General features: G+C 72.6%; 202 protein-coding genes, 1 tRNA gene and 1 pseudogene (2 of these 204 only partly in view). 123 read left to right on the forward strand and 81 right to left on the reverse strand.

All coding sequences use genetic code 11. From position 1 onward, the window contains the following. A protein-coding gene (locus ACZ7LE_RS18975) for a TetR family transcriptional regulator (protein ID WP_470404802.1) crosses the window boundary here: on the reverse strand, positions 1–147 show its 5' portion. It extends 423 nt beyond the left edge of the window; only the first 147 of its 570 coding nucleotides appear in the window; it begins with the start codon at positions 145–147; its stop codon lies off the left edge, out of view. Positions 148–234: 87 nt separating this feature from the next. Here ACZ7LE_RS18975 and ACZ7LE_RS18980 point away from each other — a divergent pair, with 87 nt between their 5' ends. Continuing rightward, positions 235–1,755: an MFS transporter gene (locus ACZ7LE_RS18980; RefSeq protein WP_470404803.1), complete on the forward strand. Its 1,521-nt coding sequence runs from the start codon at positions 235–237 to the stop codon at positions 1,753–1,755. A gap of 63 nt (positions 1,756–1,818) precedes the next feature. On the opposite strand, the gene wecB is transcribed toward ACZ7LE_RS18980, so the two are convergent. Beyond that, complete coding sequence (wecB, locus tag ACZ7LE_RS18985; RefSeq protein WP_470404804.1) at positions 1,819–2,994, reverse strand: non-hydrolyzing UDP-N-acetylglucosamine 2-epimerase; 1,176 nt, start codon at positions 2,992–2,994, stop codon at positions 1,819–1,821. Positions 2,995–3,231: 237 nt separating this feature from the next. Here wecB and ACZ7LE_RS18990 point away from each other — a divergent pair, with 237 nt between their 5' ends. The 6 genes from ACZ7LE_RS18990 (at position 3,232) to ACZ7LE_RS19015 (ending at position 10,496) form a co-directional block, all read left to right on the forward strand. Further along, a complete protein-coding gene (locus ACZ7LE_RS18990) occupies positions 3,232–5,154 on the forward strand; it encodes an acyltransferase family protein (protein WP_470404805.1) in 1,923 nt (640 codons plus the stop codon). Between the two features lie 109 nt (positions 5,155–5,263). Beyond that, a complete protein-coding gene (locus tag ACZ7LE_RS18995) occupies positions 5,264–5,452 on the forward strand; it encodes a hypothetical protein (RefSeq protein WP_470404806.1) in 189 nt (62 codons plus the stop codon). Next, positions 5,449–6,033 carry an exosortase/archaeosortase family protein gene (locus tag ACZ7LE_RS19000; RefSeq protein WP_470404807.1) on the forward strand — a complete coding sequence of 195 codons (585 nt, stop codon included), beginning with the start codon at positions 5,449–5,451 and terminating at the stop codon, positions 6,031–6,033. The genes ACZ7LE_RS18995 and ACZ7LE_RS19000 overlap by 4 nt, the downstream gene beginning before the upstream one ends. A 75-nt stretch (positions 6,034–6,108) precedes the next feature. Further along, complete coding sequence (locus ACZ7LE_RS19005) at positions 6,109–7,482, forward strand: glycosyltransferase family 2 protein (protein WP_470404808.1); 1,374 nt, start codon at positions 6,109–6,111, stop codon at positions 7,480–7,482. Next, positions 7,479–9,023 (forward strand): glycan biosynthesis hexose transferase WsfD, encoded by a 1,545-nt coding sequence (wsfD, locus tag ACZ7LE_RS19010; RefSeq protein ID WP_470404809.1) that lies wholly within the window; start codon positions 7,479–7,481, stop codon positions 9,021–9,023. The genes ACZ7LE_RS19005 and wsfD overlap by 4 nt, the downstream gene beginning before the upstream one ends. Positions 9,024–9,296: 273 nt before the next feature. Beyond that, on the forward strand, positions 9,297–10,496 hold the full coding sequence (locus ACZ7LE_RS19015) for a beta-ketoacyl-[acyl-carrier-protein] synthase family protein (protein WP_470404810.1): 1,200 nt from the start codon (positions 9,297–9,299) through the stop codon (positions 10,494–10,496). Between the two features lie 77 nt (positions 10,497–10,573). Here the strand turns inward: ACZ7LE_RS19015 and ACZ7LE_RS19020 are convergent, their stop codons facing one another. From ACZ7LE_RS19020 to ACZ7LE_RS19035, 4 genes are all read right to left on the reverse strand, one after another. Beyond that, the gene (locus ACZ7LE_RS19020; protein ID WP_470404811.1) at positions 10,574–11,485 is read right to left on the reverse strand and encodes an Ig-like domain-containing protein; all 912 of its coding nucleotides are present in this window, start codon (positions 11,483–11,485) and stop codon (positions 10,574–10,576) included. A 197-nt stretch (positions 11,486–11,682) separates the two neighbouring features. Then, positions 11,683–13,314 (reverse strand): Ig-like domain-containing protein, encoded by a 1,632-nt coding sequence (locus ACZ7LE_RS19025; RefSeq protein WP_470404812.1) that lies wholly within the window; start codon positions 13,312–13,314, stop codon positions 11,683–11,685. A gap of 132 nt (positions 13,315–13,446) precedes the next feature. Next, the gene (locus ACZ7LE_RS19030) at positions 13,447–13,977 is read right to left on the reverse strand and encodes a hypothetical protein (protein ID WP_470404813.1); all 531 of its coding nucleotides are present in this window, start codon (positions 13,975–13,977) and stop codon (positions 13,447–13,449) included. A 143-nt stretch (positions 13,978–14,120) separates the two neighbouring features. After that, the gene (locus tag ACZ7LE_RS19035) at positions 14,121–15,785 is read right to left on the reverse strand and encodes an Ig-like domain-containing protein (protein WP_470404814.1); all 1,665 of its coding nucleotides are present in this window, start codon (positions 15,783–15,785) and stop codon (positions 14,121–14,123) included. A 252-nt stretch (positions 15,786–16,037) separates the two neighbouring features. On the opposite strand from ACZ7LE_RS19035, the gene ACZ7LE_RS19040 reads away from it, so the two are divergent. Next, complete coding sequence (locus ACZ7LE_RS19040) at positions 16,038–16,676, forward strand: RNA polymerase sigma factor (RefSeq protein WP_470404815.1); 639 nt, start codon at positions 16,038–16,040, stop codon at positions 16,674–16,676. Positions 16,677–16,690: 14 nt separating this feature from the next. On the opposite strand, the gene ACZ7LE_RS19045 is transcribed toward ACZ7LE_RS19040, so the two are convergent. Beyond that, complete coding sequence (locus ACZ7LE_RS19045) at positions 16,691–17,482, reverse strand: hypothetical protein (RefSeq protein ID WP_470404816.1); 792 nt, start codon at positions 17,480–17,482, stop codon at positions 16,691–16,693. A 215-nt stretch (positions 17,483–17,697) separates the two neighbouring features. On the opposite strand from ACZ7LE_RS19045, the gene ACZ7LE_RS19050 reads away from it, so the two are divergent. The 3 genes from ACZ7LE_RS19050 to ACZ7LE_RS19060 all read left to right on the forward strand — a co-directional run bounded on the left by ACZ7LE_RS19050 (position 17,698) and on the right by ACZ7LE_RS19060 (position 23,246). After that, the gene (locus ACZ7LE_RS19050) at positions 17,698–18,360 is read left to right on the forward strand and encodes an SDR family NAD(P)-dependent oxidoreductase (RefSeq protein WP_470404817.1); all 663 of its coding nucleotides are present in this window, start codon (positions 17,698–17,700) and stop codon (positions 18,358–18,360) included. Positions 18,361–18,473: 113 nt separating this feature from the next. Beyond that, a complete protein-coding gene (locus ACZ7LE_RS19055) occupies positions 18,474–20,408 on the forward strand; it encodes a potassium transporter Kup (RefSeq protein WP_470404818.1) in 1,935 nt (644 codons plus the stop codon). A 195-nt stretch (positions 20,409–20,603) separates the two neighbouring features. Next, complete coding sequence (locus ACZ7LE_RS19060; protein WP_470404819.1) at positions 20,604–23,246, forward strand: sigma-70 family RNA polymerase sigma factor; 2,643 nt, start codon at positions 20,604–20,606, stop codon at positions 23,244–23,246. Here ACZ7LE_RS19060 and ACZ7LE_RS19065 read toward each other — a convergent pair. After that, positions 23,224–25,944, reverse strand: coding sequence for a LuxR C-terminal-related transcriptional regulator (locus ACZ7LE_RS19065; protein WP_470404820.1), 2,721 nt, complete (start codon positions 25,942–25,944; stop codon positions 23,224–23,226). The two genes, ACZ7LE_RS19060 and ACZ7LE_RS19065, sit on opposite strands and share 23 nt — an antisense overlap. A 398-nt stretch (positions 25,945–26,342) precedes the next feature. Between ACZ7LE_RS19065 and ACZ7LE_RS19070 the strand changes: the two genes are divergently transcribed. The 4 genes from ACZ7LE_RS19070 (at position 26,343) to ACZ7LE_RS19085 (ending at position 33,962) form a co-directional block, all read left to right on the forward strand. Continuing rightward, on the forward strand, positions 26,343–28,487 hold the full coding sequence (locus tag ACZ7LE_RS19070; RefSeq protein ID WP_470404821.1) for a heavy metal translocating P-type ATPase: 2,145 nt from the start codon (positions 26,343–26,345) through the stop codon (positions 28,485–28,487). A gap of 111 nt (positions 28,488–28,598) precedes the next feature. Further along, entirely contained in the window at positions 28,599–31,313 is a 2,715-nt protein-coding gene (locus tag ACZ7LE_RS19075) for an NPCBM/NEW2 domain-containing protein (protein WP_470404822.1), read from the forward strand. A 74-nt stretch (positions 31,314–31,387) separates the two neighbouring features. Beyond that, positions 31,388–32,863 (forward strand): glycerophosphodiester phosphodiesterase family protein, encoded by a 1,476-nt coding sequence (locus tag ACZ7LE_RS19080; protein ID WP_470404823.1) that lies wholly within the window; start codon positions 31,388–31,390, stop codon positions 32,861–32,863. Between the two features lie 151 nt (positions 32,864–33,014). After that, positions 33,015–33,962, forward strand: coding sequence for a DUF808 domain-containing protein (locus ACZ7LE_RS19085; RefSeq protein ID WP_470404824.1), 948 nt, complete (start codon positions 33,015–33,017; stop codon positions 33,960–33,962). Between the two features lie 64 nt (positions 33,963–34,026). On the opposite strand, the gene ACZ7LE_RS19090 is transcribed toward ACZ7LE_RS19085, so the two are convergent. Together ACZ7LE_RS19090 and ACZ7LE_RS19095 are read right to left on the reverse strand one after the other, a co-directional pair. Continuing rightward, on the reverse strand, positions 34,027–34,785 hold the full coding sequence (locus ACZ7LE_RS19090) for a GNAT family N-acetyltransferase (protein ID WP_470404825.1): 759 nt from the start codon (positions 34,783–34,785) through the stop codon (positions 34,027–34,029). A gap of 165 nt (positions 34,786–34,950) precedes the next feature. Continuing rightward, the gene (locus ACZ7LE_RS19095) at positions 34,951–35,493 is read right to left on the reverse strand and encodes a DoxX family protein (RefSeq protein WP_470404826.1); all 543 of its coding nucleotides are present in this window, start codon (positions 35,491–35,493) and stop codon (positions 34,951–34,953) included. 115 nt (positions 35,494–35,608) lie between these two features. On the opposite strand from ACZ7LE_RS19095, the gene ACZ7LE_RS19100 reads away from it, so the two are divergent. The 3 genes from ACZ7LE_RS19100 (at position 35,609) to ACZ7LE_RS19110 (ending at position 38,988) form a co-directional block, all read left to right on the forward strand. Then, the gene (locus tag ACZ7LE_RS19100) at positions 35,609–37,003 is read left to right on the forward strand and encodes a sigma-70 family RNA polymerase sigma factor (RefSeq protein ID WP_470404827.1); all 1,395 of its coding nucleotides are present in this window, start codon (positions 35,609–35,611) and stop codon (positions 37,001–37,003) included. A 277-nt stretch (positions 37,004–37,280) separates the two neighbouring features. Beyond that, entirely contained in the window at positions 37,281–38,288 is a 1,008-nt protein-coding gene (locus tag ACZ7LE_RS19105; protein ID WP_470404828.1) for an SDR family NAD(P)-dependent oxidoreductase, read from the forward strand. 142 nt (positions 38,289–38,430) lie between these two features. Further along, a complete protein-coding gene (locus ACZ7LE_RS19110) occupies positions 38,431–38,988 on the forward strand; it encodes a MerR family transcriptional regulator (RefSeq protein WP_470404829.1) in 558 nt (185 codons plus the stop codon). 225 nt (positions 38,989–39,213) lie between these two features. On the opposite strand, the gene ACZ7LE_RS19115 is transcribed toward ACZ7LE_RS19110, so the two are convergent. Further along, positions 39,214–40,278: a LacI family DNA-binding transcriptional regulator gene (locus ACZ7LE_RS19115; RefSeq protein WP_470404830.1), complete on the reverse strand. Its 1,065-nt coding sequence runs from the start codon at positions 40,276–40,278 to the stop codon at positions 39,214–39,216. 131 nt (positions 40,279–40,409) lie between these two features. Between ACZ7LE_RS19115 and ACZ7LE_RS19120 the strand changes: the two genes are divergently transcribed. The 4 genes from ACZ7LE_RS19120 to ACZ7LE_RS19135 are packed head-to-tail and all read left to right on the forward strand — an operon-like array spanning position 40,410 to position 46,382. Further along, positions 40,410–41,714, forward strand: a complete 1,305-nt coding sequence (locus tag ACZ7LE_RS19120) for an ABC transporter substrate-binding protein (RefSeq protein ID WP_470404831.1) — start codon at positions 40,410–40,412, stop codon at positions 41,712–41,714. 7 nt (positions 41,715–41,721) lie between these two features. After that, positions 41,722–42,645, forward strand: coding sequence for a carbohydrate ABC transporter permease (locus tag ACZ7LE_RS19125; RefSeq protein WP_397394700.1), 924 nt, complete (start codon positions 41,722–41,724; stop codon positions 42,643–42,645). Beyond that, positions 42,642–43,469, forward strand: coding sequence for a carbohydrate ABC transporter permease (locus ACZ7LE_RS19130; protein WP_470404832.1), 828 nt, complete (start codon positions 42,642–42,644; stop codon positions 43,467–43,469). Before ACZ7LE_RS19125 ends, ACZ7LE_RS19130 begins: the two co-directional genes overlap by 4 nt. Positions 43,470–43,481: 12 nt before the next feature. Next, positions 43,482–46,382 carry an alpha-L-rhamnosidase gene (locus tag ACZ7LE_RS19135; RefSeq protein ID WP_470404833.1) on the forward strand — a complete coding sequence of 967 codons (2,901 nt, stop codon included), beginning with the start codon at positions 43,482–43,484 and terminating at the stop codon, positions 46,380–46,382. A gap of 159 nt (positions 46,383–46,541) precedes the next feature. On the opposite strand, the gene ACZ7LE_RS19140 is transcribed toward ACZ7LE_RS19135, so the two are convergent. The 3 genes from ACZ7LE_RS19140 to ACZ7LE_RS19150 all read right to left on the reverse strand — a co-directional run bounded on the left by ACZ7LE_RS19140 (position 46,542) and on the right by ACZ7LE_RS19150 (position 49,350). Beyond that, positions 46,542–46,979 (reverse strand): VOC family protein, encoded by a 438-nt coding sequence (locus ACZ7LE_RS19140; RefSeq protein ID WP_470404834.1) that lies wholly within the window; start codon positions 46,977–46,979, stop codon positions 46,542–46,544. A 46-nt stretch (positions 46,980–47,025) separates the two neighbouring features. Continuing rightward, positions 47,026–47,787 carry an SDR family NAD(P)-dependent oxidoreductase gene (locus ACZ7LE_RS19145; protein ID WP_470404835.1) on the reverse strand — a complete coding sequence of 254 codons (762 nt, stop codon included), beginning with the start codon at positions 47,785–47,787 and terminating at the stop codon, positions 47,026–47,028. An 87-nt stretch (positions 47,788–47,874) separates the two neighbouring features. Beyond that, positions 47,875–49,350: an aldehyde dehydrogenase family protein gene (locus ACZ7LE_RS19150; RefSeq protein ID WP_470404836.1), complete on the reverse strand. Its 1,476-nt coding sequence runs from the start codon at positions 49,348–49,350 to the stop codon at positions 47,875–47,877. A 207-nt stretch (positions 49,351–49,557) separates the two neighbouring features. On the opposite strand from ACZ7LE_RS19150, the gene ACZ7LE_RS19155 reads away from it, so the two are divergent. From ACZ7LE_RS19155 to ACZ7LE_RS19180, 6 genes are all read left to right on the forward strand, one after another. Beyond that, positions 49,558–50,943 carry a glycoside hydrolase family 125 protein gene (locus ACZ7LE_RS19155; protein ID WP_470404837.1) on the forward strand — a complete coding sequence of 462 codons (1,386 nt, stop codon included), beginning with the start codon at positions 49,558–49,560 and terminating at the stop codon, positions 50,941–50,943. After that, entirely contained in the window at positions 50,940–51,827 is an 888-nt protein-coding gene (locus ACZ7LE_RS19160; protein ID WP_470404838.1) for a carbohydrate ABC transporter permease, read from the forward strand. The genes ACZ7LE_RS19155 and ACZ7LE_RS19160 overlap by 4 nt, the downstream gene beginning before the upstream one ends. Then, positions 51,824–52,762 carry a carbohydrate ABC transporter permease gene (locus ACZ7LE_RS19165; protein WP_470404839.1) on the forward strand — a complete coding sequence of 313 codons (939 nt, stop codon included), beginning with the start codon at positions 51,824–51,826 and terminating at the stop codon, positions 52,760–52,762. The genes ACZ7LE_RS19160 and ACZ7LE_RS19165 overlap by 4 nt, the downstream gene beginning before the upstream one ends. Before the next feature lie 26 nt (positions 52,763–52,788). Continuing rightward, the gene (locus ACZ7LE_RS19170) at positions 52,789–54,042 is read left to right on the forward strand and encodes an ABC transporter substrate-binding protein (protein ID WP_470404840.1); all 1,254 of its coding nucleotides are present in this window, start codon (positions 52,789–52,791) and stop codon (positions 54,040–54,042) included. A gap of 83 nt (positions 54,043–54,125) precedes the next feature. Further along, the gene (locus ACZ7LE_RS19175) at positions 54,126–55,217 is read left to right on the forward strand and encodes a glycoside hydrolase family 76 protein (RefSeq protein ID WP_470404841.1); all 1,092 of its coding nucleotides are present in this window, start codon (positions 54,126–54,128) and stop codon (positions 55,215–55,217) included. Between the two features lie 36 nt (positions 55,218–55,253). Then, positions 55,254–56,348 carry a GntR family transcriptional regulator gene (locus ACZ7LE_RS19180; protein ID WP_470404842.1) on the forward strand — a complete coding sequence of 365 codons (1,095 nt, stop codon included), beginning with the start codon at positions 55,254–55,256 and terminating at the stop codon, positions 56,346–56,348. Between the two features lie 43 nt (positions 56,349–56,391). Here ACZ7LE_RS19180 and ACZ7LE_RS19185 read toward each other — a convergent pair whose 3' ends face one another. Together ACZ7LE_RS19185 and ACZ7LE_RS19190 are read right to left on the reverse strand one after the other, a co-directional pair. Continuing rightward, positions 56,392–57,318 (reverse strand): VOC family protein, encoded by a 927-nt coding sequence (locus ACZ7LE_RS19185; protein WP_470404843.1) that lies wholly within the window; start codon positions 57,316–57,318, stop codon positions 56,392–56,394. A 56-nt stretch (positions 57,319–57,374) separates the two neighbouring features. Beyond that, on the reverse strand, positions 57,375–57,953 hold the full coding sequence (locus ACZ7LE_RS19190) for an NADPH-dependent F420 reductase (RefSeq protein ID WP_470404844.1): 579 nt from the start codon (positions 57,951–57,953) through the stop codon (positions 57,375–57,377). A 122-nt stretch (positions 57,954–58,075) separates the two neighbouring features. Here ACZ7LE_RS19190 and ACZ7LE_RS19195 point away from each other — a divergent pair, with 122 nt between their 5' ends. From ACZ7LE_RS19195 to ACZ7LE_RS19205, 3 genes are all read left to right on the forward strand, one after another. Beyond that, positions 58,076–58,894, forward strand: a complete 819-nt coding sequence (locus ACZ7LE_RS19195) for a MarR family winged helix-turn-helix transcriptional regulator (protein ID WP_470404845.1) — start codon at positions 58,076–58,078, stop codon at positions 58,892–58,894. Between the two features lie 281 nt (positions 58,895–59,175). Continuing rightward, entirely contained in the window at positions 59,176–61,089 is a 1,914-nt protein-coding gene (locus ACZ7LE_RS19200) for a glycoside hydrolase family 76 protein (RefSeq protein WP_470404846.1), read from the forward strand. Positions 61,090–61,266: 177 nt separating this feature from the next. Then, positions 61,267–61,755 carry a heme-degrading domain-containing protein gene (locus tag ACZ7LE_RS19205; RefSeq protein WP_470404847.1) on the forward strand — a complete coding sequence of 163 codons (489 nt, stop codon included), beginning with the start codon at positions 61,267–61,269 and terminating at the stop codon, positions 61,753–61,755. 146 nt (positions 61,756–61,901) lie between these two features. On the opposite strand, the gene ACZ7LE_RS19210 is transcribed toward ACZ7LE_RS19205, so the two are convergent. Beyond that, positions 61,902–62,543, reverse strand: coding sequence for an RICIN domain-containing protein (locus ACZ7LE_RS19210; protein ID WP_470404848.1), 642 nt, complete (start codon positions 62,541–62,543; stop codon positions 61,902–61,904). Between the two features lie 136 nt (positions 62,544–62,679). Between ACZ7LE_RS19210 and ACZ7LE_RS19215 the strand changes: the two genes are divergently transcribed. Then, complete coding sequence (locus ACZ7LE_RS19215; RefSeq protein WP_470404849.1) at positions 62,680–63,477, forward strand: SDR family NAD(P)-dependent oxidoreductase; 798 nt, start codon at positions 62,680–62,682, stop codon at positions 63,475–63,477. Between the two features lie 57 nt (positions 63,478–63,534). Here the strand turns inward: ACZ7LE_RS19215 and ACZ7LE_RS19220 are convergent, their stop codons facing one another. The 9 genes from ACZ7LE_RS19220 to ACZ7LE_RS19260 form a co-directional block, all read right to left on the reverse strand. Continuing rightward, positions 63,535–67,128: a glycoside hydrolase family 97 N-terminal domain-containing protein gene (locus ACZ7LE_RS19220; RefSeq protein WP_470404850.1), complete on the reverse strand. Its 3,594-nt coding sequence runs from the start codon at positions 67,126–67,128 to the stop codon at positions 63,535–63,537. A gap of 241 nt (positions 67,129–67,369) precedes the next feature. Beyond that, positions 67,370–68,002, reverse strand: coding sequence for a hypothetical protein (locus ACZ7LE_RS19225; RefSeq protein ID WP_470404851.1), 633 nt, complete (start codon positions 68,000–68,002; stop codon positions 67,370–67,372). A gap of 47 nt (positions 68,003–68,049) precedes the next feature. Next, complete coding sequence (locus tag ACZ7LE_RS19230) at positions 68,050–68,352, reverse strand: hypothetical protein (protein ID WP_470404852.1); 303 nt, start codon at positions 68,350–68,352, stop codon at positions 68,050–68,052. Positions 68,353–68,526: 174 nt separating this feature from the next. Next, a complete protein-coding gene (locus tag ACZ7LE_RS19235) occupies positions 68,527–70,047 on the reverse strand; it encodes a hypothetical protein (protein WP_470404853.1) in 1,521 nt (506 codons plus the stop codon). 528 nt (positions 70,048–70,575) lie between these two features. Further along, the gene (locus tag ACZ7LE_RS19240) at positions 70,576–72,150 is read right to left on the reverse strand and encodes an aldehyde dehydrogenase family protein (RefSeq protein WP_470404854.1); all 1,575 of its coding nucleotides are present in this window, start codon (positions 72,148–72,150) and stop codon (positions 70,576–70,578) included. Then, the gene (locus tag ACZ7LE_RS19245; protein WP_470404855.1) at positions 72,141–73,298 is read right to left on the reverse strand and encodes a mandelate racemase/muconate lactonizing enzyme family protein; all 1,158 of its coding nucleotides are present in this window, start codon (positions 73,296–73,298) and stop codon (positions 72,141–72,143) included. The genes ACZ7LE_RS19240 and ACZ7LE_RS19245 overlap by 10 nt, the downstream gene beginning before the upstream one ends. Next, a complete protein-coding gene (locus tag ACZ7LE_RS19250) occupies positions 73,295–74,203 on the reverse strand; it encodes a dihydrodipicolinate synthase family protein (RefSeq protein WP_470404856.1) in 909 nt (302 codons plus the stop codon). The genes ACZ7LE_RS19245 and ACZ7LE_RS19250 overlap by 4 nt, the downstream gene beginning before the upstream one ends. After that, positions 74,200–75,564, reverse strand: a complete 1,365-nt coding sequence (locus tag ACZ7LE_RS19255; RefSeq protein ID WP_470404857.1) for an MFS transporter — start codon at positions 75,562–75,564, stop codon at positions 74,200–74,202. Before ACZ7LE_RS19255 ends, ACZ7LE_RS19250 begins: the two co-directional genes overlap by 4 nt. 165 nt (positions 75,565–75,729) lie before the next feature. Continuing rightward, on the reverse strand, positions 75,730–76,392 hold the full coding sequence (locus ACZ7LE_RS19260; protein WP_470404858.1) for a GntR family transcriptional regulator: 663 nt from the start codon (positions 76,390–76,392) through the stop codon (positions 75,730–75,732). Positions 76,393–76,461: 69 nt separating this feature from the next. Here ACZ7LE_RS19260 and ACZ7LE_RS19265 point away from each other — a divergent pair, with 69 nt between their 5' ends. The 3 genes from ACZ7LE_RS19265 to dinB all read left to right on the forward strand — a co-directional run bounded on the left by ACZ7LE_RS19265 (position 76,462) and on the right by dinB (position 81,212). After that, on the forward strand, positions 76,462–77,331 hold the full coding sequence (locus ACZ7LE_RS19265; protein ID WP_470404859.1) for a GNAT family N-acetyltransferase: 870 nt from the start codon (positions 76,462–76,464) through the stop codon (positions 77,329–77,331). 66 nt (positions 77,332–77,397) lie between these two features. After that, a complete protein-coding gene (locus tag ACZ7LE_RS19270) occupies positions 77,398–79,920 on the forward strand; it encodes a DUF1963 domain-containing protein (RefSeq protein ID WP_470404860.1) in 2,523 nt (840 codons plus the stop codon). 41 nt (positions 79,921–79,961) lie between these two features. Then, positions 79,962–81,212, forward strand: coding sequence for a DNA polymerase IV (gene dinB / locus ACZ7LE_RS19275; protein WP_470404861.1), 1,251 nt, complete (start codon positions 79,962–79,964; stop codon positions 81,210–81,212). A gap of 10 nt (positions 81,213–81,222) precedes the next feature. On the opposite strand, the gene ACZ7LE_RS19280 is transcribed toward dinB, so the two are convergent. The 5 genes from ACZ7LE_RS19280 to ACZ7LE_RS19300 all read right to left on the reverse strand — a co-directional run bounded on the left by ACZ7LE_RS19280 (position 81,223) and on the right by ACZ7LE_RS19300 (position 87,134). Further along, complete coding sequence (locus ACZ7LE_RS19280) at positions 81,223–82,776, reverse strand: flavin monoamine oxidase family protein (protein WP_470404862.1); 1,554 nt, start codon at positions 82,774–82,776, stop codon at positions 81,223–81,225. A 147-nt stretch (positions 82,777–82,923) separates the two neighbouring features. Next, complete coding sequence (recQ, locus tag ACZ7LE_RS19285) at positions 82,924–84,810, reverse strand: DNA helicase RecQ (protein WP_470404863.1); 1,887 nt, start codon at positions 84,808–84,810, stop codon at positions 82,924–82,926. A 45-nt stretch (positions 84,811–84,855) separates the two neighbouring features. Then, positions 84,856–86,022 carry an aminotransferase class I/II-fold pyridoxal phosphate-dependent enzyme gene (locus tag ACZ7LE_RS19290; RefSeq protein ID WP_470404864.1) on the reverse strand — a complete coding sequence of 389 codons (1,167 nt, stop codon included), beginning with the start codon at positions 86,020–86,022 and terminating at the stop codon, positions 84,856–84,858. 154 nt (positions 86,023–86,176) lie between these two features. Next, a complete protein-coding gene (locus ACZ7LE_RS19295; RefSeq protein WP_470404865.1) occupies positions 86,177–86,629 on the reverse strand; it encodes an SRPBCC family protein in 453 nt (150 codons plus the stop codon). 70 nt (positions 86,630–86,699) lie between these two features. Next, positions 86,700–87,134 carry a hypothetical protein gene (locus ACZ7LE_RS19300; protein ID WP_470404866.1) on the reverse strand — a complete coding sequence of 145 codons (435 nt, stop codon included), beginning with the start codon at positions 87,132–87,134 and terminating at the stop codon, positions 86,700–86,702. A 158-nt stretch (positions 87,135–87,292) separates the two neighbouring features. On the opposite strand from ACZ7LE_RS19300, the gene ACZ7LE_RS19305 reads away from it, so the two are divergent. Continuing rightward, the gene (locus ACZ7LE_RS19305) at positions 87,293–88,111 is read left to right on the forward strand and encodes a DUF427 domain-containing protein (protein ID WP_470404867.1); all 819 of its coding nucleotides are present in this window, start codon (positions 87,293–87,295) and stop codon (positions 88,109–88,111) included. A gap of 54 nt (positions 88,112–88,165) precedes the next feature. After that, positions 88,166–88,912 carry a phosphotransferase family protein gene (locus ACZ7LE_RS19310; protein ID WP_470404868.1) on the forward strand — a complete coding sequence of 249 codons (747 nt, stop codon included), beginning with the start codon at positions 88,166–88,168 and terminating at the stop codon, positions 88,910–88,912. Here ACZ7LE_RS19310 and ACZ7LE_RS19315 read toward each other — a convergent pair. Continuing rightward, positions 88,887–89,747 (reverse strand): helix-turn-helix transcriptional regulator, encoded by an 861-nt coding sequence (locus ACZ7LE_RS19315; protein WP_470404869.1) that lies wholly within the window; start codon positions 89,745–89,747, stop codon positions 88,887–88,889. The two genes, ACZ7LE_RS19310 and ACZ7LE_RS19315, sit on opposite strands and share 26 nt — an antisense overlap. A 101-nt stretch (positions 89,748–89,848) precedes the next feature. Between ACZ7LE_RS19315 and ACZ7LE_RS19320 the strand changes: the two genes are divergently transcribed. The 5 genes from ACZ7LE_RS19320 to ACZ7LE_RS19340 all read left to right on the forward strand — a co-directional run bounded on the left by ACZ7LE_RS19320 (position 89,849) and on the right by ACZ7LE_RS19340 (position 92,660). Then, complete coding sequence (locus tag ACZ7LE_RS19320; RefSeq protein ID WP_470404870.1) at positions 89,849–90,775, forward strand: SDR family NAD(P)-dependent oxidoreductase; 927 nt, start codon at positions 89,849–89,851, stop codon at positions 90,773–90,775. Between the two features lie 175 nt (positions 90,776–90,950). After that, a tRNA-Leu gene (locus ACZ7LE_RS19325) sits at positions 90,951–91,035 on the forward strand. A 166-nt stretch (positions 91,036–91,201) separates the two neighbouring features. Then, entirely contained in the window at positions 91,202–91,600 is a 399-nt protein-coding gene (locus tag ACZ7LE_RS19330; protein WP_470404871.1) for a nuclear transport factor 2-like protein, read from the forward strand. A gap of 38 nt (positions 91,601–91,638) precedes the next feature. Continuing rightward, the gene (locus tag ACZ7LE_RS19335) at positions 91,639–92,355 is read left to right on the forward strand and encodes a helix-turn-helix transcriptional regulator (protein WP_470404872.1); all 717 of its coding nucleotides are present in this window, start codon (positions 91,639–91,641) and stop codon (positions 92,353–92,355) included. Further along, positions 92,331–92,660, forward strand: coding sequence for a substrate-binding domain-containing protein (locus ACZ7LE_RS19340; protein WP_470404873.1), 330 nt, complete (start codon positions 92,331–92,333; stop codon positions 92,658–92,660). The genes ACZ7LE_RS19335 and ACZ7LE_RS19340 overlap by 25 nt, the downstream gene beginning before the upstream one ends. A gap of 161 nt (positions 92,661–92,821) precedes the next feature. Here ACZ7LE_RS19340 and ACZ7LE_RS19345 read toward each other — a convergent pair whose 3' ends face one another. From ACZ7LE_RS19345 to ACZ7LE_RS19360, 4 genes are read right to left on the reverse strand one after another with little or no spacing between them, the layout of a single operon-like run. Next, entirely contained in the window at positions 92,822–93,775 is a 954-nt protein-coding gene (locus ACZ7LE_RS19345; RefSeq protein ID WP_470404874.1) for a S1C family serine protease, read from the reverse strand. A gap of 38 nt (positions 93,776–93,813) precedes the next feature. Beyond that, complete coding sequence (locus ACZ7LE_RS19350; protein WP_470404875.1) at positions 93,814–94,812, reverse strand: VWA domain-containing protein; 999 nt, start codon at positions 94,810–94,812, stop codon at positions 93,814–93,816. After that, entirely contained in the window at positions 94,809–95,726 is a 918-nt protein-coding gene (locus ACZ7LE_RS19355; protein WP_470404876.1) for a DUF58 domain-containing protein, read from the reverse strand. Before ACZ7LE_RS19355 ends, ACZ7LE_RS19350 begins: the two co-directional genes overlap by 4 nt. Next, on the reverse strand, positions 95,723–96,769 hold the full coding sequence (locus ACZ7LE_RS19360; RefSeq protein WP_470404877.1) for an AAA family ATPase: 1,047 nt from the start codon (positions 96,767–96,769) through the stop codon (positions 95,723–95,725). The genes ACZ7LE_RS19355 and ACZ7LE_RS19360 overlap by 4 nt, the downstream gene beginning before the upstream one ends. A 116-nt stretch (positions 96,770–96,885) precedes the next feature. Here ACZ7LE_RS19360 and ACZ7LE_RS19365 point away from each other — a divergent pair, with 116 nt between their 5' ends. Together ACZ7LE_RS19365 and ACZ7LE_RS19370 are read left to right on the forward strand one after the other, a co-directional pair. Next, a complete protein-coding gene (locus ACZ7LE_RS19365; RefSeq protein WP_470404878.1) occupies positions 96,886–97,602 on the forward strand; it encodes a response regulator transcription factor in 717 nt (238 codons plus the stop codon). Positions 97,603–97,640: 38 nt separating this feature from the next. After that, on the forward strand, positions 97,641–98,855 hold the full coding sequence (locus tag ACZ7LE_RS19370; RefSeq protein ID WP_470404879.1) for a sensor histidine kinase: 1,215 nt from the start codon (positions 97,641–97,643) through the stop codon (positions 98,853–98,855). A gap of 112 nt (positions 98,856–98,967) precedes the next feature. On the opposite strand, the gene ACZ7LE_RS19375 is transcribed toward ACZ7LE_RS19370, so the two are convergent. Both ACZ7LE_RS19375 and ACZ7LE_RS19380 read right to left on the reverse strand, forming a co-directional pair. After that, complete coding sequence (locus ACZ7LE_RS19375) at positions 98,968–100,107, reverse strand: LacI family DNA-binding transcriptional regulator (RefSeq protein ID WP_470404880.1); 1,140 nt, start codon at positions 100,105–100,107, stop codon at positions 98,968–98,970. 327 nt (positions 100,108–100,434) lie between these two features. After that, positions 100,435–100,995, reverse strand: a complete 561-nt coding sequence (locus tag ACZ7LE_RS19380; RefSeq protein ID WP_470404881.1) for a DUF6326 family protein — start codon at positions 100,993–100,995, stop codon at positions 100,435–100,437. 96 nt (positions 100,996–101,091) lie between these two features. Here ACZ7LE_RS19380 and ACZ7LE_RS19385 point away from each other — a divergent pair, with 96 nt between their 5' ends. Then, entirely contained in the window at positions 101,092–102,231 is a 1,140-nt protein-coding gene (locus ACZ7LE_RS19385; protein ID WP_470404882.1) for a sensor histidine kinase, read from the forward strand. Next, entirely contained in the window at positions 102,228–102,884 is a 657-nt protein-coding gene (locus ACZ7LE_RS19390) for a response regulator (RefSeq protein WP_470404883.1), read from the forward strand. The genes ACZ7LE_RS19385 and ACZ7LE_RS19390 overlap by 4 nt, the downstream gene beginning before the upstream one ends. A 71-nt stretch (positions 102,885–102,955) precedes the next feature. Here ACZ7LE_RS19390 and ACZ7LE_RS19395 read toward each other — a convergent pair whose 3' ends face one another. The 3 genes from ACZ7LE_RS19395 to ACZ7LE_RS19405 all read right to left on the reverse strand — a co-directional run bounded on the left by ACZ7LE_RS19395 (position 102,956) and on the right by ACZ7LE_RS19405 (position 105,111). Continuing rightward, positions 102,956–103,525 (reverse strand): dihydrofolate reductase family protein, encoded by a 570-nt coding sequence (locus tag ACZ7LE_RS19395; RefSeq protein ID WP_470405318.1) that lies wholly within the window; start codon positions 103,523–103,525, stop codon positions 102,956–102,958. A 408-nt stretch (positions 103,526–103,933) separates the two neighbouring features. After that, a complete protein-coding gene (locus ACZ7LE_RS19400) occupies positions 103,934–104,554 on the reverse strand; it encodes a TetR/AcrR family transcriptional regulator (protein ID WP_470404884.1) in 621 nt (206 codons plus the stop codon). A 158-nt stretch (positions 104,555–104,712) separates the two neighbouring features. Beyond that, positions 104,713–105,111 carry an ester cyclase gene (locus tag ACZ7LE_RS19405; protein ID WP_470404885.1) on the reverse strand — a complete coding sequence of 133 codons (399 nt, stop codon included), beginning with the start codon at positions 105,109–105,111 and terminating at the stop codon, positions 104,713–104,715. A 483-nt stretch (positions 105,112–105,594) separates the two neighbouring features. Between ACZ7LE_RS19405 and ACZ7LE_RS19410 the strand changes: the two genes are divergently transcribed. Further along, positions 105,595–107,001: an alpha/beta hydrolase gene (locus tag ACZ7LE_RS19410; RefSeq protein ID WP_470404886.1), complete on the forward strand. Its 1,407-nt coding sequence runs from the start codon at positions 105,595–105,597 to the stop codon at positions 106,999–107,001. A gap of 76 nt (positions 107,002–107,077) precedes the next feature. Here ACZ7LE_RS19410 and ACZ7LE_RS19415 read toward each other — a convergent pair whose 3' ends face one another. Both ACZ7LE_RS19415 and ACZ7LE_RS19420 read right to left on the reverse strand, forming a co-directional pair. After that, positions 107,078–107,338 carry a metal-sensitive transcriptional regulator gene (locus ACZ7LE_RS19415; protein ID WP_470404887.1) on the reverse strand — a complete coding sequence of 87 codons (261 nt, stop codon included), beginning with the start codon at positions 107,336–107,338 and terminating at the stop codon, positions 107,078–107,080. 11 nt (positions 107,339–107,349) lie between these two features. Beyond that, complete coding sequence (locus tag ACZ7LE_RS19420; protein ID WP_470404888.1) at positions 107,350–107,514, reverse strand: hypothetical protein; 165 nt, start codon at positions 107,512–107,514, stop codon at positions 107,350–107,352. A 78-nt stretch (positions 107,515–107,592) separates the two neighbouring features. On the opposite strand from ACZ7LE_RS19420, the gene ACZ7LE_RS19425 reads away from it, so the two are divergent. Next, entirely contained in the window at positions 107,593–109,344 is a 1,752-nt protein-coding gene (locus tag ACZ7LE_RS19425) for an FAD-dependent oxidoreductase (protein WP_470404889.1), read from the forward strand. Here ACZ7LE_RS19425 and ACZ7LE_RS19430 read toward each other — a convergent pair. Beyond that, positions 109,286–109,501: an SDR family oxidoreductase gene (locus ACZ7LE_RS19430; RefSeq protein WP_470405319.1), complete on the reverse strand. Its 216-nt coding sequence runs from the start codon at positions 109,499–109,501 to the stop codon at positions 109,286–109,288. The genes ACZ7LE_RS19425 and ACZ7LE_RS19430 overlap by 59 nt on opposite strands. 72 nt (positions 109,502–109,573) lie before the next feature. After that, the gene (locus ACZ7LE_RS19435; RefSeq protein ID WP_470404890.1) at positions 109,574–110,440 is read right to left on the reverse strand and encodes a universal stress protein; all 867 of its coding nucleotides are present in this window, start codon (positions 110,438–110,440) and stop codon (positions 109,574–109,576) included. Positions 110,441–110,617: 177 nt separating this feature from the next. Between ACZ7LE_RS19435 and ACZ7LE_RS19440 the strand changes: the two genes are divergently transcribed. Continuing rightward, positions 110,618–111,403 (forward strand): HAD family hydrolase, encoded by a 786-nt coding sequence (locus ACZ7LE_RS19440; RefSeq protein WP_470404891.1) that lies wholly within the window; start codon positions 110,618–110,620, stop codon positions 111,401–111,403. A gap of 179 nt (positions 111,404–111,582) precedes the next feature. On the opposite strand, the gene ACZ7LE_RS19445 is transcribed toward ACZ7LE_RS19440, so the two are convergent. Further along, positions 111,583–114,435, reverse strand: coding sequence for a sugar-binding domain-containing protein (locus tag ACZ7LE_RS19445; RefSeq protein ID WP_470404892.1), 2,853 nt, complete (start codon positions 114,433–114,435; stop codon positions 111,583–111,585). Between the two features lie 112 nt (positions 114,436–114,547). After that, a complete protein-coding gene (locus tag ACZ7LE_RS19450) occupies positions 114,548–115,477 on the reverse strand; it encodes a helix-turn-helix domain-containing protein (RefSeq protein WP_470404893.1) in 930 nt (309 codons plus the stop codon). 261 nt (positions 115,478–115,738) lie between these two features. On the opposite strand from ACZ7LE_RS19450, the gene ACZ7LE_RS19455 reads away from it, so the two are divergent. Further along, entirely contained in the window at positions 115,739–117,421 is a 1,683-nt protein-coding gene (locus ACZ7LE_RS19455) for an alpha-amylase family protein (RefSeq protein ID WP_470404894.1), read from the forward strand. Next, positions 117,418–118,374: a TIGR03885 family FMN-dependent LLM class oxidoreductase gene (locus ACZ7LE_RS19460; RefSeq protein WP_470404895.1), complete on the forward strand. Its 957-nt coding sequence runs from the start codon at positions 117,418–117,420 to the stop codon at positions 118,372–118,374. The genes ACZ7LE_RS19455 and ACZ7LE_RS19460 overlap by 4 nt, the downstream gene beginning before the upstream one ends. A 141-nt stretch (positions 118,375–118,515) precedes the next feature. Here the strand turns inward: ACZ7LE_RS19460 and ACZ7LE_RS19465 are convergent, their stop codons facing one another. After that, entirely contained in the window at positions 118,516–119,382 is an 867-nt protein-coding gene (locus tag ACZ7LE_RS19465; RefSeq protein WP_470404896.1) for a helix-turn-helix domain-containing protein, read from the reverse strand. 184 nt (positions 119,383–119,566) lie between these two features. On the opposite strand from ACZ7LE_RS19465, the gene ACZ7LE_RS19470 reads away from it, so the two are divergent. From ACZ7LE_RS19470 to ACZ7LE_RS19485, 4 genes are all read left to right on the forward strand, one after another. Further along, on the forward strand, positions 119,567–120,367 hold the full coding sequence (locus ACZ7LE_RS19470) for an NADPH-dependent F420 reductase (protein WP_470404897.1): 801 nt from the start codon (positions 119,567–119,569) through the stop codon (positions 120,365–120,367). Positions 120,368–120,617: 250 nt separating this feature from the next. Then, a complete protein-coding gene (locus ACZ7LE_RS19475) occupies positions 120,618–121,385 on the forward strand; it encodes an SDR family NAD(P)-dependent oxidoreductase (protein WP_470404898.1) in 768 nt (255 codons plus the stop codon). Between the two features lie 41 nt (positions 121,386–121,426). Next, complete coding sequence (locus ACZ7LE_RS19480) at positions 121,427–122,092, forward strand: NADPH-dependent F420 reductase (protein WP_470404899.1); 666 nt, start codon at positions 121,427–121,429, stop codon at positions 122,090–122,092. A 105-nt stretch (positions 122,093–122,197) separates the two neighbouring features. Next, positions 122,198–123,082, forward strand: coding sequence for a helix-turn-helix domain-containing protein (locus ACZ7LE_RS19485; RefSeq protein ID WP_470404900.1), 885 nt, complete (start codon positions 122,198–122,200; stop codon positions 123,080–123,082). On the opposite strand, the gene ACZ7LE_RS19490 is transcribed toward ACZ7LE_RS19485, so the two are convergent. Together ACZ7LE_RS19490 and ACZ7LE_RS19495 are read right to left on the reverse strand one after the other, a co-directional pair. Continuing rightward, positions 123,055–123,216 carry a hypothetical protein gene (locus tag ACZ7LE_RS19490; protein WP_470404901.1) on the reverse strand — a complete coding sequence of 54 codons (162 nt, stop codon included), beginning with the start codon at positions 123,214–123,216 and terminating at the stop codon, positions 123,055–123,057. The two genes, ACZ7LE_RS19485 and ACZ7LE_RS19490, sit on opposite strands and share 28 nt — an antisense overlap. Beyond that, complete coding sequence (locus ACZ7LE_RS19495) at positions 123,182–124,015, reverse strand: DUF899 domain-containing protein (protein ID WP_470404902.1); 834 nt, start codon at positions 124,013–124,015, stop codon at positions 123,182–123,184. The genes ACZ7LE_RS19490 and ACZ7LE_RS19495 overlap by 35 nt, the downstream gene beginning before the upstream one ends. A 183-nt stretch (positions 124,016–124,198) precedes the next feature. Here ACZ7LE_RS19495 and ACZ7LE_RS19500 point away from each other — a divergent pair, with 183 nt between their 5' ends. From ACZ7LE_RS19500 to ACZ7LE_RS19510, 3 genes and pseudogenes are all read left to right on the forward strand, one after another. Further along, complete coding sequence (locus tag ACZ7LE_RS19500) at positions 124,199–124,648, forward strand: SRPBCC family protein (RefSeq protein ID WP_470404903.1); 450 nt, start codon at positions 124,199–124,201, stop codon at positions 124,646–124,648. A gap of 29 nt (positions 124,649–124,677) precedes the next feature. Then, positions 124,678–125,307 carry a superoxide dismutase gene (locus ACZ7LE_RS19505; RefSeq protein ID WP_470404904.1) on the forward strand — a complete coding sequence of 210 codons (630 nt, stop codon included), beginning with the start codon at positions 124,678–124,680 and terminating at the stop codon, positions 125,305–125,307. A gap of 222 nt (positions 125,308–125,529) precedes the next feature. After that, positions 125,530–125,940, forward strand: a pseudogene (locus ACZ7LE_RS19510) (zinc-binding dehydrogenase); the annotation flags it as partial. Positions 125,941–126,007: 67 nt separating this feature from the next. Here ACZ7LE_RS19510 and ACZ7LE_RS19515 read toward each other — a convergent pair. Continuing rightward, positions 126,008–126,658: a PAS and ANTAR domain-containing protein gene (locus ACZ7LE_RS19515; RefSeq protein ID WP_470404905.1), complete on the reverse strand. Its 651-nt coding sequence runs from the start codon at positions 126,656–126,658 to the stop codon at positions 126,008–126,010. Between the two features lie 241 nt (positions 126,659–126,899). Here ACZ7LE_RS19515 and ACZ7LE_RS19520 point away from each other — a divergent pair, with 241 nt between their 5' ends. Continuing rightward, entirely contained in the window at positions 126,900–127,562 is a 663-nt protein-coding gene (locus tag ACZ7LE_RS19520; RefSeq protein ID WP_470404906.1) for an ANTAR domain-containing protein, read from the forward strand. Positions 127,563–127,965: 403 nt separating this feature from the next. Here the strand turns inward: ACZ7LE_RS19520 and ACZ7LE_RS19525 are convergent, their stop codons facing one another. The 3 genes from ACZ7LE_RS19525 to ACZ7LE_RS19535 form a co-directional block, all read right to left on the reverse strand. Further along, positions 127,966–128,229 (reverse strand): GlsB/YeaQ/YmgE family stress response membrane protein, encoded by a 264-nt coding sequence (locus ACZ7LE_RS19525; RefSeq protein ID WP_470404907.1) that lies wholly within the window; start codon positions 128,227–128,229, stop codon positions 127,966–127,968. A gap of 162 nt (positions 128,230–128,391) precedes the next feature. After that, a complete protein-coding gene (locus ACZ7LE_RS19530; RefSeq protein ID WP_470404908.1) occupies positions 128,392–128,613 on the reverse strand; it encodes a hypothetical protein in 222 nt (73 codons plus the stop codon). A gap of 228 nt (positions 128,614–128,841) precedes the next feature. Continuing rightward, entirely contained in the window at positions 128,842–129,681 is an 840-nt protein-coding gene (locus tag ACZ7LE_RS19535) for a hypothetical protein (RefSeq protein ID WP_470404909.1), read from the reverse strand. 565 nt (positions 129,682–130,246) lie between these two features. Between ACZ7LE_RS19535 and ACZ7LE_RS19540 the strand changes: the two genes are divergently transcribed. The 11 genes from ACZ7LE_RS19540 (at position 130,247) to ACZ7LE_RS19590 (ending at position 137,711) form a co-directional block, all read left to right on the forward strand. Next, positions 130,247–131,443, forward strand: coding sequence for a glycoside hydrolase family 76 protein (locus ACZ7LE_RS19540; RefSeq protein WP_470404910.1), 1,197 nt, complete (start codon positions 130,247–130,249; stop codon positions 131,441–131,443). A gap of 504 nt (positions 131,444–131,947) precedes the next feature. Then, positions 131,948–132,604, forward strand: coding sequence for a hypothetical protein (locus tag ACZ7LE_RS19545; protein ID WP_470404911.1), 657 nt, complete (start codon positions 131,948–131,950; stop codon positions 132,602–132,604). 45 nt (positions 132,605–132,649) lie between these two features. After that, complete coding sequence (locus tag ACZ7LE_RS19550; protein WP_470404912.1) at positions 132,650–133,663, forward strand: SRPBCC family protein; 1,014 nt, start codon at positions 132,650–132,652, stop codon at positions 133,661–133,663. A 9-nt stretch (positions 133,664–133,672) separates the two neighbouring features. Then, positions 133,673–134,155 carry a gas vesicle protein GvpJ gene (gvpJ, locus tag ACZ7LE_RS19555; RefSeq protein ID WP_470404913.1) on the forward strand — a complete coding sequence of 161 codons (483 nt, stop codon included), beginning with the start codon at positions 133,673–133,675 and terminating at the stop codon, positions 134,153–134,155. 35 nt (positions 134,156–134,190) lie between these two features. Then, positions 134,191–134,916 carry a GvpL/GvpF family gas vesicle protein gene (locus tag ACZ7LE_RS19560; RefSeq protein ID WP_470404914.1) on the forward strand — a complete coding sequence of 242 codons (726 nt, stop codon included), beginning with the start codon at positions 134,191–134,193 and terminating at the stop codon, positions 134,914–134,916. 3 nt (positions 134,917–134,919) lie between these two features. Further along, positions 134,920–135,174: a gas vesicle protein GvpG gene (locus ACZ7LE_RS19565; protein WP_470404915.1), complete on the forward strand. Its 255-nt coding sequence runs from the start codon at positions 134,920–134,922 to the stop codon at positions 135,172–135,174. Continuing rightward, positions 135,171–135,515 (forward strand): gas vesicle protein GvpO, encoded by a 345-nt coding sequence (gvpO, locus tag ACZ7LE_RS19570; protein WP_470404916.1) that lies wholly within the window; start codon positions 135,171–135,173, stop codon positions 135,513–135,515. Before ACZ7LE_RS19565 ends, gvpO begins: the two co-directional genes overlap by 4 nt. A 59-nt stretch (positions 135,516–135,574) precedes the next feature. Next, the gene (locus ACZ7LE_RS19575; protein WP_470404917.1) at positions 135,575–135,997 is read left to right on the forward strand and encodes a gas vesicle protein; all 423 of its coding nucleotides are present in this window, start codon (positions 135,575–135,577) and stop codon (positions 135,995–135,997) included. Continuing rightward, positions 135,987–136,604, forward strand: a complete 618-nt coding sequence (locus ACZ7LE_RS19580) for a gas vesicle protein (RefSeq protein ID WP_470404918.1) — start codon at positions 135,987–135,989, stop codon at positions 136,602–136,604. The genes ACZ7LE_RS19575 and ACZ7LE_RS19580 overlap by 11 nt, the downstream gene beginning before the upstream one ends. Beyond that, positions 136,591–136,926: a gas vesicle protein GvpK gene (gene gvpK / locus ACZ7LE_RS19585; protein ID WP_470404919.1), complete on the forward strand. Its 336-nt coding sequence runs from the start codon at positions 136,591–136,593 to the stop codon at positions 136,924–136,926. Before ACZ7LE_RS19580 ends, gvpK begins: the two co-directional genes overlap by 14 nt. Further along, positions 136,923–137,711, forward strand: a complete 789-nt coding sequence (locus ACZ7LE_RS19590) for a GvpL/GvpF family gas vesicle protein (protein ID WP_470404920.1) — start codon at positions 136,923–136,925, stop codon at positions 137,709–137,711. Before gvpK ends, ACZ7LE_RS19590 begins: the two co-directional genes overlap by 4 nt. 71 nt (positions 137,712–137,782) lie before the next feature. Here the strand turns inward: ACZ7LE_RS19590 and ACZ7LE_RS19595 are convergent, their stop codons facing one another. From ACZ7LE_RS19595 to ACZ7LE_RS19625, 7 genes are all read right to left on the reverse strand, one after another. Next, positions 137,783–138,661 (reverse strand): alpha/beta fold hydrolase, encoded by an 879-nt coding sequence (locus ACZ7LE_RS19595; RefSeq protein WP_470404921.1) that lies wholly within the window; start codon positions 138,659–138,661, stop codon positions 137,783–137,785. Between the two features lie 71 nt (positions 138,662–138,732). After that, positions 138,733–139,341, reverse strand: a complete 609-nt coding sequence (locus ACZ7LE_RS19600) for a pyridoxine/pyridoxamine 5'-phosphate oxidase (protein WP_470404922.1) — start codon at positions 139,339–139,341, stop codon at positions 138,733–138,735. A gap of 76 nt (positions 139,342–139,417) precedes the next feature. Next, on the reverse strand, positions 139,418–139,891 hold the full coding sequence (locus ACZ7LE_RS19605; RefSeq protein ID WP_470404923.1) for a hypothetical protein: 474 nt from the start codon (positions 139,889–139,891) through the stop codon (positions 139,418–139,420). After that, entirely contained in the window at positions 139,888–142,248 is a 2,361-nt protein-coding gene (locus ACZ7LE_RS19610; RefSeq protein WP_470404924.1) for a molybdopterin oxidoreductase family protein, read from the reverse strand. Before ACZ7LE_RS19610 ends, ACZ7LE_RS19605 begins: the two co-directional genes overlap by 4 nt. 79 nt (positions 142,249–142,327) lie before the next feature. Continuing rightward, positions 142,328–143,305 (reverse strand): arginase family protein, encoded by a 978-nt coding sequence (locus ACZ7LE_RS19615; RefSeq protein ID WP_470404925.1) that lies wholly within the window; start codon positions 143,303–143,305, stop codon positions 142,328–142,330. Positions 143,306–143,444: 139 nt separating this feature from the next. Continuing rightward, entirely contained in the window at positions 143,445–144,194 is a 750-nt protein-coding gene (locus ACZ7LE_RS19620) for an SDR family NAD(P)-dependent oxidoreductase (protein ID WP_470404926.1), read from the reverse strand. A gap of 59 nt (positions 144,195–144,253) precedes the next feature. Beyond that, the gene (locus tag ACZ7LE_RS19625) at positions 144,254–145,150 is read right to left on the reverse strand and encodes a TIGR03620 family F420-dependent LLM class oxidoreductase (RefSeq protein ID WP_470404927.1); all 897 of its coding nucleotides are present in this window, start codon (positions 145,148–145,150) and stop codon (positions 144,254–144,256) included. A gap of 135 nt (positions 145,151–145,285) precedes the next feature. Between ACZ7LE_RS19625 and ACZ7LE_RS19630 the strand changes: the two genes are divergently transcribed. Both ACZ7LE_RS19630 and ACZ7LE_RS19635 read left to right on the forward strand, forming a co-directional pair. Continuing rightward, positions 145,286–145,891: a TetR/AcrR family transcriptional regulator gene (locus tag ACZ7LE_RS19630; protein WP_470404928.1), complete on the forward strand. Its 606-nt coding sequence runs from the start codon at positions 145,286–145,288 to the stop codon at positions 145,889–145,891. A 301-nt stretch (positions 145,892–146,192) separates the two neighbouring features. Continuing rightward, positions 146,193–147,659 (forward strand): non-reducing end alpha-L-arabinofuranosidase family hydrolase, encoded by a 1,467-nt coding sequence (locus ACZ7LE_RS19635; protein ID WP_470404929.1) that lies wholly within the window; start codon positions 146,193–146,195, stop codon positions 147,657–147,659. A 112-nt stretch (positions 147,660–147,771) separates the two neighbouring features. Here the strand turns inward: ACZ7LE_RS19635 and arfA are convergent, their stop codons facing one another. The 4 genes from arfA to ACZ7LE_RS19655 form a co-directional block, all read right to left on the reverse strand. Next, positions 147,772–149,283: an arabinosylfuranosidase ArfA gene (gene arfA / locus ACZ7LE_RS19640; protein WP_470404930.1), complete on the reverse strand. Its 1,512-nt coding sequence runs from the start codon at positions 149,281–149,283 to the stop codon at positions 147,772–147,774. A 112-nt stretch (positions 149,284–149,395) separates the two neighbouring features. After that, on the reverse strand, positions 149,396–150,724 hold the full coding sequence (locus ACZ7LE_RS19645) for an ABC transporter substrate-binding protein (RefSeq protein ID WP_470404931.1): 1,329 nt from the start codon (positions 150,722–150,724) through the stop codon (positions 149,396–149,398). Positions 150,725–150,764: 40 nt separating this feature from the next. Then, entirely contained in the window at positions 150,765–151,658 is an 894-nt protein-coding gene (locus ACZ7LE_RS19650; protein ID WP_470404932.1) for a carbohydrate ABC transporter permease, read from the reverse strand. Next, positions 151,658–152,494, reverse strand: coding sequence for a carbohydrate ABC transporter permease (locus ACZ7LE_RS19655; RefSeq protein WP_470404933.1), 837 nt, complete (start codon positions 152,492–152,494; stop codon positions 151,658–151,660). The genes ACZ7LE_RS19650 and ACZ7LE_RS19655 overlap by 1 nt, the downstream gene beginning before the upstream one ends. A gap of 168 nt (positions 152,495–152,662) precedes the next feature. Here ACZ7LE_RS19655 and ACZ7LE_RS19660 point away from each other — a divergent pair, with 168 nt between their 5' ends. Then, positions 152,663–153,679 (forward strand): LacI family DNA-binding transcriptional regulator, encoded by a 1,017-nt coding sequence (locus tag ACZ7LE_RS19660; protein ID WP_470404934.1) that lies wholly within the window; start codon positions 152,663–152,665, stop codon positions 153,677–153,679. Between the two features lie 136 nt (positions 153,680–153,815). Here the strand turns inward: ACZ7LE_RS19660 and ACZ7LE_RS19665 are convergent, their stop codons facing one another. Next, positions 153,816–154,859 (reverse strand): LacI family DNA-binding transcriptional regulator, encoded by a 1,044-nt coding sequence (locus tag ACZ7LE_RS19665; RefSeq protein WP_470404935.1) that lies wholly within the window; start codon positions 154,857–154,859, stop codon positions 153,816–153,818. A 179-nt stretch (positions 154,860–155,038) separates the two neighbouring features. Here ACZ7LE_RS19665 and ACZ7LE_RS19670 point away from each other — a divergent pair, with 179 nt between their 5' ends. The 9 genes from ACZ7LE_RS19670 (at position 155,039) to ACZ7LE_RS19710 (ending at position 165,611) form a co-directional block, all read left to right on the forward strand. Continuing rightward, entirely contained in the window at positions 155,039–156,358 is a 1,320-nt protein-coding gene (locus ACZ7LE_RS19670; RefSeq protein ID WP_470405320.1) for an ABC transporter substrate-binding protein, read from the forward strand. 85 nt (positions 156,359–156,443) lie between these two features. After that, positions 156,444–157,394, forward strand: a complete 951-nt coding sequence (locus tag ACZ7LE_RS19675) for a carbohydrate ABC transporter permease (protein WP_470404936.1) — start codon at positions 156,444–156,446, stop codon at positions 157,392–157,394. 16 nt (positions 157,395–157,410) lie between these two features. Further along, complete coding sequence (locus ACZ7LE_RS19680; protein WP_470404937.1) at positions 157,411–158,310, forward strand: carbohydrate ABC transporter permease; 900 nt, start codon at positions 157,411–157,413, stop codon at positions 158,308–158,310. Between the two features lie 69 nt (positions 158,311–158,379). Continuing rightward, positions 158,380–160,014 (forward strand): GH39 family glycosyl hydrolase, encoded by a 1,635-nt coding sequence (locus ACZ7LE_RS19685; protein WP_470404938.1) that lies wholly within the window; start codon positions 158,380–158,382, stop codon positions 160,012–160,014. A 186-nt stretch (positions 160,015–160,200) separates the two neighbouring features. Continuing rightward, entirely contained in the window at positions 160,201–161,271 is a 1,071-nt protein-coding gene (locus ACZ7LE_RS19690; RefSeq protein WP_470404939.1) for a LacI family DNA-binding transcriptional regulator, read from the forward strand. Between the two features lie 89 nt (positions 161,272–161,360). Beyond that, entirely contained in the window at positions 161,361–162,290 is a 930-nt protein-coding gene (locus ACZ7LE_RS19695) for a sugar phosphate isomerase/epimerase family protein (protein WP_470404940.1), read from the forward strand. A gap of 57 nt (positions 162,291–162,347) precedes the next feature. Then, on the forward strand, positions 162,348–164,090 hold the full coding sequence (locus ACZ7LE_RS19700) for a dihydroxyacetone kinase family protein (protein ID WP_470404941.1): 1,743 nt from the start codon (positions 162,348–162,350) through the stop codon (positions 164,088–164,090). After that, entirely contained in the window at positions 164,090–164,593 is a 504-nt protein-coding gene (locus ACZ7LE_RS19705; protein ID WP_470404942.1) for a ribose-5-phosphate isomerase, read from the forward strand. Before ACZ7LE_RS19700 ends, ACZ7LE_RS19705 begins: the two co-directional genes overlap by 1 nt. Positions 164,594–164,651: 58 nt before the next feature. Then, a complete protein-coding gene (locus ACZ7LE_RS19710; RefSeq protein WP_470404943.1) occupies positions 164,652–165,611 on the forward strand; it encodes a 3-hydroxyacyl-CoA dehydrogenase family protein in 960 nt (319 codons plus the stop codon). 238 nt (positions 165,612–165,849) lie between these two features. On the opposite strand, the gene ACZ7LE_RS19715 is transcribed toward ACZ7LE_RS19710, so the two are convergent. Both ACZ7LE_RS19715 and ACZ7LE_RS19720 read right to left on the reverse strand, forming a co-directional pair. Further along, positions 165,850–167,376: an amidase gene (locus ACZ7LE_RS19715; RefSeq protein ID WP_470404944.1), complete on the reverse strand. Its 1,527-nt coding sequence runs from the start codon at positions 167,374–167,376 to the stop codon at positions 165,850–165,852. Between the two features lie 109 nt (positions 167,377–167,485). Further along, entirely contained in the window at positions 167,486–168,055 is a 570-nt protein-coding gene (locus tag ACZ7LE_RS19720) for a TetR/AcrR family transcriptional regulator (RefSeq protein ID WP_470404945.1), read from the reverse strand. Between the two features lie 330 nt (positions 168,056–168,385). Here ACZ7LE_RS19720 and ACZ7LE_RS19725 point away from each other — a divergent pair, with 330 nt between their 5' ends. From ACZ7LE_RS19725 to ACZ7LE_RS19765, 9 genes are all read left to right on the forward strand, one after another. Then, positions 168,386–171,718 (forward strand): ATP-binding protein, encoded by a 3,333-nt coding sequence (locus tag ACZ7LE_RS19725; protein ID WP_470404946.1) that lies wholly within the window; start codon positions 168,386–168,388, stop codon positions 171,716–171,718. A 95-nt stretch (positions 171,719–171,813) separates the two neighbouring features. After that, positions 171,814–172,605: an alpha/beta hydrolase gene (locus ACZ7LE_RS19730; RefSeq protein ID WP_470404947.1), complete on the forward strand. Its 792-nt coding sequence runs from the start codon at positions 171,814–171,816 to the stop codon at positions 172,603–172,605. Between the two features lie 89 nt (positions 172,606–172,694). Then, a complete protein-coding gene (locus tag ACZ7LE_RS19735) occupies positions 172,695–173,519 on the forward strand; it encodes an alpha/beta fold hydrolase (protein WP_470404948.1) in 825 nt (274 codons plus the stop codon). Next, positions 173,516–174,376 (forward strand): alpha/beta fold hydrolase, encoded by an 861-nt coding sequence (locus ACZ7LE_RS19740; RefSeq protein WP_470404949.1) that lies wholly within the window; start codon positions 173,516–173,518, stop codon positions 174,374–174,376. The genes ACZ7LE_RS19735 and ACZ7LE_RS19740 overlap by 4 nt, the downstream gene beginning before the upstream one ends. A gap of 115 nt (positions 174,377–174,491) precedes the next feature. Continuing rightward, positions 174,492–175,190 (forward strand): type 1 glutamine amidotransferase domain-containing protein, encoded by a 699-nt coding sequence (locus ACZ7LE_RS19745; protein ID WP_470404950.1) that lies wholly within the window; start codon positions 174,492–174,494, stop codon positions 175,188–175,190. A 111-nt stretch (positions 175,191–175,301) separates the two neighbouring features. After that, entirely contained in the window at positions 175,302–176,375 is a 1,074-nt protein-coding gene (locus ACZ7LE_RS19750) for an NAD(P)-dependent alcohol dehydrogenase (RefSeq protein ID WP_470404951.1), read from the forward strand. A 10-nt stretch (positions 176,376–176,385) separates the two neighbouring features. Continuing rightward, the gene (locus ACZ7LE_RS19755; RefSeq protein WP_470404952.1) at positions 176,386–177,762 is read left to right on the forward strand and encodes an NADP-dependent succinic semialdehyde dehydrogenase; all 1,377 of its coding nucleotides are present in this window, start codon (positions 176,386–176,388) and stop codon (positions 177,760–177,762) included. Positions 177,763–177,764: 2 nt separating this feature from the next. After that, positions 177,765–178,292 (forward strand): YbhB/YbcL family Raf kinase inhibitor-like protein, encoded by a 528-nt coding sequence (locus tag ACZ7LE_RS19760; RefSeq protein WP_470404953.1) that lies wholly within the window; start codon positions 177,765–177,767, stop codon positions 178,290–178,292. A gap of 437 nt (positions 178,293–178,729) precedes the next feature. Further along, positions 178,730–179,020 carry a hypothetical protein gene (locus tag ACZ7LE_RS19765; protein WP_470404954.1) on the forward strand — a complete coding sequence of 97 codons (291 nt, stop codon included), beginning with the start codon at positions 178,730–178,732 and terminating at the stop codon, positions 179,018–179,020. Here ACZ7LE_RS19765 and ACZ7LE_RS19770 read toward each other — a convergent pair. Next, entirely contained in the window at positions 179,010–179,942 is a 933-nt protein-coding gene (locus ACZ7LE_RS19770; protein WP_470404955.1) for an AraC family transcriptional regulator, read from the reverse strand. The two genes, ACZ7LE_RS19765 and ACZ7LE_RS19770, sit on opposite strands and share 11 nt — an antisense overlap. Before the next feature lie 141 nt (positions 179,943–180,083). On the opposite strand from ACZ7LE_RS19770, the gene ACZ7LE_RS19775 reads away from it, so the two are divergent. Then, positions 180,084–180,836 (forward strand): SDR family NAD(P)-dependent oxidoreductase, encoded by a 753-nt coding sequence (locus ACZ7LE_RS19775; protein ID WP_470404956.1) that lies wholly within the window; start codon positions 180,084–180,086, stop codon positions 180,834–180,836. 40 nt (positions 180,837–180,876) lie between these two features. On the opposite strand, the gene ACZ7LE_RS19780 is transcribed toward ACZ7LE_RS19775, so the two are convergent. From ACZ7LE_RS19780 to ACZ7LE_RS19795, 4 genes are all read right to left on the reverse strand, one after another. Continuing rightward, positions 180,877–181,431: a DinB family protein gene (locus ACZ7LE_RS19780; protein WP_470404957.1), complete on the reverse strand. Its 555-nt coding sequence runs from the start codon at positions 181,429–181,431 to the stop codon at positions 180,877–180,879. A gap of 71 nt (positions 181,432–181,502) precedes the next feature. Continuing rightward, positions 181,503–182,258: a YqjF family protein gene (locus tag ACZ7LE_RS19785; protein WP_470404958.1), complete on the reverse strand. Its 756-nt coding sequence runs from the start codon at positions 182,256–182,258 to the stop codon at positions 181,503–181,505. 82 nt (positions 182,259–182,340) lie between these two features. After that, complete coding sequence (locus tag ACZ7LE_RS19790) at positions 182,341–183,519, reverse strand: SLC13 family permease (protein ID WP_470404959.1); 1,179 nt, start codon at positions 183,517–183,519, stop codon at positions 182,341–182,343. 105 nt (positions 183,520–183,624) lie between these two features. Then, positions 183,625–184,683 (reverse strand): SGNH/GDSL hydrolase family protein, encoded by a 1,059-nt coding sequence (locus tag ACZ7LE_RS19795; RefSeq protein ID WP_470404960.1) that lies wholly within the window; start codon positions 184,681–184,683, stop codon positions 183,625–183,627. Between the two features lie 303 nt (positions 184,684–184,986). On the opposite strand from ACZ7LE_RS19795, the gene ACZ7LE_RS19800 reads away from it, so the two are divergent. Further along, the gene (locus tag ACZ7LE_RS19800; RefSeq protein ID WP_470404961.1) at positions 184,987–185,949 is read left to right on the forward strand and encodes an ATP-binding cassette domain-containing protein; all 963 of its coding nucleotides are present in this window, start codon (positions 184,987–184,989) and stop codon (positions 185,947–185,949) included. Between the two features lie 30 nt (positions 185,950–185,979). Beyond that, on the forward strand, positions 185,980–186,795 hold the full coding sequence (locus ACZ7LE_RS19805) for an ABC transporter permease (protein ID WP_470404962.1): 816 nt from the start codon (positions 185,980–185,982) through the stop codon (positions 186,793–186,795). An 89-nt stretch (positions 186,796–186,884) separates the two neighbouring features. Here the strand turns inward: ACZ7LE_RS19805 and ACZ7LE_RS19810 are convergent, their stop codons facing one another. Then, positions 186,885–187,646: a DUF427 domain-containing protein gene (locus tag ACZ7LE_RS19810; protein WP_470404963.1), complete on the reverse strand. Its 762-nt coding sequence runs from the start codon at positions 187,644–187,646 to the stop codon at positions 186,885–186,887. 241 nt (positions 187,647–187,887) lie between these two features. On the opposite strand from ACZ7LE_RS19810, the gene ACZ7LE_RS19815 reads away from it, so the two are divergent. From ACZ7LE_RS19815 to ACZ7LE_RS19910, 20 genes are all read left to right on the forward strand, one after another. Continuing rightward, positions 187,888–190,242: a hypothetical protein gene (locus ACZ7LE_RS19815; RefSeq protein WP_470404964.1), complete on the forward strand. Its 2,355-nt coding sequence runs from the start codon at positions 187,888–187,890 to the stop codon at positions 190,240–190,242. A gap of 40 nt (positions 190,243–190,282) precedes the next feature. Then, positions 190,283–191,095 (forward strand): hypothetical protein, encoded by an 813-nt coding sequence (locus ACZ7LE_RS19820; RefSeq protein WP_470404965.1) that lies wholly within the window; start codon positions 190,283–190,285, stop codon positions 191,093–191,095. 106 nt (positions 191,096–191,201) lie between these two features. Further along, positions 191,202–192,488: an AI-2E family transporter gene (locus ACZ7LE_RS19825; protein ID WP_470404966.1), complete on the forward strand. Its 1,287-nt coding sequence runs from the start codon at positions 191,202–191,204 to the stop codon at positions 192,486–192,488. 4 nt (positions 192,489–192,492) lie between these two features. Beyond that, a complete protein-coding gene (locus ACZ7LE_RS19830) occupies positions 192,493–193,713 on the forward strand; it encodes an AI-2E family transporter (RefSeq protein ID WP_470404967.1) in 1,221 nt (406 codons plus the stop codon). An 87-nt stretch (positions 193,714–193,800) separates the two neighbouring features. Continuing rightward, positions 193,801–194,442: a GNAT family N-acetyltransferase gene (locus ACZ7LE_RS19835; RefSeq protein WP_470404968.1), complete on the forward strand. Its 642-nt coding sequence runs from the start codon at positions 193,801–193,803 to the stop codon at positions 194,440–194,442. A 9-nt stretch (positions 194,443–194,451) separates the two neighbouring features. Further along, a complete protein-coding gene (locus ACZ7LE_RS19840) occupies positions 194,452–195,837 on the forward strand; it encodes a replication-associated recombination protein A (protein WP_470404969.1) in 1,386 nt (461 codons plus the stop codon). A gap of 236 nt (positions 195,838–196,073) precedes the next feature. Continuing rightward, positions 196,074–196,700 carry a 30S ribosomal protein S4 gene (rpsD, locus tag ACZ7LE_RS19845; protein WP_182615637.1) on the forward strand — a complete coding sequence of 209 codons (627 nt, stop codon included), beginning with the start codon at positions 196,074–196,076 and terminating at the stop codon, positions 196,698–196,700. 329 nt (positions 196,701–197,029) lie between these two features. Further along, a complete protein-coding gene (locus ACZ7LE_RS19850) occupies positions 197,030–197,452 on the forward strand; it encodes a DUF948 domain-containing protein (protein WP_470404970.1) in 423 nt (140 codons plus the stop codon). Next, on the forward strand, positions 197,449–197,703 hold the full coding sequence (locus tag ACZ7LE_RS19855; RefSeq protein WP_470404971.1) for a hypothetical protein: 255 nt from the start codon (positions 197,449–197,451) through the stop codon (positions 197,701–197,703). The genes ACZ7LE_RS19850 and ACZ7LE_RS19855 overlap by 4 nt, the downstream gene beginning before the upstream one ends. Positions 197,704–197,851: 148 nt before the next feature. Continuing rightward, on the forward strand, positions 197,852–200,545 hold the full coding sequence (alaS, locus tag ACZ7LE_RS19860; RefSeq protein WP_470404972.1) for an alanine--tRNA ligase: 2,694 nt from the start codon (positions 197,852–197,854) through the stop codon (positions 200,543–200,545). Between the two features lie 4 nt (positions 200,546–200,549). Further along, a complete protein-coding gene (gene ruvX / locus ACZ7LE_RS19865; protein ID WP_470404973.1) occupies positions 200,550–201,137 on the forward strand; it encodes a Holliday junction resolvase RuvX in 588 nt (195 codons plus the stop codon). A gap of 52 nt (positions 201,138–201,189) precedes the next feature. Then, the gene (mltG, locus tag ACZ7LE_RS19870; RefSeq protein WP_470404974.1) at positions 201,190–202,329 is read left to right on the forward strand and encodes an endolytic transglycosylase MltG; all 1,140 of its coding nucleotides are present in this window, start codon (positions 201,190–201,192) and stop codon (positions 202,327–202,329) included. A 316-nt stretch (positions 202,330–202,645) separates the two neighbouring features. Continuing rightward, a complete protein-coding gene (gene mltG, locus ACZ7LE_RS19875) occupies positions 202,646–203,689 on the forward strand; it encodes an endolytic transglycosylase MltG (protein WP_470404975.1) in 1,044 nt (347 codons plus the stop codon). A gap of 26 nt (positions 203,690–203,715) precedes the next feature. Further along, on the forward strand, positions 203,716–204,675 hold the full coding sequence (locus ACZ7LE_RS19880; protein ID WP_470404976.1) for a shikimate dehydrogenase: 960 nt from the start codon (positions 203,716–203,718) through the stop codon (positions 204,673–204,675). Between the two features lie 20 nt (positions 204,676–204,695). After that, positions 204,696–205,199, forward strand: coding sequence for a nucleoside deaminase (locus ACZ7LE_RS19885; protein ID WP_470404977.1), 504 nt, complete (start codon positions 204,696–204,698; stop codon positions 205,197–205,199). Between the two features lie 209 nt (positions 205,200–205,408). Beyond that, positions 205,409–206,638 (forward strand): chorismate synthase, encoded by a 1,230-nt coding sequence (gene aroC, locus ACZ7LE_RS19890; RefSeq protein WP_470404978.1) that lies wholly within the window; start codon positions 205,409–205,411, stop codon positions 206,636–206,638. Then, positions 206,635–207,270, forward strand: a complete 636-nt coding sequence (locus ACZ7LE_RS19895) for a shikimate kinase (protein ID WP_470404979.1) — start codon at positions 206,635–206,637, stop codon at positions 207,268–207,270. Before aroC ends, ACZ7LE_RS19895 begins: the two co-directional genes overlap by 4 nt. Then, positions 207,267–208,424 (forward strand): 3-dehydroquinate synthase, encoded by a 1,158-nt coding sequence (aroB, locus tag ACZ7LE_RS19900; RefSeq protein WP_470404980.1) that lies wholly within the window; start codon positions 207,267–207,269, stop codon positions 208,422–208,424. Before ACZ7LE_RS19895 ends, aroB begins: the two co-directional genes overlap by 4 nt. Before the next feature lie 145 nt (positions 208,425–208,569). Then, a complete protein-coding gene (locus ACZ7LE_RS19905) occupies positions 208,570–209,490 on the forward strand; it encodes a hypothetical protein (RefSeq protein ID WP_470404981.1) in 921 nt (306 codons plus the stop codon). Positions 209,491–209,738: 248 nt separating this feature from the next. After that, on the forward strand, positions 209,739–210,512 hold the full coding sequence (locus ACZ7LE_RS19910) for an excalibur calcium-binding domain-containing protein (protein ID WP_470404982.1): 774 nt from the start codon (positions 209,739–209,741) through the stop codon (positions 210,510–210,512). A 69-nt stretch (positions 210,513–210,581) separates the two neighbouring features. On the opposite strand, the gene ACZ7LE_RS19915 is transcribed toward ACZ7LE_RS19910, so the two are convergent. From ACZ7LE_RS19915 to ACZ7LE_RS19925, 3 genes are all read right to left on the reverse strand, one after another. Beyond that, on the reverse strand, positions 210,582–211,355 hold the full coding sequence (locus ACZ7LE_RS19915; protein WP_470404983.1) for a glycerophosphodiester phosphodiesterase: 774 nt from the start codon (positions 211,353–211,355) through the stop codon (positions 210,582–210,584). Positions 211,356–211,394: 39 nt separating this feature from the next. Then, positions 211,395–212,366 carry an alpha/beta hydrolase gene (locus tag ACZ7LE_RS19920; RefSeq protein WP_470404984.1) on the reverse strand — a complete coding sequence of 324 codons (972 nt, stop codon included), beginning with the start codon at positions 212,364–212,366 and terminating at the stop codon, positions 211,395–211,397. A gap of 76 nt (positions 212,367–212,442) precedes the next feature. After that, positions 212,443–212,982: a TetR/AcrR family transcriptional regulator gene (locus ACZ7LE_RS19925; protein ID WP_470404985.1), complete on the reverse strand. Its 540-nt coding sequence runs from the start codon at positions 212,980–212,982 to the stop codon at positions 212,443–212,445. A gap of 136 nt (positions 212,983–213,118) precedes the next feature. Between ACZ7LE_RS19925 and ACZ7LE_RS19930 the strand changes: the two genes are divergently transcribed. The 3 genes from ACZ7LE_RS19930 to ACZ7LE_RS19940 all read left to right on the forward strand — a co-directional run bounded on the left by ACZ7LE_RS19930 (position 213,119) and on the right by ACZ7LE_RS19940 (position 217,130). Beyond that, positions 213,119–214,114: an SDR family NAD(P)-dependent oxidoreductase gene (locus tag ACZ7LE_RS19930; RefSeq protein ID WP_470404986.1), complete on the forward strand. Its 996-nt coding sequence runs from the start codon at positions 213,119–213,121 to the stop codon at positions 214,112–214,114. A gap of 126 nt (positions 214,115–214,240) precedes the next feature. Beyond that, positions 214,241–215,596 carry an alpha-hydroxy-acid oxidizing protein gene (locus ACZ7LE_RS19935; RefSeq protein WP_470404987.1) on the forward strand — a complete coding sequence of 452 codons (1,356 nt, stop codon included), beginning with the start codon at positions 214,241–214,243 and terminating at the stop codon, positions 215,594–215,596. A 70-nt stretch (positions 215,597–215,666) separates the two neighbouring features. Then, positions 215,667–217,130, forward strand: a complete 1,464-nt coding sequence (locus ACZ7LE_RS19940) for an MFS transporter (RefSeq protein WP_470404988.1) — start codon at positions 215,667–215,669, stop codon at positions 217,128–217,130. Between the two features lie 58 nt (positions 217,131–217,188). Here ACZ7LE_RS19940 and ACZ7LE_RS19945 read toward each other — a convergent pair whose 3' ends face one another. Continuing rightward, positions 217,189–218,484 carry a sigma-70 family RNA polymerase sigma factor gene (locus tag ACZ7LE_RS19945; protein WP_470404989.1) on the reverse strand — a complete coding sequence of 432 codons (1,296 nt, stop codon included), beginning with the start codon at positions 218,482–218,484 and terminating at the stop codon, positions 217,189–217,191. 183 nt (positions 218,485–218,667) lie between these two features. On the opposite strand from ACZ7LE_RS19945, the gene ACZ7LE_RS19950 reads away from it, so the two are divergent. Beyond that, the gene (locus ACZ7LE_RS19950; protein WP_470404990.1) at positions 218,668–219,045 is read left to right on the forward strand and encodes a YrdB family protein; all 378 of its coding nucleotides are present in this window, start codon (positions 218,668–218,670) and stop codon (positions 219,043–219,045) included. A 167-nt stretch (positions 219,046–219,212) separates the two neighbouring features. Here ACZ7LE_RS19950 and ACZ7LE_RS19955 read toward each other — a convergent pair whose 3' ends face one another. Beyond that, positions 219,213–219,569 (reverse strand): iron chaperone, encoded by a 357-nt coding sequence (locus ACZ7LE_RS19955; RefSeq protein ID WP_470404991.1) that lies wholly within the window; start codon positions 219,567–219,569, stop codon positions 219,213–219,215. Positions 219,570–219,747: 178 nt separating this feature from the next. Here ACZ7LE_RS19955 and ACZ7LE_RS19960 point away from each other — a divergent pair, with 178 nt between their 5' ends. Beyond that, positions 219,748–221,532: an HNH endonuclease signature motif containing protein gene (locus ACZ7LE_RS19960; protein WP_470404992.1), complete on the forward strand. Its 1,785-nt coding sequence runs from the start codon at positions 219,748–219,750 to the stop codon at positions 221,530–221,532. Between the two features lie 224 nt (positions 221,533–221,756). Here the strand turns inward: ACZ7LE_RS19960 and ACZ7LE_RS19965 are convergent, their stop codons facing one another. After that, complete coding sequence (locus tag ACZ7LE_RS19965) at positions 221,757–223,250, reverse strand: MFS transporter (protein WP_470404993.1); 1,494 nt, start codon at positions 223,248–223,250, stop codon at positions 221,757–221,759. Beyond that, positions 223,247–224,320, reverse strand: coding sequence for an alcohol dehydrogenase catalytic domain-containing protein (locus ACZ7LE_RS19970; protein WP_470404994.1), 1,074 nt, complete (start codon positions 224,318–224,320; stop codon positions 223,247–223,249). The genes ACZ7LE_RS19965 and ACZ7LE_RS19970 overlap by 4 nt, the downstream gene beginning before the upstream one ends. Before the next feature lie 135 nt (positions 224,321–224,455). Here ACZ7LE_RS19970 and soxR point away from each other — a divergent pair, with 135 nt between their 5' ends. The 4 genes from soxR to ACZ7LE_RS19990 all read left to right on the forward strand — a co-directional run. After that, complete coding sequence (soxR, locus tag ACZ7LE_RS19975) at positions 224,456–224,944, forward strand: redox-sensitive transcriptional activator SoxR (protein ID WP_182615685.1); 489 nt, start codon at positions 224,456–224,458, stop codon at positions 224,942–224,944. 151 nt (positions 224,945–225,095) lie between these two features. Beyond that, positions 225,096–225,785 carry a hypothetical protein gene (locus ACZ7LE_RS19980; protein ID WP_470404995.1) on the forward strand — a complete coding sequence of 230 codons (690 nt, stop codon included), beginning with the start codon at positions 225,096–225,098 and terminating at the stop codon, positions 225,783–225,785. Between the two features lie 124 nt (positions 225,786–225,909). Then, positions 225,910–226,380, forward strand: coding sequence for a type II 3-dehydroquinate dehydratase (locus ACZ7LE_RS19985; protein ID WP_470404996.1), 471 nt, complete (start codon positions 225,910–225,912; stop codon positions 226,378–226,380). 132 nt (positions 226,381–226,512) lie between these two features. After that, positions 226,513–226,810 carry the 5' end (the start) of a hypothetical protein gene (locus ACZ7LE_RS19990; RefSeq protein WP_470404997.1) on the forward strand. 455 nt of this gene lie beyond the right edge of the window, so only the first 298 of its 753 coding nucleotides appear in the window; its start codon is at positions 226,513–226,515; its stop codon lies off the right edge, out of view.

Raw genomic sequence — 226,810 nt, forward strand, 5'->3', positions numbered from 1 at the left:
CCCGCCCTTGGACACGCCCGCCCGGCGCGCGACGTCGTCCAGGCTCGCGGAGACCCCGCGCTCGCGGACCAGCCGGCCCGCCGCGTCCAGGATCGCCGCGCGCGTCTGCTCCGGGCTCCTGCCCGCCGTCCGGCCCACTGCCACCACCTCGCATCCGATGCACTGCCCGGCACGCACTATAGGCCGGGTCACACGCCACGTCCTAGAAAACTGTACCGGCTAGACGGTACAGTTATGCGGGTGACCGCTCCTGCTCCCCTTCTCTCCGTGCGCCGCCGGTGGGCCGCGCTCGCCGTCCTCGTGCTGGCGGTCGGCCTGCTGGCGATCGACGGCACCGTGCTCTACCTGGCCGTGCCGTCGCTCACCCGCGACCTCGCGCCCACGGCCACCCAGGTCCTGTGGATCGGCGACATCTACTCGCTGGCCATCGCCGGGCTCCTGGTCACCATGGGTACCCTGGCCGACCGGATCGGGCGCAAGCGCCTGCTGCTCGTCGGCGCCACCGCGTTCGGCGTCGCCTCGGCCCTGGCCGCCTTCGCGCCCAACGCCGAGACGCTGATCGCCGCCCGCCTGCTGCTCGGCGTGGCCGGCGCCACGATCATGCCCTCGACGCTGTCCCTGATCCGCACCCTGTTCCCCGACGCGGCCGAGCGCAGCCGGGCCATCGCCGTCTGGTCCGCCGCGGCGGGCGGCGGCGCCGCGATCGGGCCGCTCGTCGGCGGGCTCCTGCTGGAGCACTTCTGGTGGGGCTCGGTCTTCCTCGTCAACGTGCCCGTCGTGCTGGTCCTCGTGGTCGCGGGCGCCGTGCTGCTGCCCGAGGCCAAGGACCCGCACCCCGGCCGCCTCGACCTCCTGTCGGTGCTGCTGTCCTTCGCCGCCGTGATGCCGCTGGTCTGGGCCATCAAGCACGCCGCGGCCGAGGGTGTCGACGCGCTCGCGATCGGCGTGCTGGCGCTCGCGGTGGGCTCCGGCGTCTGGTTCGTGAAGCGGCAGAACCGGCTCGCGGCCGACGGCCGCGGCCCGCTGCTCGACGTCGGCCTGTTCAAGGTGCCGGCGTTCAGCGGGGCCGTGGCGGCCAACCTCATCGCGATCTTCGCGCTGACCGGCATGCTGTTCTTCTTCTCGCAGTACCTGCAGCTCGTGCGCGGGTTCTCGCCGCTGGTCGCGGGCGTCGCCGAGCTGCCGGCCACCATCGCGTCCATCGCCGTGGTCGTGGTGGTGGGCTGGTCGCTGCGCCGGTTCGGGCGGGGGCGCGCCATCGCGCTCGGTCTGGCGGTCACCGCGCTCGGGATGGTCGGCATCGCGATCGCGGAGGGCGCCGAGCACTACGTGTGGCTCGCGCTCGCCCTGGTCCCGGCCGGCCTCGGCGTGGGGCTCGCGATGACCCTGACCACGGACGCCGTGGTCTCCGCCGTCCCGCCGGCCAAGGCGGGCGGCGCCTCGGCGATCTCCGAGACGGCGTACGAGCTCGGCGTCGCGCTGGGCGTGGCCGTGCTCGGCTCGCTGGTCACGCTCGGCTACCAGTCCCGCGTCGCGCTCCCGGACGGCCTGACGCCCGACGACGCCGCGCGGGCGGGCGACTCGCTCGCCTCGGCGGTGACGGTCGCGGGCGACCAGGGGGCCGCCGGGGCGGCCGTGCTGGAGGCGGCCCGGGAGGCGTTCGTCGCCTCGCTGCAGACCACGTGCGTCGTGGCGGCGGTGCTGGTCGCGGTCGCCGCCGTGGTCGCGTGGCGGCTGATCCCGAACGAGCGGTGAGGGCGCGGGTGCCCGACCTCCCCAGCAGGTCGGGCACCCACGCCGGCCGGGGGGCTCCCGTCGTCAGCGGGCCGCCACCGTCGCCCAGGCGCCGGCGCTCTCCGCACGGCGGCCGGAGAACATGTTCTCGATGACGTCGACCACGCGTTCGGCGGCGTGGCCGTCGCCGAACGGGCTGGGGGCGGAGGCCATGCGGCGGTGCAGCTCCCGGTCGGTGAGCAGCCTGCTCACCGTGTCCGCGATGTGCTGCGGGTCGGTGCCGACCAGCACGCCCCCGCCGGTCTCGAGGAGCTCCGGGCGCTCGGTGGTGTCGCGCGTGATCACGACGGGTACGTCGAAGGCCGGCGCCTCCTCCTGGACCCCGCCCGAGTCGGTGACGACGAGGCTGGCGCGGGACAGGACACGGCAGAACTCCGCGTAGGGGAGCGGCTCCGTGAGCAGGATGTTCGGGGTGCGCGCGACCTCCGGCACGATCGCCTCGCGCACCTTCGGGTTGCCGTGCAGCGGCACCACGAGAACGACGTCCGGGAACCTCTCGGCGACCTGGACGAGGGCCCGCGCGACCCGGGCGATCCCGTCGTCCCAGGACTCGCGCCGGTGCGCCGTCACCAGGACGAGGCGCCTGCCGCCCTGAAGGGTCGCCTCCAGCGCGGGGTCCCCGACCTCGACCGGCCTGGACGCCGTGTACATCAGGGCGTCGATGACGGTGTTGCCCGTGACCACGACGTCCTGCTCGGGGACGCGCTCGCGATGCAGGTTGTGGGCGGCGCTCACGGTGGGCGCGCAGTGCCGGGTGGCCATGGCGCTGATGAACCTGCGGTTGCCCTCCTCGGGGAACGGCGAGTAGACGTCGCCCGTGCGCAGGCCTGCCTCGACGTGCACGACGGGGATCTGCCGGTGGTAGGCGGTCAGCGCGCCGGCGAAGGCCGTGGTGGTATCGCCCTGCACGACGACGGCGTCCACCGGGTGCGTGTCGAGGTACTCGCTGAAGCCGCGGATGGCGCCGATCAGGATGTCGTCGAGCGACTGCCCGCGCCGCAGCAGGCCGAGATCGTGGTCCGGGACGATGCCGAAGAGGGTGTTGACCTGGTCGAGCATGCCCCGGTGCTGACCGGACGTGACCACCAGCGGGACATCCCGGGTGCGGCGCCTGAGCTCGTTGACGACAGGGGCGAGCTTCACGGCCTCCGGCCTGGTCCCGTACAGCACCGCGATCTGGCGGCTACGCGAGGAGTTCATCTCAGGTCTCTCTGCTCGGAGTGCGGCCCGCTTGAGCGGGCCATCCTGACCGACGAGGTCGCCGCGGGCCGGTGACGGGCGAACCTCGGGGCGACGAGGCGACCGTGGTGCCGAACAGCTCCCCGAGTTTCCGGCCCGGGTGACACCGGTCCGGTCCGTCCGTCATCGCCGGTCCGGCCGGCCGTCAGTGGACCGTGTGACTACCGCGCGCACCACCCGCCCTTGTCCGGAGCCGGCATGACGGCGCTGACCCGCAGCGGCCACGATGCCCGAGCCGCCACCACGACCGGCGTGTCCCTGCCGGGACCGCCCACCCCCGAGCGCCTACCCCTGCCCCCGGTGTACTACCGGGCGGTCGACGGGCTGCGGGGAGTGGCCGTGCTCTCCGTGCTCATGTTCCACACGAACCTGTACCACAACGGCCTGTTCGGGGTGGACCTGTTCATGGTGCTCTCCGGCTTCCTGATCACCGTCACGCTGCTTCGCGAGGAGTCGCGGACCGGGCGCATCAGCCTCCGGGCGTTCTACCGCCGGCGGGTGAAGCGGCTTCTGGTCCCGCTGCTCGTGGTGCTCGGGGCGACGGCGGTCGCCGCTGTACGGCTCGGACGCAGCGACGAGGCCGACCGCGTGATGCAGCAGGGCGTCGCGTCGCTGTTCCACGTCGCCAACTGGGAGCAGGTCGCCCGCGGCGAGTCGTACTGGGACACCATGGGCGTGGCCGGTCCGCTCTCGCACATGTGGTCGCTGTCGGTCACCGAGCAGTTCTACCTCGTGTGGCCGCCCCTGCTCACGGTCGTCTCCGCCGTCGTCGTCCGCCGTCGGCACGCGGTGATCGCGGCGCTCGCGGCGGTGGCTGCCGCCGCGATGACCGCCGCGACCGTGCTTTCGTACGACGGGACCAACGCCGACCTGCTGTACCTGGGCACCTACACGCACGGGGTCGGCCTCATGGTCGGGTCGCTCGCGGCCATCGTCTGCGTGCGGCAGCTCCGGCGGCGGGCGGCCGGCGTGCGGCCCCGGTTCGTCCTGCCGACGCCGCTGGCGAACCTGGTCACCCTGGCCCTGGTGGTCGCGATCGTCCTCGTGTCGGTGCGGACCACCACCTACGAGGCGCCGTGGCTCTACGAGAGCGGCGGCATGACGACGGTCGCGCTCCTCGGGGCGGGCCTCGTCCTGGCCCTCACCCGGGAGGACACCGGCGTGGCGAAGCTCTTCGCGCGCGGCCCCCTGGTCGAGATCGGCAAGCTCTCCTACGCCCTGTACCTGGTGCACATGCCGCTCTTCTGGGTGCTGCAGAAGACGTTGCCGGACCCCCGGCCGGCGTTCGTCGCGCTCGTCGGCCTGCCGGTGGCGATCGCGCTCGCCGCGTTCCTGCACCACATCGTCGGTGAGCCGGTGCGGATCCGGCGCTGGAACCGGGCCGGCGGCGTCGCGTTCGCGGTGCTCGGCGTCGCGGTGTGCGGGGCCCTGGTCGTCGCGCCCGGCCTGGTGCGCGAGGAGTCGGGCTCCGGAGACACCCGGGTGCTGGTCCTCGGCGACTCGCTGGGTCACGACTACGCGACGGCGCTGACGACCTACGCGCCCGACGCGTTCGCCGTGACCGACGGTGCCTTCAACGGCTGCGGCGTGTTCTCCCCGGAGACCAGCCGGACCACCGCGGTCGAGCAGGGCCCCGCCCCTGGATGCCTGCCCTGGGAGGAACGCTGGCGTGCCGCGGTTCGCGACGCCGCGCCCGACGTCGTGGTGCTCAACCTGGCGTGGGACGCCGCCGAGCAGCGCGTCGCCGGCCGGTGGATGGACGCGTGCTCGTCGGAGTACGCCGAGCGCTACCGGGAACGGCTCGGGTCGGCGCTCGACATCGTGCTCGACGGCGCACCCGGCCGCAGGGTGCTGCTGGCGACCTCGCGCGAGTTCACGCCCATCGCCGAGCCCGGGTGGGCGGCCTGCCACACCGAGCAGCTCCGCGCGGTCGCGGCCACGCGCGACGCCGTCGAGATCCTCGAGCTGCACGACTACGTGTGCACCGCCACGGAGTGCCTGCAGACGACGCCGGGTGGAGCGCCCGTGTACATCGACACCGTGCACTTCACGAGACCCGGCATGGAGTGGATCGCCCCGTGGCTCACCGACGCGATCACGCGAGCGGTCAGGTCGAGCTGATGTGACCCAGGTCACAGCGCCGGACCCGTCGTGGCCCAGCGGCCGTGCCGTCTACGTCCATGTAGCGATTCGCGACGACAGGCGCGAACACCCACCGAGAGGAACGGGCATGTACAACACCCCTGGCATCGGCACCGGCATCGGTACAGGAGTCGTCGGAGCGGGCGCGCTCGCGTCGACCGGATTCGAGTCGCTGTGGATCTCGGCGGCGGCCATCGGCCTGGTGGTCGGCGGCTTCGTGCTGCTCAGGGCGAGCAAGCTCCGCCGGGCGGCCGAAGCCGAGGCGGACACGCCGTGACGACCGCGGCCACCCGGCCACCGGCCGCCGCGGGCTCACGACGGCCCCGCGCCGTCGCGTCCCGCGCCGTAGTCGGCGCCGGGATGGCGGCGCTCGGGGCCCTGGTCCTGACGTCGTCGGCCGCGTTCCAGGTCCGCGAGGCGTGGGTCGCGGCCTGGGTTCTCCAGCATCTGCTCGGCCGGCCCTCGCGGACGCTGACCACCGGCTCGACGTACCTGTACCAGGAGACCCCCGGCGACGACACGTCCTGGGCGGGGCTGGTGGTGACCTCCGAGTGCACGGCGGCGTTCCTCGTCGGCGGTGTCCTGGTCGTCGGCGGCCTCCTCGTGATCCTGTGGCCGCGGTCGCCGGCCGTGCGCCTGCTCGCCGCGACGGGCGCCACCATGGCCCTCCTGCTCCTGGTGAACACGGCGCGGCTCGTGCTCGTCGCCGAGGCATCGGCGCGGTGGGGACCGGCCGGTTTCGGCTGGACGCACACCGTCGCGGGCTCGATCCTCATGATCGCGACGTTCTGCCTGGCCGTGATCGTGTTCGCCCGCATCGGCCTGCTGCGCCGCCCGCGGCCACACCAGGACGACTGACCGAGAACGAACGCACTCCGCCGGGGACGGGCGCCCCTGCGTCCGCCCCCGGCAGACAGACGAAACGGGGAACACGTGGGCCTGCTCAACCTGCTCGCCACGATGATCGTCGCCAGCTCGATGGCCTACTTCGTGCTGCTGATGGTCTCCGGCATCCGCCAGATCCGGCGGCACGACCACCGGCTCGCGCTCCAGGGGCGGGCCGAGTACGGGCTGGTGCCCGCGGCGGCGTCGGACGACTGGGCCGTGTACTTCCTGGTCCCGTGCCTCAACGAGGCCGAGGTGGTACGTCGCACGGTGACCGGGCTGGTCATCAACCCCGGCACGACCACCGTCGTCGTGGACGACGGGTCGGACGACGGCACGGGCCGGCTTGCGCTCGACGCCGCCGCCGAAGCGGGCGGGGGCGCGGACGTGCACGTCGTCCGCCGGGAGCTGCCCGACGCCCGGCAGGGCAAGGGCGCGGCGCTGAACGCCGGCATCACCCGGGTGCGGGAGCTCGTCGCACGGCGCGGCGAGGACCCGGAACGGGTGCTCGTGTGCGTGATGGACGCGGACGGCCGGCTGTCCGAGGGGGCGCTGGAACACGTGCTGCCGCTGTTCGAGCCGCCCGAGGTGGGCGGCGTGCAGCTCCAGGTGCGCATCCGCAACCGGACCTCGTTCCTCACGCGCTTCCAGGACTTCGAGTTCTGGGGCGTGGCGAGCGTGACGCAGATCGGCCGGTCGGCGAGCGGCACCGTGAGCCTCGGCGGCAACGCCCAGTTCACCCGGCTCACGGCCCTCGACCAGGCGGGCGAACGGCCCTGGTCCGACTCGCTCACCGAGGACCTCGACCTGGCGATCACGCTGGCCCTGCACGGCTGGCGGCTGACCACCACACCGTTCGCCTCCGTCGACCAGCAGGGTGTCGAGACCCTGCCGCTGCTGCTGCGCCAGCGCACCCGCTGGTACCAGGGGCACATGACGGCGATCACCCGCCTGCCCGACATCTGGGGTTCGGCGCGGATGTCGCACGTCGCGGCGCTCGAGCTCTCGTTCTACTGTCTGTCCCCGTGGCTGCTGACGCTGCCGTGGTCGATCCTCTTCCACTACTGCCTGTTCGACCTGATCCTGAACGGCTCGGCCCTCCTCGACTTCGTGACCACCCCGAGCGCTGCCGCCGTCGTGCTGCTGGCCTGGTACCTCATCGCGTTCGCCCCGGCCGTGTTCTCGGGCTGGGTGTACTGGCGGCGGGACCGCCGGGTCGGCGTCTGGCAGGGCCTGCTGATGGGCAACTACATGGTGGTGACCAACTACGTCTCGTTCGCCTGCGCCTGGATGGCGCTCGCCCGCGTGCTGCGGGGCGAGACGGGTTGGGCCAAGACCGTGCGGCACCGCGACCACCCCGCGGCGGCGACCACCGAGATCACCCGTCAGGACGGCGCCGGTGCTGCGTCAGTCCTGGCGTGACGGACATCGACCACCTCTTCCCCCGCCAGGGCGCCCACCGCCCCGACACCACCCCCGTGCCCCCGGAGCCGCGTCTCGCGCGGCTTCGGACCGCCCTGACCACGCGACCGCCCATCACGGTCGGCATGACCCTGCTCGCCTACCTCGTCCTGGGCCTCGTGCGGTCCTTCGTCCCGCACGCAGTCGGCCTGGCTGACGACGGCGCGGGCGGGCCGGTCGCCTGCCGCCTGGGTGTGGTGCCCGACGGCGACGGGCCCCGCTACGTCTCCTTCGCGATCTTCCGGTGGGCCGACGCCGGCGCCACCAGCGACTGCGCCGACGTCACGGGCCCCCACCTGGTGACGCTCACCCTCGCCCGCTGGCTGTCGGGCGCACTCGGCGTCGGCGCGCTCGACCTGCGGCTGCTGCTGGTGGGGTACTGCGTGCTGGCCGCCCTGCTGGCCACGCTCGTGGGCCGGGTCGCCGGCGGACGGCGGTACGCGGGCGCCGTCGCCGGGGCGCTGACCTGGGTCGTGGTCATGGACGCCGCCTTCGTCGGGTACGCCGCGAGCCTCTACCCGCAGGGTGCGGCCCTCGCCGGCCTGCTGGTCTGCACGGCCGGCCTGCTGCTGCTCGACGGGCGCGGATGGCGGTCGTGGGCCGGCGCGGTGGCCATCGTCGTCGGCGGCAGCGCGCTGGTCTGGGCCTCGACCGTCACCGCGCTGGCCGTGCTCCCGCTCGGCGCGGTGCTCGTCCGGCGGGCGGTCCGGGCACGCCGGCTCCCCGGGCGCGCCGGATGGCTCGTCCCGGCGGCGTCGGCCCTGGTGCTGCTCGTGCCCGCGACGGTCGCCCTCGCGTCCGTGAGCGACGGCCAGCGCAAGGTCGACACGTGGGACCTCGTGTCCATGCGGCTGCTCGCCGACGAGCCGGACCCGGGCCCCGCCCTCGAGTCCCTGGGGATCTCCCCGGACGCCGCGCAGTTCGTCGGCATCCCGGTCTGGTCCGCGTCGTCGGTGCGCGGATGGTCGCAGTGGCCGGAGCTCGAGACCGACCAGGCCGCCGTCTGGGGCTACGTCGCCACACGCCCGGCCCTCGTGTACCGGCTCGTCGACGAGGTGGTGCGTGCAGAGGCCGAACCCCTGCCCGACCGGCTGGGTTCGTACGCCGTGGGCAGCGGCGCCCGCCCCGGCGCCCAGGACGGCCCGGTTCGCCTCTTCTCCGAGCTGCAGGGCTCCTTTCTCTCCCTGGGGGTGGTCGCCGGCCTGCTCCTGTGGGCGGCGCTGGGCTGGGTGGCGCTCGCCGTCGTCCGCGCCCCGCACCACGGGTCGGCGTCCCGGCGGCTCGCCGTCGTCTCCCTCGTGCTGCTGGGCATCGCCCTGACGCAGGTGGCGGGTACTGCGCTGACGGAGAGCGCCGAGCTGTCGCGGCAGGTCGTCGCAGGCAACCTGGCCGGCGGCCTGGGCCTCGGCCTGCTGGTCGCGGCGGGGCTGGCCTCGCGTGCCGGCACGTCGGTCCTGCGGCCCGGACCCGACCTGACGGGTGGCGGTGCCCGGAAGACCTGAGGCGCGGCCACCCTCGAGACGTTGTTCGACCAGATGTGGTGCTACCTCCCCACACCCGGCTACCTGATGACGAATGACCTGATGAGAACTCGTGACCCGCCGTTGACTGATGGCGCGGCCTACGGATCGAATGGGGGCACTTCGCGGGATCACGTCTTCCCGCGCCAGCCGCAGTCCGCCCGGAGCCACCTACGTTTCTTGGGAGGAAGTCGTGACACCTGAGTGCGCGAACACGAGGACCACCGGTCCTGGGCCGACGGCAGGACGACGAGGATGACCCGGGTCGCGGTGACCGGGTTCGGTGCCGTGACGCCGCTCGGCATCGGCGTCGAGCCGACCTGGTCGGCGCTGCGGGCCGGCAGATCGGGGATCGGGCGGATCGGCACCGACGTCGCGGACAACGCCCCCGTGCGGATCGCCGGCATGGTCGATCCCGCCTTCGCCGAGGCGCTGTCCGTCCGGGAGCGGCGCAGGCTCGACCGGGCGGCGCAGCTCACCCTGCTCGCGGGCCGCGAGGCGTGGGAGGCGGCCGGGCGGCCGGCGGTCGACCCGGACCGCCTGGCGACGGCTGTCGGCACCGCGTACGGCGGCATCGGATCGATCGGGATCCAGGAGCACGTCAGGGTGACCAAGGGGGCGCGGCAGGTCTCGCCCCATCTGGTGACGATGCTCCTGCCGAACGGGCCTGCGGCCTGGCTGTCCATCGAGCTCGGGGCGCGGGCCGGTGCGCACGCGCCGACCACGGCGTGCGCGGCCGGTGCGCAGGCGCTCGCGACCGGCGTCGACCTCATCCGCGCGGGCAGGGCGGACGTCGTCGTCGCCGGGGGAGCGGACGCGGGCGTCACCCCGCTGTCCCTGACCGGGTTCGCCCAGATGCGGGCCCTGTCGACCAACCCGGACCCGGCCACCGCGTCCCGCCCCTTCGACCAGGACCGCGACGGGTTCGTCCTCTCGGAGGGGGCGGTCGTGCTCGTGCTCGAACATGAGGAGCACGCCCGAGCGAGCGGTGCGGCCGTGCACGGCTACATCGACGGCACTGCCGTCACCTCCGACGGCGGGGACATCGTCAACGCCGACCCTGCGAACCAGGCGCGGACCATCACCTTGGCGCTGCGCGACGCCGACGCCGAGCCGGCCGATGTCGGCCTGGTCCACGCGCACGCCACCTCGACCCCGGCGGGCGACCGCAACGAGTCCGACGCGCTGACCGGCGCAGCGATCACGGCACCGGTCACCGCCACGAAGTCCATGACGGGGCACATGCTCGGCGCGGCCGGTTCGGCCGGGACGCTCGCCGCGCTGCTGGCCCTCCGGGAGCACGTCATCCCGCCCACCGTGAACATCAGGTCGGTCGACCCGGAGATCCCGCACGACATCGTCACCTCCGCGCGAGGCACCGACGCGGACGTCGCGCTGGTGAACTCCTTCGGGTTCGGGGGCCACAACGTGGCGCTCGTCGTCAGGAGTCGCTGAGACCGGCTCCCGCACGGCGATGCCTCGCCACCCCCCCAGGGGGCGGCGAGGCATCGCTCCGGAGGACCTGCGGTGGGTCACCTCCGCCTGAGGCGGCGCCGGAGTCCCAGGCCGCCGAGGCCGAGCAGGCCGGTCAGGGCGATGCCGGGGGCGATCAACGGCACCGGCGGTTCGTCCTCGTCGGTCACCGTGACGGTGACCGTGGCCTCCACCTGGACGCCGTCGGGGCCGGTGACCCGGTAGGTGAAGGTGTCGGTGCCGGTGAACCCCGGGGGTGGGGAGTAGGTGACGGTGCCGTCGCCGTTGTCGGTCACGGTGCCACCCTCGGCGGTGGTGGTGTCGACCGCCCAGCCAGTCGATCCGTCCGGGACGGTGTCGTTGGCCCCGAGGTCGATGTCGACCGGGGTGTCGACGGCGGTGCTCTCGGAATCGTCCACCAGGACCGCCTCGGCGCGCTCGACCGTCACCTCCAGGTCCGAGATCCACCGTCCTCGGTTGGCGTTGCTTCCGGACGCGGCGGCGGTGAACGACGTGACACCCTCGACCCGGAACTGGGAGGCCGCGTCGTTGGCGGCCTCCGGGTCGTCGGCGGCGTTCCCGGGTGCCGCGCAGACCTGCCTCGTGGCCGCGTTCCACGTGTGGTAGGTCGAGAGCTGCACGAGGATGGCGCCGGCCGGCAGCGTCAGGCACTCGATGTCCGAGGCCTGGTTCGACTGCAGGCTCACCACGTCGAACGAGAGGTCCACCGGCTCACCGAAGGCCAGGGTGACGTCCTCCCCCGGCATCATGCCGACGCCGTTGGTGATGATCCCCTCCGTGACGATCTCCGTGGTCGAGGTCCAGTCAACGCCGTGCGTGGTGGTCCCGCTGCTGCCGGGACCGACCGGATCGGTGACGGGTGCGGCGAAGGCGCTCAGCGCGCCGGCCGTGAGCATCGAGACCGTGGCGAACCCTGCCGCCACGCCCCCGATCACGTACTTGTGCCTCATCCTGGTTCCTTTCCTGGTTCGACCCGTCTGGCACGTTCTCCGTGCCGGCCGCGAACTGTTCCGTCCCCGGCGACGGGCTTCGTACGCACTGGCAGACGGCGGGCGGCGCCCGAGGTGACGCTCCCGTGCACGCGGCGATGCCCCGCCACCCTGAGGGGTGACGGGGCATCGCCGGTCGGGTCCGCCGGGAAACCGGGTCAGCCCTTCCTGGTGCGGCGGCGCAGGCCGAGGCCCGTGAGGCCGAGCAGCCCGGCCACCGCGACGCCGGGGGCGACCATCGGGACCGGGGGTTCGCCGTCCTCGGTCACGGTGATCGTGACGGTGGCCTCGTGCTCGACGCCGTCGGGGCCGGTGACCCGGTAGGTGAAGGTGTCGGTGCCGAGGAATCCGGCCGGCGGGGTGTAGGTGACGGTGCCCTCGCCGTTGTCGGTCACGGTGCCGCCCTCGGTGCTGGTGGCGTCGACGGCCCAGCCGGTGGCGTCGTCAGGGATGGTGTCGTTGGCCTGGAGGTCGACGTCGACGGGGGCGTCGAGGGTGGTGCTGTCGGAGTCGTCGACCAGGATGACCTCGGCGCAGGCCTCGCCGGTCGCGGTGTACTCGGCCAGGGTGACCGTCGCCGTGGAGGTGGGGGTGCCGGTTCCGGTGCCGGTCATGACGCCCTCGCGGTCGGAGACCAGCTCGGGTTCCGTGACGGTCTCCCCGCAGGCCGGGGCCTCCGGCACGTCCGACGTCATCCGGAACTCGATGAACCCCTGGCCACGAGCCGTGTCGAGCAGGTCCAGCGGGAGGACGACCCCGGGGCCCTCGAAGGTGTAGCCGGATCCTTCGCGGTTGGCGCAGTTCGCCCCGGTGCCGGGCGTGTTCGAGGCGTTGGTGCCCGTGCCGAGCGAGTTGTAGGCGATCCGGTCGCTCCACTGGGTGTTGATGTACTGGCACTCGCTCAGGTTGACGTACCGGTTGCCGACCAGGTCGAGCGGGGTCGGGCCGGGGCCCTCGAGGGTGTACCCCGACGCGCTGCGGTCGGCGCAGCTCGCTCCGGTGCCCGAGGTGTTCGCGGTGTTGGTGCCGGTGCCCGTGGACGAGTACACGATGCGGTCGGACCAACCGGTGTTGATGTACTGGCAGTGGTTGATGTTCAGGTACCGGTTGCCGAGCAGGTCGACGGACGTGACCGCCGGCGGCCCTTCGAGGGCGTAGGCGGACGCACCGCGATCGGCACAGCTCGCGCCCGTGCCGGACGTGTTCGCGGCGTTGGTCCCTGTGCCGGACGACAGGAAGACCAGGCGGTCGGACCATCCGGCGTTGAGGTACTGGCACTCGGCGAGGTTGAGGTACCGCTTGACGCCGTTGCGGAGGTACCCGGCCTGGGAGCTGGTGGGTTCGCCGAGGAACCCGGCCGACGGGGAGACGGTGATCGTGTCGCCCGACCAGACGGAATCCGCGACGGGCGATGCCTTCGTCTCCGACGAGACGGCACCGGTGACCACGTTCGTCCCCGGGGCCAGCACGTTGCGGGTGGAGCCTGCGACGTAGGTGAAGCCGTCGGGGATCTGGCTGGTGAGGGAGACGCCGGTGAGGGTGTCCTCGCGGGTGGTGTCGTAGAACAGCCGGGCGGTGACGGTGTCACCACGCTGGGCGACGGGGGAGTCGGTCCACGCTCCGCCGTTGACGGAGTACAGCAGGTTCGTCGTCGTGTTGTTCCCGGTGCCGGGCGCGGCCGAGGCCGCCAGGGCGGGAGCCAGCGCGAGCACGATGCCCAGCCCGACGGCGGCCGTCCTGAGCGAGCGGCCGGTGACCCCGGCGGCCCTCGGAGGTGAGATGGTCCTCATGTGCGTGTCCTTTCGGTGGGTGCTCGCGACGTCGTGACGTGTTGTGGTCGTGTCGCGTGCACTCGGATGGACGGTGCGTCCGCACGGCGATGACGGCCCCGTGCCTCCGGGTGGGCCGCTGCTGCCACCGCACTACTGCCGCACCACGCCGCGCAGGTCGCCCGCCAGGAGCCGCCGGATGTGGGTGAACACCTCGGCGAGCGCGAGCAGCGCGTACCGGGTGCCCCGCCGTGGGATGTCCTGGGAGCGCGCGCTCAGCGCGTCGAGCTGCCGCACGTCCTGGCCGCGGTCCGCCAGGACGAACTCGCATGCCGCGACCATCAGGGCGCCGGCGTCCTTCTCCCAGTCGGGCACGTCGTCGGGCGGGTCGTAGTACCCGAGGCTCACCCCGGCGACGTTCGCCCGGTGCTCGGCGACGGCAGTGTCGACGCCCGCCGCCCGGAGCGTCAGCTCGGCCGCCTGCACGGCGGCCGCGCCGAGGATCTTGGCGAGGTTGCGCGGGCCGAGCGGTAGCCGCGCGAGGAGGCCGGACAGCTCGGCGCCCGTGTCGTCGTGCCGCAGGAGCTCGAGCAGCTCGCCGACGGTGGTGAGCACCTCGCCGTCGCTCATCTCCCGGGTCGGTGCGGGCGCCGCGGCTGCGTAGGTCCTGGACGGGGTGGTCATCGGTGTCTCCTTCGAGGTGGTGGGAACGCCCTGGCAGACGGCGGACGGGCGCGGTGGTGACGGGCCGGCACGGCGATGCCTCGCCGTCCCCCAGCGGACGGCGAGGCATCGGTGTCGCACGGCGGGCCGTGCGGATCAGGTCGTCAGGCGCCCTCCCTGCTGCCCCGGCGACGCAGGCCCAGCAGTCCGGTGCCGGCCAGGCCGGCCAGCACGACGGCGGCCGGACCGACCATCGGGACCGGGGGTTCGCCGTCCTCGGTCACGGTGATCGTGACGGTGGCCTCGTGCTCGACGCCGTCGGGGCCGGTGACGCGGTAGGTGAAGGTGTCGGTGCCGAGGAACCCGGCGGGCGGGGTGTAGGTGACGGTGCCGTCACCGTTGTCGACGACGGTGCCGCCCTCGGCGGTCGTCGTGTCGACCTCCGGTGCGGAGGAACCTTCCGGGATGGTGTCGTTGCCGACGAGGTCGACGTCGGCGGGGGTGTCGAGGGTGGTGCTGTCGGAGTCGTCCACCAGGACCACCTCGGCGCAGGCCTCACCCGTGGCGGTGTACTCCGCCAGGGTGACGGTCGCGGTCGAGGTGGGGGTGCCCGTTCCCGTGCCAGTCATGGAGCCTTCTCGGTCCGAGACCAGCTCGGGCTCGGTGACGGTCTCGCCGCAGGCCGGGGCCTCCGGCACCTCGGACGTCATCCGGAACTCGATGAACCCCTGGCCGCGCGCGGTGTCCAGGAGATCCAGCGGACTCGCGAAGGACCAGCGGTCGACGAGCTCCCAGGGGCCGCTCGCCGGTCCGCAGTCCACGGCAGGGTCGGCGCTGTTCGACGCGTTGGTGCCGGAGCGGAAGTCCGCGGGGCCCATGTTCACCAGACCGGAGTAGTAGTCCGTGGAATCAGCCCGGTAGTACTGGCACTGGTGCAGGTTGAGCCAGCGGTTGTCCACGAGGTCCAGCGCCTGCGCGAACGACCAGTCGTCCACCGGGTCCCAGGTGGTGGTACCCGGGCCGCAGTCGGCGGCCGTGTCCGGGCTGTTCCCGGAGCCGGTGCCGGTGGCGTACACGCCGGCCTTCGCCCAGGTGTTGTAGTAGTCGGTGGTCGTGCGGTTCACGTACTGGCACTGGTGCAGGTTGACGTACCGGTTGCCCAGCAGGTCGATGTTCTGGACCGACGAGATGGGCATGAGCGGGTAGTTGGGTCCGCCCGGCCCGCAGTCCCGGGTCGCGTCGGCGGTGTTGGACGCGTTGGTGCCGGCCCGGAAGTCCCCGCCGGCGTCGACGACGTTGTTGTAGTAGTCGTTCCGGGCGGCCGAGTAGTACTGGCATTCGTGCAGGTTCAGGTATCGCTTGACGCCGTTGCGCAGGTACCCGGCCTGCGAGCTGGTGGGCTCGCCCAGGAAGCCCGCCGAGGGCGAGACCGTGATGGTGTCGCCGGACCAGACCGAGTCCGCGACGGGTGACTCCTTCGTCTCGGTCGACACCGCACCCGTAAGGACGTCGGTGCCCGGAGCGAGCACGTTGCGGGTCGAGCCCGCGACGTAGGTGAAACCCTCGGGGATCTGGCTGGCCAGCGAGACCCCGGTCAGGGTGTCCTCGCGGGTCGTGTCGTAGAACAGCCGGGCCGTCACCGTGTCGCCGCGCTGGGCGACGGGGGAGTCGGTCCACGCTCCGCCGTCGACCGAGTAGAGCAGGTTCGTCGTCGTGCCGTCCCCGGTTCCCGGGGCCGCCGATGCGGGTAGCGCGCCGGCGGCCAGGGCCAGGCCCGCACACAGGCCCACCCCCGCCACCACGCGTCCCAGGGTTCGCATCCGATGCATGAGATCTCCTTCCGGTACCCCCGCCGGGTCGGGCGGGGCCAGCAACGGCGCCACGGGAGCGCCGCAGACGTAGACGGCGCGTCCGGAACGAGGTGACGGACACCCCTTCCGACCAGGCAGATCACCCTCCGGATCACCTCTGTGGCATGCGACACGACACCCGGCTGCCCGCGTCTGGACCAGCACGCGCACGGGCGCGTCGACGGCTCGGCCGGACCTGCCGGCCGAGCCGTCGCGAGGAGGGGAGCGCGGATGTCGGTGACGATGATGGCGTGGCGGCAGACGATCGAGGTCTCGCCGGGGCCGGTAGGACCGACGGCGGTCACGGTCGACGACCGGGACGGCCCGGGTGATGTGGAGTTGTTCGACCGGGCCCGCGCCGGCGACGTCGCGGCGGTGGACCTGGTCTGGCGGCGGCACTACCCGTACGCGCTCAAGGTCGCCCGCCGCTACACGCGGAACCTGACGGACGCCGACGACCTGGCGGCGGAGGCGTTCGTGCGGATCCTGTCGGTGCTGCGCGAGGGGCGCGGGCCGCGCGAGCACGCCAAGACATACGTGGCCCGCACGGTGCGCAACATCGCGACCGACCGGTCGCGGAAGAAGGTCCTTCCGACCGCGGCGATCGACGAGGCGCACGACGTGCCCGCACACGACGACACCGCGTCCTCGGTCGTGTCGTCCCTGGAGCTCGCCGACGTGCTGGCGGGCCTGGCCGCCTGCCCGCCCCGCCAGCGGTACGCGCTGGAGCGCACGGTCTTCGAGGGCGTGTCGATCTCCGTGGTGGCCGCCGACCTGGGGATCTCGAAGAACGCCGTCGCGGCTCTGCTCGTGCGCGCCCGCGAGTCGATCCGGCGGACGGTCGCCCGCCGACTGCACGAGCAGGCCTGAGAACCGCGTGCGCACTACGCGGCCCCGTCCACGGCGACCAGCCGCCGCAGCGCTGCCGGGTCGTCCGGCAACGCTCGTACCGTGATCCGGACCGGGGTGCGGAGCACGCCCGCCCCGTGCCGTGACAGCCGGGCCAGGGTGGTCCGGGCGAGCTCGACCGCCGCCCGGACCTGACCCCGCGGCTCGGACCAGTCGAGCACCACGGCAACGCCGTCGTGATAGCCGGTCGGCCGGTCGGCGTCGAAGGCCAGGCGCACCGCCTCGCCGAGCAGCACGTCACGCTCCCAGCGGGCGAGCCGCGCGGCGACGGCGCCGCCGCCCGGCCCGCCCGCAGGACCGTCCTGGTCCAGCCGCCCGTCCACCGTCACGAGCACGGGCGACCGCCCCTCGCGCGCGTGCTGCGCGCCGGCGAGCACGTCAGTGGCCCGCGCCAGGAACTCGTCGTGCCGGGGCAGCCCGCTCATCCCGGCGTGCACGGGCAGGTCGCCCGAACCGGCGTCGGCCGCCTCCCAGCCGGACGCGAAGGCCAGTACGACCGAGGTGGGCACGGGCTTGACGTGCACGTCGTAGAGAGCCGCGACGTCGCGCAGGCCCTCGGCGACCCCGACGCCGCTCAGGGCGCGTGCCGCGCCGAGCGCCTCGGCGTGCGCCTCGGCCCTGCGGCCGTTCAGCACGGCGTCCGCGAGGCGGACGGCGGCGGGCGCGGGCCAGTCGTCGGGCATGCGCCAGCCGTCGGCGAGCGAGCGTCTGCGCCAGCGGGCGCACAGGGTGCCGAGGGCGTCGTCTTGTGCGGGTGTCGTCTCCATCGCGGGGCTAGACGGCATAACCACCCGTTGGTGACGCCCGCAAGTCGGGCCGCTTCGCTCACCCTCTGGATCACCCTGGGGTGAAAAGTGTTTTCGGTGCTTTCGGCCGTAAGATCCCGCGAGATCGGGCACGGCGAAGGGTGCCCTGACAGGGCCTGTTCGACCCGCTCCACCGGACGTAGCGTCGAGTCATCACCCACGAGAGGACTCGTCGCATGTCCACCATCGCCATCATCGGCGCCGGACCCGGTGTCGGACAGGCCGTCGCCCGGCGCTTCGGGCGCGAGGGCTTCGCCGTCGCGCTGATCTCCCGCAGTCAGGACAAGGTCGACGCGCTCGCCGCCGAGCTGGCGGCCGACGGCGTCACCGCGCGGGGCTACGCCGCCGACGTGCTGGACGCCGACGCGCTCGCGGCGGCCCTGGCCACCGCGGCCGCCGACCTCGGGCCGGTCACCGTGCTCCAGTACAGCCCGCTGCCCGCCCGCCACTACCTGCGGCCCGTCACGGAGACCCCCGCGGCGGACATCCTGGAGGCCGTCCGGTTCTCCGTGCTCGGCCCCGTCGCCGCCGTGAACGCGGTGCTGCCCGGCATGCGGCAGGCGGGCACCGGCACGTTCGTGTTCATCAACGGCGGCACGTCGGTGCGCCCGCGCGCCGGATACGCGGGCACGTCCATCGGCTTCGCCGGGGAGAGCGCGTACGGGCAGATGCTGCACGACGCCCTGGAGCCCGAGGGCATCCGGGTGGCGCAGCTCGTGATCCCCGGCGCAATACCCACCGACGATCCTGAACGAGGTCCTGACGCCGTCGCCGAGCGCATCTGGGGGCTGCACACCACGCCCGGCGAGTTCCGCGAGTTCCTCTCGCCGCTCGACTGAGCCCCTCGCGGCGTCGGGCCAGGCCCGGCCCGGCGCCCGTGGCGTGCCGCGGAGGGTGTTAAGAAACCGTCAATGCCGCGCGTCGCGCGCGGGATCCGCCTTAGGTTCCACGGGTGACTACTGCAATTCGCCCGCCCGGCCTGGTTCCACGCCCCGCGCAGGCCCTGCGGCTCGCCGCCGTCGTCGGCGCCCTCGGCGTCGTGTTCGGTGACATCGGCACGAGCCCGATCTACACCCTCCAGACGGTCTTCAACCCCGCTGACCCGCACCCGGTGCCGGCCACCACGGAGAACGTCTACGGGGTCGTCTCGCTGATCTTCTGGTCGATGATGCTCATCGTCACCATCACGTACGTGCTGCTGGCGATGCGGGTGGACAACGACGGCGAGGGCGGCATCATGGCCCTGATCACGCTGCTGCGCCGGTGGGCCAGGAACGGGTCGACGCGAACCGCCCTGACGCTGGCCGGGCTCGGCCTGTTCGGCGCCGCGCTGTTCCTCGGGGACAGCATGATCACGCCGGCCATCTCCGTGCTCTCGGCGGTCGAGGGCCTCAAGATCATCAACCCCGAGTTCGAGGGCTGGATCGTCCCGGTCACCGCCGTGATCATCGTGGTCCTCTTCGCCGCGCAGAAGTTCGGTACCGCGGCCGTCGGCCGGCTGTTCGGACCCGTCACGATCACGTGGTTCCTCGCGATCGGCGCGTGCGGCGTCTGGGGCGTGGCCAACGAGCCCGGCATCCTCAAGGCGCTCTCGCCCACGTACGCGCTGGGCTTCCTGGTCGGCCGGTTCGACCTGGCGTTCTTCGCGCTCGCCGCGATCGTGCTGTCGGTGACGGGCGCGGAGGCCCTGTACGCGGACATGGGCCACTTCGGCCGCAAGCCCATCTCGGTCGGCTGGATCTTCCTGGTGCTCCCGGCGTGCACCCTGAGCTACATGGGCCAGGGCGCGCTGATCCTCCAGGACCGCGCCAACCTGTCTGCCCCGTTCTTCCTGCTGACGCCGGACTGGGCGCTGATCCCGATGGTGATCCTGGCCACCGCGGCGACCGTGATCGCGTCCCAGGCCGTCATCACCGGCGCGTTCTCCGTGACGGCACAGGCCGCGCAGCTCGGCTACCTGCCGCGGCTGCGGATCCTGCACACGTCCCGGTCCGAGCACGGCCAGATCTACGTGCCGTGGATCAACTGGCTGCTCATGGTCTCGGTGCTCACCCTGGTCTTCGCGTTCCGCGACTCGGCCTCGCTGGCCTACGCCTTCGGCATGGCCGTGACCGGCACCATCACGATCACGACCACCCTGTTCTTCTACGTGGCCTGGAAGACGTGGAACGTTCCCCGGTGGGCGCTGGTGACGACCGCCGCCATCCTGCTGACGATCGACCTGCTGTTCCTCGCGGCGAACCTGACCAAGCTCGTGCACGGCGCCTGGCTGCCGCTCGCGATCGCCGTGACCGCGTTCACGGTTATGACCACCTGGCAGCGCGGGCGCGAGATCGTCAGCGCCAAGCGCGAGGCCATGGAGGGTTCCCTGCGCGCGTTCGTGGACGGGCTGCGGACCCGCAGGGCGCCCGTGCAGGTGGTCAGCGGCACGGCCATCTTCCTCAACCGGGGGAGTGAGACGGCGCCGCTCGCGCTGCGCGCGAACGTCGAGCACAACCACGTGCGCCACGAGCAGGTGGCGGTCGTGGCGGTCGACGTCGCCATCGTGCCGCGCCTGACGGACGAGGAACGCGTGGTCGTCGAGCACCTCGGCGAGGGCCGGGACGGCATCACGCACCTCACCGTCCGGTTCGGGTACGATGAACGGCCGGACGTGCCCGCGGCGCTGGCCCAGCTCGGGCCGGAGGACACCGAGGGCCGGCTCGACCTGGACAACGCGACGTACTTCCTGTCCCGTATCCAGCTCCGGCTCGGCAAGGAGCCGGGGATGCCGGCCTGGCGCAAGCGGCTGTTCATCGCCACGTCCTACATCACGGCGGACGCCGCCGAGCACTTCAACCTGCCCCGCGACCGCACGGTGCTGCTCGGCTCCCACGTCGACGTCTAGCTCGTCGGCGACGGCCGACATCGGCCGTCGCCGGGCCCCGCTCACCCGGTCAGCTGCAGCGGGGCCAGGAAGTGGGCTCGGCGGCCGGGCTCACCCCCCGGATCACCCCTGTGATCTGCACGATTACCCCCTTTTGCCCGTAGTATTCTACTCAAACAGGACAACTTCATCGATGGGCCAGGGGGCGCTGCACGGATGGTCGAGACGACCGGTTCCACCCCGGCGCGGCAGCACGACGGAGCGTCCCCGACGTCCGACGAGCAGCTGCTCGCCGAGCTCCGCACCGGGCGCGACGAGGCGTTCGCCGAGCTCTGGGCGCGCTATCACCGCACGGCGGCCGGCATCGCCCGGCACCTGGTCGGCCCGGGCCCGGCGGTCGACGACGTCGTCGCGGAGGCCTTCACCGCGCTGTTGTCCGCGATGCGTCACGGCGGCGGTCCCACCACCAACGTCCGCTCGTACCTGCTGACCACCGTGCGGAACACGGCGATCGGGCTCCTGCGGGCGCAGGACCGAGCGGTCCCCGCCGAGGCGGGGGCGATCGACCGCCCCCACCACGACCCCGACGCCCTGGTCGGTGCCGACGACGACCACCGGGTGCGCCGGGCGTTCGCCGAGCTCCCGCCGCGCTGGCGCCGGGTGCTCTGGTTCGTCGACGTCCACGACCTGCCCCCCGCCCAGGTGGGTCCGCTCCTCGGCGTCTCGCCGAACGCCGTGTCCTCGCTCGCGCGCCGCGCGCGCGAACGGCTGCGGCGGGAGTACCTGCAGGCCCACCAGGAACGCGTGGTGCCCGGGTGCGAGGACTACGCGCCGCACCTGGCCCGGTTCGTCGAGCGGACGCTGGCCGTGCCGGTGCAGCACCGGGTCGAGGCGCACGTGCTGGGGTGCGTGTTCTGCGCCGCCGCCGTGGACCAGATGCGCGACCTCAAGCGCCGCATGCGCGGGCTGCTGCTCCCGTTCGGGCTGCCGGTCGCGGCCCTGGGGGAGCCCGGGCACGAGGACGCGCACGACCTGGCCGCGGCACGGGCGGGCAGCCGGGGTGTGGGAGCGGGCGGCCGGGGCGTGCGGGCGGTCGGACGGCGCTGGTGGTGGGCGCGGCCACGGGGCAGCCGCCGCGCGGCGCTCCTCGGGGCGGCGGTCGCCGTGTGCCTGCTGACGCTGTCGGCCGTCGCGGCGTCGGACGTCCTGGACCGCGGCCCGGGCGGTGCCGCGGTGCCGGAGGCCGGCGGGCTGCTGCCGGTGCCCGGTGCGGAGGAGATGCCATGGCTGGACGGCCCGCCCGGCGGCGGCCCGACCGAGGACGTGGCGCGCGAGGAGCCGGCCGACTCGCCGGAACCGGCGCCGTCACCTGGACCTCAACCTCGACCTGAACCCGAGACCCGGCCTGACCCTCAACCTCGACCTGAGGCTGAAGCTCGACCCGACCCGTCGCCCGACCCCGGGGCGGGGCCGGACCCCGGCACCGCCCCTGGCCCCGGTCGGGGGCCCGGTCCGCGGCCCGATCCCACACCGACGCCGGCCCCGGCGCCCAGCCCCACTCCCGCGCCGGACCCGCTCGTGCTCACGATCGATCACGATGACCTGGGCGACCTCGTGCCGGGGCGGCCCGGGGTGCTGGGCGCAACGGTGAGCAACCCGAACGCCGACGCGGCGGTGGCCGTGATGGTCGACGTCACGCTGCCCGCGGGTGTCGAGCTGGACGCGGCGGGCGGCGCCCGCGCGGTCTCGGCGTGGTCCTGCGCCGAGACCGCGGCGTCGGCGGCCGGCGTGGCGTGCACCGTGGGCGAGATCGCCGGGGGCAGCAGGTCGACGCTGCTCGTCCCGGTGCTGGTCGCCGCGGACGTGGCCGAGGGCGGGGCGGACGTACGGCTGGACGTACGTGGCGACGGCGTCGTGCCCACCGGCGCGAGCCGGGCGGTCCCGGTGCGTGCCAGTCTGCTCGCCGCGCGGTACGTCGCGACCGGGCAGGTCGAGGTGACGCAGGTCGGCGCCCCGGTCCTGCATTGCGACCCTGCCGCGGCCGGCTGCGCGGCCGTCGTCGACGGCACGGCGACCGGCCCGGCGCAGGACAACAACGGCTGGGACATGGTCCCCGTCGACGCTCTCGGCACGGGGACCACCTCGTCCACGGCGGTGCTGGACACCCCCGCCGGGGCCGAGGTCGTCGCCGCCCGGCTCTACTGGTCGGGGGTGTGCGACGGTGCCGTGGCGCCCGTCCGGGTGGCGCCGCCCGGCGACGCGCTGCGGGTGGTCGGAGACGGTGACGACGTCGTGGTCGAGCGCGCGGGCCAGATGTACCAGGCGAGCGTGGACGTGACCGGCCTCGTCCGCGCGGGCGGGCCGGGGACCTGGGGCGTCGCGGACGTGTGCGTCACGGGCGGCGCTGGCGCGCGCGGGGGCTGGGCGCTCGTCGTCGTGCACCGGCCGGCCGGCGCAGGGCCCGCGGGTTCCGGGCTGGCGATCGTCTATGACGGGCTCATGCCCGTCTCGACGGCCGACGGTTCCGCGAGCTTCACCGTGGCCGGGCGCGCCGGCACCCCGGCCCGGATCGGCGCCGTCGCGTGGGACGGCGACCGGGGCGGGACGGGCGACCGGTTCGTGCTCGGCGGCACGCCCCTGGTGCCGCTGCGGTGGGACGGCACCGCAGCGGCCGGGCCGGGGGCGACCGACAACGCGTTCGACTCGACGGCGTGGGGCTCCGCCTACGCGAACGCGCTCGGCGTCGACGTCAAGCCCTTCCAGCCCGCGCCGATGCCCGCGGCGCGGGCCGAGCTCGCCGCCCTGTCGGACCGTGACGCGTTCCCTCTCGGCGTCGTCACGGTCGTGACGGGGAGCTAGCGCCGAGCCGGGCCCGGACGATCGGGTCCAGCAGCCCCAGCTCGCGGGCACGGTGGAGCGCGGACGCGCGGTCGTGCACGCCGAGGCGCCGGTAGATCTCCCGGATCTGCGTCTTGACCGTGTTGTGTGAGACGAAGGCGGCTCTCGCGACCTGGGCCGACGTCAGGCCGTCGGCGAGCCGGTGCAGCACCACGAGCTGCCGGTCCGGGACTACGACGAACTCGACCGTGCGCGCCGTGCCCCGGCGGCGCAGCACCTGGGCGATCCGCCGCACCTGCTCCGGCGCCTCACGGGCCAGCGAGCGCAGCACCCCGGACGCGGCCCACCAGTAGGGCAGCGCGCCGCCGACCCGGCGAGACAGGGCCATCGCGTGGGCGAGCTGTCGGCGGACGTCGGCGCCGTCGTCCGCGTGCTGCAGCGCGATGTGCGCCTCGGCGGCCAGGAGGTGCGCCTGGAACCGGGCGCCTGCCGTCGCGCCCTCGTGCGCGGACCGTACCCCGGTCATCGCCAGCAGCGCCTCGCGCGGCCGGCCCTGCGCGAGGCGGAGATGGCCGTCGAGCAGCGCCCGCGCCGGGGTCCGGGCCGTCAGGGCGTCGGCGATCACCGCCGCGCTCGTGCCACGCCCCAGCGTCAGGTAGAGCCGCCCCAGGTCGAGCGCGAGCAGCGGCGGGATCCGCAGCTCGCTGCTGCTGCCGGCGGGGGCGCCGGTCTGCGACGGTGCCAGTCCGCGATGGGCGAGCGCCTCGCGGAGGTGGTCCACGGCGAGCTCCTCCTGGCCGCGCAGCACGGCCTGCACCGACTCGACGTGCAGCGCGGCGGACCACAGGTCGGAGCGGGCGGCGCGGCGCACGACGGCGAGCAAGGGCTCGGGCAGGCCGTCGTCGAACCGTTCGAGGTGGTCGAGGGCCGCGACCAGTGCGAGCGGGTCGCCGACGGCGTGGCGCCACCAGGCCGGCGGCTCCGGCAGCGTGCCGGCCTCCGCGGACCAGTCGCCCGCGGTGTGCACGTTGGAGTCGATCGCGTGGACCAGCGCGACCAGCTCCGCCGCGGCGGCGGCTAGCGGGAGTGCGCCGGACCCGAGCGCGTCGTGGTGGGCGGTCTCCGCGTGCCGGAGCGCCTCGTGCAGCCGGCCGGCCTCGGTCGCGGCGAGCACCGCCTGCAGGCCCACCAGCACGCGAGTCGTCACCGGGGCCGTGCCGGCCGCGCCGAGCCAGCCCTGCGCCAGGTGCAGTGCGTCGTCCGCGTACCCGGCGCGCCGGAGCTGGGCGGCCCGGTTGAAGACCGTCAGCGACAAAGCGGGTCCGTGCTGGTACTCGCCGCGCTGTTCGCTCGGTCTCTCGCCCCGTGGGCCGCCCGGCTGTGCGCCGTGTCGACCGCTGTGCCGGTCGGTGTGCCGTTCGTCGTGACGGGGCGGTGGCTCGGTGGTTCCGGCACGGCCGGGCGAGCGCCGGCTGACAGCCAGCAGCGTGCGCAGCTCGGCCGGGACGTGCTGCGCCGGGGTGGACGAGACCGCGGCCCACAGCGCCTCGTGCAGCGTGGGGTCGCGCCCGTCGAGCACGCCGGTCCACAGGCCGTGCAGCAGGTCGCGCACCAGTCCGGCGTCGCCGGCCTCCAGTGCGACCAGCAGCGCACCCCGGGAGTCGTGGGCCTGCTCCTTGCGGCGCGCGGCCTTGGTCGCCCGCAGGCGCAGCTCCTCCCGGTCGCGGCCGCGCGCGAAGTCGAGCAGCGCGCGGCGGGCATGGGGTTCCACGGCGAGGACGTCGTCGGAGGAGGCGGGATCGTCGAGCACCAGGCCTGTCTCGACCAGGCGCTCGACGAACGTGTCCGCGCTCGGGAGCGCAGACAGGAGCCCGGTGGCCGCCAGCTCGGTCCGGCTGAACCGAGGCGCCAGGCTCGCCTCGACCACGACGGCGATGGCCTCCTCGGGCAGCGCGCCCCGCAGGAACGTGGCGCGGTGGGCCGCCGCGACGGCCGTGACGAGGTCGTCCGTGACCGGGTCGCCCGCCACGCTCGCACGCCCCAGCTCCTTCAGCGCCGGGAAGGCCACGGCCGGCCACCCGGCAGTGGCTGCGACCAGGAGCCGCGCCTGCGTGCGGCCGAGCGGCACGCCGAGCGACGCCGCTGCCGCCTGTGCCTCGCCCGCCCGGACGGCGAGGTCGCGCATGGTCAGCTCGATGTGCCCACCGGGGTCGACGGCCACGGCTGGTGCTGCGGCCCGTGCTGGGGGTGCCCAGCCGTCGAAGGTCGGCGCGGGCCCGGGCAGGGGCATCGCGCTGAGCACGAAGACGCTGCTGCGCCGCAGCCTCCGCGCGACCCGGTCGAGGTACGAGAGTGCGTCCGCCGACGCCGGCCCCAGCCGGTCCACGACGAGCACCCGCTCCTGCGCGTCGAGCGCGGCGGCGAGGCGCTCGACCGTCGGGGCCCCGATGACCGTCGCCTCCGCGCCGGTCGGCTCCACGAGCCGGGCCAGGACGGCGCCCCCGAGGGCTGCACCGTCGAGCGCGTCGGTCGGGGTGACGTCCACCCGGACGACCTGCATCCCGTCGTCCGCCAGCCGGCGCGACCAGAGCCGCACGGCCGTACCGCGGCCGGCGCCGCGCGGCCCGCGCAGCAGGACCATTCTCGACCGCGCCGCGCGCAGTGCTTGGTCGAGCAGCTTCTCGACTGCCGGACGGCGCAGCACGGTGCCGCTATCCATTCAGCCCCCTGAGGTCGGAGCGGACGATCGGGCGGCGTACGCGCCCGCCTGGGCAGGAACTCGGATCACACTCGTGTAAGACGCCCCCGACCGGCCGACGTGTCGAGTGACCTGGGTCACAGCCACGTCCAGCCTCGCGCTTCGCCGAGCCGCTGACCAGCACGAACCCGAGGAGTGCGGGATCAGGCTGAGCCGGACTGTCCTGCTCGGCCGCACTGCGTCTGGGGCTGCCGTGCGGAGTTCGGCTCACCCGGCACCCACGGAACGAGGGCGGTCACCTCCGAAGGCAGGGCCCGAAAGGTCCTCACCGAGATCGCTTGACGACCATACCCCCTAGGGGTATATATGGAGTACGGCAGCCCCACCGGGCATGCTCTGCTCAACCCAGGAGCTGATCCATGAACGAGCTACACCAGCACTCCACCGCGCAGCCGGTCGCGCCCGCCCAGGCTGCGCCCGAGGAGCACGCGCACCACGAGCACCACACCGGCCACGACGCGCACGCGGGCCACGACGCGCACACCGGCCACGACGCCCACGGGGGTCACGCCGGCCACGGCGACCACGTCGGCCAGTTCCGGCGGCTGTTCTGGATCATGCTCGTGCTCGCCGTGCCAGTCGTCGCGTTCTCCGGCATGTTCGCGATGATCCTCGGCTACGAGCTGCCCGACGCCGCCTGGGCCACCGCGATCCCGCCCGTGCTCGGTACCGTCATGTACGTCTGGGGCGGCTCGCCGTTCCTCACGGGTGCCGTCAGCGAGCTGCGCTCCCGCAAGCCCGGGATGATGCTGCTGATCGGGCTCGCGATCACGGTCGCGTTCGTCGCCTCGCTGGGCGCCAGCCTCGGCCTGCTCGACCACCAGCTCGACTTCTGGTGGGAGCTGGCCCTCCTGATCGTCATCATGCTGCTGGGCCACTGGATCGAGATGCGCTCGCTCGCGCAGACGACGTCGGCCCTGGACTCGCTCGCGGCGCTCCTGCCGGACGAGGCCGAGCGCGTCGACGGCGACCAGATCGTCAAGGTTGCCCCGGCGGACCTGGCCGTCGGTGACGTCGTCGTGGTCCGGCCGGGCGCGAGCGTCCCCGCCGACGGCCGCGTCGTCGACGGCCGCGCAGAGATGGACGAGTCCATGGTGACGGGGGAGTCGCGCACCGTGCCGCGCGGCCCGGGCGAGCCCGTGACCGCCGGCACGGTCGCCACCGACTCCGGCCTGCGCATCGAGGTCACCGCCACCGGCGACGACACCGCCCTGGCCGGTATCCAGCGGCTCGTCGCCGAGGCACAGGCCTCCTCCTCGCGCGCGCAGCGCCTGGCCGACACCGCCGCGGGCTGGCTGTTCTGGTTCGCGCTCGGCGCGGCGGCGGTCACCGCCGTCGTCTGGTCGCTCGCCGGGCTGCCCGACGACGCCGTGATCCGCACCGTGACCGTCCTCGTCATCGCCTGCCCCCACGCCCTGGGCCTCGCGATCCCGCTCGTGGTCTCGATCGCGACCGAGCGGGCCGCCCGCGGCGGCGTGCTGATCAAGGACCGCCTCGCGCTGGAGAGCATGCGCACCGTCGACACCGTGCTGTTCGACAAGACCGGCACCCTCACCAAGGGCGAGCCGACCGTCGCCGACGTGCACGCCGGCGGGGAGTCCGGCCACGACGGCCTCGACACCGACACGCTCCTGGCGCTCGCGGCCGCCGCCGAGTCGGACAGCGAGCACCCGCTGGCCCGGGCGATCGTCCGCGCGGCGCAGGAGCGCGGGCTCGCCGTCCCGCGCGCCACCGGCTTCGCGTCGTCGCCCGCCGTGGGCGTCACGGCGACGGTCGACGGCCACCAGATCCGGGTCGGCGGGCCGCGCCTGCTGGAGGAGAGCCGCCAGGCGGAGATCCCCGCGGCGGATTCCTGGCGCGAGGACGGAGCGATCATCCTGCACGTGCTGCGCGACGGCGTGGTGATCGGCGGCATCAAGCTCGCCGACGAGGTGCGGGCCGAGTCCGCGGACGCCGTCCGCGCCCTGCACGACCGGGGCGTCCAGGTGGTCATGATCACCGGCGACGCCGAGGCCGTGGCCCAGTCCGTGGCGCACCAGCTCGGCGTGGACCGGTACTTCGCCGGCGTCCGGCCGGAGGACAAGTCCGCCAAGGTGGCGCAGCTCCAGGCCGAGGGCCGCAAGGTCGCGATGGTCGGCGACGGCGTGAACGACGCCCCGGCGCTCGCCCAGGCCGACGTCGGCATCGCGATCGGAGCGGGCACCGACGTGGCCATCGCGTCCGCCGGCGTCATCCTCGCCAGCGACGACCCCCGGTCCGTGCTGTCCGTGATCGACCTGTCGCGGGCCAGCTACCGCAAGATGAAGCAGAACCTGTGGTGGGCGGCCGGGTACAACCTGATCTCGGTGCCGCTGGCGGCGGGCGTGCTGGCGCCGATCGGGTTCGTGATGCCGATGTCCGCGGGCGCCGTCCTGATGTCGCTGTCGACCGTCGTCGTGGCGCTCAACGCCCAGCTGCTGCGCCGGCTCGACCTGCGACCGGGGCGGCAGCAGCTGCGGCGGTAGCGGGGTCAGCGGCTGCGAGAACGCCTGTTGACCTGGTCCGGTGCGCCGCCTAGCCTGCTGGGCGGCGCACCGGCCGCATCCCGCGGCGCATCCGGAGTCAAGGGAGACCTCGTGAAGCTCGTACCCGCGTTCCGTCCTGCCTTCCACCTGGTGACAGCGGTGTCAGCGCTCGCGCTCGTCGCGAGCGGCCTGGTCGTCGCGGGCACCGCCAGCGCCGCCCCGAGCACCGCGGCGGAGGCCTGGCGCGTCGACGGCCCTCGCGGCTCGCACCTCGACGGCCTGCTGCGCCTAGACGACGCCGGCCAGGTCACGCTCGACGTGCTCGACGACGGGGACACCGTGGTCTCGGCCACGCGCCTGGGCCTGCGGGGCAGCGACGGCGACCTCACGACAGGCCTCACGTTCGCCGGCCGGGCCGACCGCACGGTCTCCGACAGCTACGCCATGTCCACCGGCAAGCGCGAGCGACGCAGCTACACCCACCGCGAGTCGGTCTTCACCTTCACGGCGGCGGACGGCGGCCGCCTCAAGATCGCGGTCCGCGTGTCCGACGACGGCGTCGCCTACCGCTACCTCCTGGACGGCCCGGGCGAGCACCGGGTCGACGACGAGTCGGGCGCGTGGGTGCCGGCCGCGGACGGCCCGGCCTGGATGCAGCGCTCCTACGCCGTCAACTACGAGGCGGAGTGGAGCACCACCACGGCCGCGGCGGGCAACGGCTCCGGCAGCGTCGGGTACCCGGTGCTGTTCGGACAGGGCGACCGGTACGTGCTGGTCACGGAGGCCGACCTGCACGGCGACTACGCGGGCTCGCACCTGACGCACGAGACCGGCTCGCTGAGCTACGGCATCGACCTGTTCGAGGGCCGTCCCGTCACGACGAGCGGCGACCTGTCGACGCCGTGGCGGGTCGCGATCGTCGGCGACCTGGGCGGCGTCGTCGGCTCCACCCTGGTGGACGACCTCGCCACGCCCGCCGCCCTGGACCCGGGAGCCGACTGGATCAAGCCCGGCCGGTCGAGCTGGAGCTGGCTGACCGACGGGAGCAGTCCGCGGAACGAGGCGCGGCAGCGGGACTTCGTCGACCTCTCCGCGCGGAACGGCTGGGAGTACGTGCTGCTCGACGAGGGCTGGGACGCGAGCTGGGTGCCGCGCACGGTCCGCTACGCGCACACCCGCGGCGTCGACGTGATCGTCTGGTTCCACAGCCGCGACCTGCGCACCCAGGAGCAGCGCGACGAGTGGCTGCCGCGTGTGCGGTCGTGGGGCGTGAGCGGCATCAAGGTGGACTTCATGGACTCCGACTCGCAGGAGATCCACCAGTGGTACGACGACGTCGCGCGCGACACCGCCCGGTACGAGCTGATGGTCAACTTCCACGGCGCCGCGCTGCCCACCGGCATGCAGCGCACCTGGCCGCACATCATGAGCTACGAGGCCGTGCGCGGCATGGAGAACGGGATCAGCCCCGAGCGCAGCCTCATCGTGCCGTTCACGCGCAACGTGCTGGGGTCGATGGACTTCACGCCCGTGGTCTTCTCCCGCGACAACAACAAGACGTCCAAGGCGCAGCAGGCGGCGATGGCGGTCGTGTACGAGTCGGGCTGGCAGCACATCTCGGACAAGCCCGAGGGGTACGACGACGAGCCGAACGCGATGCCGTTCCTGCGGAACCTCCCCACGACCTGGGACGAGGTGCGGCTGCTCAGCGGCACGCCCGGGACGGACGCGGTGCTCGCACGCCGCTCCGGGGACCGGTGGTTCGTGGGCGGCATGCGCGCCGGATCGGGTGACGGGCTGCGGCTCCCGCTGGCCGGCCTCGCACGCGGGTCCAAGGTGGTGGTCGACCTGCTGACGGACGACGGCGCGAACGGGTCGGCGACCGTGCACTCGACGGTGCGGACCACGGCCGCGGACACGCTGCGGGTCCCGACGGCGGACAACGGCGGCTTCGTGGCCGTGGTGTGCGCGGCGACCGGGGGCCGGGAGTCGTGCCTGGACCCGCTGGAGGCCCGGCCGGACGCCACGATCACGGTCGACCCGGAGCAGGCCGACGTCGAACCCGGCAGCACCGTCGCGGTGACGGCCGCGTTCACGGTGGCCGACCGCGCCGTCACGCGCGTGCGCCTCACGCCGGACCTGCCCGCGGGCTGGTCCGCCGACCAGGGCACCCGGACCGTGGCGCGGCTCGCCGCCGGCCAGACCGCGCGCTTCACCTGGCAGGTCCGGGTGCCCGCCGGCGGCGCGACGGGCACGTTCGAGGTGCCGGTCGACGTCGACTACCACGCCAGGGGCGCGCACGGCAGTGCCGCGTACGTCGCCGCGGGCCAGGCGACGCTGTGGGTCACGCCGCCCGCCCCGACCGGGAGCCCGTTCGTCTCCGACCTCGACTGGACCGAGCAGAGCAACGGCTACGGCCCGGTCGAGCGCGACCGCTCCAACGGCGAGGCCGCGGGCGGCGACGGCAACCCGCTCCGGATCGCGGGCGTCACCTACGCCAAGGGCATCGGTATGCACGCCACCGGTTCGGTGACCGCCTGGCTCGGCGGCGCGTGCACCGCGTTCACCGCGCAGGTGGGCATCGACGACGAGGTGCTCGACAAGCCCGGCGACACCGGCGTCGGTTCCGTGCGGTTCGCCGTCTACGGCGACGGCGTGCTGCTCGCCGAGACCCCGGTCCTGTCCAACGACGACGGCGGTGTGCCGCTCGACGTCGACGTCACCGGCGTGCGCCGGCTGCGGCTGGTCGCCGACGAGGGGCCCGACGGCAAGAACTTCGACCACGCCGACTGGGCCGACGCCCGCGTGACGTGCGAGCAGGGCTGACGTTCAGCGAGTGTTCAGCCGGCCGTCGGGTGCGCTTCGCCCCGGCGGCCGGCCGCACCACCAGAGTCGGGGTCATGAACTCACGCATCCGTACCCGCGTCGGGGCCGTGGTCACCACGGCCGCGCTGGTGCTGTCCGGGGCCACCGCCTCCGTCCTCGGCGGCGCCCAGCACGCCGGATCCGGGGACGCCGCGGCGTCGTCGGCCACGCAGACCGCCGGCCACGGCGGCCCGGGCCAGGGCGGCGGCACCCCCGCCCAACGCGCCTACCGCGACCTGCTGGACCACGGCCCGGACGCCAAGATCCTCACCGCGGCCCACCGCGCGCAGTGGCGCGCGGCCCCCGAGAACAGCGCCCCGGCGATCCTGGCCGCGTTCAAGGACGGCGCCGAGATCGTCGAGCTGGACGTCCAGCTCACCGCCGACGGCGTCCCCGTGCTCATGCACGACACGACCGTCGACCGCACCACGAACGGGACCGGCCGCGTCGACAGCCTGACCCTGGAGCAGATCGAGGGGCTGCGACTCCGCGAGGGCCTGGGCGGCGCGCAGGCGGTGCTCACCGACGAGCGCGTGCCCACCCTGGAGCAGGCCATGCGCCTGGCCAAGGACCGCGGCCTGGTCAACCTCGACAAGGGCTGGCCGTTCCGTGAGGAGATCTGGTCGGTGCTGACCGAGACCGGCACCGTGCGCAACGGCCTGTTCAAGTCGGACGCGCCCGTGGAGCAGGTCCAGGAGTTCCAGGCCACGCACCGCGGCGCGGTCTACATGCACATGGTCACGGACGCGAACGTCGCGGACGTCGAGAAGTTCGGCGCCGACCAGCCCGTGGCGTACGAGGTCAACTTCGACAGCACCGCCGACGTCGTCGCCCGCCGTCCGTTCCTGGACCGCGTGGCGAGCGGCAGCCGGGTGTGGAGCAACACGATGTGGAACGGCCTGTCCGAGCGGATGACCGACGAGGCGTCGCTCATCGACCCGCTGCGCGGCTGGCAGGCGCTGGTGGAGGGTTACCACACGACGATCTTCCAGACCGACGACGTCGAGAAGCTGGAGCGCTGGCTCCGCACCGGCGAGGGCGACCCGCTGCCGCGCGGCGCCGTCCGCGTCCAGGCGGAGGACTTCCTGCCCGGCGAGGGCGTGGGTTACCACGACCTGGAGCCCGCCAACCGCAGCAACCTGCAGATGCGCCCGGGGGAGGGCGTGGACATCCAGGACCTGGACGGCGCCGTCAGCCTCGGCTGGATGCGCGGCGGCGAGTGGCTGACCTACGAGGTGGAGGTGCCGCGGACCGGCACGTACGAGGTCGCGGTGCGCGCCTCGTCGCCGTACTCGCCCGCCGGCGCGTACACCGTCTCGTTCGACGACGGCGCGCCGAGCGCCCGGGTCGACGTACGGAACACGACCAGCCACGCCAAGCAGGTGCTCCAGCCCAGCGGCGTGACGCAGCGCCTCACGAAGGGCACGCACACGCTGCGCATCGCCCTGCCCGAGGACGCCTACCAGAACTGGAACCTGGACCACATCCAGCTGACGCCGGTCTCGCGCTGACGCGAAGCTCCGCGCGTGTCAGACGGACAGGTCACTCTGGTGACCTGTCCGTCTGACACGTGGGGTGGATGCCCGGGCGGGGGCCTCGATTGCATAGGCTGCGGGGCATGACGACACATCGACCCGAGCGGGGTGCGCCGTGGGTGGCCTGATGGGACTGCTGGACGACATCGCCGCCCTGGCCAAGCTCGCGGCGGCGTCCATCGACGACGTCGGCGCAGCCACGGGACGTGCGACGGCCAAGGCGGCGGGTGTCGTCGTGGACGACACCGCCGTGACCCCGCAGTACCTGCGCAGCGTCGCGGCGCAGCGCGAGCTCCCGATCGTGAAGAAGATCGCGATCGGCTCGATCCGCAACAAGCTGATCTTCATCCTCCCGGCCGCGCTGCTGCTCAGCCAGTTCCTGCCGTGGCTGCTGCCGATCGTGCTGATGATCGGCGGCACGTACCTCGCCTACGAGGGTGCCGAGAAGATCTGGCACAAGATCTCCGGCCACAGCAAGGAGACGGTGCTCGCCGCCGAGGTCAGCCCGGAGGCCGAGAAGAAGCTGGTCGCGGGCGCCATCCGCACCGACCTGATCCTGTCGGCCGAGATCATGGTGATCGCGCTCGACGAGGTGGCCGACGAGACCTTCTGGTCCCGGCTCCTGATCCTCGTCGTGGTGGCGTTCGTCATCACGATCATCGTCTACGGCATCGTCGCGGCCATCGTGAAGATGGACGACGTCGGGCTGCGGCTCGCCGAGCGGGACTCCCGGTTCTCCCAGACGCTGGGCCGCGGCCTGGTCAAGGCGATGCCACGCGTGCTCGCCGTCATCTCCGTGGTCGGCACCGTCGCGATGCTCTGGGTGGGCGGGCACATCCTGCTCGTCAACCTCGGCGCGGACGGCACGGGCTGGATCCCCGGGCCCTACGAGTGGGTGCACCACCTCGAGGTGGTCATCCACGACGGCGCCGGGGCGCTCGGCGGCACCCTCGGCTGGCTGTTCAACACCCTCTGCTCGGCCGTGGTCGGGCTCGTGGTCGGCGCCGTCGTGGTGGCCGTGCTGCACCTGCTGCCGTCCCGGAAGAAGAAGGCCGAGGAGGCGGCGGCGCACTGAGCGCTCGCGCGCCGGGCTCACGCGCTGAGCCCGGCGCCGCTCCCAGCCCTGTCTCCCGCGGGCGTCACGCGCTCGCGGGGGTGCGCACGTTCCCGAACTCGTTGTGGCGGCGCAGCACGAACCCGAGGCTCTCGTAGAGCCGGATGGCGTTCGTGTTGCCCGCCGCGGCGTGCATCATGGCCCGGGCGCCGCGCTCGCGGACGGAGTGCACGACGTCGAGCACCAGCCGGGTGGCCAGACCCTGGCCGCGGAACCGCTCGTCGGTGGCGACCGCGCTGATCTCGGTCCAGCCGGCCGGACGCAGCCGCTCGCCCGCCATGGCCGCGAGCACGCCGTCGCGGCGGATGCCCACGTAGCGGCCCATCTCGTAGGTCCGGGGCAGGAACGGGCCGGGCTTCGCGCGGGCCACGAGGTCCATCATCTCGGGCACGTCGGCCTCGCCCAGCACGACGGCCTCCTCGTCGGGGCGGCCGACCACACGTTCGGTCTCGACGAGCTGCACGCCGCCGAACAGCTCGCCGCGCACCCAGCCGGCCGGCAGGGCGACGGACTCGGGCGGGGCGGGGAAGTCGGCGTCGTACCCGACCAGGTCGATGATCGCGGCCCACACGTCCGGGTCGTCCCACGTGCGGACGGCGGCGAACGGCGAGACGTCCACGGGGTAGCGGCGGACGAGGTCGCCCCCCTCGGCGAGGTGGGCGTGCTCCCCGGCGAGCGACGACCAGGCGGCGTTGTCGAGCGCGGAGAAGTCGGGCGCCGGTCGGTCGGACGCCGAAGGGTCGGGGGCGGTGCCGCCGGGGGCGGGGTCGGTCAGGAGGCTCACGTCATCACCAACTTTCCCGCGCCCGCCCGCATTCCGTCGGCAGCCCGTACACGACGTACGCGCAGGTCTCCTTTGAGGCCCGGGTTTCTCCTCTTTGCGGCTGCTCAAAGAGGAGAAACCCGGGCCTCAAAGGTGATCGCGACGGTTGGTTCGCGGTCGGGCTGTTCAGCGTGCGGCCGACGCGGGCTGGTCGGCCCGGTCGGCGGCCTCGTCGTCGGCCTCCTCGTCGGCCCGGGCGGAGCGGGACGGCGCCGGGCCCCGGAAGATCGCGACGAGGTTGATCGTGAGCGCGACCGTGACCAGCCCGATCACGGGGACCAGGAGGTCGGCGTCCAGGTGCGGTCCGGTGGCCAGGAGGCCCCGGCGGCCGACGGCGACGGCTCCGGCGAGCGTCGCCCACAGCGCCGTCTCCAGGGCGGGCAGCCACTCGCCGGCCCGGACGTGGAACCCGCTGGCCATGAGCGTCACGATCGCGAGCCCGGCCGCGGCCAGCGGCGTCGTCCACTCGAAGGCGCCGAGCAGCAGGGGCAGGACGAGCGCGAACGGCGCCACGAGCTCCGCGACGCCGGTCAGGACGACGATCGAACGGGGCAGGTCGTCGAACCCGGCCCAGCGGTCGATGCCGCGGCCCGCGATCTTGGGCAGGGCCGCGAACAGGAAGAACAGGGCGAGGACGATCTGCGCCGCCCACAGGGTGGTGGAGAGCATGAGGCTCCTTCGGGTCGGTCGGACGGCGGTTCGCCGGCCGGGTGCGGACAGGACGAACGGGCGGCCGGGTGTGTGACGCCGTCACATCGCGGGTTGCCCGATCGTCGTGCGGGGCATGAGCGAAGCTGGACGTGACCCCGCGCGCGACGCCGGCGAGCGCGGCGGAGGGATCGCCGGGGAGGACGCCGGGAAGGATGCCGGGGCTGGCGCCGGGACCGACGCCGGGACCCATGCCGCGACCGACACCGGAGGGGTGCGCGACGTCGGGGCCCGGACCGAAACGGAGGGGGTGCGGGACGCCGCGGGTGTGCGGGACGACGCCGAGCGGGTCGCCGCGGCGTCGCGGGACGACCGGGCGTACCTGCTGGCCGTCGCGCGCCGGATCGTCGCCGACCCCGCCGACGCCGAAGATGTGGTGCAGGACGCGTTCGCGCGGCTCGCGACCCAGGACGTCGGCGGCATCCGCGACCTGCGCGGCTGGCTCGTCGTGGCCGTGCGACGCCTCGCGCTGGACCGCATCGGGTCGGCGCACCGGCGTCTGTCCGCGCCGCAGGACCCGTCCGTGTGGGACTTCGGGTCCGGCGCGGGGGCACCGGGCCTCAGCACAGGGGCGCCCGCAGACCCGGCGGACCGGATCACGCTGGACGACGAGATCCGGCGCGCCCTGTCCGTCGTGCTCGACCGGCTGACAGCGGGGGAGCGCGCCGCGTTCCTGCTGCACGACGTGTTCGGCATTCCCTTCGAGAGCGTCGCGGAGACGGTCGGCCGTACCCCGGCCGCATGCCGCCAGCTCGCCAGCCGAGCGCGGCGGGCGATCCGGGCGTCGGAGCCGGCGGCGTCTGCGGCCGGCGGTCGGGCTGCGATCGGTGGTCGGACTGAGACTGGCGGCCGGACTGCGGCGGGTGGTCGGACTGCGGCCGGTGGTCGGACTGTGGCCGCCGGTCGGACGTCGACCGGCTCGACGTCGACGGAGTCCGGGTCCGCCGGCCCGGCGTCGACCGGCTTGAGGTCGACCGGCTCGACGCCGGAGAAGTCTGCGTCCGCCGGCCAGACGTCGGCCGCGCTCTCGATCCGTCCGGCGTCGGCCGCGCGAGAACGGACCGGACCGGCGTCGTTGGGGCCGACGTCGGCCGGTCCGGCTCCGCACGATCCGACGACGACCGCACCCGCCGGGCGCCGGGCCGATCCTCAGCTGCAGCGCGTGGTCGACACCTTCATCGCCGCCTGCGCCGGGGGAGACCTCGCGGCCCTGGTGCGGATCCTGCACCCCGAGGTCTCGGGCTGGGCGACGCTCCGCGGCGAGCGCGTCGGCTTCGACACCGGCGCCGAACGGGTGGCCGTCGGGTCCCTCCGGTACCTCGGGCCGGCGTCGGGCTGGACCCTGGCACCGCTGCTCCTGGACGACGGCATGGCACTCGTCGCGACGCAGGACGGCGCGCCCGTCGCACTGATCCGGGTGCTCGTCGAGAATGGCCTGATCACTGCGATCCGCACGGTGCTGCTGCCCTGAGCCCCGGCGGGCGGGACGGGAGTCGGTGCGTGGCAGTCGGCGTTCTGCCGGCGGAGTGGGCAGCCTGCCCAGCCCGGTCGGCAGTTTGCCCAGCAGAGTCGGCAGTTTGCACGACAGAGTCGGCAGTCTGCATCGAGATCGGCACAGGGATGTGCCGCTCTCGATGCAAAGTGCCGACCTCATGTGCAGACTGTCGACCTCGGGGGGACTGCCGATCTCGGCATCAGCCGACCGCGCGCTTGCGTTCGAGCGCGCTCCAATCCCTAGCGTCGCCGGCATGACGAACGACAGCACGAACCCGAACGGCACCACGGCCGACGCCGGCGCGCCGGCGGACACCGGCACGACGGCCGGCGCCGAGACTCCGGCTGAGCCCGGCACCACGGCCGACACCGGCACCACGGCCGACGCCGGCACGACCGTGACCGACACCAAGACCTGGCTCATCACCGGCGCGAGCTCCGGCCTCGGTCTCGCCCTGGCGGAGGCCGCGCTCCAGGCCGGCGAGCGTGTGGTCGGCACGGCGCGCCGGGCCGACCGCTTCGCCGCGCTCCAGGAGCGGTACGGCGAGCGGCTGCTCGCGGTGGAGCACGACGTCCGGGACACGGCCGGCGCGCAGACCGTGGTGCGCCGCGTCCTGGACACGTTCGGGCGGATCGACGTGCTGGTCAACAACGCAGGCGCGGGACAGGTCGGGACCGCCGAGGAGATCGGCGACGCCGCGCTGCGCGACATGCTCGACCAGCACCTGTTCGGCCCGGCCGCCTACGTGCGAGCGGTCCTGCCGCACCTGCGGGCGCGCGGCACGGGCGCGATCGTGCAGATGAGCAGCCAGGGCGGGCGCATGTCCTTCCCCGCGGTCGGCAGCTACTCGGCCGGGAAGTTCGCGCTGGAGGGCTGGTCCGAGGCGCTCGCCGGCGAGGTCGCCCCGTTCGGCATCCGCGTGCTGATCGTGGAGCCCAGCCGGTTCCGCACGGCGTTCAACGCCGCCGGCGTCCTCCGCACCGCGGCCGCCGACCCTACCTATGACGCCGTCGCCGGCGGGGTGCGCGCGAACATGGCCGAGGCGCACGGCAGCCAGGAGGGCGATCCGGCCCGAGCCGCCGCCGTCGTCCGCCGCGTGCTGGACGCACCCGACGCGCCGCTGCGCCTGCCGCTCGGCGCGGAGGCGGTGCGCAACCTGCGGCGCGCCTACGCGTTCGCCGCGGACGACGTCGAGAAGTGGGCCGGCGCGTCCGTTTCGGCGGACTTCCCGGGTGTGCCTCCGGCCGTGCGGGCGTTCTGATGACGTGGCCCCGGCCCCGGCCCCGGCCCCGGCCCCGGCCCCGTGCGGCGAGGTCAGGTCGGCCCGGTCGGAGCGGGTCCAGCCCCGTGCGGCCAGGTCGGGCCGGCTCAGAGCAGAGCCGGCCCGGCCTAGGCTGGTGGGCATGGCAACGGACGACCTGATGTCGCGCGCCCTCGCGGCGCTCGGGGAGGACGGCGCGCCGTCGGCCGACGTGATTCACGCCCTAGCGGCCGGGGACGCGGTGCCCGGGCCCCTGCCGATCGCCGAGGCCGCCGCCTACCTCGACGTCTCGCCGCACACGCTGCGGTACTACGAGCGCGCGGGCCTGGTCCAGGTGGGCCGCGACGCCGCCGGCTACCGCCTGTACGACGCCGCGGCGCTGCGTCGCCTCGTGTTCGTCACCCGGATGCGGCTGTCGGGCATGCCGATGCGCGACGTGCAGCACTACATCACCCTGGTCGACGCCGGGAAGGAGACCGAGCCCGAACGCCTCGACCTCCTGCTGGAGCACCGCGACACCATCCGGCGTCGGATCCGGGAGCTGAACCTCTCCCTGGCGGCCACGGAGTACAAGATCGCGACCTACGGCGGCGCCACGGGTCCTGACGTCACGCGCCCGGACGCCACCGGCCCGGACGTCACCGGTCCAGACCTCGACCCCGCCGAGAATCTGCCCTCCCGCGGCCACGATCCTCTTTGAGGCCCGGGTTTCTCCTCTTTGTGGCCCGGCAAAGAGAAGAAACCCGGGCCTCAAAGAGGATTGCCGGCCGCCAGGGCAGCCTCAGCCGCCAGGGCCGGCCCGGCAGCCCGGGCAGCCCGGTCGCCAGGCTCGCCCCGGCAGCCCGGCAGCCCGGCAGCCCGGCAGCCCGGCAGCCTGCCCGGCCGCCCGGCCAGCCCCGACCGCCCGGGCAGCGGCACCCCAGGGTCACGCCTCCCGCGGCGGCGCCGACGACCGGCGCGCCCGGAGCACCGCCTCGGCCTCGTACCGCACCGACTCCGTCCGCCCCGACAGCCGTTCCAGCAGCAGCCGCACCGCCTCCCGGCCGAGCGTGATACCGCTCTGGTCCACGCTGCTCAGCGAGACGAGGGGGTGTCGCGCGATCGGCACGTCGTCGTAGCCGACCACCGACACGTCGCGCGCGTCGAGCCCGGCCTCCGCGACGGCGCTCAGCACGCCGACGGCCAGGGTGTCGTTGCCCGCGAAGATCGCGGTCGGGCGGTCGGGGGCGGCCAGCAGCGCGCGGGTGGCCGCGTGGGCCTCGGAGCCGTCGAACATCGTGTGCACTACCAGCGGCTCCAGCCCGGCCGCCGTCATCCGCTCGCGGTAGACGGCGGTGCGCACCACGTGCGGCTCGGCGCCGGCCTGGCCCGCCCACGGCGGCTCGGGCCGGGACGGGTGGATGGTCAGGTGGACGATGCGCCGGTGGCCGAGGTCGAACAGGTGCGTCATGACCTGCTCGGCGCCGGAGCGGTCGTCGCCGGTGATGGTGTCGTAGCGGTCGGACCTGTCGTGCCGTCCGATCATCACCAGCGGCGTGCGCTCGGCGACCCGTTCGAGCCACGCGGGGTCGACGCGCGGCGAGATGGCCACGATGCCGTCGACCTGGCGGTCGGCGAGGCTGTTGATCGCCACGTCGCCCTTCTGGTCCCGCCCGAGCGGCGCGATGATCATCTGGTACGGGGTGTCCGCGAGCGCCTCGGTGGCGCCGTCCACGATCATCGTCAGGAAGTCGTTGCCCACCTGCGGGATCTCGAACCCGAGCGTGAAGCTGGCCCCGCGCATGGCGCGTGCCGCGACCCGCGGCCGGTACTCCAGGCGCTCGATCGCGGCCTCGACCTGCGCGCGCATGTGCGGGCTGACGCCGTAGGCGTTCCGGATGACCTTGGAGACCGCGGCCCGCGAGACCCCGGCCTCGCGGGCGACGTCCTGGATGGTCGAGGGCCGGGGCCGCGCCGCGGCTCCGGAGGCCTGGGATTCTGCTGAGGTCACGTCCCCGTCCCGATTCTGTAGATCGGTTGACACTCTACCGCGCCCCTCGCTAGCGTCGGGTGCGCTGAAAGGATTCATCGGCAGGGTGTAGATCGCTCTACGATCCTTTCGCTCTACAAGGAGGTAGAGACATGAACCGTGCAACTCACCGCGCGGCGGTGGCCGCGGCGGCCGTCCCGCTGCTGGTCCTCGCCGGCTGCTCGTCGTCCGGCTCGGACGGCGACGGCACCACCGAGATCACCTTCCTCACGACCAACGACGCGCCCAACCCCGAGACCGCCGACGCCCTGGTCGAGGCGTTCGAGGCGGAGCACCCCGACGTCAAGGTCACCGTCGAGATCCGGCCCGGCGGCACCGAGGGCGACAACCTGGTCAAGACCCGGCTGTCGACCGGCGAGATGGCCGACGTGTTCTTCTACAACTCGGGCTCCCTGCTGCAGGCGCTCAACCCGGACTCCACGCTGGTGGACCTGAGCGACCAGGAGTGGGTCGGCTCGCTCACCGAGGAGTTCCTGCCCGTGGTGAGCACCGACAACGGCATGTACGGCGCGCCGCTGGGCGCGTCCTTCGCGGGCGGCATCGTCTACAACAAGCCGGTCTACGAGAAGCTCGGGCTGGAGGTCCCGCAGACCTGGGACGAGTTCATGGCGAACAACGCGACGATCGCCGCCGAGGGCGACGGTGTCGCCCCGGTCATCCAGACCTACGGCGAGACCTGGACCAGCCAGCTCTTCGTGCTGGGCGACTTCGCCAACGTGACCGCCGTCGACCCCGAGTGGGCCGACCAGTACACGGCGCACCAGCGGTCCTACGCCGACGAGCCCGCCCTCCTCGGATTCCAGCACCAGCAGGAGGTGGCCGAGGCGGGGTACTTCAACGAGGACTTCCCGTCCGCCACGTTCCCCGACGGCGCCCGCATGGTCGCCGAGGGCGAGGGCGCGCACTACCCGATGCTCTCGAACGTGATCCAGACGATCCTGCAGAACACCCCGGACGCCGTGGACGACATCGGCTTCTTCGCGCTCCCCGCGCAGGACGCCGAGAACACGCAGGCCACGATCTGGCAGCCCAACGCGCTGTACGTCCCGCGGTCCACGGAGGGCGCCGAGCTGGAGGCGGCCAAGGAGTTCGTGGCCTTCGCGAACAGCGAGGCCGGGTGCGACATCCAGAACGAGCTGCTGCCGCCCGCCGGCCCGTACGCGGGCACGTGCGAGGTGCTCGACTCCGCCCCGCCGATGCTGGACGACATCCAGGCCTACTTCGACGAGGGCCGCGCCGCCAACGCGCTCGAGTTCCTCTCGCCGGTCAAGGGACCGAACCTGGAGAAGGTCACGGTCGAGGTGGGCTCCGGCATCAAGACCGCCGAGGAGGCCGCCGAGTTCTACGACCAGGACGTCGAGAACCAGGCCCGCCAGCTCGGCCTCGAGGGCTGGTAGGTCGCCCGTGGCGGCAACCCTGACCGAGGTGCGGCCCGCCCGGCGCCGTCGGACGGCGGGCTCCACCTCGGCCACCCAGCGCAGCATCTACCCGTCGTGGTTCTACCTGCCGGCAGGCGTGCTCTACCTGGTCTTCTTCGCAGTGCCCACGTTCGCGTCGTTCTGGTTCAGCCTCACCCGCTGGACCCTGTTCGACACCGAGTTCATCGGCCTGGACAACTTCGTCCAGTTCTTCGCGGAGCCGCAGCTCTCGCGCGGGTTCGTGAACACGCTGGTCTACGGTTTCGTGACCTCGGGCGCCAAGGTGGTGCTCGGGCTGGCCCTCGCGGTGCTGCTCACCTCGCAGCTCGTGGGCCGCGGGTACCTCCGGTCCGTCGTGTTCTTCCCCGTGCTGGTCTCCACGATCGGCGTGGGCATCACCTTCAAGGCCCTGCTCGACCCGTTCGACGGCGTGGTCAACACGATGCTCGCCACGTTCGGCATCGAGGGCCCGGGGTGGTTCACCGACCCCAACCAGGCGCTGCTGACCATCGCGGCCGTCGACGTCTGGAAGGGCCTCGGCATCGCGACGCTCATCTACATCGCGGGCATCGTCGCGATCCCGCAGGAGTACTACGAGGCCGCCCGGGTCGACGGCGCGGGCCGGTGGCAGCAGTTCCGCTCCATCACGCTGCCGCTGGTCCAGCCCGCCACGGCCACCGTGATCATCCTGTCGCTGATCGGCGGCCTGCGGTCGTTCGACCTCATCTGGGCGACCACGGGCGGCGGCCCCGGGTTCACCAGCGACGTCATCGGGTCCGTCATCTACAAGCAGTACCAGGCCGGGTTCTACGGGCTGTCCACCGCGGGCAACGTGATCCTGTTCCTCGTGGTCACGGCGATCATGGTGCCGGTCTCCCTGCTGCTGGGCCGCAAGGAGGTCGACCGATGAGACGTGCCGGTTCCTGGGCGACGGGCGTCGTGGCCATCGTCGTCTCGGTGGTGGTCTTCCTGGTGCCGTTCGCCTTCATCTTCCTCACGGCCTCGAAGGACGCGTCGTCCGCCTCGCGGCTGGAGTTCTCGTGGCCGGAGCAGTGGGCGTTCCTCGACAACCTGACCGAGGTGCTCACCACCCGCGACGGCATCGTGGTGCGGGCCTTCCTCAACTCCACCGTGCTGACCGTGGTGAGCGTCGCCGTCATGGTGGTGCTCGCGGCGATGGTCGGCTACCTGCTGCAGCGGCGGAGATCCCGGCTCAACCCGATCGTGAACTTCTTCGTGCTGGCAGGGCTCATCGTGCCGCCCGCCGTGGTGCCGACCATCTGGGTGCTGCAGCAGACCGGGCTGTTCAAGACCATGCCCGGGCTCATCCTCATCGAGGCGACGTTCGGGCTCTCGTTCTGCATCCTGCTGTTCCGCGCCTTCGTGGCGACCATCCCGCGCGAGCTCGACGAGGCGGCGATCATCGACGGCGCCGGGCCGCTGCGGCTGTTCTTCGCCGTCATCCTGCCGCTCCTGCGGCCCGTGATCATCACGATCGTCGTGGTGCAGGCGGTCAACGTGTTCAACGACTTCACCAACCCCCTGTACTTCCTGCCGGGGGACGAGAACGCGACCGTGCAGCTCACGCTCTACAACTTCCAGAGCCAGATGGTCAGCCAGTTCAACCTGCTGTTCATGGACATCCTGCTGATCACGGTGCCGCCGCTGGTCATGTACATCTTCTTCAACCGCCAGATCGTGGCCGGCATGACGTCCGGCGCGGTCAAGGGCTGAAAGGGGCCACCGATGGAGAGCCACCCCACCCCCACCCCGAGTGCCGGCAGCACCCGCGTCCGCGAGGTCCGGGTCGAGCGCCGGACCGACGGCGCCTTCGCCGACACCCCCACCCCCCGCCTGAGCTGGACCGTCGGGTCCGACGTGCCCGGCTGGTGGCAGGCCGGCGCCGAGGTGCGGCTCGACGGCGACCGGGTGCACACCCTGGAGACCGACGAGTCGCGGTTCGTGCCCTGGCCGTTCGACCCGCTGACCCCCCACGCCCGGCACACCCTGGAGGTGCGGGTCACCGGCACGGACGGCGGCACCTCGCCCTGGAGCGAGCCCGTCACCGTGCGCAGCGTCTTCCTGGCCGACGGCGAGTGGACGGCCGCCTTCGTGGGCCTCGCCGACCCGCCCGACGACGCCACACCCGGCCTGCTGCGCACCGAGCTCAACCTGCCCGGCGACGTCGTCCGCGCCACGCTCTACGCGTCCGCCCACGGCGTCTACCAGGTCGAGATCAACGGCCAGGACGTGGACGACGCCGTGCTCAAGCCCGGCTGGACCGCCTACCAGCACCGGCTCGTGCACGAGGCCACCGACGTCACCGCGCTGCTGCGGGCCGGCGCCAACGCCGTCGGCATCCGGCTGGCCGGCGGGTGGTGGACCGAGAAGTACGGCTTCCACGGCGCCGCCCGGACGTTCTACGGCGACCAGCCCGCCGCGGCCGTGCAGCTCCGTGTCGAGCTCGCCGACGGGACCACCCGCGTGCTCCGCACCGGGCCGGACTGGCGCGGGGCGGCGGCCGGCGTGGTCGTGACCAGCGGCATCTACGCGGGCGAGCGGGTCGACGCCGGGCGCGCCGTCCCCGGCTGGAGCCTGCCCGGGTTCGACGACTCGGCGTGGGCGCCGGTGCGGGTGGACGCGTCCGACGTCGTGCCCGAGCCCGCCGTCGCCGAACCCGTGCGGCGCGTCGACGAGGTGGCGGTCCGCGAGGTCATCACCACGCCCTCGGGGCGCACGGTGCTCGACTTCGGGCAGAACGTCGTGGGCCGCCTCCGGGTGCGCGTGACGGGGGAGCGCGGGCACGTGATCACGCTGCGGCACGCCGAGGTGCTGGAGCACGGCGAGCTCGGCGTGCGGCCGCTGCGCCACGCCGCGGCCGCCGACCACCTCGTGCTCTCGGGCTCCGCCGACGTGCTGGAGCCCGAGTTCACCTTCCACGGGTTCCGGTACGCCGAGGTGGACGGGTGGCCCGGGGAGCTCGACCTGACGACGGCCCGCGACGCGATCACCGCCGTCGTCATCAGCAGCGACATGCGCCGCACCGGCTGGTTCGAGAGCTCGGACGAGCGCGTGAACACGCTGCACGAGAACGTCGTGCGGGGCATGCGCGGCAACTTCGTCTCCCTGCCCACCGACTGCCCCCAGCGCGACGAACGCCTCGGCTGGACCGGGGACATCCAGGTCTTCGGGCCCACCGCGAGCTACCTCTTCGACAGCGACGCCTTCCTCGCCTCCTGGCTGCGCGACGTCGCCGCCGAGCAGGCCGACCGCGGCGGCGTCTGCCCGGTCGTCGTGCCGTTCGTCCTGCCCTTCGGGTCCAAGCCCGCCGCCGCCTGGGGCGACGCCGCCACCGTCGTCCCCACGACCCTGCACGAACGGTTCGGCGACCGGCGGGCGCTCGCGGAGCAGTACCCGAGCATGCGGGCCTGGGCCGACGTGCTCCTGGACCTGTCCGGCGAACGGCTGCTGTGGGAGGGCATGTTCCAGTTCGGGGACTGGCTCGACCCCGACGCGCCGCCGGACGACCCGGCGGGCGCCAAGACCGACCCCGACATCGTGGCCAGCGCCTACCTGGTGCGCTCGCTGCAGCTCGTCACCGCGGCGGCCGGCGAGCTGGGCGACGCCGAGGGGGCCGCGCGGTACGGCGACCTCGCCGAACGCGCGCGGCGGGCCTGGGTCGCGGAGTACACGACGCCGGCCGGTCGGATCGTCTCCGACGCCCAGACCGCCTACGCGCTGGCCATCGTGTTCGACCTCGTCGACGGCGCGACGCGCACCGTGATGGGCGACCGGCTCGCCTGGCTGGTGCGCCGCGCCGGCTACCGCATCGGCACCGGGTTCGTGGGCACGCCGATCATCCAGGACGCGCTCACGGTCACCGGGCACGCCGACGTCGCGGGTCGGCTGCTGCTCCAGACCGGCGTGCCGTCCTGGCTGTACGCCGTGACGATGGGCGCCACCACGATCTGGGAGCGGTGGGACAGCATGCTGCCGGACGGCAGCATCAACCCCGGCGAGATGACGTCGTTCAACCACTACGCCTTCGGGGCCGTGGCGGACTGGCTGCACCGCACCGTGGCGGGGCTCGCCCCGGCGGCGGCCGGCTACCGGCGGCTGCGGGTCGCGCCCGTGCCGATCGCGGGGCTGGACCACGCCGCGACGCGCTTCGAGACGCCGTACGGCCTCGCGGAGGCCGGCTGGGCGGAGCGGGACGGGCAGATCGTGGTGCACGCCGTGGTGCCGCCGAACACGTCAGCGGTGGTGGTGCTCCCGGGCGGGGCCGGGGCGCTTCTCGACAGCGGGTCCGGGGCGGACGGCGGGGCCGGTGCGCGCGAGCTCGAGGTCGGTGCCGGGCGGCACGAGTGGACCGTGCCCGACCCGCGCGACCGGTCCGTCCCGCCGCCGGTCACGCTGTCGTCCACGCTCGGCGCCGTCGCCGACGACCCGGAGGCGTTCGAGACCGTGCTGGCCGCCGTCGAGGCCGCGGACACCGGGCAGACCGGTGCCCTGCGCTCGCTCAAGGAGTGGACCGACCAGCGCACCCTGGAGGAGGAGCTGGTCCGGCTCCCGTCCGGCGCTCCCGACCAGGTGCGCACGGCGCTCGACGAGCTCAACGCTCGCCGGGGCGCGGTGGTCGCGGGGTAGGTCGACGCCGGCTGAGCTCCTCCCCTTTGAGGCCCGGGTTTCTTCGCTTTGGGCCGCCGCAAAGCGAAGAAACCCGGGCCTCAAAGGGGAGGGGCTCAGGGGTCGTCGGCAGTTTGCGTCGCAGAGTCGGCAGCTGGCGCGATCCGTGGAGCCCTCGCCTCAGTCCAGGCAGAACTCGTTGCCCTCGATGTCCTGCATGTTCTGGCACGACTCGTTCTCGCCGTCGGCCAGCAGCAGCGTCCCGCGCGTCGCGCCGATCGCCTCCAGGCGGACGGCGTGGGACTCCAGGACGGCCAGGCGCTCGTCCCCGACGAGCCCCCTGCCGACCTTGATGTCGAGGTGCACCCGGTTCTTGACGACCTTGCCCTCCGGCACGCGCTGGAAGAACAGCCGCGGGCCCACCCCGTTCGGGTCGCTCGCGCCGAACCACGAGTCCCGCTTCTCCTCGGGCAGCGAGAGGGTGTACTCCTCCCACGTGGCGAACCCGTCCTCCGTCGGGTCCGGGGGGACGTATCCCAGCGCCTCGCACCAGAACCGGCCCACGCGCTCGGGGCTGGCACAGTCGAAGGTGATCTGGACAGGCTGCACGGTCGTCATGGGCACACCCTAGGACGGCGGCGGGCCGCCGATCACGCTGATTCCCTCACACCGACTCCTTGGTGATGCTCCAGCCGCCGTCGACGTTCAGCTCCACCCCCGTGACGAACGAGGCCCGGTCGGAGCACAGCCAGGCGATCGCGTCGGCCACCTCGGACGCCTCGCCCAGGCGCCCCAGCGCCGTCGCCGCCGCGGCGCTCGCGCGCTCCGCCTCGCCCACGCCGTCCCAGTGCGGTGTGAGCACGGGCCCGGGCAGCACGCTGTTCACGCGGACGGCGGGCCCGTACTCGGCGGCGAGCTGCCGGGCGAGCCCCGTCATCCCGGCCTTGGCCGCGGCGTAGGCGGCCCGGCCGGGCAGTCCGAAGTGCGCGTGCACCGAGGACACCATGACCACCGCGCCCCGGCCCGACGCCGTCAGGTCCGGCAGCAGCGCGCGCGTGGCCAGGTAGGCGCCAGTGAGCGTGACCCGGATCTGGTGCTCCCAGCTCTCCGGGGGCGTGTCCTGAAGCGCGGCGACGCGGGTCGCGTACGCGTTGTTCACCAGGATCTGCGGGCGGCCCAGCTCCGCCCGGCAGGCGGTGGCGGCGGCGGCCCAGGCGGCGTCGTCGGCCACGTCCATGACGGACGCCGCCGCCCGGTACCCGGCGGCGCGCAGCTCGTCCCGCAGGCCGAGCACGGTGGGGGAGACGTCCACGAGGAAGACGCCGGCGCCGTCCTCGGCCAGCCGCCGGGCGGTCGCCTCGCCGATGCCCCGGGCGGCACCGGTGACGACGGCGGTGCGACCGTCCAGGGGGAGCTCACGCGTCATGGGTGGTGCCTCTCGTCGATCGCTCGCCCCGCGACCGGGGCGTCCCGCCGCAGGCTACCCGGGCACGCGGTCAGCCCGGGCGCGCCGTCAGATCGGGTACGGCCGCGACCCCGCCTGGACCGTGATCCAGCGCAGCTCGGTGAACTCCTCGATCGCGGCCCGGGAGCCGAACCGCCCCCACCCGCTGGCGCCCACGCCGCCGAACGGCATCTGCGGCTCGTCGTGCACCGTGGCGCCGTTGACGTGGCAGATCCCGGACCGGATGCGGCGCGCGACGTCGAGCGCGGCGGACACGTCGCGGCTGAACACCGCGGCCGACAGGCCGTACTCGGTGTCGTTCGCGATGCGGACCGCGTCGTCGGCGCCGTCGGCCTCGATCACGGCGACCACCGGGCCGAACGACTCCTCGCCGTAGAGCCGCATGCCGGGCCGCACGCCGCGCACCACGGTGGGCCGCAGGTACAGCCCGTCGGCCGTGCCGCCGGCGATCACCTCGGCGCCCTGCTGCTGCGCGTCGGCGACCAGGTCCAGCACGTGGTCCCGAGCCGCGGCGTGCACCATCGGCCCCACCTGCGCCTCCGGGTCGTCCGGGGCGCCCACCGCCAGGGCCGCGGCCCGGGCCGCGAGCCGCGCGGCGAGGTCGTCCGCGACGGCGCGGTCGACGATCACACGCTCGGTCGACATGCAGATCTCGCCCTGGTTCATGAACGCGCCGAAGCTCGCGGCGGCCGCCGCCTCGGCGAGGTCGGCGTCGGCGAGCACGACCAGCGGCGCCTTGCCGCCGAGCTCCAGCAGGACCCGGGTGAGGTACCGGCCGCCGAGCTCACCGATCACCCGGCCCACCCGCGTCGAGCCGGTGAAGTTCACGCGCCGCACGGCGCGGTGCGCCACGAGGGCCTCGACGATCGCGGGCGCGTCCTGCGGGTCGTTGCTGATCAGGTTGACGACGCCGGCGGGCGCCCCGGCGTCGTGCAGCACGTCGACGATCGCGGCCTGGGTGCGCGGCGTCTGCTCGGAGGCCTTGAGCACCACGGTGTTGCCCAGCACGAGCGGCATCGCGACGGCCCGCACGCCCAGGATCAGCGGGGCGTTCCACGGCGCGATACCCACGACGACGCCCGCGGGCTGCCGCACGCCGTACGCGGTCAGGCCGGGGACGTCGGACGGGATGATCTCGCCGACGGCGGAGTAGGCCTGCGCCGCCGCCTCGGCCAGCATGCCGGTGGCGACGTGCACGTTGAACGCGCACCAGGGTCGCGTGGCGCCCATCTCCTGGCCCATCACCGCGGCGATCTCGTCCGCCCGCTCGGCCAGCAGCCCCGCCGCCCGCTGCAGCACCTCGCGCCGCGCGGCCGGCGGCAGGCCCGACCAGCCCTCCAGCGCCGCGGCGGCGGCGTCGGCCGCGCGGTTCGCGTCCGCGACGGAGGCGGCGGCGATCCGGGCGATCGGCTCGCCCGTCAGGGCGCGGACGAAGTCGGTGTACCGGCCGCCCTCCGCGGGCACGTGCTGCCCGCCGACGAACAGGTCGGCGGTGGGGCCGGAGGACGTGTCGCGTTCTGGCATGGCTGCTCCTCGTCGAGACGGCCGCCCTCCTCGTCGAGGGCGGGCACCGACGAGTATTCCGCGAGCGTGCCGCCGCCGTCTTCCACTATTACCTCTAATACCAACGTTGACATAGGAGTTATTCGCTCCTACTGTTCACCGCAGGCCGGACCAGCGTGGGTCCGGCGGGCACCAGAAGAACGACGCAGACCGAACGATGGGGTTCGAATGAGCTACGTGACAGGCAGCGCGGCACCGGCGTCCGGTACCGCGCTCTACGACCCGGACGTCCTGGCGGACCTGGTCGCGCGGGTCGGGGAACGGCTCGGCGCCGAGGTGGCGGACGCCGTGGGGCGCTGCATGGCGGACACCCTGGCGCGGACCATCACGCCGCACCCGGACGGCACCGCCTTCGTGATCACCGGCGACATCCCGGCGATGTGGCTGCGGGACTCGACGACGCAGCTCGCGCCGTTCCTGCACCTGGTCGGCAGGGACGAGCGCCTCGCGGACACGATCGCGGCCGTCTCGCGGCGGCAGCAGGCCTCCATCCTGCGCGACCCGTACGCCAACGCGTTCAACGACGGGCCCACCGGCGCCGGCCACCGGGACCGCACGGGCGGGCCGGGCCCGGACGGCCCGGAGAGCGGCCAGTCGCCGTGGGTCTGGGAGCGCAAGTACGAGATCGACTCCCTGGCCTACCCGCTGCAGCTCGCCCACGACCTGTGGCGCGCGACCGGCCGCACCGACCACCTCGCCGACCTCGGGCAGGTGGGGCGCACGGTCATCGATCTGTGGCGCACCGAGCAGCGGCACGCGGAGGCGTCGTCGTACACCTTCGAGCGCACCGACTGCCCGCCCACCGACACGCTCGTGCGCGGCGGTCGCGGACCCGAGGTCTCGTACACGGGCATGACCTGGGCGGGCTTCCGCCCGAGCGACGACGCGTGCACCTACGGCTACAACGTGCCGGGCAACGCGCTCGCGGCGACGGCGCTCGGGCAGCTCGCGGAGCTCGCCGCCGAGGTGCTGCACGACGCGGACCTGGTGGCCCGGGCGAACGACCTGCGCGGCGAGATCGAGCGCGGCATCCGCGAGCACGGCGTGGTGCCCGGGCCGGACGGCGTGCCGGTGTACGCGTACGAGGTGGACGGCCGGGGCGGTGTGCTCCTGGCCGACGACGCCAACACACCGAGCCTGCTCGCGCTGCCCCTGACTGGCTGGTGCCGAGCGGACGACCCGCTCTACACCGCGACCCGCGACCTGGTGCTCAGCCCGGCCAACCCGTACTACTACAGCGGCTCGGCGGCATCAGGCATCGGCAGCCCGCACACGCCCGAGGGGCACGTCTGGCCCATCGCACTCGCGATCCAGGGGCTGACCAGCACGGACCCGGCGGAGCGCCGCGCCCTGCTGGACCTGATCCTGGCCACCGACGACGGCACGGGCGCCGTGCACGAGTCGTTCCATGCGGACGACCCGGGTACCTGGACCCGCGAGTGGTTCTCCTGGGCCAACGCCATGTTCTGCGAGCTGGCGCTGGAGACGGCGGGCCTGCGCACCCACCGCCGTCCGGCACCGGAGCCCGTGCCCGCACCGGAGCCGGCGCCGTGAGCGCCGCGGTGAGCGCCACCCGGCGCCAGCAGACCATCAGCGCCTGGATCTTCCTGGCGGTCCCGGTCGTGCTGTTCGTGATCTTCCTGCTGCTGCCGGTGGTCATGGCGATCGGCCTGAGCCTGACCGACTACGCCGTCATCGGCGACTTCGAGTGGGTGGGCCTGGACAACTACGCCCGGATCGCGGGCGACCCGATCTTCTGGGTCGCCGTGCGCAACACCGCGCTCTACACCGTGCTGTACGTGCCGGCCGGGCTGCTGGTCGCGCTCGGCACCGCGCTGCTGCTCAACCGCAGCACGCGCACCGCCCGCGTCTTCCGCACCCTGTTCTACATCCCGGTGGTCTCCTCGACCGTGGCGACGGCCGCCATCTGGTTCTGGCTGCTCAACCCGCAGTACGGCCTGCTCAACGCGGCGCTCGGCTGGTTCGGCATCGACGGGCCGGCGTGGCTGTACGAGTCCCGCTGGGCCATGATCGCCATCGTCATGATGAGCGTCTGGGCCGGTTTCGGCGCCAACATGATCATCTATCTCGGTGCGCTCCAGGGCGTGCCCGGCGAGCTGGTCGACGCCGCCCGCGTGGACGGCGCCGGTGCCTTCCGGGTGTTCTGGCACGTGACCCGGCCCTCCATCTCGCGCGCCACGTTCCTCATCCTCACGCTGCTGCTCATCGCCGCGTTCCAGGTGTTCGACCAGGCGTACGTGCTGACCAAGGGCGGCCCGGGCAACTCGACCCTGACCCTCGTCTACTACATCTACGACCGGGGCTTCGGGCGGCTGGAGATGGGCTACGCCTCGGCGCTGTCCTTCGTGCTGTTCCTGGTGATCCTCGTCTTCTCGGTCGCCAACGCCCGCGCCACCGGACGGGAGAACGACCGATGAGCGCCCTGGCGACCGCACCGGCGCCTGCCCCGGCGCCGGTCACGCAGCAGCTCACCACGACCCGGCCCCTGACCGCCCGCGTGGTTCTCGGGAGGTCCGTCTGGACGCTCGCCGTCGTCCTGATCTCCGTCACCACGGTGATGCCCCTGATCTGGACGCTGTCCACGTCGCTCAAGCCCGAGGGCGAGATCCTCTCGTCCTACCTGCAGCTCGTGCCGGACAACCCGACGTTCGCCAACTACGTGGCCCTGTTCACCGACGGCCCGTTCGGCCGGTACCTGGCCAACTCGGCGGTCATCGCGCTGGGCGGCGTGGTCACCAACCTGTTCTTCGGGGGCCTGGCCGGGTACGCCCTGGCCAAGCTGCACTTCCGCGGCCGCGGCGTCGTCTTCTCGCTGTTCCTCGGCTCGATGATGGTGCCCGGCATCATCACGATGGTCCCCACGTTCCTGGTGCTGCGGCACTTCCCGCTGGCGGGTGGCAACGACCTGTTCGGCGAGGGCGGGGCGGGCCTGATCAACAGCTACGGCGCCGTGCTCGTCCCGTTCGCCGCCGGGCCGTTCGCCGTCTTCTTCATGCGGCAGTTCTTCCAGGCGCTGCCCGACGAGCTCGGCGACGCCGCGCGCATCGACGGCGCGAGCGAGTTCCGGATCTTCTGGAACATCTACCTGCCGCTGGCCCGCGCGGGCCTGGCGGTGCTGGGCGTGCTCACCTTCCAGGCCGGCTGGAACAGCTTCCTCTGGCCCCTGATCGCGCTCAACGACCCGGAGATGCTCACCGTCCAGGTGGGCCTGGCCGGGTACGTCAACGAGTACCAGACGCAGTACGGGCCGCTGCTGGCCGGCACGATCCTGGCGAGCCTGCCGGTCCTGCTGGTCTTCGTGGTCGCCCAGCGCTACATCATCGAGAACTTCGCCCACTCGGGGACGAAGTGACCAGCACCCTGCAAAGGAGCAGAGTCATGAGGTCTGCAGCACGTATCACCGGGGCCCTCGCCGCGGCAGCAGTCATGGTGGGCGCCCTGGGCGCCTGCGGGAGCGCGTCGGACGGCGGCTCCGGCGGCGGTCCGGAGGAGGTCACCTTCTGGGGCTCCTGGTCGGGCGCCCAGGCCAAGCAGCTCCAGGCGCAGGCCGACGCCTTCAACGAGGCCCAGGACGAGTACGAGGTCACGTACGTCGGCCAGGAGCTCGTGGAGGAGAAGCTGCTCACGGCCCTCGCCTCCGGCAGCGTGCCCGACGTCGTCCTCTGGGACCGGTACAACACCCCGCTGTACGTCCCCAAGAACGCCCTGGCGCCGCTCGACGAGTACCTCGCGGCGGACGGCGTCGACACCGCCCAGTTCTACGACCAGGCCATGGGCGAGCTCGTGGTCGACGGGGAGACCTACGGGCTGCCCCTGCTCGTGGACAACCGGTCGCTGTTCTACAACACCGAGCTCCTCGCGGACGCCGGCGTCGAGCCGCCGACCGACTGGGACTCCCTGAAGAAGGCGGCCGAGGCGGTCACCGAGCGTGACGGGGGCAAGCTGTCCGTCGCAGGCTTCGCCCTGGACGACCCGGGCCTGTTCAACATCTGGTTGCGCCAGGCGGGCGGCCAGATGTTCTCCGACGACGGCGCCACCACGGCGTTCAACAGCCCGGAGGGGCTGGAGGTGCTGGAGTTCTGGCAGGGCCTGCTGGACGCCGGCGTGTACGAGCCCGGCTTCGGCGAGGGCGTCGACTCCTTCGCGGAGGGCTCCACGGCCATCAAGTACGACGGGCCGTGGGCGCTGACCGCGCTGGACGAGGCCGAGGTGGACTACGGCATCGTGCAGCCGCCCGTCGGCCCCGACGGCGACCAGGGCGCCGGGATGGGCGGGTTCGGCCTGGTCATCCCGCAGGGCGCGCAGAACCCGGACGGCGCCTGGGAGTTCATGAAGTGGTGGACCACGCAGCCCGCCAACGGCGTGGACTTCGCCAAGATCTCCGGCTGGATCCCCGCGAACATCGAGGCCGCCAACGACCCGTACTTCACGGAGGACGACCGGTACCAGGCCTTCATCGAGACGATGGAGTACGCGCAGGTCCGCTCCAACATCCCCGGCGCGTCCGACGTCGAGGGCAAGGCCCTGATCCCCGCCCTGGAGAAGTTCCTGGGGGGCGAGACCGACGCCGCCACCGCGCTGCAGGAGGCGCAGGAGCTGGGCGACCGGATCCTGGCCGACAACGCGCAGTGACCCCGCCGCGTGCCGCCCGCCCCGACGAGGCGGGCGGCACGCCCACCCCCGCGCGTCCCGGACGCGCACGACCTAGGAGACCTGTGAACGCCTCGCACGCCCTGTCCGAGAACGACCGGCCCGGCAACCCCTGGCCCGCCCGCGCCGACCTGGCCCAGCGCGGCCTGGACCACTTCTTCGGCGCGCCGGAGCCGCAGCAGCTGGACAACACCTACCCCGCCGGGGACAACTCGACGTTCAACTACTGGTGGCTGGCGCACGTCGTCGACGCGCGGCTCGACGCGTATCTGCGCACGGGGGAGCAGGAGTGGCTCGCGGCGGCGGAGGCGACCAGCGCGAACCTGCGCTCGCGGAACGACGGCTCGCTGTTCAACGACTACTTCGACGACATGCTCTGGTACGCGCTCGCCCTGGAGCGGCTGGCACGGGCGACGGGGCGTGCGGAGCCCCTGGACGACGCCCGCGCCATCTGGGCGCACGTCGTCGAGCACGGGTGGAACGAGACGCACGGCGCGAGCGTCGCCTGGCGCAAGCAGCAGCCGTACTACAAGAACACCCCGGCCAACGGGCCGTTCGCCATCCTGTCCGCGCGGCTGCACGGGCACGACCCGGACCCGCGGTACCTGGACCACGGCACGGTCGCGTTCGACTGGATCACCGCCACGCTCGTGGGCCCCGACGGGTTCGTCGAGGACGGCATCAACCGCGAGGGCGACGGCCGGATCGACACGCAGTGGCGGTTCACCTACAACCAGGGTCTGTACGTGGGTGCGGCGGTCGCGCTCGACGCCGTCCTGCACCGGCCGGAGCTCGTGGCCGCGGCCGTGCGGACCGCGACGACGGCGGTCGCCGAGCTCGCGCCCGACGGCGTGGTCGGCAGCGAGGGCTCCGGCGGCGACGAGGGCCTGTTCAAGGGCGTGCTCTACCGCTACCTGGGCACGCTGCTGGGCCGCCTCGGCCCGGACTCGCCCGACGCCGCGCCGCTCGTGGACTTCGTCCGCACGAGCACCGACGCGCTGTGGTCGACGGGGCAGCGGGACGGGTCGCTCCTGGCGGGCGACGACTGGCGCCGTCCCGCCGAGCCGCCGGTGTACTACTCGACCCAGCTCAGCGCCATCATGGCCCTGGAGCTGCGCGCCGCGCTGGAGACCGGATCGGACGCCTGGTCACGGTAGATTCATCGGTCATATCCATTCGGTGAAGGGGCATCAGTGAGCCAGCCGCTCTACCTCGAGGTGTACGAGAAGCTCCGCGACGCGATCCACACCGGCACGTACCGCGTGGGCGACCGGATGCCCGCCGAGGCCGAGCTGACCAAACAGCTCGGGGTCAGCGCGATCACGCTCAAGCGCGCCATGGACCTGCTGCGCGACGACGGCTACATCACGCGCCGCCCGCGGCTCGGCACGGTGGTGGTGAGCGAGACCGCCACGAACGCCCTCGGCCCGGGCGGCGGGCCGAGCCCGCTGATCGGGTGCGTGCTGACGGACTTCGACGACACGTTCGGCACCCGCGTCCTGGCGGGCCTGCTCGACGCGTCGGGCACCACGGCCAACCTCGTCATGAAGCGCAGCCTGGGGGACGGCGAGGCGGAGGGCGACCTGGTGCGCTCGCTCGTGGCGGACGGCGTCCAGGGCCTGATCCTGGAGCCGAGCTCGTCGCAGTACGTGCCCCCGGCCGTGCTGGAGCTCATCACGCAGTCGTTCCCGGTGGCGATCCTGGACCGGGTGTTCGACGGCGTCCCGGTGTCGTCGGTCTGCTCCGACAACGTCTCGGCGGGCCGTCAGGCCGCGGAGACGCTGTTCGCCGCCGGGTACGACCACGTGGGCCTCGTCTCGGCGACGAGCACGGTCTCCACGGTGCAGGACCGGCTCGACGGGGTCGTCGACGCCCACGCGACCCGGAACGTGCCGTTCGACCCCGCGCACCAGTTCCGGCAGGTCCGTTCGACGGTGCCGGGCAGCGGCGTGGCGCCCGACGACGACATCGCCGCCCTGGAGAAGTTCCTCGCCGCCAACCCCGGGCTGACCGGGCTCGTGGCGACGGAGTACAACATCGCCGTCCTGCTGCGGGAGGCCGCCCACCGGGCCGGGCGCGACGTGCCCGGCGACCTCGGCATCGTCTGCTTCGACCACCCGGACGCGTTCTACGACCAGGCGCGGTACCGGTTCACGCACATCCGGCAGGACGAGGCGCGCATGGGGGCGGAGGCGGTCCGACTCGTGCTGGACCAGCTCCGCGACCCCGGGCAGGTGACCAAGCTGTCGCTGCCCACCGAGCTGGTGCCGGGCAGCTCGACGCGCTGAGGGCCGGCCCCGGGTCGGCCCAAGGGTCAGGCTGCTCGGGGGCCTATCGCGTCAGCAGGTCCTCGGCGGACGCCCCCGGCACGGCGACGGTCACCTGGGTGTCCCACGGGTCGGCGACGGTGACGGAGCGGCCGTCGTCGGCGAACGGGACCGACACGGCCCGCAGACGGGCCACCAGGGCGTCGAGGTCCTCGCGGCCGGGCACGGTGATCGCGACGTCGCCCAGCCCGAGGCTCGCGGCACGCGGCCCGGCACCCGCACTGTTCCAGGTGTTCATCGCGATGTGATGGTGGTACCCGCCCGCCGAGGCGAACAGCGCGCCGGGGATGTCGGTGAGCGTGGTCTCCAGGCCCAGTGCGTCCACGTAGAACGATCTCGCGGCGGCGACGTCGCCCACCTGCAGGTGCACGTGGCCCACCCGGCCGGACCGGCTGGGCGCGGCGCCCAGATCCGCCTCGGTCAGGTGCGAGCGCAGATACGCGTTGGGGTCCAGCCACACGGTGTCCATCTTGATCTGGCCCCGGTCGCGCACCCACTGCTCGCGCGGCCGGTCCGTGTAGAGCTCCACGCCGTTGCCCTCGGGGTCGGTGAAGTAGAACGCCTCGCTGACCAGGTGGTCGCTGGAGCCCGTGAACGTGCCGCGGGCGTCCTGCGCGGCGCGGTAGACAGTGGCGGCGAGCGCCGCGGCGTCGTCGAACAGGAAGGCCGTGTGGAACAGCCCGGCCTGCCGGTGGTCGCCCGTGGGCAGGTCGGGCGTGTGCACGAGCCGCAGCAGCGGCGTCGTGCCCCGCCCCAGGACCCGGTGCACCTCGCGGCCGCTGCCGCGCTCCTGCAGCGGTTCGAGCGCGAACGCCGAGCCGTAGTAGGCGGCCATGGTGTCGAGGTCGCCCACGCGCAGCGTGACGGCGTCCATCGCCAGGGCGGGGGAGATGATGCGGTCGTCGACGGCGGGCGGGTCGGTCGGGTTCATGGGGTGCTCCAGGTCCGGGGCGGGGTAGGGGTGCTCGTGTCGGGTGCGGCGAGCGGTCAGCGGGCGACGGCGAGGCCGCCGGTCCAGGGGAGCTGCTCGCCGACGGCGAGGGTGAGCTGCAGGAAGCCGATCGCCTCCAGCTCGTGCGCGCGCTCCAGCGAGCCGGCGTCGATCGCGGCGAGGCCGGAGGACGTGACCGCCGAGATCAGCGCCTGCTTGGCGGCGGCGTCGTCCCCGGCGACCAGCACGGTGGTGGGCAGGGCGCCCACCTGCTTGGCGCCGAGCGTGGCGGCGAACGTGGTGTTGAAGGCCTTGAGCACGTGGCTGGCGGGCAGCTTGGCCTGGAGCTCGGCGGCGGCGGAGGATCCGGCGGGCACGACCAGCGAGTCGAAGGTCTCGAAGTTCAGCGGGTTGGTGATGTCCACGACCACCTTGCCGGCGAGCTGGGTGGCGTACGCCGACGCGATGCCGTCCAGCGCCGCGTAGGGGACCGCGAGGACCACGATGTCGCCCGTGATCGGAGCGGTGCCGACCTCGGCCTTGGCGACGTGGGCGACGTCGTGCCCGCCCTCGGCGAGGACGCCGCCGATCGCGTTCGCCATCGCGCCGGTGCCGATGATCGTGATGCTGGCCATGGTGCTACTCCCTTGGATCTGCCCGTTCCCTGGATGAGGGCCGCGGGCCGGTTGGTTGTACCTACAAGCACTGACCATAGACCGCTTTAGTTGTAGGTGCAACCAACTGTTAGGATGGCGACATGGACGAGCGCGAGCTGAGGTACCCCGAGCGGGTCGCGGTCGCGCGCCTGCACGCCCTGCTGGAGCTGCTGCCGACGGCGCTCGACAAGCGCATGCAGCCCGCCGGGCTCACGTCGTTCGAGTTCACGCTGCTGGAGGCGCTCGCGGAGACGGGCGACGGCACGCTCCGGCTCAGCGCCCTCGCGTCGCGCACCAACGCGACGCTCGCGCGGCTGTCGCGCGTGGTCACCGGGCTGGAGCGCAAGGGGCTCGTGCGCCGCGCGCCGTGTGCCGAGGACGCGCGGGCGACCAACGCGGTGCTGACCGACCGCGGCCGCGAGGTCTACCGGGACGGCACGCCGCTGTACGCCGACGCGGTCTCCAGCATGATCCTGGACGGGCTCACCGAGGGCGACGTCGACGACCTGGCCCGGCTCGCGTTCGCGATCCTGACCCGCCTGGACCCCGACCGTCGGCTGGCGGTGACGTCGGCGGCGGGGGTGTCCGTGTCGGAGGCGGCGGGGTCGGGGGTGCCGGCAGCGGGGAGGTCGACGTCGGGGGATCCGGCGGACGACTGCCCGGCGGACCCGGCGCCGGCGGCCCGCGCGGCATCGGCGGACGACTGCCCGGCCGACCCGGCACCGGCGACCCGCGCGGCGCTGGCGGACGACTGCCCGGCCGACCCGGCGGACCTCGCCGTGGACGCGCGCCCGGCCGAGTCGCGGACCTCGGCCGACCCGGACTCGGCCGACCCGGACTCGGTTGACCCGGACTCGGTTGACCCGGAGCAGCTCGCCGCCGAGGCGTGCCCGGCCGACCCGGCCCCGTCGCGCCCGTAAGCCCGGCCGAAGTCAAGGTGCGCTTCTACCTAGCCATTGGGCCCGAAACGAGGCTGATTTCGGGCCCAATGACTGGGTAGATGCGCACTTCTGGTGGGCGTCCCCGTCGAGGGTGGGGTGTCGGGTTCAGCGGGTGCTCGTGCCCCCGATGTGCTCTCGTCGGCGACGACGCCGACACCGCTGTCATCGAATGGGTGTATTTCATCCTATTGTCCTGTAGGTTTTGGGTGAAATCACGAGCGCCTGGGGGCAACGTCGCGCCCAGGGGGAGGAGCCCATCGATGTCGATGTTGCGTCGTACCCGACGTGTCCTGCTGGCCATCGCTGTGATCGCCGGCCTGCAACCAGTCGCCCTGGCCCACGCCGGGCCGCCACCCACCGAACCCACGGCCGTGTCGGTGGACGACGCCGACGCTGCGACCGCCGTCGCGGACGCGCGGGTCTCCGCCGACGTCCTGATGGACTCCTACGACCAGCAGAAGGCATGGTTCGCGTCGAGCTGGTGGAACTCCGCCGTCGCGCTGCAGACCATCGGCGACTACATGGCCCGCACGGGCGACCGGCGCTACCTCACCGAGCTCGACCACAGCTTCGAGACCAACAAGGGCCCGTTCCCGGCCGGCGAGCGGTCCACGGACGAGATCTACGGCAACTTCACCAGCCGCGCCATCGACGACTCCGGGTGGTGGGGGCTCAACTGGGTCACCGCCTACGACCTGACGGGCGACGAGAAGTACCTCGACATGGCGGTCACCATCGGCGAGTTCATGAACGAGTTCTGGGACACCAGCACCTGCGGCGGCGGCATCTGGTGGAACGAGGAACGCACCTACAAGAACGCCGTCACCAACGGCCAGTGGGTGCGCCTGACCGCCGAGCTGCACAACCGGCTCCCGGGCGACACGCTCTGGCTGGACCGCTCCCAGGAGGCCTGGGACTGGTACGTCGGCAGCGGGATGATCAACGCGAACGGCCTGGTCAACGACGGGCTGCGCGACGACTGCAGCAGCAACAACGACACGGTCTGGACGTACAACCAGGGCCTCGGCATCGGCGCGGCGCTGGAGCTGTGGCGGGCCACGGGCGACCCCGAGCTGCTCGACACCGCGACGTACCTCGCCGACTCCGCGCTGGAGTCCGACGTGCTGGTCAGGAACGGCGTCCTGACCGAGTGGTGCGAGGCGGCCGGGCGGAGCTGCGACGACAACCAGAAGCAGTTCAAGGGCATCTTCCAGCGGTACCTGATGGAGCTCGCCGACGCCACGGGCGAGCCGGCGTACACGCAGTTCGTCGCCGACCAGGCGGCGTCCGTCTGGGCCAACGACCGCGACGTCGTCGGCCGGCTGGGCCTGCGCTGGGCCGGCGGCACCGCCGAGCAGCCCAACGTGTTCGACTGGCGCACCCAGGCCAGCGCCCTGAGCGCGCTGATCGCGGACGTCCCGCGGGAGCAGCCGCGCCGCACCCTCTCGGCCGCCGCGTCGCCCGCCGTCGTCGCCGTGATGCCGAGCACCGGCCAGGCCACGCGGGTGGGGCTCGACGTCGGGGTGGCCGCGACGTCCGCCCGCCCCGAGGCACTCCCCGTGACCGTGCGGACCACCGGGCCGCGGGGCTGGAAGGTCACCGCGGACCGGACGCTGCGGCTCAACCCGTCCGGCCACGCCGACCCCGCGCGGGCCACCGTCCCGGTGGACGTGCGGATCCCGGCCGGCACCGCCGACGGCAGCTACCCGGTGAGCGTGACCGTCACCGCGCGGTCGGGCCTGACCTACACCGCGCGCGCGGAGGTGCTGGTCGCGGCCGTCGTCGACTTCGCCGCCGGGTCACCCGAGGAGATCCCCTGGCTGTTCGACGCCGGCGGCTCGGGCTTCAGCGGGGGCGGCAGCAGGTACGCCGACGGCGAGAGCGCCTTCGTCTACCGTTTCCCGTTCCCCGCGGGCACGACGTCGGCACAGGCGACGCTGACGATCGACAACCAGTACGTCGTCGAGGTCAGCCCGGACGGCGCGAGCTGGACCACGGTCCTGGCCGAGGACGAACAGATCCGGGACGGCTCCAACCGGGCCGAGCACACCCTCGACCTGACCGAGCACCTCGGCGCCGACAAGGCCGCCTACATCCGCGTGTCCGACGCGTTCCCGGCCGACGGCTGGGGCGGCGGCGTCTACCACGTGTCGGCCACGTACGAGGCGTCCTGACCGGTCCGCCTGAGGGGCTGCGCGGGGGGCCGCCCGGTCTGTCCGGTTGACCCGCCGTCGACTGACCCGCCGTCGACGTCCCCTTTGAGGCCCGGGTTTCTTCGCTTTGAGCCGGCTCAAAGCGAAGAAACCCGGGCCTCAAAGGGGACGGGGTCGCGGGCAGGGCAGGATGGGCCCATGAGCGAATCAGATGTCACCGCGATCATCACCGAGGTCGAGGCCCAGGAGGCCGAGCTGGTCCTGCCGACGTTCACGAACGACGACGCCTGGCGGCTCGGCAGCCTCCTGGTCGAGCTGGCGGTCGAGCGCGACCTGCCCGTGACGATCGACATCCGCAAGGGCACGCAGCAGGTCTTCCACGCGGCGCGGCCCGGCACCACGCCCGACAACGACTCGTGGATCAAGCGCAAGGTGCGGGTGGTCTACCGGTTCGGGGCGTCCTCCTACCTCGTGGGCCTGCGGGCCAAGGCCAAGGGCACCGACTTCAACGCCGACCACGGGCTGCTGTTCCAGGAGTACTCGGCCCACGGCGGCGCCTTCCCGGTCCGCGTTGCGGGCGTGGGCATCGTCGGCGTCGTCACCGTGTCCGGGCTGGCGCAGCAGGACGACCACGCCCTCGCGGTCGAGGCCCTGCGTGAGCTGGCCGAGGCTCCGCCGCGGGTCTGAGGCCCGGGCGGGACGGCCGAGCGGCAGGTCAGCGGCGGACCGTCAGTGCAATTCGGGTGGTCGGCAGAATGTCAGGTGGTCGGCAGCTCGGAATGCCGACCACCTGACATTCTGCCGACCGCCCGAACTGCCGACCGCACAGCCCGTCAGGAGACCGTCCAGCGCTGGTTGTCCCCGGCGTGGCAGCCGTACATGATCGCGGGCGTGCCGTTGTCCGTCAGCGCGTTGGAGACGTCGAGGCACAGCCCGGTCGCGGCGTTGCGCACGGTGCCGTCGGCCTGCGGGGCCCACTGCTGGTTGGCGCCGCCGTGGCACGTCCAGACCTGGGCGGCGGTGCCCTGCGCACCGCCGCTCGGGTCGTCCAGGCACAGCGTCCCGAGCACCCGCAGCTCCCCGGCGGCCGACGCCGTCCACTGCTGGGCCGGCGACCCGTTGCAGTCGTAGATCTGCAGGGCCGCGCCGTCCGCGGCGACGCCGCCGGGCACGTCGAGGCACCGGCCGGATGCCACGCCCTGCAGCGTGACCGGCGCAGGCTCCGGCGGTGGGGCGCTCGGCGTGGGCGACGGCTCCGGGCTGGCCGAGGCACTCACCGGGCTCGCCTCCGTGGGGCTCGGCACCGCGCTCGCGGAGGTACTGGCCGAGGCCTGCCCGGCAGCGTCCTGCCCGGCGACGTCTCGGCTCAGCACCCAGATCGTGCCGATCACCGCGCCGAACAGCAGCAGGGCGGCGAGCACCCACACGAGCAGGCTGACGGGCGGGCGCCGACGCGCCGTGACGTGGTCGTACACCCTGGTGCTCCTCCTTCGTCGGGCCGCTCTGGTGCGTCCGCGCCGCACCCTACTCGGTCCCACGCCACCCGTTCCCCGCAGCACCCGTTCCCGGGGCCACGCGGTCCCCGCCGCCCGCCGGGTGCAGGATCGGGGGATGGCCGCGCACCCGGAACCGTCCAGCCCCAGCCCGCACGCACCCGGACCAACAGGCCCCGCCGTCCCACGCTCCTACGTCGTCACCGGCGGCGGGCAGGGCGTGGGCCGCGCGATCGCGCTGCGGCTCGCGGCCGACGGCCACGTCGTGGTCCTCGACCTCGCCGGACCGCTCGGCTGGGCGCACCCCCGCGTCACGCTCGTCAGCGGCGACGCCGCGGATCCCGACGTCGCCCGCCGCGCCGCCGACGCCGCGGAGGCGGCGGCCCCGCTGGCCGGCTGGGTCAACAACGCCGCGATCTTCCGCGACGCCCCGATCACGGCCCCGCCGTCGGACGTGCTCGCGATGATCACCGCGAACCTGGCGCTCGCGGTGACGGGCTGCCACACCGCCGTCGGCCACCTCCTGCGGCTCGGCCGGCCCGGCGCGATCGTGAACGTCTCGTCGCACCAGGCGCAGCGGCCGGTGCGCGGCGCCCTGCCGTACGCCACCGCCAAGGGTGCGGTCGAGGCGCTGACCCGCGCCGTCGCCGTCGACCACGGACCCGACGGCATCCGCACCAACGCGGTGGCCCTCGGGTCCGTGACGACGGCGCGGTACGAGGAGTACCGGCGGGAGCACCCCGGCGTCGACGCGCAGATGGCTGCCCTGCACCCGCTCGGCCGGGTCGGCACGGGCGAGGAGGTCGCCGAGGCCGTGGCGTTCCTGCTGTCGGACGCCGCCGGGTTCGTCAACGGGGCGGTGCTGCCCGTCGACGGCGGACGCGCGGCGCAGGGGGCCGATCCCGAGGCCACCTGACGCCGCCGCCCGCCACCTGACGCCGCCACCCGCCGTCCGCCGTCGAGCAGGCGACCGTCAGTCGATCTCCCGCCACGGCTCGTGCCGGTCGCCCGGCTCCTGGTTGCGGGTCCACCACTTCGCCTCGTACACGGTGCCGTCGTGCTCCACGAAGTCGCCGGTGTCGAAGATGCGCGACGGCGTCCAGGCGGCGGTGCCGTCCCAGGACTCGGCGAGCTCCTGCCACGGCCCGTACGCCGACGCACCGGGCGTCTGGTTCTGGGTCCACCAGGAGGCCTGCCAGAGCGAGCCGTCGTGCGCGACCCGGTCCCCGGCCGTGTAGATGGTTCGGGCGCCCCAAGCGTCGGCGGCGGGCTCCGTCAGGACCCCGGGCCGCGCCGTGACCCGCAGGTGGTCCAGGTTGATGTTGCCCGTGTCGGCGGCGGTGTGGTGCAGCAGGATCTCGTGCCGCCCGGCCGCCAGCGTGACGAGCACGCCGGGGGAGTGGTCCCAGATGCGCCACCGGTCGGCGCCCTGGCCGAGGTTCGGGAACGAGACCGGCTGTGCCGCGCCGTCGTCCACGGAGACGGACAGCCGGCGGTCCAGCGGCGCGACGACCATCCCGTTGGCGTACCGGAACGACAGCTCGACCGTCACGGGCGCCGCGGCCTCGTAGGTGAACCGCACGCCCGCCCCGACCTTCGTCAGGTCGCGGACGAACCCGGTGCCCGTGTAGCCGGGGTGCTCGGCGTTGGTGCGCGCGCCGCCCAGCAGGGTGGCCGTCTCCGCCTCGCTGACCTGCTCGTCGTGCTGGGCCTCGACGGCCGCGAGCAGCGCGGCCAGGGCCGCGTCGTCGCCCTCGGCGTCCGCGATCCGGTCCGCCAGCACGCTCAGCGCCTCGTCCGTCGAACCCGAGTCACCGGAACGGGCGTGCGCCACCGCCTGGGCGGCCGGCTCCCGCAGTGCGACGGCGGTCGCCGGGTCGATCGCGGACGCGTCCTCGGCGTCGCGGATCAGCGCCAGGATGCCGAACAGCCCCGCCGCGGTGCCGAGGTACGGCTCCACCACCGCGTCGATCTCGTCCGCGACGCCCGGCGGCACCGCCTCGGTGGAGGAGGTGAGTGCGGCCTGACGGACCGCCTGCATCGCCCGGCGGACGGCGGGGAAGTCGTTCTCCCGCGCCGCGTCCAGCGCCGCCTCGGCGCGCTCGGCAAGGAGCGCGGCCCGGGTGGGTGCCAGGTGCTGCGCCTCGTCGTCCAGCAGGTCGGCCAGGGTCCCGTCCGGGCGGGGCAGCAGCGGCACGGAGACGGGGCGCCCGGGTGTCCCGTCCGCGCCGAGGACGGCGATCGCGTTCGCCGTCCGGTAGGCGACGTCGTCGGCCGGGACGTCGAACGTGAACGTGCGTGTCGCGCCGCCGCCCACCCGGCCCGCGGCGCCGTCGACCGGCGCGCCGTCCACGGCGATCCGGGCCTGGCCCGCCGTGGTGCCGTCGTTGCGGACGGTCGCGTGGACCGTCACGGTGCCGGTCGTCGGGTCGTAGGCGACGTCCGGCGTGCCGGCCAGGGTGAACGTCGGCTCGTCGTAGTCGTCCAGCTCCGCGACGTCCTGCGGCGTGGCGGGGCGCAGCTTCACGGCGTGCCCGCCGCCGCCGACCATGGAGGCGTCGATCGTGTCCGTCGAGTCCACCAGCGAGTGCGTCACCTCGACGGCGGTCGGGTTGCCCTTCCACGACGCGTCCCCGGCGTCGGCGTAGACGTCGGCCACGTAGGTGGTGCCCTCGTCCAGGAAGGTGAGCGGCACCCGCACGGTGCGGTCGTTCTCGTCGGTGACGGACCCGAGGTACCAGGTCGTGCCGCTCCGCCGGGCCGTCACGGTGTGGTCGCCGAGGACGGCGTCGAGCACGTGGGACTCGTCCCAGACCGTCGGCATGTCGTGGAGGTAGGCGAAGGCCTCGGCGTGCTCGGCATAGTTCTCGGGGGTGTCCGCCAGCATCTGCAGCGGGCTGGAGAACGTCGGGTACAGCGCGAGCTGCGCCGTCGTGGTGGTCTGCACCCGGGTCTTGAGGTTCGCCGGGTCCCACGTCACGGCCAGGACGCCGGGCGTGTAGTCCGCGGGGCCGCCCATCCAGCGCGTGAACGGCAGGATCGTGGCCTGCTCGGGCGGGTTGCCGCTCGCGCCCATGTAGTTGTGCTGCTCCATGCCGGCCACGCCCTCGCCCGTCATCATGTTCGGGTAGGTGCGCGACAGGCCGGTCGGCTTGATGGACTCGTGGGCGTTGACGGAGATCTGGTGCCGCGCCGCGGACTCGACGACCCGCTGGTAGTGCTTGACCGCCTCCTGGTCGTAGTGGCTGCGGTTGACGCCGCCCAGCTCGAACCGCGTGGCGTACCCGGTCTTCAGGGCATGGATGCCCCACTCCTGGTACTGGTCGAAGATCTCGTCCATGTGCGCGTCGTAGTAGTCGACGTAGCCGCGGGTCTCGTTGTGCGCCATGAAGCCGACGCCGTTCGCCTTCGCGTAGGCCAGCACCTCGTCGAGGTCGACGTCGGCCTGGGGCGTGACGAAGTCCTGCCCCTTCCACTCGCCGCCCGCGTTCTGGTTCCAGCCCTCGGCCAGCACGTACTTGGCACCGGACTCGACGGCGAGGTCCACGTACTCCTTGATGCGCGCCGTGGTGGCGCCGTGCTTGGGCCCGGCGTTCCAGGTGGTGTCGCGCCGCTGCAGCTCCCACCACACGCCGACGTAGGTGCCGGGGTCGATCCAGTCGGTCGTGTCCGCGGCGCCGTCGTCGTCGGAATCGACGTCGCAGATGGCGCACGGCGCGTTGAGGTTCTCGATGAGGTGGGAGGCGGCGAGGTCGCCCGCGGTCCGGCCCACGGTGAGCGTGCGCCACGGCGTGCTGAACCCGTCGGCGTCCACGTCGATCACCGCCTTGTCGCCGTTCGGCAGGGCGATCAGGTCCGAGACCAGCGTGCCCGGCGCCTGGCCGCGCACCACCGTCATGCTCGGGAAGTCGATCAGGGCCGCCTCGTGCACGGTCAGGAACAGCCCGTCCGCGCGGGACAGCGTGATCGGCGTCTGCGCCGAGGCGACGTCGGGCAGCGGCTGCGTGCGGTAGTGCTGTTCGTCCGCGCTCCACTTCGTCCCCGCCGGGATGGAGTAGGCCGTCAGGTCGGCGGGCAGCGCGAACTGCGTCGTCTCGCCGGACACGACCACGCCGTCGCCGAGGCCCTCCTGCTCCGGGAAGGTGTAACGGAAGCCCACGCCGTCGTCGAAGACGCGGAAGACCACGTCCAGCTCGACGCCTGAGGCCTCGTGCACGGCGTGCACCGTCAGCTCGTTCGCGTGGTTGCGCACCCGGGCGTCGTTGCCCCAGGCGGGGGTCCAGGTCTCGTCGACGACGTCGCGCTCCGTGGACTCGACCGTCAGCCCCGTCGTCAGGTCGACCGCCGGCTCCCGCAGCGTCAGGCCGAGGCCCGACGGCGCGACGACCGTGGTGGTCCCGTCCCGCACGACCTCGTACGTGAGGGTCCCGTCGACGACGTCGACGGTGGCGTCGATCGACCGGTCGGGCGAGGACACGGTCCAGCCGTCGAGGACGCCGGCCGGTTCCTGCCCGGCGACGGCGGGGGCGGCGGTCGCGAGCGCAGCGGGCACGAGGAGCGTGGGCACGAGGAGTGCCAGCGCGGTGGTCGTCGCGACCCGGGACCGCCGGCGTCCGTGCCGGCCTCCCGGTCTGCCGCTGTTTCGGTTGCCTGTGGGCAGGTGCACGTTCTCTCCCGGACGTCGGTGTCGGCGGCGCCGGATTGCCTCGATGCAGACCAGCGGCGGGAAAGAGTTTTCCCAGCCGCCCCCGTGCTGTCAAGACGGCCCTGCCGGCTTTCACCCGCCGTCGGCCATGCTCAAGCCACGCTCAGGCCACGACGTCCCGCACCCACGCGTCGCCCTCCGGGCGGAAGCCCACGCCGCGCAGGTACGCGTGCTCGCCCGGCGCGGCGCGCGGCACGACGACGCGGTCGAAGCCCTTGGCCGCGAAGATCCCGCTGCGCCGGTACACGAACTCGCCGGGCGTCAGGTCCCGGAACCGCCTGGATACCCAGTCGAGCTCCACCACGCCCGCGCCGTTCCCGGCGTCACGCACCTCCACCACGCCCACCGTCTCGTCGCCGCGCTGCACCAGGAACGCCGAACGCCCCTCACCCGGCTCCGGCTGCGCCACGAAGTCCGGGGCGAAGGTCGCGATGTCGGCCGCGTGGGTGCGCAGCACGTGCAGCAGGTACGCGTCGTCCGGCGCCACCTCCACCACCTCGTACACCGCGGCGTCGTGGCGCTCGCGGTTCAGGCGCCGCAGCCAGTAGACGTTGATGAGGCTGATCGCGGCGTTCATCGCGACGAACGGCCAGATCCCCAGGATCGCGTTGTAGGCGGTCGCGATGAGGGAGCCGGTCAGGTTGAGCCAGCGGAAGCGGAACACCCGCGCCTGCGTGAGGGACAGCACGACGAGCGCTGAGCCGACCCAGCCGGCGAGCTCGAGCCAGGGGAACATGCCCTGACTCTAGGCGGGGCCGTAGGTTCTGGCGGCAGCGGCTCGTCTCACCAGGACCAGCCGCGTGCGCTGAGCTCCAGCTCCTCCCGCAGCCGTTCGTCCGCGGCCGAGCGCTCGCTCGCGCGCAACGGCTCCGCGTCGGTCGGCAGCTCGGCGAGGCGGCACGCCTCGCGCAGGAGCGCGTCGTAGGCGTTCTGCACGGCGAACCAGTGGTGGGCGCGGGCGTACAGGTCGGGGTCCTCCTCGACGTGGCGCAGCTCGGCCGCGAGCTGGCCCAGCCGCGACTGCAGCCGGAGAGTCACCAGCGGGTCGGGGGCCGGCTTCTGGCGGGTCAGGAAGGTCCAGGCCATGGGATGTCACCGCCACGTCGTCGTCGCGGAAGGGGTACCTCTCCAGCGTAGGTCCGCGGGACCGGGACGGCTATCCCGGCCCCGCGGTTTCCTGCCCACGGTTTCCTGCCCACGGTTTCCTGCCCACGGTTTCCTGCCGCGCGGGCTCCTGCCCGCGGTCGGTCGGAGTAGCGGTCAGTCGGAGTAGCAGAGGTCGCCCTCGCACCCCGCCCGCACGTCCGATCCGTGCACGCCCATCACGACGGCGCCCCCGGTGTCGCTGTCGCCGATCTGGCTGTTGACCGGGCCGGTGCCGCCGATCACGACGTTCGAGTCGTCGTACGTGACCACGTTCCGGTCGCCCCGGCTCCGGATCGAGACGTCGTCGAACCCGTCGGCGCCGACGACGAGGGCGCCGTCCCCGGTGGCCGACGACTCGCCCTCGTCCGTCACGGTGGCGTGGCCCGAGGTGGTGGGGCCGGACGCCGCAGGTCCGGACGTGGCGGGTGCGGCCGGTCCGGCGGACGGCACCGCGGGACCCTGTTCCGCAGCGTCCTCCTCGGCGCCGTCGCCGGGCTCCTCTTCCTCCTCGTCCTCGCCCTCCTCGCCTTCCTCGTCCTCCTCCGTGTCCTCGGCGTCACCCGAGTTGCCCGACCGGACCACGGACCCGGTCACGTCGACCGCGTTGAGGCCGCTGGAGTCGGTGTCGCCCGTGTTCGCGTTGATCCGGCCGTCCCGGCCCAGGAACACGTTCGAGTCGTCGTACGTGACGATCTGGTCGCTGCCGACGACGCTCACCGAGTGGTCCTCGAAGCCGCTGATCGCCATGGAGCTGCCCTGCCCGTAGCCCAGGAGCATCCCGCCGAACGAGTCGTTCTGGTGCGTGCCCGCCGTGGCTCCGGCCTGCGCTGCCGACGACGCCGGGGCTGCCGCGCCGGGCGGCGTCGTGACGCTCGACTCGCCCGACCGCAGCCCTGACCCGTCGGACCCGAGGGCGAGCACGCCGCTGGACGACACGGCACCCGTGTTCGCGACGAGCCGCCCGTCGGCGCCCACGTAGACGATCGAGCCGTCGGCGGCGAGCACCTGGTAGCTGACCCGGCGGTCCTGGGGCGCGGCCGCCGGAGCGGGTTCCCGGTCGGTCGGCACCACGATCACGCCGGCGGGTGGTCCGCCGGCAGCGGCCGCCTGCCCCGGCGTCGTCGGGGTCGGTGCCGGCGTGCCGCCCGCCGGTGCGACGCCCGCCGGTGCGACGCCCGCCGGTGCGACGCCCGCCGGTGCGACGCCCCACGGTGCGACACCCGCCGGCGCGACGCCCGCCGACACCGGGCCGGGCGCAGCGGTGCCAGGCACCCCCGACGGGTGCGCCCCCGTCATCGTCCCGCGCACCGCCGTCGTGCCCGAACCGTCGGGCGCGACCATGAGCACGACCGGCGGCGTGGCCGCCGCCGGCGGGGTGGTCACGTACACGTCGCCCGCCTGCGCGGGTGCGGACGGCGCCGCGACGCCGGGCGCCGCCACGGGTGTGGCCGGCACGGCGCCGCCCAGGGCGTCGTGCGCGACCCAGGCGCACATCCCGGCGACGGCGACGATCACCGCGCAGGCCTGATAGCTCAGACCGTGCGGCGCGCGGTCCGCGGACCGGTTCTTGTTCTTGTTCTTGTTCTTGTGCTTCTTGGCCTGTTGCGGCGTGGTCCGGCCGTTCGAGGTGGACATCCCGTTCTCCTTCCAGCCGCGCGAGGAGCGCCGCCGGTGGGACCGCACGCCCGTACCGGCATGCCGGTACGGGGCGTCGGTGGCTCGCTGATCGCGGGAGTCCGGCGATCGCGTGGCGGGTCGGGAGACCGTGCGCCGCTCGCGGTCGAGTTGTGCGACAGTCACGCCCGGGCGCGTCACGCGCGGGCGTTCCACGGGCCCACCGCGCGGCCGGTGTCCTGCGTCCGGCCGCGGAGCCTCCCGCGGGAACGGACCGGGGTACGCGGCCGAGGCGTCCGCGGCAGGGCCGCCGGACGGGCAGGCCGCGCTGCCCGGTGCTGTGGCACCTGCGACGATACGCCGGCGTATCCGGCGCCGCCCCCGAGGGAACGCGATTCACCCGCCCCACGGGGACGGGTGAGTCGGCTAGACTGGGCGCAGACTTCCGGCGCGAGAGCGCCGGCGGGATCCGAATGAGACAGCGGATCGAGCGGCCCCGAGGCATCCACAGCCACGGGGCCGCTTGTTTTTCGACCGTGTCCGGACGGTTCACCCCTGCGGCAGCACGAGCTCCCCGTCGACGCGGACCGGAACGACCGGCGCGCCGTCCCGCAGCTCCACCGGCAGGGCGTGCTGCGGCGCCTGCTGCCACGCGAGCGGACGCAGGAACCGGCGGATCGCCGTGGCGCCCACGGACGTGTGCAGCGAGTTGGTCGACGGCCACGGCCCGCCGTGCTGCTGCGCCCAGCTCACGGCGACGCCGGTCGGGTAGCCGTCGTAGAGCACGCGCCCGGCGCGGGCCGCGAGCGCGGCCCGCGCGGCGGGCAGGTCCAGGTCGGTGGCATCGCCCGTGAGGATGCTCGCGGTCAGCGACCCCTCGACCTGTTCGACGACGGCCACGGCCTCCGCCTCGTCCGCGTACCGCACGACGACGGCGAGCGGCCCGAAGCACTCCTCGACGAGCCGGGCCGTGAGCCTCCCGGCCGGGACCTCGAGCAGCGCGGGCCGCGTCGTCGACCCCGCGTCGGCGGGCCCGTCCGCCTCGGTGTCGCGCGTGGTCCCGGGCCCGCCCTGCGCCCGGACGACGGCGTCGCCGGCCCGCGCCGTCAGCCCGCGCCCGTACGCGTCCGCCATGCCCGCCGTCAGGGCGGGCAGGGCCGGCGCCGCGTCGATCGCCCGCGCGAACGCGTCGACCACCCGATCACCCGCCGCGCCGGCGGGGACCAGCACGAGCCCGGGTTTGGTGCAGAACTGCCCGCCGCCCTGGAGCACGGAGCCGGCGAGCCCCGTCCCGTACTCGTCCGCCCGGTCCCGGGCGCCGGCCGGCGTGACGAGCACGGGGTTGATGCTGCTGAGCTCCCCGTAGAACGGGATCGGCGCGGGACGCGCCGCCGCGGCGTCGGCCAGCGCGCGCGCGCCGGCGAGCGACCCCGTGAACCCCGCCGCGCGGATGGCCGGGTGGGACACGAGCGCGACCCCCGCGTCGAACCCGTGCACCAGCGCGAACGTGCCCTCGGGCGCGCCGGAGGCCGCCACGGCCCGCTCGGCGAGCCGCGCCACGCGCTCGGACGTGGCGGGGTGCCCCGGGTGCGCCTTGACGACCGCGGGGTTGCCCGCGGCGAGCGCCGACGCCGTGTCGCCGCCCAGCACGGAGAACGCGAACGGGAAGTTGCTCGCCGCGTAGACCGCGACCGGTCCGAGCGGCACGAGCATGCGGCGCAGGTCGGGGCGCGGGCCCATGGGGGTGGGCCCGGCGTGGTCGATCGTCGCCTCCAGGTAGGCGCCGTCGCGCACCGCCCGGGAGAACTTCCGCAGCTGGTACGCGGTGCGCGTGAGCTCGCCGCCGAGCCGGTCGGGGCCGAGGGCGGTCTCGCGGTCGGCCTCCGCCACGAGGGCGTCGCGGTCGGCGTCGAGCGCGTCGGCGAGCGCCTCCAGGAGCGTGGCCCGCCGCTCACGCGGCCACGCGGCGAGGTCGGGGGCCGCGGCGGCGGCGCGCCGGGCGACGGCATCGAGGTGGTCGGGCGTGGTCTCGACGACGTCGAGCTCCCGGACCGCGCCGGACCGGGCGTCCCGGCTGGTCACGAGGTCGGTCTGCGGCCCGGTGCCGGGTCCTGTCACATCCATCCCGTCGACCCGTCCTTCCGCACCGGGACCTTGCGCTCCCAGTGCACCCAGTCGTCGTGCGCGAGCGCCGACTCGTCGATCTCGATGCCCCAGCCGGGCCGGTCGGGCCGCAGCTCCAGGTGCCCGTCGACCGGCACGTACGGGTCGTGGCACCAGGAGACCTCGTCGAACTTGTACTCCAGGATCGAGAAGTTCCAGGTCGCGGCGGCGAAGTGCACGTTGGCGGCCGTCGCGAGCGGCCCCAGCGGGTTGTGGGGTGCGACGGGGACGTCGTGCGCCTCGGCGAGCGTGGCGATCTTGCGCATCTGGGTGAGCCCGCCGACCACGGCGATGTCGGGCTGGACGATGTCCGCGCCCTGCACGGTCAGCAGGCCGAGGAACTCGTGGGGGGAGTACAGCGACTCACCGGTGGCGAGCGGCACGGCCATCTCCGCGCGGATCCGGCCCCAGGCGGGCAGGTACTCCGGGCGGATCGGCTCCTCCAGGAACATCGGCTCGTTGGGGGCGAGCGCCGCGGCCAGGTCCACGGCCTGGCGCGGCTCCCAGAGGCAGCCGTGGGCGTCGAACGCGAACTCCCACTCCTCGGGGTGGTTCGCGCGGATCTCGCCGAACCAGTCGCCGAGCTCGCGGGCGACCAGCCCGAACCGCGACCCCAGGTCGCGGCGGTACGGGCTGAGCTTGAACGCGTCCACGCCGTGGTTCTCGTGCAGCGCGGCGGTGCGGTCGCGCAGCTCGGGCACGTCGGGGGCGTCGTACAGGCCCGCGTAGACCCGCACCCGGTCGCGGACGGCGCCGCCGAGGAGCTGGTAGACGGGCACGCCGAGCCGCTTGGCGGCGATGTCCCACAGCGCGTGGTCGACCGCGGCGATGGCCGCCAGGCCGAGTGCCCCCTGCGGGAACCGGGCCGACTGGTGCAGGAGCTGGTTCACGTACGCGACGCGGGAGGCGTCGATCCCGGCGATCTGGTCCGCGAGGTACTCGATGATCGCGGGGTAGGCGAGGTCGGGGCCGTGGTTGTAGATCTCGGCCCAGCCGTCGATGCCGTCGTCGGTGGTGATGCGCAGCAGCACGCGGGGCCGGTTCCCGACCCGCTGCAGGTAGGTGGTGAGCCGGGCGATCGTCGAGCCGCCCGTCGTGCTCGTCGTCATACCGAGACCTTCCAGTCGTCGAGGATCCGTGTGATGGCGGCGCGGTCGGGCTCGGCCAGGGTGGTGCTGGGCGGTCGGACGGACCGGTCGCACAGCCCCATCTGGTGCATGGCCTCCTTGACCACCGAGACGTTGTCGGCCGACCGGTCGCGGGCCCGGAGCTGCTCGAACTCCCGGATGCGGCGCCACACCGATGCCGCGCGGGCGCTGTCGTCCTGCCGGAGGGCGTCCAGCAGCGCGAACGAGACGTCCGGGGCGACGTTGACCAGGCCCGAGGTGAACGCGCGCGCTCCGGCCTGCCACGCCGACGGCGCGTAGGACTCGGCCAGCCCGGCGATCCAGAGCAGGTCGGCGTCCGTGTCCTGCACGGTCTCGGCGAACGCGACGGGGTCGGGCACCGAGTACTTGACGCCCACGACGTTGGGCGCGGCCTGCGCGAGCGCCGCGACGTCCGCGCCCCGGACGGCGGGGGAGCTGACGTACGGCAGCACGGCGAGGCCGGGCACGGCGTGCGCGACGGCGGCCACGTACTCGACCCAGCCCCGGCGCGACATGTAGGGGAGCACCGGCTGGTGCACCATGACCGCGTGCGCGCCGAGCTCGGCGGCCGCCTCGGCCTCGGCCCGTGCCGTGGCGGGGTCCAGCCCCACGCCCACGATGACGACGGCGCGGTCGCGCGCCACCTCGGTGACGGTGCGGGCGACGTCGGCCCGCTCGCGCGGGGTCAGGGCGTAGAACTCGCCGGTGTTGCCGTTGGGAGTGATCGCGCCGAGGCCCGCCTCGACCAGGCGATCGGCGAGCTGCCCGGTCCGGGCGAGGTCGACACCGCCGTCGGGCGCGTAGGGGACGACGGGGATGCCGACGACCGTCCGCAGGCGTTCGACGACGTCGTGGTGCCCGGTCATGATGCTCCGTTCTGGTGGGGACTGTTCTGCTCGGGGCCGGCGTCCTGGAGGGAGCCGGGCTGCTGCTCGACCGGCTTGATGCGCACCCACAGGCCGTAGATCGCGGCGCTGACGAGGCAGCTGATCGCCGCGAAGACGAGCGGCCAGAGGTACGACCCGCCGGACGCCGTCAGGGCCAGGCCGATCGCGATGGGGCTGATGAGGTTGCCGAGCTGCGAGCCGAAGTTCTGGAACCCGGCCAGGGTGCCGACCCGCTCGGGGCTCGGGGAGACCTCGGCCGGCAGGCTGAGGATCGCGGCCCCGGCGAAGGAGTGCGCGGCGCTGGAAACGGTGAGGATCACCATGAGCACCACGTTGCTCTCCACGAACGGGCTGAAGCCGATGCACGCGCTGAGCACGAGGCCCGAGATGATCGGCACCTTGCGCGCGACGTTCGGCGAGAGGCCGGAGGCGAGCATGCGGTCGGAGACGACCCCGCCCAGCACCGTGGAGCCGATGCCGATGACCGCGGGCAGGGCCCCGACCATGCCGAACTCCGCCTCGGTGAACCCGCGCTCGTTGAGCAGGTAGCTCGGGTACCACGTGAGGAAGAACGCCCCGGCGAGCGACCGGAAGACGTAGCCGAGCATCAGCGCCCAGGTCTGGTTGTCGCGCAGCAGCGCGCTCCAGCGCACCGGCTCCCCGGTGTGCCGCACCATCTCGGCCTGGTCGGAGCGGATGTGGTCCAGCTCCTGCGCGTTGACCCGCTTGTGGTTGTGCGGCGCGCGGTAGATGGCGAGCCAGCCGACGATCCACAGCAGCCCGACGCCGCCGATCAGGATGAACGTCCAGCGCCACCCGGCGAAGACGGCGATCGAGGTGACGATCGGGATCGAGAGGGCCGAGCCGATCTGCTGGCCCATGTCGAACAGGCTGGACGCGAACGCCCGCTCGCGGCGCGGGAACCAGGTGGAGACCACCTTGATGTTCGCGGGCTGCACGGGGGCCTCGCCGATGCCGAGGCCGAGCCGGAAGACGATCAGGCTCGTGACGCCGGTCGCGAAGGCCGTCAGCGCTGTCCAGACCGACCACCAGCCCACCGCGATCGGGTAGATGACGCGCGGACCGAACTTGTCCAGGAGCCAGCCCGACGGCACCTGGAACAGCGCGTAGGTCCAGAAGAACGAGGACAGCAGCACGCCCTGGACGGCCGGGCTGATGTGGAAGTCCTCCGAGATGAACGGCAGCGCGACGCTGAGGGCGGCGCGGTCGAGGTAGGCGATCGTGAGCCCGAGCGCCGAGAACGCGACGATCGTCCAGCGCATCTGGCTGCGTCGTGCCCGGGCTGCGACGGGCGCAGGCTGCTTTGTACTATTGAGCATCGTTGCTCCTCCATCGAGTGACGTGCGTGCTCCGCCATGGAGCACTCGTTCCAGAGGTGCGGCCCGGGAACTTGGCGGTGAACGGGCTGCACCTCGTCTGCGTCGCCGCGCGTGCCGACGCCGGGCCCTCCGGCCCGCCGGCGCTCGCGGCGCGGGTCCTGCGGGTCAGGCGGTCGCACCTCCCTGGTGGAGCCGGTCGAGGAAGCCGGCGATGTGCCGGCGGGTCAGGTCCGCCGCGAGGTCGGCGTCGCCGGCCTCGGCGGCGGCAAGGATCTGCGCGTGCTCGCGCGCCTCGTCCCGCCAGCTCGGCTCCTTGGCCCACGTGGTGACGGCGGCGAGCGCCGTCTGGTCCCGCAGGCCCTCCAGCATGCCGGTCAGGATCGTGTTGTCGGCCGCACCCCACAGCGCCGCGTGGAAGGCCCGGTTGGCGAGGCTGCGCTGCGCCGGCTCCGTGACCTCGGCGGCCCGCTCCAGCGCTGCGCGCGCGGCGGCGGTGTCCATGCCGCGCAGCACGCTGCGCCGGGTCGCCTCGGGCTCCAGCAGCAGCCGGGTCTCGTAGATGGCGACGGCGTCGGCCTGCGTCAGCTCGCGCACGCGCACCCCGACGTAGGGTCGCACCACGACGAGCCCGCTCATCTCCAGGGTCTTGAGCGCCTCGCGGACCGGGGTCTTGGACATCGCCAGCTCCTGGGCGAGCTCCGCCTCGACGAGCGCCTGCCCGGCGGCGAGCCGGCCGCTGAGGATGCCCTCCTTGATGGTCGCGAGCGCGTGCTCCGTCCGGGAGGGGAGGGAGATCGGGGCGGGAGGCGTCGTCGGCACGTCGTACATCATATATGACGCGGGGAGTGGTCGTGAAATGAGCTGGGTTCCGGCGGCCGGGCCTGGAACTCTCGTGGCATGGACCTCGACGACCCGACCGACCGTGTGCCGCCTGGACCCGCGCCGGACGGCGACCTGCTGGGCCGCGTGCGGGACTTCCTGCGCGGCTTCGAGCGGCGGCAGGCCGAGCGGGTGGTCGAGCTCCCGGGCGGGTTCGCCGTGCTCAGCCCGCGCTACGCGGCGTCCCACGACCACAACAAGCTCTGCTTCCGGGGCGGTGTCGCTGCGTCCGACGCGCTTCGGCTCGCGGACGAGGTGCTCGGCGGGGCAGGCCTGAGCCACCGGCTCGTGGTCGTGGACGACGACGCCTTCGGTGCCGCGTTCGCGGAGCCGTTCCAGCGGGCGGGGTACACCCACGACGTCGAGCTGATCATGGTGGAGCGCGGTGCGGGGCCTGTAGGCGGACCGCGACGGCCGGCCGCCGTCGAGGCCGTCGCCGCCGAGGACCTGGCGGGCATGGAACGGCGCGGTTGGCGCGGAGCCCTGCCGGACGCGCCGCCGGAGGTGATCGAGCAGCTCGTGGGCCGGCGCCGCGTGCGGCACCTCGGGGCGGACGGCGTCGTCTTCCTGGGTGTCCGCGACCCCGGGACCGGGCCGGACGGCGTTGTCGCGACCGGGTCCGCTCCGGGTGAGATCGTCGCCCGCGCGGACCTGTACCTCGACCGCACCGAGGGTCTGGCCCAGATCGAGGACGTCATGACCGACGAGGAGCACCGCAACCGCGGCTACGCCCAGGCCCTGCTCCACGACGCGACCCGCCGGGCCCACGCGGCCGGCTGCGGCACCCGGGTCCTGCTCGCCGCGGCCGACGACTGGCCCCAGGTGCTCTACGGGCGGCTGGGGTACACGGTGATCGGGAGCCGGCACCTGTTCGCCCGGAGCGCCTGAGCCCGGACGGTTTGCGCCTGGACTCCCTGCTCGGGGCGTGTCAGACCCCGTCCGTAAACTCCCGATATGCACATATATGAACGAGAGGCGGCGGGTCCGGACACCGACGGCGCACCGGACGTCGCGGCCGCGGTGGCGTACTGCCTCGCGCCGCTGAAGGTGGCGCAGGTGTTCGACCCGGCGGTCGGGTACGTGCTGCATGGCACCGGGCCGGACGTCCTGGAGCGTCTGCGCGGGCGGCCGCGCGGCGCGAAGCTGGTCGCCGAGCCGGACGGCTACCACCCGAAGGAGCGGACGGCGGCCGTCGCCGACCTGCACCCCGGGTGGACCCGGCAGGCCGTCGACGTCGCACGGCTCGCGATCTACCGGACGGCTCCGGTCGACGTGCTCGCGCGGTTCGGGCAGGTGCTGCACGCGGCCTCCGACCGGGCCACGGAGCGTGACGAGCGGTCCTGGCTGCTCGTGCTGGCCCACGACGTGGCGCGGGTCAGCACGGTGAAGGACGTGGCGGACGCGGCGGACGTGCGGCAGCGCTGGACCCCGGATCTCCTCGTGGACGTCGCCCTCGCCGGTGGTGCCGGTGCTGCCGGCCAAGGATCGGCGGTGCGCGCCACGCTGTCGGCACTGCTGTACGCGGACCACCCCTTCCCGGCGCGCGACCGACGCCGGATGCTGGAGAGCGACCAGGGCGTCGCCTTCCTCGCCCGGCACACCGAGGTGCTCGCCGAGGTCGTCGCCGGGCAGGAGTTCCACGTCCGGAGCGACGTCGCGGCCCGGTGCGCGCGCAGTCCGCAGGAGCACGCCGGCCTGGCCGCCGCGCTGGCCGTCGACCCCGACGGCGGAGTCCGCGAGCAGGCGCTCGCCACGCTGTCCCTGCTCGACGCGTCACGGCAGGTCGACGTGCTGCGGCCCCACCTGCGGACCGCCTCGCCGGACCGGCTGCCGGACGCCCTGGCCCGCCTCGCCGACCTCGACGGCGGCGTCGAGGCGATCGAGGAGACCCTGGCCTCCGGTCCCGCCGACGGCGACGGTGCCGCCGGACCGCTCGACCCCGACCGGGAGCGGCTGCTGCGCCGGGTCGTCTTCCGCGTGCGGGTGCTGCGTCATGCGGCCGTCCCCGTGCCTCCGGTCGCGGTGCCCGAGGACGTCAAGGTCGCGGAGGAGCTGCGGGCCCTGCGCGGCCTGCGCCCGGGGAGCGGGCAGGACGAGCGCCCCTGGGACGCCGTCGGGAACCGGCTGGCACTGCTGCCCGACGCGCGGGCCCTGCGGGACGCGCGCCGCGCCGCCGGTGCGGGTGACGCGGACCGGTGGACCGCCGGGCTGCTGGTCACCCGCACGATCGGCTGGGGCCGGAAGATCGGCGCCGCGCTGACACCCGAGGACGCCGAGCGCTGGTGGCCCCTGTTCGCCGAACGTCTCGACCTCGCGGACGAGTATCTCGACGGCGGGGACGGGAAGCGGCACCCGGACGAGGACGCCGTCGACACGCGGACGATGATCCTGACGATCCTCGCCAGGTTCCCCGCGGTTCCCGAGGTGCTGGTCCCGCGCCTGACGTCGTTCGCGCTAGCCGCGAACCGCCACCGGCTGGCCGCCCGCCGGGTGCTCGGCGACCATCCCGGTGCCCGGGCCGCCGCGCGTGCCGCGCTGTCCGACGGCGACGCGGCGACGCGTTCGTCCGCGGCGGAGTGGCTCGCGGAGCTGGGTGAGCCGGGCGTGGTCGCGCCCGAGCCGGGCTGGGAGTTCGGTGCGGGAGTGCTGCCCGCGTCGGTCCGGGGGCTGCCCGCCGCGACGCTGTGGTGGCTGGACCGGTTCCGGGAGCAGGCGCTCGACCGGGGTGTCCCGGCGGACGACGTCGACCGGTGGCTCGGGCTGGCGCGCCCGACGCTGCGGACGGCGCCCGACGGCGGTGGCCCGGTCGTCGGCCGGCTCGGCAGCCCGGTGCTGCTCCCGCCGGACGTGCCCGCCCCGGACGCGGATTTCGACCCCGCCGAGCACCAGCTCATCACGACGCTCGACCTGGCGGCGATCGCGCCGGGCGCCACCGACCTGCCGCTGCCGCCCGACGGTCACGTCCTCCTCTTCGCGAACATCGAGCTGGAGGACGAAGTCCTGGCAGGCGGTGCCGTGTACGTCCCGGCGGGAGCGCCGGTCGAGGAGCGGGAGACCTCGCCCGACTACGAGCCGTACGAGTACGACTCTCCGGAGGCGTTGGACGAGGCCCTGCGGCGCAGGGGCGACCTGCGCCTGGTCCCCGGCGTGTCCCTGCCCTCCTGTCCGCTCGACGCCGAGACCGAGGCCGAGCACCCGCACGCGGAGACGCTGCAGGACGTCTGGTCCCAGCAGTCCGACGAGGGCGGCGAGTGGGAGCTCGGCGGCCACGCCTACGACTTCGACGGCTACGGGGACCCGGCCCGCGGCTCGGCGTACGAGGGGTCCGGCGAGCAGTGGTCCCGCCCGGAGGACTGGGTCGTGCTCGCCCAGTGGGTCGGGGTGCCGATGGGGATCCTGTACTGGACCATCACCCGGCAGGACCTCGCCGCGCGGCGCTTCGACCGGGTCGTCGTGCAGATGTACTCGAACCCCTGACCAGCCAAAAGGTCGAACACGCGTTCGAGTAGACTGGTGGCATGCCCGGCGCCACGATCCTGCACGCCGACCTCGACGCGTTCTACGCGTCGGTCGAGCAGCTGCTGGACCCTGCCCTGCGCGGCCGGCCGATCGCCGTCGGCGGCGGGCCGCGCGGGGGAGTGGTGCTCGCGGCCTCGTACGAGGCCAAGGTGCACGGGGTGCAGGGCGGGATGCCCGGCTGGCGCGCCGCCCGGCTGTGCCCGGACCTCGTGTTCGTCCGCGGGCACTTCGGGGAGTACCAGCGGCTGGGCGACGCCGTGATGGCCGTCCTGGCCGACGTCACGCCGATCGTCGAGCGGATCTCGATCGACGAGGCCTTCCTCGACGTCTCCGGGGCGACCCACCTGTTCGGGCCGCCCGCGGCGATCGGGGCGCGGATCCGCGAACGTGTCCGAGCCGAGGTGGGGCTACCCATCTCGGTCGGGGCTGCGCGGACCAAGCACCTCGCGAAGATCGCCTCCCAGGTGGCCAAGCCGGACGGCCTCGTCGTCGTCGACCCCGGAGCCGAGCGGACCTTCCTCGACCCGCTGCCCGTCAGCCTGATCTGGGGCGTCGGACCCGTGAACGAGCAGCGCCTGGCCGACCTCGGCATCCGGACGATCGGCGAGCTGGCCCGCACCCCGTCGACCGCGGTCGAGCACATCCTCGGGCATGCCGTGGGGCACAAGCTCAGCGCCATGGCGCAGGACGAGGACCCGCGCAAGGTCGTCACCAGCCGCCGCGCGCGTTCCGTGGGCGCGCAGTCGGCCCTGAGCCAGCGCCGGCCCGAGCCCGACGACGTCCGGGCGGTCCTGGCGCACCTGTCCGACCGGGTCTCGCGCCGGCTCCGGGCCAAGGGGCGCGCGGGCCGCACCGTGACGGTCGCGGTGCGGTTCGCGGGCATGCAGCGGGCGACGCGGTCGCTCACGCTGCCGGTGCCGATGTCCGCCACGCTCACCCTCACCGAGGTCGCGGTGCGGCTGGCCTGGTCCGCGATCGACGACGCCGCGCCGTGCGAGATCACGCTGCTCGGCGTCTCCGTCTCCAACATCGCGGACCAGTCGGCGGTCCAGATGGAGCTCGACCTCGACCCGCCCGACCCGTGGCGGCCTGGCTCCGCGCCGGGCGTGGCGCGGGGCGCGGTCGACCAGTCGATGGACGCGATCCGCACGCGGTTCGGCGGGGACGCCGTCGGCTACCTCCCCGTGGTGCTGCGCCGGGGCGGGGCCGTGCCCGACGAGTTCCGCGAGCTCGCCGAGCACGACCTGTGACGACCTGCGCCTACCGGAGCGCGTCGAGCATCTCCCGGGCGGCCCGTTCGCCGGACTCGACGGCACCGTTGAGGTAGCCCTGGCTCTCGATCGAGGTGTGCTCGCCGGCGAAGTGACACGTGCCGACCGCTTCGGCCTCGACGCCGGCGAAGGTTGTGTACTGCCCGACGGCGTAGTACGCGTACGAGCCTCGGGTCCACCGGTAGCCTGGCCAGTAGTCCAGGGAGGCTGCTCCGGTCCATGTGGGAGGGACCCCCGGCAGCACCGGGGTGAGCTGCCCCAGGAACCGGCGGGCGTAGCGGGCGGCCGAGGCGTCCGCGAAGTCGAGTGCCACGCGTCCGCCCGTGAAGTTCGTGAGGATGCCCCGGGCACCGCGCTGGCCCAGCGTGGTGTCCCACGTGGCCTGGTAGCCGGTGTCGGCGAACGTGTCGCCGTCGCAGCCGGCCTCCTGCCAGGCGCGCCGGTCGAACTGCAGGACGAGCTTGGTGTTCTGGCCCATCGGTAGGTCCGTGATGGCCGTGCGCTTGAGCTCCGGAAACCTGGCTCCGCGCAGGTCCACACGGCGCAGCAGCGAGAACGGCAGGGCGAGCAGCAGCTGGTCCGCGACCACCGTGGTGGTCCTCCCGCGGTGTGCCAGGCGCAGCGCGTAGCGGCCCCGGTCGTCCCGCTCCAGCGCGGTGAGGGCGGTGCCGGTCACGATCTGGCCGGGCAGGGCGTCCGCCAGGCGGGTGACGAGCTGATCGTTCCCGCCGGCCACGTGGAACACCTCGTCCGACTCGCCGAACAGCTGCGGGTCCTCGGCCGTGGAGTAGCCGAAAAGATTGATCAGGTTGAGCGAGGACTGCTGGTCGATCTCGGCGCCGTACTCGATCGTGTAGGCCACGTCGAACAACCGGCCGAGCCTGGAGGTCGGGCCACCGGGCACGTAGGCCTCGATCCACTGCCGGATCGACATCAGGTCCAGCTCACGGGCCCGGGCGGTGTGGTCGTGGTAGAGGATCGGGAAGCCGGCGGCCTCGGCATCGCTCTGGGCCTGCGGCAGGATCTGCCGCAGGTCGTCGCGCACGTCGTCCACCAGGTACGGCACGCCCTCGAAGAAGTAGAACGGCTCCGTGCCCGCCGGGGTTGCCTCCGCACGGTTCTCGACGCCCAGGCCGAGCTCGTCGATCAGGTCGAGGATCGCGGTGTGCCCGGTGTCGATGAGCTCCCCGCCGTGCTCGGAGACCTGGCCGCCCCGCCAGCTCCGGTTCGACCAGCAGCGACCGCCGATCCGGTCGGCCGCCTCGTACACGGTCGCGGCGTAGCCCGCCTGCCTCAGGCGGTACGCCGCGGTCAGGCCGGCCAGGCCGGCGCCGACGACGACGATCCGCGGCCGTCCGCCCGACGAAGCCGCCGCCGCGACGCCGGGCGCTGCCGCGGCCACCCCGAGTCCGGCACCCGCCGCCAGGGACCCGCCGAGGAACTGGCGGCGGGTGAGCCCGCCGGGCTTCGGCCCGCGTCCGTGCGGGTCGATCCCGACGTCCCGCACCAACCTGCGCAGGGCCAGGTGAAGAGGAGTTCGCATCGCCGCATACCTCCGTCAGCTCACGAGATCACGTCTGCGAGCGTACGGCCGGCCCGGCATCGACACGATGCCGGTTTCGCACTGTGCCAAATCACCCGCCGCCGACCGCCCCCCGTCGCGGAGCCCCCCGTCGCGGAGCGGGACGGGTCACTCCCCGGCGTGCAGCGCCGCCAGGATCCCCTCGCCGTACCGGTCCAGCTTCGCCTGGCCCACACCGCTGATCCCGCTCAGCGCGTCCAGGTCGCCCGGCCGCTCGGTGGCGACCGTGCGCAGCGTCGCGTCGTGGAACACCACGTAGGCGGGCACGCCCTGCTCCTTGGCGGCCGCCGCCCGCCAGGCGCGCAGCCGCTCGAACACCTCCTGGTCGCCGTCCGACAGCGCCACGGCATCGGTCTTCGCGCCCCCGGACCGCGACGACCGCCGCGCCGCGCCCGCTGCCGGGGCCGGGTCACGCCGCAGCCGCACCTCGCGCCGTCGGCCCAGCACGTCGCCGCTGGTCTCGGTGAGCAGCAGCGTGCCGTGGTTCGAGTCGACCTCCAGCAGGCCCTGCGCCAGGAGCTGCCGCGCCACGGACCGCCACTCGCCGTCCGACAGGTCCTCGCCCACGCCGAACACCGTGAGGCTGTCGTGCCCCCACTGCGTGATCTTGGGCGTGGCCTTGCCACGCAGGATGTCCACCACGTGCCCCACGCCGAAGCGCTGGTTGCGCTCGCGGTCCAGCCGGAACACGGCGGACAGGAGCTTCTGGGCGGGGACGGTGCCGTCCCAGGCCTCGGGCGGGTTCTGGCAGGTGTCGCAGGCCCCGCAGTCGCCGGGGTGCTGCTGGCCGAAGTAGCGCAGGAGCTGCGCGCGGCGGCACTCCACCGTCTCGCACAGCGCCAGCATCGCGTCCAGGTGGGACGAGAGCCTGCGGCGGTGGGCGAGGTCGCCCTCGGACTCGGCGATCATCTTGCGCTGCTGGACGACGTCGGCCAGGCCATAGGCGAGCCATGCCGTCGACGGCAGGCCGTCGCGTCCGGCACGGCCCGTCTCCTGGTAGTAGCCCTCGACCGACTTGGGCAGGTCGAGGTGCGCCACGAACCGGACGTCCGGCTTGTCGATGCCCATGCCGAACGCGATGGTCGCGACCATGACCACGCCGTCCTCCCGCAGGAACGTCGCCTGGTTGGCCGCACGCACCGGTGCCGGCAGGCCCGCGTGGTACGGCAGGGCACGGATGCCCTGGTCGGTGAGCTGCTGGGCGGTCTTCTCGACCGACGCGCGCGACAGGCAGTACACGATCCCGGCCTCGCCGGGGTGCTCCGTGCGCAGCAGGGTGAGCAGCTGCCGCAGCGGGCTGTCCTTGGGCGCGACGCGGTAGGTGATGTTGGGGCGGTCGAAGCTGGCCACGAAGTGCCTGGCCCCCGCCAGGCCCAGGCGGTCCGCGATCTCCTCGCGGGTGTGCTGGGTGGCCGTCGCGGTCAGCGCGATGCGCGGGACGCCGGGCCAGCGCTCGGCCAGCGCGCCGAGACGCAGGTAGTCCGGGCGGAAGTCGTGCCCCCACTGGGACACGCAGTGCGCCTCGTCGATCGCGAACAGCGCGATCGTGCCCTGGTCGAGCAGCCGGGCCGTGGACTCGACGCCGAGCCGCTCCGGCGCGAGGTAGAGCAGGTCCAACTCGCCCGACCGGTAGGCCTGCTCCACCTGACGGCGCTGGTCGGCGTCCTGGGTCGAGTTGAGGAACCCGGCGCGCACCCCGAGGGCCTCCAGCGCGTCCACCTGGTCCTGCATCAGGGCGATCAGGGGCGAGATCACGACGCCGGTGCCCCGCCGCACGAGGGCCGGGATCTGGTAGCACAGCGACTTGCCGCCGCCGGTGGGCATGAGCACGAGGGCGTCGCCGCCGCCCGTCACGGTGTCGATGATCTCCTGCTGCTCACCGCGGAAGGCGTCGTAGCCGAACACCGTGCGCAGCACGTCGAGCGGCGTCGGCGCCAGGTCGAGCGCGGGTCCTGTCACGTCGAGCTCGGGCGAGGCGGCGTCCGGAGGAGTCATGGCCGCCAGTGTGCCAGGGGACGCTGACACGAGCGGGACGGGCGCTCAGCGCGGCGCCAGCCCGCGCAGGGCCGGCAGTGCTCGCTCCAGCATGGTGGCGGTCGCGGTGAGGCTGATCCGGAAGTGCCCGGCCCGGTCGAAGACGGTGCCGGGCAGCACGAACACGCCCCGCCCGGCGAGCGCCGAGACGAAGGCAGACGCGTCGCCGCCCGGTGCGGCGCTCCACAGGTAGAACGTGCCCTCGGGCACGGTGAGGTCGTAGCCCGCAGCGCCGAGCGCGGCGACCATGAGGTCGCGGCGCCGCTGCAGCTCGCCGACGTCGATCGAGACGGTCTCCAGGGCCGGTACCGCGTACTGCATGAGGGCGTCGGGGAAGGTCCAGCCGAGGCCCATCTGCAGGGGGAGCAGGGCGGCGCGCAGCTCCGTGCGCACGTCGTCGGGGATCAGGGGCGACAGCGCGAGGTAGCCGAGGCGCTGCCCGGGCGCGAGCAGCACCTTGCCGTAGCTGTAGTCGACCAGCGTCCAGGGGTAGCACTCGGCCGGGCTCGTGAAGCCGATGCCGTCGAACCGGATCCGGCGGTACGGCTCGTCGGACAGCAGCCAGATGCGGCGTCCGTTCCTGGCCGACGCCGCCTCCAGCGCGGTCGCGAGCTCGACCAGCCGGTCCCGGGCGTACACGCGCCCAGTGGGGTTCGCGGGCGAGTTGACGACGACGACGCGCGTGCGCGGCGTGATCGCCCGCGCGACGGCCTCGACGTCCAGGTCGAACCCGTCGGCGGTCAGCGGGGCGCGGACCGGCACCAGGTTCGCCGCGCGCAGCATCGGGGTGTAGAACCAGCCCGGTTCGGGGAACACCACCTCGTCCCCGGCGTCGGCCACGAGCCGGAACGCCAGCGCGATGGCGCCGAACGCCCCCTGGGTCATCGCCACGTCGTCCGAGTCGAACGGGAGGCCGAGCTCGCCGCGCAGCCCCTCCGCGATCGTCTCCCGGGCGGGGGCCAGGCTCGACTTGTAGGCGAACCAGTCGGTGGCGCGGGGTTCGAGGTTGGCCCGCAGGGCGTCGACCAGCCCCCGCAGCGGCATCTCGTGCGGGTCGCCGAAGGCCAGGTCGACGACGCCGGCCTGCCGGTCCATCGTGCGCAACGACTGGAAGAAGGACGTGACGGGCTCGATGGCGTCCTGCGCTGCTCTGGCCCGGTCGGACAGCTCCATGCCGCGGCTCCTCTCGCGAGATGCGGCCGCCCCCCGATGTTCCTCATGATGCCCCCGAACCGCCGGGCGCACACGGCGTGCCGCTCGGCGTGTCGCGCGGCGTGGCGTGCCCCGGCGGCAGGGCTCGCCCGCCGGCCCTGCGTACCGGTCCCGCCTACCGGAGCCGGGCCAGCTCCCCGGGCAGCAGCGCGAACGTCCGCTCGTGCGCGGCGCGGGCGTGGCGGGTCATGTACCCGGCGACGGGCCAGGGGGCGGTGACCTCGGTCGTCTCCGTGAGCAGGGCGCCGTCGCCCGCCGCGACCGCCCGCGTGACCGTGCGCAAGGTGCAGCCCGGAGCCGCCCGCACGGACGACGTCAGCAGGTCGTCGCCGGCCCGCACCATGCGGGCGGGGAAGCGGATCGTGTACCGCAGGGGTCCGAGCCGGGGCCGCTCGACGACGCGCCAGTCCTGCCACGGCCCGTCCGGGCCGGCGCCGTCCGCGACGACGTCGGCGGACACCAGGTACGGGTGCAGGCCGCGGTGCCGGGTGAGGTCCGCCAGGAAGTCGATCGCGGCGCGCGGGCCGACCGGGACGGGCGTGCTGAGCTCGAACCTGAGGGTGGTCACGGCAGGATTGTGGCGCACGGCCCGGGGCCGGTCACGCGCGACGCGTCACGCCCGCCCGTCGCGTGCGACGTCACGCCCGCCGCAGGTCGTCGTACGTGGCCAGGGGCACCAGCCCCGACGCCGCCGCCGCGATGTCGCGGTCGCCCGCCACCAGCACGTCGGCCTGCAGGGTGGCGACGGCGAGGTACTCCGCCTGGCCGGTGTCGTGCCAGCCGAGCTGCCGGGCGATCTTCCACGCCGTCGCGCGCGAGACCCGGTCGCCCAGCAGCCGGACCTTGAGCGTCGCGACCCGTTCGAGCAGCGCCCGCGCCGTCTTCTCGTCGAGGAGCCCCGCGTCGGCGTCGCGATAGAGGATCGACATGGCGTGGCTGCGCAGCGCGGCCGGCGCGACCAGCGGCAGGTGGGCGCCCGCGCCGGGGTCCTCGCGCACCAGGCGCAGCGCCGTGACGGCGTCGATCGCGAACCGCGTCCTCCGGCTGGCGCCGTCCTGGTCCGGTCTGTTCATGGGGCTCTCCGCATGAGTCAAGGAAACACCCGACCACCGACACTCGTCCGGCGGGACGGTCACGGATCGGTGCGCTCGCCGGTCAGGTGGGCAGGAGTGGTGCGCGAGATCCCCGGCCGGCGGCGGACCGCGACGGACGACGAGAGGTGGCGGAGGCGATGAGCGACATCGTGCAGCGGGAGACCGTGCGCAGGGACGCGGCGCAGGGCGAGATCGTGCGCAGCGCGGTCGTGATCCAGCCGGGCACGGCCGAGCCCGGTTCGGTGCGGGTGCGCGCCTACACGGCGGGCGTGCTCGTCGCGGACGCGGACCCGCCGCTGCTGGTCTGGGAGCACCGCTTCTACCCCCAGTACTTCTTCGCCCCCGGCGAGCTGAAGGTCGGGCTGCGCCCCGCAGGCCCCGGTCGCCGGTCCAGGAGCCTCGGGCCCAGCGAGCTGTTCGACGTCGTCGTGCCCGACGGCGTGGGGGAGACGGTGCTCGCGGGCGCGGTCCAGCGCTACCCGCGGGCCCCGCTGGTGGCCCTGCGCGACGCGGTGACGCTGGACTGGTCGGCCTTCGACACCTGGCTCGCCGAGGAGGAGGTGATCCACACCCATGCCCGTGACCCGTACGTGCGGGTGGACGCGATGCCGTCGAACCGGCACGTCCGGGTGGTGGCGGGCGGAGAGGTCGTCGCCGAGTCGCGTCGGCCGGTCGTGCTCGTCCAGACGGGGCAGCCGCCCCGGTACTACCTGCCGCGGACCGACGTGCGGATGGACCTGCTCACGCCCACCGACACGGTGAGCTACTGCGCGTACAAGGGCACGGCGGCGTACTGGACGGTGCGCGCCGGCGACCTGCGGCTGCGCGACGTCGTCTGGGGTTACGACACCCCGCTGCGGGAGGGGCTGCGGATCGCCGGGATGGTCTGCTTCTGGCAGGAGAAGAACGCGGACCTGGAGGTCTGGGTGGACGGCGTGCGGGTCGGCCGGCCGTAGACCACGCGCAAAAAACCGGCGAGATCGTCGGCCGGTTCCGTCAGGATGTCCGCCATGGACGAGGTGGAGGTCGTCGTCGCCCACAGCCAGCGCGCGACGCTGCGCGTCGGCGACGTGTTCCTGAAGGTCGACGGCGACCCGGCACACGCGGACGTCGAGATCCGGGCGATGGCCCTGGCTCCGGTGCCGACCCCGGAGATCCTGTGGCACGAGCCGCCCGTGCTCGCGATCGCCGCCGTGCCCGGGACGGCGCTCGGTGTGCTCGGCGAACCGTCCGCCGCGTCGCCGGCGGCGTGGGCCGCGGCGGGCGCCGCGATCCGGAGGCTGCACGACGCCCCGCTGCCGCCGTGGGAGGGGCGCAGGCTCGACGACGTCGCGGCCGAGCTGGAGCGCGAGTGCGCCTGGCTGCTCGACAACGCAGTCCTGCCCGCCGAGGTGGTCCGGGTCAACCGCGAGATCGCCGAGGGGGCGCTCCGCCCGTGGCGGCCGGCGTTCGTCCACGGCGATCTGCAGATCACCCACGTGTTCGTCGACGGCGACGAGGTCACCGGCGTCATCGACTGGTCCGAGGCCGCGCCCGGCGACGCCATGTTCGACCTCGCCATCCTGACCCTGGGGCACGAGGAACGCCTGGACGACCTGCTCGCCGGCTACGGCCCGGGTGCGGACCGCGACGTGATCAAGGCCTGGTGGTCGCTGCGCAGCCTGACGGCGGCGCGCTGGCTGGTCGAGCACGGCTTCGACCCGGACGCGCCGGGGTGCGAGTTCGACGTGCTCAGGTCCCGGATGCGGGAACCGTAGGGCCGGTCAGCTGCTGGTTGCCGAGGACGATCGCGAGCGCCAGCCGCTCCGCGTCCTCGGTGCCGGGCTCGCAGGAGTAGACCATGATCCGCAGGTCGTCCCCGGCGACGACGAGCGTGTCGCAGTCGATCCGGATGCGTCCGACCTCGGGGTGGTCGACCGTCTTCAGCTTCGCCGGCGCCTCCTGCGGGGTCAGGTCGATCGCCTCCCAGAGCCGCACGAACTCGGCGCTGCGTGCCCGGAGGTCGGCCACGAGCCGGTGGATGCGCGGGTCCGCGGGGTACCGCGTCGCCGTCAGCCGCAGGTCGGCCACGAGGTTCGCCACCAGATCGGCCTCCTCCTGCGGCGCGTGGACCACGCGTGAGGCGGGTCCGAGCAGGTGCCGCCAGACCGCGTTGCGCTCCGGCCCGCGCCACGCGGTGGTCCGGCCCATGAGGGCGTCGTAGGCGGCGTTGGCGGTCACGAGGTTCCACATCGCGTCGAAGACGACCACGGGGTGCCCGTCGAGACGGTCGAGCAGCCGCTGCACGCTGGGGGTGATGCGGGAGGAGACCAGGCCGCGCCCTGGGGCGGTCAGGCCGGCGAGCCGGAACAGCAGCTCCCGCTCGGGCTCGCTGAGCCGGAGGCCCCGGGCGAGTGCCTCCACGACCTGGTCCGACGGCGCGGTGGCTCGCCCCTGCTCCAGCCGCGTGAGGTAGTCGACGGAGATGCCGGCGAGCTGGGCCAGCTCCTCGCGGCGCAGGCCCGCGGCGCGCCGACGGGCGCCGACCGGTATCCCGGCGGCGTCGGGCGAGACGCGGTCGCGCCAGTGTCGTATCGCTGGTCCGAGCTCCATCGCTCCAGTCTGCGCTCCGCCCGCGCGCTTGTGGTGGCCCTGCCGGTCCTACGACAACCCGACGACTGCCCCGCGTCGTCCGGCCGACCCACGATGGCGGCATGACAACCTCGACCACCGGAACCGTGCTCATCACCGGACCGACCGGAGGCCTCGGCCGGTCCGCGGTGCTGGCCATGGCGGACCGCAGCCCGCAGAACCGTCCCGACCTGCTCCTCGTGGGGCGGCCCGGCCCGCGGCTCGACGCCATCACCGCGGAGGCCCGGGCGGCGGGCGCCACCGCCCACGCCATCGGGGCCGACCTGGCCAGCCTGGCCGCCGTCCGCGCGGCCGGGCGGGAGGCCGTGCGCCACCTGGCCGACGGCGACGTGCGGCCGTTGCGGGCGATCGTCGCGAACGCGGGGGTGTCCGTGGCGGACACCCGCACGGCGTCCGCGGACGGGTACGAGCTGACCTTCGCGGTCAACCACCTCGCGCACGCCCAGCTCGTGCGCGAGGTGGCCGGCGCGCTCGTGGCGCCTGCCCGGATCGTGCTGCTCGGTTCCAACACGTACTACCTGAACACCCCGCGCCGTCTGCTCGGCGTGCCGCCCGCCGAGTGGCGCGACCCGCTGGACCTCGCACGGCCGGCGGACACCGGTGCGCGGCCCGGCACGAGGGACGCGGGCGTCGCCTACTCGAACTCCAAGCTCGCGATCCTGTACTACGCGCACGAGCTGCAGCGGCGCCTGCCCGACGGTGTGGCCGTGTCGGTCTTCGAGCCGGGTTTCATGCCCGGCAGCGGCCTCTCGCGCGAGCACGGCCTCGTGCTGCAACGGGTGGGGCGCGCGGTCGGGCGCGTCCCCGGCGTCTCCACTCCGGAGCGGTCCGGCCCGCTGCTGGCGGCCATGGCCCTGGACGAGCGCTGGGCGCACCTGCGCGACGGCGCGTTCGTGGTCAAGACCGCCGAGCGCGAGGTGGAACCGTTCGCGCGGGACCGGGCACGTGAGGCGCGGTTGTGGGAGGTCACGGAGCAGCTCCTGGGCTGACGCACCGGGCGTAGCGGCCCGGTCCGGGCCGCCCGGCCCGGTGTCCGGGCTGGTCCTGCGCGGCCTGTTCGCAGAGCGGCCCAGGTCACACGCTTTTCGATTCGGACCCGACCCGTTCTGCGTGCTATGTTTTTCCACGCACCGGGAAGGCGGAAACGCCGAGAACGGGTCACCTGTCCGGGTGGCGGAATGGCAGACGCGCTAGCTTGAGGTGCTAGTGCCCTTTATCGGGCGTGGGGGTTCAAGTCCCCCTCCGGACACACACATCGGACGGCACAGCCGTCAACGGGAGCGGGCTCACTGACTGGTGAGCCCGCTCTTTTGTTGCGCTGTGGTGGGTGCGCCGCTCGCGCGCCCAGGCTCTGCCCCTGGTAACTGTGGGAACACCGACACACTGTTGTCGCGTCGGCGCCCGAGAGTGGAGCCATGACCGAGATCACGAAGCCCACCATCATCTCCACCGCCCGTCAGTCGCTCGACCTGTGGCTGACGATGTGGAACACCGACGGCGAGATCGCACGAGAGATCTGCGCCGACGACTTCCGCATCCACTTCGCCGTGACCGAGCGCGATGGGTCGACCCCCGCGGACGACATCCGCACTGCCGAAGACTTCGCCAGGTATCTGGCCTGGTGGCACGAGCAGCACCCGGGCGTCGTGTTCACCACGGTCGCCGATGCGATCGACGGCATCCACGGTCGACTGCTCTGGGACATCGACGCGAACGGGAACCGTGCGGGCGGCGTCGACGTGTTCGACTTCGCTCAGGACGGCCGGGTCCGACGGGTCTGGTCCGTCGGCGGGCAGCGGAGCATGAGGAGCTGACGAGCGGCACCGATCGAGGGCGATCCTAGGATTGAGGCATGAAGCGAGCCGAGCGGCAGTACGCCCTGGTCGACCTGCTCCGGGGGGCACGTCGGCCCTGGTCCGCCGCTCGACTCGCTGACGAGTTCGGGGTGTCGTCGCGCACCGTCGAACGTGACATCGCTTCGCTTCAGCGTGCCGGGGTCCCCATCTACGCGGACCACGGGGCGGCAGGCGGGTACTCGATTCTTCGTGAGTACTCGCTGCCGCCCCTGAACCTGTCCGCCGCCGAGTCGCTGGCGGTGCTCGCCGGGCTGGCACTGCTGGACTCTTCCCCGTATCAGGGGGCCGCTCGCCGCGCTCGCGCCAAGATAGATGCCGTCATGAAAGAAGAGCATCGTGTGCCGGTGCAGGAGATGCTCGGGGCGATGCGGGTCATCGACGCCGTCGCTGCGACGGAGGAAGTCGTGCCGCTCGGGATGCTCGCCGACGTGATCGCCGCGCGGCGCGTGGTGCGGATCACCTACCTGGGAGAGAACGAGAACGGCGGCCCTGATCCTGCCGGGACCACCGTGCGTGAGGTCGAGACGATGGGGCTCCTGCGTGCGGGCGACGCCTGGTTGCTCTCGGGTTGGTGCCGGCTACGTCAGGCGATCCGAGGCTTCCGCATCGAGCGGATAACCCGGCTCGAGATCCTCGGCGAGGCCCCGCCGGCCCGTGACCCTGCGTCCTGGGAGGCCGATCTCGCGCGGTGGCCAACTCGGCGCTTGGCCTGATCCCGGTTCCCCCGCCCGCCCTCCGCCTGCGGTACGCGCTCCGGGTCCTTGCGGCGCTGGCGGATGTCGGGCTGACGGCCCCCGCCGACCTCGCGGTGATCGGCTTCGACGACGGGGCCCGCGGGGCGCTGTGGCGGCCGGCACTCACGACGGTGCACATCGATGGTGAGAACTACGAGCGTCGCGCCGCGCGAGCGGCGATGGGGGAGGACCCGACGACGTCGATGACGATCCGCCGGTCGGCGACCACGTCGTCCTTCCGGCGCAGGAGGTCCACGCACGGGACCGTCACGACGGTGCCGTAGAGCCGCGTGTGGTCGACCTGGATGTACGCGACGAAGGACGTCGGGCGGTTCAGCGCTGTCGGACGACCAGCCGCTCCAGGGCGACCGCGCCTCCGTCGAGGCGTGCCCCGAGGCCGTACCGGTCCGGCTCATGGAACAGGCCGGCGCACCGCAGCGAACCCTCATGCCCCCGCGATGATCCGCCGGGCGACGTCCATGGCTCGGTCCATCGGCACGGCGAACCCGATGCCGATGTTTCCCGACCCACCGACCGTCGCGATCGAGGTGTTGATCCCGACGACTTGACCTGCCAGGTCGACCAGCGGTCCGCCGGAGTTGCCCTGGTTGATGGAGGCGTCCGTCTGGATCATCGGTCCGGGATAGTCCTCCGCGCTGCGGTCTACCGCGCTGACGACCCCTGCGGTGACGCTCCCAGTCAGGCCAAGCGGGGACCCGACAGCTATCACCGGCTGACCGATCTGCAGCGCGTCGCTGCGGCCCAGTGCCGCAGCGGGTGCGTTTCCCAGGTCGGCCTCGATCACAGCGATGTCGTTGCGCTCGTCGGCGCCGAGCACTCGCCCGCTGACCGACCGCCCGTCACCCAGGAGCAGCGAGACGGTTTCGGCCCCGACCACGACGTGCCCATTGGTCACGACGTGACGATCGTCGACGATCACCCCGGAGCCTCCGCGGGTGCCTGCGCGTACCTGCACCACGCTGGGCAGCACTCGTTGCGCGGCGCTCGCAGTCGTGGCATTGCCTGCTGCGACGGTGGCGGGCGGGGTTGCTCGCGGGTCGTTCTCGTCGACCACCAGCCCTGTCACGATGCCGGTCGTGGCCGATCCGAGCAGGGCGCCGAGAGCGAGGGCGGCGGCCAGCGTCGTGAGGGGCCGCGGACGGCCTCTGCGGGCCGGTTCCAGGGGTGGCGTCCGGTCGGGACGGTCGGTGGTGGGATCGGCGACGGGTGCGGCCAGCGGGGTGCGTGCCGGCTCGATCGTCGGCACGGCCAGGAGACGTGGCCGGTCGGGTGTCTTCGGCGGCGGTGACGCGGGCTTGCCCAGCACGAAGTTCCGCGGGCCGGCGGGGCGCCCCAGCCCGTGCGGGAGATCGGTGGGCGACGTCGTGTCCTGCTGCATGGAGTGGCTCCTTCGACGGGATGTGCAGTCCGGGCGGGTCAGAGCAGCCGGGAGAACCAGCGCAGGGACAGCGCGGTGGCGGTGACGGCGAGTGCGAGTCCGAGCAGCACCAGCGGTGTGGTGACAGGAGTGGTCTCGGTGCGCCAGCCGATCGAGGAGCCGATGTCCTCGTAGACCTGGTCGAGTTCGGCTCCGCTCTCGGCCTGGTAGAAGTGGCCGCCGGTCTGCTCGGCGAGGGTTCGGAGCGTGTCGTCGTCGGCGGGTACCGACTGGGTGCGGTAGGTGTTGCCGATGACGCCTTCGGGTGTTCCGTAGGCGATGGTGGAGACCGGCATTTGAGCCTCGAGCGCTGCGGGTACGGCTTCCGACGGGCTGCGTCCGGCGGTGTTGGACCCGTCGGAGAGCAGCACCAGGCGTGCCGGGATCGGTTCGGCGTCCACGGCACCACCCGGTTCATTGCCAGCCGTAGTGCCGGTGGTCGTCGCGGCGTTGGCGGTGGCCTGGCGGGCGACTTCCTCCACGGAGGCGAAGACGGCCTCGCCGATCGCGGTGCCGCCTCCCGACTGCAGGGCGTCTATGGAGCGTTCGACAAGGGCTCGGTCGGCGGTGACGGGTGCGATCAGGTCTGCCTCGCCGGCGAAGGCGACGACGCCAACCTGCACGGTGGGTGGCAGGTCGCGGACGAACTGGACTGCGGCCTGCTTCGCCGCGGTCATCCGATCCGGGGGCACGTCCTGGGCCTCCATGGAGCCGGAGACGTCGATCGCGACGATGACCGTGGCCTGTTCGTACGGCACGCGCAGGCGCATCTGTGGCCCGGCAGCCGCGACGGCGAACGCGGCGAGCGCGAGCAGCACGAGGGACGTGGTCAGGTGACGTCGCCACCGTGGGCGTGCAGGCGCTACCCGGTCGAGCATGGGCAGGGTGGCGAAGCGGACGGCGTAGCGGGTGCGCCTCCGCTGCAGCACCAGGTAGGCCACCGCGAGCGCGGCGACGGGCACGAGGGCCAGCAGGATCAGGGGGGCGGTGAACGTCATGGTGTCCTCCGGGAACGTCGCGCGGGGGCGCGACGACGGTTCTTGACGAACCGGGCGAGCTCGGCTGCCCAGTCCTGGTCGGTGCTCACCCGCAGGTGCTCGGCGTGGCAGGTGCGTACGGCCGCTGCGGTCTGGTCACGGTGCCGGGCCGCGACGGTGGCGTAGGCGAGGCGAAGCTCGGGGTCGGAGGTGGACACCTCGCGCTGTGTCCCGGTCTCGGGGTCGACGAGGAGCACCTCACCGACGTGGGGCAGCTCCCGCTCGCGGGGGTCGTCCACCTCGACGACGACGACGTCGTGCCGGGCGGTCAGCCGGCGCAGGGGCTCCTCCCAGTCGAAGGGGCGTTCGATGCTCCCGTCGGGGACGAGCAGGTCGGTCACGATCACGCACAGACCGCGACGCCGGGCGCGTGCACCGAGCGCGCGCAGGGCGTCCGAAAAGTCGACCGTCGTCGTGCCCTGTCGGTCCGCTGCGGGCAGCCGGGTGAGCGCGGCCGCGGCAGCGCGTCCTGGGCGCGGTGCGATCCATCTCAGGCCCGCCTGGTCGAGCAGGCCGATACCAAGGCGATTGCCAGGCGCGGCGGTGAGCAGCCCCACGGCGGCGGCCACCTGGTCGGCGATGTCGATCTTCTCGGTCAAAGCGGTTCCGAAGGCCATGCTGGGGCTGCGGTCCAGCAAGATCCACGTATCCAGCGCGTGCTGGGCGCGCGTGCGCCACAGGTGGGGCTCGCCGGTCCGCGCGGTCACGTTCCAGTCGATCCTGCGGGTGTCCTGCCCCGGGTGATAGAGCGTCAGCTCCTCCGGGTCGGAGCCGGGGCCGAGGAGTGTGCCGTCGACGTCGCCCTGCAGCAGTCCGTCAACGCGCCGACGGACCGTCAGCTCCAACCGCTGGAAGCGGCGGGCGGCGTCGTTCATACCGTCACGACCTCGTCCTCGGCGGGCGCGACCCGTGGCTGGGGCACGGCCGCCAGGACAGCGTCGACCACGGTACGTGGGTCGACACCGTCGGCGGCCGCGTCGAAGGTGAGCACGAGCCGGTGGGCCAGGACATCGCGTGCGAGATCGGTCAGGTCGGCCGGCAGCACGTAGTCGCGGCCGCGCAGCAGGGCCAGCGCGCGCCCGGCGGAGACGAGCCCGAGGCTGCCGCGGGCGCTGACGCCGTACTCCAGGACGGCGTCGAGGTGGTTCAGGCCGTACCGGTGCGGGTGGCGGGTGGCGAGTACGAGCGCGACGGCGTACTGCGCGACCGCGTGGTGGACGAAGACCTGATCGGCCTCCTGCTGGAGCTGGCGCACCATGGACGGGTCGAGCAGCGTCTCGGGGCGCGGGGGAGCGATGCTCATGCGTTGCACGATCGTCAGCTCCTCGAGCTCGTCGGCGTGGTCGACGTCGACCTTCAGGAGGAACCGGTCGCGCTGCGCCTCCGGCAGGGCGTAGACGCCGTCGCTCTCGATCGGGTTCTGGGTGGCCAGGACGAGGAACGGGTCCGGTAGGGCGTAGGTGCGTCCGCCGATGCTGACCTGACGTTCGGCCATGGCCTCCAGCAGCGCTGACTGGACCTTCGCCGGGGCGCGGTTGATCTCGTCGGCCAGAACGAGGTTGGCGAACACCGGACCGAGCTCGACGTCGAAGTCCTCCCGTGACGGCTTCCAGACCCGGGTACCGACGATGTCGGACGGCATCAGGTCGGGGGTGAACTGCAGGCGGGCGAAGGACCCGCCGGCCACGGTGGCCAGGGTCCGCACGGCGAGCGTCTTGGCGACGCCGGGCACCCCCTCGAGCAGCACGTGGCCGCGCGCCAACAGGCCCACCATGATCCGTTCGACCATGTGGTCCTGCCCGACGACCACGCGCTTGACCTCGATCAGGGCGCGCTCGATCAAGGCAGCGGGCGGCCGCAGGGGCGGGTACTTCGCGACGGCAGGGAGATCCTGGGTGGCTGGCTTGTGGTCGTCCATGGCACCGACTCCACCCGACAGGTGAGAAAACTGCGGGAAACCGGAGCGAAAGCCGACCGAAAGGGGTGCACTGGCAGGGCCTGTCAGTACCGACACGGTGTGGTTACTGTGCTGCTGTGCGGCTGCTGATCGTGGAGGACGAAGCAGGGCTCGTGAGCGCCCTGCGTGTTGCGCTGCACCGCGAGGGCTACGCCGTGGACCAGGCGCGTACGTGTGCCGAGGCGCGGGACAAGCTCAGCCTGAACCCCTACGACGTCGTGCTGCTGGACGTGACCCTGCCCGACGGGACGGGCTTCGACCTGACCCGGGCAATCCGCGCAGGGCAGGTTCCGCTCGCCGACAGTGAGGCGCCACGCATCCTCATGCTCACCGCCCGCGGTCGCCTCACCGACCGGGTGACCGGCCTGGACGCGGGGGCGGACGACTACCTGGTCAAACCGTTCGCCGTGATCGAGCTGTCCGCCCGGATCCGCGCCCTGCTGCGCCGCGAGCCTCGTGAGACCGCCGCCGTCCTGGTGCACGGCCCTATCCGGCTCGATGCCGCCCGGCAGCTCGCCTGGCGGGGCACCCGGGAGCTGACACTGACTCGCAAGGAGTTCGCGGTACTGCGCTACCTGATGAACCGTCCCGCCTACGTGGTACCAGCCGAGGAGCTCCTGGAGCACGTCTGGGACGAGAACGCCGACCCGTTCACGCAGACGGTGCGGGTGACCGTCGGCACACTACGGCGCAAGCTGACTCTCGACGAGGAGGAGCCGGCGCTGGAGACCGTCATCGGGCGCGGGTACCGGCTGCGTGAGCTGCCCGCGACCGTCGAGGGCGTCCCCGCATGACCTTCCGGGGGCTTCCCGGGTGGGCACGGACCGTGCGGATGCGCCTGGCACTGACCTACTCCGCGACGCTCTTCGGGATCACGACACTCATCCTTGCCGGCGTCTATCTCGCGGTCTCCCGCACGATCGTGGCCGCACCCCTGGACCCGGTGACGGTCAAGCGGTTCGAGAAGAAGTCCGACGGCTCCATCGCCTACAAGCCGGGTGAGCAGTTCCAGGCCGCCGACCTCGACACCGTGCAGCAGGCCGTGAACTACACCTCGCTGCAGAGCCTGCGGGACTACTCGGCCATTGCTCTGGCGGTGATGTTCGTGCTCAGCGTCGCCGTCGGCTGGTGGGTCGCCGGGCGGGCCCTACGCCCCGTCGAGGCCATTACACGTGCCGCCCAGGAGATAGGTGCCACCGACCTGTCCCGCCGCATCGCCGCGACCGGGCCGCGCGACGAATTGCGTACGCTGGCGGACACGATCGACGGGATGCTGGACCGGCTCGACCGCGCCTTCCAGGCGGAGCGCCGACTCATCGAGGACGTCTCCCACGAGCTGCGCAACCCCGTCATGGTGGTGCAGGCCAATGTCGAGGCCGTGCTCGGCGACGAGGAGGCCGACCACGCCCAGCGCGCTGAAGCGGCCGCCGCGGTCCTCGGCGCGACCGGCCGGATGTCCCGGCTCCTGGAGGACCTGCTGGCCACGGCACGGCTGCGTTCCGAGGCGTTCACCGACCACGAGGTGGACCTTGCGGACCTGGCCGCGACCGCGGTCCGGGAGAACCGGGCGGTTGCCGAGCGGCGCGGCGTCACGATCGCTGAACGGATCCATCCCGGACCGGTCGCCTACGGTGACGCCGATGCTCTGGCTCGGGCCGTCGACAACTTGCTGTCCAATGCCGTGCGGCTCGCTCCTGAGGGCACCACCGTTACCGTAGGTGTCGGCAGCCGGCAGGGCTGGGCATGGGTCGCAGTCGCCGACGAAGGACCCGGGGTGCCGCTCGGGGAGCGAGACCGGATCTTCGACCGGTTCTACCGCGGTGAGAACGGCTCCAGTACTCCTGCCGGGGCGTCGGCGCCGCCCGACGGCTCCGGGCTCGGGCTCTCGATCGCGCGCCAGGTTGCCGAGAGCTACGACGGCCACCTGCTGCACTCCGAGCACGGGCGTACCGGGAGCACCTTCACGGTCTGGCTCCCCGACCGGACACTGGACCGCGCGACTCACCGCGGGAACACGCCGCCGGAGGCGGACCCGCTTGGCACGTGAGGATCCGAGCGGGTCCCTGCGATGCGTTCGCCGGGTGCGCTGGTCAGCACACCTAGACGACCCTTGGCCCGTTGACGAACCCTTCTCGCGGTGGCAGTGCGCGACGGATGGGTCAGAGACTCGCTGGGTGTTTGCCGCAGCTGGCGCGGAGCGCCACGGTGACCGGGAGGCTCCTGGTCACGTTGCGGCGGGCGGGCTCCGCGATCCGGGCGGTGAGGACCTCCACTGCCGCGCGCCCGAGCTCGGCCATCGGTTGCTCCACGGTGGTCAGCGGCGGCGCGGACGTGCGGGTGGCCTCGATGCCGTCGAAGCCGGTGACCACCACGTCGTCCGGGACGCGGATGTCGTACGCCGCGAAGACGTCGAGGAGCCCGAGCGCCGTGTTGTCGTTGCAGCAGACCAGCGCGCCAGGCAGCGCCACGCCGCGGCGCAGTTCTGCGACGAGTGCCTCTCCGATCTCCCGCCCGCGCCCCCGACCCAAGTCACCCCGCAGCCGCGGGGCCTCGGGCGCCTCGAGGCCAGCCCGCAGCAGGGCGTGGCGGAATCCGCGGAAGCGTTCGTCGTCGTCGGGTGTGCCGGCCCACGCGCCCACGTACTCGAACGTCGTGATCCCGTGGTCCGCCACGAGATGGTCGACAAGGCGCTCCACGCCCTCCGCATTGCTCACGGTCACGCGGTCGTGGGCGGTAACCGGGCTCAGCCCGGTAAGGAGCACGACCGGCACGCGGCGGGCGACGTGCTCGAGCAGGTCCTCCGGGAGTGTCCCGCTGACGACGACCATGCCGTCGACCCGGCCGGCCATGTTGAGTACCCGCGCCTCGAGGTCGGGGGTCCGGGTCATCGCGACCGTGATTGCGAGCCCCGCGTCCCAGGCCGCGAACTCGGCGCCACGCACCACCTCGCCGAAGTACATGCCGCCCCAGGAGACGAGGGAGTCCGGCTCTGCGTCGACCACCATGGTCACCGCCTCGCCGCCCGGCGCGCCGCGCGCCGGGCCGGACGACCGGCGGTCCGCCAGGTCGGCGTCGGCCTCGACGACGGGCAGGCACAGACCGACCATCCCCGTGTGCCGCGACGCGAGGCCGCGTGCGGACGCCGACGGGACGTAGCCGAGCTCGTCGATCGCCTGCTTGATCGCCGCACGCGCCCCTGCGCTGACGAAGCCGCTGCGGCTGATGACGCGCGACACCGTCGTGGATGACACGCCTGCCAGGTCGGCGACGTCCCGCAGGGTCGGGGCACGTCCTCTCATCGATCCTCCTCCGCTCGTTCAGCTGGTGCGATCCCATCATGGAACCGCTGCCATCCTCGGCCCTGTGACCACGATGGACCGAATCAGGATGACCGCCCCTGCGAGCGCGGGGGAATGCTGCACGTACGGCCAGCCCTGGCTCTGTGCCGTCATCACGTCAACATCCTTGGCCGAGCGGCGCCCGAAGAGCCTTTCCGCAGGTCACGCCGCCGCCACAAGCAGATGATGGCGTGACGATACCTGCCAGGTCCCCTCCGGACACCACCAACAGAGCGGGCCCACTTGTCGTGGGCCCGCTCGTGTGTTGCGCCGTAGCGGATGTGCAGCTCACGAACGAGTGTCCTGCCGGGCGCGAACGCCTGCACGGTCCGGGCCGGTCGTCAGGTTCGCCGACCGTGCCGTGCGGGGCCAGGTCCAGGCGTACTTCAGGATGAGGGCGAGAACGATCAGTTCCAGGACGACGCCAAGGCCGTAGAAGTACAGCCAGAACCCGCCGGCCACGTTGAACACCGTGACGGGGACGTAGAGCGCGGCCACGACGAGGCTCGCGATGCGGCTCACCCGGGCGGGCAGCGTCATCGACAGCACGACCATGAAGATCGGGATGGCCATGAGGGTCAGCGCCGAGGTCGAAAAGGTCTGGGAGAGCGCGAACTCGAAGACCCGGCCGTCGAGGATGTCTTCGACGATGCCGGGCGTGAAGAAGCCGAGGATGTCGACGTAGGCGTACAGGAACATGAAGCTGGTCCACGCTGCGGCGAGCTTCGCTCTTACCGGGATCCGCGGGTCTTCCAGGGTGGTGGTGGGCTGCCGTGTGCTCATCATGGGCTCCGTCGTAGTGGTGAGGATCGATGGGTCCACGCTCGTCGAGCCCGGCGGCGTGCGCACCGGCCCGGAGGCCGGAGCTCACCTGGCCGATGGAACGGTCGCTCTCTCATGCTTTCGGCCGGTACGCCGAGGCACGCCGATCCCTAGGCTGGGGACGTGGTCACCTTCCGGCGCTCCGTCTGGCATGAGCCGCGGCCTGCTGACGCTCGGCCCGTCGGTCGGCTCGACTGGCTGCTGGTGGGCGTGTTCGCGGCCGCCGCCCTGGTCGAGGGCATCGTTCGGCCGGGCTTGGCCTGGCGCCCCCTGGTGACAGTCCTCGCCCTGGCGCTGATCCCTGCCCTGCTCTGGCGGCGGAGCCGACCCCTGACGGCCGCCCTGGTCGGTTGGGGCGTCGCCGGCCTGCTCTCGATCCTCCAGGTGACCGCGCACGCCGGGGACCTCGGCCTCTACTCCATGATCGCCGTCCTGATCCTGCTCTACTCCCTGGTGCGGTGGGGCTCGGGACGGGAGATCGTGCTGGGGACGGTGTTCGTGACAGTCGTCGTCGCGCTCGGGATGTATGCCACCTCCGCGGGCTGGGCCGACGTCTTCGGCGCGAGCGTCCTCCTGCTGCTCGTCGTCGCCCTCGCGGCGGTGTTCCGCTACCGCGCGGACCTCTGGCACCGCCAGCAGCGCGAGATCCGCAACCAGGAGCGGGTGGCGCTTGCCCGGGAGCTGCACGACACCGTGGCCCACCACGTCTCGGCCATCGCGGTGCAGGCGCAGGCTGGCGGCGTGGTTGCCGGCATCCAGCCCGAGAAGGCTGTCGAGGTCCTGGCCGCGATCGAGTCCGAAGCCTCGCGAACCCTGGCGGAGATGAGATCCATGGTGCGGGTGCTGCGTGAGGAGGAAGCCGTCGCCTGGTCACCGCAGCTCGGCGTCGCGGACCTGCCAGCTCTGGCACACACTGGCGCGATGCCCTCCGTCGAGGTCTCGCTGGGCGGTTCGTTGACCGGGCTGGCACGACCCGTGGACGCCGCGCTCTACCGTCTCGCCCAGGAGTCGCTGACCAACGCCGTTCGGCACGCACGGAGCGCGACCCGCGTCGGCATCGACGTCCGCCGGGACGGCGACGTCGTCAGGCTGCGTGTCTGCGACGACGGACAGACCGAACCAGGACCCGCCCCGGAGCCTGGGTTCGGCCTGCTGGGTATGGCCGAACGCGCGCAGCTCCTCGGCGGATCGCTCTCTGCGGGCCCGGGGCCTGAGGGCGGCTGGCTGGTCGAGGCCGTGCTGCCGGTGGAGGCGCCGGCATGAGCATCCGTGTCGTCGTGGCCGACGACCAGGACCTGGTCCGGACCGGCCTGGTGATGATCCTCGGCGCGCAACCCGACCTCGAGGTCGTGGGGGAGGCGGCCGACGGCCCCGCAGCGCTCGACCTGGCGACGCGGCTGCGTCCCGATGTCCTCCTCGTCGACATCCGGATGCCCGGGCTCGACGGCGTCGAGGTGACGCGGCGCCTGGCCGGGCCGGACGTGACCGACCCGATGGCGGTCGTCGTGATCACCACCTTCGACCTCGACGAGTACGTCCTCGGCGCCCTCCGCGCCGGCGCTCGCGGCTTCCTGCTCAAGGACGCCGGGCCGGAGCTCCTCGTGCAGGCCATCCACGCGGCGGCCGACGGGGACGCGCTGATCGCCCCCAACGTCACCCGCCGGCTGCTGGCGACCTTCGCGGACCAGGCACCGGCGGTACCGGTCCAGCCCGTCGACCCGCTCACCGAGCGCGAGGAGGAGGTGCTCGCGCTGGTGGCACGGGGCCGGACCAACGCCGAGATCGCCACCGTGCTCTTCGTCAGCCTGAGCACGGTCAAGACCCACGTCGCGTCGTTGATGACCAAGCTCGGCGCCCGCAATCGCGTCGAGGTGGCGATGTGGGCCTACGACACCAGACGCGTGAGAGCCGATTGACGCGACTCGCGCCCACAGGCGCGACCTGTCCGTCCAGGCTCGGCAGGGTGGCCAACGTGCCAGGACGCACGTCAAGCAGTAGCGGGCGTGGGTCGGTATCGCTGGGCGACCGCTCCCGACCGGAACTCATGACGGTCCACGAGCTCAAGCTGGATGCGCTCGCGCAGGCCGGCCATCAGCGTCGGCCCGCGCCCGGCAAGGACCGGCTGCACGACGAACTCGTACTCGTCGATCAGTCCCAGATCTGCCAAGGCCAGGGGGAGCGTCACGCCACCGACCCACAGGCCCGCGCCGGACTCCTGCTTGAGGCGCCGCACCGCTTGCTCCAGGTCGGCCCGTACCAGCTCGGCATTCCAGTCGACACCGCTCAGCGTGCTCGACACGACGTACTTCTTCGCCCGATCGATGGACTCGGCGAACGGGATCTCCCACTCACCCATCCAGTCGGGCCATGTGCCGCTGGCCGGCTTCCGCCACGCCGACTCCATCATCTCGTACGTCACGCGGCCGAACAGCAGGGCATCGGCTCGCTCCATCTCGGCGGTCCAGTAGCGCATCGACTCCTCGTCCGGAGGTAGCCCGGCCTCGTGATGGCAGCAGCCGTCAAGCGTGACGTTGATCGAATATCGAAGGGGTCTCATCTCGTTGCTCTCCCTTGCTGTGTACGCGCCCACCAGTGCCTACTCAGACGACGGCCGGCGTCAATCCTCATCGGCGCCTCGATCGCACCCCTTCGGCGCTTCGTGACGTGAACCGGTCCGCGGCCCGAGCGCGCGGCCCGATCCGGCGCTCGAGACCGGAGCGGGGGTGTGGCTGCGACACGTGCTCGGGACGCTGAGCACCCTGATGAGAGGAGCCGCGCCGCTGCCATGTCGCGGGCGACGTTCCTGCGCCACCTCACCCGCAGCACCGGCATGACCGTCGGCTCATTCCTCTCCCGAGCGCGCCTGATGGCAGCGGCAGAGCTTCTCCTGACCACGGACGCCAGGTGTGTGGGCGACGGACCTCGCGCGGCGGAGCCTGAACCCGCGAGGCACAGGCTCGCGCCGTCAGAGCTGAAGGGTCGACGTCGCCTGTGTTCTCGGCCGGAAAGCCGCCAGGGCGCGCTCGGCCACGCGTGACAGCTCGGCGCGGCTTGCGCCGGCCCCCGCTTGGACGGCTTGACCGCTGGTGACGGTGAGCAGGTATCTCGCCAGGTCTGCCGGGTCCTCGTCGGGCGGGAGGTCGCCGTCCGCGATCGCCTGCTCGAACCGGGCGGCGAGCCGCATCTCGACGCCGGCGCGGTGCACGTTGAGGAACTGCACCACACGCTGGTCGGCCCGCGAGCCGGAGACGCCGCCCTGGACGGTCAGGCAACCAGGCGGGCGAGCAGGATTGGTGCTGGCAAGGATGTGACCCCGAAGATACTCCGTGGCCACGCCGAGCGCCGTGGGCTGGGCCAGTGCCGTCTCGACGTAGCGCTGGTCGACCTGCGAATACCGTTCCACCGCCCGCTTGAACGTGGCTTCCTTGTCACCGAAAGCGGCGTACAGGCTCGGGCGGCTGATGCCCATCGCCCTGGTCAGGTCATCGAGCGTCGTCCCCTCGAACCCCTGGCTCCAGAACACGTTGATGGCCGCGTCCAGCGCCTGGTCCAGGTCGAACTCGCGGGGCCTGCCCCTACCTGCCATCTCGCACCACCACCATCAGAATGATCCGGAACTGTCCAGACACCTGATCTTAGGCGGGGGTGCGGTCGTGGACGGTGGTGGAGGCGCGGGTGGTCGCGCTCGGGTCGCCGAGCGGGGGATACCGGCCCGGAACCCGAACGCGACCACGGTCCGGGGTGTCAGACGTCCAGCTGGTCGCGCACTGCCTGCGAGTCGATGAGGTAGTTCATCTCGTAGAACTTGCCGTCGCGGACCTTGTGGAACGAGTACTCAGCGAACTCGACCGTCTTGCCCGTCGGCGCGACGCCGAACCACTCCTTGGTGTGGGTGCCCTTGTTGTACAGGCGGGCCGCGACGCGGTCCCCGTCGATGGCGATGTCTTGAGGCCGCCACTCGAAGTCCGGCACGGAGTCGCCGTGTGCCGTGAGCTCGGCGATGATGTCGGCGCGCGTGGCCGGCTTGCCGTTCTCGACGAGCTCGTCATGGACGAACTCGGTCATCCGCTCGAAGTCGTGGGCGTTGAGCGCCTCGATGTAGCGCTCGAAGACGTCCCGGATCTCGCTCTCGGACATAGACATGATGGTCTTCCTCTCTTCCCCGGAGGCTCGGGGCGTGCACTGCGCTGGTGACGGGTCACAACGTCCTCCGCGGTCTGGCTGCGGCGGCCGATGCAGTGGGTAGGAACTGCGACCTCGAGGATTCTATTCCTCGCGGTACATAATTCAGGTCGTGCGGATCGAACGCGACCGGTCGTACCCCGCTGCCTTGCTCCCAGCGACTTGTGGCAGGGCCGCCGTGTCACGTGCAGGCGCTCGAGATGTCACGGATGAGCCATGACCCCGTTGCACTGGCTGGCGGGTGTGCCGGCTGCTGGAATCGGGCGCATGATCCTGGAGCGAAAGTCCACGGCCGGCCACTCGAACGCACGCCCACCAGGTGCACCGCTGCGCAGGCCTGTGCTGGCCGCCCTTCTCGGTGCTCTGGTCGCGAACCTGCTTCCCGCCGGCGTGACCGCGGCCACCGCGTCGCCAGAGCCGGCGCCAGAGTTGTCGACAGACGCGGTGAGCTGGGGGGAGTGCCCACCCGAGGTCGCCGCACCCGGTCTGGAGTGCGCCACGCTGGATCTGCCGCTGGACTACGGCGACCCTGACGGGGCAACGATCGAGGTGGCTGTCTCGCGGCTGGCAAGCACCAACCCGGCGGAGCGACGAGGGGTGCTGCTGACCAACACCGGCGGACCCGGCGGCGAAGGCCTGGCCTACCCGGCGGGACTTCGTGACTACCTGAAGCTGCCGCAGGACCTGCTGGACCAGTACGACATCATCGGTATGGATCCGCGCGGCGTGGGTCACAGCACGCCGGTGACCTGCGACCTGACGCTGCTCGAACAGCCGACCAACATCCCGATGTACGCGCTGGACGCGGCAGGGGTCCGCGCGGAGGCCGCACGCGTGGCCGCTGTCGCGGAGAAGTGTGGTTCCGCGGAGACGGCGCACCTGCTGCCGCACATCACCACGGCCAACACCGCTCGCGACATGGACCGCATCCGGGTCGCGCTGGGGGAGCCGAAGATCTCGTACTTCGGCATCTCGTACGGCACCTATCTCGGCTCGGTCTACACCTCGATGTTCCCCGAGCACAGCGACCGGTTCCTGCTCGACAGCGCTACCGGCCCCGAGGGCTGGGACGCCGCGTTCTCCCGCACGTTCGGCGAGGGTTTCCAGGACCGGTTCCCGGACTTCGCGAAGTACGTGGCCGCCCGCCCGGAACTGGGCCTGGGCACGACACCGGCGCAGGTGAGGGCGAAGTACTTCGAGCTCGCGGCGAAGCTCGACAAGACGCCGGGCCCGGACGGCTACACGGGGGTCGCCTTCCGCTTCGCGACGTTCTCCAGCTTCTACTACGACAGCAGCCTCCCCGCGCTGGCCGAGACCTGGCGTGCGCTCGACGCCGGCACCCCGGTACCCGCGCAGCAGTCTGTGCCCGGCACGCTCGGGGACCTGGGCGCCGGGCATGGACCCGCGTCCACCGGGATCCCGGCGGACAACTACATCGCCAGCCAGCTCCACGTCATCTGCAACGACTCCGACTGGCCCGAGCAGGTGTGGCGCTACCAGCTCAACGTAGCGATCGACCGCATCCGCCACCCGATGTTCGGTGCGGCAGGAAGCAACGTCTCGCCGTGCGCGTTCTGGCCGGCGGAACCGGTCGAGCCGCAGGTCGAGATCACCGACGAGGGTCCGTCGAACGTGTTGATCCTGCAGAACCTGCGCGACCCGGCCACCCCGTTGTCCGGGGCGCGGGACCTGCGCGCTGCCTTCGGGGACCGGGCGCGCATGGTGACGGCGGACGAGGGCGGGCACGTCTCGTACCTGCGGTTGGGGAACGACTGCGCCGACGACATCGTGACGGCGTTCCTCCGCACGGGCGATCTCCCGGCGCGCGACGTCGCCTGCGGTACCGCCTGACCTGACTGGTCGCCTCGGGACGTGTCCGAGCGCCGGGACGGTGGGTCGCACCCGTGACCCGCCTTCCCGGGCATCCTCAGGCGAAGGACAGGAAGAGCTTCTCCAGCTTCTCCAGGTCGGCGGTGCCGTTCTCCTCGTCGGCCAGGCACTGCTTGAGCCCGGTGGAGATCACGGCGAAGCCGGCCCGGTCGAGCGCCTTGGAGACCGCGGAGAGCTGGGTCACCACGTCCACGCAGTCGGCGCCCTCGTCGACCATGCGCACCACCGCGGCGAGCTGGCCCTGGGCGCGCTTGAGCCGGTTGGCGACCTGCTTCATCGCGACGGGGTCGAGGTCCATGGCGAGCCTCCTCAGCGCCCGAACAGGCGGGACAGGAACGAGCGCTGCGCCGGCTCCGCGGCGTGGCCCTCGCACCGGTCACGACGGGGTACGCCGGCCATCACGTCGTCCACGTGCTGGCCGCAGCCGGCCCAGGTCGTCTTGCCGCAGGTCGTGCAGGTCACCGCTCGGCACATGTCGTTCTCCTTCTGTCGAGGTTTGGTCGAGAATACCCCCGGGGGTATATTCGCCGTCAAACCAGGGAAGGGAACTCCATGAAGACCGTCATCGTCGGGGGAGTCGCGGCGGGCATGTCGGCCGCGACCCGGCTGCGCCGCTTGGCCGAGAGCGCGGAGATCGTGGTGCTCGAGGCCGGCGACCACGTCTCGTACGCGAACTGCGGGCTCCCGTACTACGCGGGCGGCGTCATCGAGGAGCGGGACGCGCTCCTGCTGCAGACGCCGGCCTCGCTCGCCGCCCGGTTCCGGATCGATGTGCGCGTGCGGCACCGGGTGACCGATGTCGACGCGGAGGCGCACACCCTCGTGGTGCGCGACCTCGAGACGGGGCAGGAGCACGTCGAGACGTACGACAGGCTCGTGCTGAGCCCGGGGGCCCAGCCGGTCGTGCCACCGGTGCCCGGCATCGAGCGTGCGCTCGTGCTGCGCGACGTCGCCGACGTCGACCGGCTGGTCTCCGCGCTGGGCGTGCAGAGCGCGGAGACCGCCGACGGCGGCGAGGTCACGGACGGCCGGGCCCGCACCGCCGTCGTGATCGGCGGCGGTTTCGTCGGCCTGGAGATCACCGAGAACCTCGTCCGGCGCGGCCTCGCGGTCACGCTCGTGGAGCTGGCCGACCAGGTGCTCACGCCCCTGGACCCCGAGCTGGCGGTCCGGGTCCGCGACGAGCTGGAGGCGCACGGGGTGGCCGTACGCACGTCGACGCAGGTCTCGGCGCTGACGCCGGGCACGGCCGTCCTGGCCGACGCCGCGGGCGCGGTCGTGGACGAGGTGCCCGCTGACGTGGTGCTGGCCGCCGTCGGCGTCCGCCCGGACACGGAGCTGGCGGTCCTGGCGGGCGCGGAGCTGGGGCCGCGCGGCGGCATCCTGGTCGACGAGGACCTGCGCACCTCGGTGCCCGACGTGTTCGCGGTGGGTGACGCCGCGGTCAAGCGCGACGCCCTGGCCGCTGCCGGCGACCCGCAGCCGCACGCTCTCGTCCCGCTCGCCAACCTCGCCAACCGGCACGGGCGCCACGTCGCGGACGTCCTCCTCGGCCGGACCGGTATGCGGCCCTCGCTCGGCACCGCCGTCGTCGGCGTGTTCGGCCTGACCGCCGCGACCGTCGGGCGCAACGAGCGGCGGCTGCGCGCCGAGGGACGCCCCTACCGGGCGATCCACACGCACCCGAGCCAGCACGCCGGCTACTACCCGGGGGCGAGCCCGCTGGCGCTCAAGCTCCTCGTGGACCCGGAGACCGACCTGATCCTCGGCGCCCAGGCGGTCGGCCGCGACGGCGCCGACAAGCGCATCGACGTGCTCGCCACCGCGATGGCCGGCGGGCTGACCGCCTCGGACCTGGCCGACCTGGAGCTTGCCTACGCCCCGGCGTACGGCTCGGCCAAGGACCCGGTCAACATGCTCGGCTACGTGGCCGACAACCTGCGCACCGGCACGACGCGCAGCGTGCAGTGGCACGAGCTCGACGAGCTCGCGGACGGCGGCGCGACGCTGGTCGACGTCCGCACGCCGGCCGAGCACGGGGACGGTGCCGTGCAGACGGAGCGCGACGGCGAGTGGTCCTCCGCGCTGAACATCCCCCTCGACGAGCTGCGGGCGCGGGCCGGTGCCGAGATCCCGGCCGACCGCCCCGTCGTCGTCCACTGCCAGGTGGGCCAGCGCGGCCACACCGCGGCCCGGCTCCTGACCCAGCTGGGCTACGACGTCCGCAACCTCGACGGTGGTTACCTCACCTGGCGGGACGCCAGGCGAGCACGGGCCACCGGCAGTTCCCTGCGCACGGCCTGACGACGTGCTGACGGCCGGCCTGCTGACCGGCCGGCCTCAGCGCGATGAACCCGCCGTCGACGTAGAGCTCCGCACCGGTGACGAAAGACGCGTCGTCGTTCGCCAGGTAGGCGACCGCGGCGGCGATCTCCTCCGGTCGGCCGAGCCGGCCCCAGATCGCCGATGCCGGCGTTGTTCACCAGCACGTCCAGTCCGCCGAACGCCGTCACTCGTGCCTTCTCTGCTCGGGTCAGTCCTGGTGGTGGGCCACGACGACGGGGTGGTGCGACCGGCGGAGCACCGCGTCGGCGACGGAGTACCGAAGTCGCCCGGCCGTCGGGGAGTGCGGACGCCCGCCGAGGACGATCAGGTCGCCCGGACCGAGCTCGTCCAGGAGCACGTCCGCGGGGTTCCCGCCGCCGAAGACGACGGTCTGGGCGACCGTGGGGTACTTCTCGGCCCATCGGGTGACCTGTCGTCGCACGCCGTCCAGCTCCGCCTCCTGGTGCGCCGTGTCCGGTCCGCCGAGGTCGAGGCCCCCGGCGAGCTCGGGTTCCCGCACGTGCACCGCGACCAGCGAGCAGGAGCGCTGCCGGGCCTCGGCGAAGCCCAGGTCGAGCTGGGGTCCGGCGTCGGCGTTGCTCACCGCGACCACCACCCTGCTGGGATCGCCGGCGGACGCGCCGGCCGGGATCACGGCCACGGGCCCTGGCGCCGAGGCGGCGAGCGAGCCGGACACCGAGCCGAGCACCGCCCGGTCCAGTCCGCCGAGCCCGCGCCGTCCGACGACCACCAGGTCGGCGGACCGCGACCGTTGAGCGAGTACGTGGGCGGGATCGCCGTGCACGACCTGCTCCTCGACCATGTGCCCGCCCGGATGTGCACCGTCGAGCCGGGTGACGGCGTGTTCGACGGCGTCGTGTGCTGCCACGCGCAGGTCCTCGACGCTGACGCCCAGGGTGCCGGCCATGTTCGCCGGCGGGGTGACGTAGGCGCTCACCACGGTCAGCTGCGCCCCGTGGCGGTCCGCGGTCAGCGCCGCCCAGTCGAGGGCGGCCATGCTCGGCGGAGAGCCGTCGACCCCGACGACGATCCCGCGTTGCCAGGTGTTGCGCATGTTCGTCTCCTCGGTACCGCACCCGCTCCGGGTGACTCCACCAGCGGACCATCCGGTACCTGCACCGCAGCAGTGCTGTAGGGCCTTGGTGTCCCAACCTTCGTCCCGCGCCCGGTGGGACGTAGGTCCCTCGACGGCGCCACGGAGGAACCGCGCCCGGAGGCGCAGAGTGGTGTCATGGGCAACGGGCCGCTCGCCGTGCTGGACCTCGGGGTCGTCGACGCCGTGGTCCTCGACACGGACGGCGTCGTCACGGATACCGCACGGACCCATGCCGTCGCCTGGAAGCGGGCTTTCGACGAGCTCCTGCGCGATCTCGGCCGCCGGACCGGCGCCATGCCGCCACCGTTCGACGTCGAGACCGACTACCTCCAGTTCGTCGACGGCCGGTCACGCGAGGACGGTGCCCGGATGTTCCTTGCCTCCCGAGGCATCACGCTGCCCGAGCAACGCGGCGACGCCGCCGACGTCCGGGGGCCGGGGACGCTCTCGGCGCTGCTCGATCGGAAGACCCGTTACTTCCTGGACGAGGTGCGCACGGGCGGCGTCCGGGCGTTTCCCGGCACGGTGCGTCTGCTGCGCGAGCTCCGCAGGCGTGGTGTGAGCCTCGCCGCGGTGTCGGCGAGCCGCAGCTGCGGGACAGTCCTTCGTGCCGCTGGAGTGGCCGGCGACGTCGACGTGCGCGTGGACGGCCTCGACGCGTCGCGGCTGGGACTGCCCGGCAAGCCTGACCCGGCGTTGTTCCTGGAGGCGGCCCGGCAGCTCGGGGCCCCACCCGGCCGGTGCGCGCTGTTCGAGGACGCGTTGGTGGGCGTCGAAGCCGGCCGGCGTGGCGGCTTCGGGACCATCGTCGGCGTGGACCGGCATGGTTCGCTCCGCACCGCGATGCTCGACGAGGGCGCGCACCTGGTGGTCGGCGACCTGGCCGAGGTGACCGTCGTGGGGACGCGTTCGGCCTCCTAGAGCGTAGGGCGAACGTCCCCGGCACCTGGGACTGTCGACCCTCTCGGTACTGCCGCCGCCTGCGGCAGCCTTGAGGGAGATCACGGACACCGCGGACAAGGCGGTCCGGCGTCGGCGGGGGACGGCGACCACCGGGGGTCGTCGAGCACGAACCCCGCGGTCCCGCCGACGCGCCGACGTCATCGCAGGACGGTCGCCAGCTCGGTCGCCGTGACGGTCTGGGTCGGTGCGAAGTCGGCGCCTGCCATGTACTCCAGCAGGCTCCGCCGGAACTGACGTGCCGCGAGGCGGTCACCGCCGGCGTCGAGGTGGGGGTTGAGGTTGAGCGAGCTGACCATGATGCGGCCCGTCCCGATCCTCGCTTCGAGCAGCACACCGAGCCGCCGCGCCTCGAACCACGTGTCGATCGGCTGGGCGACGGGCCGGAGCCCGGCGGGAAGCCCGTCGAGCAGCATCGCCTTGGCGCCGTGCAGCAGCTCCCACCACTGCCAGTCGGTGGTGCCGCCGGTGGGGAACAGGCGGAAGGCAGGGTGTTGCGGGTCGTGCAGGACGCCGAGGGTGTGCGGCGCCTGCCCCTTGGTCCAGGCGGTGTTCCAGAAGGCCGGCGTGAACCCGAGCGCGACGTCGTTGCCGATGCTCCCTGCGCCGAGCTCGAGCAGGACGGCGGCGCCGTCGCTCGCCCGCTCGATCGCCTCCGCGAGGTCGCTCGTCACCACCACCCGCCCGGGGACCCTCACGTCCTCGGCGGCCGGGTAGACCCACAGGTCCCAGTCGTTCTCGTACCGGGCGCCCGCGGCGTCCTGCACCGTGACGGCCAGGGTGACCTGCGTGGGACCCGCGACCAGACCGGCGGGCACGCGGACCGGCCCGAACCGGGTGCCGTTGCCGACGGGGACCCGCACGCCCCGAGCGACCGGGCCGCTGCCGACCTCGGCGCCGTCCTGGTCGCGCAGCGTCCAGGTCACGTCCGCGTCGAGCGGCGCCGCGCCGAAGTGCGCCAGCTGCACCTCGAACTCGATCTCCTGGTCGGCGGACCAGACCCGGCGCGGCAGGCGGACCAGTGGGACGGTGGGGCCGCAGAACCGGGCGAACTCGTCGGCGGTCGCGTAGCCCTTCGACTCCCAGAAGGGGTTGAGCACGCCCACGAGTGCGGTGCCCTGGCCGGGGAAGTCGGTCAGCCCGAGCAGGTGGAAACCGCCGAATCCCTCCGTGCGCAGCGCCGCCTCGATGTCCTCCTTGTAGCAGAGCAGCTGGAGCCGGCCCGAGGCCTGCAGGAAGGCCCCGGCCTGGTCGGACATGCCGCCCTGCTCGAGGAAGTCCGCGAAGATGCCGAAGTTCTCGGGCCGCAGCAGGCCCGTGTACCGCGCCACCTCGTCGAAGTCGGGGTAGGCGCACCACTGGCCGATCTCGTGGCTGACGATCGGGCGCGGGCGGGACTCGACCCATTCGCGGTAGTCGGACCGGGTCTCCGGCGGCCGGCCGTTGAGCCGGGAGCTCAGCCCCTCGCCCCAGCGGTGGGCCCGGGGATCGGGGATGTTGTCGAAGTCGTTCTCGGCGAGAGCGGGCCAGCCCGCGCCGCTGGTGTACAGACGCCGGGGGTCATAGGTGCGCCAGGTGGTGACCCACGAGGCGAGGAACTCCGCGTCCCTGCCGCCGGGCTCGTTCCCGTGCGCCATCATGATGAACGAGGGGTGGTTGCCGTAGGCGTCCAGGATGCGACGGGTCTCCTCGAACAGGTACCCGTCGACCGGGCGTGCCTCGCCGAGCGCGGCACCCTGGTTGGCCCAGACCGGGCCCTCGACGTGGAGGTAGAAGCCGGCCTCGTCGGCGGCGACGAAGGCAGCCTCCGGCGGGCACCAGGAGTGGAAGCGGAGCAGGTTGAGGCCGTGCTCCTGGCAGACGGCGACGATGCGGCGCCACGAGCCGACGTCGGTCGGCGGGTAGCCCGTCAGGGGGAAGACGCAGGACTCGAGCGTGCCGCGCACGAACGTGCGCCGGCCGTTGATCGTCACCTGCGTGTCCTCGACCCCGACCTCGCGCAGGCCGAACACCGTGCGCGCGGTGTCGTGGTGCTCGCCCCCGCCCACCACCGTGGCCAGCTCCACGGTGACCTCGTACAGGGCGGGCTGGAACTCGTCCCACGTCAGGGCGTCGTCCCCCAGGGGCAGGTCGAGGTCCACGTGCGCGCCACCCGACGTCAGACCGCGTTCCCCCAGGTCACGGCTGTACTCAGCCTCGAACCCGACCTCGACCGGCCCGGCCTCGTGCTGCCCGGGCACGTTGAACCGCCGCGCCGAGACGCGCACGCTGCCCGTGCCCGCACCGGCGCTCCCGGCGGCGAGGTCGACCTTGACCCGGGCGGACCGCGCGGCGACGTCCGGTAGGACGCGGACCCGGCTGATACGCACCCGCGGCGTCGCGGTCAGGGTCAGGGAGCCGACGATGCCGTTCCAGTTGCCCTGGGTGTGGTCGGAGATGCTGTGCGCGTTCGGGCCCACGTCGATCACGGTCCGGTTGTCGACACGGACGGTGATCAGGTGGTGGCCGGGGGAGGGGCGGCCGAGGTCGAAGCGGTGGGCGGTGGTGAGGCTGCGCTCGCTCCCGACGAGGACGTCGTCCAGCCACACGGTGGACTCCCAGTGGACGCGTTCGAGGGACAGGACGACGTCGCGCTCCGACCAGCCGGACGGGATCTCGACCTCGCGCTGGAACCACGCGGCGCCGCGGTAGTAGACCCGGGGCTGCAGCCAGAACGGCACCGCGACGCTGCCCGGCTCGCGGTAGGGCGCGTAACGGTCCTCGGTGAAGAAGGAGCGGTCCACGATGCTGCCCGTCCAGGGCGTGTCCACGCCGACGGGGTCCCCGAGACCCTGGTGCTGGACGGATCCGGGGAGCGTCAGGGCCTGCGTGTCCCTGGGCAACCCCTCGCGGAACCACTGGCGGACCTCGCCCACGCCCTCGGGGTCGAGGGCGCAGCGCCACTGGCCGGCCAGGTCGAGCGACCAGAGGGACACGGATTCGTCGGTGAGCATGCCTCGACCCTAGGACCGGTCCCCGGAGCGCTGAAGGGACGATGCTCTGCACTGCATGGACGATCCTGTGATGCACCGCGCGGTCATCGTCCGGACCGCGGGCGCCGCGACGTCAGCGGTTCTTGCGTGCTCGATACTCGCTGGGGCTGACCGAGTGGATCTTGCGGAACTGCCGGGAGAAGTACAGCGGGTCCGGGTAGCCGACCTGTCGCGCGACCGACCCGATCGTGCGGTCGGTGGTGTCGAGGAGCTCGCGCGCCGACGCCATGCGCAGTCGGGTCTGGTACTCGAGCACCCCGAACCCGGTCGCCCTGCGGAACAGCGCCGCGTAGTGGGACGTGCTCAGACCGGCCATGGCCGCCAGCTCGGGGACGGAGACGCGCTCCGCGACGTTGGCCCGCAGGAACTCCAGGGTGGACTCGATCGGCGCCGTCCGCTCGGCAGCCGTGCTCCGGCCGGCGGCGATCAGGGCCAGGGCGTGCCAGGCGGCGCCGGCCGCGGCGATCAGGCTCGACGCCGTCTCGTCGCGCTCCATGCGGCGCAGCACCGTGTCGATCAGCGCGACCACGCGGGACGGGTCGGCGAGGCGGACGACCGGGCGCCGGACGGTGGCGTCCATCGCCTCGAACAGGCCGCCCGCGGCGGGACCGGTGACATGCATCCACCAGATCGTCCAGGGGTCGGACCGGTCAGCCTGGTAGCGGTGCGTGGTTCCCGCCGGGATGATCAGGGCGTTGCCCGCCTCGACCTGGTGCACGCCGGACGGCATCGAGCAGGTGCCGCTCCCGGCCGCGCAGACCAGCACGATGTGCTGAGGCGCCCCGTGCGGCCTGGTCAGGGAGTGGCGCGCCGCGCGGGGGAAGAACCCCACGTCCGTCACGAGGAGCTGTGCCGTGGCGGGCTGAGTCCTCGCGAGGGCCACCAGGGGCTCGGGCAGGACCCGCATCCGCTGGCCGGGGAAGCCCTCCCCGAGCTGAGGGGTCCACCGGTCGTCCACGGGTCGGACCGTCGTTCTGTCCATACCCTCCGCGGGATCGAGCATCCCCCGAGCCTAGCCGCGGCGCGTCAAGGACGGACGGCGTCCGGGTTCCCCACGCGACGTCGGCGGGCTGTTGCTCGTGCAGGCGGAATGTGCGAGTCGTCCTGCTTCATGGCACTGTGCCAGCAGAGGCGCGCGGTCCAGCACCGGCCGTGCAGCAGCGTTCCTGATACGAGGCGACGATGACCCACGGACCCACCAGAACGCGCACGTCGAACCGCCGGCCACGCGACGTCGCGCGCCCCGAGAGCTGAGGTGCGGTCAATGGTGCGTTCCTCCTGGTACTCCGACGCGGTCATCTACCAGCTCGACCCGCGCCTGTTCGCCGACTCGAACGACGACGGCTGGGGCGACCTGCGCGGGATCACCGAGCGGCTGCACTACCTGCGTGGGCTCGGCGCCACGTGCGTGTGGATGCTGCCGTTCTACGCCTCACCGTTCCGGGACGGCGGCTATGACGTCAGCGACCACCTCGTCGTCGACCCCCGCCTGGGCGACCTGGCCGACATGGCCCACCTGCTCGAGACCGCCGAGGACCTCGGGCTGCACGTGCTCGTCGAGCTGGTCACGCAGCACACGTCCGACCAGCATCTCTGGTTCCAGGAGGCACGGCGGGACCGGCGCTCGCCCTATCGCGACTACTACATCTGGGCCGACGAGCCGAGCAGCGACATCCAGCCGATGTTCCCCGACGTCGAGCCCCGGACGTGGACCTGGGACGACGAGGCGCAGCAGTTCTACCGGCACGCCTTCTACTCGCACGAGCCGGACCTCGCGCTCGACAACCCCCGGGTGCGCGACGAGCTGTACCGGATCGTGGCGTTCTGGCTGCGCATGGGGGTCTCCGGGTTCCGCGTGGACGCCGTCCCGATGATGCTGGAGCGAGCCCGGGCCGCCCGGCCGGACACGGACGGCCAGTGGCTCGTCCGGGACCTGCGGGCGGCCGTGTCCGGGCAGCGGACGGGGGCCGTGCTGCTCGGCGAGGTCGACGTCGCACCCGACGAGTACGCCCACTACTTCGGGGCCGACGGGCAGGGCATGACGATGCTGCTCGACTTCTGGCTCAACAACCACCTCTTCCTCGCCCTGGCCCGCGGGCAGGCGGAGCCGCTGGAGCGCGCGCTGCGCAACCAGCCTGCGGCCCCGGACGGCGCCACCTATGCGCACTGGCTGCGCAACAACGACGAGCTGAACCTCGTCCGGCTCTCCGCGGACGAGCGGGCGGAGGTGCTGGACACCTTCGCCCCGGAGACCTCGATGCGGGTCTACGACCGTGGCATCCGGCGCCGCCTGGCTCCCATGCTGGACGGCGACCCGCGCCGCATCGCCCTCGCGCACGCGGTGACCCTGTCGCTGCCGGGGCCCCCGGTGCTGCGCTACGGCGACGAGATCGGGATGGGCGACGACCTCGACCGGCCGGAGCGTGAGGCCGTCCGGACGCCGATGCAGTGGTCATCGACGCCGTCTGCGGGCTTCTCGAACGCCGTGCCGGACCAGTTCCAGGCGCCGGTGGTCGCCGGGCCCTACGGCCCCGAGCACGTCAGCGTCGACGAACAGAGCGTGCGCGACGGCTCCCTGCTGCACAGGGTCGGCGCCCTGGTGCGCGCCCGGCTCGGACTGAGCGAGCTCGGCCGGGTCCGCCCGGAACCGTGGGACCTGGGCGTGCCGTCCGTGCTGGCGCTGCGGTACCAGGTCGAGGAGTCCAGCGTGCTCCTGGTGGCCAACCTCGCGGACGAGGACGTGGTGGCCCGCCTGCCCGCCGGCGAGGTGGCGGTCCTCGAGGCGGGGCAGGCCCGCTACGTCGACGTGCACGTGGACCAGGACTACGCCCCCGTGGAGGCCGACGGACGCATCCCGGTCGCCGGGTACGGGTACCGGTGGCTGCGCCGCACGATCGACGGAGACGCGGTCGGCAGCACGACAGCCTCGAGCGAGGAGAACGCATGACGGTCGTCGGCTTCCACGTCTCGCACGAGCAGCTGCACCCGGCCGAGGGGCTGCGCGTCGCCCGGCTGGCGCAGGACGCCGGTTTCGACGCCGCGATGTGCTCCGACCACCTCGCGCCGTGGAGCGAACGGCAGGGCGAGTCCGGGCTCTCCTGGTCCTGGCTCGGCGCCGCGCTCGCCACGACCGGGCTGTCCTTCGGCACGGTGTGCGCCCCGGGTCAGCGGTACCACCCGGTGATCGTGGCGCAGGGCATCGCCACCCTCGGGGCGATGTTCCCGGGTCGGTTCTGGGTGGCGCTCGGCTCGGGGGAGTACCTGAACGAGCATGTGACGGGGGAGCCGTGGCCACCGAAGGCCGAGCGCGACGCGCGGCTCGCCGAGTGCGTCGAGGTGATCCGCGCTCTGCTGCGCGGCGAGGAGGTCGACCACGACGGCCGGGTCGTCGCGCGCCAGGCCCGGCTGTGGACGCTGCCGGAGGTGGTACCCGCACTGCTGCTTCCCGCCCTGACACCCGAGACGGCGGGCCGGCACGCGGCGTGGGCGGACGGCCTGATCACCGTGAACCAGCCGGTCGACCGCCTTCGACGCGTCATCGAGGCCTACCGTGAAGCCGGAGGCGCGGGCGACGTCGCCGTCCAGGTGCACCTCTCGTGGGCACCGACGCCGGAGGAGGCCGAGGCGGTGGCGCTCGACCAGTGGCGGACGATCACCAGAGGGCCCCAGGTCGCCGCGGACACCCCGACGACCGCCGCGTTCGACGAGCTCGGCCGCGACGTCGGCGTGGACGACGTGCGCCGCGCCGTACTGGTCTCGGCGGACCTCGGCGAGCTCACCGCACGCATCGCCGAGCTGCGCGACGCCGGCGTCGACCGCCTCTACCTGCACCATGTCGGACGACGTCAGGACGCGTTCATCGGGGCGTTCGGCGAGCGCGTCCTGCCCGCGCTGCGCTGACCGCGGCCTGGCACGCGGCTCCGTAGGCTCCTGAGGAGCCCGGTGGCCTGGTCGCGTGGATCGCAGAGGCTTTCCGGGGCGACAGCGCGATGAGTCCGCTTGTCAGGTAGCGCTCATCGCTCGGCCACCTGCCGGCAGACATCAGAGTGTCTCGGAGACCGTTCGCTCACGCAGTGCCTCGAGCCGCTGCGCGTCCCGAGAGCCGGGAACAGCCCAGTTCATGACGATGTGCAGGTCGGCGCGCTCGACGGCAAGGATGTCGCAGTCGACGGTGATCGCGCCCAGCTCGGGATGGACGACTGTCTTGTGCGATCCTTCCAGCGGCAAGGTCTCGTAGCGTGCCCACAGCTCGTCGAAGCGCGCGGACGCCCGTAGTGCCTGGACGAGTTCCGTGACGGTGCGGTCGTCCGGGTATCGGTCGGCACTGCGCCGCAGGTCGGAGACCATCATGCGCTCGAACGCCTCGGTGTGCGCCGCGTCGCGCTCCACGGGGGAGGTCCCCGTCGGGGCCTCGGCCGCGAAGTGTCCCCAGACCATGTTCCGAGTCGGTGCGTGGTCTCCCGCTCCTGCGTCGGTGGGCATCGGGCTCCCGAACAGCTCTGCCCACAGCGGGTTCCACTGCACGGCGTCCCAGGCGGCGGTGAAGACGGCCACCGGGGTGTCGCTCATCCGGTCGATCATGCGCTGGACACCCGCCGGGACCTCGCGCGGTACCGAACCCGAGGCAGGAGCCATGGAACCCGCCAGGCGGAAGAGCAGGTCCCGGTCGACGTCGCTCAGACGAAGCACCTCCGCCAGGGCCCGCAGGACCTGAGGCGAGGGGTTGGCGGCCCGCCCCTGTTCGAGCTGCACCAGATAGTCGAAGGAGATGCCCGTCATCGACGCCACCTCCTCGCGCCGCAGTCCGGGCACCCGGCGGCGGCCGCCGGCCGGCAGGCCCACGTCGGACGGGCCGACGCCCGCCCGCCAGGCGCGCAGTGCGCTGCCGAGCTCGGTCCGGGTGGGCATCTGCTCAGTATGAGCCGCCGGCTCGAGGGCTGGGTGGTACTGCAAGTCATAGCGAGGGCGGCGCCTGGTGCCTCCACGCCGGCGTGCAGAGGATCTGTCCCATGGCAGGGCGCCTCGCCGCCCTGCTGCCCGACAGATCCCGGCAGCGGTCATCGTCGCTGCCCCGCAGACGAAAGAACTCGTGATGACACAGACCATCGGAATCATCGGCTCCGGCCTGGTCGGCGGCGCGCTCGCCCGCCTGGCCGTCGACGCGGGCTACGACGTCGTCCTCAGCAACTCGCGGGGACCGGAGACGATCGCAGCCCTGGCCGAAGAACTCGGTCCGCACGCGCGTGCCGGAACCGTCGACGAGGCGATCGCGGCAGGAGACATCGTCGCGCTCCCGCTTCCCCTCGCCAGCTACCAGGCGCTGCCGGCGGACAAGCTCGCCGGGAAGGTGGTCCTGGACCAGACGAACTACTACCCCGAGTTCTGGCGCGACCCCGAGCTCGACAGTGGCGTGATCACATCGAGCGAGCTCGTGCAGCGCCATCTGAAGGACTCGATAGTCGTCAAGGGGCTGCACAACTTCGACTGGAACCACATCTCCGCCAACGCCCGCCCGAAGGGCGACCCCGACCGGATGACGATCCCGGTGGCCGGTGACGACGACGCCGCGAAGCGGCTCGTGGCGCAGTTCCTGGAATCGGTCGGCTACGACGTCATCGATGCCGGCTCGCTCGCCGAGAGCTGGCGCATCGAACCCGAGTCGCCGATCTACTTCTGGCCCTACGCGCCCGTGGTGCCGGACGGCCTCACCGAGGACGAGCAGAAGCGTCACTACCTCGAGGCCCCGGTCCCGCCTGTCTCGATGGAGGCCGCCCGGAAGATGATCGACAGCGCGGTACGCCCGTCGCCCGTCGGCGGAACGCTCGCCGGCATGCCTCCGGCTCACGTCGCCATCTTCCTGGAGCTCGCGAGCGGCACCACCGTGCAGAGGTAGCCCACCTCCACGTGCATGTCCTCCGGGCGGCTGTGCCCGGGGCCGGCTCGATGGTGCGAGCCGTCCGGAGGACCCGGCCACGAGCTGGGTGGTACGCGGATTCCTGGGGAACGGGGGCGCCTGGTACCCCGGCGCGAACGACCGAAGGATCGGTCTCAGGCCGGTCGGCCGGGCCGGACACGCGCGGCCAGGACCTGCCTGACAGTCGCGCCGATCCAGGCGCGATCCATCACCGAACGAGGAACGTCCTATGTCGCAGCTGCTTTCTGGGAAGACCGCTCTCGTCACCGGAGGCTCACGGGGTATCGGCCGCTCGATCGCCGAACGCCTCGCGAGCGACGGCGCCACCGTCGCGCTCACCTACAACGCGAGCAAGGCCGGCGCCGACGAGGCCGTCGCGGCCGTGGAACGGGCCGGAGGACGCGCCTTCGCGCTGCATGCCGACCTCTCCGACGCAGGATCGATCCCGGACCTGTTCGACCGGCTCGACCGCGAGCTCGGCGAGCGCACCGGGCGCCCCTCCCTCGACCTGCTCGTCAACAACGCGGGCAACTCCGGCTGGGGCGGTCTCGCGGACACCACGCCGGAGAGCTGGGACACGATGTTCGCGGTCCAGGCCCGTGCACCCTTCTTCGTGGTCCAGTCCGCCCTGACCCGGCTCACCGACGGCGGGCGGATCGTCAACGTCTCGTCCGCCGCGGGCGGACGGCCGATGCGGTCCGTACCGGTCTACTCGATGGCCAAGGCCGGCATCAACAACCTCACCCGCGCGCTCGCGATGGAGCTCGGGCCACGCGGGATCACGGTGAACGCCGTGGCACCCGGCTGGGTCCGGACCGACATGAACACGGCTGTCCGCGAGGACCGCGGCCTGGTGGCCGCGATCGAGGCGGACACCGCGCTCGGCCGGTTCGGCGAGGTCTCCGACGTCGCCGCGGTGGTCGCCTTCCTGACCTCCGACGAGGGCCGCTGGGTGACCGGACAGGTCATCGAGGCCAGCGGCGGTTACCAGCTCTGACCCTCATGCACAGCAACCAACCAGTTCCACCAGAGGAAGACATGCGCATCGGAGTAGTCAACGCAGGAAACATCGGCCGGGCTCTGGCACGACCATGGCTTGCCGCCGGACACGACGTCATGGTGGCCAAGGACGGCGGCCAGGAGAAGCTGGCCGCGTTCGTCGACGAGAATCCGCGGGTGCTGAGCGGCACGCCCGCGGAGGCCGCGGAGTTCGGCGAGGTGGTGCTGTTCTCGGTGTACTGGCCGCGGCTGGACGCGGTACTCGACGCCGTCGGCCCGCTGGCGGGGAAGGTCGTGATCGACACGATGAACCCGCTGCGGGTGAGCAGCGACTTCGAGCACTCCTACGACGCCGCCTTCATGGCGCAGTCGTCGACCAGCGAGGAGCTGCAGCGCCGGCTCCCGGACGCACGGGTGGTGAAGGCGTTCAACACCATGGCCTCCGACCTGCTCGCCGCGCCGCAGCGATGGTTCGCGTCGGGGTCCCTGCCGGCGGTGTTCCTCGCCGGTGACGATCCCATCGCCAAGGACCAGGTGCGCACGCTCGCACGGGACGCCGGCTTCACCGCGTTTGATGCCGGCCCTCTGACGTCCGCACGCAACATCGAGCAGCTCAACGTTCTCGTGCACCTGCTCGCGGACAACCAGTTCGAGGGGGCACTCGACCGGATCGCGCCGACCGTCGCGGTCGCGACCGGGCACTGACTCCGACGGGGCCGGGCCGTACCAGGCGAGACCTGGTACGGCGCCGGACGACCCTGGGGATCTCAGTACCACCCAGGTCCGCACTCCGCGGCCCATACTGGACAGATGAAGACCCACACCGAGCTGGGCGCGGCGCTGCGGGCGTGGCGAGGGCGGATCAGTCCGGCCGACATCGGCATGCCGGTCGGCGGCGACCGCCGGGTGCCAGGCCTGCGCCGTGAGGAGCTCGCTCTGATGGTCGGGATATCGGTCGACTACCTCGTGCAGCTCGAGCAGGGCCGCGCCACCAACCCCTCGTCCCAGGTCCTCGGGGCCTTCGCGCAGGTGTTCCGCCTGAACGCCGTGGACCGGGACCTCCTCTACCGCCTGGCGGGTTCGGTCGCCCCTGCCTCGGGCTGGGTGCCGAACGAGGTGCCCCGCGGCGTCCAGCGGATGATCGACAGGATGAGCGACACCCCGGTGGCCGTCTTCACCGCCGCGTGGGACGCCGTGCAGTGGAACCCGTTGTGGGGCGAGCTGTTCGGCAACCCCGCCGACGTCGGGCCCCGCACGCAGAACCTGGTCTGGGGCCACTTCGCCGCCGCCCGGTCGGCCGGCACGTCCCGCATCGAGCGCGACGCCGAGCACACCGACGCCTTCGAGCGCAGGATGGTGGCCGACCTACGGCGAGCCGCCGAACGCTACCCGGATGATCGTGCCGTGGCTGAGCTGATCAGTGGCTTACGCGAGGCGAACCCACGTTTCGCCGACCTGTGGGCCCGCTACGAGACCGTGCCCACCGGACGCTCGCGCAAGACGGTCGTCCATGCCGAGCTCGGAGAGATCACCTTGGACTGCGACATCCTCACCATCGAGTGCGCCGACCTGCACATCGTCCTCAACTGGGCCGAACCGGGCACTCCCGACGCCGACAAGCTCGACCTGCTGCGCGAGCGGACTGACGCGACCGCCCGTCACTCGGCTCAGGCCAGCGGCTCGGGGGTCCCGTAGCGGGCCAGGAACGTGGCGACCGCCTCGTGGGCGATGGCGTCCAGCTCCTCGGCCGGGTGCTGGAGCGCCTGGCCTGACCGGCGCCCGCGGGGCCCTCGATCAGTGGTGGTGATGGTGGGGTGCCGCGGACGCATCGTCGTACTCGTCCGGGTGGCGCAGACCGGGGCCGCCGACCTGGCGCCCGAGCGGCACAGCGCGCCCGTGCGGCTCTTCCCATGCCTCCTGACGGCCCAAGGCCGTGAGATCGAGCCAGGGGATGCCGTAGTGGAACTCCTGGATGCCGCGGCCGTAAGTCGAGTAGGTGTGGAAGATCTCGTCGCCGTCGCGGAGAAAGGCGCTGATACCAGGCGCGTCGCTGGGGGTGCGCCAGTCCTCGCCCCAGGGCAGTCCGACCTCGGCGAGCTCGGCCTCGTTCCGGTACTCGACCATGACAGGCGCGACGGCCGGGTCCATCGTCGCGTAGAAGTCGTAGTTGAAGTCGCTGCCCAGCGACGAGAACCAGGGGAACGTCCAGCCCATGTCGTCCGCGTAGGCGGTGAGCTTCTCGTAGGGTGCGCGTGAGACCGCGACCAGTGTCGTGTTCCGTGCGTGCAGCTGGCGCAGGTGTGCGGGGATCATGTCCGCGGCCGAGGCGCAGCTGGTGCAGCCGCGGTCCTGGAAGTGCTCGACGCCGTCGGCGTCGCGGTCCCACAACCACATGAAGTGGTGCATCACCAGCTGCGGGCGCCCGTCGAACAGATCCAGCAGGGAGACCGCGCCGTCCGGGCCCTCGAACTGGTAGTCCTTGTCGACGTGCACCATCGGGAGCCGACGGCGGTCCGCCGCCAGCCGGTCCTGCAGGCGGGTCAGCTCCTTCTCCTTGGCCAGCAGCTCCTTGCGCGCCACGAGCCAGTCCTCGGGCGACACCACGGCAGGCAGCTCGGTCCGCTCCATGGCAGGTCTCCTCCGTCGGTGATCGGTTCTCACACGGTAGGAGTGGTGTGGAGCGGCCGCGACGTGTTTCGGGGCAGTCCGAAGTGCGCTCAGCCGCCCTGGACTGCGCATCGGATGTCCGAGCGGCGAGTGGTCGGCTCCGCGTGCAGGGTGGAGAAACACCCGAGAGACGAGGAGAAGCTCGTGGCCAGCATCACGCAGTCGATCGATGTCGACGTCCCGGTTCGCACGGCATACAACCAGTGGACGCAGTTCGAGGAGTTCCCCCGGTTCATGCAGGGTGTCGAGCAGATTCACCAGCTCGACGAGACCCACACCCACTGGAAGGTGAAGGTCGGTGGTGTGGAGCGAGAGTTCGACGCCGAGATCACCGAGCAGCACCCCGACGAGCGGGTGGCATGGAAGAGCGTGTCCGGGCCCACGCAGGCCGGGGTGGTGACGTTCCACCGGCTCAACGACGCGCAGTCCAGGGTCACGGTGCAGCTGGACTGGGTGCCGGAAGGCGCGGTCGAGAAGGCCGGCGGTGCGCTGAACGCTGACGAGCACCGCGTGCAGGGCGACCTGAAGCACTTCAAGGAGTACATCGAGTCCCGAGGTGCCGAGTCCGGCGGCTGGCGCGGCGACGTGTCCTGACCCCGGCCCCGAAGAGAACGGAGCACAAGATGCCGGTATACACCCTGCCTGACCTGCCCTATGACTACGCCGCGCTCGAACCGCACATCAGCGGGCGGATCATGGAGCTGCACCACGACAAGCACCACGCCACGTACGTCGCCGGCGCCAACGCCGCGCTCGACGCGCTGGCCGAGGCGCGCGAGAGCGGCGACCTGGCCGCGGTGAACCTGCACGAGAAGAACCTCGCGTTCAATCTGGGCGGCCACATCAACCACACCGTCTTCTGGAACAACCTCTCGCCCGATGGCGGCGGCGAGCCGGACGGTGAGCTGGCGGCGGCGATCACCGACCAGTTCGGCAGCTTCGCGGCGTTCAAGGCCCATTTCGCCGCCACGGCCACCGGTATCCAGGGCTCGGGCTGGGCGGTGCTCGGCTGGGACAGCATCGGCGGGCGGCTGCTGGTGTTCCAGCTCTTCGACCAGCAGGCCAACGTGCCCCTGGGGATCACCCCGCTGCTCATGCTCGACATGTGGGAGCACGCGTTCTACCTCGACTACCTCAACGTCAAGGCGGACTACGTCGCGGCGTTCTGGAACCTCGCGAACTGGGCCGACGTCGGCGCACGGCTCGACCGCGCGCGGGCGACGACCAGCGGCCTGATCGTCGCTGGGCGATGAGCTTGCCGACGACCATGCGAGCCGCGCGGATCACCGCGCACGGTGGCCCTGAGGTCATCGAGGTGGCCGACGTTCCCGTGCCGACCCCGGGCTCGTCGGCCGCCGGGTGGTGGTGGACCCCGCGATCTACGACGGCGACGAGCCGGACGCGAACCCTGTGGGCAAGCCTTCCGACCGCCTACGGAACGGCGCTGGGCATGATCGAGCGCGGTCCGGGACGCCGGTGCCGACGAGGTCGTCGACCGGGCCGGGCCCGTCGTCGGACAGGTCCGCGCCGCCGCGCCGGAGGGGATCGACGTCGTGCTCGACGTCGTGGCCGGCGACCTGGTGGGTGACGGCCTGCCGCTGCTGCGCGAGGGCGGCAGGTGGGTGATCGCCGGGGCGCTGGGTGGTGACGAGGTGACCTTCGACGTGCGGCGGCTGTACCTGCACAACGCACAGGTGATCGGCTCCGCGATGCACACGCGCGCGCACTTCGCGCTCCTCATGGACCTGGCGCGACTCATGGACCTGGCGCGACGCGGGGAGGTCCAGCCCGTCGTCGCTGACGCGTTCCCGTTGGACGAGGCCGCTCAGGCCCAGGAAGAGCTGGCCCGTCGGCGGCACGTGGGCAAGCTGGTCCTGCACCCGTAGAGGGAGATGTCCCGTGCCGTGTCCGGTCAGTCGGGCGCTGCGCCGTCCGCCGACAAGCCCTGGGGCATCAGGGGGTCGTGCCGGTGCGGTGGGACGGCATCAGGAAGGTCCGGACATCCTCGAGCGAGCCCTGTCTGCTGGCGATCTCGACGATCTGCCGGGCGATCTCGCGTACCGCGACGTTCGTGACGTTGGAGGTGATGCGCATGCGCTCGAAGGCCTCCTCAGGATCGACGCCCAGGGTGATGGCGACGATGCCCTTGGCCTGTTCGATCGGAGCTCTGGTGGCGGCCGATGCCCGGATGGACGTGTCGGCGGCTTCGTTCGCCTGCCTGCTGATCCCCGCTGTCACGTCGACGAAGTAGCCCATCAGCTCGGTCACACGTCCCGTCCGTGGGTCGCGGCGACCTCGCCCGACCACGGTGAGCGTCCGCTCCTGCCCGGTGGCGTCCATGATGCGGTGGACACTGCTGAAGGGTTCCCCGGTCTGGGCGGCGTGCGCCAGGATCCGAGAGACCCGGGACCGGTCCTCGGGGTGCTTGTGCGCCAGGATGAGCGCCGTGGTCGGCACCACGTCACCGGGCTCGAAACCGTGGATCCGGTACACCTCGTCCGACCACCACCACTCACCGGTCGTCAGGTCGTAGCGGTAGTGCCCGACCGTGTGGTTGGCCCCGAGCGTCAGGGCGCGCTCGATCTCCAGTGGTTCCGCGCTCATGTTTGCAGCCTCCCGGATGCATCGTGCGCTGAAGAGCCGCGTCCTGACTCCTCTTGACCGTAGCGTCAATGCTTTGTCACCGACAGTCCGAGGTAAGGGTGTCCACACTTCAACCGCTCTCCGTCGGTCAGCCTGCCCCTGAGAGTTCGGCGGTGACATCCGACCAAGGATGTCGCCCGGCCGATCGTGCGACTGGGAACTCCTGGTGTGAGTGTGGGCGTAGGAGGGGGTGAACCGACGCGTGGATCCGCCTGAACTCTTGAGCCTGCTCGCACGGTCCTTCGAAGACACTGATTCGAACCGACCGCTGCCGATCCGGTTGTGCGACGCGTGCGTCGACACCTTTCAGGCCCAGGGTGGGGCCTTGACGGTGGTGCTCGCTGCGGGAGACCAGGTAGCCGTCAGCACACCAGGCGTCTTCGAGCAGCTCGAACCACTCGAGGAGGTCCTCGGTGAGGGTCCGGTGCACCAGGCTCTCGCCGAGAACCGGCTGGTGGTCATGCGGATCGGCGCGATGATGGACGAGTATCCCGTCTTCTCCCGTCTGGCCGGGTTCGTCGGCGCCGGGGCGACTCTCTACGCGGTGCCGATGCAGGTGGGGGCACGCATGGTCGGCGTGCTCAGCCTGTACGCCCTTCCGGGGCGGAACGGCCGGAGGGCGGAGGACCTCCAGTTCGCTGCCGACGTCGTCGGGGCTGATCTGCTGAGGAATGCCGGCATGTTCAGCTGGCCCGAGAAAGCGCCGTTCCACCAGGCCACCGGAATGGTCGCTGTCCAGCTGGGCATCCGGCCTGATGATGCGTCTGCGCTGATCCGGGCTCGTGCCTTCCTGCGCTCGACGAGCCTGCTCGCGGTGGCGCAAGAGGTTCTCGAACGCCGAGGGATCTCGTTCCGCGACACGTGATCGACGCTGGCTCGTACGGCCCGTGCCTCGTCCACTCGGCGAACCGTCGGCCGGTCGCGTAGAGCTGGTGGCCGGCGAGCGTGTCCCGGTTGTACTCGGCCCAGCGCAGCAGCTCGACCTTCATGTTGTCGTGCGCCGATGGTTGTCACCCGGGTCGTGCCGCGCCCTCCCGCCGTCGAACCGGAGCTGCTCCACGTGGGCTCGACGAGCCCAAGGAGCCGGGACCTCCGCAACCCCAGGCCGGCGGTCCCAGCTCCTGCCCGAGCGCAGGCCCAGACCCCGTGCTCGGGTCCCGGCCCGGGAAGGATCCCGGGCCTCTGCCCTGCCGGGAGCCTACGTGGGTCGTGGGTCCTGAGTGCGGTCCGGGACGGGTGAAATAACCGACCGGACGATGGTGCGCTGGTCAGGCTCGTCGGCGTGCGACGGCTCCCCAGATGGCGAGGACGATGAGCGAGCCGATGAGAGCCCAGAACCACGTCGTCAGCGAGAAGAAGGACTCGTTGACCTGGACGTCGAAGAGCACTCCACCGATCCAGCCGCCCAGCAGCGCGCCGAGAACTCCGACGACGAGCGTGATGAACCACCCTCCGGCGGCTCTGCCGGGCAGGATCGCCCGGGCGATCGCGCCCATGATCAGTCCGATCAGGATCCAGCCGATGATTCCCATAGCAGCTCCGTTCGAGAGCGCGTCCCCCGATGCGTGCGGACGCTCTGGCTCAGCCCCGGAAGACGATCTGTTGTGCACCACTTTCACCCGGTGGGCCGAAGCTCGCCAGGGGAGAGCCGGGGCCCTCGGGGTGTCGGCTCGAACCTCGGTCCCGCCGAGTCGTCACGACCTGTTGCCGGGCTCGTGGCCGCTGGCGTGCTCGTGGGCCTCGGCGGCGAGCTCGGGCCAGTCCTCGGCGTCCGAGATCGTCACCCAGTCGGCGCCGGGGTCGTGCCGGAGGAGCTCCGCGATGCCGCGCTCGATCAGATCGTCCGCGCGGCCGGCAGGCAGACGGACGGCGAGCGAGCTGCCGGCCAGGAACGCGAACGCCGTCTGACGGACCACGAGGGCTCCTTCACGCACGGTGACGTCGCGGTCGGGGTCCTGTTCGAGGGCGGTCCTGAGAGCTTCGTATCGGGCATCCATGGTCATCGTGAAGTCTCCTGTCGTACGCCTTCGAGTGGGTGCGGGCGTCATGCACCGTCGATCTCGAACACGGTAGCCGTTCGTGCGGGTCACCGGGCGGTGTCGCCCTTGCTCGCCGTCCTCGCGCACCGTGCGACCGGGGACCGCCTACGTGTCGCGAGCAGGCGTGAGCCGCTCGAGGATTGCGTGTGCGACGGGCTTGTACTGGGCGTAACGGTCGGGGTACGCCGAGACCTCGACGGCCTGGGCGGCCACCCCCGGGCGCAGGTCCTTCCACCCGTGGATGTCGAGCAGGCCTCGCGGCGAACCGCCGTTCGGTCCGTCCGGGCCACCGAAGAAGGCGGCTGCCTGGTACTTCGGTCGCATGAGCTGTCGGACGCTGCCCCAGTCGGCGGCCGGGCGCATCTGGAACAGCCCGAGGCTGTCGAAGTCCTGGCCGACGCCGTCGTGGGGATGCTTGACCGAGGCCGGGTAGGCACCGGGGTTGGCCAGCATCTGCAGGTGTGACTCGGTCAGGGCGGCCATGAGCGCGACGAGGATCCCGTCACGCCCGACGCCCTCGGTGCGGGAGCCCACGGAGATGATGGTGGCGGCGTGGCGCAGCTGGCTCCGGTCCAGGGACACCGGTATGCCGTCGACCGTCTTCGCGGTGAGCCCGGTGGGCAGGCGCCGCACCGTTGCTCGGTTGCCGCCGCGGTCGGCCCGGTCGGCCCGGTCGGCCCGGTCGGTCCGGTCGCGGCCGCTGCCGTCGCGGCGGTCCCGGTCTTGGTCCTGGTCACTGTCGCCGGCACGGTGGTGACCGTTGGCGGGACCCTCGACCGTTCCGCCGGCGCCACCGGAGGAGGACGCGGAGAGGGCGTAGGTGACCGGGGCGGTGGCTGGTCCGAACAGCAGCACCGCGAGGAGGAAGGTTGCGACGATGCGGGTCAGGGAGATCGGTCCGGGAGCGTGGATTCGCAGGGGGTTGAGCTGCTGGCGGGTAGGCATGGGGAAGAGCACCGGCCAACGATGCCCTGACAGGTGGAAAAAACGTGTGAGGCGAACGTGTGAGTAGGTGGCTGCTGTGGTGCGAGCGCGGCAGCCCGCGCGAAGCCGTACCGACCGGGGCGTCGGGCGAGAGCGGGCTTCGCCGCAGGCCGCGCAGCCCGGAGGCGATGTCGCAGGTGAGCCAGCGCCCGAGCCCCACGGCGACCACGAAGGACCTCGGCGGAGTGTGGTCCGCGCCACGGGGGAATCGGTGAAGTTCGGACGTGGCAGCCGAACCTGACGGCGGGACCGGCCGCGGAGCCTGTGTGTGCGCGTCGTCGCTGGGAACAAGCCGCCCGCGCAGCGAGGTCGACGAGTCCATGGCCGAGTGGCGTCGTTGACCGGTCAGGTCCGCATCCCCTAGCCTGACCGCCGGACGTTCAGGCCCTGTCCGGGTCAAAGGAGACTTCGCGAGGCAGGGCGTGACGAGGGGAATCGCTGCTGATGCCTGATCGTCGCGCACCGGGATGACAGCGCTGACATCGGCCGTCGAATGACCGAGCACCACCGAACGAAGGAGCGAACGATGAGGTTCACCAGAGTTGCCGCTACGGTCGTCGCGCTGGCCTGCGCGCTGGGGACGGCGGCCCCCGCCGACGCTCAGCAGGGCGGCGCGGAGCAGGGCGGCGCCCCGGTGGTGTCGCACCGCGCGCAGGTGCAGCGGGCGATCGCGTCGTACGACGCGATGCAGGAGTACATGGCCGCGGGCGACGGTTCCGGCCTCTTCCGCGAGCGGTACCCGAGCGGGGCCGACGACCGCACCTACTCGTTCGAGTGGCCGCACTCCCAGGCGCACGTCGCGACGCTCGACCTCACCGGGCTGCCCGGGGCCGTGGGGCGGTCGTTCGAGGACGACCTCGCCGACGTCGCCCGCGGGCAGGAGCACTTCTGGAACGCCGACGGTGGCACCACCGGGCTGCCGGGCTACGACTCGTACCCGCGCGCCCCGTACGGCGGTGGCGGCGACATGTTCTACGACGACAACGAGTGGGTCGCGCTCGCCAAGGTGCAGCAGTACCTGGCGACCGGCGACGAGGCGGCGCTCGGACGCGCCGAGGAGATCTTCGAGCTCGTGGTCTCCGGGTGGGACACCGACCCGTCGCACCCGGCGCCCGGCGGCGTGTTCTGGACCCAGGCCACCTGGAGCACCGACCGCAACACCGTCTCCACGATGCCCGGCGCGCAGCTCGCCACGCGCCTGTTCATGATCACGGGGGAGCGCGACTACCTCGACTGGGCGCAGCGGATGGTGGGGTGGACCGACGAGCACCTGCTCGCGCCGAACGGCCTCTACTGGGACAACATCAAGCTCGACGGGACCATCGATCGCACGCAGTGGTCGTACAACCAGGGCGTCCCGCTGGGCACCTACACCCTGCTGTACGAGGCGACGGGCGACAAGAAGTACCTCACCAAGGCGAAGGCGATCGCGGCGGCGTCCTACCGCTATTACGTCACCGAGGGGCGGCTGGCCGGCCAGCCGATGTTCTTCAACTCGATCTGGTTCAAGAACCTCCTGCTGCTGGAGTCCGTGACCGGCGGCACGAAGTACCGGAACGCCATGGCGGACTACGCCGACCACCAGTGGCGCACCGAGCGTGAGCCCGCGACCGGGCTGTTCAACGCCGGGGACGAGCACACCGAGCTGCTGGAGCAGGCCGCGATGGTCCAGATCTACGCCACGCTGGCCTGGCCCCGCAAGCAGGCGTCCATCCTGTACTGAGAAGGTTCCGCCAGAAGGAGTCGGCACCGAGGAACGGTGGTCGACCGAGCTGACCGACCGGGCGGTGGCCCTGCTCGAGGAGCGGGGCCAGCATCCCCATGACGCGAATGCCCCCAGAGAACGGGATGCATGGTCCGCCTGCCTCGGCGTGCGCCGCACAGGCAAGGAGCGCGGCGCACGCCGAGGCAGGCGGCACGGCCATCGTCACCACCGCCGTCGTCACTCGCACGCCGACGGCGCACCGGCGTGGGGGCACCGGGCGTCCGGCGAGCACGTCGTGCCTGCGTTGCGCAAGGCCGCGCGCGACGGCCGGCTCACGCTGACGCGTGTGTCCGGCGACGCGACAAGTTGCCCCCGGAAACTACCTGACCTGCGGAAACACCGTGCGAGAAGCCCTGTTTTCGCGAGACACGCGAGCGCCTGTATCCGGTGTTACCGTGCAAGTCCGGGGCTCATGCGATGCGACGACGCACCGTTCGCTCGTCCCGATCTGCGAGGAACACCATGGACGACAAGCTCACATTCGCAGCGGTCCTGCTCGGTGGGTACCTGCTCGGCCGGACCAAGAAGCTGAAGCTGGCGCTCGCGGTCGCCGGCGCCCTCGGCGTCAGAGAGCTCAGGGCACATCCGGACCTGCTCAAGGCTGGAGGCGCCGCCCTCTCCACCCCGGCGATCAAGAAGCTCACCGACGAGGTGTCCGGGCGGCTCGTCGAGGCGGGCAAGACCGCCGTCGTCGCGGCCGCGACCAAGCGTGTCGACAGCCTCGTCTCCAATCTCGAGGAGCGTGCGGCAACGCCCCTCGCGTCGCGCGGCGCGGAGCAGCCGGCGGACGAGGAGGCCGGCGACGAGCCGCCACCCGAGGAGGAGGCGTCGCCCGAGGAAGCCACGGCGGGATCGCGGTCCGAGAACGACGAACCCGAGGACGACGAACCCGAGGACGAGCAGCCGCAGGACGAGGACGAACAGCCCGCCCCGAAGTCGGGCGCACGCCGTCGACGCGCGACAGCGGAGAGCTCGTCGCGCACTTCGGGCCAGGGCCGGTCCAAGCAGGGCGCCTCCGCCGGGGGCGCCAAGAAGTCGACCGGGACGAGGTCCACGACGAGGTCGACCAGCGGGAAGTCGACCAGCGGGAAGTCGACGAGGAAACCGAGCTCCCGCTAGATCGACGCGCCTGGTGCCGCACGCGGCGCCGGGAAGGAGTTTCCCATGAGCAACCAGTCCTCCGAGACGACCAAGGAGGCACCCCAGCCGCTCGCCGCTCTGCGCGAGTCGGCCGGAGGCTACGTCAAGTCGCTCGCCGACCACGCGGTCGACAACCTGACGGAGAAGGTCAGCGGCCTGACGGACCGGCTCACCCGGTACGCCGAGGGGTCCGGCGCCGAGGAGGGCGGCGCCAAGGCCTCCGCGGCCGCGAAGGGTGCCGAGGAGCTCGCCCAGGGTGCGTCGCCGGTCAAGGCGGGCCTCTCCGCCGCGGTCACGGGCGTCAAGGAGAAGGTCAAGGACGTCTTCGGCGGCGGGAAGGGTGGGGGCGGCGGTAGCGCCAAGAAGTTCAAGTTCAACAACATCGTCGAGGCGATCGACGTGGGCGCTCCGCTCGGCGTGGTCTACAACGCGTGGACCTCGTACGAGAAGTGGCCCGAGTTCATGAAGAAGGTGGAGCACACCGAGCTGGACGAGGAGACCGGCGAGGTCCAGCTGAAGGGCAAGGTGTTCTGGTCCCACCGCCAGTGGGACACCGTCATCACGGAGCAGGTGCCGGATCGACGGATCGTCTGGGAGTCCAGCGGGGCCAAGGGGCATCTCAGCGGCGTCGTGACGTTCCATCCGTTGGGTGACGACCTCACGCGACTGGTCATCGTCATCGCGTACTACCCCCAGGGCTTCATGGAGAAGACCGGGAACATCTGGCGGGCGGTGAACCGGCGCGTACGGCTGGAGCTCAAGTACTTCGTGCGCCACGTCATGACCGAGTCGGTGCTGCGCCCCGAGGACGACGAGGGATACCGCGCCGAGATCCACGACGAGGAGGTGGTCCGGAGCCACGAGGAGGTCGTGGAGGAGGAGCGTGCCGCCGAGGAGGACGAGGACGAGGAGGGCGAGGACGAGGAGTACGAGGGCGAGGACGAGGAAGAAGACGAGGGCGAGGAGTACGAGGACGAGGAAGAGGACGAGGACGAGGAAGAGGGGTCCGACGAGGAGACCGAGACTGAGAACAGGTAGGGGGTCGCGATGACTGCAGTGACCACGAGAGCCCCGGGGTCGGGGTACCTCGAACGTCCGTCGTCCGCCTCGCTGGCAGACGTCATCAACATCATCCTCGACAAGGGGCTGGTGATCGACGTCTTCGTGCGGGTGTCGCTCGTCGGCATCGAGGTGATCACCATCGACGCCCGCATCGTCATCGCCAGCGTCGACACCTACCTCCGGTTCGCCGAGGCCACCAACCGGCTCGATCTCACCCGGACCGGCGGCCGGGACCTGCCGGAGCTCATGGAGGGACTCTCCGAGAGCGGTGCCCGGGGCAAGACCAAGGGCGTGCTGAAGACCGCCAAGGAAGCTCTCGTCGGCAGCGGGAAGGACGACGAGGACCAGGCCGAGGACGAGGACGAGGACCAGGCCGAGGACGAACGGGCGGAGGCCGGGAGCGACGCCGACGACGAGCGGCGTGAACCGGTCGCACGCCGTGCCCGACGTCGCGTCTCCACGTCCTGACGGACCGGGAACGCCCATCGCTGCGGGGAGGGAGCGTGCTGTACCTCTATGGACTCGTGCTTCCCGACCTCGATGTGCCCGACGACGTGGCCGGTCTCGGGGCGAGAGGAGTGCGCGTGATCGGACTGGGGGAGGTCGCAGCCGTGGTGTCCGACGTCGACACCGACGAGTTCGTCGGGACGCCCGCCGAGATCCGTGCTCACGTCGCCGTGCTCGACGCGGTGGCGGCCGACCACACGGTGCTGCCGATGAGATTCGGGACGGCGGTGCCCGACGAGACGGCCGTCGACCGGGCATTTTCGGCCGGGCGTCGGGCGGCGTTCGCCGCCGAGCTGCGCCGGCTTGCCGGTCTCGCTCAGCTCACCGTCCGGGCGAGGTACGTCCAGGACGCCGTCCTGGCCGAGCTGGTGGCGGAGGACGTCAAGATCGCAAGCCTGCGCGAGGCGTTGCGGCACCTGCCCCCGCACGCGCTGCGTGACGCCCGCATCCGGCTGGGCGAGCTCGTCGTCCGAGGATTCGCCCGCAAGCGGGCGCGGGACATCGATGTGGTGCTCGACGAGCTTGCCCCGTTCGCCGTCGAGATCCATGAGAACGAGACGCGGCAGGTCGACGAGGTGCTGGAGCTTGCGGCGCTCGTCCGGCGGGCGGAACGGGCGACGTTCGAGGCCGCGCTGGAGGGCATCGCCGAACGCGAGCACGGCCGCATCACCTTTCGTCTCGTGGGACCGCAGGCCCCGTACGACTTCGTCGAGGAGCGGTGAACCATGGGGCTGCTGAGAGGGCTGCTGTCCGTCCCGCTGGCTCCGGTCCGCGGCACCATCTGGGTGGCCGAGCAGGTGCGCGACGAGGCCGAGCGCCAGTACTACGACGTCGGGACGCTGCGCCGGCGGCTGGAGGAGGTCGACCAGGCGCGCGACGACGGTGACCTGTCCGACGACGAGGCCGACGCGCTGGAGGCGCAGCTCGTCGCCCGACTGGTCGAGGCGAACCGCCGCGCCCGGGAGAGGGGAGAGCGATGAACGACTCGGACACCCGCACGGGTGAGCGATCCCGGCGCCGCCCGGCGAGCGAGCGACGTGGTGGTACGGGCGGCGGACGGTCGCGCCTGACGGCGGTGCAGGCGGCCCGCTCGGCGGTCGAACAGCTCGTCGAGCTCACCGGGCGCCGCCTGGAGAGCGTCGTCGGGATCCGCTCCGAGGACGAGAAGTTCGTCGTCGTGATCGAGGCCGTCGAGGATCCGCGCGTGCCGAGCACAGCGGACGTCATGGCCGAGTACGAGGTGGAGCTCGACGACCACGGCGAGCTTCTGGGCTATCGACGCACGACCCGCTACATCCGCGGGAGCACGGACGACGGGTGACGCGGCGCGACAGCTGCGGCCACGTCGGGCAGCGGACCCGGCGAAGGAGGTGACCTGGAATGAGCGTGGTCGGCGGTCACGACCGCTCGATGGAACCGCAGCGCGACCCGGACGGGTCGCTCGTCAACGTGATCGAGACGCTCCTGGACAAGGGCCTCGTCGTCAACGCGGACATCATGGTCTCGCTGGCCGGCGTGGAGCTCCTGGGCATACGGATCCGGGCAGCTCTTGCCTCCTTCGAGACCGCAGCGCGCTACGGCCTCGAGTTCCCGGCCGGTACCAACACCGAGACGCTCGCCTGGCGGCGCGCCATCGAGCAGAAGGAGACCTGCCCCAGGTGCGGCAAGACGTCGCCGCGCTCGCAGCTGCTGAACGACTTGTGCCCGTGGTGCGGCTGGCGCAGCGCCCTGGCGGAACGACGGGTGGACCGGGCCGAGCTGGACAGGCCGGGCACGGACGAGGAGCGCCCTCGTGACCCGTGATCCCGGCGCCCAGGCCGGTGGCGCGCCCGGGATGGAGCCCACCCGCGACCTGGGTGCGACCCTGCCCGACCTGCTCGACGTCATGCTCGACAAGGGTGTCTACCTGGATCTGGACGTCATCATCTCGGTGGCGGACATACCGCTCATCGGTGTCAGCCTGCGGGCCGCCGTCGCCGGTATCGAGACCATGCTCGAGCACGGTCTGATGCGTAGCTGGGACGAGCAGACCCGGCAGTGGGCCCGGCGCAAGGCTGGACGGACCGTCCCGCTGGCCGACGGCGAGGCGGTCGTCCTGCGGATGGCGGGCGGGTATCTCCAGGCCGAGCCGTACCGGAGCTGGCGCCCGGGGATCGTCTACCTGACCTCGAGGAGGCTCGTCGTCTGGCGGGCCGACCCGCGCGAGATCCTCTGGCAGACGCCGCTGGAGGACCTGGTCGAGGTCGACCTGCGGCCCGAGCCGGACGTCGACGGTCCGGACCGGCTACGGGTGCGCGTGCTCGTGCCCTCCGGGCACGTGTGGCTCTCCGCCGCTGCTCCGCAGCGCCTCCACGACGCACTGCGGGAGACCGCCGGGGCCAGGGAGGAGGCCCGCGATGGAGATCGATGAGAGCAACCTGAAGAACGGGCTGCTCACCCTCGTGGTCACACTGGTCGAGATCATCGAGGAGGCGCTGGAGAGCCAGGCGATCCGTCGGCTGGAGGGCGGCGAGCTGACCGAGGAGGAGCAGGAGCGGCTGGGTCAGGCCCTGCTCGACCTCGACGAGGCGATCGGGCAGATCAAGGACGATCACGGGCTGGAGGCGTCCGTCGCGGACCTGAGACGGGGGTTGGACGACGTCGTCGACGACATCGTCCGCGGCCTCACCGTGCAGCGGGGGGAGCCGGGGCTGCCCGGCCGGCCCCGGCAGCCCGGACTGGGGGGCCCGTGACCGGGGACCACCTCTATCTCTACGGCATCGTGCCGGCCGCGCCGCCGGACCTCGGGACGGGTATCGACGGGGCAACCCTGCACGCGCTGGCCGGCCCGGACGGTGTGACCGCCGTCGTCCACGAGCACGACGGCGGTCCGTACCAGGGGCCGGACGCCGACGTCCGGCGCTGGGCGGTCGAGCACAGCGTCGTGGTCGAGCGCGTCTGGCGCACTGCCGGCACGGTGCTGCCGGCCAGCTTCAACGTGATCATCGCGCCCACGGTGGACACGCCGGCCGGGCGGCGGCTCAAGGAGTGGATGGAGACTCGCGCGACCCCGCTGCGGGAACGCCTCGACGCGCTCAGCGGGCGGGTCGAGCTCCACGTGGAGATCAGCCTGGACCGGCAGGCGACCGCCCAGGAGCATCCTGACGTGGTCGCTGCCCTGGCCGACCTGGGGACCCGGCCACCGGGTGTCCAGCGGCTGCTCCGAAAGCGCGTCGACCAGCTGGAGCGCGAGATCACCGAGGCGCGGGCCCAGGACCGGCACGCCGTCTACCGCCGGCGCCTTGCGGCGGTGAGCGAAGGTCTGGACGAGAACCGCCGTGCTCACCTCGCTGCCGGGACCTCCCTCGTCCTGTCGGTGGCGCTGCTGGTACCGACCGACGACGTGCGTGGTGTGGGCACCGTCCTGACGGCGATCCAGGGTGAGGAGCCGGCGGCGCGAATCCGCTATGTCGGCCCGTGGCCGCCGTACTCCTTCGCCGACGTGAGCGCGCTGGGACCACCGGGATTCGAACCCTGACGTGACCGCAGCGTGGTCAGCAGGCTGCGGCCAGGTGTCGGCCAGGAGACCTGGCGGCCCCGCAGGCCTGGTCAGCGCTCGGCCTCAGGGCGGAGGTGGCTGGTCAGGGCGGCCACCAGGGCCTCCGGGTTCTCCTCGGCGACGTGATGGCCCGAGGGGATGCCGAACCCGTCGAGGTCTTCCGCCCAGGTGCGCCAGATCGCCAGCGGGTCGCCGTACAGGTCCTCCAGGTCGTCCTGGAGCGACCACAGGACGCGCAGGGGTGCCGCGAGGCGCCGGTGGGCGGCACGGTCGGCCTCCTCGTGCGCGCGGTCGATCGAGAGTCCGGCGCGGTAGTCCTCCAGCATCGAGCGCACCACCTCCGGCCGCCGGACGGCGGCCATGAGCTCGGCGTGGTTCTCGGCGCCCATCGTGCCGGCGTCCGCCTTCGGCCCGTACCACCCGACGGGGTTGGCGTTGATCACGCGCTCCGGGATGTCCGGCTGGGCGAAGAAGAACCAGTGCCACCAGCGTGTGGCGAAGTCCGCGGTCACGCGGCGCAGGTGCTCGCTGATCGGCAGGCAGTCGATCAGGACCAGTCGTTCGACCGCCTCCGGGTGGTCGAGAGCCAGCCGCAGCGCGACGTAGCTCCCGCGGTCGTGGCCGACCAGGTGGAAGCGCTCGTGGCCGAGATGCCGCATGACCGCGACCATGTCCCGGGCGACCGCCCGTTTCGAGTGGGCGGAGTGGTCGGGCGTCGGTTCAGGACCTCGTGAGCTGCCGTACCCGCGAAGGTCGGGGCACACCGCGGAGAACCCGGCGTCGACGAGCTGCGGAGCCACGCGGTGCCAGGTGGCGGACGTCCGCGGATGACCGTGCAGCAGCAGGACCGGTGCTCCCGGTCCGGAGTGCCGGACGAAGATCGACGCCTCGCCGGTGTCGACCTGCTCGGTCGTGAAGTTCTCGAACATGTGCCTGGGTCTCCGCTTCGGTGGGGCCGGGATGTGTTCGGTGCGGGTGTCGCGGTCGCCGGACGAGGGTGTCAGCCGGGGAGCACCTCGCTGGTCCACCCGTGGGCGAGCCGGCGATAGCGCACCCGGCGGCTCGGCCCGTCGTCCGACCCCGCCCAGAACAGGACGTCGACGGGCTCCACGGCGTACCCGGTCCAGTCCGGCGGCGGGTCCAGCACGGGATGGTCCGCGTCGAAGGCGGCCCAGCGGCGCTCCCGCTCGGACCGGGCGAGGCCGGCGAGCTCCGGGGTGTTGAGCCAGGCGAGCAGCTGCAGGTACCGCGACTGGCGTGCGTACGCCGCCCGGCTCTCCTTCGCCGACGTCGCCGACACCGTGCCGCGCAGCACGACCTGCCGTGCCTGCTCGTCCCAGCGGACGACGAGTGCGGCACGGGGATGCGCCCGGAGCTGACGCACCTTTCTGCTGCGGGCGTCGGTGTGGAACGCCACGGCATCGTGGCCGACGCCGGTCAGGAGGACCGTGCGCGCGTCGGGCAGACCGTCGGCGTCGACGGTCGCCAGGGTGGCGAGGGGCGCGTTCGGCGCGTCGTCCGCGGGCGCCCAGAGCCTGAGCGGGACGAACGGGTCGTCGGGCAACGGCCCGTCGTCCTGGACGAATCCTTCCGGCCACTTCGAAGACACATGTTCCTCCAGCTCGTCCGTCTACCGACCACCGTTCAGCCGACCACCGCCCCGCCGTGGCTGGTCTGTCATCGGCTCAGCTCACGAGGGCCTGCGTGGCCGACTCCTTCAGCCTGCCGCTCGCCCACCGCGCCTGGCGCTGCGTCTCCGCGCGGCACCGCTCGGCCAGGCCGAGCAGCCCGGTGTCGCGGATGCCCTGGGCCGCCTGGGCGAGCATCTGCCAGTCGGCGGCCACCCCGGTGGCCGCGAGGTAGACGCCACGCAGGTCGCGGAGCAGCACGAGGGCCGGCTCGTCCGTGCCGGCGAGGGGTCCGTCGCGGGTCTCCGGGGCGTGGCCCGACGACGTCCCGGGCCGGCCGTCGACCTCGACGCCGTAGTCAGGGGCGATCGCCGCGACGTCGTGGGCGTGCCGCCGGGACCACACGGCCAGGTCCCGGCACACGTGGAGGACGTCGTGCTCCGCCCGGTGCTGGTCGGCCAGCCGCAGCAGGTCGTCGGCGAGGTCCGTCTCCGACCAGTACACGTCGCGCAGCACGATGCCGATCCTCATCGCGCACCTCCCGCCCCGGCGGCGGGCATGCGCTCGCCGGTCACCTTGCGCACCCGGGCGGCCGCGGTCTTGAACAGCGGCTGCCGGGAGCACGGGTCCCAGGCGGTCAGGGTGAGCTCGTTGGCCGCCCGGTGGTGGCCCCCGTCGCCGGTGTCGACGTCCCAGTACCCGTAGTGGAACGGCACGAAGAGCACCCCGGGTCGCACCGCGCCGACCCGGACCCGGGCGCGGACCGCCCCGCGCGGTGTGGTCACCTCCGCGAGGTCGCCCTCGCCCAGGCCGAGGGCGTCGGCGTCGTGCGCGGAGACCTCCACCCACACGTCCGGTGCCGCCGCCTGGAGCTGCGGGACCCGGGCGGTCTTGGTGCGCGTGTGGAAGTGGTAGAGGGTGCGCCCGGTGATGAGCTGCAGCGGGTACTGCGCGCCTGGTACCTCGTGCGGTTCGACGAAGTCGGCCGCCTTGAGGATCGCCCGGCCGTCCGGGTTCAGTGCGGCGTAGTCCGTCGCGTCGAGCGGCGCGCCCGTGGCCAGGTCCCGGCCGTAGGTCTCGCACTCGTCCGCGCGGCTCCAGAAGCGGCCGTCGGTGTACAGCCGCTCGGTGCCCTCGGGGTGTTCCTCGGTGCAGGGCCACTGCACACCGCCGCCGCGCAGCCGGTCGTAGGTCAGGCCCGTGTAGTCGCACGGCCGCCCGCGGCTGCACTCCTTCCAGGCCTCGAAGGCGGACTCCGGGTCGTGCCAGCGCACCAGCGGTCCGCCGTCCTTGTCCCGCAGATCCATCCGCCGCGCGAAGTCGAGGAAGATGTCGAGGTCGGGCCGGGCCTCGCCCGGAGGGTCGACGGCTTTCTCCGACAGGTGGACCGTGCGGTCGGCGTTCGTGAAGGTGCCCGTCTTCTCGCCCCAGGTCGCGGCGGGCAGCACGACGTCGGCGAGCTGTGCCGTCTCGGACAGGAAGACGTCCTGGACCACGAGGAACAGCCGGTCCTGCGACAGGATCGCCCGGATGCGGTCGAGCTCCGGCAGGGAGACGGCCGGGTTGGTCGCCTGGACCCACAGCATCCGGATCGAGCCCTGCTCGGCATAGCGCATGATCTGCATGGCGTGGGTGGGCGCCGTGTAGTGCGGGATGGTCATCGGGTCCACGTTCCAGACCCGGGCCAGGTCGTCGACGTGCTGCTTGTCGGACCAGTTCCGGAACCCGGCCAGGTCCCCGTCTGCCCCGCACTCCCGGGTGTTCTCGGCCGTGGGCTGACCGTTCATCTGCAGCAGGCCGCAGCCGGGCCTGCCGAGCATGCCCCGCACGAGGTGGACGTTGTTGACCTGCACCGCGGCGGCCGTGGCCTGGTGCGACTGGTAGAAACCCTGCAGCACGGTGGACAGGAGGCGCTCGGCGGTGCCGACGAGCCGGGCCGCCTCGCGCAGGTCGGCCTCGGGCACGTCGCAGATCCGTGCGACGCGCGCCGGGTCGTAGCCGTCGACCGTCCGCACCAGGTCGTCGTAGCCGATCGTGTGCTGGTCGACGTACCGCTGGTCCACCCAGCCCTGGGCGACGATCTCGTGCAGCAGGCCGTTCATGAGGGCGAGGTTGGTACCGGGCCTGGGGGCGAGGTGCACCGTGGCGGCACGGGCGACCGGCGTCGTCCTCGGGTCCACGCAGATCAGTGCGGGCGGGCGGGGGCCCGCCAGGCGGTCCAGCACGCGCGACCACAGCACCGACTGCGTCTCGGCCATGTTGTGCCCGTACAGCGCGATCACGTCCGCGTGGTCGACGTCGGCGTACGAACCAGGCTGGCCGTCGCAGCCGAACGACTCCTTGAGCGCCTCGGCCGCGGTCGCGGTGCACAGGCGGGTGTTGCCGTCCACGTGGTTGGTGCCGATCCCCGCGTGCGCCACGAGGGCCAGGGTGTAGCACTCCTCCAGGAAGAGCTGGCCCGAGGTGTAGAAGCCGATCGCGCTCCCGCCCTGCTCCGCGAGCAGCCGTCCGGCCTGGGCGGCCACCCGACCCATGGCGTCGTCCCAGGTGGTCTCGACCAAGGCTCCGCCCCGGCGGACCAGCGGCCGCGTCAGCCGGTCAGGAGAGCCGTTGGCCTGCCAGCCGTAGAGGTCCTTGGGGCCGAGCCGGCCGTGGTTGACCCGGTCCTCGGCCCGGCCCCGGACGCCCACGATCCGGCCGTCCTTGACCGCGATGTCGAGGGCGTCGCCGTTCGAGTGCAGCAGCGACGCCGACTGCGCCCACCGGTCGACCTGTTCGGGCCGTACGCCGTCGGCCAGGACGGTGTCGACGCGGACCGGCCACTCCTGGCCCGGGCCGTAGGGGGTACGAGCTCCCCAGGGCTCTGCGATGCGATCGGTGGACGTCACGCGTCCAGCGGATCGCCCCGTGCCGTCGCTCGCAACCGCTGGCGGGCGGTTGTCGCCGGGCTCAGCCGTTCCCACCCGCTCACGACCGCGGCCGGATGAGGCCCGCACCGCCGCCCGTCGTCGGCGTGAGGACGCCGACCAGGAGGCCGACCAGGTCCGCGGCGAGACTGCCGTCCGGGTCGAGGTCCGGGTCGAAGACCGTGAGCTGCAGCCCGACGCAGCGCGGCGAGGCGCACAGGGCGCCGAGCACCCGTGCCAGCTCGTCGAGCTCGAGGCCTCCGGGATCGGGGCTGTCGACCGCGGGCATGATCCCCGGGTCGAGCACGTCGGCGTCGACGTGCACCCAGAACCCGTCCAGCTCGCTCCGCTCGAGACGGTCCAGCGCGGCACGGGCCGACGCGTCGGCTCCGTCCGCGCGGATCCGGGCGACGTGCCGGACGGCGACGGCGGTACCCGCGAGCTCGGCGGAGTACTCGTCGTCGTCCCGGATGCCGAGCACCGCGACGTCGTCGTCCCGCACGTAGGGTCGCAGGCCGTCCAGGTCGGTCACCTCTGCCGCGCCCCGCCCGGTGACCAGGGCGAGGTCCTCGCCCGCGGCGGCGCCCACGGCCGCGGAGTTCCCCGGGTGACGGAAGTCCGAGTGCCCGTCCAGGAAGGCGAGGCCGAACCGGCCCCGCCGGCGCAGCGCCAGCGCGGTCCCGAGCAGGATGCTGCAGTCACCGCCGAGCACCAGCGGGAACCGGCCGTCGTCGAGCAGGGCGGCGATGCGGTCGGCGAGGCGCCCGGAGTACGCGGCGATCTGTGGCGCGTGGGCCACGCCGTCGCCAGGTTGCCAGCCCTGCCGGTCGTACCGGGGCGGGGTGACGCACCCGGCGTCCCACGCCCCCAGGCGGTCGAGGAGCCGGTGGTCCCGCAACGCTCCCGGTGCCTTGTACGTACCGGGCGCGACGCCGGGACCCGGAGGTCGCAGGCCCAGGTTCGAGGGCGCGTCGAGCACCGCGAGGCGGCGCACCTGGTCGTTCGTCGTCGTGGTTGCCGTGCCGGCGGGTTCGCTCATGGGCCCATCCTGGGTGCCGGCCGCCGGCGGCACCAGGTAGCCGGTGCCGGCCGTGGCGCACCCGGGACGGATCCCGGGTGCGCCCAACGTGGTCGTCAGTGATCGTCCGAGACGGCCGGTCCGGCCGGTCCGCCGGGCCTCAGAGCTGCACCTCTCCGCCGTCGACGAACAGCTCGGTGCCGGTCACGAAGCTGGCCTGGTCGGAGGCCAGGAACAGCACCGCGTTCGCGATCTCCTCGGGCTGCCCGAGCCGGCCCAGCGGGACGTTGCCGGCGAGCGCGGTCAGGAGTCCGGGGGCCTGGGCGGGCTCGGGCGCCAGGCCGCTGAGCCCGGGAGTCTCGGTGGGTCCGGGGGCGATCGCGTTGACGCGGATGTTGCGGCCGGCCAGCTCCCCGGCCCACGTGCGGGTGAAGGAGCGCAGGGCGGCCTTGGTCGCCGAGTAGACGCCGAACGACGCGGCTCCCTTGCTGACGGCGGTGGAGCCGGTGATCACGACGGAGGCGCCGTCGTTGAGCACGGGCAGGGCCTTCTGCACGGTGAACACCGTGCCGCGCACGTTGATGCCGAAGGTCTCGTCGAAGCCTGCCGGCGTCAGCTCCTGAAGGGTGGCGAACCGGCCGCCCCCGGCGTTGACGAACAGCACGTCGAGCCCGCGGCCGCGCGCCGCGACCGCGGCGAAGACCCGGTCGAGGTCGTCGAGGTCCGCGACGTCGCCACGGATACCGGTGGCGTCACCACCGAGCTGCGCCACGGCGGCGTCGAGCTCGGCCTGCCGGCGGCCGGTGACGAAGACGTGCGCCCCCTCTGCCGCGAACCTGCGGGCCGTGGCCAGGCCGATCCCCGACGTGCCGCCGGTGACCAGGGCGGTCTTGTTCTGGAGCTGTCCCATGTCGATCTTCTTCTTTCGTGGTGGTGAGGGTAGGTAGGTGGTAGGTGGGCGGTAGGTCGTCAGGCATCGGCGAGCGTCGGCGCGAGCGTCGCCAGCTCGCGCCAGGCCGACAGCGGAAGGTCCGCGGAGCCCAGGACGTGGACGGCGACGTGGTCGGCACCGGCGTCGAGGTGCTCCCGCAGCCGCGCCTGGATCGCGTCGAGGTCGCCCCACGCCACGAGGGAGTCGATGAGCCGGTCGCTGCCCCCGGGGACGAGGTCGTCGTCACCGAAGCCGAGCCGGCGCAGGTTGTTCTGATAGGCGGGGAAGCCGACGAACGCCCCGACGCCCGCCCGGGCGGCGGCCCGCGCGCGGTTCGGGTCGGTGTCCAGGACGACCGCCTGGTGCGGCGCGATCAGGGGGTCGGGCCCGAGGTCTGCCCGCAGGTCCGCGGAGTACCGCGGCGTGACCAGGAACGGGTGGGTTCCCGCCGTGCGCGCCGCCCCGAGCGCCGCCATGCGGGGCCCGAGCGCGCCGAGCAGGAGCCGGTTCGCGGCCACGGGCGTCGGCGCGGCGTCCAGGTCGTCGAGGTACCGGGTCATGGAGTCGACGGGCCGGCCGAACCGCTGCCCGTGGCTGCGCGCCGACCGGGGATCGCTGATCCCGAGGCCGATCACGGTCCGGGGCCCGTGCAGCCGGTCGAGCGCGGCGACCTGGTGCGCGACCTCCCCGGCCGGCGTGCCCCAGATGCCGAGGACGCCGAGCGCCACCGTGCTGCGGGGCGCGGCCCGGAGGAGGTGCTCGGCGTCGCCGAGCGCACCGGTGCCGTCGAGCCCCGGGATCCACAGGGTGCGCAGCCCGCGCTCGTCCAGCTCGGCGGCCGCGTCCTGCACCTCCGGCCGGTCCGCGGACCGTAGCTGCATGCTCCACACGCCGAGCGGGCCGAGGGTCCTGGCCAGCTCACGTCCTGCCGTCATGGTCGTCTCCTAGTTTCTAACCGAGCGGTTAAGAACTGGAAGGTAGCACTCGATGCCCACGGTGCGCAAAGTTTCTGAACGGTCGGTTGTAAACTGGTGCGCAGCAGACGTGGAGTCACCCTGGAAGGAGTGCTCATGGCAGGCGGAAGACCACGGACGTTCGACGCCGAGGCGGCGCTGGACCGCGCGGTCGAGGTGTTCTGGCGACAGGGCTACGAGGGCACGGGCGTCGCGGAGCTGACCGAGCGGATGGGCGTGAACAAGCCGAGCCTGTACGCGGTGTTCGGCACCAAGGAGGAGCTGTTCCAGCAGGTCGTGCGGCGCTACGCCGAGGTGGAGCTCGCCTACTTCCGCGACGCCCTCACCCGCCCGACGGCGATCGAGGTGGTGCGCGACTACCTCGACCGCAACGCCGCCGCGCTCACGCAGCCCGACCGCCCGCCCGGGTGCCTGTCGATCCAGGGCGGGCTGTCGGCCAACCCCGCCCACGACACCGTCACGCAGTTCCTGGCGAGCAGCCGCCGGGCAGGGGAGGACGCGCTGGCCGAACGGCTCGCCCGCGCGCGTGCCGAGGGTGACCTGCCCGCCGACGCCGACCCCGTGGTCCTCGCCCGGTACGTCATGGTCGTATCCGAGGGGCAGGCCGTCCACGCGTCGGCCGGCGCCACGCGTGACGAGCTGAGGCAGTCCGCCGCGATCGCGCTCCAGGCGTTCGAGCACGCACTCGCGCCGGCGGGCTGAGCGGGCGCGGCGGGGCGGGTGGGCGAGTCGGGGTGGGCGCGGCAGGCGCTGTGCCGCATCCTGCGCGACATCCCGGCCGCGCGCTCAGGCTTGTCCGTCGCGCGGGGCGCCGCTAGTGTATCGATAAATTTGCCGCTGCCCGCGTGTCTTTCCGCAACAACGATGTTAGCGCTCACACGTCCTGACCCGCGCAGCAGGTTCCTCCGGAGCCACGGTGCCGACCGCACCGTCGGCAGCGGCAGTACGCAATGCCCAGGCGCGGCCGACGGCGGCCGCGCCCCGACAGGCAAAGGAGCGAAGGATGAGGAAGTCCATCGCACGTCTCGTGCTCGGGCTGGTCGCGGCCCTGGCGCTGGTCCCGGCAGTCGTCGGGCCCGCCGAGGTCCCACCGGCGGCCGCGGCGAGCAGCAACCTGCTCACGAACGGGGACCTGGAGATCGGTACGACCGGGTGGTCGGCCTTCGGCGCCGGGACGGTGACGTCCAGCACGAGCCCGGTCCATGGCGGAACCCGGTCGCTGCTGGCGACCGGTCGTACCGCGGCGTGGAACGGCCCGGCCCAGACCGTGACGTCCGTGCTCACCAACAACACCAGCTACACGGCGAGCGTGTGGGTGCGCTCCCAGAGCGGCACGCCGACCGGCCGGGTCACGCTGGCCGTCACCGCGAGCGGCACGACGAGCTATGTCAACCTCGCCCAGGGCGCCATGAGCTCCTCGGGCTGGACGCAGCTGACCGGCACCGCGACGGTGTCCTGGTCCGGAACGCTCTCGTCCGCCACCTTCTACGTGGAGACGGCGGCGGGCACCGACGGTCTCCACATCGACGACGCATCGCTCGTGAGCAACACGGCCTCGGCCTGCGACCTGCCGTCGACCTACCGCTGGACCTCGACCGGGGTCCTGGCGAACCCGAGGTCCGGCTGGGTCTCGCTCAAGGACTTCACGGTGGCGCCCTACAACGGTCAGCAGCTCGTCTACGCGACGACGCACGACACGGGCACGTCGTGGGGCTCGATGAACTTCAGCCTCTTCTCCAACTACTCGCAGATGGGGAGCGCCTCGCAGAATGCCATGTCCTCCGGCACGGTGGCCCCGTCGCTGTTCTACTTCGCCCCGCGGAACATCTGGGTGCTCACCTACCAGTGGGGTCCGTCGCCGTTCATGTACCGGACCTCCAGCGACCCGACGAACCCGAACGGCTGGTCGGCCGCGAGCCCGCTGTTCACCGGATCGATCTCCGGCTCCGGCACCGGCCCCATCGACCAGACGATCATCGGCGACGGCACGAACATGTACCTGTTCTTCGCCGGGGACAACGGGAAGATCTACCGGGCCAGCATGCCGATCGGCAACTTCCCGGGCAGCTTCGGCAGCTCCTACCAGACCATCATGAGCGACACCACGAACAACCTGTTCGAGGCTCCGCAGGTCTACAAGCTCAAGGACCAGAACAAGTACCTGATGATCGTCGAGGCGATCGGCGCCAACGGGCGGTACTTCCGCTCGTTCACGGCGAACAGCCTCTCCGGGTCGTGGACACCGCAGGCCGCGACGGAGAGCAACCCGTTCGCCGGCAAGGCCAACAGCGGCGCCACCTGGACCAACGACATCAGCCACGGCGAGCTGCTGCGGACCACCGCGGACCAGACCATGACGGTCGACCCCTGCAACCTGCAGCTTCTGTACCAGGGTCGGTCGCCCAGCTCGGACGGTGTGGACTACGGTCTGCTCCCGTACCGGCCGGGGCTGCTGACGCTCCAGCGTTAGGCCCTCCGGGGCGGAAGCGCCAGGCCCCCGGGCGGACGGCGCGTCCTCTCGTCAGCGTGAGCGCGGGCGGGAGGACGCGCCGTCGGCGCGCCCGTGATCAGGGCAGTTCGGGTCAGACTCGCTCGAGCCGGATCATCGACCAGGAGACGGGCGGCAGGTCGACGTGCGCGCGGTCGTCGGAGACCTTGGCCGTCGTGTTCGCGCGCGGCAGCACCGAGGTGGCGTCGTCGGCCGTGGCCGACCACGTGTGGTCGGGGTTGGCCAGCGTGAGCGCCTCGACCACCCGGAGACCGGGGAAGCCGCGCAGGTCCACGTCGAGCGCCACGTCCTCGGTGAGCGACCGGTTCACCGCGAACAGGACGACGCCGCCCGTCTCCGGGTCGTGGGTCGCGACCGCGTCGAGCACCGGCACCGGGCCGAACTTCGCCGTCTCCTGCACCGGCGCGTCCACCGCCAGGCGCAGCACCTCGCCGGCCGCGTGCCGCGCGGTGAGCGCGAAGGGGTGGAACGTCGTCTGCCGCCAGGACCGCCCGCCCGGCTCGGTCATGATCGGCGCGATGACGTTGACGAGCTGGGCCAGCGACGCGGCGTGGACGCGGTCGGTGTGCCGCAGCAGCGAGATGAGCAGGTTGCCGACCACGACGGCGTCGGCCACGTTGTAGCGGTCCTCCAGCAGCACCGGGGCCACGGGCCAGTCGTCGCCCGACGGCGGACGCGACTCCGCGCGCTTCTGGTACCAGACGTTCCACTCGTCGAACGACACGTGGATGTGCTTGGTGTGCTTGCCGGCCGCGCGCACGGCGTCGGCGGTCGCGGCGACGGCGTCGACGAAGTGGTCCATGTTCACGGCGGAGGCGAGGAAGGAGGCGAGGTCGCCGTCCTCCTCCCAGTAGTACGCGTGCGCCGAGATGTGGTCGACGTGCTCGTACGCCTCGGTGAGGACCGTGTGCTCCCACTCGCCGAACGTGGGCATCTGCGAACCCGACGAGCCGCACGCCACGAGCTCCAGGTCGGGGTCGACCATGCGCATCGCCCGTGCGGTCTCGGCCGCGAGGCGGCCGTACTCCTGCGCGGTCTTGTGGCCGATCTGCCACGGGCCGTCCATCTCGTTGCCCAGGCACCACATCTTGATCCGGTACGGGTCCTCGGCGCCGTTCGCCCGGCGCAGGTCGCTCCAGGTGGTGCCGCCCGGTACGTTGCAGTACTCCAGCAGGTCGAGGGCCTCCTGGACACCGCGGGTCCCGAGGTTGACGGCCATCATCGGCTCGACGCCGGTCCGGGCGCACCACCGCACGAACTCGTCGACGCCCACGAGGTTGGGGTCGGTCGAGTGCCAGGCGAGGTCGAGGCGGCGGGGACGCTGCTCGACCGGTCCGATCCCGTCCTCCCAGCGGTAGCCCGAGACGAAGTTGCCGCCGGGGTAGCGCACCGTCGTCACGCCCAGCTCCCGGGTGAGCTCGACGACGTCGCCCCGGAACCCGTCGGCGTCTGCCGTCGGGTGGCCGGGCTCGTGGAGGCCCGTGTACACGCTGCGGCCGAGGTGCTCGACGAACGAGCCGAACGTACGGGGGCGCACCGGTCCGACGACGAACGCCGGGTCGATGGTGACGGATGCGGACAGCATGAGAGATGTTCTCCTCGGTGGTTGGTTCGTGAGGCGTGGCGCGCGCAGGCGGGGCGGCCGCCGTGGCTGGATGCCGCGACCGCCCCGCCTGTGCGTGCGTGACGGCAGGGCCCTACTGGCCCAGCTGGTTCTGCAGGTCGGCCTGCGTCTGGTCGAGGGCTTTCTGGACCGGCGTGCCGTTCTCGTAGATCTCGTTGAGCGTGACGGTGCGGAACGTGTCGTCGACCGTGGGCCAGTTGGGGTCGCTGAACGACTCGAAGTGCCCGATGCCGTCCTTGACCTCGTTCAGCACGTCGAACAGGTTGGTCTGGAAGTACTTGTTGAACTTGTTGTCCGGGTTCTTGGTGACTTCTTCGTCCTCCCAGACGGCCATGTTCACCGGGTCGAAGCCCAGTACCTCCCAGACGGCGACGTTCGCCTCGGGGGAGAGCTTGGCGAACGCGAGCCACTGCGCGGCGAGGTCCTTGTTCGGCGAGACGGCCGGGACGGCCGCCCCGGTGCCGCCGCCGCCGATGGTCTGCACGACGGCGTCGTCGGGCACCGGCGCCGGGGCGATGGCCACCTTGCCGGCGAGGTCGGGCATGTAGTCGACGAACCGGGACGTGTACCAGGCCGGGTAGACGATCGCGGCGTAGTCGCCGTCGTTGATCGCGCCGTACGCCTCCTCGGAGTCGGGGCTGCCGCCGGGGATCGTGGAGATGGCACCGGCGTCCTGCATGTCCTTCATCATCGAGAGGGCCTCGACGACCTCGGGGCTGTTGACCTGCACGTTGCCGTCGGCGTCGATGTACTGCCCGCCGAGCTGCGCGGTGATCAGCGGCTCGAGGAACATGACGCTGGTGCTGGCGACGCCGAACGCCTTGCCGGTCTCCTCGTGGTACTTGACCCCGGCCTCCTGGAAGTCGTCCCAGGTCTTGATGGTCGTGTAGTCGATCCCGGCGCCCTCGAGCGCCTCGGTGTTGTAGAACGTGGTGAACGCGCCCACGTGCGTCGGGAACCCGTAGATCGTGCCGTCCTTGCTGTACAGGTCGAGGCGGGCCTGCACGACGTCGTCCTTGTACGGCGCCGCGTACTCGGTCAGGTCGAGGAGCGGAGGGTTCTCGCCCTTGACGAAGTTCGCGAACTTGTTCACCTCGATGTCGACCACGTCCGGCAGGCCCTCACCGGAGTTCACCGCGAGCTGCAGCTTGTTGTGCATGTCGTCGTAGGGGTAGACGGTGACCTCGAGCTGGATCTCCTGGTCGGGGTTGGCCTCGTTCCACCGCTCGGCCATCTCCTCGTAGTACGTGGCGTGCACGTCGGCGAACGTCCACATGTTCAGCGTCGTGGAGCCGTCGGCGTTCTTCACGGGTGCCTCGGGCTGGCTCCCGCCGCACGCGGCGAGCGCGGTCACCGCGAGTGCGGCGGTCAGCATGGACACCGTCGTCCGTAGCCTGGTCATGTTTGTCTCCGTTCGATCTGAGGTGCGATCTGAGGTGCGGTCAGCCTTTGACCGCGCCCGCGGTGATTCCTTCGATGAAGAAGCGCTGGAAGGCGAGGAAGAGGACGAGGACGGGGATCAGGGAGAAGAAGGCCCCGATGATCAGCAGCTCGTAGTTGTTGCCGTAGGGCGTCAGGAGCGTGTTCAGGCCGATCGGCAGCGTGAACTTCTCCGGGCTGCGCAGCACCAGCAGCGGCCAGAGGAAGTTGTTCCAGCAGAGCATCCCGTTGAGGATCGCCATCGCGGCCATGGCCGGCTTGGTGATCGGCAGGACCAGCCGGAAGAAGATGCCGAACTCGCTCACGCCGTCCACGCGCCCGGCCTCGAGGATCTCCTTCGGTATGCCCAGGAAGTACTGGCGGAAGAAGAAGATCGTCACGGCCGACGCGAGGAACGGGAGCGCGATCACCACGTAGGTGTCGGCCAGCCCCATGTCGTTGACCTGCACGTACAGGGGCAGCATGAGCATCTCGAACGGGACGGTCATGACCAGGAGCACCATGATGAACCACAGGGTCTTGGTCCGGAACTCGTACATCGCGAACCCGTAGGCCACGAATGCGCTCACCAGCAGGGTCCCGGCGACCTGGCCGACCGTCAGCAGCAGCGTGTTGGCGAACCAGCGGAAGTAGGGACCCGAGTCGGTGAACAGCAGGACGTAGTTGTCCAGGCTCAGGGTGCCGAGGTCGACGGCGAACGTCATGCCGCGCCGGATCACCTCGTTCCCGTCCTGGAACGTGCCCACGAAGATGGCCAGGAGCGGGACGAGCGAGATCAGGGCCATCACGACGAGGAAGACCGACTGCATCCACGCCGCGGCGGACGGACCGCGGCGGCGTCGGGCGGAGGTGGCAGGAGCGGTCGTCACCCGGTCCTGTTCCTGGAGAGCGGCCATCACGCGGCCTCCTTCCTGAAGGTGCCGCTGGCGACGAGGTAGGAGATGTTGATCGTCATCACGATGACGAGCAGCACCACGCCGACGGCGGAGGCGAAGCCCAGGTCGTTCTCCTCGATGCCCTTGCGGTAGAGGTATCCGACGACCGTGAGGCCCTGGTTGTTGGGCGAGTTGTTGCCGGCGTAGAGCATGAAGCTCTCGAGGAACATCGCCAGGCCGCCGTAGACGCTGATCGTGACGACGTAGACGATGGTCGGCCGCAGGTTCGGGACGGTGATGTGCAGGAACTGGCGGAACCTGCTCGCCCCGTCGATGGAGGCGGCCTCGTAGTACTCGGTCGGGATCGCCTGCATGCCGGCCAGGAAATACATCATGTTCACGCCGGTCCACCGCCACAGGGCGATGGCCAGCAGGGCCACGAGCCCGGTGACGTCGCCGCGCAGCCAGCGGACCGGGCCGAAGCCGAAGAACTCGGCGACCTGGTTCATGATCGCGGTGTCGGACTCCGCGAAGATGAGCCGGAACACGATGCCGGCCACCACGACGGAGGTCAGCGCGGGCACGAACATCGACGCCTTGAAGAACCCCTTGATGCGGGCGCTACCGATGTTCGAGTTGATCAGCGCCGCGAGCGCCAGCGGGATCGGGATGAGCAGCACGAGGGTGAGGACCATGTACCGCAGGCTGTTGAACAGGGCCTGCCAGAAGATGCGGTCCTGCCAGAGCCGTTCGTAGTTGTCGAGCCCGATGAACGTGGCCTGGCCGTAGAGCACCTCCTGGGTGCTCATCACGAACGACCGGCCCAGCGGGACGACCCAGAAGACGGCGAGGGTCACGAGCTAGGGAAGGATGAAGAGATAGGGCGCGAGCCTCTTCGAGTACAGGAGCTGCTTCACGGCGGTTCGGATCCTCCTTGATCAGAGCCACGGGGTGACACCGGCACGGTCGGACGCTGGCGTCGGACGCGGGGTGCCATGATGGTCGGCGTGGTGAAGATGAGTGACGTGGCACATGAAGCGGGCGTCTCGACGATGACGGTCTCGAATGTCATCAACGGGCGGCCGGGAGCCAGTGAGGACACCCGTGCCCGTGTGCTCGACGCTGTGGCCCGGCTCGGCTACCGGATGAACGCCACGGCGCGGCAGCTGCGCGTGGGCCGGAGCGGTGCCATCGGGCTGCTGGTGCCGCACCTGGACGGGCCCTACTACTCGCATCTCGCCGCGCGGCTGGACACGCTGGCGCACTCGCGGGGCTACCACGTGATCATCGAGCGGACCGGTGCCAGCAGGGAGGGCGAGCTCGACGCGATCACGCCCGAGCGGGTAAGGCCCTACGAGGGCGTGGTGTTCAGCCCGGTGCAGATCGACACCGCGGACGTGCGGGCGGCCGGCATCGAGGTCCCGGTGGTCCTGCTCGGCGAGCGTCGGCTGGCCGGCTCGTTCGACCACGTGATGATGGACAACGTCGGCGGTGCCGAGCTCGCGGTCGCGCACCTGCTGGAGCACGGCGCGCGGCGCATCGCCCTGATCGGCGGCCGCCCGGACCGCGGCGTCGACAGCATGGCGACGCTGCGCAGCCGCGGTTACCGCAGCGCGCACGCCAAGGCTGGCGTGCCGGTCGACGAGCGCCTCGTCGTGGACGCCGCCTCGTTCACCACGAAGGACGGCTACGAGGCGGTGATGCGCCTCCATCGGGACGGCGTCCCGTTCGACGGCGCCTTCGCGCTGACCGACGCGGCGGCCATGGGCGCGCTGCGGGCGCTGGCCGACGTCGGGCTGCGCGTCCCGGAGGACGTCCAGGTGGTCGGCTTCGACAACGACGCGGAGGGGGAGTACCTCATCCCGCGCCTGACCACCATGGACCCCGACAACGACTCGATGGCCGAGCGGATCATGGAGCTGCTGCTGCGGCGGGTCGAGGCGGGCGAGACGGGTGCGGCGCCGGACGGCGACGTCGTCGAGGCCGTCATGTCGGCCCGGATCGTCGTGCGCGAGTCGACGCTCGCCCGCGCGTCTGCCTAGTCGATCGGTCACTGGTTCTCTTCCTCGAGCAGCCACCCCGGTGATATTTATCGATAAAGTAGAGGGGATGGCGCCAGGTGTCAACGGCGCCCTCGAGGTTTCGCCCGCCGGGTGCGTCCGGCTGCGTCGACCCGCCCTACCGGGGGCGGGCCGGGGGTGCGGTGGAGTCGCGGACCGTCAGGCTGGTGGCGAGCTGCACGTGCCGTGACGCGGGCTGGACGCCGTCCGCCATGGTCAGGAGCGTCTCGACGGCCATGCGGCCCATCCCGGCCAGCGGCTGGTGCACCGAGGTGAGCGGCGGCGACGTCCAGCCCGCCTGGGGCGTGTCGTCGAAGCCCACGACGCTGAGCCGCCCGGGCACCGGGACGTCCAGCTCCCGGGCCGCGGCGAGCACGCCCACGGCGATCTCGTCGTCGCCCGTGACGATCGCCGTGGGTGGTTCGGGCAGCGTGAGCAGCGCGCGGCCGTGCAGCAGGCCCGTGTCGATCGCGAACGAGTCGCTGCGGACCAGGGCCGGCTCCAGCTCGATGCCCGCGGAGTCCAGGGCCGCCCGGTAGCCGTGCAGGCGTTCCCGGGCGGCCGCCGACGCCGCCGGGCCGCCGATCCAGCCGATGCGACGGTGCCCGAGGTCGAGCAGGTGTTCCGTCGCGGTGCGCCCGCCCGCCCAGTTGGCCGACCCGACGCTGACGGTCCGGGGGTCCTCCAGGTCGACCGGGTCGATCATGACGAACGGCATCCGCACCTCCTTCGCCGCCTGGAGCACGGCGTTGGGCGCCGCGAGCGTGATGCCGACGATGCCGACCACGCCGGACTCCTTCTGCTCGGCCATCCAGGCCCGGGCGGCGGCCCGGGTGGCCCGGACCGCGCGGTCGGGTGCGGAGCGCACCAGCAGGTTGGCCCGGGCGCTCGTGGTCGCGGCGAGGACGCCGTCCAGCACGTTGGCGACGTAGGGCGAGGCCAGTGCGTCGAAGACCGCGGCGATGGTGCGTGTGGGCGGGGGCTCCCACTGGGTGGTCGGGCGGTAGACGAGGGCGGCGACGGCCTCCAGGACGCGCTCGCGCGTGTCCTGCGCGATGTCGTGGCGCCCGTTGAGCGCCTTGGACGCGGTGCTCGTGGAGACCCCGGCGTGTCGCGCGACGTCGGCGAGCGTCGCCCGCTCCTTCGATGGCCGACCCACCATGGCTCTTTCCCTTCGTCGAAACTATTTCGGAGCCTAGTGATCGCCCCGGGCGACGTCAATCGGGTCGATTGCGTGCGAAGGGGCCGTTGACGCCCGGCCCGAGCCGCCGTTACAGTCCGTGCTTGATCGATAAAGTTGCGAAACTATTTCGCAACCTCTCAACGAGGAGGGACAGGGTGATGAGGCTTCTTACCAAGGCGTGGACGGTCGGTGTCGCGCTCGCGACGGCCGGCGCGCTGACCGCGTGCTCGGGTGCGGGCGGGACCACGGCGAGCGCCGGTGGCGGCAGCGCCGACCAGCCGGTGAAGCTGACGGTGTGGAGCTGGGACGGCACGGTCGAGCTCGCGGTTCCGGGCTTCGAGAAGGCCAACCCCGGCATCGAGGTCGAGGTCGTGAACGCCGGCTCGTCCTCCGACGAGTACCAGGCGCTCGACAACGCGATCCAGGCTGGATCGGGCGTGCCGGACCTCGTGATGTTCGAGTACTTCGCGGTCCCGTACTTCGCCGTCCCCGGCAAACTCGCCGACCTCGGCCCGCTGGGCGCGACCGAGCTGGCGGACGACTACGTCCCGTCGGCCTGGAACAACGTCACGATCGGCGACGGCGTCTACGCGTTGCCCTCGGACTTCGGGCCGGCCGTCATGTTCTGGAACGAGGCGACCTTCGCCAAGGCGGGGATCGACGAGGCGCCGACGACCTGGGACGAGTACTACCAGGACGCCAAGAAGATCCGGGCCCTGGGCGACGACTACTACATCACCCAGGACACGAACGACCTCTTCTTCCTGCTCTCGCTGATCTGGCAGGCCGGCGGTCGCCCGTTCGAGGTCGACGGCACCACGGTGCACATCGACTTCTCCGCCCCGGAGACCCAGAAGGCGGTCGCGTTCTGGCAGAAGATGATCGACGAGGACCTGGTCGACACCACGATCAGCGCCTGGTCCGACGACTGGAACCGCGCCCTGAACGACGGCACGCTCGCCTCGCAGAACATGGGCGGCTGGCTCACCTCGACCCTGCCGGAGCGGGCACCGGACGCCGCCGGCGACTTCCGGGTCGCCCTCATGCCGCAGTGGGAGAAGGGCGAGAAGGTCGGCGCCGAGAACGGTGGCTCGTCCTTCGGGATCCCGGAGGCCGCGGCCAACAAGGAGGCGGCGTACAAGTTCCTCGAGTACTTCACGCACGGCGAGGGCCTGCAGCCCCGCGTCGACGCCGGCGCGTTCGTGCCGAACAGGTCGGTGCTGGACAGCCCGGAGTTCCAGGACGTGAAGAACCCCTACTTCGGTGACCAGAAGACCGGCCAGGTGCTCGCGGAGGCCTCGAACATCGCCGCTGTCGGCTGGCAGTACCCGCCGTTCTTCGAGTGGGCGCGCAGCACCTACGGCGACATCGCCACGCCCTTCTACACCTCGGGCGAGGGCTCGCTCGCCGAGGTCCTGCAGACCTGGGAGCAGCGCTCGGTCGAGTACGGCAACGAGCAGGGGTTCCAGGTCGACTGACCCGCCCCCCCGGCGGCGTCTCGTGCGACAGCTTGAGCGCGAGACGCCGCCGGCGACCTCACCGACAGACCAGAAAGGACCAGTCATGAGCGCGACGGAGCGCATGACACGCCCCGCGGCGGCGAGCGTGCCCCTGCCCGGCGGGGCGCCGCAGCAGTACCGGCGACGACGCACGCGACAGATCGGCTGGGCGTTCGTGGCGCCCTTCGGCATCCTGTTCGCCCTGGTGTTCATCGTGCCGATCACCTACGCCGCCTACCTCAGCCTCTTCCAGGACCGGATGGTCGGCGGATCGTCGTTCGTGGGCCTGGCCAACTACACCAAGCTGTTCGGCGACGCGCAGTTCTGGGACGGCGTCTCCCGCGTCGTCTGGTTCACGCTGATCCAGGTGCCGATCATGCTGGTGCTGGCTCTGGTGCTGGCGCTCGCGATGGACTCGATGCGGCTGCGCGGCATGCGGTTCATGCGGGTGGCCATCTTCCTGCCCTACGCGGTGCCGGCCATCGTCTCCACCCTGATGTGGGGTTTCATGCTCGGCGTCCGCTACGGGCTCTTCGGGAGCATCAACGGCTGGCTCGGCACCGACATCGACCCGTTCCGGCCGAGCACCACGCTGATCTCGATCGGGATCATGGTCACCTGGGCCTTCACCGGCTACAACATGCTGATCTTCGACAGCGTGCTGAAGGCTGTGCCGCAGGAGCTGTACGAGGCGGCCGCGATCGACGGCGCGGGGGAGCTCCGGGTGATCCGGGCGATCAAGCTGCCCGCGCTGCGCGGCTCCCTCGTCATCACCGTCATCTTCTCGATCATCGGCACGTTCCAGATCTTCAACGAGCCGCAGATCCTCCCGTCGATGGTGGCCAACAGCGGGATCACCACCTACTACACGCCCAACCTGTACGCGTTCAACCTCGCGTTCACGGGCTCGCAGCAGGGCTACGCGGCCGCTCTCGCCCTCGTCATGGCCGCGTTCACCATCGCCATCGCGTACGCGGTCCAGATCCGGGGCATGCGCCATGCCCTCGACCAGTAGCAGCCGGAGACCTCTCATGACGACCACCACCGCCGGTGTCCCGCGCCGCGGGCGCCTGCACACCCTCGCCAACCCCCGCAAGAGCGGCACGCTCACTTTCCTGACGGGGCTGTTCACCCTCTACTGCCTGGTGCCGCTGATCTGGCTCACGATCAACTCCACCAAGTCCCAGGCCGACTTCGTCTCCAGCTTCGGCTTCTCCTTCGGCCAGCGCTTCGCGCTCGTCGACAACATCGTCGAGGTCTTCACCTACGACGGCGGCATCTTCTCGCGCTGGCTGCTCAACACGGTGCTGTACGTGGTCGTCGGGGCGGTCGTCTCGACGTTCCTCGCCGCGCTGGGCGGCTACGCGCTCGCGAAGCTGGAGTTCACCGGCAAGCGGGTCTTCCTGTTCGTGGTGCTCGGCGCCATCTCGGTCCCCGGCATCGCCCTGGCCATCCCGCAGTTCCTGCTGTTCGCCCAGCTGGGCCTGACGAACACGCCGTGGGCGGTGCTGATCCCGTCGTTCCTCAACCCGTTCGGGCTCTACCTCATGTGGGTGTTCGCCGCCGAGGCCGTCCCCACCGGGCTGCTGGAGGCCGCGAAGATCGACGGCGCAGGGGAGTTCCGCACCTTCTGGCAGATCGCGCTGCCGATGCTCGTCCCGGCCACCGTGACCGTGCTGCTGTTCTCGTTCGTGTCGATCTGGAACAACTACTTCCTGCCGCTGATCATGCTCAAGGACCCCGACTGGTACCCGCTGACCGTCGGCATCAACCAGTGGAACAAGCTGGCCTCCACGGCTGGCAACGGCGAGCTGCTCCAGAACCTCGTCGTCACGTCGTCGCTGCTCACGATCATCCCGCTGATCATCGCGTTCATCTCGCTGCAGCGCTTCTGGCAGTCCGGCCTCAGCCTCGGCGCCGTCAAGGGCTGACGCCGTCCGCGGCGCGCCTGAACCCCACGTCGCCCGAACCCCACGTAGAGAAGAAGACAGAGGAGAACCTTGGACACCCACACGACCCCCGGCCTGACGATCGACGGCGAGGCGACCACCGCCGTCCCGCTGCGGCATATCTGGAACGAGTGCGTCGGCGCCGGACGGGCCAACGAGGCGCTGCGCGCCGACTGGCAGGCTCACTTCCGCGAGGCGGTCACGCGGCTGGGAGCACGGTTCGTGCGCTTCCACGGGCTGTTCCACGACGACATGTTCGTCTACCGCGCCAACGACGGCGGCGGCTTCGGGCCGCCCGTCCCGCTCGACACCCCGGTGCACACGTTCAGCTACGTCGACAAGGTGTTCGACTTCATCCTGGAGACCGGCGCACGCCCGTTCGTCGAGCTCGGCTTCATGCCGCGCGAGCTGGCCACCGAGACCGAGACGCTGTTCTGGTGGAAGGCGCACTGCAGCCCGCCCACCGACATGGCGCGGTGGGTCGAGCTGGTCACCGCGACCGTGAGGCACTGGATCGAGCGGTACGGCCTCGACGAGGTCCGGCAGTGGCGGTTCGAGGTGTGGAACGAGCCCAACCTCGTGCCCCACTTCTGGACCGGGACGCGGACCCAGTACTTCGAGCTCTACGAGGCCACGGCCCTGGCGATCAAGGAGATCGACCGGGAGCTGAAGGTGGGCGGACCGTCCACGAGCGTCTTCGTGCCCGACGACCGCTACCGGGGGGAGTGGGAGGACCGGTCCGTCGAGCACGCGACCGCCGAGGCGGAGGACGTCGACGCCCTCGACTGGCGCCCCGTGTGGATCGAGGAGCTCATCGACTGGTGCGCCGCACGCGACGTCCCCATCGACTTCCTGTCCACCCACCTCTACCCGACGGACGTCGCGTTCGGGGCCAACGGGCAGATGCGGCACATCCGCCGCCACGTGGACGCGACCTACGACGACCTGGTCGCCCTCCGCAAGCTCATCGCCGGCAGCCCGTTCCCCGACGCCGAGCTGCACATCACCGAGTGGTCGAGCTCGCCGTCCAGCCGCGACTCGATCCACGACACCCTGTTCGCCGCCACCTACATCACGCGCGCCTACCTGCGGAGCGCGGCGCTCGCGGACTCGATCTCGTACTGGACGTTCACCGACGTGTTCGAGGAGGGCGGCGCGGGCATCGGACCCTTCCACGGCGGGTTCGGGATGGTCAACGAGCAGGGTCTGCACAAGCCGACGTTCCACGCGTTCGAGATGCTGTCCCGGCTCGGCGACACGGTCCTCGCGGCCCTGCCGTACGGGACGATCACGCAGGACGCGGCGACGCGCGAGGTCTCCGCCGTGTTCTTCAACTACCCCGACGACATGGGCCGCCAGGGGGTCGGGTCCGAGCTCACCTACGCGGCCACCCGGGGGCTGGCGGAGCGAGGTCCCGTCCGACGGGTCCGGCACACGGTCGGGGGCCTCACGCCGGGCGCCGTGTTCTCGGTCGAGTCGATCGACTGGGACCACGGCAACGTGGCCGAGGCGTGGCACCGGATGGGGGAGCCGCTCAACCTCACCCGGGAGCAGACGGCGGAGCTCCGCGACACCGCCGACGCGCTGCGGAGCACGACCCTCACGGTGTCCGGGGACGGCGTGCTCGACCTCGACCTCGAGCTGCCGGCGTGGTCGGTGCTGTCGATCACCCCGGCACGCGGCTAGGGCGGCGAGAGGTGGGGAGGCGATTCGAAAAGTTTCGGATCGCCGACTCCGCTTCGTGCGGATCCAGGCCCGTGGTTCCGCGGAAAATGGGGCGTGGAGCACGCTCGTCGAGGGCTGATGCGTGAGATCGGCACCTTGTATTTTTCGGAGCCAGGCGATAAAAACGGTCGGAACGAGGAGGCAGCCTTGACGAAGAAGACCGGGCCGGCACGTCCCAACCTCTCGGCCGTGGCCGCGCACGCGGGGGTGTCCACCGCCACGGCGTCCAAGGTCGTGAACGGGCGGCCGGACGTCGCCGAGGACACCCGGGAACGGGTCGAGACGGCGATCACCGCGCTCGGGTACCGGGGGCCGTCCCGGACCACCACGGCGCACACGGTCGAGCTCATGGTCGACACCCTGGACACCGCCTATGCGTCGCAGATCCTGCGGGGCGTGGTGCTCGCGGCCGAGGAGCTGGGCCTGGAGGTCGTCGTCGGGCGGGTGCGCCGCAGGTCCGCGAACGGGGTGCCGGAGTCGAGCGCCGCCTGGGCCCAGCGGCTCGCCGCCGCCGACCGGGTGGGTGCGATCGTGCTCACCTCCGGGCTCGGCCCGGACGTCTACGCGAGCCTCGCCCGCGCCCGCGTCCCGCTCGTGGTGATCGACCCGCTCGACGTCACCGAGGAGGGCGTGGTCTCCGTGGGGTCCACGAACTGGCTCGGCGGGCGGAGCGCGGCGGAGCACCTGGTCCGGCTCGGGCACCGGCACCTCGCGGTGGTGGCCGGGCCGGCGGAGTCCCTCAGCGCCGTCGCGCGCCTGGACGGCTTTCTCACGTACTGCCGGCAGCAGGGTGTGGAGATCGAGCCCGAGCTGGTCCGCCCGATCCGCTTCGACCACGACCAGGCCGTCCAGGTCGCGGAGCGGTGGTTCCAGCGTCCCGACCCGCCCACCGCGGTCTTCGCGGGCAGCGACGCGCAGGCGATGGGGGTGCTGGAGGCGGCCCGGCGCGCCCGCCTGCGGGTCCCGGAGGACGTCAGCCTCGTGGCCTACGACGACACCCCGCTCGCGTCATGGGCCAACCCGCCCCTGACCGCCGTCCGGCAGCCGCTGGAGGAGATCGGACGGCGGGCGCTGCTCACCGTGCAGCAGCTGCACGAGGGCAGGCCCGTCGACTCCCACCACATCGAGATCGCCACCACGTTCGTCGTCCGGGACTCGACCGCCCCGCCCCGGGACGAGCTGCTCCGGACCGAGCCGCTCCCGGACGCGCGGGGCTGAACCACGCACACCTGCACCATCCGCCGGGCGATCCGCCCGGCGGCCGAACCACGATGCCGCGCGGCATCGCAGATCGACGGAGATCACACATGCGCACAGCCGAGAACTGGCCCATCGCGGCCAACATGCTGTCCTTCGGGTCGACGACGGCGGACGGCACCCCCAACGTCCACGCGCCGGCCGAGGCCTGGCGGGAGCAGCTCCAGCAGGTGGCAGACCTGGGCTTCTCGCACGTCGACCCCACCGACGCCTGGCTGTCGATCGGCGAGCTGAGCGACGCGCGGTTCGCCGAGCTGCTCGCCGTGCTGAAGGAGACGGGGCTGTCGGTCCCGTCCGTGTCCACAACCCGCCGCAGCGTCATCGACGCCGCGCGGGGCGAGGACTACCTGCGCTTCGGCCACACGATCATCGACCGCGCCCCGGAGCTCGGGGCGGAGGTCGTCAACTTCGGCTTCATGCAGGCCCTGACGCCCGCCCAGGAGCGCGCCCTGTGGTTCTGGCTCGCCGAGGGGCACCACGACGACCTCGACGACAAGGACGCCTACGACCTCGCCGTGGGCCGCATCCAGGAGCTCGCCGACCACGCACGCGACCTCGGGGTGCAGGTCAGCCTCGAGATGTACGAGGACACGTACATCGGCACCCCGGACCTCGCGGTCCGGTTCGTGCAGGACGTCGACCGCGACAACGTCGGCATCAACCCAGACCTGGGCAACCTGGTGCGCCTGCACCGGCCGATCGAGGACATCCCGACGATGTTCGAGAAGGTCCTGCCCCTGACCAACTTCTGGCACATCAAGAACTACACGCGGGACTTCGACCCGGCGACGGGGGCCTACGCCACCCACCCGACGCCGCTCGTCCAGGGCGTCGTGAACTACCGCGCCGTGCTCCGCCGCGCCCTCGACCTGGGGTTCGAGGGGGTCTTCGTGTGCGAGCACTACGGGTCGGACAGCCTCGGCGTCGCCGCCCTCAACCGGGAGTACATCCGTGAGGTGCTCCGGGGCGCCGGGCGGTAGCCGTCGTCGGCAACAGGTCCCCAGAACAACAGGTCCCCGAGCAAAGGTGCAGGTGAGATGACCTACGTCCACAACAGACCGGAAGACTTCGTCCCCGAGGCCCTCCGCGGCCTCGTCAAGGCCCACCCCGGCCGGCTCCGCCAGGTCCCCGGCGGGATCGCCCGCGCGGAGGGCACCCGCCCCGGCAAGGTGGCGGTCGTCGTCGGCGGGGGATCGGGCCACTACCCGGCCTTCGCCGGCCTGGTCGGCGACGGCCTGGCCGACGCCGCCGTGTGCGGCGACATCTTCACGTCGCCGTCCACCCGCCAGGTGCTCGACGTGTGCCGGGCCGCCGACGCCGGAGCAGGCGTGTTCGTCACCTTCGGGAACTACGCGGGCGACGTGCTCAACTTCGGCGCCGCGGCCAGCCGGCTGCGGGCCCAGGGTACGGAGGTCACCATCCTCCTGGTGACCGACGACGTCGCGTCCGCTCCCGCCGACCGGGCCCACGAGCGGCGCGGCGTGGCCGGCGACCTCGTCGTCTTCAAGCTCGCCGGTGCCGCCGCCGAGGAGGGCGCCGACCTCGCGGAGGTGAACCGCCTCGCCGCGTGGGGCAACGCACGCACGCAGTCCTTCGGCGTGGCGTTCGACGGCTGCACGCTGCCCGGCCAGGACCACCCCCTGTTCAGCCTGGAGCCCGGGACGGCCGGCTGGGGGCTCGGCATCCACGGTGAGCCCGGCGTCGGGGAGGAGGCCAGGCCCACGGCGGCCGCGCTCGCCGTCGAGCTCGTCGACCGGGTGCTCGCCGAACGCCCCGCCGACGCGGACGGCCGGGCCGCGGTGCTGCTCAACGGCCTCGGCGAGGTCAAGTACGAGGAGCTGTTCGTCCTGTGGGACAGCGTGCACGACCTGCTCGTGGAGCGCGGCATCACGATCGTCGCACCGCTCGTGGGCGAGTACGTGACCAGCCTGGACATGGCCGGCTGCTCGCTGACCGTCACGTGGCTCGACGACGAGCTCGAGCGCCTGTGGCTCGCACCCGCCGACACGCCCGGGTTCCACCACGGCGCATGGCGCCCCGCACCCGCGTCGGTTCCCGCACCGCTGCCCACCGAGCCGGAGACCGAGCTGGTGCGCGCCACCACGCCCGAGGGGATCGCCGCGGCGGGCAGGGTGACAGGCATCCTGCGCCGGGCCCAGGGCGCGCTGCACGACGCCGAGCAGATGCTCGGTGACCTCGACGCCGTGGCGGCGGACGGCGACCACGGCCGGGGCATGTGCCGCGGCATCGACGCCGCCGTCGCCGCGGCCGACGCCGCCCTCGCGGCCGGGGCGGACGCGCCGTCCGTGCTGCGCCGGGCGGCCGACGCGTGGGCGGACAAGGCCGGTGGAACCTCCGGCGCCCTGTGGGGCGTGGGCCTGCTCGCGCTGGCCGACGTGCTCCCGGCGGACGCCCGCGTCGGCCTCGACCACCTCGTCGCCGGGATCGCCGCGGCCCGGGACCACGTGCAGGAGGTCGGCGGCGCACAGGTCGGCGACAAGACGATGGTGGACGCACTGCACCCCGCCGTCGAGGCGCTGACCGCGGCCACCGCCGCGGGCGCCGCGCCCGCCGACGCGTGGCGCGCCACCGTCGAGGCCGCCCGCGAGGGCGCGGCTGCCACGAAGGACATCGCGGCCCGCCGGGGCCGCGCGCGAGTGCTCGGGGCCAGGTCCCTGGGCGTCCCGGACCCCGGGGCGACCTCCCTCGCCCTGCTGCTGGGCGAGGCGGGTGCCGAGGCAGGCATCCCAGCGCCCACGACCTCGAAGGTGGAATCCTGATGGTGGACGGCCTGCGACTGGTGATCGGCTGCGACGACGCCGGGTACGAGTACAAGGAGATCCTGAAGCGGGACCTGGAGGCGGACGAGCGGGTCGCCTCGGTGGTCGACGTCGGCGTCGGCAGCGACGAGCACACGGCCTACCCCTACGTCGGCGCCGCCGCGGCGCGCCTGGTCGGCGCGGGGGAGGCGGACCGGGCGCTGCTCGTGTGCGGCACGGGTCTCGGCGTGGCGATCGCGGCCAACAAGGTGCCCGGCGTGCGGGCGGTGACCGCGCACGACTCCTTCTCGGTCGAGCGTGCGGTCCTGTCCAACGACGCGCAGGTGCTCTGCTTCGGGCAGCGCGTCGTGGGCATCGAGCTGGCCCGGCGGCTGACCCGCGAGTGGCTCGGCTACCGGTTCGACCCGGCGTCGCCGTCCGCGCCGAAGGTGATGGCGATCGGGGAGATCGAGGACCAGGCCGCGGGGAGCGAGCCGGCGCCGAACCCGGCGTCCTGCGGCTGACTGCTGTTGGTAAACGTTTCAGATCGGCTTTATCAGTTCTGCTCTCAGGAAGGACATCATGGTCACGAGCATCAGTTCGGTCGCCGTCGTCGGGGCCGGGTACATGGGCGGGGGCATCGCGCAGTCGTTCGCGCTCGCGGGCCTGCCCGTCGTCATCGCGGACGTCTCGGCCGAGGCGACGCAGGCCGCGTACGCGCGGCTGCTCGCGGAGGCCCGGGAGTTCGAGGACGCGGGCCTGTACGACCCCGGCGCGACCGAGACGATCCAGGCGAACCTGCGGACCGCCGGCTCCATCGAGGAGGCCGTCGTGGACGTCGACTTCGTCGAGGAGGCGGTGTTCGAGTCGGTCGAGGTCAAGCACGACGTGCTCGGCCGGATCTCGGCCGCGGCGCGTCCGGACGCGATCATCGGCAGCAACACCTCCACCATCCCCGCGCGGGTGCTGGTCGAGGCGGTGACGCACCCCGAGCGGTTCCTCACCGTGCACTTCTCCAACCCGGCCCCGTTCATCCCGGGGGTCGAGCTCGTCCTCAGCGACCGCACCGACCCGGAGGTCGTGCCGGTGGTGCGCGAGCTGCTGGCGCGGGCGGACCGGCAGGGCGCGCTGGTGGCCGACGTGCCGGGGTTCGTGCTGAACCGCCTGCAGTACGTGCTGCTCAAGGAGGCGATGTCGATCGCGGAGGAGGGTATCGCGTCCCCGGAGGACATCGACACGGTGGTGCGCACGACGTTCGGGTTCCGTCTCGGGTTCTTCGGGCCGTTCGCCATCGCGGACCAGGCCGGGCTCGACGTCTACGCGGGCGGGTTCCGCACGTTCGAGGAGAACTTCGGTGAGCGGCTCGCGACGCCGGACCTCATCAAGGACGCGGTGGCGGGGGACCGCAAGGGTGTGAAGAACGGCCGGGGTCTGACGCGGGACTACACACCCGAGCAGGTCAAGGCGCTGGTCGCGTACCGGAACAAGGCGTACGGGGAGATGGGCCGGCTCCTGCGGTCCCTGGGGCCGGCACCGGCCTGACGAAGGCTCCAGGACCGGGCCGCCAGACCCTGACCCTGGGCACCTCGGGCGAGCGCACCCTGGTGCGGCACGACTTCACGCACCCGGGTCCGCTCGCCGCGGTCCTCTGACAGGCCTGCGAGGACGAGCGCTTCCCGCCGGCGTCCTGACCCGCGACCTCCCCGGGGGCTCGACCCGCCCGCGTTGTGGACGATTTCTGGATCCAGCGCGCGGGTCCGGTCCGGGCCGGGTGCGAGGCTCAGCGACCCAGCGCGGTCTCGAGCGCGTGGGCGATACGGAGCAGCGCGGCGTCGCCCCACCGCGGGCCGACGAGCTGCACACCGACGGGGAGCCCGGCGGCGTCCGTGCCCGCGGGCAGGGAGATCGCCGGCAGGCCCGCCATGGAGACGCCGTAGGTGTACCGGACGAACGTCTCGAACGTGTCCACGGCCCGTCCGTTGTGCCGCATCGTCGTGTCCTGGGTCAGCGGAACGGCGGTCGCCGGGGTCGTGGCCGTGAGCAGTACGTCGACCGTGGTGAAGGCCTCGGCGAACGTCCGCCGCAGCGCGGGGAGCGTGTCCGCCAGGGCCTCGGCGTACCGGAACGCGGGTACCGGGTGCGGCTCCGGCCCCACCTGCGCTCCCAGCGCCGCGCGCACGTCCGACCCGAAGCGGTCGAGGTGCGCGCGGACGCCGCCGTCGAGCCCTGCCGTCCGCAGGGCGCGCTCGGTGAGCACGACGGCCTCCGGGACGACGGTCACGAAACCCTGGACTGTGGCCTCCTCGACCCCGTCGAGCTTCACCGGCACGAGCGTCGCTCCGGCGTCCTCGAGCACGCGGTGGGTCCGCGCCAGCACCCGGTCGACGTCCGGCGCGGCGTCCACGGCGAGAAACCCGTCCGGGATCCCGATCCGCGCACCGCGCAGCGCTCCGGCGCCCTCGCCGAGGGCCGCGGGGATGCCTGCTCCCGCCGGTTCGTGCTCGGCGCCCGGGTCCAGCGCGTCCGGGCCGGACGTCAGCACGCGCAGCAGCGCGGCGGCGTCGGCGACGGTGCGGGCGATCGGCCCCACCACGTCGCAGGTCCACGACAGGCCGAACATCCGGGCCCGGCTCACGCGGCCGAGCGTGGGCTTGAGGCCCACGACACCGCACAGCGCCGCCGGGATCCGCACCGACCCACCGGTGTCGCTGCCGATCGCCGCCGAGCACAGGCGCGCCGCGACGGCCGCGCCCGACCCACCGCTGGATCCTCCGGGGATCCGGCCGGGGTCGTAGGGGTTGCGGACGGGTCCGTGGTGCTGGTTGTTGCTCGTGATGCCGAAGGAGCACTCGTGCAGGTTGGTCTTGCCGAGCACGAGCGCGCCGGCGGCTCGGAGCAGCCGGACGGCGGCCGCGTCGTCCTGCGGCACGAACCCGTCCAGCACCGCCGTGCCGTTCGAGGTCGGGGTGCCCGCGGTGAACAGGTTGTCCTTGACGGCCAGCGGGATGCCGTGCAGCGGCCCCAGGGGTCGGCCCGACGCGCGGAGCCGGTCGAGTCGCGTGGCGTCCGCCAGCGCCTCCTGCCCGCGCGACAGGACGAACGCGTTGAGGGTGTCGTGCCGGTCCAGCGCGTCGATCCGTTCCAGGTAGGTCCGGGTCAGCTCGAGGGCGGACAGGTCGCCGCGCCGGAGGGCGGCGACCTGGTCGAGCATGGACGGCGAGACTTCGGCGGCGTAGGGGCCGGCCGTCGCCACGGGCGGCGGCGGGACGATGCCGGGGCCGGCTGTGGTCGGCGGTGCTCCGCTCATCGGGTCACGCACGGGTGCCAGATCGTCATGCGGACGACGCTAGGCCGGTGCGCTGGACGGACCGTTGACCGGAGGTGGACGGTCAGTGGACCGGGTGCCGGGGGAGCGGTCAGACCCGGAGGACGGCGGCCTCGAGCCGCTCGGTGATCCACCGCACGGCCCGGTCCACACCCCAGCCGAAGGCGTCGCTGGCCAGGGCGAACTGGTCGTACCTGAAATGGAAGAAGATGATCCTGACGGCGTCGTCCACCGAGACGCCGTCGGCGAGGTCGCCGACGTCCTCGATCCGCTGCACGATCTGACGCAGGGCCTCCTGGTGCCGCTCGTCGGCGGTCTTGAGGAACGCCTCGGCCACGGGCACGCTGGCGGCCGCCCGCTCCACGATGCGGATGATGTCGCCGGACTCCTCGTAGATCGCGACGTACCCCTCGGCGAGCACCTCCAGCTTTGCCCGGCCCGTGTCCGCCGCCTCGCATGCGGCGATGATGTCGCGCACGATCTGCGCGGCTGTCCACATGTCGATGAGCGTGCCGAGCAGGCCCTCCTTACCGCCGCACTGGGCGTACACGGTGGCCGGGGAGACCCGGGCCCCGCGCGCGATCTGCCCGACGGTCGTGCGGGCATAACCCTGCTCGGCGAACAACCGGCGGGCCTCCGCGACGATCTCCCGACGGGTCATCTCGGCGTACTGGTCGCGCCGAGTCGGAAGCGGTGTGTGGCCGGCCACCCAGTCTCCGTCCTCGGGTCGGTGCGGTGCGCGCGCCCATGCTGCGGGACACCGTACCGCCCAATCTACCGAGCGCCTTGCCCCGTTGCGCAGCCCTCACCAGGTGGTTTGAAACCGGGGCTGTTCCCGTCGCCAGACGAGGGGGTGAAGATCTCGCTGGAGGTGAACTCCAGGGACTAGAGTCTGGCTACGGCCTGCGCTGTGCGTGACGTCGGTGAGCCGCACGATGCCGGTCCTGCCGGGACTTCTGTCAGCTCGATCGAGGGTGTGATGGACGTGCGCGTGTCCACCTTGCCTGCCGCCGCAGATGCGGAGGCGCACTCAGCCGGTGGCTCCACCCTGCGCATCCAGATCCTCGGCCCGTTACGCCTGTGGCGCGGTGGGGTCGAGCTCGACACCGGGCCCCGCCAGCAGGCCTACCTCTTGGCCCTGCTCCTGGCGCACCAGGGTCTGCCCGTCAGCAAGACGGAGCTCGTCGACCTGATCTGGGGGGACAACGCGCCGGACAGTGCCGTGAACGTGATCCACAAGTACGTCGGCACCTTGCGACGCCTGATGGAGCCTGCGCTGCCGGCCCGCGGACGTAGCTCGTACCTGGTGCGGCGGGGCGCCGGCTACCTGTGCACCGCCGGGGCGGGGATCCTCGACCTCGCGACGTTCCGGGAGCTGGTCGGATCGGCGCGCGCCTTGGGCCGGGACCGACACGGAGAGGCCCTCGACCTCTACGAGCGGGCGCTGCGCCTCTGGCGCGGCTCCGCGGGCGACGGGCTGGCCTGCAGCCCGGAGGCCATGCCCGTGTTCGCCGGGCTGAACGACGAGTTCTTCGACGCCTGCACGGCGGCGGCCGAGGTCGCCGTCTCGCTCGGCACGCCGGACCGGGTGCTCGCGCCGCTACGGCTCGCGGCCTCGATCGGCCCGCTGCACGAACCGGTCCAGGCCTGCTTCGTCACCGCGCTCGGCGCGGCCGGCCGGCAGGCGGAGGCGCTGTCCGTGTTCCAGACCGTCCGGGTCCGGCTCTCCGAGGAGCTCGGCATCGACCCGGGCGCGCTGCTGGCGCGGGCCTACGAGCAGGTGCTGCGTCAGGAGGTCACCGTGGCGCCGGGACCCGAGGTGACGCCGGACGCGAACCTGAACCCGAGCCCCCACCTGAACCCGAGCCCCCACCTGAGCTCGAGCCCGAGCCAGGACCCGAGCCGGGCCGTGGGGCCGGGTCCGGCGCCCGCGCCCGCCCCGGCCGTCGTGGCCGGTCCTGCCGTCCTGCCGGCCGGGGCCCTGGTGGGCCGGACCGAGGAGCGGGACGTCCTGCGGGACGTCTCCCTGCGGGCCGCGGTCGGCGGCAGCGGGCTCGCCGTCGTCGAGGGTGAGCCCGGCGTCGGCAAGACGCGACTGCTGGAGGAGGTGGCGGAGGAGGCGGGTGAGCGAGGCATGCTCGTCGCCTGGGGACGGTGCGTGGAGGGTCGGGGCGCTCCGTCGATGTGGCCGTGGGTGCAGGTCGTGAGCGCGCTGCTGGACGTCGAGGCAGCCCCGGACCGCGCGGCCTGGCTGCGGACCGGGATCGGCCGGCTCCTGGAACCGGAGGAGGACGCACTGAGCGGCCAGGTGCTGCCCGGCGGCAGCGGCCAGTTCCGGCTGTTCGAGAACGTCGTCGCGCTGGTCGCCGGCGTGGCGGCGCGGCGACCGGTGATGATCATGGTCGACGATCTCCAGTGGGCGGACGTGGCCTCTCTGGACCTCTTCGGTCACCTGGCCGCCCGCCTGCCGTCCGGGACCGTCGTGCTCGGCGCCCTGCGGGACCACGCACCGACACCAGGGTCGCAGCTGGCACGGATGCTCGCGGGAGTGAGCCGGTCCTCCGGCCACCGCAGGCTCCAGCTCGGACCGCTCGGCGGGGCGGACGTCACCGAGCTCGTCCGCCGCGAGATCGGGCACGACCCCGACCAGCGCGCCGCGCGAGCCATCCACCGCCGGACCGCAGGCAACCCGTTCTACGTCCGTGAGCTCGCCCGGATGCTCGCCCGCGGAGGTATCGACGGCGCTGCCGCCGGGGGTGCCGGCGTACCGTCGACCGTGCGTGACGTGGTGCGCGACCGGATGGCGGACCTCGACGACCAGGCCAGGAGCCTGCTCGAGATCGCGGCGCTGATCGGCCGCGACGTCGACCTGGGCCTGCTCGCGCGCGTCGCCGACGTCGATGTCGCCACCTGCCTCACCAGCCTGGAGCCCGTCGAGGCGCTCGGCCTCCTGGCACCTGCGCCGGGTGACCCGTACTCGGTCCGCTTCGTGCACGACCTGGTCCGGGAGTCCGTCTCCGAGACGACCTCGCCCCGGCACGCGGCCCGCCTGCACCTCCGGGTGGCAGACGCCCTGGAACAGACGGTTCCCGACGGCGAGTCGGTGCCCGAGCGGGTCGCTCATCACCTCTGGGCGGCGGGGCCCCTGGCCGAACCGGCGCGCACCTCGGCCGCCCTGGTGCGCTCGGGACGCCGGGCGGCGGCGAAGTCCGCCCTGGAGGCGGCCGAGCAGCAGCTGCGGCTGGCCGCACAGGTGGCCCGGACCGCCGGCCTGCCGGAGTCGGAGCTGGCCGCGCTCTTCGAGCTCATCGCGGTGGTCGGCATGCGTTCGATGTACGCGGGCGCGGAGCTGGAGCTGCTGGAGCGTGCGGAACACCTGGCCCGCGGCCTGGGGCTCGAGGCGGAGGCCGCCGGGCTGCTCTACTCCCGATGGGCGGCCCACATCCAGGGCATCGACTTCGACCGGAGCGGCCTGCTGGCGCAGCAGTTGCTCGAGCTGGGCAAGTCGTCGCCGGACCCCGTCGTCCGCGCGTACGGGCTGCAGGCCTGGGGCATCCACCAGTACCACGTCGGCAGTGTCGGGGAGGCGTTCGCGTATCTCCATCGGTCCGAGAAGGTTCTTCTCACCGGTTCCGGCGACAGCGAGGGAAACCCGGTCCAGCACGACCTCCAGCTCCTGACGACGGGAATGCTGGCCGAGACCACGGCGGTGCACGGGGACGTGGCCGGGGCGCGCGAATTGCTCGGTCGCCTGGAGTCCGCCGGGGACGACCGCTACACCGTCACGGTCTGGGCCACCATCGGCACGAGGATCGCGGTGGTCGCAGGGGACTCCGCCTGGGCGCTGACCGCCGCCCGGCAAGGCATCGCCGTCGACCCCGACTTCTCCTACACCTTCCTCGGCACCTACCAGCGGCTCGCCCGATGCTGGGGCCGGGCGACCATCGGCGACGACCCGGCCGGCGCCGCGGCGGAGGCCGAGCGCCTCATCGGTGCGAACCTGCTCGATCCCGTGCGCTCGGGCGTCTCCACGTGGCATGCGCTGCTCGGCGACATGTGGCTCGCGGCCGGGGAGGTCGAGCGGGCGGCAGCGGCCATGGACCAGGCGGACCGCTACCTGCGCGCCCACGGGCAGCGCTACTCCGAGGGTCTGCTCCTGCTTCTCCGTGCCCGGTTGCTGCGGGCACAGGGGCAGCCCGTCGACGTCGTCCGGGCCGCGGTGCAGAAGGCCCGAGGCGTGGCGGCCCGGCAGGAGGCCGGGTTGTTCGTCCGGCGCGCCGACCAGTTCCTGGCCCAGGTGGACGACGCGTCTTCCGCGCGCTGACCAGCGCGGATCCACTCGGTATCTACTGGCCGTCAACAGGGCGCCCCTAGCGTCGACCCCGTCGGAACGTTCCTTCTGCGTCGACGGGGTGAGCGATGAAACGGCACGTCGTGTTCGTACATGGCCTGTGGATCCACTCGACCTCCTGGGAACCCTGGCAGGAGCACTTCGCCAAGGAGGGCTACGAGACCCTCGCGCCGGGCTGGCCCGGCGACGCCGACACCCCTGCCGCCACGCGCTCCGACCCGACCGGGATGGCCGACGTCGGGGTCGACCGGATCACCGACGCCTACAGCGAGATGCTGGCCATGCTGGGGGCACCGCCCGTCGTCGTCGGGCACTCCTTCGGGGGGCTCGTCGCCCAGAAGCTCCTCGAACGAGGCCAGGCCGTGGCCGCCGTGGCGATCTCGCCGGCCCCGGTCAAGGGGATCCGCGTCCTGCCGCTCAGCCTGCTGCGTTCCAGCTTCCCGGTGCTGTCCGACCCACGGAACAAGCACCGGACGGTGGCCCTGACCGGGAAGCAGTTCGCCTACGCCTTCGGCAACGCCCTGTCCCGCGCCGAGTCCGACCTGCTGCACCAGCAGTTCGCGATCCCCGGGCCGGGCCGCCCGCTGTTCGAGGCGTCGTCGGCGAACTTCACCCCTCACGCACCCACCACGGTCGACACCCGCCGGGCCGACCGTGGGCCCCTGCTGCTCATGGCCGCGGGCAAGGACCACACCGTCCCGGCCGTCGTGGTCCGGGCGGCCTACCGGCTCTACTCCGCCTCGAGCGCCGACACCGAGCTGGTCGAGTACCCCGAGCGCGGCCACAGCGCCGCCTTCGACAACGGCTGGCGCACGCTCGCCGACGCCTCCCTCGACTGGCTCGCCCGCCGGGGACTGTGAGGACAGGTCGAGGCGACACGCACCCGAACGACACGCACCCGAGCAGCACCCACCCGAGCAGCACGCACCGAAAAGAGAGAGACACGACCATGAGCACGTTCAGCACCCCGGACGGCACCGAGATCTACTACAAGGACTGGGGCTCCGGGCAGCCGATCGTCTTCAGCCACGGCTGGCCCCTGTCCGCCGACGACTGGGACAACCAGCTGCTGTTCTTCAAGGACCAGGGGTTCCGCGTGATCGCGCACGACCGGCGCGGTCACGGTCGCTCCGCCCAGCCGGCGGACGGGCACGACATGGACCACTACGCCGACGACCTGGCGGCGCTCGTCGAACACCTCGACCTGCGCGAAGCCGTCCACGTCGGACACTCCGCGGGCGGGGGTGAGGTGGCGCGCTACCTCGGTCGGCACGGGGAGGACCGCGTGGCGAAGGTCGTGCTGATCAGCGCGGTCACCCCCTCGACCGTGCAGTCCGACAGCAACCCCGACGGCGTGCCGCCGTCCGCGTACGAGGATCTGCGGGCCCAGCTCGCGGCCAGCCGGGCGACGTTCTTCCGGGCGCTGCCGGCCGGCCCGTTCTACGGTTTCAACCGTCCGGGCACGCAGACCATCGACGCGGTCGTGGACAACTGGTGGCGCCAGGCCATGATGGGCGCCGCCAACGCCCAGCACGACTGCGTCCTCGCCTTCGCGCGCGAGGACTACACCGAGGACCTGGCCGGGATCACGGTGCCCGTTCTGGTCATGCACGGCGAGGACGACCAGATCGTCACCTACGCCGACACGGCACCCCGGACCGCGAAGCTGGTGCAGAACGGCACGCTGAAGTCCTATCCGGGGTTCCCGCACGGCATGCCGACGACCCAGGCGGAGACGATCAACGCCGACCTGCTGACGTTCATCCGGTCATGACGACGCACCACCGGTATGCCGTGGTCGCGGGCCGGCGGCTGTTCTACCGCGAGGCTGGCCCGCCCGACGCCCCGACGCTCGTGCTGCTGCACGGCTTCCCGAGCAGCTCGTTCATGTTCCGGGACCTGATCCCGCGGCTGGCCGACAGGTGGCACCTCGTGGCGCCCGACCTGCTGGGTTTCGGGCTCTCGGACGCTCCGCCCGCGGGCGAGTTCGCCTACTCGTTCGACGCGCTCGCGGACCTGACCGCCGGCCTGCTCGATCAGCTCGCTGTCCGCCGGTACGCCGTCTACGTCCAGGACTACGGCGCGCCCGTCGGGTGGCGGCTCGCCCTGCGCGACCCGACGGCGATCACCGCGGTGATCAGCCAGAACGGCAACGCCTACGAGAAGGGTCTCCAGCCGGAGTTCTTCTCGGCCGTGCGGGCCTTCTGGGAGCGGGAGACACCCGAGACCGAGGCTGGCGTGCGCCAGGCCCTGACGCTGGACCTGACGCGCTTCCAGTACCTCACCGGCGTGGCCGACGAGAGCCTGGTGGACCCGGTCACCTGGACGCTCGACCACGCGTTGCTGTCCCGGCCCGGCAACGACCTGGTGCAGATCGCCCTGTTCCGCGACTACGCCACCAACCCAGTGATGTACCCCGAGGTCCAGCGGTGGTTCCGGGACAGCCAGGTGCCCCTGCTGGCCGTCTGGGGTCAGGGCGACCCGGTCTTCGGGCCCGACGGTGCACGCGCCTTCACCACCGACCTACCCGCAGCGCAGGTGCACCTCCTGGACGGCGGCCACTTCCTCCTAGAGAGCGCGCTCGACGAGGTGGTCCCGCTGGTCCGGGCGTTCCTGACGGCGTCGCTCTGACGGCGTCCGCCTGGCGTCCGGCGACGGCCGGCCCGGTCCTGCCGGTCCCGCCGGTCCACCGGCCGTCCACCGCCGGTCAACGGTCTGGTCAGCGCGCCGCCGTAGCGTCCGGGAGATGAACACCCCGACGAAGGTCCTGATGGTGCTGACCTCCCACGACGAGCTGGGCGACACCGGCCGCAAGACCGGGTTCTGGCTCGAGGAGCTCGCCGCGCCCTACTACCAGTTCCGCGACGCCGGCTGGGACGTCACGCTGGCCTCGCCGAAGGGCGGGCGCCCGCCGCTCGACCCGAAGAGCGACGAGCCCGCGTTCCAGACCGACCAGACCCGACGGTTCGAGGCGGACGCCCAGGCCGAGGCGCAGCTCGGCTCGACCGTCCGGCTGGATGCCGTGTCCGCGGACGACTTCGACGCCGTGTTCTACCCCGGCGGTCACGGCCCCCTGTGGGACCTGGCCGAGGACCCGGCCTCCATCGCGCTGATCGAGCGGATGGCGCGGGGGAACCGCCCGCTCGCGCTGGTCTGCCACGCTCCCGGCGCCCTGCGCCACACCACCGCCGCCGACGGCTCCCCGCTCGTGGCCGGCCGGCAGGTCACCGGGTTCACGGACAGCGAGGAGGAGGCGATGGGCCTGACGCAGGTCGTGCCGTTCCTGGTCGAGGACGAGCTGGTCGCCGGCGGCGCCGTCTTCTCCCGGGTCAGTGACTTCGGGCCGCACGTCGTCGTCGACGGGATGCTGGTCACCGGCCAGAACCCGGCGTCCTCCGGGCCGGCCGCCCAGCAGCTGATCTCGCTCGTCCCCGCTCGTACTTGACGGAAACTGGATCGCGGCCGCCGCGACGCTTGATCCGCGGTGCTTCACTGCCCGTCCACCGAGCGCTCCTAGCTTCTCCCTGACAGCGCAACACCAACGAGGGAGAACGTCATGGCAAAGATGAAGGCGGCGCAGATCTGGAAGTTCGGGGAGCCGCTCCGATTCGTAGAGGTCGACATCCCGACGCCCCGGCCCGACGAGCTGCTGATCAAGGTGGGCGCCTGCGGGATGTGCCGCAGTGACTACCAGCAGATGCACGGCTACTTCGAGGTAGCCCTGCCGAGCGAGCTGCCGATCATCCCGGGCCACGAGATCGCCGGCCACGTCGTGGGCAAGGGTTCGCTCGTCCCCGACGGGGTGCTCGACGAGGGGGACCTCATCGCGGTCGACCCCGGCTGGGGCGACGGCACCTGTGAGCAGTGCGTCAAGGGCAACACGCAGCTCTGCACCGGCAGCGGACGCTGGCTGGGGTTCGGCCCGCCCGGAGGCTACGCCGAGTACGTGGCGGTGCCGTACCAGCACGCCATCAAGGTCAACCCCGGCGAGGGGCAGGGCCCGGAGTTCTTCGCGCCGCTGACCGACGCGGGCGCCACGCCGTACCGGGGCATCAAGAAGCTGGTCGAGCGGGGCAAGTTCACCGCGGGCCACACGGTGGTCGTCGCGGGCATCGGCGGCCTCGGCAGCTACGCCGTGCAGTACGCGCGGCTGTTCAGCGGCGGCGCAGACATCGTGGCGTTCTCCCGCACGCAGGACAAGCTCGACCTCGCCCTCGAGTACGGGGCCGACCACGCGATCAACACCCGGGACGCCACGCCCGATCAGGTGCAGGACCAGCTCGAGAAGTTCACCGGCCGGCGCCGCGTCGACGCCATCCTCGACTGCGCCGGCGGCCAGGACTCGCTCGACATCGACTTCCGCATCCTGAACTCGGGCTCCGACGTGGCGCAGGTGGGGCTGATGGCCAGCGACGCCACGCTCCCGGTCAACCTCGTGGTCGGCACGGAGCAGACCTGGCACGGCTCGTTCTGGAGCAACCACCAGGACATCTCCGAGGTGCTCGCGCTGGCCGCGGCCGGCAAGATCCACAACACCATCACCCCGGTGAAGTTCGAGGACGTCAACGAGAACCTCGAGAAGGTCGCTCGGGGCGACGTCGTCGGCCGCCAGGTGATCGTCTTCGACTGAGGAGGCCGTCGTGCCCATCGCAACGATCAACCCGACCACCGGTGAGACGGTCGAGCGGTTCGAGCCGCACGAAGCGGCCGAGGTCGACCGCCGGCTGACCCAGGCCGACACGGCGGCGGCCACCCTCAGGCACACCAGCTTCGCCCGGCGGGCGGCCTGGATGAGAGCCACGGCGGACGTGCTCGCGGGGGAGGCCGAGGTGGCCGCCGCGATGCTGACCCTCGAGATGGGCAAGACACTGGCCGCGGCACGGGAAGAAGTGGGCAAGTGCGTCCGCTGCATGCGGTACTACGCCGACCACGCGGAGCGGTTCCTGGCGGACAGCCCGGTGGACGACCCGTCGGCCATCGGGGCGCGCAGCGCCCGGACGGTGTGGCAGCCCCTCGGCGTGGTGCTGGCCGTGATGCCGTGGAACTTCCCGCTCTGGCAGGTGATGCGGTTCGCCGCGCCCGCCCTCATGGCCGGCAACTCGGGGGTGCTCAAGCACGCGTCGAACGTGCCCCGGGCCGCCCTCTACCTGGACACCCTGTTCGAACGGGGTGGCTTCCCGTCCGGCGCGTTCCGCACCTTGCTGATCCCCTCGGCCGACGTCGAGCAGATCATCGAGGACCCGCGCATCCGCGCGGTGACGCTCACCGGTTCCGAGCCGGCCGGCCGTGCCGTGGCGGGCACGGCCGGCCGGCAGGTCAAGAAGACGGTGCTGGAGCTCGGCGGTTCCGACCCGTTCATCGTGATGCCGAGCGCCGACCTGGACGGCGCGGCCATCACCGCCGTGCGGGCGCGGATGCAGAACAACGGCCAGTCGTGCGTCGCGGCCAAGCGCTTCATCGTGCACACGGACGTCTACGACGACTTCCTGGACCGGTTCCTCGCCGAGGTCGGCAGGCTGGTGGTCGGCGACCCGATGCGGGAGGGGACCGACGTCGGCCCGCTCGCCACCGAAGGGGGACGCCGCGACATCCAGGTGCTGGTCGACGACGCCCGGGACAAGGGCGCGCAGGTGCTGGCCGGCGGCTCCGCCCCGGACGGGCCGGGGTGGTTCTACCGCCCCACCGTGCTGGCCGGGCTCACCGACGACATGCGCATCGTGCAGGAGGAGGCGTTCGGGCCGGTGGCCTCGATCTACCGGGTCGCCGACCGGGAGGAGGCCGCCCGGGTGGCCAACCAGACCCCCTTCGGGCTCAGCTCGGCCGTCTGGTCCGACGACGAGGAGGACCAGGAGTTCTTCGTCCAGGAGCTGCAGGCCGGCGGCGTCTTCCTCAACGGCATGACCGTCTCGTACCCCGAGCTGTCCTTCGGCGGCGTGAAGAACTCCGGGTACGGGCGGGAGCTGACGTTCGCGGGCATCCGCGAGTTCTGCAACCTCAAATCAGTGTGGAAGGCCTGATCATGGCGATCCCCTACGACCCCTACGACTTTCTGCCCCCGCTGCCGGGCTTCACGCTCACCTCGGCCTCGTTCGAGGACGGGCAGCAGCTCCCGCTGGACCAGGTCGGCGGCGTGCTGGGCGGCGACGGCAAGGACGTCTCGCCGCAGCTGAGCTGGTCGGGTTTCCCGGCGCAGACCCGCAGCTTCACCGTCACGGTCTTCGACCCCGACGTGCCGACCGTCTCCGGCTTCTGGCACTGGGCGGTGACCGACCTGCCGGTCACGGTGACCGAGCTGGCGGCGGACGCCGGGAACGGCTCGGCCCTGCCCGGCGGTGCCCGCACGCTCGCCAACGACGCCGGCTACGAGCGCTACCTGGGCTCGGCACCGCCGCCGGGCAACGGCCCCGACCGCTACTTCTTCGCCGTGCACGCGGTCGACGTCGAGCACGTCGAGCTCCTCGAGCCGGCCACGCCGGCCTATCTCGGCTTCCAGCTGTTCACCCATGCGATCGCCCGGGCGACGATCGTCGGCACCTACGAACGCTGAACGGGCGGCGGACCGACGGCAACCGGACGTCGAAGCGGCGTCGATCGACTGTCGACCGGCTGTCGATCGTGACTCGTGAGGATCGGGGCGTCGAACCCCACCGAACGGAGCACTTCTCGATGTCCTCGAACGAACTCGACGTACCCACGCTGCGCGCGCAGCTCGACGGCGGCCTCGTGCTGCCCGGCGATCCCGACTGGGACGCCGCGCCAGGCGTGGCAGCTGACCGTCGACCAGCACCCGGAGGCCGTGGTCCTGGCGGCGAGCGCGAGGGACGTGGTGACCGCCGTGAACGCGGCTCGTGCGACGCGCCTGTGCGGGGCGGCGCAGGGCACCGGGCACAACGCGAGCCCGCTCGGCCCGCTGGCCGGCACCGTCCTGATTCTGACAGGGTCGGGCCCACGAGTTATCTGACGCGGCCGGCTCTGTCCGACGACTTGACGGCCGCCCCCGCCGTCGTCGCGGTGTCCGTGGTCTGCACCGTCGGTGAGATCATCTACGCGGGCAGCGCCACCGCTCTCGTCACCGTCCTCGCCCCGGCCCACGTCCTGGGGCGCGCCCTCGCCCGGTTCCAGCTCTCCACGGGCTTCGGCCTCGCCGTCTCCCCGGCGATCATCACCGCTCTCGCCCCCCACGGCCCGGCCGTGCTCTGGGGCGGTCTCGCCGCCGCCACGCTCGCCTCCGCCTCCGCCGTCGTCGTCGCCGTCGACGAGGTCTCTACGCTGTAGCGCTGGGCGTCGTCTCCGGTGCCGTGCGTGCCCGGTCGCGGTACGCCGAGGGGGATGACCCGACGACGCGGCGGAACGCGGTGCTGAACGCGCTCTCGGACTGGTAGCCCGTGGCCCGGGCGAGCTCCGAGATCGAGAGCGTGCCGCGGGCGAGGGCGTCGCGCGCGAGGTTCATGCGCCAGCGGATCAGGTAGTCCAAGGGCGGGGTGCCGACGTGGCTCTTGAAGGCCTGGGCGAACGCGGAGCGCGACATGTGGCTGAGGTCCGCGAGCTCCTGAAGCGTCCAGGAGCGCGCCACATCGGCGTGCACGGCGCGCAGGGCGGCGCCGATGCCGTCCTCGTTCAGGGCGCCCAGCCAGCCGGTGGGCCGGTCCGTCCGGCCGGCGTGCGCCCGCAGCATGTGCACGAGCAGGATCTGCGCGAGGTGGCTCTGCACCAGCGGGCCGCCGGCGGCGGTGGCCTCGACCTCGGTGGCCAGGAGCGTGATCAGCTGTCCGAGCGCCAGACCGCGGGGGTCGGCCGCGCGGACGATCACGAGCGGCGGCAGGAGGTCGGTCAGGAGGGCGGCGTTGCCGTCGTCGAACGCGATGTGCCCGACGCAGAGGTACAGGTCCTCCTCGGGCTCCGGGCCGATCCGGACGGAACCGTCCTCGGCGCGGGCCCATACCTGCTCCGCGGGACGCGTCCGCGCGCCGGGCGTGCTGGCCAGCACGTAGGGCGGCGGGTTGCCCAGCATGAAGGTGTCACCCTCCTGCAGCAACACGGGCTCGTGCCCGTCCAGGACCAGCCAGCACGTGCCGCGCACGAGGCCCCCGATCCGCACGTGCGGGAACTGGTCGAACCGCAACCCCCACTCGCCCGCGGCGTGCAGGCTCGGCCCGACCACAGTGCGGGGGCGGAGCAGGCCGATCGCGTCGGCCACCGGATCACTGAAACCGAGCACACCGCACTCCCTGGACGATCGGTAACGAATCGTGGACTATGCGTTATGGATGATACCTCCGCGGTCCCGCAGGATCGAGGCCTGAGCAGATCCGCTACGAAAGGCGACGGGGAGATCCACATGGGACAGCTTGAGGGCAGGACGGCGGTCGTGACCGGCGGCAGCACCGGCATCGGCCGAGCGACCGCGGTGCGGCTGGCGCAGGAGGGCGCGTACGTGTTCGTCACGGGGCGGCGCGAGGCCGAGCTGAAGGCGGCCGTCCGGGCCATCGGGGAGGACCGGGCCACCGCCGTCGTCGGCGACATCGCGGAGCCGGCGGACCTGGACCGGCTCTACGCCGCGGTCCGGGCCCGGGGCCAGGGGCTGGACGTTCTCGTGGCGAACGCGGCGATCGGCTCGTTCGTGACGCTGGAGGCGACCACCGAGGAGCACTTCGACCAGACCTTCGCCGTCAACGTGCGGGGCACGCTGTTCACCGTGCAGAAGGCGCTGCCGCTGCTCAACGCCGGCGCCTCGGTGATCCTGACCGGGTCCACGGCCGCCGACCGGGGGATGGAGGCGTTCGGCGCGTACTCGGCGTCGAAGGCCGCGGTCCGGTCGTTCGCGCGGACCTGGTCCAACGAGCTCAAGGGGCGCGGCATCCGCGTCAACGTCGTCTCGCCGGCCTGGATCGAGACGCCCGGCGGCACGGCCGCCTTCGGCGACGAGGAGACCGCCCGCGCCATCAAGGAGCAGGTCGCCACGACCGTGCCCAAGGGCCGGATGGGGCAGCCCGAGGAGGCCGCCGCGGTCGTGGCGTTCCTCGCCTCGGAGCAGAGCAGCTACGTCGTCGGCAGCAACCTCTACGTCGACGGCGGCACCAACCAGGTCTGAGCACCGGGCCGAGACCCGGAGACCGTTCCCCTCGTCGGGGTCAGGCGTCTTCGCGCAGGTACAGGTCGCGCAGCAGGCCGATCTCTCCGCCGTGGTGCGACACCTCGACCAGGGCGTGCAGCGCGAGCTTCAGGTAGGTCTCCTCGGCCCAGCCGCCGGGACCCCGGCCGATCGGCGCCAGCAGGCGCTCGTCGTCCATGGCGGCGATCCGGGAGATGAAGTGCTCCCAGTCGTCGTCGAGCGCCTGGATGCCCTCCATGGCGGTGCCCGGCCACTCGTGGCGGTCGGGGAGCTCGGGGGCGTCGTCGAAGAAGTGGATCACGTAGCCGCGCAGGCAGAGGCTGCCGATGTGCCAGATGCGCCAGGCGATCGTCGTGACGGGGTCCGGCTCGTCCGGGCCTGGCTGCGGAAACAGGTCGGCGACGCGGTAGACGCCGTCGTCGCCGCGGCGGATGCTGAGGGACTCGCTGACCGGCTCCCAGTGGTACTCGGCGTCGGTGAGTCCCTCCAGGCGTCCGAACAGCCGGTTCCGGGCGCGCTCGAAGATCGCGAGGATGTCCCGCGTGGCGGGTCCGTGCGTGGTCAGGTCTGCCATGTCGGCTCCAGCTTCGGTGGTCTCGGGTGGGTCAGGTCGGTCGGACGGTCGAGCCGCGGGGCGCCGGTCGCTCAGAGCCGGGCGCCTTGCCGGACGACGACGGGCGAGCCGTCCGCGACGAACGCCGAGAACGGCGCGGCGGCCAGGCTCTCGGCGAACGGCCGGCCGTACACCTGCTCGACGTCGCACTCCAGGGCGGCGTCGCGGGCCTGCCGGACCTGCCAGCTCGGGTGCTCCACGCCGTACTCGACACAGCCGCCGCCGCGCTGCGCGGCGTATCCCCAGTAGTGCTCGGTGACGAACTGCTCCTGGGAGCCCGCCACGAGCGGCCGCGCCGGGCCGTCGGTCGTGGCGCGCAGGTGGTGCCAGTTCCCGGCGTCGTGCCACGCGTACTCGACCAGGCCGCCCGCGGTGACCTCGCCGTCGTGCAGGTCGATCCTGTGCCGCATGGGCCGCGCGACGTACTTCTCGCCGTACACGACGCGGGCGACGGTGGCCAGCGCCCACCGGGGCACGATCTCCTTGACGAAGACGACGCCGCGCCGCCAGCCGTCGTCCGCCCGGCGGCGCACGTAGAAGCGCAGGTTGATCTCGTCGAAGTCGCGGTGGAAGGGGACGGGGACGCCGAGGAGGCGGGTGTCGAGGAACTGGAACCCCACCATGCTCACGAGGTGCCGGCCGTCCCAGGTGTCGAGCTCGACACCGCGCGGCACGAGCGGGCGCAGCGCGTCCGGATCGATCTCGTAGCTGAGCATCAGCAGCCGGCGCCACTCGGCGGAGAGGAACCGGCCGGTCCGCGGCTTCGGGCGTGCGTTCTCCGAGGTCACGCCGAGCAACGTACCAAGCAGGGGCGGCCGGGTGGGGGAGGAGGCTCGGTCCGCAGCCGACAAGGTCCGGTCCGCAGCCGCCTCAGCCGACGACGGACAGCGCCAGGGCGGCCAGGCCCACGGTCGGCACCGCCGCGACCAGGCCCCAGGCAGCGAAGCGGCGCCACGGCACCGGGACGCCGAGCGCGACGACGCGCTGGTGCCACAGCAGGGTCGCCAGCGACGCCCACGGCGTGACCAGCGGGCCGAGGTTCACGCCGATCAGGAGCGCCATGAGCACGACGGGGTCGCCCGCGGCGATCGGCTCCAGCACCAGGTAGGCGGGCAGGTTGTTGATGCCGTTGGCGGCCAGCGCGCCGAGCCCCGCGACGCGCAGCAGCTCGCCCGGGCCGTGGCCCGCGCCGGTCACCGCGGTCAGCAGGGCGGTGAGGCCGTGGGCGTGCGCCGTCTCGACCACGACGAACAGGGACGCGGCGATCCCGAGGGCCTGCCACGGCACCAGCGCGGGCCGCAGCGCGCTCCGCCGTCGGACGAGGAACAGGACGACGAGCGCGACTGCGGCGGCCGTGGCGGGGACCCACACGTGCGGCGTGAGCGCGAGCAGCGGCAGCAGCACCAGGAGCACGAAGCCCGCGCCCCAGAAGAGCACGGGGTCGGTGGGGACGCGCTGCGGGGGGACCTGGTAGGTCGAGAACAGGACGCGCCGGTACCGGGCCGTCAGGATCGCGACGGGCACGACGACGCCGACGAGGGCCGGCGCCCAGCTCAGCGCCAGGAACGCGGAGGGGTGGTCGCCCATCGCCGGTGCGGCGAGCAGGTTGGTCAGGTTGGACACCGGCAGCAGCAGCGAGGCCGTGTTGGCCAGCCAGATGGTCGCCAGCGCGAACGGCAGCGGAGAGATCCGGATGCTCTGCGCGAGCAGCACGACGAGCGGCGTCAGGATGACGGCGGTGGTGTCGAGCGAGAGGAACACGGTGCTGACCACGGCCAGCAGCACCACCCACACCCACAGCACGACCATCCGTCGCCGGCCCCAGCGGCCGAGGAGCTGCGCGAGCACCTCGAACACCGAGGCGTCGCGCGCCAGCTCGGCGACGATCGTGACGGCGACCACGAAGCCGAGCACGGGGGCGGTGCGTGCGGCGACGGCACGGGCGTCCGGTGCCGGCAGCAGGCCGCTCAGCACGCAGGCGGCCGCGAGGACGACCATCGCGAGAACGACCCACGTGCTCGGACGAGGTCGGGTGCGCGCGCCGTTCACGGGCTGAGCATACGGATCCGCAGGAGGGCGGCCGGCCACGGGGCCGGCCGCCCTCCCGCAGGTTGCGAGCCTGTCAGACGCCGTCGCTCACGGCGCCCGGGTCCGTCATTGCGCCGGGGTCTGTCCCTGCGTCAGCCCGGCGGCCCGGTCCGCACGCTGGACCCCGGCCCACCACGTGTCGAAGTCGACGCCTCGTTCCTTCGCCAGCTTCTCCAGCCTGGCCTTGGTCGGGGGCTGGAAGAGCTTCGGCTTGATCTTGCGGTCGGCCGTGGCGTACTTCTGCTGGAGCTTCGCCTGCTCCGCCGCCCCCGCCTCCGCCTCGGCGAGCACCGCAGCGGTCGCCGCGACGCTCGCGCCGGTCAGCACGCCGCTGACCAGCGGCAGGTAGCCGTTGGCGTGACCGAGGCGGTTGGGGTGGTACGACTCCTGGACGGGGTTCGAGAAGCCGTTGATCCACTCCGTCGAGTCGCACACGGCGTGGCCGGTGAACCGGCTGACCGGGTTGACGAACGTGAACCCCCTGGCGGAGGCAGCCGTCGAGAGGACCGAGTTGATGTGCACGACGGCGTTGTTGAGCGCCGTCTCGTCCTCCGGGCTGAAGAAGGTCGCCAGGTTGCAGTCCTCGCCCATGAAGATCTTCGGGTAGCCGACGACGACCACCTTCGCGTTCGGCGCCCGCGTCCTGATGGCGGCGTAGAGCGTGTTGAGCCGGCCCGGGAGGGTGCCGGAGATGAACGCACGGGCCGCGGCGACCGTTCCCGCGCAGTCGCTGGCCCACGCCGGCAGGGCGCACTCGGTGAGCACGTCGGCGAATCCGGCGTCGTTGCCGCCCACCGAGATCGTGACGTACCGCGTGCCCGAGCCCAGCGCGCTGATCTGGGTGCTCGTCACGTCGGCCACGACCGCTCCCGAGCAGGCCCGGAAGTTGAGGCTGTAGCCCTTGGCCGCCGCGGTCAGGCTGGCGTAGGCGTAGGTGGAGCGCAGGCACTCGGTGCCGTCGTTGATGTACGTCCTGGTGCCGGTGCCCGAGGAGTAGGAGTCGCCGAGGGCGACGTAGGACTCGCCGGCGGCGTACGACGGCAGGGCCGGCGTCGTCACCAGCCCGACCGTGACGAGACTTGTCGCCGCCAGGGCGGCGAGGACGCGGAAGAGACGTTGCTTCATGAGGCAGCTCCCCTAAGGGTCCGTCGAGCCACGCCAGTTGTGGCTCGATCGCTACCTTTATAGGAGGTTTCACCCCACCTACACAATGTCTGGCGCATGAATAATTCAAGTCAGGGTCAACAACATGCCATCGCGTGTCGCCGGGTCAGCCGGGTGGTCCGACCAACCCGCTGACTCGGGGATCCGGCGTGCGGGTGTTCCTCGGCGCGCTGCTCCCGGCCGGGCCTGCGACAGTGGGTGGGAGCGCAACTCGTCAGGGGGACGGTCCGTGACCGGCGGTGCCTGCGGGCGGGAGGAACGGCCATGCCAGACCAGGCAGTCGTGGCCCGCGGCATCGAACGACACTTCGGGGACAACCGGGCGGTGGCCGGCGTCGACCTCAGCGTCGAGGCGGGCGAGGTCTACGGCTTCCTGGGCCCCAACGGCGCCGGGAAGTCGACCCTCACCCGGGTGCTCTGCACGCTCCTGGCCCCGACCCGAGGTACGGCACAGGTCGCCGGGCACGACGTGGTCGAGGACGCCACCGCCGTCCGGCTGCGCATCGGGGTGGCCCTGCAGGAGGCCGCGCTCGACGACAAGCAGACCGGCCTGGAGCTGCTGCGCCTGCAAGGCCGGTTCTACGGGCTGACCACGCGGGAGACCGCGCAGCGGGTCGCCGCGCTGCGCGAGCTCATCGACATCGGTGACGCCCTCGACGACCGCGTGGCGACCTACTCCGGGGGCATGAAACGTCGCCTCGACGTGGCGCTCGCGCTGGTGCACAACCCGGAGGTCCTGTTCCTCGACGAGCCCACCACCGGGCTCGACCCGATCAGCCGCGCGGCCGTCTGGGCGGAGATCCGGCGGCTCAACCGGGACCTCGGCATGACCGTCTTCCTCACCACCCAGTACCTCGAGGAGGCCGACGCCCTCGCCGGCCGCGTGGGCATCATCAACCGCGGCCTGATCGTCGCCGAGGGCACACCCGAGGAGCTGAAGCGCACGATCGGGACCGACGTCGTGGTCGTGGACGTCGTCGACCGGCCCGGGTCGGCACGCTCCGCGCTGGCCGGTGTCGGCGGTGTCCGGAGCATCGACGTCGACGCCCACCGGCTGATGATCTCCGTCGAGGACGGCGCCCAGGCCATCAGCCCGGTGGCGCTCGCGCTCGACCGCTCGGGCATCCAGGTCCGCGAGCTCGCCCTGCGGCGTCCCACGCTCGACGACGTGTTCTTCCGGGTCACCGGCGAGCGGATCGGGGACGACGACGAGAAGGGGCGGCCTTGAGAAGGGGACGACCATGAGAAAGGGGCGGGCATGAGCACCGAGCGCACGACGCCCGACGTCCGGCAGGAAACCGTCCACGGCCGCCCGGCCGGCTTCTGGCGGGACCTCTCGTCGGTCGCGATCCGCGCCCTGCGGCAGATCCCCCGGGAGCCGGAGGCGATCATCCCCGCGCTCGTCATCCCGCTCTTCTTCTTCGTCGTCAACGTCGGCGCGCTGTCCGACGTCGCCACCGTGGCCGGCATCGACGACTTCAAGGCGTTCCAGATCCCGGTGGCGATCGTCTTCGCGGTCACCGGCATCTCCCGGGCGAGCGCGCTGGTCACGGACATCACCGGGGGCTACTTCGACCGGCTCCTGCTCACGCCGATGCACCGCACCTCGCTGCTGCTGGGCCTGATGGTGGCCGACCTCGTCCTGGTCGTCGCCCTGTCGGTCCCGGTACTGGCGCTCGGGTTCGCGCTCGGCGTGCGGTTCGCCACGGGCGTGGCCGGCGTCCTCGCCTTCCTGGTGCTGGCCGGGTTCTGGGGGCTCGCCTTCACCGGGTTCCCCTACGCCATCGCGCTGCGCACCGGGAACCCCGCCGCCGTCAGCTCCAGCTTCCTGCTCTTCTTCCCCTTCGCGTTCCTCACCACGTCCTTCCTCCCGCTGGACGCGCTGACCGGATGGCTGGCCACCATCGCCGTCTACAACCCCGTCACGTACCTGCTCGCGGCCCTGCGGTCCCTGATCATGGACGGCTGGGACGGCACCGCGCTCTGGCAGGGGGCCGCGTCGATCGCCGCTGTCGCGCTGGTGAGCTTCACCGTCGCGTTCCGGGCGCTCGCGGGGCGCACGTCGCGCGCCTGAGCCAGCGCACGGCGGACGGCGCCGCCGTGCGGCGGCCGACACCGTGCGGCCGGCACCGGGTGGTGCCGCCCGCCGCGGGCCGCGCGGACCTACGGCTGCCCGATCCGCTCGCCGTCCACCCAGACCTCCAGGTCGGCGCTCTTCTCGGGCCAGAAGCAGACCAGTCCGGCGACTCCCGCCGCCTCGCGCAGCGGGGTCTCGTACCCCCAGACCGCGTCGTGCACCTTGAGGTCGCCCGCGGTCACGGACCAGTACCGCGCCGTCCCCTTGTACGGGCAGTAGCTCACGGCGTCGGTCGGGCTCAGCAGGTCCATGCGTACGTCGACCCGCGGCAGGTAGAACCGGGGCACCAGGCCGGTCTCGGTCAGGATCACGGGCCGGCGCGACTCGGCGACGACCTCACCGCCCAGCACCACCCGCACGTGGCGGCTGGAGTGCAGGGTGTCGACCCGCACGTACGGGCTGCGCGCGTGGAAGTGGATCACCTCGTCCTCCTCGAGCCAGGTGTCCATGGCCGTCCACGTCAGCGTGTACGCGCCGCGCATGCCCGCGGTCGGCGCCTCGGGGTACCGCTGGGCAGCACGCATCAGGACGCGGTTGCCGAGCATGACGTCGAACAGCTCGCTCGGCCCGAGCACGCGCGAGCGCTCGCCCTCGCCCGCCGGGCGGAACTCCGCCCGGACGTCCTCGGGCGCGAAGAAGTACCGGGGCGCGTACGAGTACTCCCACACCAGCAGGGGTGCAGCGGCGTCGGCTACCACCTCGCCCTCGCTCAGGGCACGGATCCGGGTCAGCCCCGGCTGGACCGTCCCGGGCTGGATCGCGAACGGGTTCTGCACGATGTCGGTCACTGCTCACCTCTCGTCGTCGGTCGCGCCCTCGCGATCGCGTACGAGCACGTCCGCGGGCACCTCACCCGGACGCCAACCCTGCGGACGGCGGGAATATTTCACCCGATATCGCCAGTCCCGGGCGTCCCTGGCTTTCCGGGTGATCTTCGGGTGAACTCGGGCGCCGTGGCCATCAGCGCCGTCCCGCGGGCGCTCTTCCCTGTCAGCGGCCGCGTCCGCGGTCGGGAGAGCGAGCACGACCATGGACCACGACTGCGGATGCGGCGACGAGGCCACCGCCGCACACCACCACGGGCACGGAAGCGGGCACCACACCGCCCCCCTCGAGTTCGACGCCGACGGCCAGCTCGTCGTCGGTCCCGTCATCCGGCCGGAGCTGCTCACCCGGCCGTGTCCCATCGGCACGCTGGACGGCTCGTGGCTCCTGGAGCTGGAGCGCCGCACGGTGTTCGGTCCCGAGGTGCGCGGCGCGCTGCGCATCGAGGTCGGCAGCTCGTCGCTGCGCGTCTCGGGCGACATGTACTCCCGACGGGTCTTCCCGCCCGTCCTCGAGCCGCGCCTGCCGATCCCGAGCCCGTTCCCGATCCCCGACCCGGGGCCCCTCGCGGGCGCCGTCGCGGGCGCCGCCGCCGGTGGCACGCCGGGCGGTGACGCGGCCGGCCCGGACACCGCCGGCCCGGACACCGCCGGCCCGGACGCACAGGGGATCGACCCCGGGATCCTGGCCGAGATCCCGTCGCTGAGCTTCCGCTGGTACCCCGCCTTCCCCGCGTCGGAGTACTCCTGGTACTTCCGGTCGAACGGCGCCACCTACGCGGGCGGCACGCTGACCGTGCAGATCGTCCGGCACCTGTGGAACCGCACCACGCAGGAGTTCGTCTCGACCGACACGGGCACCCTCACCCTGAGCTGCCGCCGGCCGCTGGTCGTGACGACGGCGTCCAGGTTCCTCGGCCCCTCGGACCGGATGACCGGCACGCTGTCGATCGGCGGCACCGTAACCGACGTCACGGCGCGCAAGACGTCGCCGATGTACCGCGGCTGTCGCATCGAGGTCGACGCCATGGTCAACCGGGTGTTCCCGGCGTCCGCCACCATCGGCTCGGGCGCGACCGCCACGGTGCGGTCGGTCTACGCGACGGCCGGCTGGGACGTCACGGTCGTGACGGACGAGATCAACGTGCCGAACGACAACGACCTCACCAACGCCGAGCTCGCGACCCTCATGACGGGACACCGGCAGACGGTCCCGGGCGAGGGGTGGCGGCTGTGGCTGTTCGTCGGCTCGTCGCAGGGCGGCCTGTTCGGGATCATGTTCGACGACGACACCGTGCCCCGCGAGGGCGCCGCCGGCTTCGCCGACGTGCGGCTCGGCAACGACTCCGTCATCGCGGCCCCGGCGCGCGGTCGTCCGCTCGACGAGGTGCCCGCGGCGTTCCTGCGCACGCTGGTGCACGAGGCCGGGCACGCGTTCAACCTGTGGCACCCGAAGCACGACGTGCACAACCCCGGCATCGGCATCGAGATCATGAACCAGACGGGCGACGTCATCGGCTTCGCCACCGCGGCCAACCCGTACCCGGGCAACGCGGCGTTCGTGTTCTCGGACCACGACCGCACGTCGCTCATCCACTCGCCCGACCCGCAGGTGCGGCCGGGCTGGAAGAACTTCGGGTGGGGGCACGGCGACCTGTCGGCAGGCCTCCCGGCGCCGGTCGACGTCGCCGGGCTCGGCGGCGACACGGGCGACGAGGGCCTGGAGCTCACCGTGGCGATGCCCGCCCAGGCGTACGTGGGCGAGTACGTCACGGCGGAGGTCGCGCTGACCAACGTCTCGGACCAGCCGCGCACGGTCACGACGCTGATCAACCTGTCGGAGGGCGACCTCGTCCTCCTGCACACGCCGCCCGACCACTCGCTGCAGCACCTCGTCGACGTCGCGATCGGCTGCGGCCCGCGCCCGACGGTCGTGCTGCAGCCGGGGGAGTCGCTCCGCAACCACGTCCAGGTGTTCTTCACCAACCAGGGCGTCACGTTCACGGAACCCGGCCGGCACACCGTCGCCGCGCAGCTCGAGGTGGACCCGCTGACCACAGTGCGTTCCGCGTCCGTCACGGTCGACGTCCGCGGCCCGGCCACCGACGCCGAGGTCGACATCAGCGCGAAGACCCTGACGCCCGGCGTCGGGCGGGCCATCGCCCTGGGCGACTTCGCCACCGACGTCGCGGCCCGGGCGGTCCTCACCGACCTGGCCGAGCAGCACAGCGACACCGACACCGGCGCGGCCGGGGCCCTCGTGCTCGCGAACTCGCTCACCCGCTCGTTCACGGACGTCCGCGCCCAGGACGTGCGGATCGCGTCCCCGGACGAGGCCTCGCACTTCCTCGAGCTGGCGCTGTCCGGGCGGTCGGCGGAGCGTGCGGCGGCGCTCGCGGTCACGGTGGCGAGCCCGACCGAGAAGAACGCGCCGGTCGTGGCCGACACGATCGCCGCGCTGAAGTCGCGGTCGAAGGGCGGCGCACGCACGGCCGCGGGGAAGGACCTCGCCGCCGCGCAGCGCGTCGCGGCGGACTTCACCGAGCCGCAGGGCCGCTGACCGGGTGACACCTGGACCGCACGGGGGAAGGATCGACACCGTGACAGAGACAGTCCAGGACGGCGGCGGGCTGGAGCTGCGGATCCGGCCCGCCGTGGCCTCCCTCCCGCTCGACCGCATCGCGTTCGCGGACGTCGAGCTCGTCGCGACCGGCGCCCCCGCCACCGTCAGCGCCCGGCTGAACCTGGTCGAGGGTGACCTGGAGATCGAGGTGGCGGGCGCCGGGGGCGCGCCGGTGCGGGCCACGTGGCCGTGGCCCGTGGACTCCGCACCGCGATCCGTCGACCTGCCCGCGGGCGGGCGTCTGGTCGCCGCGGTGCCGCTGCTGTCGTCGGGGAGCGTGCCGCTGTTCCCCGCGCCGGGCAGGTATGAGCTGACGGCCCGGTTCGCCGCGCGCCGGGGGGAGAGCGTCGGTGCGCGTCCCGCCGCCCTCGTGCGCACGGCACCCGAGGACGCCGTGCTCGCCGGCCTGCTCGGCGACCGTGACGTGCTGCAGTCCGTGCTCGGCGCCGGGGTGCTCGGCGCCGCGGCGCTGTCGCTGGAGCTGCTGGCCGCCTCGCCCGACGCCGGGACGGCGGCCGCGGCGGACCTCGCCCTCGGTCGCACCGGCGTCCTCGCCGACGCGGCGTCCGACCCGGCGGTGGTGCGCGCCGTCGCCGCCCTGCTGCCGCCCGGTGCCAGCGGGCAGGACGACCGGCGCGACGCCGTCGTCGCGCGTGCCACCGTGCATGCGACGGCGCAGGCGGCCCCGGGCGCCGACACGGGTGCCGGCACAGGTGCGGGCTCACGTGCCGGCGCCCGTCCGACCGAACGCGACGTCGCCGCCCTGACGGGGCAGCCGCTCGCGGGCTGACCGCGCCGCGCGGGGCAGTCGCTCACGGAGTGAGGGGAGTTGTCGGGAGAAGCGCCGCGCCGCTAGGGTCCGCCCTGGACAATTCGCCCATAACAAAATTGGGAGCATGGCGATGACGGCTGACGCGCCGACGGTAGCGCCGACGACAGCGGCAGAGCCGCCGACCACCCCGCGGCCCGCCGCCCCGGAGCAGGCACTGGCTCCGGCTCAGGCTCCGGCGCAGCCCGCAGGGCAGGCCCCGCCGCCCACCACGTTCGGCGCACCGTGGATCCGGACCACCGGCGAGCTGGCCTGGAAGCTGGTCGGCATCGTGGCGGCCGTGGCCATCGTGTTCTACGTGGTGGGCCTGGTCCAGGTCGTGTTCGTCGCCCTGTTCCTCGCCCTGGTCTTCACCACCGTGCTGCTCCCGCTCGGCGACCTCTACGACCGGGTCATGCCGCGCGGCCTCGCCATGGCCGCATCGCTCCTGACGGCGGTGCTCGCCGTGGGCGCGCTCGTGACCTACGTGGTCACCTCCGTGGTGAGCCGGTGGGAGGACCTTGCCACCGAGTTCGGCACCGGCCTGACCGACCTCGCCGAGCTGCTCACCGGCATCCCGATGCTGGCCGGTCTCGGCACCCCCGGCGACTGGCTGAAGGACGGCGGCGCCTGGCTCCAGTCCCACGCGGGCGACTACGCGGGCACCGCCGCCGAGAGCGCCGGGTCGATCGCCGAGGGCGCGACCGCCGTCGTCCTCGCGATCTTCTGCACCGTGTTCTTCCTGACCCAGGGCAGCCGCATGTGGCGGTGGGCGCTCGACTTCGTCCCCGCAGACCGGCACGACCGGTGGGAGGCCGCGGCAGCCGCGGGCTGGAACTCGTTCTCCGGCTTCACCCGGGGCATGTTCTTCGTCGCGCTGTCCGACGGCATCCTCGCCGGGATCTTCCTGTCCGTCGTCGGCGTGCCCCTGGCGCTGCCGCTGTCCGTCGTGGTGTTCCTCGGCGCGTTCATCCCCATGATCGGCCCCGTCGCCGCCATCGTGATCAGCGTGCTCGTCGCGCTGGCCGCCAAGGGCCCGGTGCTGGCGCTGGTCGTGCTGATCGGCATGGTCGTCGTCGCGCAGATCGACGCCAACGTGCTCCAGCCGCTGATCACCGGCAAGCAGGTCTCGCTGCACCCCGTGGTGATGGCGCTCGTCGTGGCCGCCGGCTCGGTCCTCGGCGGCCTGCTCGGCGCCGTCGTCGCCGTCCCGCTCACCGCGGTGGCCTGGGCGGTGTTCAGCACGCTGCGCGGGGCGGCGCCGGTGCAGTGCAAGGCACCGGAACAGGCGGCGGATCAGGCGCCGGAGGAGAGCACGGCCTCAGCAGGGACGGCGCCCGTACAGAGCACAGCGGCCCCCCATGAGGCAGACTGACTCGGTGCCTGACCCCGCACCACACCCCGCACCGCACGGTTCTCCGGACTCCGCACCACGACCAGCCGCACCGCGGGCGGCCGGCCCGGAGCAGCGCGACTCCGCGCCGCCGCCCTGGCTCCGCACCTCCGCCGGCTGGTCGTGGCGCCTGATCCTGGTGGTCGCCGGGGTCGCCCTGGTGTTCTGGGCCGTCACCCAGGTGCTGCTCGTGTTCGTCGCGGTCTTCCTGGCGCTGGTCTTCACCGCGGTGCTCAACCCTCTGACCGACCTCTACGACCGGGTGATGCCCCGCGCCCTGGCCACCGCGGCCGCCATCCTGTCCGGCATCCTCGTGGTCGGCGGACTCGTGACCTACGTCGTCGTCTCCGTGGCCGGCCAGTGGGAGCGGCTCGCGGGCGAGTTCAACACCGGCATCGACCAGATCGTGCGCCTGATCGAGAACAACCCGCTCCCGGTCGACGTCCAGGTCGACACGCGCGACCAGTGGATCGACGACGCCGCCGACTGGCTCCAGGAGAACGCCCAGACCCTCGTCGGCCGGGCGGCCGAGAGCGCAGGCTCCATCGTCGAGGGCATCGCCGTGCTGGCGCTCGCGATCTTCTGCACGGTCTTCTTCCTCGCCTCCGGCGGCGCGATGTGGCGCTGGTTCATGCAGCAGGTCCCCGCCCGCACCCGCAGCCGCTGGAGCGACGCCGCCGACGTCGGCTGGTACACCTTCTCCGGCTACACCCGCGGCACCGTGCTCGTCGCCATCACCAACGGCATCCTCGCCGGGATCTTCCTCACGATCCTCGGCGTGCCCCTCTCGGCCCCGCTCGCCGTGCTGGTCTTCATCGGCACGTTCATCCCGCTCATCGGCGCCCCGCTGGCCATGATCATCGCGGCCGTCGTGGCGCTCGCGGCGGACGGTCTGCTGACCGCCCTGATCGTCACGCTCGGCATCGCGGGCATCGGCCAGCTCGAGGGCCACGTGCTGCAGCCGCTGATCATGGGCAAGCAGGTCTCGCTGCACCCCGTCGTGGTCGCCCTGGGCGTCACGTGCGGCACGGTGGTGGGCGGCATCCTCGGCGCGATCGTCGCCGTCCCGCTCATCGCGGTGGCCTGGGCCGTGTACAGCACCCTGCGCAAGCCGGTCGACGACGGCGCTGACGTCGGCGCTGACGGCGCCGCGGACGAGGCGCCCGGCGCGGCCCACGACGGGGACGACGACGTCGGCGAGGCGTGACCGACGTCACCGGCCCGACGTTCGCGAGGAGCCGCCCGAAACGGTAAACCTGCAGGTAGGGGCGTGTTTCTGTGGGACCATCGAGGGATGGAACCGTTCGTCCTGGCCACGGAGCACGTCCGCCTGTCCGTCCCGACCTACTCGGACGTGGACGCGATCACCACGGCCTGCCAGGACCCCGCCGTCGCGGAGTGGACGGTGGTGCCGGTGCCCTACGAGCGCAGGCACGCCGAGAGCTTCGTGCGGTACCACGTGTCCGAGGGCTGGGCGAAGGGCTCGGTGTACACGTGGGCGGTGCGCGCCCCGGGCGACGCCGACGGGCCGTTGATCGGCATGGTCGGCCTCACCTGCGAGGGCACCCCGGCGGAGGAGCGCGCCGGGGAGCTCGGCTTCTGGATGACGGCGGACGCGCGGGGCAGGGGGCTGTGCACCGAGGCGTCCCGGCTCGTGGTCGACTGGGCCCTGGACCCCGAGGGGCTCGGCCTGTCCGTGGTGAGCTGGGTCGCCTACGTCGGCAACTGGGCGTCCCGCCGGGTCGCCTGGCGGCTCGGCTTCCGGCACGAGGCCACCCTGCGCCGGCACGGCCTGCAGCGCGGCGTGCGCCGGGACGCCTGGGTCGGCACCCTCCTGCCCGAGGATCCGCGGGAGCCCAACGAGCCGTGGCCCGCACACGCGCCAGATCTGCACGTGGGCGTCGGTGAGCACGTGGGTGTCAGTGAGCATCCGTAGGCTGGGGCGGTGTTCGACGACCTCTTCAGTACGGTGACGACCGATACCGCGGGTACCCCCACCGCGCGGGCGTCGTCACCCCTCGCCGTGCGGATGCGCCCGGCCTCGATCGACGAGATAGCGGGACAGGAGCACCTCCTGGTCCCCGGGTCGCCGCTGCGGCGGCTCATCGAACCAGGTGGGGGTGGCCGTGCCGCGCCGTCGTCGGTCATCCTCTGGGGGCCGCCCGGTACGGGCAAGACGACGCTCGCCTACCTCGTGGCGACCGTGTCCGGGCGCCGCTTCGTGGAGCTGAGCGCCGTCACCGCGGGCGTCAAGGACGTGCGGCAGGTGGTCGAGGACGCCCGGCGCCGGCTCGCCACCGGCGGCGACGAGACCGTGCTGTTCGTCGACGAGGTGCACCGGTTCTCCAAGTCGCAGCAGGACGCCCTGCTGCCCAGCGTGGAGAACCGGTGGGTCACCCTCGTGGCCGCGACCACCGAGAACCCCAGCTTCTCCGTCAACTCGCCGCTGCTGTCCCGCTCGCTGCTGCTCACGCTCAAGCCGCTGGAGACCGAGGACGTGCGCGCGCTCGTGCTGCGCGCGGTCACCGACGAGCGGGGCCTCGGCGGCGCGGTCGAGCTCGACGAGGACGCGACCGACCACCTGCTGCGGCTGGCGGGCGGCGACGCCCGCAAGGCGCTCACCGTCCTGGAGGCGGCAGCGGGCGCGGTGCTCTCGGACGACGACCCGGCGACCGGCGCCGACGGCTCCACCCCGCTGATCGGCCTGGCCGACGTCGAGCGCGCCGTCGACGTCGCCGCCGTCCGCTACGACCGGGACGGCGACCAGCACTACGACGTCATCTCGGCGTTCATCAAGTCCATCCGCGGCTCCGACGTCGACGCCGCCCTGCACTACCTCGCGCGCATGGTCGCCGCGGGGGAGGACCCGCGGTTCATCGCACGGCGCCTGGTCATCTCCGCGGCCGAGGACGTCGGCATGGCCGACCCCTCCGCCCTGCAGACCGCGGTCGCCGCGGCCCAGGCGGTGCAGCTCATCGGCATGCCCGAGGGGCGCATCGTGCTCGCCGAGGCCGTGGTGCACCTGGCCACCGCCCCCAAGTCGAACGCCGCCTACCTCGGCGTCGACGCCGCGCTGGCGGACGTCCGCGCGGGCAAGGTGGGTACGGTGCCGCCGCACCTGCGCGACGCGCACTACGCGGGCGCCAAGCAGATGGGGCACGGCGACGGGTACCGGTACGCGCACGACTGGCCGCACGGCGTCGCGCCGCAGCAGTACCTGCCGGACGTGCTCGCGGGCTCGCGCTACTACGACCCGAGCGACCGCGGCTACGAGCGGCAGGTCGCGGAGCGCCTGGAGCGCATCCGGGGCATCCTCGGGAGCGACGGGTGACCGGTCGCGTGACTGTGCACGTGACTGCGCGCGTGACCAGGCCCACGGCGAGCCGGAACGCCGACGTGCGGTAAGATCTTCAGGTTGCCCATGGCAACGCCCTGGGACCTCGGCCCCGCGAGCATGGTGCTCACGCACCCCGCTCCATCGGCTGGTCCCGCACCCGGTGTGGTCCCCCTTCGTGGGGGAGCCGTGTCCGGGTGTGACCTTCAATATCTACAGGACAGGACATCACAGTGACTTCTGTGACCCGTGCGCGCCGTCAGGTGCGCCTGAGCCGCAAGCTGGGCCTCGCGCTCACGCCCAAGGCCGTCAAGCACTTCGAGAAGCGTCCGTACCCGCCCGGTGAGCACGGTCGTGCCCGCCGTCGGACCGAGTCGGACTACGCGGTGCGTCTGCGCGAGAAGCAGCGTCTGCGTGCGCAGTACATGCTTCGCGAGAAGCAGCTTCTCAAGGTCTACGAGAACGCCCGCAAGCAGGCCGGCCTGACCGGTGAGGTCATGGTCGAGGACCTGGAGACCCGTCTGGACTCCGTGGTGCTGCGTGCCGGCTTCGGCCGCACCATCCTGCAGGCCCGCCAGCACGTGACCCACCGTCACATCCTGGTGGACGGCAAGATCGTGGACCGCCCGTCGTTCCGCGTGAAGCCCGGCCAGACCATCCAGGTCAAGCCGAAGAGCCAGACCACGGTGCCGTTCCAGGTCGCCGCCGCGGGCGCGCACCGCGACGTGCTGCCGACGCTCCCGGGCTACCTGGACGTGCAGCTCGAGAAGCTGACCGCCACGCTGACCCGTGCACCGAAGCGCGCCGAGGTCCCCGTGACCTGCGACGTGCAGATGGTCGTCGAGTTCTACGCTCGCTGATCGCACCCAGCAGTACCGGACGGCCCCGTCCGCGCCCCGGCGCGGACGGGGCCGTCCGCATTCCCGGGACGAGCCGCCGTCGCTGCTGCTGCCGCCGCCGCGGCCGCTGTCGCCGCGGCAGCCGTCGAACGTAGGACTGGTCGCGCTCTGAGGGCTCAGAGTGCGACCAGCCCTACGTTCGGTGTCCGGGCCGGGCGACCCGCGGGCGCATCCGGGCGGGCACCGCGGGGCGACGGGCGAGGGTGGCCGGGAGCGGGATAGGGTGATCGACGTCCCCCGGCAGCCAGCGGCGCCGGACATCTGCGAACCTTCCAGGCAGGAGCTTGCGCATGACCCTCGGCGACATCGGAGACGTGGCGGGACTGATCGCGGCGATCGCGTTCGTGCTCCTCGTGGGCTTTCTCGCCGTTCCGTTGTGGAAGCTGGGCAAGCTCCTGGACGAGGCGCGGCTGAGCGTCCGCGACGTCACCGAGCACTCGGTGCCGATCCTCGACGAGGCCGCCAGCACCGTGGCCTCCGCGAACACGCAGCTCGTCAAGGTCGACACGATCACCACGTCCGCGGCGTCGGTCAGCGAGAACGTGTCCGCGCTGACGGGCCTGTACGCGGCGACGCTGGGCAAGCCGCTCGTCAAGGTCGCGGCCTTCTCCTACGGCGTGCGGCAGGCGTTCGGGCAGGCCAAGGGTGGCGGCGGCCGGCACACCGACGGTGACCCGAGCACGAGCACCGGAACGAGCGGGGCCGGCGCATGATCCGCCGGCTCTTCTGGGTCGGCGTGGGGGTGGCGGTCACCGTCGTCGTGATCCACAAGGGCCGCCAGGTGGTCGCGCGCTACACGCCCGAGGCCGTCAGCGAGCGCGCGGCGGCGGCGGTGGACGACGCCGGGGTGCGCCTGGGCCGGATGGCGCGCACGTTCCGGTCGGAGTTCACCACGGCGCGCGCCGAGCGCGAGGCCGAGCTGATGGCCTCCCTCCGGGGCGAGCTGCAGAACCACCAGCGGTAGCGTCCGCCCCGGCCTGATCATTCAGTTTCCGTCTGCCGCGCTCCCGGCGGCAGAATAGGTACGTGCCCGGACATCCGTCCCGCACCAGAATTCGTGCACCCTCCAGCACGACCCATCAGTACGACCGAGAAGAAGGACCACTGACCTCATGCGCACCGCCGAGATCCGCAAGCGTTGGCTCGACTACTTCGAAGCTCAGGGCCACGCGGTGGTGCCGTCGGCGTCGCTGATCTCCCCGGACCCGTCGACGCTGTTCACCATCGCGGGCATGGTGCCGTTCATCCCGTACATGACGGCCCAGCAGACCCCGCCGTGGACGCGCGCCACCAGCGTGCAGAAGTGCGTGCGCACGCTCGACATCGACGACGTCGGCAAGACCACGCGGCACGGCACGTTCTTCCAGATGAACGGCAACTTCTCGTTCGGCGACTACTTCAAGGCCGACGCCATCCGGTACGCCTGGGACTTCCTGACCGGCTCGCTGGAGGACGGCAAGCTGGGGATCGACCCCGACAAGCTCTGGGTCACCGTCTACTACGAGGACGACGAGGCCCGCCAGCTCTGGAAGGACATCGTCGGCCTGCCCGACGAGCGCATCCAGGGCCTCGGCAAGAAGGACAACTACTGGTCCACCGGCCAGCCCGGCCCGGCCGGACCCTGCTCGGAGATCTTCTACGACCGCGGCCCGGCCTTCGGGCCCGACGGCGGCCCGCTGATCGACGAGGGTGGCGACCGGTTCGTCGAGATCTGGAACCTCGTGTTCATGCAGTACGCCATCGACGACGTGAAGTCCAAGGAGGACTTCCGCATCGTGGGCGAGCTCGCCAAGAAGAACATCGACACGGGTATGGGTCTCGAGCGTGTTGCCTTCCTGCTGCAGGGCAAGGACAACATGTACGAGATCGACGAGGTGTTCCCCGTCATCGAGGCTGCCGAGCAGCTCAGCGGCAAGAAGTACGGCGAGAACCACGACGACGACGTGCGTATGCGCGTCGTGGCCGACCACGTCCGCTCGGCCCTGATGATCATCGGCGACGGCGTGCGCCCCTCGAACGAGGGCCGTGGCTACGTGCTGCGCCGACTGCTGCGCCGCTCGGTGCGCGCGATGCGCCTGCTGGGCGTGGACGGCGTGGCCCTGCCGTCGCTGCTGCCGGTCTCGAAGGACGCCATGGCCCCGTCCTACCCGGAGCTGGGCACCAACTTCGAGCAGATCTCGGCCGTCGCCTACGCCGAGGAGGAGGCCTTCCGCCGCACGCTGGCCTCGGGCACCACGATCCTCGACAGCGCCGTGGCCGGACTGAAGAAGCAGGGCGGCGAGCACCTGGTGCTGCCCGGCGAGGCCGCCTTCCAGCTGCACGACACCTACGGCTTCCCGATCGACCTCACCCTCGAGATGGCCGCCGAGCAGGGCGTGCAGGTGGACGAGCAGGCCTTCCGCTCGCTCATGCAGGAGCAGCGCACGCGCGCCCGCGCCGACGCGCTGGCCAAGCGCACCGGCGGGGCCGACGTCGCCGCCTACGAGGCCCTGGAGAAGGAGCTCACCGCCCCGGTCGAGTTCCTCGGGTACACGCAGACGGACGCCTCGGTCCGTGTCGCCGGCCTGCTCACCGGCGGCGTCCCCGCCCCGGCCGTCACGGCCCCGGCCGAGATCGAGGTCGTGCTGGACCGCACGCCGTTCTACGCCGAGGCCGGCGGCCAGCTCGCCGACCACGGCACGATCGTGCTCGACGGCGGCGCCACCATCGAGGTGGACGACGTGCAGCGCCCCATCAAGGGCCTGAACGTGCACCGCGGCCGCCTGATCGAGGGCACGGTGGCGCTCGGCGACCCGGGCACCGCCCAGATCGACACGGCCCGCCGCAAGGCCATCAGCCGTGCCCACTCGGCCACGCACATGATCCACAAGGCCCTGCACGAGCTCGTCGGCCCGGACCGCACCCAGGCCGGCTCGGAGAACGCCCCGAGCCGCATCCGGTTCGACTTCCGCTCGCCGTCCGCCGTCTCGGCGTCCGCCCTGACGGAGATCGAGGAGCGCGTCAACGTGCGCCTCGCGGACAACCTCGACGTGACCGACGAGCTCATGCCGATCGCGAAGGCCCGCGAGGCCGGTGCCATGGCGCTGTTCGGCGAGAAGTACGGTGACGTCGTGCGCGTCGTCTCGATCGGCGACGACTGGTCGCGCGAGCTGTGCGCCGGCACGCACGTCAAGCAGACCGGCCAGCTCGGCCGGGTCACGCTGCTGGGCGAGTCGTCGATCGGCTCCGGCGTGCGCCGCGTGGACGCCCTGGTGGGCGACGGCGCGTACGGCTTCCAGGCCAAGGAGCACGCCCTGGTGGGCCAGCTCACCGGGCTGCTCAACACGCGCCCCGAGGACCTGCACGAGCGCGTCGGCTCCCTCGTGACGCGCCTCAAGGAGGCCGAGAAGGAGCTCGCCACGCTGCGGCAGGGCCAGCTCCTGGCCGTCGCCGGCAAGCTCGCCGCCGAGGCTCCGCGCGTCGGCGACGTGCGCGTCGTCACGCACGACGCCGGCGAGGCCCAGGCCGACGACCTGCGCGCCCTCGTGCTCGACGTGCGCGGCCGCCTCGGCGAGGCCGAGCCGGTCGTCGCCGCCGCCGGCGGCGTGTCGGGCGGTCGCCCCGTCGTGGTGGTCGTGACCAACGCCGCCGCCCGTGCCGCCGGCTACAAGGCCGGCGACCTGGTGCGCACCGCCGCCCAGACGCTCGGCGGTGGTGGCGGCGGCAAGCCGGACATGGCCCAGGGCGGCGGTACCGACCCGGCCAAGCTCGGCGAGGCCCTCGCGGGCATCGCCGAAGGCGTGCGCCTGGCCGCGGTGGGTGCCTGACGTCGTGACGGACACCGGAACCGAGCCGGGCCTCCCGCGGGGGGCCCGGCTCGGGGTCGACGTCGGCATGGCCCGGATCGGGCTGGCCGCGAGCGACCCCGACGGGCTGGTCGCCACCCCCGTGGAGACCGTGCCGCGGGTGCTGGCGAGCGCGAAGCAGGGTGGACAGAAGCAGGGCGGACCGAAGCAGGGGGCCCGGAGCGCCGACGGCACCACGGCCGACGTCGCGCGGATCGTGGACGAGGCGGTCGAGCGGTTCGCCGCCGTCGTCTACGTGGGGCTGCCGCGGCACCTGTCCGGCAAGGAGGGTGCGGCCACCGCCGACGCCCGCCGGTTCGCTGCCCGGTTGACCGTCGCCCTGGCCGCCGCGGGCGAGCGCGCCGAGGTGCGTCTCGTGGACGAGCGGATGACGACCGTGTCGGCGCACCAGGCGCTCCACGCGGCCGGCAGAAAATCCAAGAAGCACAGGTCCGTGATCGATCAGGCCGCAGCCGTTATCATTCTGCAATCTGCACTAGACGCGGAGCGGGCGAAGGGGGAGCGCGCCGGCGAGCTCGTCGAGGTGCGGACCGTGCACGACACGCACGAATGAGCTCAGCGCCACCCCCCAAGGACACCCCCCGACGAAGGACAGTGAGTCTCCGGTGACGGACCTCTTCACGGCGCCCCCGCGCTCCCAGGCAGATCCCTCGTTCCCCGGGCCGAGATCAGGCCGGAGAGCCCAGCGGCGGCGTCGGCGCAACAAGCGCGGCCGCGCGCTGGTCGTGCTGCTCGTCGCCCTCGTGCTGGTCGGCGGGTCGGGCTACGCGATCTGGAGCAACCTCGACTCCCTGATGGGGCTGACCAACCCGCTGGAGTCCAAGGACTTCCCGGGTCCGGGCGGCGAGCAGGTCGACGTCGAGATCCCCGAGGGCGCGACGGGCACGGTCATGGGCCAGGAGCTGTACAAGGCCGGCGTCGTCGCCAGCGTGTCGGCGTTCACCACCGCCTTCGAGGCCAACCCGGACTCGATGTCGATCCGCCCCGGCACGCACGCCATGCTGGAGGAGATGCCCGCGCGGGACGCCGTCGCCCTGCTCGTGAAGAACGAGATGGTGGACCTGCAGCTCACCATCCCCGAGGGCTACACGGTCGACCAGATCGTGGAGCGCGCCGTGCAGGTCACGGGCCTGCCCGCCGAGGACTTCGAGGCCGCCCTGAAGAAGCCGGCCACGTTCGGCCTGCCGAAGCAGGCCGACGGCGACCCCGAGGGCTGGCTCTACGCCGGCACCTACGCGCTCAAGCCGGACAAGGACTCCGCGGCCGGGCTGCTGACGCAGATGGTCGACCGCACCGAGCAGGCGCTGCGGAAGAAGGAGATCCCGGGCGGCGACTGGGAGGACGTGCTGACCAAGGCCTCGCTGGTGGAGCGGGAGGGCCTGCACGCCGAGGACAAGCCGAAGATCGCCCGCGCGATCGAGAACCGGCTCGAGGACGGCATGATCCTCCAGATCGACGCCGCGGTCGCCTACGGGGCCGGCAAGCCCGGTACCGAGCTGACCAAGGAGGACCTGCGCAACGAGAAGAACCCGTACAACACGTACGAGCACACGGGGCTGCCGCCGGGGCCGATCGCGAGCCCGGGGGAGACGTCGATCGACGCCGTGCTCCACCCGACGCCCGGCGACTGGAAGTACTGGATCACGGTCAACCTCGACACGGGCGAGACCAAGTTCTCGGAGACCTACGAGCAGCACCTCGCCTACCAGCAGGAGCTTCGCGACTGGCAGGCAGCCAACGGCTGAGGGTGACGAATCCCCGGAGTTGGCCGGGAATGTACGGATCGGGGTAGCGTTCGCGGCACCCGGCCCGTGATGCGATCGTGACGTGCGGTTGCAGTGTCGTGTTCCCGGTTGGTGACCAGCGTGGTTCGTCCAGTGATCCGCGCACCGTAGAGGATGGAGCGAGCGCGTGACCCAGGCCCTTCCGGGAGTGAATTATCAGGGGCCACCGAGGCACGCCAGCGGCTCGCGCGGTCGTCGGGGGGACCGCGACGGCAGCCACCGCCAGGGACGTCGGAGCGGGGGCCGGAGCCGCGGCGGGCGCGGCCCGCTGCGCCCGGTGCTGATCGCCGTCGTCGCAGCGCTGGTCGTCGTGGGCGGCCTGGGCGCGTGGACGGTGAAGAACGACGGCTACCTCTTCGGGATCGAGACGCCGCTCGCCCCCGCCGACTACGAGGGCACCGGCGGCGAGGCGATCGCCGTCGACATCCCCGAGGCGGCCAACGGCTACACGATCGGCGCCGAGCTCGAGGCGAAGGACGTCGTCGCGAGCGCCGAGGCGTTCGTCCATGCGTTCAACGCCAACCCGGACGCCGGCGGGATCCAGCCGGGCACGCACCCGATGAAGCTGCAGATGAGCGCGGAGTCGGCGGTGGCCCTGCTCGCCGAGAACAAGATCGATCGGGCCGGTTTCACCGTGCCCGAGGGTTATACGGTCGACCAGATCCGGGCGAGCATGATCGACAAGGGATGGCCCGAGGCGGACGTCACCTCGACGTTCGAGGGCATCGCCTCGCTCCTGCCGGCCGAGGCCGGCGGCAAGCCCGAGGGCTGGCTGTTCCCGAGCAGCTACGAGGTCAGGCCGGACCAGACCCCGGCGAAGGACGTCGTCCAGCAGATGATCGCCCAGACCAGCGCGGTCCTGGAGCAGCTGAAGGTCCCCGCCGACCAGCGCGAGACAGTGCTGATCAAGGCGTCCCTCATCGAGCGCGAGGCACGGATGGCGGAGGACCGGCCGATCATGGCGGCCGCCATCGAGAACCGGCTGGCCGCGAACGAGTGGCTCGGCATCGACGCCTCGCTGCTCTACGGCCTGGGCCGGACCAGCGGCGGGCTGACGAGCGCCGAGCTGGCGGACGGTTCCAACCCGTACAACCTGAGCGTGCGGGGCAACAAGGGCCTGCCGCCCACCCCGATCGCCGCGCCGAGCCGTGCGTCGATCGAGGCGGTCATGAAGCCGGCCGACGACCCGGATGTCTTCTTCTGGTGCACGGTGAACCTCGAGACCGGCGAGACGAAGTTCGCGAACACCCAGGCGGAGCACGACCAGAACATCGCCGAGCTGCACGCGTGGATGGACGCCAACCCGGGCTGGAACGGCTAGAGCCGATCGTGCTGGATGATCTCCGTATGAACGTTGCTCTGCGCCGCGCCGCCGTGCTCGGCCACCCCGTCGCGCACTCCCTGTCCCCGGTGCTGCACGCCGCCGCCTACCGGGCCCTCGGCCTGGCCGGCTGGGACTACGGCGTGCACGACGTCACCGAGGACACCCTGGCGGGCTTCCTGGACGGCGTCGCCGGCGACCCGGCGCGCGCCTGGGCCGGGCTGAGCCTGACGATGCCGCTGAAGCAGGCGGTCATCCCGCTGCTGGACCACGTCGAGCCGCTCGCCGAGGCGGTCGGCGCCGTGAACACGGTGCTGTTCACAGCGGTCGGCGGCGTGGTCACCAGCACCGGCACCAACACCGACGTGCACGGCATCGTCGCGGCGCTGCGGGAGGGGCTGGGGACGGGCACGGCCACGAGCACGGGCACCGGTACGGACGCGAGTGCGCGTCCCGTCGCCGAGGCCGTGGTCCTGGGCGGGGGAGCGACCGCGGCGTCGGCCCTGGCTGCCCTCGCCGAGATCGGCTGCCCCTCGGCGCGGGTCTTCGTGCGCTCCCTGGACCGCATCGGTCCGCTGCGCGAGGCCGTGGCCCGGATGGGCGTCAGCCCCTCGTTCGAGGTGTTCGACGACGCGGCGACGACGTCGGCCCTGGTGGCCGCGGACGCCGTCGTCTCCACGACGCCGAAGTACGCCGCGGACGTCTGGGCCAAGCTGCTGACCGATGGCGCGGCTGGCAGCGCGCCTGGGAACGCGGCGGGCGATGCCGGTGAGGTACCGCGCGGCGTGCTCCTCGACGTCGTCTACGACCCCCGGCCCACCGCCCTGCAGTCGGCGTGGACGGCGCTCGGCGCCCGCGCCGTGGGCGGCGAGCGCATGCTGCTGCACCAGGCCGCCGAACAGGTGCGCCTGATGACGGGGCAGGCGGCGCCGCTCGCGGCCATGGACGAGGCCCTCCGCGCGGCCCTGGCCGTTCCGGCCCGCTGATCTGCCTCACGATGTCGGTGATGTCGCCCGAGGACGCGGTCGGTCTCGCGATCGAGACCGCTGAGGTCGGACTGGCGAAGGGTGAGATGCCGATCGGTGCCGTCGTCCTGCGGGGCGATGTCGTCGTCGGCCGGGCGCACACGGAGGAGATTCGGCAGCGACGTCGGATCGTGCATGCCGATCTCCTGGCCATGGAAGCGGCGGACCGCGCGCTCGGCCTTGGCCCGCAGCGCGAGCCGCTCACGCTCGCGGTCAACCTCGAGCCCTGCTTGATGTGCCTCGGCGCTGCCGTGACTCTCCGGATCGACCGGATCTGCTTCGGACTGTGGTCGCCCGACGACGGCGGGGTCGACCTGATCCGCCACTGGAAGCCGGCCAACGAGCTGGCGTTCTTCAAGCCTCCACGAGAGATCGTCGGCGGCTACGGGGAGGACCAGATCCGTGACCAGTTCCGCCGGTACGCCGCTGACGAGACCCGTCCTGCCGGCATGCGGGAGTGGTGCGCAGGTCTGGCGTCGGGCTGACCTCGATGGCGGGCGCCTCGACCTCTCGGGGGACGACGTAACCCTCCTGGGAGGGTTACGGAGAGTAGACATTGCTACGTCTCCGTTACCTCCTCGGGAGCCACGTCTCTGCCCCGCGCGACACGCCGAGGCCGGAGCGTCGTGACCGTCGGTGTGTCGCCCACCGGACCGGTGCGCCGACCCCGTCACGCGCGTGAAACAATCCGACCATGCTGCGTTGGTTGACATCGGGTGAGTCGCACGGTCCCGCACTCGTGGGCATGATGGAGGGTCTGCCCGCCGGGGTGGAGCTGACGACGTCGGACATCCAGGGCGCCCTGGCGCGCCGCCGCCTCGGCTACGGTCGCGGCGCCCGGATGAAGTTCGAGCAGGACCAGGTGCGGGTGCTCGGCGGGCTGCGTCACGGCCTCACGCAGGGCGGGCCGCTCGCGATCGAGATCGCCAACACGGAGTGGCCCAAGTGGACCGACGTCATGTCGGCCGACCCGGTGCCCGCCGAGGCGCTCCTGGTCGACGCCGGCACCGGCGACGAGCGCGAGGTGGCCCGCAACCGGCCGCTGACGCGCCCGCGTCCCGGGCACGCCGACCTCATCGGCATGCGCAAGTACGGCTTCGAGGACGCGCGGCCCGTGCTGGAGCGCGCCTCCGCGCGAGAGACCGCGGCCCGCGTGGCGCTCGGCGTGGCCGCCGCCAAGTTCCTCGAGCAGGCGCTCGGCATCCGTCTCGTGTCGCACGTGGTCGCGATCGGCGAGGTCGAGGTGCCCGACGGCGCCGCGCTGCCGACCCCGGACGACGTCGCCGCGCTCGACGCCGACCCGGTGCGCTCCTTCGATGCCGCCTCCTCGAAGCTCATGGTCGAGGAGATCGACCTCGCCAAGAAGGACGGCGACACGCTCGGCGGCGTCGTCGAGGTGCTCGCCTACGGCGTGCCCTCCGGCCTGGGCACCTACGTGCAGGGCGACCGCCGGCTCGACGCACGGCTGGCCGCGGCCCTGATGGGCATCCAGGCGATCAAGGGCGTCGAGGTCGGCGACGGCTTCCGCACCGCTCGCCGCCGTGGCAGCGCCGCGCACGACGAGATCGTCCGCGGCACCGCCCCCGACGGCCGCCCGGGCATCGAGCGCACCACGAACCGGGCCGGCGGCATCGAGGGCGGCATGTCGAACGGCGAGATCGTGCGCGTGCGCGCCGCGATGAAGCCCATCTCGACCGTCCCGCGGGCGCTGCCGACCGTGGACACCGCCACGGGCGAGCCCGTCACGGCCCACCACCAGCGGTCGGACGTCTGCGCGGTGCCGCCCGCCGCCGTCGTCGCCGAGGCCATGGTGGCCCTCACCCTGGCCGAGGCGGCCGTCGAGAAGTTCGGCGGCGACTCCGTGGCCGAGGTGCGGCGCAACCTCGAGTCCTACGTGGCCGCCATCCCGGAGCTGCTGCAATGACGCGCTCCGCCCACGCGACCCGCCCCGTCGCCGTCATGATCGGACCGCCCGGTTCCGGCAAGTCGAAGGTGGGCCGCACGCTCGCCGCCGGCCTCGGCGTCACGATCCGCGACACCGACGCGGACATCGAGGAGGGCGCCGGCAAGCCGGTCAGCGAGATCTTCGTGGACGACGGCGAGCCCCGCTTCCGCGAGCTGGAGTCCGCGGCGGTGCTCACCGCGCTCGCGGAGCACGACGGCGTGCTGTCGCTCGGCGGCGGCGCCGTGATGAGCCTGGCCACGCAGGCGGCCCTGACCCGGTACGCGGCCGACGGCGGGCACGTCGTCTTCCTCGACGTGCCGCTGGCGATCGCGGCCCAGCGGGTCGGCATGAACCAGGCCCGGCCGCTGCTGCTGGGCAACCCGCGGGCGCAGTGGCAGAAGCTGATGACCGAGCGGCGTCCCACGTACGAGCGCCTGGCGACGCTGACGATCGTGTCGAGCGACCGGCCCGGCGAGCAGGTCGCGGCGGAGATCATCGAGGCCCTCGGCCTGGAGCTGCGCGTGCCGGAGCTGATGGACCCGAAGCGGGCCGAGGAGCACAGGGCCGAGGAGCAGGCCCAGGAGAACAAGACCGAGGAGAACGTCACGTGAGCACCGACAGCGCCCCCACCCGGATCACGGTCCGGGGAGACGCTCCCTACGACGTCGTCATCGGCCGCCACCTCCTGGGTGAGCTGCCGGGGCTGGTGGGCAAGGCCGCCAAGGTGATGGTGATCCACCCCGCCGCGCTGTCGGCGACGGCGGACGCGATCGCCGAGGACCTCAAAGCGGCGGGGTACGAGGCGTTCGTCGCGGAGGTGCCGGACGCGGAGTCGGCCAAGACGCCGCAGGTGGCCGCGTTCCTCTGGGGTCTGCTCGGGCAGCTCGACTTCACGCGCTCGGACGCGATTGTCGGCGTCGGCGGGGGAGCGACCACCGACCTCGCCGGCTTCGTGGCGGCGACCTGGCTGCGCGGCATCCGCGTGGTCCACGTGCCGACCACGCTGCTCGCGATGGTCGACGCGGCCGTGGGCGGCAAGACCGGCATCAACACGGCCGAGGGCAAGAACCTCGTGGGCGCGTTCCACCCCCCGGCGGGCGTGCTGTGCGACCTCGCGGCGCTCGCCTCGCTGGACAAGTGGGACCTCGTCGCGGGCATGGCCGAGGTGGTCAAGACCGGCTTCATCGCGGACCCGGTGATCCTCGACCTCGTCGAGGCGCACGTCGACGAGCTGCGGAACTGGGCCGGCGCGGACGCCACGGACGAGACCTGGGCCGTGATCGCCGAGCTCGTGGAGCGGTCCGTGCGGGTCAAGGCCGAGGTGGTGGGCGAGGACCTCAAGGAGGCCGGCCTGCGCGAGATCCTCAACTACGGGCACACGCTGGGCCACGCGATCGAGCTCGTCGAGCGCTACCAGTGGCGCCACGGCGCCGCGGTGAGCGTGGGCATGATCTTCGCCGCCGAGCTCGCCCGGATGGCCGGCAAGCTGCCCGACGACGTCGCCGACCGGCACCGCGCCATCCTCGACTCCCTCGGGCTCCCGGTGCACTACCGGAGCGACCGCTGGGACCAGCTGCTCGCCGCGATGCGCCGCGACAAGAAGGCGCGCGGCGACCTGCTGCGGTTCGTGGTGCTGGACGATGTCGCCAAGCCGGTACGGCTGGAGGGGCCCGACCCGACCCTGCTGGCCGCCGCCTACGCGGAGGTGTCCAAGGAGCCGCCGACGAAGGGCCCGGGCACCCCGGTCACGCTGACGCTGGGCTGAGGCGCCCGCCGAGCCCGCCGGCCCCGCCCGATCACCTTTGAGGCCCGGGTTTCTTCGCTTTGCGCCAGCTCAAAGCGAAGAAACCCGGGCCTCAAAGGTGACGACATTCGCAGCGCTCGGGCGAACCGGACATTAGCCTCGGGGCATGAGCTTCGATCCCGGTTTCCGGGCCGCCCGCAAGGCCGGCTCGCCTGGCACGTTCCGGCTGCTCTTCCCGCTGGTGTTCCTGGGCCTCCTGGTCCTGTTCGCGGGCCCGTTCTCGTCCGACGACGGCTTCGGCACGCCGACGCCGTTCCTCGTGGTCGCGGGGATCGCGGCCCTGATCGTGCTGTGGATCTTCGTCAAGGGCGCCCGGCGCTGGGCGCGCAACCGCGGCGCCTGGTCGCGCGCCGCGCGCGGCGCGGTGTCCCTGACCCTGAACGGCGAAGCCGTGGCCGAGCAGCGGAAGGTGTCCGGCCGGCCGATGCGGACGGTGGTGGTCGAGCACCGTGGGCACCAGCAGTACCTGCACCTGTTGTTCCCCCAGGACGCACCGGTCGACACCATCGTTCCCGGTCGGGTGACGGTCGAGTTCTTCGCCGGGGACACCGTCGAGGGCCCGGCGCGGCTGCTCCTGGCCGACGGCCGCACGCTGTGGGCCTTCACCGCACAGCTCGGGACGCGGGCACAGCCGAAGCGGGCGACCCGGTCCGGCGCGACGTCCGGCCTGACCGGCACCGCGTCCGACGGGAGCGCTGCTCTGCTCGTGCCGGCGACGTTCGGCCCGGCTGCGCCCGGCGACCGGGAACGGGGCGACGACGGAGCCGGTGACGCGGTGCCCTCGCCCGACCCCTCGCCCGACCCGTCGGCGGGCGGGGTGTGGTCGGGCGGCGACGGCTGGACGGGCGGCAGTTCCTGGGGCGGCGACTCGACCTGGACGGGCTCGGACGGCGCCGCCGCCGGTGGGCACAGCGGGGGCGGTGGTGACGGCGGCGGCTGGTTCGGCGGCGGCAGCTCGGACGGCGGCGGCTGGTCCGGTGGCGACTCCGGCGGCGGTGGCGGCGACTCGGGCGGCGGCGGTTCCTGACGGCCGGCGGTTGCTGACGGCGTCGGTCCCTGACGGCGTCGGTCCCTGACGGTGTCCAGACTCTGACGGTGTCCAGACTCTGACGGCGTTCGGTCCCGGACTGCATACGCACGGACCCCGCGCGGGCGATCCTTGGGTGATCTTGTCCCGTTTTCTGTGCAATGCGGGCGGTGGGCGCCTAGCGTCCGAAGGGCAGGGGTGCACAGCGCGCGCGGTTCGGCCGCGTGCCGACTGAAAGGTGCCCCGACATGCGCAGGGTCTACAACCTTCCACCCGGCTGGCCGGTCCCGCCCGAGGGCTGGAAGCCGGATCCTGAGTGGCAACCGAACCCCCAGTGGTCGGTCCCGGCGGGCTGGCGGCTGTGGGTCGACGTGCCGGACACGGCTCTGATCGGCAAGGACGCCGTGGCCGTGGATGTCCCGGACGAGCAGCCGGCGTCCACCCGGAACCGCAGGGGATGGGCGATGGTCGGCGGTGCGGGCGCGGCCCTGCTGATCTTCTTCCTGGGCGTGGGCATCGGCGGCATCGGTGGCGGCCAGGGCGACGGCCCGGTCGCCGGAGCCGAGGCCTCGGCGTCCGCCTCTGCGGCGTCGGCTGCCGTGGCCGAGGAGCGCGCGCAGCTCGAGAGCGAGCAGGCCGACCTTGCCGAGGCCCAGGCAGCGCTCGAGACCGACGAGGCCGCGCTGGCCGACGACCGTAAGAGCCTGGACAGCCGGGCCGACGACGTGGCGAAGAAGGAGAAGAAGCTCCGGACGCGCGAGGCCGACGTCAAGACCGCGGAGGCCGAGGTCGACACACGGGAGTCCGACGTCGCCCAGCGGGAGGCGGCCGTCGAAGATGCGGAGGCTGCCGGGCTGGTGGGCGGCGCCACCGGGGACGGCGGGACGGCCGACTCCGGCGGCACGGCCTACTACGAGAACTGCGACGCCGCGCGGGCCGCAGGCGCCGCGCCGGTGTACAGCGGCGACCCGGGCTACGGCTCCCACCTGGACCGGGACGGCGACGGCGTCGGCTGCGAGTAGTGCGGGACGGCGCTGTTCCCGACGGCGCTGTTCCCGACGGCGCTGCGCCACGTTGCTGTGACCGACGCGCTACTCCCAGAGCCCCCGCTCGATCAGCACGTCCTTGAGCAGGTCGGCGCGGTCGGTGATCAGGCCGTCCACGCCGTCGTCGATGAGCTGCCGCATCTCGTCCGGGTCGTCGATGGTCCAGACGTGCACCTTCTTGCCCAGCGCGTGCGCCGCGGCGATCGACGCCGCGTCCACGACCGTGATCGAGCCCTCGCGCACCGGGACCTGCAGCGCGTCGACGTCGCGCAGGGCCCGCCGGGACAGGGCCGGCACGTGGACGCGGACCCCCGTCAGGAAGCTCGCGATCTCCTTGCGTCCGGCCGACGTCGCGACCGGGCGGGACAGCTTGGTGAGCGTCGCCCGCCGTCGGGCCACCTCGAAGGACGTGACGCACACGCGGTCCCAGGCGGAGGTCCGCTCGATCGCCCGGGCAACCGGACCGACGCTGGAGGAGTGCTTGACGTCGATGTTCACACGCAGGTCGGGCCACCCGCCCAGCAGGTCCTCCAGCAGCGGAACGGGCTCCACGCCCCCGATGCGGGCCTCGCTCACCTCGGACCACGGCAGCTCGGCCACCAGACCCGTCCCGTCGGTGGTGCGGTCGAGCGACTCGTCGTGCAGCGCGACGGCGACGCCGTCCACCGTCCCGTGCGCGTCCGTCTCCACGTACCGGTAGCCGAGGTCGACGGCGGCGCCGAACGCCGCCAGGGAGTTCTCCAGCCCCTCGGTGCCGGCTGACGCGTGCGCGAACCCGCGGTGGGCGAGGGCCTGGAAGGGCCCCTCGAAGTAGGTCACTGGCTGTCCCTCACGACGTCGAACCTCACGAACTGGAACTCAAGCATCGATGCTGCTGTCGGTCCATTTCAACATGCCGTCGAGGTACGCCTCGCGCGGCCCACGGGCCGACAGCGACAGGTCGTGCACACCGCCCGGCACGACGAGCTCGGTGACGTCCAGCCCCAGGCCGGGCGCGAGCGCGGCCATCTGCCGGACGTCGAGCACGGTGTCCTGGGCGTCGAGCAGCGGGTTGTCCAGCGAGTCCGGCCCGGACGAGTCGGACCGGGCGAGCAGCACGGGGCACGCGATCTCCAGCCCGGCGGCGACGCGTGCCTGCCCGCGCCGGATCGCGACGAACCAGCCCACGCGGCCGGGTAGGCCCTCGGGACGCTTGAGGGTCGTGTCGAACTCCCAGCGCCCGCCGTTGGCGGCGAGCAGGTGCTCGGCGTACCGGGACGGGCCGTCGCTGATGATCGCGGTGCTCGCGAGCCGCCCCACCGTGTCGAGCACGCGGGTGCCGACGGTGCGCTGCCAGTGCGGCGCGCGCAGGTCGAGGAACGGTGAGTTCAGGACCAGCACGTCGGGACCGGCGTCGGCCCCCGCGGCGTTGCGGTGCGCGTGCGCCCACAGGGAGGCGGTCAGCCCGCCCGTCGAGTGGGCGTGCACCACGAGCGGCAGGCCCGGCTCCAGGCCGCGCACCGCGCGGGCGGCCGCCGCGATGTCGCTCGCCTGCTCGCGCAGGTCGAGCACGAAGTGCGGGATCTGGTCGGGCTGCAGGGAGCGTCCGGCGGCCCGGAGGTCGACGGCGTAGAACGCGTAGCCGGCCGCGGTGAAGGTCCGGGCCAGGTGCTCCTGGAAGAAGTAGTCGTTGTAGCCGTGCACGTGGATCACGGCGGCCCGGGGTGCCGGCCGGTCGGCCGGGTACGGGTAGCGCACCAGGGTCGCCGGGCCGAGCGGGGCCTCCTGGAACGGCTCGCCGAGCAGGTGGTCGGTGCGCCAGTCGAGCGCGTCTTCCGGGGAACCAGGCACCTGGGGATCGTATGTCGAGGACGGCCCTGGTCGCAGGTCGCCACGTTCTGGGACGTCCGATCTCCCGGGTACCGGCTCAGGCCGGACGCAGCCCCGCCAGCAGGATCTCCAGGTACGGCCCGCGGTCCGACGTCGCGCCCAGCCGTACCGCGTGCTCCATCCCGCACACCAGGTGCTCGACCTGCTGCGTGGACAGGTCCGGCCGGACGACGCCGGCGGCGCGGGCCCGGACCAGGATCTGCTCGAACCCCGCGCCGATCTCCTGCTTGGCGGTGCGTACCTCGTCGTCCTCGTCCTCGGCGGACAGGAGCACGGGCTGCAGGCCGCCCTCCTCGAGCTGGAGGTCCAGCGCGGCGTGCAGGAGATGCGTGATCGCCGTGGCGGGGTCGGGCTCCGCGACGGCCTCGCGGACCAGTACGCGCAGCCGTTCCAGCGTGTCGAGGGTCAGGGCCTCCACGAGCGCGTGCGTGGTGGGGAAGTGGCGGTAGACCGTGCCGACCCCCACGCCGGCCTCGCGCGCGAGGTCGTTGAGCCGGAGCGCCCCGGGGTCGTGGCGCCGGGCGACCTCGAGGATGCGCGCGCGGCTGCGGGCGGCGTCGGACCGGAGAGCGGGCATGGGACGAGCCTACCGCAGAAGTGGATGGAACATCCGTTTCGGGTGCTAGGCTCAAACGGATACATCATCCGAATGTATGCCGAGGTCGTGTGCCAAGGATGCGCGCCGAGGCATGCCCAGAGACCTGAGGACCGTCATGACTGCTGACAGCCCCGCCGATCGCTCCGCCGACCCGGCCTGGGACCCCGCCCGCCTGCCCGACCAGACCGGCCGCACGCACGTCGTGACCGGCGCCACCGCCGGCATCGGCTACTTCGCCGCCGAACAGCTCGCCGCGGCCGGCGCGCACGTCGTGCTCGCCTCCCGCTCCGCGGGCAAGCTCGACACGGCCGTCGCCTCGATCGAGCGGGAGGTGCCCGGCGCGCGCCTCGACACCGTCGTCGTGGACCTCGCGTCCCTGACCTCCGTGTCCGACACCGCCGCACGGATCGCGGCCCTGCCGCGCGTGGACGGGCTGCTGCTCAACGGCGGGTCCGTGGCCCTGCGGCGCGACGCGACGACGGCCGACGGGCTGCCCCTGATGCTCGGCACGCACGTGGTCGCAGGAGTCGCGCTCCTGGCGGGCGTGCTCCCGGCGCTCGCGGCCACGGGCGAGCGGACCGGCACGCCGGCACGGGTGGTGCACACCTCCACGGGGTTCGTCACGCAGTTCCCGACGGCGGTCGACGACGTCCGCCGGGTGCCGCGCGTCGCCCTCAGCGCCTACACGAAGGCGAAGACGGTGACCGAGGTGCTCGCGTTCGAGCTGGCGCGCCGGCTGGAGGCCGCGGGGACGCCCGTCTCCTCGCTGGTCACCCGGCCGGGCGTGGGCGTCGACGCCCGGACGCCGCACCGTGCCGGCATCCGCGACGCGACCACGCCGTACCAGCGCAACCCCTACACGCCCTGGGCCCAGGGCAAGGACACCGCCGCCTGGTCGGCGGTGCGCGCCCTGACCGACCCGCTGGCGCGCAACGGCGACTACTACGCGCCGGCCGGCCGGCTGAAGGGGCTCCCCGTGCGGGTGGACCCGACGCCCCGGACGGCGTCACCCGAGGGCGACCTCGCGGCCCGCGTCTGGGACCAGGTCGAGGCGCTCGCGGGGACGCCGCTGCGGATCCCCGGGGCTGCCGGGGAGCGGGCCCGGGGGTAGGCGTCCGCGGGCCAGGCCATGCCTGCTGACATGGCCGCTGACATGCCGACTGACATGCCGGCTGACATGCCCGCCGACATGTCCGCAGAGCACGACGGCCGATCACGAGATGGCAGGATGTCCGACATGCCTACTCATGGCGGGATCAATATCGGCCGGACGGTGCAGTCGGCGATCTACCGCGACGGCGTCTACGGCCGCCGGCCCACGGTGCCCACCGATCCCGGCGCGCTCGCTGCCGCCGCCCGCCGCCGCATGACCCGCACCGGCTGGTCCTACGTGGCCGGCGGCGCCGGCGCGCAGCGCACCGTCGCGGCCAACCGGGAGGCGTTCGGCAGGTACCGGATCGTGCCGCGCCAGATGGTCGACGTCGGCGAGCGGTCGCTGGCCACGACCCTGCTGGGCCGCGAGCTGCCCGCCCCCGTGCTGTTCGGGCCGGTCGGCGCCCTGGAGCTCGCCGTGCAGCACCAGCGCGGTGGCCGGGCCGCGGCGCCACGCAACGCCGAGCCCGCCCTGGCCCGCGCCGCCCGCGACCTCGGCCTGCCCGTCGTCATCTCGTCCCAGGCGTCCACGCCCATGGAGGACACGGCCGCCGCCCTCGGCGACAGCCCGCGCTGGTTCCAGCTCTACTGGTCGTCCGAGGACGCCCTGGTCGAGTCCTTCGTCTCCCGCGCCGAGGCCAGCGGCTGCGAGGCGATCGTCGTCACCCTGGACACCCACGTGCTCGGCTGGCGCACCGCGGACCTCGACCTGGGCTACCTCCCGTTCGCCCGCGCCGAGGGCATCGCCCAGTACCTGAGCGACCCCGTGTTCCGCAGCCTCGTCGAGGCGCGTGTCACGGCGTCGGCGGCGTCGGAACCTGCGCCGTCCAACCGGCCCACGGCCGCCGCCGTCCGCTCGCTGCTGTCCATGGCGCGCCACCACCCGGGCCCCACCCTGCGCAACCTCACCCAGCCCTACGCCCGGGCCGCCGTGGAGACCTTCCTGGACGTCTTCTCCCGCTCGACCCTCACCTGGGCCGACCTCGCCTGGCTGCGCGAGCGCACCACCCTCCCGATCCTCGTCAAGGGCATCCAGCACCCCGACGACGCCCGCGCCGCCCTCGACCACGGCGCCGACGGCATCGTGGTGTCCAACCACGGCGGCCGGCAGGTCGACAACGCCGTCGCCTCGATCGACGCCCTCGGGCCCGTGGTCGACGCCGTGCGGGAGTGGACGGGGGCGTCCGGTTCGGAAGCGGGCGGCGCCGTCCCCGTGCTGTTCGACTCCGGCATCCGCACCGGGGCCGACGTGTTCACCGCGCTCGCCCTGGGCGCCGACGCCGTCCTCCTCGGCCGCCCCTGGGTCTACGGCCTGGCCCTCGCCGGGGCCGACGGCGTCCGCGCCGTCGCCGAGCACGTCCTGGCCGAGCTCGACCTCACGATGGCGCTCGCGGGTGTTTCCGGGACGGACCAGATCGGTCGGCACAACCTGGCGCTCTGACCCGCGGGTCGGTATGAGATCGTGACCGCTCCAGCACCCACGATTCATGCGACCCGGGCAGACTGCGGCCATGACCGACGCCGTACCCGGACCCGACGCGCAGCCTTCCTCGGCGAGCGAGACACCGACGCCCCCGAGGATGGGCCTGGAGCTGCAGGAAGGCGTGCGGATCCCGCGGCGCCGGGTGTTCTCCTGGGCGCTGTGGGACTGGGGCACCCAGCCGTTCAACACCGTGATCCTCACGTTCGTGTTCACGGCCCTGTACCTGACCACGGAGTCGTTCCTCGACCCCTCGGTCGCCGCGCTGGGCGAGGACGACCCGGCCTTCGTGCGCGGGATCGCGGAGCTGACCGCCGGCCTGGGGCTGTGGAACTTCATCGCCGGACTGGCGATCCTCCTGCTCGCCCCGGTCCTGGGCCAGCGCGCGGACGTGTCCGGCCGCCGCAAGGCCTGGCTCGGCGGGGCCACCGCCGCCCTGGTGCTCTGCATGCTCGCGCTGTGGTTCGTCGAGGAGGACCCGGCCTACTTCGTGTTCGGCGCGATCATGATCGCGCTGGGCAGCGTGCTCAGCGAGATCGCCGGGGTGAACTACAACGCGCTGATGGTCTCGGTCGCCACGCCCAAGACCGTCGGCAGGGTGTCCGGCCTCGGCTGGGGCCTGGGCTACGTCGGCGGGATCCTGGTCCTGGCCCTCGTGGTCGTCGCCAACCTCTCGGAGTGGTGGGGCATGCCCACCGACAACGGCCTCGCCTACCGCATCATCGCGGTGTTCTGCGCGATCTGGGCCCTGGCGTTCGTGTGGCCGATCTTCGCGTTCGTCCCCGAGATGCCGGCGTCGAGCGGGCGGCCCAAGGTCGGCTTCTTCGCCAGCTACGTGGTGCTCTTCCGGGACATCCAGGGCCTGTGGCGCACCTCGCGGCGCACGTTCTGGTTCCTGCTGGCGAGCGCGGTCTTCCGGGACGGCCTGGCCGGTGTCTTCGCCTACGGGGCGATCATCGGCAAGGCGAGCTTCGGGTTCACCACGGACCAGGTGATCATCTTCGGCATCGCCGCGAACCTCGTGGCCGGCGTGAGCACCATCCTGGTCGGCCGGGCCGACGACCGGTTCGGGCCCCGCTCCGTCATCCTCGCCACCCTCGGCGTCATCGTCGTCGCCGGCCTCGGCGTCGTGTTCCTGCGTGACCTCGGCCCGATCGTGTACTGGGTGGGCGGGCTCCTGCTGTCCGCGTGCGTCGGACCGGCGCAGGCCGCCTCCCGGTCCTACCTCGCCCGCGTGACGCCCGCCGGCAAGGAGTCCGAGATCTTCGGCCTCTACGCCACGACCGGCCGTGCGACGTCGTGGATGTCGCACGGCCTGTGGACCCTCATCATCGCGATCACGGGCGCGACCATCTGGGGCACCCTCGGGATCATCGCGGTGGTGCTGGTCGGGCTCGTGCTGATGTGGTTCGTGCAGGAGGCACCGGTGGCCGACGCCGGTACGACCGGCGAGCCGACGCCGGACGCGGCTCCGGACGCCACGGGCGTGGTCTAGCGGCCGCGACGGGCGCGGTCTGGCGAGTGCGGTCTGGCGAGTGCGGTTCGGGTGCGATCTAGCGAGTGTGGCCGGCGGTCTGTCGGGCGGCAGCCTGACGGGCCGCCGCCCGTGCGGCGAGCGCGCTCCTGAGGGCGGCCTGGAGCCGGTCGAGATCCGCGAGCTGCCCCAGGTGCCCGAGCTTGTCCGGGTTGATCACGCCCCGGATACCGACGAGCAGGCCGCCGGAGACCTCGAACGACCACGTGCCGATCAGCCCGCCGCCCACGACGTCGTCCGCCACGATGAGCAGGCCGGGCTCGCCGCCCACGAGCGCGCGCTCGAAGTGGAGCGGCGCGCCGCGGCCGATGAAGGCCGCGAGCATCCGCGCGACCGTGACGCGGCCCGCGACAGGGCGGGCGATCGACATGCCCTGGGGCACGTTCCCGCCGCCGTCGCCCGTGAGGACGACGTCCTCGGCCAGGAGCTCCAGGAACGAGTCCACCGCACCCTCCTCGCACGCTGCGAGGAACCGGGACACGAGCTCCTCGGCGCGGGCCCGGTCGCTCGCGGTACGGGGCCGCGCGGGCAGGGCGTGGTGTGCGGGCTGGTCCTGCTCCGCGTGCTGCTCCGCGGGCTGGTCCTGCTCCGCCTTCTGGGCCGCTACGGGGTGCGGTGCTTGGGGCTGTCGTGCCTCGGACTTTCGTGCTTCGGACTGTCGTGTCTCCGACCGCGGCGTCGCTGAATGCGGCGTCTCGGACCGTGGCCCCACGCGCCGCGCGATCCGCCGTCGGGCGCGCGAGGCGAGCTGGCGCGCGGCCACCTCGCTGGTACCGATCACGTCGGCGGCCTCGCTGTGCGGAAAACCGAGCACGTCGTGCAGCAGGAACGCCGCGCGCTCGGACGGCGTGAGGGTCTCCAGCAGCACCAGGAACGCGGTGGAGAGGTCGTCGGCGAGCTCGGCGTGCCGCGCGACGTCCGGCGACGGCGTCGCCATCGCGACCGGCAGCGACGGGACGGGACCGACCAGCGGCTCCGGGAGCCACTCGCCCACGTACTGCTCCCGCCGCACCCGCGCCGAACGCAGCACATCGATGGCGATGCGCGTCGTCACCGTGGTGACGAACGCGTCGGGGTTGCGCACGTCGGGCGCCTGCGAGACGCGCGTCAGCGCCTCCTGCACCACGTCCTCCGCCTCGGCCACGCTGCCCAGCATCCGGTAGGCGACCGCGAACGAGAGCGGACGCAGCCGGGCCAGCGCGGCGTCGTCCAGGACGGCGCCGGTACCGGGCGCGGTGCCGGACGGCGTCGTGCCGGCTGTCGCGTCGGATCTACCGGCAGCCGCGGCGGTCGGCGAGGCCAAGGGCTCGGTCATGCGGACATGCTCTCGCGTCATACCCCTCTGACGGTATCGGGGCGGCAGACGTGACACCTCCGCGCGATCTGCGCCGGATCGAAGAGGGCAGTCCGGGGCTCCGGCCAGAGGAACGTGGGGACGCCCGGAGGAACGCTGGGACGACGCGTGAGCCCTGGTCACCGGGTGCGTACGCTGGCGCGCGTGAGAACTACTGCCCTCGTCGTGCGCTTCCTGCTCGAGCTCGCACTCGCCGCGGGCGCGGGCTACGCCGCCTGGAACCTCGCGGACGGCGGCTGGCGCGTCGCAGCCGTCCTCCTCGCGCCGGCCGTCGTGATCGCGCTCTGGGCGACGTTCCTCTCGCCGAAAGCGCCCGTGGCGGTCCCGGCCTGGGCACAGGTCGTGATGGAGGCTGCCCTCTTCGGCGGCGTCGGATACCTGTGCTGGCGCGCGGGAGCCTCCGCACCCGGCGTGGCGCTCGCGGCCGTGTGGGCGGTCGACCGGCTGGTGCTGTGGCTGACCCGGAACCAGCGCAGCGTGCTGGAACCCGAGCGCGACCCCGGGCCGCGCCGGGCCGACTGAGGCGAGGCGCTGGGCGCTGGGCGCCCGCACGTCCCCGGGTGGGGTGCGACGTGGCCGCTCGACCGGGCTGCTCGACGTGGCTGCTCGACGTGGCTGCTTCTCGAGAGGGCGCAGCGTGGCTGCGCAGGGTGGCGGTTCAGCGTGGCCGTGCAGTGCAGCGTCACGGTTCAGCGTGACCGCATGGCGTCGATCTCGTCGCGGCGGAACAGCACGAGGCGGTCCAGGACGTCGTCCGGCAGCGGCTGGTCCGGTGTGAACCGCACGGTGCCCTTCGACGTCGAGAAACCGGCCAGGTCGGGTGCGAGCGCGTCGATCGCGGGCGGGCTGAACGGGTACAGCCCGATGTGCTTCGCGGTGGCGCGCGCAGAGACCAGCGGGCTGCCCCGGTAGCGCAGGGCGGCCATGCCGTAGCCCATACCCTCCTCGGCGTCCGGCACGAGCTCCAGCGCCCGCGCACGCACGTGCTCGACGGCGTCCTTGGCCGGCCCGTCCAGGCCGGCGATGTACTCGGTGAACTCGCCCATGGCCACAGCCTCGCGAGGTCCGGCAGGTTCCGCGAGGGCAGGGGTGTCGGACGGCGTTGGCGCAGCCCTCGGCGGCGCCCCTCCGGAGTGCGAAGAGTTATCCACAGATTGGAAGTGTGCCTCGCGATGCGTATGAATGTTCGAGACAATGGTGTCAGGCGAACGAGGGGGTGGCACGGTGGACTCGAACGGGATGGCGTCGGGTGGTGTGTCCCCGGGGTCGTTGGAGGTGGTGCTGGCCCGGATCGAGACGGCCGTGGGCGAGCTGGCCGATCTGGTGGCACCGGGTGTGTTGGATGGTTGGGGTGCGCCGACGGTGGCCCGGTTGATGGAGGCGCACACCCGGATCCGGCGGGTGACGGGCCGGTTGGACGGTGTGCGGTTGACCGTGTTGCCGCGGATCGAGGACGACGGTTCGTGGCGCAGTGGTGGTATGTCGCGCACGTTCGCGTCGTGGTTGCGGCTGCGGGAGGGTGTGGCGGCGTCGACGGCCCGTAAGGACGTGGCTATGGCGCGTCGTCTGGCGCAGGCCCTCCCGGTGACGCGTGAGCGTCTGGTCGCGGGGATCCTGGGTGTGGATCATGCCCGGGTGATGGCGGAGGTCGCGCCCACGAGTCAGACGCGTCAGGACGCGTTGGCGTGGCTGATCGACGCTCGCACCGGCGAGCCCACGTCACCGGAGGCGTTCGTGGACACGGTCGCGGTGGATCTGCCCGACCCGGCTGATGACCCGGACGGCTCCCGCACCCGTGACCAGATCACCCAAGTGCTGGAGACCGCGATCTCGGAGGGAACCGTGGTGACGGGTGAGGGTCTGGTCCTGCGGGAGGCGGGGGTGTTGAACGCGGACCAGTTCCGGGTGGTCGCGCGCCGGTTCGCCACGATCATCGACCCGGACACGGACGAGGTGGAGGATGACCGGGCGGCCCGGGGTGAGTTCCTGGACGTGTCCAAGACGTTGGGCGGGTTTCATGTGGCGGGGTTCCTGACCGATGAGCACGGCCTGTTGCTGACCACGGCTTTGAATGGGGTGGTGGGTGCTCCGGCTGCTGAGGACTGCAGGACGCCGGGTCAGCGTCGTGCGCAGGGTCTGGCGGATGTGGCGCGTGTGGTGCTGGATGCGAACGTGGTCTCGCCGGGTGCGTTGATCCGGCCGCACCTGAGTGTCACGGTCTCGTGGTCGGAGCTGGTAGCCCAGGTCACTCGCACGCGTGAGGGCCTGTGCCTGACCTGTGGGCAGAGCGTCCCGGGCCGGCCGGGCGCGTCGCACGCGGGTGCGTTGAACGCGAGCGGGTCGTGCCTGGGGGCGCCGGGTACTGGTGCTGGTCCGGTGATCGTGGCTGGTGCTGGTGCTGGTGCTGGTGCTGGTGCTGGTGCTGGTGCTGGTGCGGGTGCGGGTGCGGGTGCGGGTGGGCTGGGTGCGGGGGCTGGGGTGTCGGGTTCGGGGTTGCTGGCGTCGGGTGGTGCGGTGTTCACGGAGTCTGGTTCTCGGGTGCCGTCGGGGTTGTTGCGTCGGTTGGCGTGTGACAGTGCGGTGACGCGGGTGGTGTTCGGGCCCGATGGTGCGGTGTTGGATGTGGGGCGTGCGCGGCGGACGGTGTCGGGGCAGATGCGGCGTGCGGTGATCGCCCGTGATGGGCGTTGTGTGTTCCCGGGGTGTGATCAGCCGCCGTCGCGGTGCGAGGTGCATCATGCGGTGACGCACTGGGCTGAGGGTGGTGCCACGTCGGTGGCGAACAGTGCGTTGTTGTGCTGGTTCCATCACCAGATGGTTGATGCGCGGGGGATCGCTATGTCCTGGCAGGGCAAGCCCGCGACCGCCAATGTCGGGGGTGTGTTGGTGGAGACGGGGTGGGTCTTCACGGACGCGCGGGGTCACCGTATCCGAGTGCCCGATTCCATCGACCCACCCGCCGACCCACCCATCGACCCACCCGCCGCACCACGGGCCACCGCCGCGTGATGTCCGGTGTCCGCACGGCCACGGCCGCTGTCACCAACAGCGGCCGTGGCCTGATCGACCGCACGCGGAGGGTCAGCGGAGGGTCAGAGTCGCGCCACCGCCGGCCGAGCGTGCTTACCTTCGACCGGCCCTGCTCTGCGCTGCTGCGCCACCCACTGCTGTGCCACGTGCTGCGGTGCCACGCACTGCAGCGTCCCGCGGGGCTCCGTGCGGCCGTCCCACGCTCACGGCACAACCTGCGGAACGTCGACGCGCGTCCTGCCCGCGAGCGCGAGCGCAGTCGCCGCCAGCAGCCCGGTGAGCCCCAGCACGACGGCGTAGGCGGGCAGCCCGGCGACGTCGTACAGGGTCCAGAGCAGGGCGCCGGTCGCGGACGACGCGACGGCGGCCGCGACGGCGTCGGCCACCTGGAGGGCAGACGACGCCGAGCCCTGCTCGTGCGGCGGCGCCAGCTCCAGCGTGAGGACCGACAGCGTCGGGTACACCAGACCCATCCCGCTGCCCGAGAGCACCCAGAACGCCATCCCGACCCCGGCCGGCACATCCGGGAGCACGAGCATCGCCGCGCCGACCATCCCGAGGGCGAGCAGGCCGCCGCCCAGCCGCACATAGCCGGCGTGGCTCAGGTGCAGCAGGTTCCGTCCCCGCACCCACGACGCCGCGGACCAGCCCAGCGCCCCGACCGTCAGGATCAGCCCGGCGCCGCCGGGGCTCAGGTGTCGCTCGTGCACCAGGAGCAGCGGCAGCAGCACCTCGGCACCTGTGAACGCCGCCGAAACCAGCGCCCGCACCGACACGACAGCGGGCAGCCCGCGTCCCGCATGCAGCACGGACAGTGCCAGGCGCAATGCGTGCCGCAGCGGACGATCGGCCTGCCCGACGTCGGAGGGCGGGCCGGCGGCGGGAGCCTCCACGGCGTCGGCGGAAGCCTCGACGGCACTGCCGCTCGCCAGGGTGATCGGGGCGCCTACGCCCAGCTCGACTTCCGGCACTCGCTTGTTGCCCGGCACATGCCCGTCGTCCGGCGCACGCCCGTCGTCCGGCACGTGCCCGTCGCTCGGCGCACGCCCGTCGCCCGGCGCGCGCTCGGCGTCGGACCCGTGCCCCGCGCCCTGCGCCGCCGTCAGCCCGGGGCGCATCAGGATCGCGGCCGGGACGGTGAGCGCGGCCGCGCCGAGGAAGACCCAGCGCCAGCCGAGGTGGTCGACGACGAGCCCCGCCAGCCCCGGGCCCACGATCGCGGGTACCACCCACGCGGCCGCGAACGCCGAGAAGACTGCCGGACGTCGTTCCGCGACAAAGACGCGTGCCACCAGGACGTACAGCGCCACGCCGAAGAGCCCGCTGCCGACGCCCTGGACCGCGCGTCCGGCGATGAGCGCGCCCATTCCGGTGGCGGTCCCCGCGACCACCAGGCCGACCACGAAGAGCGCCACGCCGGTCCACATCGCCGGCGCCGGACCGGTGCGGTCGCACCAGCGTCCCGCCGTGAGCATGCCCACCACGCTGGTGGCGAAGACCACCGCGAAGGCGAACGTGTAGTGCCGCAGCCCGTTCAGGTCGACGGCGATGGTGGGCATCGCCGTCGCCACGGCGAGGGCCTCGAAGGCCCCGAGCGAGCAGAGCGCGACCATCCCGATCAGGACGAGGCGCTGCGCGCCTGGGCTCAGGGTGCCCGGCGCCGCGACCGTCCGTGCGGTGGAGACCGCCGCGGTCACACCAGCACCACCTTGCCGGTGGTGCGGCGCTCCTCGAGCTCGCGGTGGGCGCGGGCGGCCTCGGCGAACGGCACGCGGTGCGTCACCACCCGCCAGCGACCCGAGGCTGCGTTCGCCAGCGCGCGCTCCTGGTACGGCCGTTGGTCGCCCATCGGCGGAGCCGCGGGCCCGACGGCGTAGCGCACCTCGACCGGTGACTCGATCCGGTCGGCCTCGGCCCATGACGTGTACCGGTTGGCCGTCCCGGACGCCCAGCCGTACGCGACGAGCCGGCCCGGCGCGGCGCCGTCGCGCGTGCTGCCGCCCGAACTGCCGCCCGAACTGCCGTCGCCAGCACCGCGCAGCAGACCCGTGGCCGCGGTGCCGAGCTCGCCGCCCACGCCGTCGAGCACGAGGGTCGCGGGGGAGCCACCGAGGGCCGCGCGGGCCGCGTCGGGCCAGCCCGGGACGGAGTAGTCGATCAGAACGAGCCGGTCCGCGTCCGGCAGCAGGTCGCGCAGGACCTGCAGCTTCGCGGCGCCGCCGGCGAGCGCGACGACGCGCGCCCCGGAGTGCAGCGCCTCCTGGACGAAGAGCGTGCCGAGCCCACCCGCTGCGCCCGTCACGACCACGACGTCGTCCGCCGTCACCGCGGCGAGGTCGAGGGTGTAGACGGCCATCCTGCCGGTGCCGATCATCGTGATCGCGTCCGCCGGGGCCAGCGGGGCGCCGTCCGCGCCGTCGAGTACGGCGTGCAGCTTCTCCGCGCCGACGGCGACGCGCCGGGCGTACCCACCGCCGTCGGGCACCGGCCCGAGATGTGCCGCCACGGGCCGACCGATCCACGAGGGGTCGACGTCCGGCCCGACGGCGACCACGGTGCCCGCGATCTCGCGGCCCGGCACCGTCGGAAGGCTGGGCAGGGGGAGCGGCGGGCCCGCCTCGCCGCGCCGGTGGCTGGTGTCCAGAAGGTGCACCCCGTGCGCGACGGCGTCGACGAGCACGTCGCCGGGGCCGGGAACGGGGTCCGGGACCTGCTCGAGCACGAGGACCTCGGGCGGTCCGAAGGAGTGGTGTCTGATCGCGTCCATGCGCTCATCCTTTAACCTGAACCAAAGTTGAGGTCAACACCGGTCCGAGCTGTGTTGGCGGAGCCCCTGCCCCCAGCTCGCCGCAGTGCCCGTTGACCGGTGTACCCGAGTTCTCATGAGTCGTGGAGGTCACGCATGGAAGCGCCCAACCCCGCCGTCCCCTGGGATCGTGACGAGCTTACCGTCGGCGATCTCGCGGCCCGCAGCGGTGTCGCGGTGTCCGCGCTGCACTTCTACGAGCGCAAGGGCCTGATCACGAGCCGGCGGACGTCGGGCAACCAGCGGCGCTACCGGCGCGAGACGCTGCGCCGCGTCGCGTTCATCCGGGTGTCCCAGCGGGTCGGGATCCCGCTCGCCGACATCGGCGCGGCGCTCGACACCCTGCCGGGGGACCGGACGCCCACCGCGAAGGACTGGCGCCGCATCTCACAGGCCTGGCACGACGACCTCGACGCGCGGATCGAGCAGCTCTCCCGCCTGCGCGACCACCTCACGGACTGCATCGGCTGCGGCTGCCTCTCGCTGCGCCGCTGCGCGCTGACCAACCCGCACGACGCCCTCGCCGAGGCCGGACCCGGCCCGCGGACGCTGCTGGTGGAGGGTCTGGAGCCCGACGGGGCGTGATCGAACGGGGCGTGATCGGACGAGGCGTGATCACCGGCGGGGTCCTGGTCGAGGTGTGTCACCGGCTCGGGCGTACCGAGCAGAGATGTCAGTGGCGCGGGGTAGCGTGCGCGACGCCGGACATCAGCAGCAGCCAGCCGAAGGGGAAGCCGTGGGGACGTACTTCGAGTGGGTCGCAGACCTGGACGCGACCGAGGCCGAGGCCCGCGACCTGGGACAACGGGTCGTGGACGCGCTCGTCGCGCGTGGGGTGCTGTTGCCGGAGGTGTCCCCGGCTGCGGCCCTGGGCGGCTCCGGGTACCCGCCGGGTCCGGGGTGGACGGACATCCTCGCCCGGTCAGCCGCCCGGTCGGGAGCAGGGTCTGGAGCAGGCACGGTCTCCGGGGAGGTCCCATGGGGCATGTCGGTCGGGGTGGGGCGCGAGGTGTATGACGGCGGGCAGAGCAGCGTCGACACGGTGACCTGTCCCCAGTGCTCGGTCCGCAGGTCGTTCTTCGGGCCGCCCGAGGAGTTCGGCCCCACGTGCTCGGACGAGGACGGGCTGCGCTGGTTCTACGACGCGGCTGCCGCCTGGCGGGACGGCGACGACGGCCTCGTTGACGGTGACGGACACGCTGGCGGGCACGACGGCGGGCACGGTGCCGGCGACGCGACGATCGACCTGGTGTGCCGCGAGTGCGGCGCCGCGTCCCCCGTCACCCAGTGGTCGGCCGACGGCGCTGCTCTGGCCTGCCTGGGTTTCACCTTCTGGGAGTGGGACGAGCTGCGCCCCGAGGTCCTCGACTGGATCTCCGAGGCGACGGGCGGCCATCGGATCGTGGGCGGCAGCGGCAAGGTGTGAGAGCCCGGTGCGTCCGAGATCCAGCGCGTCCGAGATCCGGTGCCTCCGAGATCCGGTGCCTCCGAGATCCGGTGCCTCCGAGATCCGGTGACGTCAGGCGCGGCGGCCCACTAGGCTCGCGGCCATGGTTTCTGCACTGCCCAGCGTCCTGGTGCTCAACGGTCCCAATCTCGGCCGGCTCGGCGTCCGCGAGCCCGAGATCTACGGCCACGCCTCGATGGCGGACCTCGAGGTCGCGGCGGCGAAGTGGGGCGACGAGCTCGGCCTGGCGATCGAGGTGCGGCAGACCGACGACGAGTCCGAGATCGTCGGCTGGCTGCACGAGGCGGTGGACGCCGGTGCCCACGTGGTGCTCAACCCCGCCGCGTTCACGCACTACTCGTACGCGCTGCGGGACGCCGCGGCGCAGGTCACCACGGCGGGGCTGCTGCTGGTCGAGGTGCACCTGTCGAACCCCGCGACGCGCGAGTCGTTCCGGCACTACTCGGTGGTCGCCGGGATCGCGACGGGGACCGTGGCCGGATTCGGGTTCGACTCCTACCGGCTCGCGCTCTCGGCGATCGCGACTCGGCTCGGGGAGCAGCGGGGGGAGTAGCTGGGGAGTGGCAGGGGGAATGGCAGGGCGAGCGGTTCGGCCCGATATCTTCCACACAAGGCTCAAGACTTGACTCGACCTCATCAAGTCTCAAACCTTGAGCACCTTGACTTAAGGCTCTAGGCTTGAGCCATGATCGTCCTCACCGTCGACCAGCGGGGCTCGACCTACGCGGCCGACCGCGTTCCCGAGGTCCTCGCGGAGCTCGCGCGCCTGACGCGCTTCCGCGAGGGGGTCGTCGTGGGGTTCGAGCGCACGGTGGGTGACGAGGTCCAGGGCATCCTGGCGTCAGGCCGGGCGGGCGCCGAGCTCGCCGTCGACCTGTCCCTGCATCTCCTGCGGGACCAGGGCTGGAGCGTCGGTATCGGCGTCGGCCAGGTCGAGGGGCCGCTGCCCACGGTGTCCCGCGAGGCGCGCGGCTTCGCGTTCT

Source organism: Promicromonospora sp. NPDC110617 (assembly GCF_055598465.1).

Excerpts from the sequence above, each read along its gene's own strand:
- ACZ7LE_RS18980 (WP_470404803.1), top strand. The coding sequence starts at position 235 with ATGCGGGTGACCGCTCCTGCTCCCCTTCTCTCCGTGCGCCGCCGGTGG.
- wecB (WP_470404804.1), bottom strand. The coding sequence starts at position 2,994 with ATGAACTCCTCGCGTAGCCGCCAGATCGCGGTGCTGTACGGGACCAGG.
- ACZ7LE_RS18990 (WP_470404805.1), top strand. The coding sequence starts at position 3,232 with ATGACGGCGCTGACCCGCAGCGGCCACGATGCCCGAGCCGCCACCACG.
- ACZ7LE_RS18995 (WP_470404806.1), top strand. The coding sequence starts at position 5,264 with ATGTACAACACCCCTGGCATCGGCACCGGCATCGGTACAGGAGTCGTC.
- ACZ7LE_RS19015 (WP_470404810.1), top strand. The coding sequence starts at position 9,297 with ATGACCCGGGTCGCGGTGACCGGGTTCGGTGCCGTGACGCCGCTCGGC.
- ACZ7LE_RS19020 (WP_470404811.1), bottom strand. The coding sequence starts at position 11,485 with ATGAGGCACAAGTACGTGATCGGGGGCGTGGCGGCAGGGTTCGCCACG.
- ACZ7LE_RS19025 (WP_470404812.1), bottom strand. The coding sequence starts at position 13,314 with ATGAGGACCATCTCACCTCCGAGGGCCGCCGGGGTCACCGGCCGCTCG.
- ACZ7LE_RS19030 (WP_470404813.1), bottom strand. The coding sequence starts at position 13,977 with ATGACCACCCCGTCCAGGACCTACGCAGCCGCGGCGCCCGCACCGACC.
- ACZ7LE_RS19035 (WP_470404814.1), bottom strand. The coding sequence starts at position 15,785 with ATGCATCGGATGCGAACCCTGGGACGCGTGGTGGCGGGGGTGGGCCTG.
- ACZ7LE_RS19040 (WP_470404815.1), top strand. The coding sequence starts at position 16,038 with ATGTCGGTGACGATGATGGCGTGGCGGCAGACGATCGAGGTCTCGCCG.
- ACZ7LE_RS19045 (WP_470404816.1), bottom strand. The coding sequence starts at position 17,482 with ATGGAGACGACACCCGCACAAGACGACGCCCTCGGCACCCTGTGCGCC.
- ACZ7LE_RS19050 (WP_470404817.1), top strand. The coding sequence starts at position 17,698 with ATGTCCACCATCGCCATCATCGGCGCCGGACCCGGTGTCGGACAGGCC.
- ACZ7LE_RS19060 (WP_470404819.1), top strand. The coding sequence starts at position 20,604 with ATGGTCGAGACGACCGGTTCCACCCCGGCGCGGCAGCACGACGGAGCG.
- ACZ7LE_RS19065 (WP_470404820.1), bottom strand. The coding sequence starts at position 25,944 with ATGGATAGCGGCACCGTGCTGCGCCGTCCGGCAGTCGAGAAGCTGCTC.
- ACZ7LE_RS19070 (WP_470404821.1), top strand. The coding sequence starts at position 26,343 with ATGAACGAGCTACACCAGCACTCCACCGCGCAGCCGGTCGCGCCCGCC.
- ACZ7LE_RS19080 (WP_470404823.1), top strand. The coding sequence starts at position 31,388 with ATGAACTCACGCATCCGTACCCGCGTCGGGGCCGTGGTCACCACGGCC.
- ACZ7LE_RS19085 (WP_470404824.1), top strand. The coding sequence starts at position 33,015 with ATGGGACTGCTGGACGACATCGCCGCCCTGGCCAAGCTCGCGGCGGCG.
- ACZ7LE_RS19095 (WP_470404826.1), bottom strand. The coding sequence starts at position 35,493 with ATGCTCTCCACCACCCTGTGGGCGGCGCAGATCGTCCTCGCCCTGTTC.
- ACZ7LE_RS19100 (WP_470404827.1), top strand. The coding sequence starts at position 35,609 with ATGAGCGAAGCTGGACGTGACCCCGCGCGCGACGCCGGCGAGCGCGGC.
- ACZ7LE_RS19105 (WP_470404828.1), top strand. The coding sequence starts at position 37,281 with ATGACGAACGACAGCACGAACCCGAACGGCACCACGGCCGACGCCGGC.
- ACZ7LE_RS19110 (WP_470404829.1), top strand. The coding sequence starts at position 38,431 with ATGGCAACGGACGACCTGATGTCGCGCGCCCTCGCGGCGCTCGGGGAG.
- ACZ7LE_RS19120 (WP_470404831.1), top strand. The coding sequence starts at position 40,410 with ATGAACCGTGCAACTCACCGCGCGGCGGTGGCCGCGGCGGCCGTCCCG.
- ACZ7LE_RS19130 (WP_470404832.1), top strand. The coding sequence starts at position 42,642 with ATGAGACGTGCCGGTTCCTGGGCGACGGGCGTCGTGGCCATCGTCGTC.
- ACZ7LE_RS19135 (WP_470404833.1), top strand. The coding sequence starts at position 43,482 with ATGGAGAGCCACCCCACCCCCACCCCGAGTGCCGGCAGCACCCGCGTC.
- ACZ7LE_RS19140 (WP_470404834.1), bottom strand. The coding sequence starts at position 46,979 with ATGACGACCGTGCAGCCTGTCCAGATCACCTTCGACTGTGCCAGCCCC.
- ACZ7LE_RS19145 (WP_470404835.1), bottom strand. The coding sequence starts at position 47,787 with ATGACGCGTGAGCTCCCCCTGGACGGTCGCACCGCCGTCGTCACCGGT.
- ACZ7LE_RS19150 (WP_470404836.1), bottom strand. The coding sequence starts at position 49,350 with ATGCCAGAACGCGACACGTCCTCCGGCCCCACCGCCGACCTGTTCGTC.
- ACZ7LE_RS19155 (WP_470404837.1), top strand. The coding sequence starts at position 49,558 with ATGAGCTACGTGACAGGCAGCGCGGCACCGGCGTCCGGTACCGCGCTC.
- ACZ7LE_RS19165 (WP_470404839.1), top strand. The coding sequence starts at position 51,824 with ATGAGCGCCCTGGCGACCGCACCGGCGCCTGCCCCGGCGCCGGTCACG.
- ACZ7LE_RS19170 (WP_470404840.1), top strand. The coding sequence starts at position 52,789 with ATGAGGTCTGCAGCACGTATCACCGGGGCCCTCGCCGCGGCAGCAGTC.
- ACZ7LE_RS19185 (WP_470404843.1), bottom strand. The coding sequence starts at position 57,318 with ATGAACCCGACCGACCCGCCCGCCGTCGACGACCGCATCATCTCCCCC.
- ACZ7LE_RS19190 (WP_470404844.1), bottom strand. The coding sequence starts at position 57,953 with ATGGCCAGCATCACGATCATCGGCACCGGCGCGATGGCGAACGCGATC.
- ACZ7LE_RS19195 (WP_470404845.1), top strand. The coding sequence starts at position 58,076 with ATGGACGAGCGCGAGCTGAGGTACCCCGAGCGGGTCGCGGTCGCGCGC.
- ACZ7LE_RS19200 (WP_470404846.1), top strand. The coding sequence starts at position 59,176 with ATGTCGATGTTGCGTCGTACCCGACGTGTCCTGCTGGCCATCGCTGTG.
- ACZ7LE_RS19205 (WP_470404847.1), top strand. The coding sequence starts at position 61,267 with ATGAGCGAATCAGATGTCACCGCGATCATCACCGAGGTCGAGGCCCAG.
- ACZ7LE_RS19215 (WP_470404849.1), top strand. The coding sequence starts at position 62,680 with ATGGCCGCGCACCCGGAACCGTCCAGCCCCAGCCCGCACGCACCCGGA.
- ACZ7LE_RS19225 (WP_470404851.1), bottom strand. The coding sequence starts at position 68,002 with ATGTTCCCCTGGCTCGAGCTCGCCGGCTGGGTCGGCTCAGCGCTCGTC.
- ACZ7LE_RS19230 (WP_470404852.1), bottom strand. The coding sequence starts at position 68,352 with ATGGCCTGGACCTTCCTGACCCGCCAGAAGCCGGCCCCCGACCCGCTG.
- ACZ7LE_RS19235 (WP_470404853.1), bottom strand. The coding sequence starts at position 70,047 with ATGTCCACCTCGAACGGCCGGACCACGCCGCAACAGGCCAAGAAGCAC.
- ACZ7LE_RS19240 (WP_470404854.1), bottom strand. The coding sequence starts at position 72,150 with ATGGATGTGACAGGACCCGGCACCGGGCCGCAGACCGACCTCGTGACC.
- ACZ7LE_RS19245 (WP_470404855.1), bottom strand. The coding sequence starts at position 73,298 with ATGACGACGAGCACGACGGGCGGCTCGACGATCGCCCGGCTCACCACC.
- ACZ7LE_RS19250 (WP_470404856.1), bottom strand. The coding sequence starts at position 74,203 with ATGACCGGGCACCACGACGTCGTCGAACGCCTGCGGACGGTCGTCGGC.
- ACZ7LE_RS19255 (WP_470404857.1), bottom strand. The coding sequence starts at position 75,564 with ATGCTCAATAGTACAAAGCAGCCTGCGCCCGTCGCAGCCCGGGCACGA.
- ACZ7LE_RS19260 (WP_470404858.1), bottom strand. The coding sequence starts at position 76,392 with ATGTACGACGTGCCGACGACGCCTCCCGCCCCGATCTCCCTCCCCTCC.
- ACZ7LE_RS19265 (WP_470404859.1), top strand. The coding sequence starts at position 76,462 with ATGGACCTCGACGACCCGACCGACCGTGTGCCGCCTGGACCCGCGCCG.
- ACZ7LE_RS19270 (WP_470404860.1), top strand. The coding sequence starts at position 77,398 with ATGCACATATATGAACGAGAGGCGGCGGGTCCGGACACCGACGGCGCA.
- dinB (WP_470404861.1), top strand. The coding sequence starts at position 79,962 with ATGCCCGGCGCCACGATCCTGCACGCCGACCTCGACGCGTTCTACGCG.
- ACZ7LE_RS19280 (WP_470404862.1), bottom strand. The coding sequence starts at position 82,776 with ATGCGAACTCCTCTTCACCTGGCCCTGCGCAGGTTGGTGCGGGACGTC.
- recQ (WP_470404863.1), bottom strand. The coding sequence starts at position 84,810 with ATGACTCCTCCGGACGCCGCCTCGCCCGAGCTCGACGTGACAGGACCC.
- ACZ7LE_RS19290 (WP_470404864.1), bottom strand. The coding sequence starts at position 86,022 with ATGGAGCTGTCCGACCGGGCCAGAGCAGCGCAGGACGCCATCGAGCCC.
- ACZ7LE_RS19300 (WP_470404866.1), bottom strand. The coding sequence starts at position 87,134 with ATGAACAGACCGGACCAGGACGGCGCCAGCCGGAGGACGCGGTTCGCG.
- ACZ7LE_RS19305 (WP_470404867.1), top strand. The coding sequence starts at position 87,293 with ATGAGCGACATCGTGCAGCGGGAGACCGTGCGCAGGGACGCGGCGCAG.
- ACZ7LE_RS19310 (WP_470404868.1), top strand. The coding sequence starts at position 88,166 with ATGGACGAGGTGGAGGTCGTCGTCGCCCACAGCCAGCGCGCGACGCTG.
- ACZ7LE_RS19315 (WP_470404869.1), bottom strand. The coding sequence starts at position 89,747 with ATGGAGCTCGGACCAGCGATACGACACTGGCGCGACCGCGTCTCGCCC.
- ACZ7LE_RS19320 (WP_470404870.1), top strand. The coding sequence starts at position 89,849 with ATGACAACCTCGACCACCGGAACCGTGCTCATCACCGGACCGACCGGA.
- ACZ7LE_RS19330 (WP_470404871.1), top strand. The coding sequence starts at position 91,202 with ATGACCGAGATCACGAAGCCCACCATCATCTCCACCGCCCGTCAGTCG.
- ACZ7LE_RS19335 (WP_470404872.1), top strand. The coding sequence starts at position 91,639 with ATGAAGCGAGCCGAGCGGCAGTACGCCCTGGTCGACCTGCTCCGGGGG.
- ACZ7LE_RS19345 (WP_470404874.1), bottom strand. The coding sequence starts at position 93,775 with ATGCAGCAGGACACGACGTCGCCCACCGATCTCCCGCACGGGCTGGGG.
- ACZ7LE_RS19350 (WP_470404875.1), bottom strand. The coding sequence starts at position 94,812 with ATGACGTTCACCGCCCCCCTGATCCTGCTGGCCCTCGTGCCCGTCGCC.
- ACZ7LE_RS19355 (WP_470404876.1), bottom strand. The coding sequence starts at position 95,726 with ATGAACGACGCCGCCCGCCGCTTCCAGCGGTTGGAGCTGACGGTCCGT.
- ACZ7LE_RS19360 (WP_470404877.1), bottom strand. The coding sequence starts at position 96,769 with ATGGACGACCACAAGCCAGCCACCCAGGATCTCCCTGCCGTCGCGAAG.
- ACZ7LE_RS19370 (WP_470404879.1), top strand. The coding sequence starts at position 97,641 with ATGCGCCTGGCACTGACCTACTCCGCGACGCTCTTCGGGATCACGACA.
- ACZ7LE_RS19375 (WP_470404880.1), bottom strand. The coding sequence starts at position 100,107 with ATGAGAGGACGTGCCCCGACCCTGCGGGACGTCGCCGACCTGGCAGGC.
- ACZ7LE_RS19390 (WP_470404883.1), top strand. The coding sequence starts at position 102,228 with ATGAGCATCCGTGTCGTCGTGGCCGACGACCAGGACCTGGTCCGGACC.
- ACZ7LE_RS19395 (WP_470405318.1), bottom strand. The coding sequence starts at position 103,525 with ATGAGACCCCTTCGATATTCGATCAACGTCACGCTTGACGGCTGCTGC.
- ACZ7LE_RS19400 (WP_470404884.1), bottom strand. The coding sequence starts at position 104,554 with ATGGCAGGTAGGGGCAGGCCCCGCGAGTTCGACCTGGACCAGGCGCTG.
- ACZ7LE_RS19405 (WP_470404885.1), bottom strand. The coding sequence starts at position 105,111 with ATGTCTATGTCCGAGAGCGAGATCCGGGACGTCTTCGAGCGCTACATC.
- ACZ7LE_RS19415 (WP_470404887.1), bottom strand. The coding sequence starts at position 107,338 with ATGGACCTCGACCCCGTCGCGATGAAGCAGGTCGCCAACCGGCTCAAG.
- ACZ7LE_RS19420 (WP_470404888.1), bottom strand. The coding sequence starts at position 107,514 with ATGTGCCGAGCGGTGACCTGCACGACCTGCGGCAAGACGACCTGGGCC.
- ACZ7LE_RS19425 (WP_470404889.1), top strand. The coding sequence starts at position 107,593 with ATGAAGACCGTCATCGTCGGGGGAGTCGCGGCGGGCATGTCGGCCGCG.
- ACZ7LE_RS19435 (WP_470404890.1), bottom strand. The coding sequence starts at position 110,440 with ATGCGCAACACCTGGCAACGCGGGATCGTCGTCGGGGTCGACGGCTCT.
- ACZ7LE_RS19440 (WP_470404891.1), top strand. The coding sequence starts at position 110,618 with ATGGGCAACGGGCCGCTCGCCGTGCTGGACCTCGGGGTCGTCGACGCC.
- ACZ7LE_RS19445 (WP_470404892.1), bottom strand. The coding sequence starts at position 114,435 with ATGCTCACCGACGAATCCGTGTCCCTCTGGTCGCTCGACCTGGCCGGC.
- ACZ7LE_RS19450 (WP_470404893.1), bottom strand. The coding sequence starts at position 115,477 with ATGCTCGATCCCGCGGAGGGTATGGACAGAACGACGGTCCGACCCGTG.
- ACZ7LE_RS19455 (WP_470404894.1), top strand. The coding sequence starts at position 115,739 with ATGGTGCGTTCCTCCTGGTACTCCGACGCGGTCATCTACCAGCTCGAC.
- ACZ7LE_RS19460 (WP_470404895.1), top strand. The coding sequence starts at position 117,418 with ATGACGGTCGTCGGCTTCCACGTCTCGCACGAGCAGCTGCACCCGGCC.
- ACZ7LE_RS19465 (WP_470404896.1), bottom strand. The coding sequence starts at position 119,382 with ATGCCCACCCGGACCGAGCTCGGCAGCGCACTGCGCGCCTGGCGGGCG.
- ACZ7LE_RS19470 (WP_470404897.1), top strand. The coding sequence starts at position 119,567 with ATGACACAGACCATCGGAATCATCGGCTCCGGCCTGGTCGGCGGCGCG.
- ACZ7LE_RS19475 (WP_470404898.1), top strand. The coding sequence starts at position 120,618 with ATGTCGCAGCTGCTTTCTGGGAAGACCGCTCTCGTCACCGGAGGCTCA.
- ACZ7LE_RS19480 (WP_470404899.1), top strand. The coding sequence starts at position 121,427 with ATGCGCATCGGAGTAGTCAACGCAGGAAACATCGGCCGGGCTCTGGCA.
- ACZ7LE_RS19485 (WP_470404900.1), top strand. The coding sequence starts at position 122,198 with ATGAAGACCCACACCGAGCTGGGCGCGGCGCTGCGGGCGTGGCGAGGG.
- ACZ7LE_RS19490 (WP_470404901.1), bottom strand. The coding sequence starts at position 123,216 with ATGCGTCCGCGGCACCCCACCATCACCACCACTGATCGAGGGCCCCGC.
- ACZ7LE_RS19495 (WP_470404902.1), bottom strand. The coding sequence starts at position 124,015 with ATGGAGCGGACCGAGCTGCCTGCCGTGGTGTCGCCCGAGGACTGGCTC.
- ACZ7LE_RS19505 (WP_470404904.1), top strand. The coding sequence starts at position 124,678 with ATGCCGGTATACACCCTGCCTGACCTGCCCTATGACTACGCCGCGCTC.
- ACZ7LE_RS19515 (WP_470404905.1), bottom strand. The coding sequence starts at position 126,658 with ATGAGCGCGGAACCACTGGAGATCGAGCGCGCCCTGACGCTCGGGGCC.
- ACZ7LE_RS19525 (WP_470404907.1), bottom strand. The coding sequence starts at position 128,229 with ATGGGAATCATCGGCTGGATCCTGATCGGACTGATCATGGGCGCGATC.
- ACZ7LE_RS19535 (WP_470404909.1), bottom strand. The coding sequence starts at position 129,681 with ATGCCTACCCGCCAGCAGCTCAACCCCCTGCGAATCCACGCTCCCGGA.
- ACZ7LE_RS19540 (WP_470404910.1), top strand. The coding sequence starts at position 130,247 with ATGAGGTTCACCAGAGTTGCCGCTACGGTCGTCGCGCTGGCCTGCGCG.
- ACZ7LE_RS19545 (WP_470404911.1), top strand. The coding sequence starts at position 131,948 with ATGGACGACAAGCTCACATTCGCAGCGGTCCTGCTCGGTGGGTACCTG.
- ACZ7LE_RS19550 (WP_470404912.1), top strand. The coding sequence starts at position 132,650 with ATGAGCAACCAGTCCTCCGAGACGACCAAGGAGGCACCCCAGCCGCTC.
- gvpJ (WP_470404913.1), top strand. The coding sequence starts at position 133,673 with ATGACTGCAGTGACCACGAGAGCCCCGGGGTCGGGGTACCTCGAACGT.
- ACZ7LE_RS19565 (WP_470404915.1), top strand. The coding sequence starts at position 134,920 with ATGGGGCTGCTGAGAGGGCTGCTGTCCGTCCCGCTGGCTCCGGTCCGC.
- gvpO (WP_470404916.1), top strand. The coding sequence starts at position 135,171 with ATGAACGACTCGGACACCCGCACGGGTGAGCGATCCCGGCGCCGCCCG.
- ACZ7LE_RS19575 (WP_470404917.1), top strand. The coding sequence starts at position 135,575 with ATGAGCGTGGTCGGCGGTCACGACCGCTCGATGGAACCGCAGCGCGAC.
- gvpK (WP_470404919.1), top strand. The coding sequence starts at position 136,591 with ATGGAGATCGATGAGAGCAACCTGAAGAACGGGCTGCTCACCCTCGTG.
- ACZ7LE_RS19595 (WP_470404921.1), bottom strand. The coding sequence starts at position 138,661 with ATGTTCGAGAACTTCACGACCGAGCAGGTCGACACCGGCGAGGCGTCG.
- ACZ7LE_RS19605 (WP_470404923.1), bottom strand. The coding sequence starts at position 139,891 with ATGAGGATCGGCATCGTGCTGCGCGACGTGTACTGGTCGGAGACGGAC.
- ACZ7LE_RS19615 (WP_470404925.1), bottom strand. The coding sequence starts at position 143,305 with ATGAGCGAACCCGCCGGCACGGCAACCACGACGACGAACGACCAGGTG.
- ACZ7LE_RS19620 (WP_470404926.1), bottom strand. The coding sequence starts at position 144,194 with ATGGGACAGCTCCAGAACAAGACCGCCCTGGTCACCGGCGGCACGTCG.
- ACZ7LE_RS19625 (WP_470404927.1), bottom strand. The coding sequence starts at position 145,150 with ATGACGGCAGGACGTGAGCTGGCCAGGACCCTCGGCCCGCTCGGCGTG.
- ACZ7LE_RS19630 (WP_470404928.1), top strand. The coding sequence starts at position 145,286 with ATGGCAGGCGGAAGACCACGGACGTTCGACGCCGAGGCGGCGCTGGAC.
- ACZ7LE_RS19635 (WP_470404929.1), top strand. The coding sequence starts at position 146,193 with ATGAGGAAGTCCATCGCACGTCTCGTGCTCGGGCTGGTCGCGGCCCTG.
- arfA (WP_470404930.1), bottom strand. The coding sequence starts at position 149,283 with ATGCTGTCCGCATCCGTCACCATCGACCCGGCGTTCGTCGTCGGACCG.
- ACZ7LE_RS19645 (WP_470404931.1), bottom strand. The coding sequence starts at position 150,724 with ATGACCAGGCTACGGACGACGGTGTCCATGCTGACCGCCGCACTCGCG.
- ACZ7LE_RS19650 (WP_470404932.1), bottom strand. The coding sequence starts at position 151,658 with ATGGCCGCTCTCCAGGAACAGGACCGGGTGACGACCGCTCCTGCCACC.
- ACZ7LE_RS19665 (WP_470404935.1), bottom strand. The coding sequence starts at position 154,859 with ATGGTGGGTCGGCCATCGAAGGAGCGGGCGACGCTCGCCGACGTCGCG.
- ACZ7LE_RS19670 (WP_470405320.1), top strand. The coding sequence starts at position 155,039 with ATGAGGCTTCTTACCAAGGCGTGGACGGTCGGTGTCGCGCTCGCGACG.
- ACZ7LE_RS19675 (WP_470404936.1), top strand. The coding sequence starts at position 156,444 with ATGAGCGCGACGGAGCGCATGACACGCCCCGCGGCGGCGAGCGTGCCC.
- ACZ7LE_RS19680 (WP_470404937.1), top strand. The coding sequence starts at position 157,411 with ATGACGACCACCACCGCCGGTGTCCCGCGCCGCGGGCGCCTGCACACC.
- ACZ7LE_RS19695 (WP_470404940.1), top strand. The coding sequence starts at position 161,361 with ATGCGCACAGCCGAGAACTGGCCCATCGCGGCCAACATGCTGTCCTTC.
- ACZ7LE_RS19700 (WP_470404941.1), top strand. The coding sequence starts at position 162,348 with ATGACCTACGTCCACAACAGACCGGAAGACTTCGTCCCCGAGGCCCTC.
- ACZ7LE_RS19705 (WP_470404942.1), top strand. The coding sequence starts at position 164,090 with ATGGTGGACGGCCTGCGACTGGTGATCGGCTGCGACGACGCCGGGTAC.
- ACZ7LE_RS19710 (WP_470404943.1), top strand. The coding sequence starts at position 164,652 with ATGGTCACGAGCATCAGTTCGGTCGCCGTCGTCGGGGCCGGGTACATG.
- ACZ7LE_RS19715 (WP_470404944.1), bottom strand. The coding sequence starts at position 167,376 with ATGAGCGGAGCACCGCCGACCACAGCCGGCCCCGGCATCGTCCCGCCG.
- ACZ7LE_RS19720 (WP_470404945.1), bottom strand. The coding sequence starts at position 168,055 with ATGACCCGTCGGGAGATCGTCGCGGAGGCCCGCCGGTTGTTCGCCGAG.
- ACZ7LE_RS19730 (WP_470404947.1), top strand. The coding sequence starts at position 171,814 with ATGAAACGGCACGTCGTGTTCGTACATGGCCTGTGGATCCACTCGACC.
- ACZ7LE_RS19735 (WP_470404948.1), top strand. The coding sequence starts at position 172,695 with ATGAGCACGTTCAGCACCCCGGACGGCACCGAGATCTACTACAAGGAC.
- ACZ7LE_RS19740 (WP_470404949.1), top strand. The coding sequence starts at position 173,516 with ATGACGACGCACCACCGGTATGCCGTGGTCGCGGGCCGGCGGCTGTTC.
- ACZ7LE_RS19745 (WP_470404950.1), top strand. The coding sequence starts at position 174,492 with ATGAACACCCCGACGAAGGTCCTGATGGTGCTGACCTCCCACGACGAG.
- ACZ7LE_RS19750 (WP_470404951.1), top strand. The coding sequence starts at position 175,302 with ATGGCAAAGATGAAGGCGGCGCAGATCTGGAAGTTCGGGGAGCCGCTC.
- ACZ7LE_RS19760 (WP_470404953.1), top strand. The coding sequence starts at position 177,765 with ATGGCGATCCCCTACGACCCCTACGACTTTCTGCCCCCGCTGCCGGGC.
- ACZ7LE_RS19775 (WP_470404956.1), top strand. The coding sequence starts at position 180,084 with ATGGGACAGCTTGAGGGCAGGACGGCGGTCGTGACCGGCGGCAGCACC.
- ACZ7LE_RS19780 (WP_470404957.1), bottom strand. The coding sequence starts at position 181,431 with ATGGCAGACCTGACCACGCACGGACCCGCCACGCGGGACATCCTCGCG.
- ACZ7LE_RS19795 (WP_470404960.1), bottom strand. The coding sequence starts at position 184,683 with ATGAAGCAACGTCTCTTCCGCGTCCTCGCCGCCCTGGCGGCGACAAGT.
- ACZ7LE_RS19800 (WP_470404961.1), top strand. The coding sequence starts at position 184,987 with ATGCCAGACCAGGCAGTCGTGGCCCGCGGCATCGAACGACACTTCGGG.
- ACZ7LE_RS19805 (WP_470404962.1), top strand. The coding sequence starts at position 185,980 with ATGAGCACCGAGCGCACGACGCCCGACGTCCGGCAGGAAACCGTCCAC.
- ACZ7LE_RS19815 (WP_470404964.1), top strand. The coding sequence starts at position 187,888 with ATGGACCACGACTGCGGATGCGGCGACGAGGCCACCGCCGCACACCAC.
- ACZ7LE_RS19825 (WP_470404966.1), top strand. The coding sequence starts at position 191,202 with ATGGCGATGACGGCTGACGCGCCGACGGTAGCGCCGACGACAGCGGCA.
- ACZ7LE_RS19835 (WP_470404968.1), top strand. The coding sequence starts at position 193,801 with ATGGAACCGTTCGTCCTGGCCACGGAGCACGTCCGCCTGTCCGTCCCG.
- ACZ7LE_RS19850 (WP_470404970.1), top strand. The coding sequence starts at position 197,030 with ATGACCCTCGGCGACATCGGAGACGTGGCGGGACTGATCGCGGCGATC.
- ACZ7LE_RS19855 (WP_470404971.1), top strand. The coding sequence starts at position 197,449 with ATGATCCGCCGGCTCTTCTGGGTCGGCGTGGGGGTGGCGGTCACCGTC.
- alaS (WP_470404972.1), top strand. The coding sequence starts at position 197,852 with ATGCGCACCGCCGAGATCCGCAAGCGTTGGCTCGACTACTTCGAAGCT.
- ACZ7LE_RS19880 (WP_470404976.1), top strand. The coding sequence starts at position 203,716 with ATGAACGTTGCTCTGCGCCGCGCCGCCGTGCTCGGCCACCCCGTCGCG.
- ACZ7LE_RS19885 (WP_470404977.1), top strand. The coding sequence starts at position 204,696 with ATGTCGCCCGAGGACGCGGTCGGTCTCGCGATCGAGACCGCTGAGGTC.
- aroC (WP_470404978.1), top strand. The coding sequence starts at position 205,409 with ATGCTGCGTTGGTTGACATCGGGTGAGTCGCACGGTCCCGCACTCGTG.
- ACZ7LE_RS19895 (WP_470404979.1), top strand. The coding sequence starts at position 206,635 with ATGACGCGCTCCGCCCACGCGACCCGCCCCGTCGCCGTCATGATCGGA.
- ACZ7LE_RS19905 (WP_470404981.1), top strand. The coding sequence starts at position 208,570 with ATGAGCTTCGATCCCGGTTTCCGGGCCGCCCGCAAGGCCGGCTCGCCT.
- ACZ7LE_RS19910 (WP_470404982.1), top strand. The coding sequence starts at position 209,739 with ATGCGCAGGGTCTACAACCTTCCACCCGGCTGGCCGGTCCCGCCCGAG.
- ACZ7LE_RS19925 (WP_470404985.1), bottom strand. The coding sequence starts at position 212,982 with ATGCCCGCTCTCCGGTCCGACGCCGCCCGCAGCCGCGCGCGCATCCTC.
- ACZ7LE_RS19930 (WP_470404986.1), top strand. The coding sequence starts at position 213,119 with ATGACTGCTGACAGCCCCGCCGATCGCTCCGCCGACCCGGCCTGGGAC.
- ACZ7LE_RS19935 (WP_470404987.1), top strand. The coding sequence starts at position 214,241 with ATGCCTACTCATGGCGGGATCAATATCGGCCGGACGGTGCAGTCGGCG.
- ACZ7LE_RS19940 (WP_470404988.1), top strand. The coding sequence starts at position 215,667 with ATGACCGACGCCGTACCCGGACCCGACGCGCAGCCTTCCTCGGCGAGC.
- ACZ7LE_RS19945 (WP_470404989.1), bottom strand. The coding sequence starts at position 218,484 with ATGACCGAGCCCTTGGCCTCGCCGACCGCCGCGGCTGCCGGTAGATCC.
- ACZ7LE_RS19955 (WP_470404991.1), bottom strand. The coding sequence starts at position 219,569 with ATGGGCGAGTTCACCGAGTACATCGCCGGCCTGGACGGGCCGGCCAAG.
- ACZ7LE_RS19970 (WP_470404994.1), bottom strand. The coding sequence starts at position 224,320 with ATGGACGCGATCAGACACCACTCCTTCGGACCGCCCGAGGTCCTCGTG.
- soxR (WP_182615685.1), top strand. The coding sequence starts at position 224,456 with ATGGAAGCGCCCAACCCCGCCGTCCCCTGGGATCGTGACGAGCTTACC.
- ACZ7LE_RS19985 (WP_470404996.1), top strand. The coding sequence starts at position 225,910 with ATGGTTTCTGCACTGCCCAGCGTCCTGGTGCTCAACGGTCCCAATCTC.